Raw genomic sequence first — 183,777 nt, 5'->3', positions numbered from 1 at the left:
CAGCCGCCATCCGCTGCCGGCCCGCACGAGACGATAAACCGCGATGCCGGTCTCCTCGTTGCGGCCAAGCAGACGGACATTCATATCGGCCTCGACAAGCACCGTTGTGGCATCGAGGCGGTCGACTCGCTTTACTACCGTTCGCCAACTCTCCGTCGAACCGGAGATCCCGCTTAGGAACCGTGTCACCTCACCGGCGAACGCCAAGTTGTCGAGGTCGGCTTTTCGGTTATACGATGCCGCCCTGTCGAAATCGGTAAAGAACGTTCGGATCGACGCATCACTTTCGGTACCGGCGTTTATTCGGTTGCGCAAATTTCTCGCCGCCAATCCGGCGCCATAATCTGCGTCTGCAGCGATCGCCGCAGCGATCAATTCCAACGCCTTGTCGTTGTCACCGGCCCTGTGGGCAATATCGGCTAGGCCGAAAAGCGACCACGCCATACTGCGTGCAGTCGGCAGCGCATCATCAAGTACAGCCTGAAATTCACGTCTGGCAGGCTCAAGCTTGTTCTGTCCCAGCAATGCCCGCGCAAGTATCACGCGAAGCTCGTCCACATACGGTGCCCCGCGCAGCAATGTTGCCGCGGTCTTTTCAGCGCCGGCGAAGTCCTGACGGTCGTACAACCGTTTTGCTGCAAGGATCGGATCATTATCCGTAGTTTCACGCGGTGCGACATCGTCCGAATAATCGGTCTGCGGATAGACCTTGTCGGCGTCGATCTCTACCCGAACTAACTTGAAGGTGGTCTTAAAAGAAGCATCGCCAAAACTGGCGGCACGTATCGACGCGGACGTTCGCATCGTTTGTCCGTTCTCCAACAAAGCGACCACGTCAACCTCGACCGGAATGCTGCCCGTATTACGAAGTGCGACCTTTGTCTCGCCGCCTTCTACCCTAGGAAGCCCGGCCAACAGATTCACGTCGGTCTGTTTGTCAAAGAAGTACTCGATCGTCTCTTTCTCGACCGGAAGACGGCCCCGAATTTCAGCGAGGTCGGTATGCCCATCAGACATTGCAGACCGTATCAGATCAAAAAATTCCTTTTGTCCGGTGCGGCTCGCCATTACACGCCAGATCATTGCCCCCTTATTCGCAACCACCGGATAATAAACATCGACCAGCGGAGAGATGTTGTTTATAGCTGGAGCTCGCCTGCTAATGGCCGCATACGACGCACGTTGACGGAGCCGCTCGGCATCTGCGGCAGATCGGCCGAAGTTTTTTTCCAGAAAAATGTCAGCGGCGTAACGAACAAGGCCCTCGGTGATCACACCGTAACCGTCGCCGTCCACACGTGCCGTGCCGCCGATCCACAGCCGAGCAGCACCCTCAGCAATGTTGAGTGCGGTCAGCGAATCGATCTTTGGCCGCCGGAAGACAGCCTCGTCGACTATCAGGGTGCCGCCGATGCTGAATCCGCCGCCGCGTCGCGAGCTGACGATCCTCAGAGGAACGTCCGGAGCCTTGCCCAACAGTTCCGACATGGATCTTACGGCGTCCGAATAAAGTTTTCCGAGTTCCTCCGCACGCGATGCCCCATCTGCCGATAGGCCTTGCGGCACAAAGACGGCGATCTGCCCAACCATTTTTTGCTCCCAGTTACCCGCAAGGAAGAACGGTTCACCGTACAGCCGATTCTCAAACCGCCCGCCGCTTCCGCTGCCCGAAGATACGACGGACTGGGCACCCGTTACGTGAATATTGAAAGGGGCACGATCGGAGCCTCGCGGGAAGAACCAGCTGTTTGGCGTCGGGTACCAAAATGAAAGCGGAAGAAAATGCGAACTCGATGGCGACAATGCAGCAAGTCCTGAGTTTTCCTTTATGACAAGACGATAGGTCACCTCCGCGGTCACTTTTGCTCCCGCCGCGATCGAAGGCAGCCGCATCACCAACCGCTGTAAACTCAATCCGCCGCCTAACTTCTCCTCACTCTTGTTTGGCTCAACGGACGCTCCGCCTATCTTTACAGACGAGACCTCGGCGAACGGTGTGATACGCAATGTCAACGACGACGCGGGACGTCCGGAGATGTTCTTCACTTCAACGATGGAAACAACATCTGCATTTCGCGACCGCTCATCCGACGGCAAACTGACCTTGATGTCGTATTTTTCAACCTGCCAGGTTGCCGAGAGGCGTGTATCTGCCTGGGCGAAAAGTGCCGAAGACACAGCAACTGTCAACAGCGAAGTAAAGCCCAATCGAAAGAATCCTCTCCCGACCAACCTGATTTGCCTAAGGTGTTTTTTCATTTATCAGTTCGTGGATCTTTTTCAGTATCGTCAACAGGGATTCAAGCCGCGACATAGGCAGCTGATTCGGTCCATCGCTTGGAGCCTTTGACGGATCGTTGTGGACCTCCATAAATACGGCATCGACCCCGCATGCGACGCCCGCTCGTGCAAAATGTTCGATGTATTCCGCTTGTCCGCCCGTTGCTTTCCCTAATCCGCCCGGAAGCTGAAGCGAATGCGTCACATCAAAAACTACCGGCACACCAAAAGACCGCATAACCGGGAACGATCGTAGGTCAACAACAAGATTGTTGTATCCAAAACTCGCACCGCGTTCGGTCAGCAGTATCTTATCGCAGCCGGCCGCCTGCAGTTTTTCGACGATGTTCTTCGCGTCCCACGGGCTCAAAAACTGCCCCTTCTTAACATTTACGGCTTTTCCGGTCTTTGCGGCGGCGATCAGCAGATCGGTCTGGCGGCACAGGAAAGCCGGAATTTGCAGCATATCAGCGACCGCGGCTGCCTTTTCCGCCTGCCACGGTTCATGAATATCGGTGATCACGGAGACGCCGACCTCATCCTTCACCCGAGCCAAGATCTCAAGCCCGCGATCCAGACCGTCGCCGCGAAAGCTCTCGATCGAGCTGCGGTTCGCCTTGTCGAATGACGACTTATAGATGAAGCCTACGCCGACACGATCGCAGATCTCTTTGATCGAAGAAGCCATCATCGAAGCATGTTCGTACGATTCCACAACGCAGGGTCCCAGAATAAAGCTAAGATCGCCCCTTCCAAATCCCACATTACCGACAGAAAAAGACTGCATAATCACTAGAACCAAATATAGACACAGATTAGCACAGACAGTCTTTTACTGTCGGATACCTGCGTTACGCTGCTGCTGAACTTAGTCCGCCGCGACCTCTGCTCGTTCAGGCAGTTCCAACGGCTTTTCGCTGGTCACATCGTGCTCCAGGTTCTCGCTTCTGACCCGATTATTCCATGCGGCTTTTACAAAAGCGTCAAACAGCGGGTGCACGTCGAGCGGTTTAGACTTATATTCAGGATGAAATTGGCAAGCGATGAAATACGGATGCACCTCACGCGGCAGCTCGACCATCTCGACAAATTTCCCGTCAGGCGAGACTCCGCTGAATACCAGTCCTTCACGTTCGAGTACGTCGCGAAACTCAGGGTTGAATTCGTATCTGTGGCGGTGCCTTTCACTAATAGTATCGGCTCTGTGGTACACGTCGCGTGCTAGCGAACCTTCCTTAAGAGAGCAATCCCATGCTCCGAGACGCATCGTACCGCCGTATTCTTCTACATCAACCAGATCACGGAGTTTAAATATGACCGGGAACGGCGTCGCTTCATTGAATTCGGTCGAATCGGCGTCGCTCATACCGCAGACGTTGCGGGCGAATTCGATACAAGCGGTCTGCATTCCCAGACAGATGCCGAAATAAGGCGTTCCCGATCGGCGTGCGTATTTGATCGCACGGAGCATACCGCCGATGCCGCGTTTGCCGAAGCCGCCGGGGACAAGTATCGCGTCAAAGTCCTGCAGATCGACCTCATAGCCGTCCTTCATCAGATTTTCGGATTCGATCCAAGTCACATTCACGCGAAGGTCATTCGCTACGCCGGCGTGGGTCAGTGCCTCGCGAAGCGATTTGTAAGAGTCTTCGAGTTCAACGTACTTTCCAACGATCGCTATGCTGACCGCGCCTTCGGACGGCTCCTTGATCGTGGCTACGAGTTCGCGCCAAGGGCGAAGTTCGGCCGTTGGGAATTGCTCGTTCAGGTGAAGCGTGTTCACTATAAGGTCATCGAGCCCTTGATCGTGAAACGCAAGTGGCACCTCGTATATCGTTTCTACGTCGAGTGCAGAAACAACGGCATTCTCCTGAACATTGCAGAACAGTGCGATCTTTCGACGAAGATCGGCTGAGAGTGGCCTGTCCGAACGGCAAAGCAGAACGTCCGGCGCGATACCGATCTCGCGGAGCTCGCGGACGCTGTGCTGTGTCGGTTTGGTCTTCAATTCTCCGGCGGCGGCAATGAAGGGCACGAGCGTTACGTGCACAAAGATCGCGTTGTTCCGCCCGACCTCGTTGCCCATCTGACGAATGGCTTCCATAAACGGTAGAGACTCGATGTCGCCGACAGTACCGCCGATCTCGACGATCAGAACGTCGGGTTCGTGCATTTCTGCGACCTTTCGAACGGCATCCTTTATCTCATCAGTGATGTGCGGAATGACCTGAATGGTCTTGCCGAGGTATTCGCCGCGGCGTTCCTTTTCGATAACGGAAAGATAGATACGGCCGCTGGTCCAATTATTCGCCTGCGACAGCTTGGCGTGGGTAAAACGCTCGTAATGGCCTAGATCAAGATCAGTCTCAGCTCCGTCATCGGTCACAAAGACCTCGCCGTGCTGAAACGGCGACATTGTGCCCGGATCTACATTTATATACGGATCGAGCTTCATCATCTGAACCTTGAGCCCTCGTGCCTCGAGCAAGCATCCTATCGAACTTGCAGCGATTCCCTTTCCAAGACTTGAAACAACGCCGCCTGTAACAAATATGTATTTGGTCATATGATCCTTTCCGCCTAGCCTCCGGTGAACATTCCTCTGACACGTTCAAGATCGGCCTCGCTATCAACCCCGATCGACCTCTCCAAAGCATTGACGACCATTATTCGAGCACCGTTCTCCAATGCTCGGAGCTGTTCGAGCATTTCCAATTTTTCCAGCCGCGATTGCGGCATTTTCGTGAATTCAAGAAGATATTCACGCCTGTAAACATACAGCCCTGTATGTTTGCGAAACGCAGAGAGCAGTTGCGGTTCGCTCATCAACGCTTTTCGCAGATCGCCGCCGTGGAGCATCGCGGCGTCGCGCAAATATGGCACCGGCGATCGAGAAAAATAGACAGCATTGCCATCCTCGCCGACGACCGCCTTAACGATATTGCTGTCAAAAATATCATCAACGCTATCGATCGACTCCGACGTCGTAACGATGTCCGCGTCGGACCTTAACATCGCCTCAACAGCATGGTCTATTGTTTCCGCCGAAATAAGAGGCTCGTCGCCCTGCACGTTCACTATGATCGAGCCTGCCGGCAGGCCTTCGGCAACCTCAGCGATACGGTCGCTGCCCGACGCATGATACGGCGAGGTCATTACCGCCTCAAAACCATGAGCAGCCGCAGCCTGTGCGACGCGGTCGTCGTCCGTCGCCACGATAACCCGGTCAACCAACGAGGCTTTCACGGCCCGTTTCGCAGTCAACACCACCATCGGCAAGCCGCCGATCTCGGCCAGCATTTTTCCGGGCAAACGGGTCGACGAATACCTTGCCGGTATTACCGCAATAACATTTTGTGAGCTTAAATTGCCGTGGTGCTCCACGGGTTTCTAGACTATCGCGAATCGCCTCGTGGTTCAAATTAGAAAGACAAACTTGGCGAGTTTATGTTGATTGGCTAAACTCTCACTCGTGGTAATCGAAGAAAGCAAGCTGCCGGCATCCGACGACATTCAGTCACCTAATTCCCCGAAATGGTCCGTGGGCGAAGCTATCGGCGTATGGTTCGCGAGCGTGTTGCTTATCATGCTCATACCTTCGCTCTTTTTACTGCCGTATCTTGCGACGCTCTCTACGCCTGTCGCCAATACGGACCAGATAATGGAGTTTGCGAAATCTGATCCGACCTCGATAATACTCCAGCTCGTCGGCATCATACCGGCCCATTTGTTGACCCTCGGCCTTGCTTGGCTGGTCGTCACGAGGATGTCCCGATTCAGATTCAGGGAGTCACTCGGTTGGGAACGCGGCGGCTTTCGCTGGTGGCATTATTTTCTTATCTTGTCAGGTTTTTTCGCACTTGCCGCGATCGTTGGACATTATTTTCCCGAACAGGAAAATGAGCTTCTCAGGATCCTGAAAAGTTCGCGAGAGGCGGTATATGTAATCGCAGTGATCGCTACAGTTACGGCTCCTATTGTGGAAGAGGTTGTCTATCGGGGTGTTGTCTACTCGTCGTTCCAAGCGAAATTTGGCGTGCCGGCGGCCTTTGCATTCACAACGATGCTCTTCGCTGTAGTTCACGTGCCGCAGTACTATCCAAGTTTTTCAACGATCTTTCTGCTTACTCTGCTCAGCGTGATACTCACTTTCATCCGAATAGTCTCCGGTAATCTTCTGCCGTGTATCCTACTGCATATGTTCTTCAACGGCTTGCAGTCCATTTTCCTTATAGCTGAACCGTATCTGCGAGAGCAGATCCCGGTAGAGGCCGTGGCCACGCTTGCAAAATAAAAAGGCTGCCAAATGAGGCAGCCTTCTCGAAACCCTTTCAATATAATTATGGCCGTGTCGGACGTGCCGTGTTCTGTGCAGGCGGAGCCGCTTCTACCATCGCTGGAGCAGCCACCCTTAGGGTACCCGTCGGCTGCGGGCCGAACATCGGCGGCACCTCAGGAGCCACTCGGATAGGCGTGTTTCTGCGGTCAGATTCGATCCTGGAATATGCCGGAGCCGCAGGGCGGGCCCTGACCTTTGTACCGTCCTGTCCGCTCGACGGAGCGGTCGTTCCGGTTGTTGGATTAGGCGTTGTAGAGATGTTCCGGATTATCACCGGCAAGTTATACCAATTGATGCCGTGACCGTAGAAGAAACCGTAGGGCGAACTCCAGCCGTAACCGAAGGGCAAGAAACAAAAACCTCCTCGGCGGATGTCATAGACCCAAAGTCCGAAAGTATCCCACATGTTCCAACGGCCCATGTTGAATGAACTTATCAATACATTGCGGACATCCCTGTTCCTAAGGGTTGCCGTAGCCTCGGCAAGCGATCTGCCCCGGTCCTTACTCCACCGAGCAAGGCTGTCGAGATCCTTGCGGTCAAAGTTTGAAACGGAAGAATTGACGGCACTCACAGAAAGGGCCTTTCCTGAACCCGCGGAGATGCGGCTGTTCGACGAAAGGCTTGCTCTGCCGTCAAAAACCTCGACCTTTGTCGAGCCTGCGTTCGAAGCGTTAACTCGGTAAATGCCGCTGCGCGAAAGGACCACATCGCCGCCGTCAGTTACGACCGACACGGTAAAATCCTTTGTCGCAAATATCTCGAACATCGCCGCACCGCGGTCGACACGAAGTCGAAGGTTATCCAGCGAATCATCAACAAGCGATAATTCGGCGTTGCTCCCTAACCGAACGTAAGACCCCGGATTCAACAGAACCTCGGCACGGGAATTCACTCCCGTTTGCAGACGTTCTCCAACCTCCAGCCGATCACCTTTGAACGCTCTGGATCCAACGCCGTCCTGCGTCAGCGAGACAACGTTGCCTTCGACATAGTTTATGCCGCCGGCTTTCGCAGAAATAATGTATTTGTCGGCAGTCGACTGAGCGACGGCGGCACCGGCCGCAGCCGCAACAACTACCAAAAATGACGACACAAACAACTTCGCGGTCTTCATGATCTAATATGCCTCCGAGTCAATTAACACTCTTGATACTAACTTTATGACGTGAGGAATGCAATGGTTTTACGTTCCGTCTATGTCTTCAAAAATGCGAACAACCCCAAACTCGCAACATCTATCTAAACAGATGCAGCGGGCACGATTTAGGGTGCCTGTATACTATGGCTACTTACCGAGATCCCGAATCCTGTTTTGCACCGCTTGAGGTAATCGAGCGGCTCTTGCAGTTTAGAGCGATATCAGGATTTTCAGAGGTCCTTTACCTGGAATGTTCAAATGAACTCGCCGATCTCCTAGATGCGTTCGGTTTTGACAGCTACGCATTTACAGGCAGCGGCGATGAAAAGATCAGATACGGAGAATACACTTCGCCGATCGTCCCGGGCGGCGACAGCGTGAGCTCCAGCTTTACCGCACACTAATGATTTCCATGACAACTGAAGGAACGAGGAAGGGCAGAAATGTCCGCCTCGTTCCTAAAGGCGTTTTACAACAAATAATGTTCCGTCGTCATCGAGGAATTTACGCTCGGTAAAATCTGCGACGTCCTTCCGAATGTGATCGATCAATTGACGCGCCGTTAAGTTGATACCGGACAACACCCTTTTTGCGAGCCGATCCAATCCGTAATCATCACCGCCCGGATTCGCGGCCTCGGTTATGCCGTCTGTATAGATCACCATCACTTCCCCGCGTTCAAAGCGAATGAAATGTTGGTGAAAATGCAGGTCGTCGAACATTCCGAGAGCGAGATTTCCATATTCGACATAGCGGTACTCGCCGTTTGGCTTGATGAGCAGCGGAGGAGTGTGCCCGGCATTTGAAAAGACAAAACTCTTGTTCGTCACATCCAGCACACCGTAGATGGCCGTGATGAATCGATTGTCCTCGATGGAATCGCGCAATAGGTTGCTGACCTTTGAAAATGCGACGTTCGGTGCATAACCTATCTGGACGCATGACCTGAGCGAAGCGCGAAGAAATGCCATCAGCAGTGCGGCCGGAATTCCTTTTCCGACGGCGTCCGCCACGATTATGCCGTATTGATCATCGAAGATCTTTACCCAATCGTAATAGTCGCCCGACACCTGCTCGGTCGGGAAAATGTATGCGCTGACATCGAATCCTTCACATTCCGGATCGCCGGGCGGAAGCAGTTCGAGCTGGACCTGACGGGCGACCTCCAGTTGTGCCTGAATACGCTTTTTCTCGACCACTTGCTCATGAAGCCGAACCTTTTCGATGATGATCGCCACCTGCGACGCGAGAAGCTGCATCAGAGCCAGGTCGTCCGCTCCGTATGCATTAAGCTCGTCGCTCTCAAGGTCAAACACGCCGATCACGCGGTCATTCGAAATGATCGGAACAGCCATTTCCGAACGCGTCCTTTCACGTGCGGCAAAATAACGCGGATCTTTTGACACGTCAGGCGAAATGATCGCCCGCCCGGATTGAGCCACAGTTCCGAGAAAGCCCTCGCCCATTTTCAGCCGCGGCTCGATCAGGTCAAAACTGATCTGGTAACCGCGAATGACCTTTGATTTGAATATATATGGGCTGCCGTCCTCCGGCTTGAACTCTATAAGGTAAATGCCCGCTGCGTCGTAAGTAAGCAGCGAGCCAAGAGTGTCCATCACAAGATTCAGAACTTCCTCAAGGTCGAGCGAACGGCTGATGGTCTTTGTAATGTCCAGCAGCAGCCGGAGCTTGTCCGTGGCCGTTATTTGTTCGTGCTTGCGTTCGTCTTTGTTCTTCTTGCTGGCCATTATTTACTGCCATCGGACCCGCTGCCGCCGCGTTCCCTGTAATCGCTCCAGAGCCGTGAGATCTTGATGCGAAATTCCACCAACGCACGGCTGACGTAAAAATGGTTCGCGATCTGACCCGACGTTCGGCCCGCCAAGACCATTCTCTTCAGAGCTGAATACGGCACCAGAGCCGCGGCGCCGGTTCCATACGCCTCTTCCTCGATCGCCCGATCGTATTCCCTCGCATTGATCTTTCCACTCCGGTCCCGGCGTTCTACAGCGAGTTTGCTAGGTTTATGACCGAGGAAAACATGGCTGATCTCCTCCATCAGAGTAGCATTTTGACGGTTGACGCCTTGTGTAGGATTAAGGATGATAAGCCGGCTTCCGTCAGGCAGCCGAGTCGATGCGGCCCCTCCGGACCAAGCGTTCTTTCCGCTCCCAAGCAGATGCTCACGCGATTCTGGACTCAGAGATTGGATGGCTTCGAACGGTACGACCATCAGCTTTGCAAAGCGGGCCAAACTGTGCGGATCGAGACGAGCTTCGTCTGATCGCAGTCCGGCAAATTCCCTCAAAGCGGCACCTCTGATCTCGTGGTGCCTGCCTCTCGGCGTCGGCGGCATATCGGATAGGTCCACAAAAGTGCGGCGACGGAAGAACCGTCAATTTCAGACTTCTTTGTATTCGGAATCTACGTCCTCGCTCGATAAAGCGACACGATAATTCTTTGATTGCTTCTGCTTTGTAATGAGCAGATCGTCCTTTGTTTTCAAAAGGTCGGCGCGGTTGTATACAGAGATCTCGAAGTTATAACCATGTGTGATCGCATCTTTGGGACACGCCTCAACACAAAAACCGCAAAAAATGCATCGGCCGTAGTCTATGTTATAGACCTTTGCATAACGCTCATCACGACCAACTCGTTCAGCGTATGGCCGAGGATCGTCAATTGCCTCGATGTAGATACAATCCGAAGGACATGCTGCGGCACACAGATAACACGCCACGCACTTTTCCTTGCCGTTCTCGTCAACGTGCAGCAGATGCTGGCCGCGATATCGCGGCTGCACCGTTACCGGCACGTCAGGATATTGCACCGTCCATTTCTCGCGCGGGATCTCCGAAATGGTACGCTTCATTCCCTTCAGAACGGCAATGGATGATTGAAGAACGTCCGAGATTATCGACATAGATTATCTAACCGGCCATGATGCCGGCACCTACGATCAGAAATACAAAGGCAAAATATGCTACAAAAGCAAGCAACAACAACGTGGCCAAAGCTCCTGTGATAATGCCTATGAGGGCGAGAGTTTCACCACCGTATTCGTCAGGGCTCTGACTGGCCCGCTTGCGTGCCATAAAACCCGTTATCAACGCGACTGGCCCGGTCAGTCCAAGGCAAAAGAATAAGCCGACCAATCCTGAGATCAAGGAAACTATCGCTAAGGTCTGATTCTTGTTTGGATTGGGTACAGGCGACTGAAAACCTCCGTACTGTCCGAATTGAGGTTCCATACTCCCGCCCATCGGCTCGTTAAACATCGGCGGCGGGGGAGCAGGTTCTTCAAACATCTGAGGCGGAGGCGCGACAGGCTGCGGTTCCGGATCAGGAAAGGTCACAGGAGCCGACTGGATCATTGTCTCAGGTTCGATGTAATGATCCGGTTCGGAAGCAGGCGGTTCAGGTTCCGACGCCGCAAATGGCGACGGCGGAGGCGATACGCCAAAACTCGGCACCGGAACGTCGGGTTCCGTAAACGCCGGAGGCTCAGGCTCAGCGGGCAGGTCGAGCGGGTCCGGCTCGTCAGCCGCGTTGCCGCCCATCACTTCCTGAAGTTCCGCGTCAGACACATACATTGTCTTGAGCGGATCCGCTGAGGGCATCTCCAGAACGTCATCCGGCGGGGTGATCGGCATCGAGCCAATGGTCTGATGCACCTCGGTTTCCTGTGCTTCAGATACCGCTTCAGAAGGCACCTCAGCGACGGCCCCAGGCTCTGGGTCCGGTGCGACCAAACCGGAGGCCGGCGTCGCCACGATCGTCGCATACGGATCGAAAGCCGGCTCGTCGTCAACAAGCGGTGTTCCGTCCAGTTGGCAAAATTTCAGATTATCCTCAAAGGTCTTATCGCACGTTGGGCAGCGTTTCATGTTTTCTCCTTTAGGTTGCTGGATCGACGACCGGTTTCAATAACGTCTCTGCGACGCAAGTTCAAGTTACTCAAACTTTATAACCGTAAGGCTATACCAATTCAAGTTTGCTGAAGAAATAAGCTATCTCGATAGCAGCATTCTCGTCCGAATCCGAGCCGTGGACCGCGTTCTCGCCGATCGACGATGCAAAATCTTTGCGGATCGTTCCTTCGGCAGCTTCAGCCGGATTGGTCGCACCCATCAGTTCCCGCCAGGCAGGTACGGCATTTTCTTTTTCGAGTGCAAGCACCACGCACGGGCCCGACGACATAAAATCGACAAGCTCGTCAAAAAAGCCTTTCCCAGCATGAACCGCATAGAAACCTTCCGCCTGTTTGCGGGTCTGATGCACAAGCTTCATGCCGCGGATCTTGAAACCCGCGCCCAAAATTCGCGAAATGATCTGTCCCTGTTTCCCTGCCCGAACCGCGTCAGGCTTGATAATTCCAAATGTTAAGTTGCTCATATAAAATTAGTGAGATGAATAATAATTTGTTCAGGTGATGCGGAGATCCTCGTCAGCTTCACCGTTCTTCATGTCGGCTTGGCGGCTCTTACGCACAACTTGCAGGAGGCCGATCATGATGCCGGCGATCCCTAGGACCGCCATGAGCGAGTGTACGATCGATTCACCGGTCGTTGCGGTCCTAAAACCGCCGTTTACCGCAAACCTCACCGCGGCAGCTGTGGCGAGTGCCCCGGCAAAAACCAAAAACCACCAAATTCCGCCTCTGTTCATATTGCCATCAGCCGGTAGATCAGGCTGACGCACCCGCACCCAAAACCTCGACAATTGCAGCACCGATATCAGCGGGAGACCGGACGACGAGGATCCCTGCAGCTTCGAGAGCTTTCATTTTCTCGCCTGCAGTCCCTTTGCCCCCCGAGATTATCGCTCCTGCGTGGCCCATACGGCGTCCCGGAGGTGCGGTCTGGCCTGCGATGAATGCAACGATCGGCTTCGTGAGATTGTCCTTAGCGTACGCGGCCGCTTCTTCTTCCGCCGACCCGCCGATCTCACCGATCATCACAATTGCATCAGTCTCGTCGTCTTCCTGAAACAACCGCAAGGCGTCAGTGTGCGTAGTTCCTATGATCGGATCTCCGCCGATACCGATGGCTGTCGATTGTCCGAGACCTAACGCGGTCAACTGGCCGACTGCCTCATATGTCAACGTGCCCGAACGCGATACCACGCCAACCCGACCTTCTTTGTGAATGTGTCCGGGCATGATGCCGATCTTGCATTTTCCGGGCGAGATTATCCCGGGGCAGTTCGGGCCGATCATACGAGTGTTCCGAGACCGCAGATATTCATTTGCTTTGACCATATCCGAAACAGGAATTCCCTCGGTGATACAGACAACAAGCGGCAATCCCGAATCTGCGGCTTCCATTATCGCGTCAGCAGCAAATGCAGGCGGCACGTAAATGACGGACGCATTCGCACCGGTTTCCTTAACGGCGTCCGCGACGGTGTTGAAAACGGGCACACCTTCATGCATTGTCCCGCCCTTCCCCGGCGTTACGCCGCCTACGACATTCGTGCCGTAGTCGCGCATCTGCAGCATATGAAATGTGCCTTCTTTACCGGTAATGCCCTGAACGATCAGGCGCGTATTCTTATCTACTAGGACTGCCAAAACGAGTCTCCTTTTTCTGCCAATATTTCTATTTCAACAATCGAAAAGTATAACACGGCAGGCTGAAAGCTCCACAAACGAAGAATGGCAGAGAAACCACAAAATAAACAAAAAACAGGCGTCGCAGATATTTTCTGCGACGCCCTTGTAACAGGTTGCTCTGAAAATTATTTAACAGGATTTTCCATGTAATACAGCGCCATCGGCTTGCCGTTTTCCTTACCGTAAATGGATACAGACAGCACATTCTCCGACAGCTTTTCGGCACCGCAGCTTCCCTTTTGCGAGGCACGATAAATGATCATTGTCAGATCCTTGTTGATCTCCATCGCCTTCATCGGGCCGGTAGCGAATGAATCGACCTTGCACGGCGGATCGAATGCCCCTTTCAAATAAGTTTCACGATCCACAAAACCGGAACGGCCATTCCCAAAGAACTTAGAGGAGATATGTTCTTCAAAGCCCTTACGATCCCGAGCTTTCCACGTCTCCCAGATCTTTGTTTCTGAAGCTACAATGTCGTCATCCGGTGCGGACAGGCTGGCAAGCTCTTTTTCCTTGTCAAACGGCGTTGAAGGCGGAGCGTATTCGCCCTTTGAATCTGCCGCCGGCGTCTCCTGATAATACATCGCCTTCCACTTTCCGCCTTCGTTCACATAAAGTGCAGAAACATTGAGCGTGTCGGGACCTGCTTTGCCGTCACATTTCAGATCCCATTTCGCCTGGAATGTCAGCATCGCGGCTCCGTCGCCGAGCTGAGTCACCTTTTCGTTTGAAAAGGCAAGCTCTTTCATTTCGCACTTGTGCGACGTCCAGCTTTTCATCGCATCTTCGCGAACGGTCGCACCATTGCTGCCGACATTTACGAACTTGGACGCCATGTAGCCTTCCAGTTCCTCACTTCGTCTTGCCGCCCAATCCTGCCAAGCTTTCTTCTCGATCGCCACGAGCTCGTCCTTGGTCGGAGCTGCGGCTTTTGGCGAGGTGTTCGTGTTCGCAGCATTGGCGTTGGCTGCGTTCCCCGCGGTCTTGTTTTCGACAGTGCCGCCGCATGCTCCGATCATCGCGGCAGCCAAAACGGCAGTGGTTATCAATATCTCGTATCTCATAATAGGTTTTTCCTCGAAAAAAGATTTCTTCGATATTTGCATGTTTTGACTGTGATCTATTTCACAGCCGGACCGTTCAAAACTTTGGTTCGCGGCACACGAACTATGTCATCGTTACCAAAGTAAAGCAAGCTGCCGCGTCGGCGAGAAAGATATGTCTGAACTTTTCCCGTGCGGCATTCGTTGAAGAAATTGTCTTCACGACTCGTTTTGGCAACATTCGGATGAGGCAGCTTTATTCATTTTATTTAGACGCGTTTTGGATCGCACTTAAATCGATCCTGGAGCACAAGCTTCGCGCGTTTCTGACGCTCATCGGCATCATCATCGGTGTTGCGGCAGTCGTCGTAGTAGGTGCTTCGATCAGCGGCCTGAAAACTTATGTAGTTGACCGCGTAGGAAAGATCCTGGGCTCGAATCACTTCATGATCACGCGTATCGCCTCGACGGGGCGATTGTCGGACGAGGAATTCGAACGGCTCAACCGCCGAAACAAGGAAGTGATATGGGACGAGTATTTGTATGTAAAGGCAAACTGCCCTAACTGCTCGCACGTCGGTGCCCAAAACAACGCGTCCGCTGAGATCGACCGCGAAGGCATCGAAATGCCCGCGGTCCGCATGATCGGAAACACCGATAATTTGTACGAGATCGAGGACAAGACGATTAGCGAAGGCCGTTATTTCACCGCCGATGAAGTCACGCGAGCTGCATCTGTTGCGGTTATCGGCACCGACGTGAAGAAGCGCTTCTTTGAGAACGTTTCTCCCATTGGCAAAACCATTAAGGTTCGCGGCGTTCCGCTCGAAGTGATCGGAGTTGAAGAGGAACGCGGCTCGTTCCTGGGAGATTCACAGGACCGTCACATCTATATCCCTATCACGCTCCACGCCCGAATTTTCAATCGTACCGGCGGCATACAGATACACGGCAAGTCGATAAATGACGAGGTGTTCAAAGAGTCCATTGAGGACGCACGACTCGCGCTCAGAAATAAGAGACAGCTTTCAGGAAATGAGGAAGACACTTTCAGTTTGGTAAACGTCGATGAGTTCAATTCACAGATGGATCAGTTCACAGGTGCCATCGCCGCTGTGGTCGTTCCGATCACTATGATCATTTTGGTGGTCGGCGGCATCGTTGTGATGAACATCATGCTCGTCTCCGTTACCGAACGCACGTTCGAGGTCGGACTAAGGAAAGCATTGGGTGCTTCGCGTTCGCAAATACTCCTGCAGTTCCTGATCGAATCGGCTCTACTGTGCGTATTGGGAGGCATTCTCGGGCTCATTCTTGCGGTAGCGGTCACTCAGATCATTGCAGCACTCGCGGGAATGACAATGACCATCACCGTCGGTTACATAATTCTCTCGGCAACGGTTTCCAGTGTCATCGGCATTATCGCCGGGCTCTATCCGGCTTGGAAGGCGGCGAGGCTCGATCCGATCATCGCACTCACACACACTTAATTATGCGCTGGACGACATCCCTGCCCATTGAAGTGGTCAAAATGGCGATCGATTCCATTCGGTCGCACAAATTCCGTTCTTTCCTGACCATCCTTGGCATCGTCGTAGGTGTGATAACGGCGATCGTCGTCGCTTCGATCTTGACCGGAATGCGGCAATCGATCGTTTCCATCGTCGAGGAGTTCGGCACCAACAACATTTACGCCTATCATCTCTCCACCGGACTGGGCCCGCCGAATCGAGACGAGCGGAACCGAAAGCCGCTGAAAGACGAGGACGCCGCCGCAATACTCAGACAGGCGTCGACGATATCTGACGTTACTGTGATCGCCCCGAACATTGGATCTTTCGGCGGACAATTCGAGGATAATCTGGTGTACGAGGGCAATAATTATCGCTGGGCTCTGACCGACGGCGTACTTCCGAATTACGCCGAGATGCTGAATCTCAGCCTCCGAGCCGGGCGGTTCATCACCGAGGCGGACGACCTGCAGCGTCGGAATGTACTTGTCGTCGGAGTAAACACTGTCGAGGCGTTGTTCCCCGGAAAAGAGGATGAGGCCGTTGGCAAGGTCGTCCGGATGAACGGCACAACGTGGGAAATAATCGGGGTCATCGAAAAACGGAAAGCCGGCTTCTTCGGAGAGAACGAAGAAGACCGTAAGGTGGTGATGCCTTACCGAACCGCGCGCAAGGTCGCTCCTGACCGTCCGGAACTTCGTATGGTCGTGCAGGCTCAGGACGGCCGCATATCCGAAGCGGTCCAAGAGATCGAAACGATACTTCGTCAGAGGCGGAACGTCGCCGCGGGCGAAGCTAACAACTTCGACATCAAGACCGCCGACAATTTTATAGCTCAATTCGACGGCGTTATCGGCGGTGTGGGATTGGCAGCAATAGCGATCTCGTGCCTCGGACTTCTCGTTGGCGGCATAGGCGTGATGAATATCATGCTTGTATCAGTAACTGAGCGGACAAAGGAGATCGGCATACGCAAGGCCCTCGGGGCCACGCGCTCGGCGATCGTGCTGCAGTTCCTGCTCGAGGCGATGACCCTGACGCTGATCGGCGGGATTATTGGAGTGACGTCCGCCATCTTGATCAGCGGATTGATAATTCTGTTCATTCCGTCGCTACCGGCACAGGTTCCGCTGTGGGCGATCATCACCGGCGTTTCGGTTTCGGTGGGCGTAGGCCTCGTTTTCGGGGTTCTTCCTGCAAGAAAGGCGGCCCGTCTCGACCCGATCGAATGCCTTCGGTATGAGTAAACCGCAAACTGTCAGAACCTGGTCAATTCACCATCGTTCGGCTCAGCTGTCTCCGATGCTGCAGCTTCAAGTTGTTCCAACGTATTCTCGTACGTATTTATTTCTTCTTTCGCCCGAACCTTATGCCCGTCCTCGGAACCGGGCGCAGATCCGTCCGCATCCGCCTTCGGAACCGTACGCAGTATAAGGTCCACAGGCATTTCAGCCTTATCGAACTCCAGGTGAAATATCTTTGTCTCAGTTCCGTCGCCGGACGCACCGCTGATGTTTCGTATAGTAGCGAGCGTGAAAAACTCGGTTTCGGGAATGACAACCTTCACGCGGTCCCCGATCTTCGCCGAGATATCAGCAGAGAACGACATTCCGCCGGCGCTTATGTCGCGGGTCAGCACCTCAGACCGGTTACTGGTTCGAGTGGCATCGTCGCGAACGGTCACATTGACCTTGAATTTCCGCCAGAATCTGGAATGCTGCCTCGCTTGGAACTGGCTTGCGGCCTCAGTAATGCGCCAAAGTCCGTCTTCTCTCACTCCGGTGAGCCGATAGCACTGGGTCGGATCTGCCTTGAATGACTCAGGAAAGACCTTGCCGATAAATGCCAGGCCGACACTGAATTTATCGCCGTCCTCGGACTGGACCTTAAAGCAATGCTGTACGATGCCAAGCATCGGGTAAATGGGCTCATTATGATCGTACACTCGCAGTTCAGACGGGAGTTGAAGAACTGTCGACACGAGCCGCCCGACAGGTAGCTGACGCGAAAGGATCAGTGCGGCGCCGTTCTTAGCATAGGTTGTAGTGACAGTGCGTTCTTTCCAGACGTCGTCAGAGCTTTCGCGAAACTGAACGAGCGCCTCATAGTCGGTATTGACACGGCTCGCACTACGCTGTTCCGTGACCTCAGGCGGATCGTCAGAAGCGGCTATCTCTATTACAGTTTCCGTGCTTTCTTCTTTTTCGGCCGGAACGGTCTGTTCAACTCCAAGCGTGACGGAAGCGGCACTCTCTGCGCCGCGGGGCTTTTTTCTTCTGGCCATGGTCGGATCTTCTCCTGTGGGAACACACCCTCAAAAACGGCAACAGTTCGTCGACCTGCGGCTCAGTTAGTTCGGAATGTAATTCAACAAGTACCTAATATAGCCGGGAACATCGGGGGGTGGGATGCCGACCCTAAGAGACTAACCAACTTATGCTGCAATGTCAATGGGATTTTTTGCGATTTTTTTACATCTAGCCGATGCAGCTTTTTCCGTTAATGTGCACTCGATCGGCCCGAAAATTTTGTCATTGATCGCCGTCCAGATCCACTGTCTCTTCATACTGCGGCACGACAACGTTCCACCCGAATCTATCTCGGATATGATCCGCCATCGCCGCTGCCGCATCAGGCTCGCCGTGAGTCGTAAACACCTTTTTCGGCTCTGCCGGCAATCCTTCCAGCCATCGTAGCACTGCTTTCCAGTCTGCGTGGGCTGAGAATCCATCCACTTTTTCAATGTGACAATTTACCGGCACCATGCCCTTCATTATCTTGACCTCTCGGGCTCCGTCCTGGATCTTCCTGCCTGTCGTGCCTGCCGCCTGATAACCGACAAAAACTACCGTCGCGTTCTCATTCGGGAGTATCCGCATAGCGTGATGTACAACTCGGCCGCCGGTCAGCATTCCGGAGGCCGAGATGATGATGCGGGTTCCGCGCATGTCGTTCAGGCGCTTGGACTCTTCTTTCGTCGAAGTGGTTTGCATCGAGCGCGTCCGAAGCGGATGCTTTTTGTGAGCGAGCAGCGATGCATATTCTCGGTCGTGTTCCTCATGCCAGCGGTTGTAGACCTGCGTCGCCTGTGCCGCCATAGGCGAATCGACAATTACCGGCAGCACCGGAATTCTGTTTTGTTCTTCGAGTTCACGGATCAGATAAAGCACTTCCTGAGTTCTCCCGACAGCAAATGCCGGTATCAATATGGGACCGCCTCGTTCAGCAGCTTCGTTGATGATGCGAACCATTTGATCCGCCGCCGAAACATCGCCGTGCAGTCTGTTTCCATATGTTGATTCGACCATCAGGTAGTCGCAAACCGGCGGCGTGGCAGGGTCTTTAACGATCGGTTGATCGTAGTGCCCAAGGTCCCCGGAGAAAAGGAATCGCAGCGGATCGCCCTCGTGTTCCATTTCGACCAAAACCAAGCTCGCTCCCATGATGTGCCCGGCAACCATAAAGCTGGCCTGAATGCCGTCACAAATGGGACGGGCCTGACCGTCATTCGGCACAGGCTCCAGCAGTTCGAGTGCCGCCCGTGCATCCTGCTCGTCGTAAAGCGGCAAAGCGGGCTGATGGGTGGTCAACTCGTGCCGATTGCGATAGTCGGCCTCTTCTTCCTGCAGTCGGCCTGAATCTGGCAGCAATATCTTCAGCAGATCGGCAGTTGCTCTCGATGTGAAGACGGGCCCATCGAAGCCCAACTTTACCAACCGCGGCAGCCAACCTGTATGGTCAATGTGCGCATGAGTAATGACGACCGCGTCGATCTCTAGCGGATCGAAGGGCGGATCCTGCCAGTTCCGTTCACGCAGTTCCTTCAAGCCCTGAAACAGCCCGCAGTCAACGAGTATTTTCTTGCCGTTGTGCTCTAAAAGATATTTCGAACCGGTCACGGTACCCACCCCGCCGTAAAAGGAGATAGAACTCATAAAGTTGTCACACGAAAGAATTAGCGCATCGCAGCGAATTTCGCCTCGGCTCGCGGATCGGCCATCACCCAGGCCGCCCATTTGCCAATATTATTGCTGCCGTATTTTACCCAGCCGAAACCATTCTGGCCCCATTCCGGACCGAAGGAATTCTTTACAAGCCATGCACCGCGCTCGTCATCCCAGCCGGCGATCAGCAGCATATGGTAGGGCCCGTCCTGCGATTGCTCCTCGTCGAAGATACCTTCCCCATAAAGTATCAGACAGGAGTCGAGGTTCATCGTCGCGACAAGCGGGCCGTAGGTTACGAGTGCCTTCTTGATCTGTTCATTCGTCGGAACGTTTTGCGGCGTGCTGCTGACAAAGTCCCAGGTCAAGGCCTTGACCGACGCTGTCTTATCACACTGCCATTGCGGATACCCGCTTTGGTCATATGCGTCCCCGCGTCCCAGCGGCAGGCCGTGATCGACCATGTACGAAAATGCCTCGCCGTGCCAATTGATACTGCAGAGTTCTTCTCCAATGGCCTTTGGCATCATACAGCTGACCAATCGAGGGACGCTCGGCAGAAGATCTTCGGACGCTCGAGGCGATCCGCGATCAGATCGTCTCGCCTCAAGCTGACGGCTGATCTGCATCGCGTCGATGGTCGAGAAAGCCCAACACGCATTGCAGTGAAAGCCTTGGTCTCCGGCCGGCAAAAGATCAAGCCCCGCTTCGCGCCAATCAAACTTTGGCAACCCATCCGAACCTGAAGTTCCCGCAAATATCCGCATTCGAACACGGCTTTTTTCCTCGTCTGTCGCGTTCGGATGGCCGGCAAGCCATTTATCCCATTGCTGATTAGCGAACTTGTTCGCCTTTTTCAACTTCTTTTCAGCCTCGCGACGAATCTTTTGAGAGCGTTCCGTTTCTCCCAGCGGCACTGTCCGCCCGTATGTACCCTCGATGAATCGAATGTCATTGATTTTATAATCGAACAGATCGACACGATAACCCGGGATGATCGTGCTGAGGACCTTCTCGTACCAACGTTTGCCTCGGGGGCCGTATGCCTTTGCGACCCTTGGAGGGAATTCTACATCTCGAAATGTGTAGCCCCTTTGGGCGTCAGGCCCCCGCTGATCGATACACGCCCCTTGCTCTCGTGCCTTTATTATTAGATCTTCTGTGTTCTGGGCAATTTGCGGAAGCGGCACACCAAGCAAGAGAACAATGCCGATGGCGGCGATCCTCGGCTTAACTGCACCACTTCGAGACGTATAGATGTTCATCGGTTGCTCGTTGATCGTTAGTCGCCTTTCGAACCTTTGCCGATGTTGCATGTCTCATCGATAGGTATGCATATCGTGCCGCATGGCTTTGTCCCCGGACCGCAGCCGCCGCCGACCCCGATGGTGAGTCTATTGACCACCTTCTTTACGCACTTGGTCTTTTTGATGATCTTTTCAATATCGCTGCGAACCTTCTTCGTGGTCGCCCAACCCTCTAACGTCACCACGCGATCCTTGCTCCGGATGTTGATGTGTTCCATTTGATCGGCGTACTTCGCACCGACGGCTGTCATCAGCGTCTCAACAAGCTGGTCATCGGTCACGGTCCTGCAGTCGACTCTTTGAGCCGATGCCGAACCCGAGGACGCAAAGACCAGGACAAAGAACAGGAACGCCGTCCCGAACGAAAGGTGTCTCATAATTTTCTCCTACTGTTTGAAGTTTGTGACCATTGAAAGAAGGCTATATCTTGATTGTTTTCCGAAATATATGGAATCACCGTTAGGCGAAACCGCAAGCGAAGAATAAAAAAGACGCGGGTCGCTGTTCTTCGTCAGCTTTCGTTCTGTACCGCCGCCCAACGACAATGTCCAAATATCGTCTGTTCCCTCTCTCCGAGCAGAAAATACCATCAATGTTCGGTCTTTGGAAAGAAAAATATTGCCCGAATACGCGCTCTTTAATAACGCGGCCTTCAAATACTTCATATCAGCGACGTTGATCATTCCGATCTCGACGTCTGAAAACGTACGCCCCGTCTCTTGCTGTTCCGGCAAGGCGATTATCAACCCACCGCCGTCCGCTGTCCAACCGAGCGACCTGACAAACCTGCTGCCGCCGTACAGTTCTCGTGCTACTCCGTCTTCCGATGCAATACGCACGCCGTACTTCTGTTTGCCGTCAGCTCCGGTTTCGCGCATTCTGGTCGTAAAAGCAACCGAGTTTCCGTCTGGCGACCAAATTGGCGAATAAAAATAGACTTCCCCGTACTCATTGGATGTAAAAGGCTTTTCTCCCTCGCCATCCACGCCTGCCGTCCAAATGTTCGATACTCCGTTTCTGCGTGATGCAAAGGCGATCCGCTGTCCGTCAGGCGACCAACTGAATTCATTAGCCTGCACACGAAGATATGGCAGGATCGAATACGACGGCGGCGAGACGCCATCCTTGGTAAGCTTTACCGTCGCCCCTCCAGAAGACGCAACGACGTTCAGAACATACTTCTCACCTTCGACGCTTAGGAAAGCGACGCGTTTTCCGTCAGGCGAGAATACAGGAAGAAATCCTTTTTCAGAGACTTGCGCCTGCGGATTCTCTGTCCCAATTTCCTTAGATCTTAGCTTGCCGGTGAAAAGATCGTTTCCCAAACTCAGTTCTTTAGATGACTGGAATACGAGCCTCTTGCCGTCAGGTGAGACATCGGGCCAAAGCTCCGAATTGATCTCTGACGCTACAGGAAACTCTCGGCCCCCGGAAACGGCCCAAATGTCCGACTCCTCTTTTGCGGAGCCCAACAATATTTTCGACCCATCTGACGCGACGTCCAGAGCGAAAATGTCACGTTCCGAATTCATCAATTGCCGCGGCTGACCGCCTCGCATATCAGCGCCGAATAGCTGAAATCGCCCGCTAGTCTGCGTCGAGAAAACGAGGCCTTCGCCCGAAGGCAGCCAGACTATGTTTCGCACTTCAGAATCACCCGTAAAGATCTCTTTTCCGCTGCGGCCGTTCTCATCGCCGGCTAAAAGCACCCACGAGCTTTCGTTCGCAACCGTGAATGCCGTTTTCTTACCGTCGCTCGAGACGGTTACGTTCCGGACTGCAAGCTGAGCGTCCTTGAAACCGGTCATACGCTCCGGCACCCCGCCGGCGGCATTGACCCTTTGTAGTTCGGAATCAGCCTCAAAATATATATGGCCCGATGCCAGCCAACCGCGGATGGCGGCCGCACCGTCCTTCAATTCGCTTACAAGTTGAGCCGAACCACCGAGTATTGGAATGCGCCATATTCCCGGCTTGCCCCCGCGATCCGAAAAATATGCGATCTCGTCACCGTTCGGCGACCAGACCGGATTTTCACAGCTTGCGTCGCCTTGCGTGACCTGAACCGCTTCGCCGGCCGTCGCTTGTTTCACAAAGATCTGTTTGCCGCCGTTCTTGCTTGATGAGAACGCGATCATCTTTCCGTCCGGAGAAAATGATCCTGAAACGTAAACCTCGCCCGGTTGGCTTGCCCAGCTTGCGATCTCGGCGATTTGGATATTTTCTGAGGAGAAACCATTACTCGACTGAAAATAGATCAATGCAGTGGGAATAACGCCTGCCGCCGCCAACACCGGCACTAACAGCCAAAACCACGGTCTTCGCTTTTTTGCAACGCTCCCCTCTTGTATCTCCGCCGACACCGGAGCCTGACCCGCCGAGAGATTCCCTTCTGTCCGTTCATACTCCTTTGAAAATTCGACGTGTTTCCTTAGCGCTCTTACATCCAGCCCAAGTTCTCGAGCACTTTGGTACCTTTCGGCACGGTCCTTTTTGAGGGCCTTTTTGACGATGCGTTCGAGTTCCGGCGGACAGTCAGCCATTACGCTTGGAAGCGTCGGGGGGTCCGTTTTCAATATTGAGGCAATAATGTCGCTGGACGTCGAACCATTGAACGGCGGTTTGCCCGCGAACATTTCGTGCATCATTGCGCCCAAGCTCCAGATATCAGCCCTTCCGTCGATATCCGGAACCCCACGCACCTGTTCCGGCGACATGTAATTCGCCGTCCCGAATATCTGCCCCGCTTTCGTCTGAAACAGCTCCCTCGTCTCGTCGTCTTCGTTCGACACCGCGTTCTCGGTCAGCTTCGCCAAGCCGAAATCCAACACTTTGACGATCCCGTCTTCGCGGATCATCAGATTATCGGGTTTAATGTCGCGATGAATTATGCCCGAGGAATGTGCTGCATCCAACGCAAAGGCAGTTTGTTCCGCGATCTTGAGTGCCTGCTCGAATTGCAGATCCCTCGATATGATCAGATCGCGCAGCGGCCTGCCGGCCACGAACTCGGTCACCAAATAATGAATTTCGTTGTCCTCTACGAATTCGTAGATCGTGAGAATATTCGGATGATTGAGAGCGGACGCAGCCTTCGCTTCCTGTGCAAAACGCGAGAGCCTTTCGGGATCGTTGACGGCATCGCCGCCGAGCATCTTTATTGCGACATCTCGCCGCAAGCTTTCGTCATGAGCCAAGAAGACATCGCCCATGCCTCCGGCACCGATTTTATCCCGGATGATATAGCGGCCAATTTTATCGCCGACTTGCATAGGAAAAACTCCCGCGTAGCCACATCAACTACGAGAGAGTTTAAGCCTGAGCCTGCGTTTCGCAAAGCGTCAAACAGCCGTGTCGTTCGGAAAATCGATTATACGTACCGAAGGCAGGTCACGGCGGGATTCCCTTGTACGCCTTGCTGACTGAAGCAACCTTGCAGGCGTATCGCCATCTTCGCCAAAATGCGCGGACCCGATGTTCAACCTGATCTCAAGCCTCTCACCATTCACGATCTCTATCTTTCGGGTGTAAAAGGCACTGTGTATCCTCGCTACTATCTCCGTCGCGATCTCTCGCGTGGCCGTCGGCAAAACGATCAAAAACTCGTCGCCGCGTGAACGGGTGATAGTGTCCATCGAACGAAGAAGTTCCTTTAGTATCCCTGAAACGGCCGTTAGGACGCGGTCACCGGCGGCCCCGCCGTACGCAAGCACGATCGCGTCAAAGTCTCTTATGTTCAATGCAACGACAGTTATCGGGCGATCGGCTCCCCGACGCTGGGACTCAGCTACGTGCTGCTCCAAGACTAGGTAGAATGCTCGCTCATTCGGGATACCTGTCAACTCATCGATCAGTGCGTTTGTCGAATTCTTTTCAAAAGCCAACGACGCCCCTATCACCGGCTCCGATCGAATAGCGATCGCATCAAAGACGGAACGGTCTATCCTGGCAAGGTTATAACTGGGTTCAAAAACCAATTGCAGGACAGCTATTGTCTCCGCCCCGCGTTTCAGAGGCATAGCGACTGACGGCAATTGCTCAGTTGACTCGAAACCGGATTCCACCCTTCCGCTTTCCCAAGCCCTGCCTGCCAAGCCGCTGCCTTTGGCCGCTCGTTTGTCAATAAAGGCCTTTTGATGGTCTCCCTCCGTTTCGACCACAAGGATCTTGTCGGCGCTGTCTCCCTCTAACCACAACGCCGCACCTCTAAAATTGGTGACCGATCGAAGTCTTGCCACTATGATCCGAAACGCATCCGGAATGTGCAGCGAACTCGCCAGAGCGGTTTCTCGTTCGCCCAGAGCGGATTCGATCTCATCGAGGATCTCTACAGGATCGTCCTCGTTCCGAGTGGTCGGACGATCGGTTTCTCTCAGCTGCAGGTAGGTCAAACCGGTGGCGGCGGCTACGATCAGAATAAAAATGACGATACGTGCGCCGGCATCGATCTCTGCTATACCTATCGCAAAAGCTCCGAAAGCGGCTATGAAAGTCGTTGCTGCGGCCGAGGGAAATTTGATTTCAGACATGATCAAATGGTGATTCTGAGCGGGCTCTTTGGGAAGGCTAGATAGAGGTACCGAGAGGCTGGGACGGGCGTTTGGAGCCCACGTTTTAGGATAAATTCTCAATGTCGCATGCGTCAACATTTTTTTCTTCGATTCCGGCGAAAATTGCCGAAACAAATATTTTCAAAAGCCTCCGTTTTTCTGTTGACAAAAGCATCAGCAATCTCTATCTTAACGTTTGCTCTGAGAAAGAAAGAGCTTGGAGCAAAAGGCCGTGTTCGATCGGCCAAGTTCCCGGAAACGGGAAAATACTTTGAGAAGAAATAGGAGTCTTAATAAAGAAATGAAAAAGGTAATCGCACTTTCAACTGTCCTCGGCCTCAGCGCTCTCGGCATGGCTTGCGGCGGCGACGCTCCGGCTAACAATGCAAACAAGCCGGCTAATAATGCAAACGCTGTCAAACCGGCAAACACACCGGCGACCAACATGCCTGCTGCTGAAACAGCACCTGCTTCGAACGCCACCAACACGGCTGCTTCGAATACGGCTGCTAAGCCTGCTGCCAACGATGCCAAACCGGCAACCAACACGGCAGCTAATGCTGCTAAGCCGGCAAACACCGACAAGAAGTAATCTCTTTTCGGAACCTGACTTGGGCCTCGCCTTCGGGCGAGGCCTTTTCAATTGTCGCGGGTTTGATGACCGGTTTTCGCTTTTTAGCCACTTGACAAGCCACTATTACAAAATTATATTGACGGTTGTTCCGCACTTTGTCGTTTTTTGACGTCAAGGAACAATGGTCATGCTTGCGTGGCCCTGGTTTAAATTAGATCTAATCTTTGAGAAGAACAGGAGAATATTCTTGCTATGAAAAAAATTATTGCCCTCACAGGCGTTCTCGCACTCGGTGCACTCGGTATGGCTTGCGGCGACAACACCGCAACCAATGCAAACAAGGCTGCTGCTAACGCGATAAATGCTGCCGCTAACGCTATGCAGACTGCTGCTAATGCTGCTCAGACGGCTGCCAATTCGGCTGCCAACGCTGCTCAGACCGCTGCTAATGCTGTTTCGAACGCTGCTAATACGGCTTCGAACACTGCTGCTAATGCTGCGAAAACGGATGACAAGAAAGACGAGAAGAAAGACGACAAGAAATAGTTCGTCGCTTCTTGGAAGCAATTCGAGGCCCGATCGCATAAGGCGTTCGGGCCTTTTTGCTATGTCGATCTCAGTAATTCCGCCAACTCGCCGGCACTGAATATCGGGCGTTCGCAAACCATTTCCTTACAGACGTACACCTTAGCATCGCCTCCTTCGCGTCCCTCGAATATCGGGAGCTTGTCCTCATCATCTCCATCGCGAAGCTTTGCGATGACAGCATTTGGCATATAAGCCATATCGACAATTCTTTCGACCTCGCTTCCGACAGGCCCCGTTATGACGACCTCTCGGCTTTCACCGATAGAAAACTCCATGGCAGACAACGCTCGCCCGAAAGCCTGCGGATGCCGGACTGCCTTCCCTGCGGCCAACCGTAATATCGACACAGCGTAGCTCTCATATTTCCCTTCGCCGGTCAGCCGCTCCAGTTTTAAGAAAACGTCAGCAGCGACCGAGTTTCCCGACGGCGTCGCGTTGTCGTAAAAGTCCTTGTTGCGGACGATAAGTTCCTCATGATCGTCTGAGGTAAAGAACAAACCGCCCTCATCATCGTCCCAGAAATGCTCGATCATCGCGTCAGCTAACGAGCGCGAGGCATCCAGATATCTTAGTTCGCCGGTCGCCTGAAACAATTCCAGAAGCCCATCCACTAGGTTTGCGTAGTCCTCAATATATCCGTTCAGTTTCGCCTCGCCGTCTTTCCAAGTCCGCAGCAAACGTCCGTCCTTGGACAATTGCGAAAGGAGAAAGTCGGCATTCGCTCGGGCAATCTGAAGATATCGCGTCTCACCAAAGACCCTTCCGCTCTCCGAGAATGCAGCCAACATCAGCCCGTTCCATGCGGTCAGCACCTTATCATCACGCAGCGGCTTGACACGCATTTCCCTCTCCGAAAAGAGCCTTGCCCGCATTTCTGTAAACTTCTCGCGGGTCGAAAGTATCTCTTCATCTGGGATACGTCGTAGATTCAATATGCTCGCCCCTTCAAAATTACCAGACGCCGCAACATCATATGTTTTGTTGAATATAGCAGCATCATCTTCACCTAATACATCAGCCGCTTGCTCCGGCGTCCATACGAAAAACTTCCCTTCTTCGCCTTCGCTGTCGGCATCCTGAGCAGAGTAGAATCCGCCTTTCTCGTCGAGCATTTCGCGAATGACATACTCGATCGTTTCGATAGCTACGCAGCGAAACTCTTCATCACCGGTGATCTGAAAAAGGTGCACGTACAGCCTGATCAACTGAGCATTGTCGTAGAGCATCTTTTCAAAATGCGGCACCAGCCAGATCGAATCGACCGCATAACGGTGAAATCCGCCGCCGAGCTGGTCATAAATTCCGCCGCGGGCCATCTTTTTCGCAGTAAAGGCGACCATATCAAGAGCCTTCTGTTCGCCCGTGCGATACCAATATCTCAAGAGAAAGTCCATCGACATCGCCTGCGGGAACTTAGGTGCACCGCCCCAACCGCCATTGGTCGCGTCGAACGAACGCACAAAACTCTGATAGGCCACATCGAGCAATTCGGAATTGACCGGCGACGAACCACCCGTCTGTGTCATTCGCCGCAACTCACCGAGAATATCGTCCGCTGAGCTCATCAGCTCATCACGCCGCTCGTTCCATGCCTCGGAGATACTAAGTAATATTTGCCTCCAGGACGGCATTCCGTATCGCGGCGATGGCGGGAAATATGTTCCGCCGAAGAACGGCAGTTTGTCCGGCGTGACGAAAACATTCATCGGCCAACCGCCGCGTCCCGTCGTAAGCTGCACGAAACTCATGTATATCTGATCGACATCAGGCCGTTCTTCCATATCGACCTTGATGTTTATGAACCGCTCGTTCATAACCGCGGCGACTTCCTCATCCTCGAAACTTTCGTGCTCCATCACATGGCACCAATGGCACGCCGAGTAGCCTATGCTGACGATCACGGGCTTATCTTCAGCCCTTGCCCGCTCAAATGCTTCATCGCACCATGGATACCAATCGACGGGATTATTGGCGTGCTGCTGCAGATACGGACTTGTTTCGTCTTTCAGGCGATTCGGCGTTCGTGTCGTGTCGGTCATAGGTCAATTCTTTCACTCTAATTTTGCCAATGCAAAACTGTTCACCAAGACTGCCTCTATGAGAGGATTGTAGAGAAGGAGTATTTCATGTATTTACTTCGCGGATTCGCCACATGGCTTATCATTATCTTAGCGGAGACCGTCCACGGCATCCTGCGCGAGGCTCTGCTTGCACCGATGGTAGGCAGTTTTACAGCCCGTCGCGTCGCATTCTACATTGGCCTTGGACTTATATTTGCAGTTTCCATGGTATTTATTCGATGGATCAACGCTCAGACTGTCAGGCAGCTTCTCGTCGTCGGGGCGATGTGGATGATTCTAACGCTCCTATTCGAATTGGGATTGGGTTTGTTGCTCGGACTCAGCAGCGAGCGAATTCTTGAGGACTACGACGTCACGCGCGGCGGTTTGATGGCATTTGGGATGCTATTCCTCCTCGTCGCACCTCTGCTGGCGTCCCGCATCCGCAATGCATACGTAAGAACTTCAGAATGATCATGCGGATTGATATTTCGGACCCAAAGGCGGGGGCGATGCCCCCGCTGATTCGTCACATTAGGGACAGCAGGCCGGCAGCCTGCGTCCCGGCGCTCACTCCAGTCCCACGAAATCGACATCCGTCAGTGTGTCGAGCACCTGAACGACACGCGGTACAAAGCGGTAGCTGCGTGAGTTGACGCTCATCACGAACGACTCACCCACAGGCACGCCTTCGAAACGATAGTAGCCGAAACTCGAGGTTACAGCGGACCGCACAACGCCGTTCGTGTCGGTCATCGTCATTGTGGCGTTGCGCAATCCGCGTCCGTCCGGCGTCATCACGCGGCCTGACACCTCGACGCCCGCCGCGGTCGGTACGAGCACCGTGATACTGCCGTTGGTCTTCGCACTCTGCGGATCATTCTCATTGAACATAAAATCAACGAAATTCAGCGGTGTCGATGTCCCGGGAGCACCAACGACGTCGAACCGCAGATTCAGCAGAGTTCCCTCGCCGACGATGTCCTGAGTGCCGTAAACAGCCACGCGAAGAATGCCCGGCATGTCCGTGTTCGAGACCACGAGCAGTTCGCTGCTTAGTGTGCCGGTCTTTTCAACGGGCACCGCGTTCGGCATTGCGACCGCCGGATCGTACGACACCTCGAACTGATGCGAAATAACGCCACGTGCGGTGACGTCGCCTGTCGTGATCGGCACCGAAACGGTCGTCGAGGTGCCCGACGATACGTTCGCCAATGACACCGCGACCGGTACCACGCCTTCTGTGAGCGGTTCCGGCGGCGGAGCGACGGCCCAGTTGCCCGACACCTCGCCCATCAGCAACGCGACGTGATCCTGTGCGGCGATGTGGCCGTTGACGGTCGCATAATTGCGGCTCGGCGGCGTAAACCGCCACGTTCCCGTTGTGCCCGTGTTCGGATTTCCGACGGCGAAACGTGCGATCTGCGAAGCGTCGAACGACGAGATCGTGCCGTTATTGCTGACATCGGCGACCGTCTGCTGGGTCGCGTTGAGAATCACTGTACCAATGACGTGCCTTGCGGTTATCGCCGCGTCAAACGCCGTGATCGCATCAGTGTGGCCGCTCTTCGACGGCGTCAGAGTATAGGCTCCGGTACCGAAACCGGTCAATTCATACAAACCGTCTGCGTCCGTGACCGTGTTCACGTTCGGCGAGCCGACACCGCTTATAGTGACATTCGGCACCGCCGGCGGCGTTAGTGAATTGCCGTAGGTGACGAGTCCTGTGACACGGCGGTTTTCGGAACAGGCCTCACCGTCCTCGGTCACGACGCACGGCGTGCCTTCGTTAAACTCGAACGCCGCCAGATGCAAAGTGCTGCACGACGATGTGGTCGCCGTGATGTCGAATTGCAGATTAAGCAGCACACCCTCACCCGTAAGATCGTCCACGCCGAAACCGGAGACGACTAGCGTTCCCGCGATCGGCTCGTTCACCTGGACGACGTAGTTGCTGCTCAGAGTACCCGCGATGCTCTCGCCCGTGAATTCTAATACCGCCGGGTCATACGTCAGCGTAAAATCATACGCCGTCGCACCGCGACCCGTCAGGTCTGTAACGTTGACAGGCACGGTAAGCGACGTCCCGGGTGCGCCGGCCAAACCGCTCGCCGGTATCGAAACGGTCGGACAACTCGCCGCCTGCGTTACTGTGAATGTCTCGCCTGCGACCGTGATCGTGCCCGTTCTCGCCTCGCCCGTATTCGCCGCGACGGTGTATTCAACAGTGCCGTCGCCGGTTCCGGACGACCCCGACGTTACGGTGATCCAAGCGTCATTGCTCACCGCCGTCCAGTCACACGTAGAATCACTCGCCGTCACTGAGATCGCCCCATCTCCGCCAGCCGAACCGTAGTTCTGCAGCGTCGGATCAATACTAAACTGACAACCTCCGTCGATGGTAAAGTCAACATCAGTTGCGGCATCTCTCAAACGCGGCAGATCGATGTACTGAGGCGCGAAGGTGTTGAATCCGGGTCTTGGAGATACTGTATAGCTGCTGTCGGCGGGAAGATCGGTAAAGCTGTAATCTCCCGAAGCGTCGGTCGTCGCTTCCCTCGACGTGCCGCCCTCCAGTGATACCAAGAGGTCAGCCATCGGATCACCGTTCAGGTCGGTTACCTTGCCGCTGATTCCGACGGTCGCCGCGGTCCCGACAAACACGACCGTATTTTCCCCGGACATATTGAGAAATGTTGCGTCCGGCTCCCGAAATATGTATCCGGGAAGACTCGGCTGAACAATGTAGTTTCCGAACTCTTCCAGATTATGGAACGTGAAGCTGCCGTCACTGTCGGTGAACGTATCGCGGGTCTCACTTCCACTGAGGACGATTAGCGCGTCTGCAAGCGGATCACCGTTGTTATCGACCACCGATCCCGAAAGGCTCGGCTTGGACGGATCGATCTCTTCGACAAGAGCGAAGGGGCTGAGGCTGGTTGTTGTTGCACAGATCTTTCGAACGGCAAATGGGGTGTTCGTAAAGATACGGCTCGATGTCCGATCAACCAGAACCCCTCCTTCGTTATGCATGAAACTCAGCGAATTAAGCTGTTGCTGGGTCGTAGATGGAGAGAGGTCAATGCAAACAGTGATGGGCGCGGTCACTGTCGAGGTCGTTGATATCTCGAACGATCCGTATTCTGCCACGCTTCCATTCTGGCTTATGGCAAATCCGCCAGGAACTGCTCCGGCGGCTCCCGGCAGGATCGGATCGATCGTAGTTGTCGCGCCCGTACCTGACGTATTAGCGAAACTGACCGATACTGACCCGGTAGAAACACTTACATTTGAGCCTTCGGGCGTTGCGACCGAGTTATCGCCTCCCCAACGTATGCGAGAATTTGGGAAGTCTGGGTTTACGATCAGCTTTTCCGTCCCGTCCCGTCTTATAATTGAAAGCGCGACCTTACCATTCTCCGATCTTTCCGTGATCGCCAGCCGCGAACTGTCCGGCGACCAGTCAACGCTTAGCAATTTGGTCGGGCCTGTATAAATGGCCTGCTGACCCGTCCCGTTCGGATTCATAAGCATCAGCTTTGAACTCGAAGTGGAGTTTTCGAATCGAACAAATGCAATTTTCGAATTATCAGGAGCCCACTGGGGTGACTCATCGAGGAAGTTACCCGGACCGGTCAATTGATCCAAACCTGTGCCGTTCGCTTGAACCAAATACAGGTGCCTCTGAAGTTCAGAATCGGTGATCCTGCTGAATGCAAGTTGTGATCCATTGGCCGACCATGCGGAGTCCTGAAATGCTCCTACAATAAAAGTAGACTCTGACGAAAAGTTGACGTTGCGGACCTGCGTTTGTCCGCCTGCGTTGAGGGCAAGTCTGGTTCCGTCCGGCGATATGTTCATCCCGGTCTTGATATTCCCGTTATTGTAAACAACATTACGCTGGTTACTGCCGTCAACGTGAGCCGCGCGGACAGTAACATTGTCATATATTGCCGCTATTGTGTGTCCGTCTGTGGAGAGATCGGGGATAAATGCAGACCCGCTGCCGTAATAGATCGGCAGCCTGGCAACAGTAATTCCGCTGCCGCTCGGGTTAGACATAAGTACGCTATTCCTAGTCGCAAAGATCAGCTTCCCCGGCATTGACGGGTATCCGAATGCAGAAAAATCGGCGGTCCTATCATCTGTTGAGATCGTTACACTTGCGGATGCGGGCGAAAACGTTCTTCCTTCGGCCGATGGCGTGACCGAGTAGGTACCCGGCATCAGCTTTGGAATTGAAAATTCACCGTTCAGGTTTGTTTTTGCCGTCGTATTTGGGCTCGGACCACCGGTCGTCGCTATAGTTACGTCAGAAAGTGCAAATTCTGATCCGTTATTTAATGTCGTTACTCGGCCACGAATGGAGTATCTTTCTCGCGTTGGCTCAAACGTCTGATCAATTTGGTTCGCTGAAAGATCAGCGTAAGTTCTGCTTGCAGGCAAAAAGGAAAAGTTGCCTTCCCTTGGGACAACGGTGTACGTTCCGCCGGCGGGAAGGTTTCGAATCTCATAGTTCCCGAGACGGTTAGTCCTTACAGATAACGAGGCATCACCGGACACTACCAATTCAACTCCCGGCACACCAACAGAACCGACAAGAACTCTACCCGCGATCGAATGTACGCCTGCAACGACAGGCTCACATCGGCTGAATTCGCTTGTATTTCCTAAGGGATCCGTTGCCGTAGCGGTCACAAAGTCCCCTGCACTTACTGTCACGGGCAAAACCAGATCCACGGAACCTAATCCACCCGCATCGGTGGCAACTTGCATCGAACCCAGATATGTCTGTCCCTCGCCATGGCCGCTTGAATCGCACTGAGTAACGGAGTAAAGATCCACCGTGTAGCTCGTTGATGGCTTGCTCGACAATGAACCGGATATCGTTGTTTCGCCGTTCCCCGCTATTGCCGAGGAAATATCCGGATAGTTTTGTAATCCATTCGGTCCTGAATCCTCATCGAGAAGATCGTTCGGGATCGGCCCTGTCGAACCAGGAGCAAGGGCAATACCTTTAAGGGCATTCACAAAGATCGAGTTTCTCCTAATGCGCACACGCGTCAATGCCCCCGCCACCGATACACCCGCAGATGTATTGAAAGCGATCGTATTCGATCCGGCGGGAGTGCCATCACCGATGTTAACTGCAGAATTCCCAGCGACGCTGATGCCGATCGAGGTTGTGATCGGCCCGGTTCCGGCAGCATTCGTGCCGATATAGTTTCCGAGGATCGTTGCATCGATGTTGAAACTCTGTCCTGAATTGCGTCCGACGTAGATCCCAGTAGATCCCCCTGCAATGAGATTACGACGCGAGGCGTCGGCTCCGCCGATCACCACGTTCCTCGATTGCATGAGCACTATCTGCTCCAAGCCATTCGGCATAGCGGTTGAACCGGTAATATCGGTGCCGATGTAATTGGATTCTATAGTAACTCCATTTCGGTTTTGGACTGAGATAGCAGCTCCGGCAAATCGATTAATTGCAAATCCTCTCACCGTTACATCGTCCGCCTGGATCGCAAGTCCGGCATTATTGGCAAAAGTTCCGTCGAGTTCAATTACCGGCGTACCTGAATATCCGGGCTGCGTCGTAGCGTCTATAACGACCCGTTTTGTGATCGGCGGCAAGAATGTCAGAGGCTGAATTGTATGAGGGCCACTGCCGGGGATATTGAAGGAGATGGTCTTATCAAACGTAAGCAGGTTCGCTCTGATAATTGCTTGCCGGAGTGAACCCGGACCTGAATCGTTAGTATTTGTTACCTGGAACTGGTCAATAATGTTGAATGAATTACTTTGGGTTCCGGTTAGACTATTTGTGCTCGCCATCAGGGTGTATCCTGTTCCACCCTTGTTGATAGAAATATCGGGGAATGAGGCAACGCCGTTCGCAGTATTCTTCGTTGTAGTTCCACTCAATGCTCCGCCGCCGGGATTGGCGCCGATAGCAAGTGTTATAGACCGTGTGCCTGACGGAACACGGTTTCCAAGCGCGTCTTGTACCTCGACAAACGGGATTATTGCTTGTTGGCCGATCTCCGCGTCGTTCGGCTGACTTAAGAAGCCGAGTTTGTTTGCAGGCCCGGGAGAGATACTGAAATTCACTGTGTTTGCCGGCGTTAATCCTGAGGCCGAACTTCGTAGAACGTAATTGTTCCCACTCTTGTTTATGCTCAAGCCGTCGAACGTTAGCAAACCGTCGACAGCATTGCGAGTAAGTACTCCGGAGAGCACACCGTTTCCCGGATTAACAAGTATCTCGATGGTCACAGCAATGGACGAATTCCTCACCAGATTGCCGCCGGAGTCTCGTACGACAACCTGCATCGGTGACAGGATCGCGCCTGCAGTTGTGCTTGCCGGCTGACTGGTGAATTGAAGAAATGCCGGCTGGCCATAGGTACTTACTACGGCAAATGCCTCCACACCTCGGGCATCACTTACTTTGATGGAATCAGACGTTCCAACATTTGGACCGGCAGTGTAAAGTCCTGTCGACCCATTGATCGTGCCGCCTGAACCATTAGTTTGGAAAGAGAAAGTGTACGGCCCAATGCCTCCGCTTGCATCAAAATCGAATGACGTCCCATTTTGTACAAACGTCTGCGATGGCGTTATTACGAGTGGAGGTGGAGGGGTAATATTAACGGTTGCATTTGCGATCTCGCCAAGGCTGTCCGTAAGTTGGAGCGTGTCGGTTACACTGTCAGTAAACCCTGCTGCATATAGTCCGGTCGTCGGGTTGATGGTTCCGCCCGAGTTGTTTTGTACGAAGTTGAACGTCGCTGCTCCGAATCCGCCGCTGCGTGTAAATGTTTGCGTGTTGCCGGCGGTGACGCTGGTTGACGTCGGCGAGATGGTCAACGGCGGCGGACAGTCGTTATTGAAGATCCACGTCCCATTATTGTTGCCGCTATTTGTGCCGCTGAAAACTGTCTTAGTGCCCGTTCCTCCCATACGTTCGACATCGACATCGACGAGTCGATAGATGCCGCTGCCGGACCAATTCTTCTGGTTTGTGTCATTCGACCGTATTAGGATCGTTTCAGTTTCAGGACAGGCCGCCCCGCCGCCCTGTAGGTCGATGACGCCGTTGTTCACGACATTGCCGAATAGAGTGATGGTAGCTGCAGAGTCGCTGACGAGCCTGCCTCCGGAATTGACCGTCAGATTCTGCACCTTCAGATCACTTCCGTTTGCCAGATAGAGCCTGCCGCTTTGTATCGTGAGGTCAACCGCGAACGGATTGCTGAAACCGTCGAGAGCGATAAGTTCCATCGGCGAAGCGGCGGTGACCGTCCCCGAAGGCTTGTCGATAACATACGAGAATGACGACACGACGGGATTCCAGCCGCCGTTGTTCGTAAACGTCTGATCCGCCGAACCTTTGAAACCGATCACAAAATTACTGCCTAATCCGCCCGAAAATCCGCTACCGACGGTGAAGTTCCCGAAAACATCGAGAAATGTGTTCAGGAAGAGACCAGAGCCTTTGCCGATCCTGCCTTTCAGCAGGCTAAGGTTGCTCAAAACGCGCAATCGGTCAGATGACGTGATCGAAAAGGAACCGGTCGAGCCCGTATTAGGGTCGTCGTCATCGAGTACTACATTAAATAGGTCGAGCGTGCCGGCATTACTTCCGTCAACGTCGAGAAATGTTGAAACAGAGCTGAAAGAGGGGGAGGTGTTGAACACGCGCCCAAACTTGACGGTTCCGTTGTTGTGACGAAACGTCCCCGTATTCACACTTAGCCCGCTATCTCTGCTGCCGAGGAAGCTCAAAGTTGTAGCCGGTGCAGTGAAGGTTCCGCCCGTGACCGCGAGTTCCGAGGCCAGCAGCGTCATACTCGCCGCTAAAGAACAGTCAAACGAACCGCCGCTGACGGCAATTCGCGTCTGTATTCCCTTTATCGGACCGGTCCCGCAGGAAAAGCTGCCGCCGGAGACGGTATTTAGGGCATTCTCGAACTGAAATTCTGCTTGTCCCGCGTTGAGAACACCTTGCAGAAGGTCCAACTTGCCAATACTGAAAAGCCCGCTTCCGTTTACGTTCACCGTAGTGTTAGGGGCATCAACCAAAAGAGGATTGAACGTACCGGTAAGGCCGCTCGGAATATCCACCGTTCGCGTCGCATTGCCGAGAAGTTTGATCGTCGCGTTGCCTGTCGTCGTTCCCGTATTGTTGCCCCAGTTCGGCGAGACGGTTACCGGGCCAAAAGCATGGATCGCGGTGTTGCCGTTCGTCGAATTCGGATTCGACATCATAAAATCACCATCGAGCAAAGATAGAGTGCCGTTCGCTACCAAACTATCCTGATCCGTTAGCAAAAGTCTGCCCCCCGTCGCCGAACTGTCGATCGTCAAATTGTTTAGAACGAGTTGGCCCGCCGATGCACCGTCGATATTCAGATCCACACTGCTCCCAGAGCCTCCCGTGCCATCGTCCCCGCGAAATGCGACGGTTCCATTACTATCGATAAAACTCGCACTCGCGATATTCACCACACCGCCGTTGAACGAAAGTGTTCCGGCCGGCGCCGTGAAAGAGCCTCCGCTCAGATCAAACGCCTGCGAGGTCGCCCGCACGATCATTGACGTGGTGGCCGAACAATCGAACGTCCCGCCGCTGATCGTAACGATGCTGTACTCAAACGTCACCGGAGCCGAACTGCAAACAAAATTACCCGCAGACTGAATAAAGAATGGAGCGTTTGAATTGAATCGAACCAAAACGCTCGACGCCGGCCCCTGCGTGATCGTTCCCGTATACCCGGCATTGATCTGCCAGCGGTTCACATTGATATTCATGTCAATGAACGCATTTTTAGTACTGGTCGCGTCAAAAATTACAAGGTTCGTGTTCGTCGGCACTTGATCGCAGGTCCAGTTAGCGGCCTCGGACCAGTTGTTCGTCGCACCTTCTCCGTCCCACGTTTTTTGCCCCGCCACGCAGTCGGCCGTTGCTAAATGGTCAACCCCCAGTTTCGGTTCGACATCAGCGACCTCGTCGTCCCTCATGCCGGCACCGCTTACAACGGGTGTGACCATGCTCTCAATCGCTGAAATAAGCCGAGAAATGCCCAATCCACTCTCAACACAAACCGACGCGATCACGATGCCGATGGCTACAATACCGACCAAAACCCTATTCTTTTTCAATTTCATTATTACTCCCCTGTAAACTGTGCTTGCTGTTGCTGCCCGAGGGGCATTCGAAATGTCGAAAATCAATAATGTTGGGATATCCCCCCATTTGCTGCGATTATCTGATTTGCAAAGCCGATAAGTCTTGAGGAAACGGTGAGGAAACTCTGAGTATTTATGTTGAATCCTGAGGAAATTCAGAGTTCAAAGCATAATTACTTCCGCGGCAGCATTTTTAAGCCAAATTCCACATATATTTCACACCGGATGACCGATCGACCACCTATCCATCACGCATCCGCAACCAGCGTCGCAATAACCCGCAAAACGAAGTCGCAAAATGCCCACACTTCAGCAACGGCGATAGCGAACCGCTGCATTTCACAACCGGCGGCTTGCCGCTAACGCACCGCGGTTAGGCTTGCCTAACCGGCGTTGGTCGCAATAAAAAAATCGCTCGCAGGCTGTGCCTGCGAGTGGGGATTTAGTAGTTGCATCTTACGGTCGGGTACAACCCGACCGCCGTGCATTCTTGCACTCTCAACTCTCTACTCCCAACTCTCCACTCTCAACTCACTCCAGCCCAACAAAATCCACATCCGTCAGCGTGTCTGTAACGACCACGACTCTCGGCACGAAGCGGTAGTTGCGCGAGTTAACGCTAATAACGAACGAATCCCCCACAGGCACGCCCTCGAACTTGTAGTAACCGAACGAGGACGTGACCACAGACCGCATGATGCCGTTCGAGTCCGTCATCGTCACTGTGGCATTACGCAATCCGCGTCCGTCCGGAGCGAGAACACGCCCCGATACATCGACACCCGCGGCGGTCGGAGGAAGGAACTCGATTCCCCAGCCACCGGCGATTGAGCCGATCGCTGTCACCATTAGCGGGTTGCCGTTGTCGTCTCGGACGTATAGATGCCAGTCGCCCATCGGGTTTGACAGGCCGAATGCACCAAACAACGTCTGCCCGATCGGTCTTGCGACCACGCAGCCCGGTTCTAAGTATGGCCCAACGGGAGCAGGTGACGGGAAATTCGAAACGGGCGTCTCGCACGAGGTCGGTTTGAATGTGCCCGTCGTAAGCGGGTCTGAATCAGGCAAAACCGCCGCGGCAACGTCCGTAAAACTCAGCGTCACAGGCGAATCGACATCTATCCCAAATGGCCCGCCCGTGTCTCCCATCAGCACGTATTTCGCACCATTTGGGCCTACAAGCAGTATGTCGATGTGGTCGGGGAAGAAGTGCGATACGTCGTATAGCGTGACACGCATCGAGCCGATAGCCGTCGGTCCGCCCGAGACGTTGATGGTCGAAGGATACGGATTCGCCGAATTTCCAAGAAACATATCAATCGCCGCCGCGTTGCGAAACTGCGAGGCAGTGTCGTTGATCAGCAGCACAGCCGTATCAGGACTGCCTATATCCGCACCGACGTTGTCCGTCAGCGACAGATTCACCGTCTCACTGCCCTCGTCTATCAGATCGCCACACAGCGGGACGTTGAAGAACTGCGACGCACTGCTAACAGCAAAATTCAGCGTCACAGGCCCCGTATAGACATAATCCACACCGCTCGAACAAGTCGCCCCGCCCGTCGCCGTGCCATCCGTCAATACAACATCCACACTCGACGTGCCGGCCAGACTGCCGGTCCGCGTCACCGTAATAACAGCGGTCTGCGATTCATCATCAATATAACTCGCCGCCGAAAACTGCACCTCTGTTATAGGTGTCGGACTCGGTGTCGGCGTAGGCGTCGGGGTTGGTGACGGTGATGGAGTCGCCGCAGGAACCGATTGCACAACCAAACGGTAGTTGAACTGGCAAGCGGCACCCGAACAAAATCCCGACCCATTCACCTGGATAAAGTAGGTTCCGGGCGCAAGGTTTTTAGCGGCCGCATCGACCGGCACTGCACCCCGGCCGTCGATCTGTGAACATAATCCTCGTCCATCGTCGTCATCTGATACCAACAAGACACCCGACGAATTAAATAGTCGGATAAAACTATCGATGCCATTTGATTCGCAAGTTTCCGTATTATCCCCTTCGACCGTCTCGATCCTTAACGAAGATGTTTCAGACAAGGTGACTGCATAGAAGTCAGAGTCACTGATGACCTGACGATCGCCGAAAATGAACTGCTCCGGGATAGATGGCAGCGGATTTGCGGTTGCTATTGAGTCATTTGGTTCGGTCTCGCTGCCTTGATCGACCAGATAATGAATTTTGAGAACATAAGCTGCGATCGTACCGGCCGTAGTTTTGTTCAACCGAATGTAGTAAGTTCCTGGAGCGAGAGGAACATTTAGTGAGGAACAAACTCCAATTCCTGAGGTTGTATCGGATTTCAACGTCGTCCCGGCGGAATCTAAAAGCGTCAATGTGGTCGAGGCGGGAATATTGGCCGAAGTGCAATCCGTTCCACTCGAATCAAAAACCTCAAAATTAACTACGGTTTGTACCGCGACCGAGAGCCTGAAAATATCAAGATCTCCGGTCGGCGTGATCGCACCGGTGATATCAGTCGAACTGGTTATGATCGGAAGCGCGGCGTCCGCCTCTACAAGCGTACCGTTCGGTTCGACCTCTGCGATCACCGTCGGCGAACCGAACAGAGTACCCAGATCCAATGCAAATGCTCTGGTAAAACCGTAAATTAAAGCAAAAGTGATCAAGCCCACGGCCAATGTAGATAATATGGATCGATTCATTGTCATGATCTGTTCCTCTCAGTTCCCGCGGCGAGTTCGCCGGAATCAAAAAATTGTGTTTCAAAAAAACTTAGGTGCTGGTATTATCTGGAAAATGCCGTTTCGAGTCTTGAGGAAAGTCTGAGGAAACTCTGAGCATTTATGTGGAATCCTGAGGAAAAGCAGAGTTCAGCGGTTTATGCCTTCAGCGGATTCATTTTTGAGCCGACTGCGGGAAATCTTTTCCATGACGGACGATTGGTCGAACTCGCACCAAAGGTCGCACATTGTCTCTCGTATCTAGTCTCAAATCATGGCAGGCTGATCACCAAAGACGAACTTATCGACGAGTTATGGAAAGACACTTTTGTTGAGGAAAGCGCCCTTTATTACACAATTTCCCAACTTAGAAAAGCCCTCGCTACGATCGTCCCGGAGACGGAGTTCATCAAAACCGTTCCGCGTCGCGGTTTCAGGTTTGTACCGCATGTCGAGACGCTTAAGCCCGGTGTAGTTCTGCCGTTTGTTGGCGAGGCCGCCGGGAACGACGATCTATCGCAGACGGTTGAAGTTCGGGACAAGATCGGGCCAATAAGCTCATCGTCACTCCGCCTCGTCGAGCCTGAAGGAACTTCACTCACCACCCCTCACCGCCAGATGCTCTCGGCCAATAAACGTGTGGCCGTTGCGATCCTTGGCGTCGCGATCCTGGCCATTGCGTCATTCGCCGTTTGGCGTTCGTTGTCGCCGTCATCAACAGAAAGTATCGGCTCGATCGCGGTGCTGCCATTCAGATCGTTCTCCAAAACCTCTGACGATCGCGAACTTAGACTTCGGATCGCCGACGCCGTCATTACAAGGCTCGGAAATCTATCGCATGTGCTTATCCGTCCTACAAATTCCATCGTGAATTTCACCGACAGTAGCGAAGACGCGGTCGAAATTGGCCGCAAGTTGAATGTTGACGCTGTCCTCGACGGCAGGCTGCAGACCGAAAATGGCAAGCTGCGTGCGACCGTGCAATTGATCTTAGTGCGGACGGGCGATCAAATATGGTCCGCAAAATTCGACGGGACGTCCGACCGGCTGATCGCACTCCAGGATCAGATAGCCGAGAATTTGCTTGCACGGCTGATCGAGTTGCAGCCGCGAGAAACGAAAACCGAACTTACAAAACTCTCGACATCGAGCGCCGAAGCATACGACAACTACCTCCGCGGCCGCTATTTCTTTGACCAGCGGGCGGTGGATTTTGATGACTCATTGAAAAAGGCACGGGGATATTTTCAAGCAGCTCTGGAGATCGATCCCACATTTACATCCGCAACTGCGGAATTGGCCAATGTGATAAATCTCCAAACAAGCTCGGGCACTCATAAACGCAATGTCGGCTATCCTATGGCCAGAGAGTTGGCTCTTAAGGCTCTCGGTGAGAATCCCGACCTTCCCGAAGCCCACCTCGCCCTCGGCTGGGTCTATCAAAAATATGACCATAATTTTGTTGAGGCAGATCGCTCGTTCAAACGTGCTCTTGAACTGAATCCAAACCACCTGCTTGCAAATCTTTGGCTAAATATCAATTATGCACTCCAGGGAGACCTCGATAGCTCACAACGCCACATCGAACGAGCCTTAGCAATAGACCCGGCAAACTCCACCGCACACTCAGAAATGGTGCAGCTTTTCATAAGGAGAAAAGAGTTCGATAAAGCCCTCAGCTATATGCCGAAGGTGCTCGATTTTGTCGGCGACCCTGCGCGGCGTGCTCTGACCCAAGGTGAGTATGAGGCAATGTGCCTCCGTTTTAATACGGCGATCCCACTACTTGAGTCCGGGGCAAGAGATATCGAGGCTCGCGGCCTTAAACCTTCTCGCGTCTATGTCGTATTGGGATATGCTTACGCTGCATCCGGCAACCGCGAAAAGGCGTTGGAAGCAGCCGCAAGGCTTGAGGAGATGAAAGGCAAACGCAATGTTTGGTCCGGTCTGGTTGCAACATACGCTCACCTTGGCGAAACCGAGAAGCTCCATCGAACATTAGATGAACTCTACGAATCCGGCGATGAACGCCTGCTTCAAATGAAGGTCGATCCTCGATATGACATCATCCGCGACGATCCCAAATTTCAGGAGATATTAAGGAAGGTAAATCTGCTCTGATTTTTCCGCTTCCGCGATTTCTGCTATACTTTCTGCATTCAGAGGATATGACGCCACGCTGCATTGCAAAACTTAGGCCTTCATGGCAGCGTGCCCACCTTTTCGGCGGCGACTAGACCGCATCATTCCCGTTAAGCCGACGGCCGCGAGAGCCGTCCGTTGTTCTTTGTGCGGTTTTAAACCGCTTGCTTAACTGTTTGAAGGAGTTATAGTTATGATGCCAACACAGGAATTGAAAAGACCGATCATCAAGACCGAACTGCCCGGCCCACAGTCGCTTGAGATCATCAACGCAGATGCTCAGTTCGTCACGCCGAGCTATCCGCGTCCCGATTACAAACTAGTCGCTGAAAGTGCAGAAGGCGTGTGGATCACCGATCCTGACGGAAACGTTTTTCTCGACTGCAACGCCGGCGTCGCCGTCTGCTCGACCGGCCATTGCCACCCTGAGATCGTTGCCGCGATCCAAAAGCAGGCCGCCGAACTCATTCACCTCTGCGGAACTGATTACTATTATCGCCACATGCCGGAACTCGGCAAGAAGCTGAACGAGATCGTCCCGATCGATGGCCCTACAAAGACGCACTTCGCGAACAGCGGTGCCGAGGCCATCGAAACGGCATTAAAGCTTGCGATGTATCACACACGCCGCCAGAAATTCATCTCATTTTTCGGCTCATTCCACGGCCGCACGCTCGGTGCACTTTCGTTGACCTCGTCCAAGAAAGCACAGCGGCTCGGTTTTATGCGGCAGGCGTTGGACGTGGTCCATGTGCCGTATCCGAACTGCTTCCGCTGTCCGTTCAATAAAGGAAAGTGCGGCGACGGCTCGTGCTGCATGGGCACGACCGACTGGATCAAGAACACCTTGTTCAACACGACGACGCCGCCCCAAGAGGTCGCCGGCATCATTCTGGAGGTCGTGCAGGGCGAAGGCGGCTACGTTCCCGCACCGCCCGAGGTCGTCCGCGAGATCCGCCGCATCTGTGATGAACACGGCATAATGCTGATCATCGATGAGGTGCAGTCCGGCATGGGCCGCACGGGCAAGATGTTCGCTCTCGATCATCACGAGGGCGTCAAGGCCGACATCATGTGTCTTGCAAAAGGCTTGGGTTCGGGCATGCCCGTCGGAGCTTGCGTCGCTCGTGCCGATATTATGGATTGGCACAAAGGAGCACACGCATCGACGTTCGGCGGCAATCCTGTCGCACTTGCGGCCGCTCTGAAGACCATTGAACTACTGGAAGGCGGCCTGGTTGAAAACTCTCGCGAGGTCGGTGCATACCTCGAAGCAGGTTTGAACCGGCTAAAAGAAAAGCACGACTGCATTGGCGATGTCCGCGGACTCGGGCTAATGCTTGGCGTGGAATTCGTGAAAGATGACGGTTCACCCGATGCCGAACTTCGCGATCGCATCGAATACGCCTGCTACGAACGCGGCCTCATAATCCTCGGCTGCGGGACAAGCACGATACGCTGGTCGCCGCCGCTTGTTTTGACCAAGGAGAACGTTGACGTCGCACTTGAAATTTTCGACGCCGCGATAACCGCATCAGTCTAGGGCACAATTCCTGCCAAATACGCGAAAAACACGAAAGAGGAGAACTACGATTTCGTGTTTTTCGTGTTTTTCGCGGGCTCATCTTGTCTTTGGGGTCTTCCTCCAGCTGATCATCATCTCGATTTTTCGAATACCAGATTGCCGCCGATTATAGTGGTTTCAACATTGATCCTGTACAGATCAGAAGGCGCTATCTCGAACGGGTTGCGATCCAAAACGATCAAATCCGCAAACATTCCCGCTGCGATCTTACCCTTCTTTCCCTCTTCGAACGACGCGAACGCACCATTTGCCGTATAGGCAAAAAGGGCCGTTGAAACAGGCACGCTCCACTGCTTTAGCCACCCGTTCGCCGGAAAGCCGTTGATCGTCTGACGATTGACCGCGCTGTGAAGCCCACGCCACGGGCTCATGCTGATAGCCGCAGGAAAGTCGCTCGAAAATATGACCTTTACTCCGGCCTGCTCCATTGCCCGCCACGCAAACGCCCGGCTTGTCCTGTCAGCGCCGATATTGTCGGACCAAACATTTATAGTGGCCGGGTCGGCATGGATCGGCTGCATCGATGCGATCACGCCGAGTTCTTTGAATCGCTTTATGTCGGCGTATTGGACCGTTTCGATATGCTCGATGCGAAATCGAGAATCGCGGCGGCCGTTCACGCGTATCGCGTTCTCGAAAGCATCCAATGCCATCCGGACGCCGCGGTCGCCGATCGCATGAACATAGATCTGCAGCCCGGCCTTGTCCGCCATCTGCACGACATTGTTTAGCTGTTCCTGCGTGTACGACGGTTCGCCCATAGTGTCGGGTCTATTGGTGTAGGGTTCCAACATCGCTGCCGTGTAAGATTCAACCACGCCGTCCACCATTATTTTTATGGCCCCAACGCGAAGCATCGGCGAAGAAAAATTCTTCGCTGCCGCAACGATCGCGTCGATGTCTGCCTGCGTTGTTCGCGGATTTACACTAAATGCTATGTGTGTCCGCAAGCCGAGTTCGTTACTCTTCAGCAGATCGGCGTAGAGTTCGGTCTCTCCCTGTCCGCCATGTGCATTCTGAATACTCGTTATGCCTAGGGACTGTGCATTCTTGAAACCACGTTTTAATGCTTCGATCTGCTGTTCTCGTGTGGGCCGCGGGATCTTTGATCGAACCAAGCCCATTGCGCTTTCCTTGAAAACACCTGTGGGCTCGCCTTTTTCATTGCGGACAACCTCACCGAATCCCGAGAATTCCGTGGCTTTTGTCACGCCCGCTATTTCAAGAGCTTTTGAGTTCGCCCATCCCGTGTGGCCGTCGTATGCCGACAAAAACACCGGCCTGTCTGAAATTACTGCGTCGATGTCGCCTCGCAGCGGCAGGCGAGCATTCGGAAAGATCGCGTACTGCCAACCGAATCCAGTGATCCAAGGTGCATTCGGATTCTCTGCGGCAAACTTGCGGATCGCAGCCTGCGCCTCTTCCAATGTAGCCGCTTCGGAAAGATCTACTTGCGTCGCGGTCATTGACGCACTTAAAAAATGAGCATGAGCATCGTTGATACCGGGCATCGCGAATCGCCATTTCAGATCGATCACCTTCGTATTCGAACTACGGTGTTTCGAGACAGCGGCGTTGCTGCCAGCGGCGATTATTTTCTCACCGCGGATCGCAGCCGCCTCGACAAATTTGTCTGCGGATTCGGCCGTCCAGATCTTTCCATTCAGAAGCAGAATGTCCGCGTTTTGAGCAAATGACGAAGTAGCCGCGAAAAGCAGCACCGCGATGATCGTTAAGAATCTCATAAAAAAGGGAACGGCCGAAAACCGCTCCCTTATTCAAACCCAAAAGGCTGTCTAAATCAACCTTTCGCCTTTTTGATCTCTTCAACCAGTACCGGAACAGCCTCGAACAGATCTCCGACGATGCCGTAATCAGCGATATCGAATATCGGTGCTTCGGCGTCTTTGTTGATAGCAACAATGGTCGAAGCGTTCTTCATTCCGACTATGTGCTGGATCGCGCCGGAGATACCGAGAGCGATGTAAAGTTTCGGAGCGACAGTCTGTCCCGACGAACCGATCTGACGGTCGATCGGCAGCCATTCGTTGTCGCAAATGGGCCGCGACGCGGCGATGTCCGCACCCAGAACTTCGGCGAGCTGTTCAGCAACGGCGATGTTCTCTTGAGACTTGATCCCGCGTCCGATAGCTACGATCACTTCTGATTTGGTCAGGTCAACAGAAGCCTTCGCCTCTTGGAACGGAGCTTCCGGCGTCATTCTGACGTCACCGACCGTAACGTCCATTACCTCAACCGCTGCACTTCCCTTTTCGGCTGCATCTCCGCGAAACGCACCTGATTGGAACGTGACAAAATACGGTGCGTCGCCGCCGATGGTTACGTCAGCATCCAGTTTGCCGAGGAAAATACGGCGTGTCAGCACCAACTTCCCGCCTTCGGCACGATAGCGAATACAGTCTCCGACCATCTCGCGGCCGAAACGCGTGGCGACCTTCGGGGCGAAATCACGCACCTGATAGGTGTGCGACATCACTACGTATTGCGGGTTGACAGCTTTTATGACCTGCTCCCAAGCGTCGGCGTAGGCATCAGGCGTGTAAGTGCCAAGCCTTTCGTTCTTCGCGACGATGACCTTTTCAATGTTGTAGCTCGCGATCTCCTGAGCAAGCGAGCAATCTTTATCGCACGGCAAAACCGCCGCTACGCCAAGACCGAGATCCTTGCCGATAGTTTGTGCCGCCGTGATCGCCTCAAGCGAGGTCTTATTCAGAACGCAGTCTTTGTGTTCGATGAATACTAAGATCATATTACCCGCACCTCCGTCTTGAGCTTTTCGACCAGCTCCACCGCACCGGCTTTAGCGTCGCCGCCGCCTAAGATCTGCGTCTGCTTGGTCTTTAGCGGCATATAAACCTTATTGACAGCCGCCGCTGCCGCGAAAGCCTCGACCGTGGGCGTCACTTCGCGGATCTCCTTACTCTTTGCGGCCATGATGCCTTTGAGCGAAGCGTAACGTATCTGCGAAATGCCGGACTGAATGGTCAGCAAGGCAGGCAGTTTGTATGTGAACCACTGATACCAGCCGCTCTCGAGCTCGCGTTTCACACGCAGCGAATCACCGAGGCTTTCGCGATCGACCTCGATGACGATCGTAGCGTGCGGTATGCCGAGAAGCTCGGCAAGAATAACGCCCGTCTGGCCATAGCTCGCGTCGTCGGACTGTAAGCCCGTAAATACCAGGTCTGCATTCTCGTCACGGATGGCATCGGCGATGGTCTTTGCGATCTGATATGCCGAAAGCGACTTGCTGTCCTCAACGACAATGTGAATCGCACGGTTCGCACCGCGTGCGAGAGCGTCCTTGATCACGGTCTTTGCTGATTGCGGCCCGAGCGAGCAAACGACGACCTCGCCGCCGCCTTTGGCCTCTACCGTACGCAGAGCTTCTTCGAGTGCATAGCCGTCAGACTCGTTCGTCTGCATCGCCACGTCGGCATCATTTATCCATTTTTCGTCGCCGGCGATGCGTAGCACCGCATCCTTATTGGCGACCTGTTTCATCAAGACTATTATCTTCATCTCAAAGTCAGAACCACCTGCGGTAGCGGGTGGTTAATCGTAGTATCGGTATGTTTGAGCCTGGTCTTCGCCAGCCTCAACCGCCCGCTACCGCAGGCGGTTCTAACTAATCATTAAATCGCTTGAAGATCAAACACGCATTCGTCCCGCCAAATCCGAAATTGTTCGAAAGAGCGTATTCTATTTCTGCCTCGCGAGCTGCGTTCGGTATGTAATCCAGGTCGCAATCGGGGTCCGGCGTATCATAGTTGATCGTCGGTGGCAGCATTTTTTCGGTTATCGCTTTTACCGAGAAAACAGCCTCCAAACCGCCTGCCGCTCCGAGTGCATGCCCTGTCATCGACTTGGTCGAGCTCACCGGTGTTTTGTAGGCATGCTCGCCGAAGACTTTCTTGATCGCCAGGGTTTCGAACTTATCGTTGTACGGCGTCGAAGTGCCGTGAGCGTTGATGTAGCCGATCTGTTCTGGTGAGATACCGGCGTCCTTGATCGCTCTTTCCATCACCCGAATGGCGCCCGATCCCGATTCGTCAGGCATCGTTACATGAAAAGCATCGCCCGACATGCCGTAGCCGACTATCTCCGCGAGAATATTCGCCCCGCGAGCCTTTGCGAACTCAAGCTCCTCGAGGATCATGATGCCCGCACCTTCGCCGATCACAAAACCGTCGCGGTCCGCGTCGAACGGCCTCGATGCCCGTTTCGGATCGTCGTTGCGTGTCGAAAGAGCACGCATTGAAGCGAATCCTGCGACCGACATCGGCGTGATGGCGCTTTCGGCACCGCCGCAGATCATCGCGTCCGCATCGCCGCGTTCTATGATGCGGAAGCTGTCGCCGATAGCGTGAGCTCCCGCAGAACATGCCGTCGCGGTCGCCGAATTCGGCCCTTTCGCACCGTGACGAATAGAGACGTTGCCGGCCGCCAAATTGACGATCGCCGAAACAATAAAGAAAGGCGAAACGCGTTCGGGGCCGGAATTGAGCAACTTTTCATGCTCGCGTTCGATGGCCCAGAAATCGCCGATGCCGGAACTGATGTATGTCCCGATCATATCGGCATTAGACTCGTCGATGACAAGTCCGCTGTGCTTCATCGCCTCGTCCGAGGCGGCCAACGCGAAATGGGTAAAAGCTCCCATCCGCCTTGCTTCCTTCTTATCGAGAAAACTGAGGGGATCGAATTCCTTCACCTCGCACGCGAACCGCACGGGAAATCCCTCGACATCAAATTTCTTGATGCCGTCCGCGCCGTTTTCGCCGCGCATCATGGCGGCCCAGGTCGACCCGACGTCGTTTCCCAACGCCGTCACCAACCCGAGCCCTGTTACTACAACTCGACGTTTCATAGGTTTAGAGTGCGGGCACGGGCCCGTAAAAGAACGCGACGGATCGCGCACTCCGAACGTTATCCCTTGTGCTGCTCGACGTATGCGTATGCATCGCGAACGCTCTGGATCTTCTCTGCGTCTTCGTCGGGAATTTCGATGTCAAATTCCTCTTCGAATCGCATCACGAGTTCCACGAGGTCCAGCGAATCGGCACCGAGGTCTTCGATAAAGCGTGCGTTTTCGGTTACTTCGGCCTCATCGACACCGAGCTCATCTACAATGATCTGTTTGATCTTATCCTGTACGTCTGACATAGTTTCTCCTCAAATTATGAAATAGTTTCTAAAGTATTGTTCAAACTCGCCGGATCTTCGAAGTTCGCCGTTTCGGCCTCGCGGTCGATCTGGCGAACCAAGCCTGAGAGCACCTTTCCGGGACCGATTTCGACGAACTTTGTTACGCCTTCCCGACGCAGAAGTTCCACCGTTTGGAGCCAACGCACCGGCGACGAAACCTGTTGAATTAGCTTATCGCAAACGGCCGAGGCGTCAAAATTCGCCAATGCGTCAACATTGTGAACGACAGGACAACTCGGCTCTGAGTAATTCAATTCATGCAGGTTTTCGGTTAAACGCTCCTGTGCGGGCATCATCAGCGAACAATGGAACGGAGCCGAAACGGGCAGCTTTATCGCCCGTTTCGCACCCATTTCTTTCAATATCTCGCAGGCACGATCGACCGCTTCCGCATTTCCGGCAATGACGATCTGTGAATGTGAATTGATGTTCGCAGGGCTGCAAACCTGACCTTCCGCGGCCTTTTCACAGCCCGCGGCGACAGTCGCCTCGTCGAGGCCCAGGATCGCTGCCATAGCTCCAACGCCGACAGGAACCGCTTCCTGCATATAGGTTCCGCGTTTTCGCACGGTCCGAACTGCATCCGCAAGATCTAATACACCGGCTGCAACCAAGGCTGAATACTCACCCAAGCTGTGTCCCGCGACAAAATCAGGTCTCGGCAGGCCTTCCGCGGCCGCGGCTCTGTACGCCGCTATTGATGTCGTCAAAATTGCGGGCTGAGTGTTGGCTGTCAGCTTCAGTGCTTCTTCATCTCCCGAGAAACAAAGGTCTGAAAGGGAGAAACCGAGAGCCTCGTCGGCGATCTCGAATACCTCACGTGCCGCAGGATATGCGTCGCAAAGTTCCTTTCCCATTCCGACTGTCTGGCTTCCCTGGCCCGGAAATATGTACGCGATCTTGCTCATCAGCTACTTTCAACGCGAGGCCGCAGAGACCGCAAAGAACTTCTTTGCATCTTGGCGGCTCAGCGTCTTTACGTTAAAAACTGCTCATTAAAAACGGATAACGGTTCCGCCCCACGTCACGCCGCCGCCGAACGCCGTCAGCAGCACCAAACTTCCCTTTTTGATACGGCCCGACTGGATACACTCATCCATCGCGATGGGGATCGAAGCGGATGAAGTGTTGCCGTGCATTGCGATATTCGAATATACCTTTTCCTCCGGCACGCCGAGCCTGGAAGCGACCGCATCTGTGATGCGTTGGTTCGCCTGATGCGGTATCACGATGTCCACATCATCGACCGTGTAGCCTGCTTTTTCGAGCATTTCGGCAGATATATCCGCCATCGAACGCACCGCTACCTTGAAAAGCTCATTGCCTTTCATCTTGAAAAAGTGCAGGCGTTCGTCGATGGTCTCGTGCGACGTGCCGAGCTTTGTTCCGCCGCCCGGCGCGTATAGCTGCTCTTCGTAGCGGCCGTCGGATCTGATCTTGGTCGCGAGAATTCCCTTTCCTTTTTCGACCGGCCCGACCACGGCCGCTCCGGCTCCGTCGCCGAAAATGACGCAGGTTCCGCGGTCGGTGTAGTCAACGTATTTTGTAAGAACTTCGGCTCCGATGACCAGAGCGTATCGGATCTGTCCCGTGCGGATCATCGATTCGACCATCGTCAGGCCGTACAAAAATCCCGAGCACGCGGCAAAAACGTCCATTCCGGCAGCATTAACAGCACCGATCTGTGCCTGTATCAACGCTCCGGTTGACGGCATTATCTGATCCGGCGTGGTCGTTGCACAGATGATAATGTCGATGTCTTCGGGCTTCAGGCCCGCTCTTTCGATGGCTTGAAGTGCGGCTCTTGTGCCGAACTGGGAGGTGTATTCGTTTTCCGCCGCTTTGTGACGCTGTTTGATGCCGGTGCGCGTAGTGATCCATTCATCGTTGGTGTCGACGATCTTCTCCAGATCGGCATTCGTGAGAATACCCTCCGGATAAGCGTGTCCCATTCCGATGATCCCGGCGTTATGTTCCGTCATGTCAGGGTTTGAGGTTCAGATGCGGCTATTCTGCTTCTTTCGGCTCAATGACCTGGCGGCCTTTGTACATGCCGGTCTTAGGGTCGATACGATGCGGCTTTTTAGCTTCGCCGGTATCTTTGTCCATATAGAACTGCGGCGTTTTCAGCGCATCATGAGCTCGACGCTGTCGAGTTCTCGCATGTGAATGTCGTCTTTTAGGATTTGGCATTATTACCTCTTATATCAATCCGCACTCTCGCGGAATCTCAATTCAAATTCTGTAAAGCGGCCCACCTCGGGTCTATCTCTTGGTCGGAACAGTCGCAAGAGCCTGTGTTCCAATTCACGCCGCATTTCGGACAAAGCCCTTTGCAATCGTCGCTGCACAAACAAATTTCGGGCAGCTCAAGCAATATTCGTTCACGGACGAGTTCGGCCAACTCTACCTCGCCTCCGATGACCAGCGATTCGTCGAGTCCGTCGTCCGAAACTTGGAGCTCAGCATCTGTCGGCTCATATTCAGAATCGACGAGCACGTCAACAAAGTGTGCATTGGTCGTGAACGTTGTCTTCTCAAGACATCGTGAACACGGCATCTCGACGTCTGCCGTCACCGTGCCTTCGACCAACACCCGCACGCCCTCTTTTCGGACGGTCCCGGAAAACGCTGCATCGCCGACAAGCTTTGCCTCGTCGTCCAACTCGACCTCGTCCTGCCCAAAACTCTCGTCTATCTGACGCGGCTGAACGGAAACTTGGTCGAGGATGATCTTCATTGTCAAAAACTGCCGCCGCACGGTCTTTGTCACCGGGCAAACGGCAAAAGTGTAATTATAACGTGCAGACGGATTGTGTCAACCAACTAACGGGTACTTACCGAAGAACCGACAGCATCACCGATCGACCGAAATCCATTATCTCTCAAGCATTTTGCCAGCCCTCTACATACATCCGCAGCGAAGGTCGGACCGACATAAACGAAGCCCGTATAAGCCTGGACAAGCGAAGCTCCGGCGGCGAACTTCTCAAAAGCATCGTTCGCATCGAATATACCGCCGACGCCTACGATGGGGAGTTTTCCGTCTGAAAATTCATAGATTCGCCGGACCACTTCCGTTGACCGCATCGTCAGCGGCCTGCCGCTCAGTCCGCCCGCACCGATGGCTTCAACCTCTTTTGTCTGCAGGCCCTGTCTGGAGATGGTCGTATTTGCTGCAATAATGCCGTCGATGCCGTATTGCATACATTTTTCAACAACGGCTCTGATCTCCGCATCGTTGAGGTCGGGCGCGATCTTGACCAACAGCGGTTTTCTCGCTTCTTCCGCATTCCTTTCGGTTAGTGCCGAGAGCAATTCGTCAAGGCTCTCCCCTTTTTGCAGTTCCCGCAAATTCGGTGTGTTCGGCGACGAGATATTAACTGTGATGTAATCTGCGACCGGATGGACGATATCATATGTCCGGACATAATTTTCGACCGCGTCCGCGATCGCGACATCGCGGTTCTTGCCGATATTCACACCGACAATGCACCTCCTTTTTATCTTCGCCAATCTATCCGCGACCGCTTCTGCACCGTCATTGTTAAAACCAAGCCTGTTGATCAGAGCATTGTCGGCCGGCAGCCGAAACATCCTCGGCCGCTCATTTCCGGGCTGCGGCTTAAGCGTGACCGTGCCAACCTCGACGAAACCGAAGCCAAGCGAAGCAAGCTGTTCAACGACGGTTCCGTTCTTGTCGAACCCCGCTGCGATACCTAGAGGATTTTTAAACCTCAGCCCAAAAACCTCCGTTTCGAGTTCGGGAAAAACCTCTTCGCTGTAAAACGGCCTCGCTAGTCCGTTCCTCAATGCGCTCATCCCGAGTTCGTGTGCACGCTCGGCGTCCAACGCGAACATTACCGGCCTGACGATCTTGTTCCAAAATCCCGACATCGACGTTTAGATTCTATTTAATGCACGCCGCATTCCAAACTAACGAGCGTAAACTTTGAACTTCGCCCCGCCCTTTGTTACGATTTGCTACGAATGAGTGAAGAATTAAATTTGGTTGAAAAGTCGCGGATCATGGACGCGGCGGCAATGAATCGTGCTCTCCGGCGCTTGGCAACTGAGATCGTAGAGAAGAATAAAGGCGCCGACGACCTTTATTTGGTGGGCATTCGGCGCCGCGGTGTTCCCTTGGCGGAGCATATCCGTGACAAGATAGAGGCCATAGAAGGCGTTCGTCCGCTTTACGGCATTCTCGACATCACGCTTTACCGCGACGACCTGTCAACGGTCGGTGCAAATCCGATCGTCAACCGTACCGAACTAACTGAAGACATCGAAGGCAAGAATATCGTCCTGATCGATGACGTGCTTTACACTGGCCGCACCATTCGTGCCGCGCTCGATCAGCTTATGGATTTCGGCCGGCCCAAACGTGTCCAGCTCGCCGTACTGATAGACCGCGGCAGCGAGCACCGCGAATTGCCCATTCAGGCTGACTTCATCGGCAAAACCGTACCGACAAAGCAGACCGAGATAATAAAGGTAATGCTTAAAGAGTTCGATGAGGTCGAAGCAGTAGGAATTTTTGAACGTAAATGATTCAGGCCTGACGGCCTGTTTTTTTTTCCAACACCGATGGACAAACCTTTTAGACGACGAGACCTGCTTGGCATCCGCGACCTTACCGCCGCGGAGATAAAGGGCATTCTTGATACGTCGGAGAATTTTCTTGAGGTCAATGTCCGCGAGATCAAGAAAGTGCCGACGCTTCGCGGCAAAACGGTAATCAATCTCTTTTTCGAAAATTCGACCCGCACAAGAACATCTTTCGAATTGGCCGCCAAACGCCTTTCCGCGGATGCAGTAAACATCAGCGTCGCGTCGTCCAGCCTCAGTAAAGGCGAAACTCTTGTAGATACGGCCTTAAATCTCGACGCGATGAACCCGGACTGCATCGTCGTGCGTCATGGATCGGCGGGCGTTCCGTATCAGCTTGCCAAGGTCAGCAAAGCTGCCATCATTAACGCCGGCGACGGATCGAACGAGCATCCGACACAGGCACTGCTCGACGCGATGACCATCCGCGAACACAAAAAGCAATTTGAAGGACTTGAGGTCGCAATTGTGGGCGACATCCTCCATAGCCGAGTTGCTCGTTCGAATATTCATCTGCTGACCAAGCTCGGAGCGCGTGTTCGCGTCGCCGGGCCGGGAACACTCGTGCCGCCGGATTTCATTCATCTCGTGGGCGCTGACGAAGGCAGGTCAACTCAGCTCATTGTTTGTGAACACATCGAGGAAGCGATCCGCGGCGCCGATGTCGTGATGATCCTCCGCATCCAACGCGAACGGCAGGACGCCGCATACTTCCCGACGCTGCGTGAATATTCGATCCATTACGGCCTGACTAACGAACGCCTTGACCTTGCGAAAAAGGATGCCATCGTCCTGCATCCCGGCCCGATGAACCGCGGCATCGAGATCGCGTCAGAGGTCGCCGACAGCTCGCGTTCACTCATCCTAGACCAAGTAAAATACGGCGTCGCCGTCCGCATGGCGGTTCTTTATCTTGTAACCGGAGGCTCCGCCTCAGCGTAATTTCTATGAAGCTTTTTATCGCAAACGGCCATCTGATCGATCCGGCCGCTCAGGAAAATACGGGAATGTCCGTTCTCATTGAGGACGGAAAAGTTTCTGCGTGGCTTCGGCCGAACGAAACGCAGCCTGAGGGTTGCGAGGTTTTTGACGCGACGGGGTTGCTTGTGGCGCCGGGGTTTATTGATCTGCATGTTCACTTGCGTGAGCCGGGTCAGGAGCATAAGGAGACGATCGCTTCGGGTTGTGCGGCGGCGGTGGCTGGCGGCTGGACGTCAGTTTGCCCGATGCCGAATACGAATCCCGTAAACGACAATGCAGCTATTACTCGCTACATGATCGAGCAGGCCGAGCACGCTGGTTCAGCGAACGTCTTTCCGATCGGCGCTATCACGAAATCATCTGACGGGGCCGAGCTGGCGGAAATGGGCGAGATGAAAGCGGCGGGTGCCGTCGCAGTTTCCGACGATGGGCGTCCTGTGCCGAACGCCGGCATCATGCGGCGTGCGATGCAGTATGCGAAAGATTTCGGCCTGCCGGTGATCGATCATTGCGAGGACAAGTCATTGTCCGCCGGCGGCGTAATGCACGAAGGCCGCGTCTCGCTTTTGCTTGGCCTCAAAGGAATGCCCGCACTCGCCGAGGACATCGATGCCGTCCGCGATATCATTCTTGCGCAAGACACTGGTGCCCATGTTCACATCGCCCACGTTTCGACGAAGGGTGCTGTTGAGGCCGTTCGACGTGCGAAGAATGAAGGCATCAATGTTACCTGCGAAGTCACGCCACATCATTTCACGCTGACCGACAAATACGTTGAAGGCTACGATACCAACTACAAGATGGCCCCACCGCTCCGCTCCGAAGAGCACGTTGACGCCATCATCGAAGGCATAAAAGACGGCACCATCGACGCCATCGCAACAGACCACGCACCGCATCATCACGACGAAAAAGCTCTCGAATTCGACCGGGCACCGATGGGAATTACGGGACTGGAAACCGCCGTCGGCCTTGCATTCAACGAGCTTGTCCACAAAGGGATCATTAGCCTCGAACGTCTTGTCGAGATGTGTTCGGCCAACCCCGCACGCATTTTCAGCCTCGAAGGACGCGGCACTCTGCGGCCCGGTTCCATCGCCGATATTACGGTGATTGACCCCGAATTGAAATGGGCGTATAGTAACGCCGAATCGCGTTCGCGTTCGCGAAACTCGCCGTTCGACGGATGGGAGTTTACCGGCAGAGCGGTCGCCACATTCGTCAGCGGAAGGTTGGTCTTTAAGGCCTAGACATACTTATGAAGTTCCTTATTTTTATTTCGGCAATTGTCCTATTTGCCGCGGCGCATTCCTCTGCACAGGTCACCAGCGTGTACACCGACCTTGACGCGAGTAAATGCAAGACACTTGAACTTGACGAAGAAGGCGGTGGGCTCTACCGCGGGGAATGCAAAGGCGTCGGTGGCTATAAACTCCACGCCGTCGAAGGCGACCTACGGCAATCGATCGACGTGATCTCGCCGGGCGGCGGACAGCGTCAGCTCAAGTTTTGGGATGTATCGAGTGCATTCTCTTACCTCGGAAGTAAAGCTGAGTGGCGCGTCCGACGCGGTGTTCCCTTCGCTTTGATCGTCCGTTTCAACATCAGCGAAAACCCGGAAGACGCCCACAAGGTAACTTCGCTGCTTGTCGTATCAAAGATCACGCCCGATGGCTCATGCGTAACTGACGTTGTTCGGCCTCAGACGAATCAGAACGTCGTCGCACGCCGGTTAGCTGACGCATCGGCAGCGAAACCCTGTAAATTCTCTTACGAAGACGAATAGGTTCGGCCTCGAAAAAGGTAAAACTTAACGGGTAAAAATATGGAACTCCTCTACGACCCGCAGATCTGGATCGCCTTCGCGACCCTGACCGTACTTGAACTCGTCCTTGGCATCGACAACATAATCTTTATTTCGATCCTTGCCGGAAAGCTCCCACCCGAGCAGCAGCCGCGCGCCCGTTTCATCGGCCTCGCACTGGCCTTGATAATGCGGGTGATACTGCTTTTCTCGCTCTCTTGGGTGATGGGCCTGACGGCAGCATTGTTCGCGGTTTTCGGACACGAAGTTTCAGGGCGCGACCTGATCCTGATCCTCGGCGGGTTATTCCTGATCGCTAAGTCTACGCACGAGATACACACCACACTTGAAGGCGAGGAGAGCCACGCAGCTAAAAAGGTCTATGCATCTTTCGGAATGGTCATCGTTCAGATCGGCCTACTTGATATCGTTTTTTCGCTTGATTCGGTCATCACCGCGATCGGTATGGTCAATCAGATCGCCGTAATGGTCGCAGCGGTAGTTGTCTCGATAATTGCGATGATGTTGTTTGCGGGACCCATTGGAGCGTTCGTTCAGCGTCATCCGACAATCAAGATGCTTGCCCTAGCGTTCCTGCTGCTGATCGGCTTCACGCTAGTCGTTGAAGGTATCGAAGTACACATTCCGAAGGGCTACATCTACTTCGCAATGGCGTTCTCGGTCTTTGTCGAGTTCCTGAATATGAAGATCCGCAAGCGCTCCGCACCGCCGATCGAGCTCCGCGGCCCGCTCCACGACAGCCGAGCTCCGAACGCCGTATAAGTTCTGTCGTATCCACAAATTAGAGCCCCGAAACATTGACTTGCTCAACGATTTCGGGGCATCTTTTCCTTATGTTGCAAAAACTTGTTTCGCTCACGCTTCTGCTTATTTTGGCTTCTTCAGGCATCGCGATCCAGACCGCGGAAACCTACGACGTCGTCATCATAAACGGCCGCATCGTTGACGGCACCGGTAACCCTTGGTTCAACGGTTCGGTCGCGATTCGGGACGGCCGCATCGCCGCTGTCGGCCGATTCGATCAAACAAAAGCGAAACAGGTGATCGATGCAAAAGGCCAGATCGTCGCCCCCGGATTCATCGACGTTCATGCCCACACAGAAGATATCTATGAATATCCACAGGCCGAGAATTTCATCCGAATGGGCGTCACCACGCTCATCACAGGTAATTGCGGCACTTCTGTTACAAACGTCGGCGATTTCCTCGACCGCATAAAGAAGGATCCGCTGGCGATAAATATCTCGACGCTGATCGGCCACAATTCGGTTCGCTCGCGAGTGATGGAGCTTGAGAACCGAGCTCCGACCGCCGAAGAGCAGCAGAAAATGAATGAACTCGTCGAACGCGGGATGCGTGAAGGTGCCGTCGGCTTCGCGACAGGCCTGATATACGTTCCCGGGACCTATTCGGAAACTCCTGAGGTGGTCGAACTTGCAAAAGCGGCATCAAAATACGGAGGCATTTACGCCAGCCATATTCGCGACGAAGGCACGGGCGTTGTCGATGCGATCAACGAAGCAATCGGTATCGGTGAGGCGGCAAGAATGCCGGTGCAGATCTCGCATTTCAAGATCTCTGCTAAGTCGCTCTGGGGCAAAAGCCCGATGACACTCGATCTCGTAGCGGACGCCCGCCGTCGAGGATTGAACGTAACGATCGATCAATACGCATATCCTGCATCGTCAACCTCACTCGATGCACGTCTACCCACTTGGGCTATAGCAGGAGGTCGCGAGGAAGGCAAAAAACGCATCGGCGTCCCCGAAACGCGCGAAAAGATACGCGAATCTATGAAACGCGGCCTCGCAGAACGCGGTTTTGCAGATTACGCATTTGCCTACGTTGCTAATTACCGAACGAATCCCGAACTTAACGGCAAGAATATCGCCCAGATAACGAAGGCCGTTCGTAATTCCGATTCGCTTGACGATCAGATCGATCAGATATTTGAGATGTACAACGCAGGCGGGGCGCAGATGGTATATCAGGTAATGAGCGAGGAAGACGTCCAAACAATTATGAAGGCGCCGTTCACAATGTTCGCGTCAGACAGCGGCGTGCGGCAGTTCGGTTCCGGCGTCCCGCATCCTCGCGGCTACGGCAACAATGCACGCTTTCTCGGCCGCTACGTCCGCGAGATGAAAATTCTCGGCCTGGAAGACGCCATCCGCAAAATGACCTCGCTTCCCGCGAACACTTTCGGCTTCCGCGACCGCGGCCAGATACGCGAGGGCTTTGTCGCCGATATTGTTATTATTGACGATAAGACCGTGGGCGACAAAGCGACATTCGAAAACCCGCATCAGTATGCGGTCGGTTTTTCAAATGTGATCGTGAACGGAAAGGTCGTTTTCGACGGCACAAAAATGACAGGAACAATGTCCGGCCAAAGCATTCGCGGGCCGGGCTATCGGCCGCCGGTCGAAACGGACCCTTCACGTCCGTGAGCCTCGACTTTGAAAACGCCGCCGTCGGGCTCTGCTGAAAAGCTCATTATCCCGCCGCCCGAAGGATGCGGAAATTCGAGTTTCCACGCGTGCAGGCAAAGACGCTCGAATTCACGCCCGCCGCGTTTCACATCGCCGACTATCGGATGTCCAATCGCCTCGCAATGGATCCGCAGTTGATTCGTGCGGCCCGTGATCGGCTCCATTTCGATCAGCGTGGTATCTGCACGTCGTTCGATGACCCAGAACCTCGACTTTGAATATTTCCCGTCTGCCTTAACACTCCAATGTTTCAGTTCATCGTAACGGCCTATCGGTGCGACGATATCGCCTTCGTTCTCTTCAACGATTCCCTCAACCAAGGCGAGATAACGTTTAGTAACTCGCTTTTTCATAAAATGCCCCGCTAGGATCCGATGTGAACGCGCATTCTTTGCGACAACAATGAGCCCTGAAGTGTCTTTGTCCAGACGGTGTATGAGCCCCGGACGTACGGCCGAACGATCGGGCGACGATCCCGCATTCAGATGGTGAACGATCGCATTCAGCAGCGTTCCGCTGTTCTCACGGTGCGAAGGATGGACCAGCATTCCGGCGGGCTTATTCACAACAATCAGATCCGTGTCTTCGAAAACTATCTCTAGGGCGATCTTTTCAGGACGCATCGATCTTCCGCGTGTTTCGTCCAGCGTTATCTCTACGAAATCGCCCGCTCGCAGCCTTCTGCCGATATTTTCGTGAATTCCGTTCACCTCGCAGCCGCCGTCGCGAATGGTGTGACGCAGATACATCTTGCTGAAAAGAGGCAGTTTATCGAGCAGATAGTCCTCCAACCGGTACTTTTTGTACTCAGGCTCGACAACAAACTCGTATCTGCAGAACATACTCAAAGTTTACCGCTCAAAACAAACATATGCCCGTTGAGATTCGTGATTCGCGGGCAATCATCCTACAATATTGTAGGAATACGATACGATATGCCTGACCGCTTCAGAACGCTAGGAATGACCGCGAACAAGCTCGCTTCCCTTTCCGGCGTCCGTGAATGCGGCGAAGCCGTCGTTGCAGGCATTGAAGAATCTCTTTCTCCATCATTCGTTTTCCTCGCCGCGCCGCGTGAAGATACCGCCATCGCCGAAGTGATAGCAAGCTTCGGTCTTGCCGCCGCTGACTTTCGCCGTTTGGAATCGCGGCTTTCCAAGAGTTCCCTGTGGTCGATGATCTCCAGACCGCAGCCTCTTGTGATCGACGAGCTCCGAACGGACGCACGGCTCGATTTTCTTGCATTTTCGACACGGGCCGGCAAATTGGCGGCCGTACCTGTGATATTTCGCGGGAACTGTGCAGGAATGCTTGCGTGCGGGCTTGGCGACAAACAGGACGCCAACGAAGGCATCGTCATCGAAACGCTCGATGCATTCGCGTCGCTTTTTGCCCATTCACTCCGCGTCGAGCATGCAGCAGGCCAAGAACGGCTCAAACTCGCTGAAGAGAATAGACGCCTGAAACATGAGATGCGAGAACGTTTTGCCGTCGAGACAATTGTCGGAACATCAGCACCGATGCGCGGCGTGCTCGATCAGATCGCGAACGTCGCACGCTCGAATATATCTGTTCTGCTCCGGGGTGAGCATGGTACGGGCAAAGACCTCGCCGCCAAGGCCATTCACTTCTCGAGCCTTCGCTCCAATCGATCGTTCGTCAAACTCGATACTGCGACCACCGCCTCACATAATGGCGGGCGCGATCTTCTTGCACCTGCCGACGGCGGCACGCTGTTCATCGAAGACATAGCTGAATTGCCTGACGAGATGCAGGCCACACTGCTCGCTATAATCGAAACGCCGCGTTCAGTGAGAAGCGAGCTTTCGACCGAACGGCTGCCGAATCTTCGCGTCATTGCCGCGACCGACCGTGATGCCGAAGATCCAATCGAAACGCCGCTGCTTGCACGTCTGTCGAATTTCACCATCACGCTGCCGCCGCTCCGCGACCGCGGTTCGGATGTGCTGCTTTTGGCGGAATATTTTGTTTCGAAATATCAGAAGAAGCTAGACAAGAACATTTTGCGGATCTCGACACCGGCGATCGATATGCTAACGGCTTATCACTTTCCGGGAAATGTCCGCGAGCTTGAGAACGTGATCGAAAAGGCGGTCGCCGTTTGTGACGGCAACGTTATCCACGGCCGCCATCTGCCGCCGACTTTGCAAACAGCCGAAGAAAGCGGAACTGAGGCCAATGTCACGCTCGCATCAGCCATTGCCGCATTTGAAAAGGACCTCATACAGGACGCTTTGAAATCTACACGCGGCAACATTGCGCGTGCGGCAGCGATGCTCGATTCCACAGAACGCATTCTCGGCTATAAGATAAAGAAATACGCCATCGACGCTAGGCGTTTTAAAAGATGACCGCAGACGGCCACATCATCGATTCCCTGCCGGACGCCGAAGCGGCCAGGCGCTTCCTCGAACGCCTCGAATCCGAAAAACCTTCGCAATACAAAAAGCTTTCGGCAAATGAGCCGCTTTTTGCCGACGTTTCGGCGATCGCGGCATTCTCGCCGCTGCTTGCAACGACCGTGCTTCAGCATCCGGAATACATAACCTGGCTCGACCGCGAACGGAAAAATACGGCTGTTCGCAGCAAGGAAGAATTGCTGGAATCATTGGCCCGCTTCGCTCTGACCAATTCGCAGCTCGACCCGCAGACGCTCTATTCACGCTTTCGACGCCGCGAACTGCTCCGCATTTTCCTTCGCGACATTCGCGGCCTGGCGACCATTGCAGAGATCACTGAAGAGATATCAAACCTTGCCGACGCCATCCTCGAGGCGGCATTGGATCTCGCTCTGAATGAGGCAGACAGCCGTTTTGGAATGCCGCGGGAAACCGATGAAAAGGGCCGCGTGCTGCGTTCGACCGTCTGCATCGCCGCGTTGGGCAAGCTGGGTTCGCGCGAACTTAATTACGCGTCGGATATCGATCTGGTGTTTTTCTATTCCAACGAAGGGACGACCGCCGGCGGCAGCCGCGGCAGCGTGACGAACCGAGAATATTTTGGAAAGCTCGCCGAATTGACGACGAAAATGGTCAGCGGTTCCGGCAGCGAAGGAGCATATCGTGTTGACCTTCGACTGCGGCCGCACGGGACGATGGGGCCGCTCGCGATGTCATTAGCCGACACCATTCGATACTACGAAACAGAGGCGCGGCCGTGGGAACGCCAGGTATTGATCCGTTCGCGTTCATCAGCGGGCGACGGTGAACTCTTTCGTAGGTTTTTCACATCGGTCGAGGACCTTGTTTTTGTCGCCGGTCAAAGCGTAGGCGAAGCGCTCGAGAACGTCCGCCTTTCAAAAGAACGGATCGACGCGGAATCAGACTCTACACGCGGCTATAACGTAAAACTCGGCCGCGGCGGCATTCGCGAGATCGAGTTCATTGCTCAGGCTTTGCAGCTGGCGTACGGCGGTGACGATAAATGGCTGCGAACGCCGCACACGCTGATCAGCCTCGCACGCCTTGTGGAACGCGGCCACATCACGTCGACAGAACATTCCGAACTTGCCGCCGCCTACACCTTTCTGCGTCAGCTCGAACACATCCTGCAGATGGAGAACGGCCTGCAAACACACGTCGTGCCCGACGACAGTGATAAACAGCGAGTTATCTCGGATCGAATGACGTTCGCAATGTCCGAGCCGCTTCAGCCTTTCCTCGAACAGCATACAGCGAATGTAAAACGCATTTTCGACCGCGTCCTTGGCTCAGCCGAAACGGCAAATATAGCATCACAGCCAGCGTATACGCCGGTAAAAATGGCCGCTGCCAATGACTTGATCCTTTCTGAAAGTCCATCCGCGGCGTTGCTCCGAGAAAATGCACCGTTCTTTGCCGACTATTTCACATCGCTCGGAATGCCGGATCGCGGCGAGGCGGATTCGCCAGCGACAGTCCCCAATGACTACGCTGTAAGTTTGGCAAATGCCGTTCGGGAAGCGCGAACGTCCCATGAACGCCTGACCCGTCTCCGCTCGGTCTGGAATGAGTATGTTTATGACGTCGTCCTTTCAGAATGCCGCGGCGACGTCGACATTGCAGAGGTAAAACGCCGCCTAACGCTACTCGCCGAAGCATCGATCGACGCCGCGCTGCTTGTCGCTGAGATCGAATTAAGACATCGCGGCCTGCCGACTGAGCCCGCATGCGATATTGCGGTTTTGGCACTTGGCAAACTTGGCGGCCGCGGAATGGACCATCATTCCGATCTTGATATTGTCCTGGTCTTTGAACATGGCAGCTACGAAGAACACGCAAAAGCGGTCGAGATCTTTGTTAACGCTCTTTCAGCGATGACCCGCAACGGCCGCATGTATCGCGTCGATCTGCGGCTGCGGCCTTACGGCAGCAAAGGCCTGATCGCGTTGCCGGCCGAGGCCTTTCTGGAATACTTGGAAACCAAGGCGGAGATCTGGGAATATCTCGCATTCGTTAAACTTCGCTCTGCCGGCGGCAGCCGCAAACTTGGCGAGTCGGTGGAACAGCGTGCCCGCGAGATAATTCACCGCAAAGCACTCGAATGCGATCCCGAAGAGCTCCGCAGCGAGACCCTTCGCATTCGCAAAGCACTCGAATCGCGTGCCCGCACACGCCGTAAGGACGAGATCGACATCAAATACGGCGAAGGCGGCCTGCTCGATGTATATTTCGCAACGCGGTATCTGCAGCTTCGCTACAACATCCCCGACACCGGCGACGACCGCTCTACCGGCCACATCATCGACCGCCTGATCAGCGAAATTCCCGACGATTCAGGCGTATCCCGTGAAGCCCTCGAAACCCTCCGCCGCGGACACACAACACTTTCAGCGATCGACCACGAACTGCGTCTGACTATTGGGAGAACTACGGGTGTACCTCCGGCTACAGATACCCGCAATTACCATAATTCCCTATTTTCAAGATTTGAGATTCGAACGGCTTTTGAGCGATTGATTGTGGAATCTTAAATCGCCTGCGACCTACTATTAGTTACTTGTCATGGTTGGATAAATCTGTTAGCGTAACGGCGTTGCATTAACAAAAGAGTTGAAGAGGTTAAAAGCTATGAGAAAAATCTATTCGTTCATTCTTGTTTTGTCTCTGGTTAGCTTTACGACTCCACCTTTCTTGGCACAGGATGACGAGCCCCTGACAAATGATTCAATCATCATTTTAACCCAGGCAGGCATTGAGAAATCCGTTATCATCAGTAAGATCCGTTCTTCTAAAACTTCATTTGACCTTTCGACCGACGCATTAGTTAGGCTAAAACAAGCTGGCGTTGATGACGCGGTGCTCGCGGCGATGTTTCCTAGTCAACCTGGTGTCTCCCCTGGTGGGAAGGTGGCAGAGTCAAGGGTGTTGACAATTTCTGATGGCACTGAGGTCGAGGTCCAACTCAAGAACAATTTGAGCGGTGAAGAAGCTAAGATCGGCGACATCGTTGATTTAACCGTTGTACGGGATGTCGAGATTGACGGTATTGTAGTTGCCGCAAAGGGAGCAAATGCTACCGCTCGAATTACCAACGCGAAAAAAGCCGGACGCTGGGGACGAACCGGCAAGCTGGAATGGGCTATGCAGGAACTTCAATTAGTCGACGGATCGCGAATCCCCATGCGATTCTCTAGGACACTAGAAGGCGGGAGCAGCGCCGGATCGGTAGCGGTTGCTACGGTGTTGACAACGGTATTGTTGGGGCCTGTCGGCCTTTTATGGGGGCTCAAAAAGGGTAAAGCAGCAATCATTCCTGCAGGAACGAAATTCTCTGTTTATACAGACGGAGATTCGAAAGTATCTGTGCGTGCCCAAAATGCTGACTAAACTTTGATTCCGTTGTGTCTATGATATTTCATTGATCACCACCATCGCCCGCATTTAGGTCAATATTTAAGGCCTACAAATCCTAGGTAATGCTCGCTGAAAAGTTGAGGATTCGGTTGCCCGTCTGTTTGCTTCGAAGGCGATTCAATTTGCTATACTCTAGCTGCCGATTTCCAATCCAAATGAAAGACCACAAACTTCTCTTTGTCTCGCTATTTATTGTTCTCCTTAATATCGCAAATCCGGTTTTCGCCGAAACCGAACCGACGTTCGATTTTTACGCGCGCGGGCCGTATCGCGAGAACGTACCGCGGCCGCAGAAGATATTGCGTTACGACGTAGGCGAGCACCATACAACGTACGGTCAGATGGAACAGGTGATCTTTGCGATAGCAAAGGCTGCGCCTGAACGCGTCAAGATCTACGAGATAGGCCTAACCAACGAGCATCGGATGCAGTACCTGATCGCGATATCTTCGCCGGAGAACATGGCACGTATCGACGATATCCGCGAACAGAACGCGAGGCTCGCCGATCCACGGCGAACAACGGCTGCAGAAGCAGCGGCCATTGCCGAACGCAACCCTTCCATCGCATGGATGGCGTACACGATACACGGCAACGAGTCATCCTCGTTCGAGGCGTTCATGCAGGTCGTCTATCAGCTAGCCGCATCCGACGAGCCTGCTACGCTGGATATTCTGAAGAACAATGTCGTGCTCGTGCTCGCGGGCGAAAATCCCGACGGCCACGAGCGTTTCGCTACATGGTATAACTCCGTCGCGATCGGCGACGCGAACCGCTTCGCCATCGAACACCGCGAACCGTGGTCGGTTTGGGGCCGCGTTAATCACTACCGTTTTAACCTCAATCGCGACACGCTTGCATTCACGCAAAAAGAATCGCGGAACATGCAGCGGGCCTATCTGGAATGGAATCCGCAGCTTGCCGTCGATCATCACGGCCAGCCGTCGCAATATTTTTTCCCGCCTGTCGCATTGCCGATCAATCCAAATCTGCCGCAGCCGCAGTACAACAAATGGCTCGACATTTACGGCCGTGCAAATGCTGCCGCGTTTGACCGGCAGAATTGGGACTATTACGTCCGCGATATTTTCGATGCGTTCTATCCCGGCTATTGGGATATGTATCCGTCGCTGAACGGAGCCTCCGGCATGACCTATGAAACGGACGGCGGCGGCTTCAAGGGTCTGAACTGGACCCGCGACGATGGCACGATCGTTACCTTCAGATCGTCGATCGCGAAACATTACGTCGCGTCAATGACCACGCTCGAAACGAACGGAAAATTTAAGACCGACCGCATTAAGGATTTCTACGATTTCCGCTCGCGTGCTATGGCCGAACATACACGTTCGCCCCTCAAACGGGTCATAATCGACCCCACGAGCGACCGAGTGAAGGCCGCTGAAATGATCGAAGTTCTTCGGCTTTCAAAGGCCGAAGTAAAGGTCGCGACCGAGCCTTTCATATCGCCGGCCGCACGAACATATCTCGAAAAGAACGCCCGGCCCGCCTCGCGTCGTTTCCCTGCCGGTACCTACGTTATTGACCTCGACCAGCCGCAGCGTGTCTATCTGAAAGCGGTCCTTGAGCAGGACACTCCGCAGGATAAAGCGTTCGTCGAGGACAACATGGCTCGTTTCCGCCGCAATCAGATGCGCGGCAAAGGCCAACCAAAAGAGGAGTACGGATTCTACGATATTACCGCTTGGTCGATGCCGCTCTCATTCGGCATCGATGCATGGTGGTCCGACGAAACGGGTTCGTTCCCGTCGCGAATGGTCGATGACACTTACGTCGAAGCACAAAAACGCGGCGGCGTTTCCGGCCGTGCCTCGATCGCGTACGTCATTCCTTACGAGACCGACGCTGCTTCGGCGATGGTGCTGCGTCTGATGCAAAAGGGCTACAAGGTCGCCGTCGCAACGCGTCGCCTGAACGCCGGGGGTCGCAACTGGAACGCAGGCACTTTCGTCCTGCGCGTTTCCCGGAATCCGAACTCGGTTCACGACACGATCGCACAATTCTCGCGTGAGATGGGCGTAAATGTCGTCGCTGTCAATTCAGGTTACTCTGACGAGGGCGATACCAGCGTCGGCGGTGAGAACGTTATTTCGCTGGTGCAGCCGAAGATCGTCGTCGCGGCGGACGAAGGCGTCCGACAGGAGTCTTTCGGTTCGATCTGGTGGACGTTCGATAAATACGGTATTAAGTTCACGCCGATGGCGTTCTCGTCGATACGCGGCGGAGCGTTGCGCGGCTTCAATGTCCTCATTTTGCCCGACGGCCAGCCCGGCCAATATATGCGTCAGCTGGGAGCTCAGGGCGTCAGCACGCTGAAAGATTTCGCCGCGAACAGCGGCACCATAATCACGATCAGCGGCTCTTCGGTCTTTGCCGCTCTGAAAGACGTTGCTCTGACCTCGACAAAACTCGTCGGCAGTGAGGATGACGATCAGAAACCGAAAGACACAGGCACCGCGAAGACAGAACAGCCCGCCGCGACGCCCGAGCCGATCACCGGCCAACCCGTCGATCGTTATGAATGGATCGCTCCGGGCCTACCGCCTATTGCGTCGCCGTCAGCCGATGCCAACAAGGTCCCTGAACCGCTGCCCGGTGCGATGTTCCGAGCGACTGTCGACCGCACGACATATCTGACATACGGCTTAGAACGCAACGAATTGCCGGTTCTTCTGGCCAGCGGTTATTTCTTTAGGTATTCAAAAGAAGGCACGAACGCTTTCGTTTTTGACGAAAAGCAGAAAACACCGCTGACCGTCTCCGGCTTTGTCTGGGAAGGAAATACGGAACGCCTGCTGTCCGGCACGTCGTATATCATCGGTGAGAAAATGGGCGGCGGCCAGATAGTGCTTTTCGCCGAAGATCCTTTCTACCGCGGTATGACCCGTGCGGCGACACGGCCGTTCTTTAACGCGATTGCGTTCAACGGAATTTTTTAAACGGGATCAACCGGGATCTTCAGACTTCCAAGACCTACCGGAGTGCAATGACTTAGACTCTTTATGTTTACTATAAAAGCGGGTTTCACTGACGACATCGAGATTCGGGCCGAAGGTGCCCGCGTTCGCGAATTTTTCCTTGATCTGCAGAATTTTGCCGAGCTTATGCCTGGAGTCGATTCGATCCGGATGGATAAGGACGGCGTTGCACATTGGCGGGTTGCGGCTGAGATTCCCGTTGTGGGAAAGATGGAGCAGAACTTCGCCGTAAAGCTTGAAGAGAGCAGCGAGGACCGCATCGAATGGGGACCGGTGAATATCGAATCCGGCAATCTGCTGCGGTTTTCCGCCGATTTTCAGTATCCAGAACCGGGAGTCACTAGAATGCGTTTTACCGAACACGTCGAACTGCGCCGCGAAAAGGCACGAGAACTTCACTTTCTCGCCGGCGTGGCGGGCGAAGCCCTGATAAGCGCCGAAATGACCAAAAGCGTTTCCGCCATGATCCGCGTCTTCATGGAAAAAGCTAAAAATAAATTGGAAGGAAATTAACCCTCTGAACACAGGGATCTTTTGGGAAGCAAACTTCTTGTTCCGCGGATTTCGTGAGTTTCGCGGGAACTCGCTACGTTATCGCCCCGCCGTCAACGATCACTATCTCGCCGCTCATGAAGCTGTTCCGGTCCGAACACATAAAGGCGGCGAATTCCGCTAGTTCTTTCGGGTCGCCCTTGCGGCCTTTAGGTACCCAAAAATCGTGCATTTGAATTAACCTGTCCGGCAATGAGTGGCCGAGGTCGGTGTCAAAGATGCCGGCGGCGATGGCGTTCACCGAGATCCCGAAATTCGCCGCTTCGCGCGAAAGGCATTTCGTAAAGCCTATCATCGCTGCCTTTGACGTCGCGTAGTGAACCGAAGTTGGAAGGCTGCGTATTGCACCGACCGACGTGATATTCAGGATATGCCCGTGGCGTTCGCGGAGCATCTGTTTGTAGAAAGGCTTCGTAACCGCGAACAGGCTGTTCACGTTCGTATCGACGACCCAATCCCAAGACTTGTCGGTGGTGGTGGCGAAATTGTCAGGTTTGTTCACCGCGGCGTTGTTGACCAAGATCTGTATCGGCCCCCAGGCGTCCTTTATCTCACGGGCGACATGCTTCATACCGTAGCGGTCTGTTACCGACACCTTGAAACTCAACGCTCGGCGGCCGTGCGCCTCGATCTTCGACTCGACTTCTTTCGCCAGGTCTTCGCTGGAATGATAATTGAACGCCACATCCGCACCTTCGCGTGCGAATATCTCGCAGATCGCCGCTCCGATGCCCCGTGTCCCGCCCGATACGAACGCACGTTTTCCTTCGAGTAAAAGACTCAAGTTAACTCACCTCTGCCGACACTTATAGTGTTCGAAAATACCAAATGACAAGGTTAATAGATGCGGTTGTTGCTGACAAGCAGCGGTGTGAATTAAGCGGCGGCAGCGGCGTCCGCATGTTGGGCCTTTGGAATCAGCGCTTCAATTTCCCGAATGATCTGCTCTGTAGAATCGGGCATCGTCAGCCCCTCGGTCGCATCACACATTCGCGAATACTTGCCATTGTCCGCAAGCAGTTCGCGAATTATCGGCACTATCTCTGAAGGCTTTTTCAGCAGTATTCCTGCTCCTTTTCGAGACAGAAGATCGACGGTGCCGGCTTCCTGCGGCATCGGCGGCGTCGTTGTGTCTGCGATGATCGGCAAACGGCATGCAAGAGCCTCGAAGGTCGTCAGGCCGCCGAGTTTCGACACCATGACGTTGGCGGACTGCATCAATTTCTCGATGTCGTCTGAGTAACCGATGACCTTAACTGGAAACTTCGCAGACCTCGCGATCTCCTCGGCCTCAGCTCGCAATTCCTCGTTCTTGCCGGCGAGAAAGATCGCCTGCACGTCGAGTTCGCCGCGGACAAGCTCGCGAAATATTTTCGGAATATTGCCGCCGCCGACCCAGCCCGCGTTCACAAAAACGGTAAATTTATCCGGATCCAGTCCGAAGGTTTGGCGGGCCGCCTGGGCGTCCTTTTCATCGGCGACGCGGAATTTCGGATTCACCGGCATTCCTGAGATCTTGATCTTCTCAGGCGAGACGCCGTAATCGACAAGCTGCCGCTTTGCGTCCTCGTTCGCTACGAGATACAGCGAAACATCGTCGCAAGCCCAGCCCTTCCAAAATCCGTAACATGGATCGGTGACTACGGTAACGAGCGGTATCTGGCCTGCGAGGTTGAGTTCGCGAAGTATTCGCCCGAAAATGTGCTGCGTCAGCGGATGAACGCTGACGACGATGTGCGGGCACCATTTTTCGAATTGTTCTCGAACAAAACCGATACAGCGTTTATGAAAAATTTCCCGCGTTTCGGGGCGTATCTTATTGACGGCCCAGTAAAGATACTTCATCCAACCCTGCCTGTGACGAAGCATCCAGTTATAGACCGCGACGAGTTTTTCAGTGACGTGATGCGATTCCTCGACGGCCTTTACGATCCGAACGGCCGCCGATTCACCCTTCCAAAAGCGGTCAAGCCCGTCCGCGATCGCCTGCGCGGCACTGCGATGCCCGCCGCCCGTATCGGAAGAGATAATGAGGACCTTTGGAGTGTTCGGCTGCATTAAAGCTCAGGCTTTCAAAGCCACTTCCCGAGCAGCGGCGAAGCCGTTCGATGTCGCGGCCTTTCGCATTTCCTTTTCGAGCTTCTTGATCTTGACCAGATGCCCGGGATTGAACGGCAGCGACGGATAGAAGCAGTTCGATTCGTGCGTGCAGTGGCAGCCGTTCGCCACTTCTTTACGGCGAGCCTTCATCAGATCGGTGTTCCAAGCAGCCTGAAAATCCCAGTCGTAATCACGCAGATTCAGCACCTCGGTCTTGGTTTCGCACGACGACAGATCGCCCGTATCGTAAATGACCGCACCGGCACTGCCTGCGTAGCACTTCAACTGAGCCTTGTCCTCGGCTTTCGTCTTTGCGATGACATCGTGCATGTAGATATCGACCGCGGCTTTGAAAATGCCGGACTTGCCGCCGTAGTGGTTCTTCAATGCCGCAGAACGCGTGTCCTCAAGTATCATCTGCGAGAGCTGCTCGTAACGCTTATGGTCGAAATTCAGCTCGTTCGGGTCCGCAGACGGCGGTCGGATGTAGTTGATGTTCACCTTGTCCGGCTTGAGGTCGTATTTCAGGAAATCGTACCAATCAAATATCGTATCTTCGTTCGAGTGCATCACGCAGGTGCAGGTCTGAATATCTAGCTGAGGATACTGCTCGCGTTTCATCTGCTGCAGAGTACGTGCGGTGTGAATGGCCTTGTCCCAACTTCCGTCTTTGCGGCGGATCTTTTCGTGCGCCTCTTTCATGCCGTCGATGCCGAGAGCGACCGAGACATTCAGATTCGGACATTCGTCCATGATGCGTGCGACATCCGGGAATATACGCTGATGGATCTGGCCGTTAGACATCAGATAAACGCTGTCGAGCTTGTTGTTCTCGTAGAAAGCACGAACGATCTCCGGCAGGTCCTTTCTAGTGAAAGGCTCGCCGCCCGCGAGCACCAGAACGCCCAGATTTCCGCCCAGAGTTTCCGATATCTTGGCGATCTCATCGGATTTCATCTGCTGTTTCTTGCGCCCGCGGTCGTCAAGCTCCTCGGTGAAAAAACAATGCGTGCACCGCATGTCGCAGACGCTCGTTACTAGTATGTTCAAAAATACCGGCGAGATCGGCCGGCCCACGAATATGCTCGCGTATCGCTTAAATATCTCTTTTGTCGCAAAATCCATTATTATTCCCTCGCCGCGGCAGTTTCTTTCGCAGCTCTATCGGCACAATTCGCCATCTAAAATGTATCGTATTCAAAGCACTTTCAGCAATGTAATACAACAGTTAAGATGTTGATATGTTCCGCCGCGTTTATCTCGATAATAGTGCCACGACGCCCGTCGATCCGCGGGTCGTAGAGGCGATGATGCCTTTTCTGACGGAAAGCTACGGAAATACGTCCAGTATTCACTATTTCGGCCAGGAAGCACGCACCGCCGTGGACGCCGCTCGGCAATCGGTCGCCCGCCTGATAAACGCTCGGCCGAATGAGGTTATTTTTACGTCAGGCGGTACGGAAAGCAACAATCTCGCCATTCGCGGCCTCGTCGAAGCAAACGAACACTACGGCCGCCATATCGTCACCTCCAATATCGAACATTCGGCGGTCAAGAACGTCTGCGCCGACCTTGAAAAACGCGGGTACGAGGTCACTTATGTTCCAGTCTGCCCGGAGGGCATTGTCAGCGTTGATGACATCCGTTCGGCCATTCGTGATGAAACGGTTCTGATAACCGTAATGACCGCAAATAACGAGATCGGCACACTGCAGCCCGTCGCAGAGATCGGCTCGTTGGTCAAAGAACTTCGAGATTCCGGCCGAAAGATATGGTTCCATACCGACGCGGTTCAGGCTGTCGGCAAGATCCCAGTTGACGTAAATGTGATCGGCTGCGATCTGGTTTCGCTTTCGGGGCACAAGCTTTACGCTCCCAAAGGCATCGGTGCGCTCTATATCAAGCGTTCCGTCCGCCTGCATCCGCAGAATATCGGCGGACATCAGGAACGTAACCGCCGCGGCGGGACCGAAAGCGTCCCGTTGATCGCTGCGCTGGGAAAGGCATTTGAACTCGCAGCCGCGGAAATGGAAAACGAAGCGGTACGGCAAAAACATCTCCGTGATGATCTGGAAAACCGCCTCGCCGACGCCGTGCCGAATATCATTTTCAACGGCAACCGGGATCAACGCATCCCGAATATTTCGAACATCTCGTTCCTAGGCACCGAAGGCGAGGCATTGCTGATCAATCTCGATATGCAGGGTGTCGCCGTCTCGACGGGTTCGGCCTGTTCATCGGGAACGCTCGAACCGTCGCCGGTTATCCGAGCTTTGAACGAAGACGACAACCGTGCTCGTTCGGCTCTTCGGATCAGCCTCGGGCGTTTTAACACCTCTGCAGACATCGACCGCATTGTTGAGGTGCTTCCCGCAGCGGTCGAGACGCTTCGCAAACTCGGAAGTTCCGCATAAAAAAAAGGAGCCCCGCCGGTTCCCCGACGAGGCCCACATTCCTCCCGGTGGGAGGTCAGATACTAGTCGCTGACGATGATGCCTTCACGGCTGTTGTTGTCCGTGCAGCCTTTCGAATCGCTGACGATGATGCCGTCACTGACGATGATCCCTTCGATGTAGCGGATGACCGAGCGAAGGAAATCCGAAACGATGATGCCACCGTTCTCTTTCGACTGGCAGCCTTTCTTAGCGTCGCTGACGATGATGCCGTCGCTGACGATGATACCTGCGTTTGCGAAGGTAGCCGTGAAGCCCATAACGAGTGCCAAGGTGATCGTGGTGATTGTCTTTTTCATTTTATTCTCCTCTCCAAAAGGTTATTTTTAGTAGATCTGAAGCCTTATTGCTTCGTTTCGCCCTTCTATATGTCAAGGAGCGTGCCACGGCGTCCCACAACGAAAAGAAAAATTACAACCTATTTGTTTTCAACAGTTTACCGAACGCCAAAATCGAGATTGAAAACAATTTCGGCCGTGCGCAAAAGTGTATACAGCTTATACACTTCGTCGCACCATATTCAGTAACCTGTTTATTTTCAATGCTTTCGTGATTTGGATACAAAGTATGCACGCAGTAAATGGATACTTCGTACACAGTTGGCAGGCGGAAATGCGGCGATTATACTGTTGTTTACAGTTTTTTCGAGGTATCTATGAACCAGACCATTCGCAAGTTTGCAGCTCTTCTTGTACTTACGGCTTTTTCATTTTCGGCGGTCCCTGCACAGCAGAAACTGAAATATCCTGACGCGAAACGCGTCGATCAGGTCGATGACTTTCACGGAACGAAGGTCGCTGACCCTTACCGCTGGCTGGAAGACACAGCATCTGCCGAAACCCAGCAGTGGATCGAAGCGCAGAATAAGCTGACAGACTCGTATTTAGCCGCGATCCCGCAGCGGGCAAAGATCCGCGAGCGTCTGACAGAGATATGGAATTACGAGCGCATCTCTGCCCCGACAAAGATCGCCGAAGGTTTTTACCTTTACTCGCGTAACGACGGTTTACAGAACCAGAGCGTTCTATATCGTGCCTCTTCGATCAAGGATGAGGGTAAGATCTTTTTTGACCCGAACAAGCTCTCGACCGACGGCACAGCCGCTTTGAGTGGTTCGTCGTTTACGGACGACGGCAAACTGTGGGCATACGGCATCTCGCGTTCGGGATCTGACCGGACGGAGTGGCGGATAATGAATACCGACACCGGCGAGTACCTTTCAGATACCCTTCCGCCAAACCGGCAGGGCGGTGTTTCTTGGGCAAAGGATAACTCCGGTTTCTATTACCAACGCTATCCGGCACCGGAGTCCGGAGCGGAACTTCGTGCCGCTAATCGCTTCCCAAAGATATATTTCCACAAACTCGGCACGCCCATCTCTGAAGATAAGGTCATTTACGAGCGTAATGACGACGGCGAACTGACGTCCGGCGGTACCGTTACGGAGGACGGTAAGTACTATGTGATCTCCACCTCGAAAGGCACCCAGCGGATGAACGAGGTTCATTTCAAGGACCTTACGCGTCCCGATTCGCCGGTCGTTCCCCTGATCAGCGAGCGTACGAACAGCTGGGGCTTTGTCGGCAATGATGGTCCCGTATTTTACTTTCGCACAGATAAGGATGCGGAACGCGGGAAGTTCGTTAGCGTTAACGTCCTGGCCCGAGATCGCATTTGGAAAGATGTAATACCACAATCGACATACACGCTGAACAGCGTGCAGATGATCAACAACCAATTCGTGGCGAACTACCTGAAGGACGCTTACACGAACATCAAGATCTACGACAAAAGCGGTAAGCATGTTCGCGACGTAGAACTGCCGGGCATCGGTTCGGCAGGCGGCTTTGGCGGCAAGCAGGATGCGACCGAAACCTTCTACAGCTTTTCCAGCTTCAATGCACCGGCAACCATCTATCACTACGATATGAAGGCCGGCAAGAGCACTGTCTTTCGCACATCGCCGGTGAAATTTGACGGCTCGAAATACGAGGTGAAACAGGTCTTTTTCAACAGCAAGGACGGCACGCGTGTCCCGATGTTCATTGCCCACAAGAAGGGTCTTAAGCTCGACGGCAGCAACCCGACGATCCTTTACGGCTACGGCGGATTCAACATTTCGCAGACACCCGGCTTCTCGGTCTCTCGAGCCGTCTGGATGGAAATGGGCGGGATCTTTGCCCTCGCAAACATCCGCGGCGGTGCCGAATACGGTAAAGAATGGTGGGCAAACGGTGCGGTCTTGAAAAAGCAGAACACCTTTGACGACTTCATCGCGGCGGCGGAGTTTCTGATCGACAAAAAGTACACGAGCACGCCGAAACTCGCCATTCAGGGCGGTTCGAACGGCGGGCTGCTCGTCGGAGCGGTGCTGAATCAGCGGCCCGACCTTTTCGGTGCGGCATTGCCGGCGGTCGGAGTGATGGACATGGTCAGATTTACCGAATTCACCGTCGGTGCGTTCTGGAAATCTGATTACGGAGACCCGAAAAAGCCGGACGAGTTCAAAGTTCTCTACGCCTATTCGCCGCTGCACAATGCGAAACCGGGCACAAAATATCCGGCAACGCTTGTGACCACGGCCGATACCGACGACCGCGTCTTCCCTGCCCACAGCTTTAAGTATGCGGCTGCGATGCAATACGCTCAGGCCGGCGACGCTCCGATACTTATCCGCATTGAAACAAAGGCCGGACACGGTGCCGGCAAACCGGTTTCAAAGCAGATCGAAGAACAGACCGACATCTTCGGATTCCTGTTCAAGAACCTGAAAATGAAATAGCCAAGCGGGCTTTCACGTGCGACACGAACAATTATGAGACAAAATAGGATCGACGTCATACTGCGCCCTGTGAACAAGTTCATCGCCAATGAAACGGCGGGCGGCATCGTACTGTTTTCTGCCGCCGTGCTTGCGATGATCGTCGCAAATACGCCGTTACACGAGTTCTATCATGAGCTGTGGAAATACAAATTCACGATTGGCTTCCCGCCTGACTTTCAGATCTCCAAGTCGCTCCATCACTGGATCAACGACGGGCTCATGTCGGTCTTTTTCTTCGTTGTCGGCCTCGAACTAAAACGCGAGATCATCGGCGGCGAGCTTTCCAACGCGAAGAAGGCGGCTTTACCTCTTGCAGCAGCCGCAGGCGGCATGATCGTGCCGGCGCTGATCTATTTTGGATTTAATGCAGGCACAGACAGCGTTTCGGGCTGGGGCATCCCGATGGCGACGGACATCGCTTTCGCGCTCGGAATTCTTTATCTCCTCGGCAAACGTGTCCCGCTTGCCTTGAAGGTGTTCCTGACCGCACTTGCCATCGGCGACGATATCGGAGCGGTTCTCGTGATCGCGTTCTTTTACACGTCGGACATCTCGCTGTTCAGCCTTGGGCTAGGCAGCGTATTCATGGCGGTGCTGATAGGAGCGAATCTGCTCGGCGTGCGTTCGCCTGTTTTCTACGGCATCGTCGGTATAGGCGGTTTGTGGCTGGCGTTTCTGTTGTCGGGCGTTCACGCGACGATCGCAGGCGTGCTGGCTGCGTTGACCATTCCGGCGACGGTAAGGATCGACGCAAGGAGCTTTCTGACAAATCTCCGCAAGGAGGCAGATCATTTTGAACACGCGGAAGAAGGGCCGAAGGACCTCATCAGCCCCGACCAGCTTCATGCCATCGACAGCATCCGCAAATACACGAACGCCGTCGATACGCCGCTGCAGCGGCTCGAACACGGGATGCACCCGCTGGTCGCTTTCGTCGTACTTCCGATCTTCGCGTTTGCGAACGCCGGCATAACGATGACCGCAGACCTCTTTCAGCAGATCGCGAGTCCCGTGACTTTGGGCGTATGGTTCGGCCTGACATTCGGTAAGACCATCGGGATCGCGATATTCAGTAAACTCGCGGTCTGGCTGAAGATCGCCGAACTTCCTGAGGGCGTGACGTGGAGAAAGATCTACGCCGTATCGCTGCTGGCATCGATCGGATTTACGATGTCGATATTCATCACGGAACTCGCGTTTACGAATCCTGATCACATTCTGCAGGCGAAACTCGGCATCTTTATCGCGTCCGGCATCGGCGGTGTATTGGGCTATCTGATCCTTCGTATGGGCAGCCCGCTCCCCGCGAATGGCAACGGCAACGGCGACGGCGAGAGTTAGCGATGGCAGAAACGCCCGAACAACGTGAAACTCGGCAGCGGGCCTTTCTCGATGCTCTCATCGAAAAGGTCCGCGGCCAGCTTGACGACACCGACGGCATCTCCGCTCCCGTAAAACCCGACAACGCCATCGGCCGTCTTTCGCGGCTCGACGCCATGCAACAGCAGCAAATGCAGCTCGCCATCCGCCGCCAGCGTCAGGAATACCTCGAACGCCTAAAGTCCGCTCTCCGCCTCGTTGATAAAGGCCGCTTCGGCATCTGCCGCATCTGTGGCGACGACATTCCCGACGAACGCCTGGAGATCATCCCCGACACCGAAATGTGCACCCCCTGCCTCCGCGACCTGCAAGAGAATTGAGCGACCAGGATCGGAACTCGATATAAAAATAAAAGGCCCGGGTGTTTCCACGCGGGCCAAGGTTACCGTTACCGGCAGAGCCTACGAAATACTTCTTGTTATGAGAAGTAACGTATTCTCTTATCTACTAAACAAGCAGTATGGTATATTAACAGAACTCAAAATGCAAGCACTTAGAGAGATTTCCATGACATCCTCAAAAATGGTTCTTGGCCTTGATCTCGGCGTTACTTCAGTTGGATGGGCGTTGCTGCGCATGCAGTGCGATGAGCACGGAAAGCCTACTCGAAATGACGACGGTCAGATCACCGCAGAAATCGTCGACTGCGGTGTCCGCATCTTTCCTACAACAACTGAAGCAAAAACAAATGAACCGAAGAATCGGGCTCGACGGATGAATCGAGGACAACGAAGGCTTGTGCGACGAAAAGCAATGCGGCGAGACGACCTTCGGTCGCTTCTTTGTGAAAATGGTTTGTTGCCGACAATTGACGCGGCAAAGTCGGAACATATTTTTACAACGCTCGGCGATCCTTATGAGCTAAGAGTGCGAGCTTTGAACGAAAAGCTTGAGCCGTTCCAAATAGGACGGGCACTTTATCATTTGTCTAAACGCCGTGGTTTTCTTAGCAACAGAAAAACGGGTGAAAGCGGCGACGACGGCAAGGTTCTCGGAGGCATTAAGGCAGTCCGCGAGGCTCTTGAACGCGATGGTCACCCGTCAGTCGGTTCATATTTGGCAGCACAGCCAAAAAAGCGCGGATATTTCACTCACCGCACAATGTCGGAGCACGAATTTGAATCCATTTGGTCTGCTCAGTCTGTTCATTACCCCGCGATCCTGAATGATCAGCTTAAGGCAAAGATCAAGAACATCATTTTCTACCAGCGTCCGCCGAAATCGCAGCGGGGTCTGATCGGAAAATGCACCTTTGAGCCTGACAAGAAGCGCTGTGATCTGGCACGGCAGGAAGCACAGCGTATTCGTTATTGGCAGGACATTAACAATCTTCAACTTCAGGACCCCGAATCTCTAAATTGGCGTCCGCTGACTGACGAAGAGAAGCTGCGGCTTGCCGACGAGCTCGAACGGAACGAAGTAATAAAGTACGACAAGCTCCGCAAGCTTTTGAAGATCGGCGACGATGTCCGCATCAATCTTCAAGCCAATGACAAGAAGATAAAAGGCAATACGACGGCTTACTATTTTCGCAATGCTCTTAAAAAGACTTCGAAACCTTGGGACTCGTTCAATGAGGAAGAGCAAAACCGTCTTGTCGAGGAGCTATTCCGGATCGAGAATGAAATTGCCCTCGACGGTCGATTGAAAGAATTTTGGGGATTTGATGACGAAGCCGTTGCCAAGCTTCGCAGCGTTTGGCACAAGCTCGAAGACGGCTACAGCCGTCTTTCGCTTAAGGCTATTCGCAAGGTTTTGCCGCTTATGATGATCGGCAAACGATATGACGAAGCTGTGACCGCTATCTACGGCGATCATCGCAAGGTTTTTGGCAGTGAAGAATATCTCAAACTGGAAATGCCGCCGAAGGATCTACGCAATCCTGTCGTTTACAAGGCTCTCTGCGAAACGCGAAAGGTTGTTAACGCCATTATCCGAACATACGGCCTTCCCAACGAGATCCGCGTCGAGATGGCTCGTGACCTCAAGCTTACCGCGCTTCAAAAAGAGGCTGCCATGAAACAGCAGAACGCGAACAAAAAGGCGAATGAGAGAGCCGAAGCGTTCTTTAAGGAAAAATTCGGTCTTGAGAACATTTCCGGCACGGACAAGCTAAAGTTTCGGCTGTGGGAAGAATCCGGCGGACATTGTCCTTATACCGGCAAAGAGATCCCACCCGAGACTCTGTTGGATGACGGCCTTGTAGACCTCGAACATATCATTCCCTATTCACGGTGTTTCGACGATTCGTATATGAACAAAACCATCTGCGATGCGAAGTTCAACCGTGAGGTTAAAAAGAATCGGGCACCGGGCGAAATATACGACCGCGAGAGCCAGCAGTTCTTCGAATTGATGGAACGCGTAAAGGACTTGCCGGGCGGAAAACGCCGTAAATTTGAAATGACGCGTGACGAGATCGAGCATCCCGAAAAATACAACAAGCAGAACAATGATTGGGCCGGACGTCTGCTTTCTGACACGCGATACATTTGCCGCGAGGTTCGCGGATACCTTCGCCAGCTTTACCCTTACAGTCCCGATGAATCGAAATATGTTCAGGTAGTCGCGGGCGGAGCAACGGCAAATCTACGCCACGTTTGGCATGTGAATGCCATTCTTTCCGATGGCGATATCGACGTAAAGAACCGATGGGATCACCGGCATCACGCAATTGATGCCATCGTGGTTGCTCTTGTCGACCGAGGGCTTTATCAATACATCTCGCATCTGGCGGGACGCAACCGCGAGCTGATGAAACGAAAACTTTCGGGCTTTAGCGAGCCATGGCCGGGATTTCTGGACGATGTGAACGAAGCGACCCAGAAGATTATCGTTTCGCATGCTCCGGCGCGACGTGTTCGCGGCCAGCTTCTCGAAGACACAGCCTACGGTGCGACGGCAGAGCCCGGCATTTACGTTGTCAGAAAGTCGCTTGAGGGCATCACGGCCCCTCAGGTGGAAAAGATAGTCGATCCGGTGGTGAAACAATTGGTCAAAGACCGATTGGATCTGTTCGAGGGCGACACAAAGAAAGCTTTTGCTGAGCCGCTGTTTCACAAAGACGGCAAGACGCAGATCAAGACCGTTCGCACATTCGTCGCAATGTCATCGGAGACTGTCGTCGGAATTAAGAATGCGGATGGGAGCGAATACAAATACTATCCGGTCGCGGGCAATCACCATGTCGATATATTCGAGAACACGGACAGCGGCGAAAGAAAGGCCGTGCTGGTCCCGCGATTTCACGCGGCTCAACGCAGTTGGAAGCCGCACGATCTCGGCTCCGATTGGAACAAAATGTTCTCGCTATGCAGCAATGACACCGTTGAGTTTCGTGGAGATGATGGCGAATTGCGGTTTTATAGGATTCAAAAGATGTCGGGCGGCGGAACGGTCGTCATAATTGCACGCCCGATAACGGACTCACGAGCCGAATATGTGACCGGTGTAGTGAAACAGCTGCAGGGCGCGAACTTAAAGCGGATAATTCGGAAAGTTGATGTCGATCCGATCGGCAGAGTGACAAAGGCAGGCGATTAGTTGAAAATTTCGGCGGTTCGCTTGTCTCAAGGAGGACAAATGATAAAGCGAACCGTTGAGATATCGACCACCGGCTGTTTTGTGCATTCCCGCAACCGCCAGCTTGTAATTGAAAAGGACGGGGCAAAGATCGGCAGCGTTCCGGTCGAGGACCTCGGTGTTCTGATCTTCGACAGTCAGGACTTGACCGTCTCCAGCGGCGTGATGCGGCTGCTTGCCGAACAGAACGTGGCGGTCGTTTTTACCGACGACAAGCATCTACCTTCATCGGTCACGGTACCTTTCAGCGGCCATACCATACAAACCAAGGTCCTGAGCTCGCAGGTCGGCATCTCGCAGCCCGCAAAGAAAAGACTGTGGTCCGCGATCATTGCGGCAAAGATACAAAATCAATCAAAGGTCCTTGATTCGCTGCTCAAAGGCGGCACACGGCTCAGCGAGATGTCCAAACGCGTCCGCAGCGGCGATCCTGATAATCTGGAGGCACAGGCGGCCAGGATATATTGGCAAAAGCTTTTCGGCCCGGAATTTCGCCGCGAGAGGTTTGGCGATGGTGAGAATAAGCTGCTCAACTACGGCTACGCGGTTATCCGTGCTTCGGTCGCACGGGCACTCGTGGGAACGGGGCTTCATCCCGGTCTCGGCATAAAACATTCCAATCAATACAACACATTTCCGCTTGCTGATGACGTGATCGAACCGTTAAGGCCGTTTGTCGATCTGCGTGTGCACTGCATTTCCAGCGAACAGCGGCCCTATGACGACGGATCGGAAAGGATATTGGACCTCGGCCGCCCGACAAAGCAGGACCTGCTCAAACTACTGGGCGAAGACTGCAGCTTTGGCGGCAGAAGGCTCCCGATGCTGACGGCGATCTCTTACTATGCCGCGTCAATTAAACAGGTCATCACGGGCGAGGCCGAACGCCCGACAATACCGACGCTATGAGAATTTTTGGAGGGCTCGACACTGTGTGGATGGTTGTAATGTTCGATCTCCCGACCGAAACAAAGCTTGACCGCAAGCGTTACGCCCGGTTTCGCAAGATGCTTCTCGACGACGGCTTTATGATGCTGCAGTTCTCGGTTTACGGGCGTCACTGCCCCAGCGAGGAGAACGCAAATGTGCATGAAAAGCGTGTTATAATGTCCCTACCGGAAAAAGGAAACGTTCGGATCCTCAGGGTTACCGAAAAACAATATGCACGAATGCAGACATTTTACGGAAAACGCCCCCGAAAGACTGAGGAACCGCCGCTTCAGCTCAGTTTTTTCTGAACCGAAACGGCGGTATCTTCATTTCTCTCTGTCAGTTGCGGCCGACGTAGTTTAGCAGATAAGAGAATCGGAACAACTCACAACGCAACGTGTGCGGCCTTACTTGGCTACAAGTTTAGCAGATAAGAGAATCGGAACAACTCACAACCCTAGTGTTTGTTTGATTCGATATCTAATAGTTTAGCAGATAAGAGAATCGGAACAACTCACAACACGCCGTCCGCAATAATGTCGCCGTCAAAAGTTTAGCAGATAAGAGAATCGGAACAACTCACAACTCCGGCAGCGTCAGGCGAACGACTTCACGGAGTTTAGCAGATAAGAGAATCGGAACAACTCACAACGCAACTCATCACGCCAAACACGAGCCATTAAGTTTAGCAGATAAGAGAATCGGAACAACTCACAACACAAAAGCAATTGCTTCAGCACTTTTGGCAAGTTTAGCAGATAAGAGAATCGGAACAACTCACAACGCACACAGCGTATGTAAACACAAAGGATGAGTTTAGCAGATAAGAGAATCGGAACAACTCACAACATCTTGAACGCGAATAGGACGTTCGGCACCAGTTTAGCAGATAAGAGAATCGGAACAACTCACAACACACACGGTTTTATAAAAAAACGAAGTAAAAGTTTAGCAGATAAGAGAATCGGAACAACTCACAACGCCCTTTAATCGTTCGAGTTCTGTTTTGAGTTTAGCAGATAAGAGAATCGGAACAACTCACAACAGACTTTTGTGCATCCACGCCACGGATTGAAGTTTAGCAGATAAGAGAATCGGAACAACTCACAACGCCGCCGCCGTGTCAAATGTCGCCTTTGCGAGTTTAGCAGATAAGAGAATCGGAACAACTCACAACTCGAGACGTTCCGCTTCACGCTGTGCTTGAAGTTTAGCAGATAAGAGAATCGGAACAACTCACAACCGTCGATGAACCTTGATGAAGGAGCGTTCAGTTTAGCAGATAAGAGAATCGGAACAACTCACAACAAACGAAAATTGAGATGCAACTGTTCGAAGTTTAGCAGATAAGAGAATCGGAACAACTCACAACTTGAATTATTATTTGCTTGCGATCCCCGTAAGTTTAGCAGATAAGAGAATCGGAACAACTCACAACTCAGGTTTGGAAAGATGCTCGCCAGCCGCCAGTTTAGCAGATAAGAGAATCGGAACAACTCACAACCCCTTATATGCGTGAAGTAGCGGATGACCAGTTTAGCAGATAAGAGAATCGGAACAACTCACAACTTCCTCCGGCAAGCTGCCGCAGTCTGGCATAGTTTAGCAGATAAGAGAATCGGAACAACTCACAACACTGGAAAAGAAGGATATCGTCGCGGCGATAGTTTAGCAGATAAGAGAATCGGAACAACTCACAACCTCCGGACTCGGAAGTAGCTTCATCACCAAGTTTAGCAGATAAGAGAATCGGAACAACTCACAACTTGCGTCTATGCGGGCCCATCTGCATAGCCAGTTTAGCAGATAAGAGAATCGGAACAACTCACAACGGACGCGATTGCGAACGAATGGAGCGACCAGTTTAGCAGATAAGAGAATCGGAACAACTCACAACCGTATCGAGCGGCACCAATCAGGGTGCATCAGTTTAGCAGATAAGAGAATCGGAACAACTCACAACCGCTTGCCTACTTTCCATAATTGCCGCAAAGTTTAGCAGATAAGAGAATCGGAACAACTCACAACGCGGGCAGGGCTTGGATGCGTTAGACAGCAAGTTTAGCAGATAAGAGAATCGGAACAACTCACAACTGCGCAAGACCAACCGCCTCGCGGCGTTCAAGTTTAGCAGATAAGAGAATCGGAACAACTCACAACATAACCGCCGCCGAGTTCATTGCGAAGCAAGTTTAGCAGATAAGAGAATCGGAACAACTCACAACACTCAAGGTCCGCACCGAACGACACTGCTAGTTTAGCAGATAAGAGAATCGGAACAACTCACAACGGAATGGACTGTTATTAACAGCAAATGGCAAGTTTAGCAGATAAGAGAATCGGAACAACTCACAACCCAAATAAAAGCTGCTTCATTCGCTGCTGTAGTTTAGCAGATAAGAGAATCGGAACAACTCACGTCGGCTCGGATCAAGGCCCCAAGGGCCATTGTCCGAGCCGGCTGCGTTGCCGCCGCGGTGAATAAGGTGGACGATCTTGACGCATTTCGACGCCCACGCCCAAAAAGCGATCCAATTTCACGCAAAAGCCCGTGTTTACGGGCTTTTTGTTGTTTTGGCCGTGATTTGGGGCGGCAGAAAGGCGTTGCGTGATAGCGAAAAGGCGTTGCGTGAAGGCGAGAAGGCGTTGCGTGAAGGCGAAAAGGCGTCGCGTGATAGCGAATAAGCGTTGCGTGATAGCGAAAAGGCGTTGCGTGATAGCGAAAAGGCGTTGCGTGATAGCGAAAAGGCGTTGCGTGATAGCGAAAAGGCGTCGCGTGAAGGCGGACGGGCGTTGCGTGATGATGAAAAGGCGTCGCGTGATAGCGTCAAGGTGTCGCGTGATGATGAAAAGGCGTCGAGTGATCGCGACACCGTGCGGCGTAATAGAGCCTCGGCGTCGAGAAATTGTGCGGGCGTAAAGAAAAAGTGTTGCAATCCGCCGCGAAATTGTGTTAACTTTCGAATTCTCAGAACAGAAACGATCGGAAATTGCTCGTGTGAAGGCGCTCTGCGTCGGCGCGGAGTGGTTTTGCCCGTTTGAAATGTTCTGAGGCTCGGGCAAATCTGCTTCTAAGGTGTTTTGTTCGCAAAACTCCCAAAGCCGCACTTGAACTCCCAAACATCGCAAAAATTTCTTGTCGTTCTCTGTCGCTGAAATGTCGGCGGTAGATGCTAGACGCCCACGCGGTGTCTATCCTGCCGCCGGCAGAGATCAAAACTTTGGAGGGACGACACATGATACCGTCAGATAAATGGTTTCCGACAAATTGGGCAGACAGGGTGGCTTGGTACAACACGTTCGCGACGGCGTTTGCGACGCTGTATTCGGCTCTCGGTTTTGCAAACGCGGATCTGCAGCAGGTGCAGGACGACAACGCGATGATGCAGTTCCTGGGCGACAATCTGGAGACGATAGAGAATTACGCAGATGCCGCCCGCGCGTTTCGGCGTGTCGTGACGGAAGGCGACGTCAACGGTACGACGCCGGATTTTCCGACTATAGGCAATATTCAGCCCGGCACGCCTGTGCCGCAGGGCATTTATGAGCGGCTGGACACGCTGGTGAAACGCATTCGCCTGTCGCCCGGCTATACTGACGAAGAAGGCGAGGCACTCGGGATCATTCCGAAAAAAGCGCAAAGCATATCGCCCGACAACGCACAGCCGACGCTTTCCGCGACAACGGATCCGGGCAATGTCATCTTCGTCAAATTTAAGAAAGGGCGGTTCTCGGGCGTTTCGCTGCAGACGTCGGTCGATAAAGGCAACTGGCAGGATCAGGGGCGCTTTACGCGTTCGCCCATCGAAATAACCATACCGCAAAATCAGGACGAGCTGCCGCGTATGGTCGCTCTGCGTGCCAGATATCTCGTCGGCGACAACGCCGTCGGCGAATGGTCCGATACCGTGACCGTGCAGACAACACCGTAAGATCGAGTGGAGAGTGGAGAGAGGCCCGCGGGAAGCGGGCTTTTTTATGGCGTCCCCAACGGGGACAACGAAAATAGCCTGGGGTAAGACCGAAGGCCGCAACCCCAGGTTGTTGCGTTAGAACGGATCCGACCCTGAAGGGGTCGAACGGTTCGCCGGCATTGTTGCTCCCCTTGAAAGAGCGAAATAAATGATCGCGGCCTTTCCACGGGTTTACACCCGTGGCTACATTCTGACGTCCGCTACGCGGACCCGGCAAAGTAGCAGGCTGGCAGACTGCGGTCCGACGAAGTAGCAGGCTGGCAGCCTGCGGTCCGACGAAGTTGCAGGCTGGCAGCCTGCGGTCCGACGAAGTTGCAGGCTGGCAGACTGCGGTCCGACGAAGTTGCAGGCTGGCAGCCTGCGGTCCGACGAAGTTGCAGGCTGGCAGCCTGCGGTCCGGCAAAGTAGCAGGCTGGCAGACTGCGGTCCGACTCTCCACTCTCTACCCTTCACTCTTACCTATGAAATGTGCAGAATTCTTTCGGCTCGGTGCCGGGTTTGTAGGTGCGGGATTCTTTGTCGCGGCAGTTCACGGTCGCTCGCATGCCTGTGAGGAAGCAGACGCTGACGGTGACGCCGGGCTGCTCGTTGTCGTCGGGTTCGGGCGTGGGCGGCGGCGTGCGGCCTTCGCTGGCGTCCTGCCAGGATTGCGTGATGGGCGTGGCTGTCGCGTCCGGGTTCGGTATCGGGACATTGCCGACCTCGTCTACGGGCAACAGTGAGCGGTTCGGAACGGTGCCTGCGATGAAAAGCTCGATACGGCGAAATTCCGCAGGGACGTTCGTCACGAAAACCTCGACCGGCGGCGTCGGTTCGGGATCGAGGTACTGTTGAAGTTCCGGATCGATGCTCGGCGAAGGCAGCGGCGTGGCGTCGGGCGTGGGCGTCGCGTCGAGTTCGCGAATGAGCGATCCGTTGCGGATGTCGATCTCGGCCTTGCGGACGTTGGCGGGCATCGTCCAGTCGCCGTTGTAGTCAGGATGCAGCCGGACGGCCTCTTTCATAAAATCCGCCCATATCGGCATCGCCGAATCGGAGCCTTTCAACCCGAGGTCGTCGCCGTTATCAAAACCGACGTAAACCACGCAGACGATCTCAGGCGTGAATCCCGCGAACCAGCCGTCACGCGACGTGCCGGTCTTGCCTGCAAAGGCACGCTTCCCGGCCTCATTGCGAAAGCCCCATCCGCCGAGCTGTGCCGCGGTGCCGCGGTTGATCACGTCCTTCATCATGTCGTTCATGATGTAGGCAACATCGGGCCGGACGACGTTCTTTTTGTCAGGCATCACCTGATTGACCGTGCGGCCGTCGCCGGAAGCGACGCGCGTGATCGGCATCGGTGCGGTGCGGTCGCCGAGATTTGCGAATGTGGTATAGCCCGTCGCGACCTGCAGCGGCGTCGCCTCTGCGGTGCCGAGAGCCATCGAGGGATACGCCTTTTCGACCTTCGGCAGGCCCGCCTTTGCGGCGAGGTTCATCACGCGGCCGATGTTTAGCTGCATCGCCACATCGACGGCGATGACATTCTTGCTCTTGACCAATGCATCGCGGAGCGTTGTGTCCTGATTCGAGAAAAAGTCGCCGAAATTCCCCGGCGAATAAGAATCGTTGCCGAAGGTGAACGTCTTCTTTTCGTCCTTGAAAATGCTCGCCGCCGTAAACTGCCGAGTGCTGGAATCGTATGCCGAGTTGATCGCCGCTAGATAAACGAACGGTTTGAATACAGAGCCGGGCTGTCGCTGCGCATCGGTCGCACGGTTGAACTGATTTTCCAGGTAATCACGCCCGCCGATCATCGCCACGATCTCGCCGGTCTTTGGTTTGATCGCGACGAGCGAGGCATTGAGCCCGGTCTTTTTGGGAAATTTCTTGTCGAGAGCGGTCAGGCGTTTTGCGACCGTTTCGTAAGCGATACGCTGCAGGTCGGGGTCGATCGACGTGTAAACACGCAGATGCTGGAGAGCTTCGGGATCATTGACGACCTTTGGGACCTGATCGACGACGTACTGCGAAAAATACGGCATTCCCTGCAGGTCGCGCGTGTTTGAAATTTGTTTCAGGACGATCTCGGCCTTGCGTGCCTCTGCAAACTCAGCCTGCGATATCTCGCCGGCCTCGAGCATATCCGAAAGCACCTGATTGCGTCGTTCTTTAGCTTTGTCGGGATATTTGTACGGCGTGTAGCGATTCGGGCTGCGAATAACGCCCGCGATGAACGCCGCCTCAGGCAGCGTCAGTTGCGATACGTCTTTGCCGAAATAAGCGTTCGCCGCTTCGCCGACCCCGTAGATCGCCACGCCCGTCTGCTGGCCGAGATAGATCTGATTTGCGTAGAGCGTAAAGATCTCCTGCTTCGACAGCCGCGTCTCCAGAATGAGAGACATGTAGGCTTCGGTGACCTTTCGCTCGATGGTCTGGTCACGTGTCAGCAGAAGATTTTTCACAAGCTGCTGCGTGATGGACGAGCCGCCCTGATTTGCGACCGGCGAAGCTTCGTCGCCCTCATAACGCCGCCACAACGCCCGCGCAATGCCTCGGAAATTGACGCCGTAATGTTCAAAGAACGCCCGATCCTCGGTAGTGATGATCGCCTTTACAAGATGCGGCGGCAGATCATTGAACGTAACGGTCTTTCGCCGGCCGTCGCCTTCGGCCGCGATGGAACTGAGAATTTTCGGCTCCACTAGCACCTCGCGGATCTGCTGGCCGCTGTCGCGGTCGCCGATAGCCTCGACGCTTTTCTGGTCCTTGGTGAATTTTACGGAAACTGCGGGGAAAGCCTTCTTACCGTCGATGATCGCGGTCAGGCCGGGCTCGATGCCGACCACGTCGCCGTCGATCGCATAGCGGCTTCTGGAGGCGTCCGCTTTGTCGTTTCGTTCTATATAGCCTGCCGATCTTAAGTAGTCGATCAGTTCGTTCTTTGAGATGGTTTCGCCGACACGCAGCGTTTTCGGTGCGGAGTAGATTCCCGCCGTTGCCGTGAAGACGTCGCCTGCCAGCAGCCTGCGGTCGATGCGGTCAGAGAATTCGAACCAGAAATACGCGAGCGTCAAAAATATGCCGAGGCCAAGAAACAGTACCGCCGACACCGTCCACACATTGAATACGGTTCGGTGAAACCGCTGCCAACGCGTCGGCGGCGGTGCCTTGTAAGCAACGCCGCGGCGGGAACGCACCCAGCCTCTGGGCGGCAATTTTGATCTGCCTGATTTTACGATGTTTTGATCTGGCATCTTCCGGGGGCGGCGGAACAGCAGGAGAGAAATGACGAGCGGCCCTGTCGGGCCTCAAACTAGAATTCTATAGACACCGCTCCCTTGCTGTCCAGCAATTTATCGCCTTTAATTGAACTGTGAAAGTTATCGTCACAGGCGGCAGCGGCTATCTGGGCACGCATTTGGTCAGGCATTTCGGTGCTGACGACCTTTCGCGGCGTTCGGGACGCGACGTACTATACGAAACTGATTGTTCCATTGCCGCAGAGTACGACGTCGTCATTCATCTTGCTGCCGAGATGGATCGAAACCCCGAAAATGCCGACTCCATCTTTCGCACGAACACCGAAGGAGCCGTTAACGTGCTGATGCATATGCGTGAGAATGCTGTGTTCATCTTCGCATCTACAAAGGACGTTTACGGGCGTTTCGCCGACAATTTCGACGCTGTTCCCGAGACATGCCCGACCGCATACGCCGGCCAGTCACCGCTTGAATGGTCAAAGCTCATCGCCGAACGCTACGTCGAATATTACACGCATCAGCTCAATATCCGTTCCTGCATCTTCCGGCTTTCGACCATTTACGCCCCGAATTCCGAAGGCAATCTGCCGAATTTCGTCGGCCATTACGCACGTCAGATAAATATGGGTGAACGCATTCGCCTGCCAGGCGGCGGGCGGCCGCGGCGAGACATTTTGCATGTAAATGATCTTGCTTCAGCTTGCGAGGCGTTTACGGATTCGGCAATACGCCATGGACTTTACAACATCGGCGGCGGCCGTGCGAATGCACTTACGCTCGGTGAACTCGTCGCTAAAATGGAGGAAGTTTCGGGCCTTGAGGCATTGATCGATGAAGAAAACCCTCTGCCCGACCCCGTTCCAATGAACTACGTCACGGACATCACGCTTGCGGATCACGAACTCGGCTGGCGCCCGAAGATCGGTCTTGAAGATGGATTACAGACACTTTTTTAACGCAAAGACGCAAATGGCCTTTGACCCAACCCTTTCCGTCTTCGCATCTTTGCGACTTTGCGTTGAAAAAACTGATTCATGAAAATTCTCGTTCGAGGCACAAACTGGGTTGGTGACGCGGTGATGAGCGTTCCGGCGCTCAAAGCTCTGCGGCGGGTCTTTCCCGATGCGTTGATTTCGCTGCACACGCGGTCCTGGGCGGAAGGGCTGTTTCAGGACGCGGATTTCATAGACGATATAGTCACATACGACCGTCACAAGTGGGCCATCAAAGATGTGCTCGATAATTCGCGTTTCTTGCGCGACGACAAGTACGATCTCGCTGTACTTTTTCCGAATTCGTTCGAATCGGCCCTCACGACGCTGCTGACCAAAATTCCCCGCCGCATCGGTTACAACAAAGACCTTCGAGGGCTGCTGCTTACCGATCCAGTACCTGTTCCGGAATGGAAAGGCCGCCGACACGAGGTCTATTACTATCTGCACCTTGCCGCCGAGGTCGAACGCCGCGTACTGGGCAGCAGATCCATCGAATCGGCGGGTGAGCCTGATATTTCTATTGACGTGTCCGATGACAGAAGGGCTACCGCACGCGAACTATTGCATTCAAATGGCGTCACGGCGACGAGTCCGATAGTCGCTCTCGGTATCGGCTCGCAAAATTCGCGTGCAAAACGCTGGCCGGCTGAGCGATATGCCGCTCTCGCCGACAGACTTAGTGGAGAACTTGGTGCATCTGTGATCCTTGTCGGTTCGGAAGAAGATTCGGACGCCGCAGCTAAGGTGCAGGAACATTCCAGTTCGCGGCTCATCGATCTGACAGGCAGGACAACCCTTTCCGAAGCTGTCGCTATTCTCGCGTTGGCAGATCTGCTCGTCGCGAATGATATGGGGCTCGCCCACGTAGCGGCCGCGGTCGATAAGCCGACCATCGTAATTTTCGGCCCGACAAAGCACGAAACTACACGTCCATATTCGCTTAATGCACTCATAGTGCGAAAAGATGTAGAATGTTCGCCGTGCATGCTGCGCGACTGCCCTATTGATCATCGATGCATGACGCGTATCTCGGTCGATGAGATATTCGAGGCCTCGCGGGCCGCACTAACCCAAATTGATGATAGAAATGACGAAACGCCCGGCGGTTTTTCTTGACCGCGACGGAACGCTGATCGAAGAAGTGAATTTTCTCAGCGAGGTAGAACACCTCCGCGTTTTTGACTACACGAAACACGCTTTGCAGCGGCTAAAGGACGCGGGATTCCTGCTGATCGTCGTTACGAATCAATCGGGCATCGGACGCGGACTCTATACCGAAGCCGACATGCACGCGATCCATGATGCGCTGCAGGAAAGGATCAATTCACTGATCGACGGATTCTATTTTTGTCCGCATATGCCTGTCGCGGGCTGCGATTGCCGCAAACCCGGAACGGGAATGTTCCTGCAGGCCGAAACCGACCATGCGATCGAGATCGCGGCATCGTGGATGATAGGCGACAAAAAGATCGATATGGAGGCAGGGAAAAACGCGGGAGTACAGACGATCCTGGTAAGGACCGGCTATGGGGCCGCACATTCTGAATCGATCGGCGGCGTTGCCGATGTCATAACAGACGACCTCGGCGAAGCCGCTGAGATAATCCTAGCCCGCTCGGCCGAAATCGTCCTCTAGGCGGATGATATCGTCCTCGCCGAAATAGTCTCCGGTCTGCACCTCGATGAAAACAAGTGTCTCATTTGCGTCGATGTTCTCGGCACGATGGCTGTCGCCGACGCCTATCTCGACCGACTCGCCGGGCCTGACTAGAATATCGCTTCCGTTTAGTGTTACTTTAGCTATGCCGCGGACGACGTACCAATGTTCGGCACGACGGCTGTGCTGCTGATAGCTAAGCCTCGCACCCGGCAAGACCTCGATCCGTTTCACCGAAAAATTTTCGCCCGAGTCCAATTGCGTGAAGCTGCCCCATGGTTTCTTCACTGTGCCGTTTGTCATTTTCTGAGGTTCTGCCGCATCCATAGGCCGTTTCGTATGAACAGTCTAGACGAAATCGAATCCACATCCAATCCGCGTGAGGTCCAGCGGATGCAGACGCTCATTATCGGGCGCCTGCTTGCGATCTTTTTGATGCTGATCGCGAGTTGGTATTGGCAGAGCGGCACGCTGAAAGTCTCACTCGATTCGATCCCGCAGGGCCTGTTTATCGTTTTTGTGATCTCGGTCGGATTGACCATTGCGTATTTCTTTGTGCTGCGACTTGGTCGGGCTTACACGGCGCAACTGACCGTCCAGTTCCTGTTGGATTCGCTTTTGATAACCTGGCTCATCTGGCGGACGGGTGATCTGACCTCGCCGTATATCACGCTTTACATCGTTCTTATTGGCGTCGCAAGCTTTTTCCTTCGCCCGATGCCGACACTTTTTCTTGCAGTTTGGTGTTCGTTCTGCTTCGTACTACTCAGTTCGCTTTCCGCTGCGGCCGTCATTGAAAGCTCAGGAACCGTGCAGGCTATCGGCAAGGCCATCCAGATCGTCAGTTTTCAAGTGGTCGCTCTGCTGGTCGTCGGTCTTTTGGCGTCCCGACTTTCGGAACGACGGTCGTCAGGTGAAGAACTCGCCGAAACCGCCAAAACGCTCGCCTCCTTGCGGGCATTGCACGAACGTATCGTCGAATCCATCCGTTCAGGCCTTGTAACGACGGACCTTGACGGCATCATCTATACCTTCAATGCCGCTGCGACAGAGATCACGGGCTACCGGCTTGATCAGGTTCAGGGCAGGCCCATCGGCGACCTTTTCGGCGACATACAGGAACAGATCGATCTTTCGCTTGCCGCCGCTGGCGAAGGAGAACAACTGCCGCGTTTTGAGACCGACCTTACCACGCCTGAAGGTTTCGCGGTGCGGATCGGCTTCAGCGTGTCGCTGCTGTTCTCGGAAGACAATGAGGCATCGGGACTGATAATCACATTTCAGGATCTGACAGAAATTCGGTCTATGGAAGAGAGTATAAGGCGCAAAGATCGCCTAGCCGCCGTCGGACGCATTGCCGCGGGGCTCGCACACGAGATCCGCAATCCGCTCGGAGCGATGAAAGGAGCGATCCAAATGCTCGGATCCAAGACGATCTCGGAGACGTCAAGGGACAGTTTGATGGAAATCGTCCTCAAGGAATCTGATCGTCTCAACAAGATCATAACCAATTTCCTCAACTATGCGCGGCCTGCGGCGGCCGACTTTGCAGAGGTCGAAATGGTCGCATTGATCGAAGAGACCATAACACTTATAAAACACGGCCCGGACGTTCAGGACAACCACGAATTTTCCGTCGATCTGCCTGATCTTCCTGTCATCGTCTATGCCGATGCGGCTCAGTTGAAGCAGATCTTTTGGAATCTTTCCAGGAACGCTCTGCAGGCAATGCCCGGCGGCGGAAGGCTCACGATAGGCTTAAACACGCTTCCGAATCACCGCGTTCGCATCACCCTGTCCGACTCCGGCCGCGGCATGTCGCAGGAGCAGGTGGAACGTTTGTTCGAGCCTTTCTCCGAATCAACGACCGGCGGCACCGGCCTGGGCTTATCCATCGTGTACCAGATAGTCAAAGACCACAACGGAGCGATCAACGTACGCAGCAAAGTAGGTTCCGGAACTACGATAAGCATCGACCTTCCGATGGGCCGCCGTTCCGCAAAAAATGACGACGGCAACGCGAAGATCATCGAATTTTTGAAAGTGCGAAACACAAAAGAGACCGAAAACTCTTGAATTTGGAAGATTTATCAGTAAAAATGGTGTTTAACGTTCCCGTGCCTGACACTTCAGCAAAAAATTAGCCCGAATCAGATGCCAAACATCATTATCGTTGACGACGAACAGAGCCTTAGACAGGTGTTGGAACTCGTATTTCGCGAGGAAGGCTACGCCGTGCGTACCGCTTTCAACGGTATTCAGGCACTCGAAATGCTCGAAGCAGAGCGGGCAGACGTAGTGCTGACAGATGTCCGCATGCCCGATATGGACGGTATTGAGCTGCTTCGTAACGTGCGCGAGCGAAATCCCGATGTCGGCGTTGTACTGATGACGGCGCATTCGTCGGTAGAGACTGCTCGTGATGCCTTCAAACTCGGAGCGGATGATTTCATCGAAAAGCCTTTTGACGTCGAGGAACTAAAGGTCATCATTGCTAAAACGCTCGAAAAACAGGCGTTGGTGAATGAGAACCGGGCGTTCAAACGTGCACAGCGTGAACGCGGCAGCATCGGCAACATCGTCGGCAGTTCTGCAAAGATGCACGCGATCTTTCAAATGATCGAGACTGTCGCCGAAGTACAGTCAACCGTGCTTGTTACCGGTGAGAGCGGAACCGGAAAAGAGCTTGTCGCTCGAGCAATTCACAGTATGAGCCCGCGTGCCGACAAGCCTTTCATATCAATTAACTGCGGTGCTTTCACCGAGACGCTTCTCGAATCTGAGCTGTTCGGATACAAAAAAGGTTCGTTCACCGGCGCGAATACCGACCGCAAAGGACTTTTTGAGGCGGCGAATGGCGGCACCATTTTTTTAGACGAGATCGGTGAAATGTCGCCCGCGATGCAGGTCAAACTGCTCCGCGTACTGCAGGAACGCCGCGTGCGGCCGGTTGGCGCCCATGATGAAATACCGATAGATTCCCGTGTGATCGCGGCGACGAATCGAGATCTGAAGCGTATGGCGGAGGACGGCACGTTCCGAGAGGACCTTTTTTACCGGATATCTGTCATCCCGATCGATCTGCCGCCGCTGCGTGACCGTAAAGAGGACATTCCTGCTTTGATCGAGCATTTCGTTCGCAAGTTCTGTGACCAGTCCGGCAAAGAACTTGGGATATCGCCCCGAACCGCCCAACTGCTGGAGAACTATTCTTGGCACGGAAATGTCCGCGAACTGGAGCATACCATCGAGCGTGCGGTCGCTCTCGAACGGACCGCTGAGATCCAGCCCGAACAGCTCCCGACCCACATTACTAACTATAATCCCGATCGAATAAGGTCGGAATTCAGCCTTCCCGATGACGGCATCGACCTGATGAGCCACCTGGAAAACCTCGAAAAGACCTACGTTGTCGAGGCTCTACGGCAGAGCGGCGGAAATCAGACGAAAGCCGCCGAACTACTCAGGATGCCGGTTCGCTCGCTGCGGCACCTTTTGGACAAACACAGTATCCGCAGCCTTTCTGCTCAAATGCGGAGCAGCGATTGAAAATTTCAACGGTCCACTGCTGATTCACTTTAAAACTGCCATTTTCTGTCAGCGTCCGGCTCACAAATAGTGTTAGAAAATACGGTCGCGACCGACACCCCTGCATAGCGGACGGCCTTCGCAAATTCGCTAAGTGTTGCATTCATTATATTTACAGGCCACACCGGACTTCGTCCGCGATGTGGCACACCTATTGTTAATAATCTAGCGGCCTGGGAAAGGTACAACATTTTTTCGAAACTTCAGGAGATCGTAAACCAAATGAAAAATCAGAAAGGCTTCTCGCTTATCGAACTTTTGATCGTCGTCGTGATCATCGGCATCATCGCAGCGATCGCAATCCCCAACCTGCTGGCGGCCCGCCGCTCGGCTAACGAAGGATCGGCCATCTCGGCCATGCGTACATTGCATGGTGCTCAGATGACGTATGCTTCGACCTACGGCAACGGCAACTACGCCGGTGACGTTGGTGCCGGTACTGTCCTAGCACTTACCGAACTCGGAACCCCCGGACTCGTCGATTCAGTTCTGGCGACCGGTACCAAGAGCGGATACAACTTCGTCGGAGGCCGCGTTGCTGCATCGACGACCGCACCGGCAGAGTTCTTTTTCTCAGCTAATCCGACTACCACTACCGGTGTAACCCAGACGGGTGCTCGCCGCTTCGGTATCGCGACCAATGGCGTCATGGTTGCTGACGCAACTGCCGCCAACCTTGGTACAGCCTTCACGCTGGCAACAGTCGGAACGGCAACACCGCTCAGCAACTAATAGCACCGCGGCATAAGCCACTTCAAGGGAGTCCGAAAGGGCTCCCTTTTTTTGATGTTTTTGCGGCGTGTTACTATCACTCGATAGGTGATCCGCCTATTTATCTCAAATGCCGCCATCTGCCTCCAGATCAGATTCCAATCTTCTCGCATGGGCCTATCCCTTTCTGCTGGCAGCAGGATTGTGTTCATTGCTTGCGACCTATCCTCACGCTTCGATCCGTCCTGCGCAGCCGTACAAGGTAGAGCTGTTTCTTTCGGCATTCGGGATCATCGTTGGGACATGGCTGCTAACGAAATATCGCAGCAAAGACTCTGCGATCGAGTTAACCCTCAATAGCACGGTGATCTCTTTCTTGGTTTTTGCGGCGTTTAGTGTAGTGTCTGCCCTGTGGGCCGACAGCACAGCGGGAGTAGCTCATCATTCCCTTCTGTGGCTTTTCTACATTTGCGTCCTTCTCATTTTCTCGAAGCTCTCAACAACAGACTTCGCGTTCAAGCTGTTTGTCTCCATCACGATCATCATCGGTCTCTTTACCGTTATAGATCATCTGTCGGTCGTTGAGTTTGCGGTTAGCGAGGGAACGATCCGCATCCGCTACGGCAAGTACGCTGAAATGCTCGTGACATTCATGCCATTGCTGTGGGCGGCCGCTTTATGGTCAAAGACCAAGCGGCTCAAAATACTTCTCATAGCTGTCGCGTCGCTGAACTGGCTTGCCGTGATGCTCTCGCTCAGCCGCGGTGCATTCGTTGCCGGCATCGCGGGAATGATATTGTTCACGGCATTGATGCTCGTCCTCGGCGGTAAACGGAGCCGAAAACCGGCAGTGATCATAGCCGCGATCTGGCTTGTACTAACTGTCGGCACCCAGGCCGTATTCACATACTTCTCACAGGTTCCGTCAACAACGGCCTACATCAGCGGCAGCGTAGACCCGGACAACACCAACATCGAGATGCGAAAGTTCACGTGGCAGCTCGCGTTTGCCCTGTTTCGTCAACAGCCGATCCTTGGAGTAGGGGCCGACAATTTTGGCGTAAACGTAACCGAAGCGAGACGTGCATATAGGGACAGTAGCCCTGACAGCCCGACGGCGGAGATCGCCGAAGATTATTTGATCGAAAGGGCTCATAATGAGTATTTCCAGATATTATCGGAACTCGGGATCGCCGGTTTCGTTTTGTTTTGCATTCCATTTGCTCTCTTCAAAATGCGATTCTTAAGTAATCTGCGGCGGCGGCGTTTACGTATTACGCCTTTCGCTGCCGCAGCGATCGGCGGTTTGTCCGCGTTTGCTCTCAGTTCGCTGACAAGCTCGTTTTCATTCCGCTCTATCCAAAATGGCGTCGTCTTTTCTGTCGTCTTAGGTCTGCTCATCGGTCACATCGAAAAGAAAAAGCGGACTGAACGGCAACTGCCGGCATTGGCACTTCCGACTCTGATAATCGCCGCTTCTGTCGCATTGGGCATTTTCTCCGTGACTCGGGCCGCAGCCGAATATTTCGTCTATCAGGCAGAGCGAGCAGAGCAGCATCACTATGAGGAACAATTCCGCAGGGCGTTTCTTTTCGATCCCGGCTATGCAGGTGCTTTCTATATTCTCGCGGGCCGCAAGGCAGCCGACGGCGAACATGAAGCGGCAGCCTATAATTTCAGCAAGGCAGTAAAGCTTGGTATCGCGACCTCAGACACTTTCGTTCAGCTAGCCCGTTCATACGAAAAGACAGGTGCAATAAATGACGCGGAGAATGCTTTGCTCCGCGGCCTGAGTATTTATCCTCGATCGGTCTATCTCAATGCCGTATATACGGAGTTTCTTCAGAAGCAAGGCCGTCCCGACGAAGCCGTTCGACAAGAGGAAAAAGCGTTGGCGATAAACTCTAAACAGGCAAGCGGCTGGCTGCTTCTACTGCGTGAAGGCGCGACGGCTGCATTTTACACTGCTGAGAAAGACAAAACTATAGCAAAACCTGCAGACCTTCGCCCCGCATCGGCCGTTACACAATACGTCGAACCGATACCTTATCAATAGCTGACATTTTTGCTAGAATACGTTTGCCCGATGGCTTTCGGGCTTTGCTCTCAGAACAATGTCGAAAATGCCTGCTGGATCTCTGCCACGGATCTTGGCCGTCGCGAAAAACGCCTTTCGCGAAGCGGTGCGCGACCGCGTCCTCTACAACCTCATCGTCTTTGTACTGCTGATCACCGCTAGTGCGATATTCCTAGGCGAACTAACTGCCGGTCAGGAAGCCCGCGTCATAGTCAATCTCGGACTGACGGCGATGCTGATCTTCGGGACGTTCATTGCGATATTCGTAGGCGTCAGCCTGGTTTGGAAAGAAATTGAAAAGCGGACGGTTTACGCTATTTTCTCTAAACCTGTCGGCCGAGGCGAATACATCATCGGCAAATTCATCGGCCTTTCTGCGACGCTATTATTGAATACCATCGTGATGGGCGTCGGCGTGTCACTCGCGTTGCTTTATGTCGGCAATTCCTCACTCGCCGCATCGATCTGGCCGACGGTGCTACTGATCTTTGTTGAACTCACTATCATCACCGCGGTCGCAATACTTTTTTCGTCGTTCTCTACGCCTGCACTTTCAGCATTGCTTACATTTTTGGTTTTTGTGATCGGGCATTTCAGCACAGCTCTTCGCGAATTGTCTCGTGACATGGCATCCGAAGCAGCAAAGGTTCTATTTTCAGGGCTTTACTACATCATGCCTAATTTCAGCCATTTCAGTTTCGCTACCGAAGCGGCGAACGGTATGACGCCGAATTCCGCGATGCTCGGCGGTTCGATAGTTTACGCGGTCGTTTACAACATCATTCTTATTACGGTCACGGTCGTTATTTTCTCGCGGCGAAATTTCAAATGACACGAAGCCGGTTAACAACATTTCTACTGCCCGCAGTCATCGTGGCCGCAGGTTTCGGCGCCGTTTATGGTCTGACCGGCTTTATCGAGGAACGCCGTCCGCGCTTGGCTGACTCTTACGTTGACAACGACCTTGAGTTTCTGGGAGCACGCGTCAAAGGCTTTGCATTCGGTGCCGAAGGCCTGATTGCTGACTGGTATTTCATACGCTCACTGCAGTATATCGGCGACAAGATCATCGGGAGTAAGGATGAGAACATCAATCTCGATGACCTTCGATCGCTTAATCCGCGGCTTCTGTATCCGCTGCTCGATAATGCGACCGACCTTGATCCGCAGTTCATCGCCGCCTACAGCTATGGAGCTATCGTTCTGCCTGCGATCGACCCGCACAAAGCTATCGCTCTGGCTGAAAAAGGCATCGCCAACAATCCCGAAAGCTGGCGGCTTTATCAGCATCTTGGCTACATTTATTGGCGTCTCGGTGACCACACAAAGGCGGCCGACACATACGAACGCGGTTCGCAGGTTGCCGAAGCTTCGCCCTTTATGAAAATGATGGCAGCGATGATGCGCAGCCAAGGCGGCAGCCGCGATACTGCTCGTGCGATCTTCAGCGAAATGCTCGAAACTTCTGACGACCAAAACGTCCGCATTACCGCCGAACGCCGTCTTGCAGAACTCGACTGGTTCGACGAACGCGATTCGATAAATCAGGTCTTGACGGAGTTTCGCGAAAGGAACGGCCGCTGCCCGTCAAATTTCGGCGAGGTCACGCAAGAATTGATGAACGTGAAGCTGCCCGGCGGCAGGCAGTTTCGCGTCGATAAAGCGAATCGCCTTGTCGATCCGAGCGATGCACCATACTTACTCAATCCGAAGCGTTGCGAGGTAGGGTTAGACCCCGAAAAGACGAAACTGCCTTTCTGAATCATGGAATACGCGATAGAAATCAACGGCCTGACAAAGGACTACGAGACCGGCTTTTGGCGAAAGAGGAAGGTCCGTGCGTTGGAGGACCTGACACTGAAGGTCCGCCGCGGGATCATCTTCGGTTTTCTCGGCGGCAACGGTGCCGGCAAGACGACGACCATCAAAACGTTGATGCGCCTTCAGTTCCCTTCCGCAGGTTCCGCCACCATACTCGGTCATGACATCGCCGATGTCCAGATGCACCGCCGCATCGGCTATTGTCCGGAAAATCCGTATTTTTATGATTACCTGACCGCACGCGAACTTCTTTCTCACTTTGGCGAGCTTTTCGGTATGGACCCGGCAGAGCGTGCCGACAAAGCTGAATTGCTTTTAGATTCCGTCGGTCTCGATGTCAGGGACCGCGGCAAGCAGCTTCGTAAATTCTCAAAAGGAATGCTGCAGCGTGTCGGCCTGGCGCAGGCACTTCTGAATGATCCTGAGGTCGTATTTTTCGATGAACCGATGAGTGGGCTCGACCCGGTCGGCCGCCGAGAGATTCGCGAACTCATCGCAGGCCTTCGCGATAAAGGAACGACCGTTTTTATGTCCACGCACATTCTCGCAGACATTGAGGCCCTGTGCGACGAGGTCGCGATACTCCGCAAAGGAAAGCTCGCCGCCGCAGGCGACCTTGCAGACTTGCTCGCCGGGCATGAGGGAGAACGTGTACTTGAGGTCAACGTTCAGAGTGTCAGGGCGGATATTATAAAGGACGAGGTCGATCTGATAGCCGGAGCGGAGCTCTTTCAAAAGCCGAACGGTGTCGCCATTCAGATCTCTGATGAATCAGATCTCGAGGCTGTTCTCGCCGTCACTCGCCGGCACGGCGGCAGCCTCATCTCCGTTCAGCCTGTAAAACAGTCGCTCGAAGACCTTTTTGTAAAAGAAAGCAATGACTGACCGCGATTATTCCGCTCGTATCGCGGTGACCTTCCAGCGTATGTCCGCTCGGTCGTCACTTTTCTGAAAACCGTCGATCGACAAAGTTATCGGAATGGTCTCGCCGGGTCCGAGCTCACTTTTCTGAACCGGAACGACCAGCATCTTTCGCTCCCTCAACACTTCCTGAAACTGCGTGACAACGGCCGCCCGCACTTCAAGAGCCTTTATTATTCTCGGGCCTTTGTTGTAGATATTTCCGTGTATATACATTGCGATGGTGCCCATGCCTGTCGGCGATTGAACTGTTTTCGGGTCGGTCGAGATCACTATGTCCTTGTTCAATTCATCGTATTCGGGCGAGCCTTCGCGATAAGCTCCGGCCAGGATATTCTCGATCTGAACTTCCATCGACGGTGTCAGCGACAAATACCAGATTGCCGCACCCAAAAATACCGCTCCAATAAGCCCGCCGATCGCAAAGACCTTCGTATTTCCCCGTTTTGGCTCAGTTTTGAACATCTCTTCCATAGATTCGATTCTACCCCAAAAACATTCCGTTCCGGCATCTGCATTCTGAAGCCGGCGTGCTGAATATTGTATGATGTCGTCAGCCGCCTTCGAAATGCCTGTCAGACAACAAAAAAGGATCGCCGAGAACACCTACGTCGAGGCCGCATTGCCGCTGCCGCTGCGGCAAACGTTCACTTATCGCGTTCCGGCGGCACTTAAGGCAGATCTGGCGGTCGGAACGCGAATGACGGTCCCTTTCGGCCGCCGGACATTAACGGCATATGCCGTGGAATTGCAAGATGTGCTTCCTGCAGATTCAGACGTCGAGGAATCAAAGATCCGCGAAATTATAGACATTCTCGACGAAAAGCCGCTGATAACATCCGAGATACTGGAACTGACCAAATGGGCAGCTGATTACTATGCGTCATTTTGGGGCGAAATGCTGAAAGCATCGCTCCCGGCAGGCCTGAATACCGGAAAAGTGCGTCCAAAACGCCGCAAGGCCGTCCGATTGCTGGAACGCGACACCTCAATAGACGTTAAACCACTCACCGAACAGCAAACAGCTATCCTAGAGGCCCTAAGAGGTGTCGGCGGAGAGGCACTCTTCGCCGAATTGATAGATTCAGTAGGCGGCGGAGCTTCGGCTGTAAATACACTGGCGAAACGCGGATATGTCGAGCTTTATGTGGAGGACGTCCGTCGTGATCCTCTAAAAAGCGAAGATGAAAAGAAATATCAAGAAATTACTTTAACGGCTGAACAGCAAATACATTTAGATTCAATACTTTCCAACATAACCCCTAAAGTTGCTTTTAAAGCGTTTCTTCTTCACGGAGTCACGGGCAGCGGCAAGACCGAGGTCTATATTCGTGCGATGAAACACGCCCTTTCTATGGGCCGCACCGCGTTGATGCTCGTCCCGGAAATTTCGCTCACACCCGTGTTTTCCAGACGGCTTCGATCGACATTCGGCAGCGATGTCGCGATACTGCACTCCAATCTGTCCGCCGGTGAGCGTTTCGATGAATGGCGTCGTATTCGCAGCGGAGACGCACGTGTTGTTATCGGGACAAGGTCCGCCGTGTTCGCCCCGCTGGAAGATATCGGCCTGATAGTCGTTGACGAGGAACATGATCCGTCATATCGCCAGCACGAATCGCCGTTTTATAGCGCCCGCGACGTCGCGGTAATGCGTGCCCACAAAGCAGGAGCGGCCGTGATACTGGGCTCTGCGACGCCTTCCATGGAGACCTTTTTCAACGCAAAAAAGGGCAAATATACCTATCTACATCTGCCGGAACGCTTCGGCGGCCGCGGCCTAGCAAAGGCAGAACTTATCGATATGCGCGATGTTTTCAGGCGTTTCGGCAAGGATGTCGCACTGTCGCCCGAACTTCTTGATGCGATCCGCGAAACGCACGAACGCGGCGAGCAATCAATAATTCTGCTAAATCGACGCGGTTTTTCCCAGTTCGTACTCTGCCGAATGTGCGGCGAATCACTCAAATGCCGCAACTGCGACATTACGCTCACATTTCACCGCCGCGACCGCAAGCTGCTCTGCCATTACTGCAGCTACAAAGAGAAGGTTCCTGAAGTATGCCCGCATTGCGAGAGTGAATACCTGTATTTCGTCGGTGAAGGAACTGAAAACATCACAGACCAACTCGCAGCAAAATTCCCTTCTCTTCGCATCGCACGAGTTGACCGCGACACGATGGCCCACAAAGGCGAGATCGACGAAACGCTGCTGAGCTTTGCTGCGGGCAGCCTTGATATGCTCGTCGGCACGCAAATGATCGCGAAAGGCCACGATTTCCCGAACGTAACGCTGGTCGGCGTCGTTTCGGTTGATATCGGATTGGGCCTTCCAGATCTGCGATCGGCGGAGCGAACGTTCCAGCTCATTACGCAGGTCGCCGGCCGTGCCGGCCGCGGCGAAAAGCCGGGCCGCGTGCTGATCCAAACTTACTACCCTGAACATTACGCATTGCGGCATGCAAGCGAGCAGGATTACGAGGGATTTTACAATGAAGAGATAAAATATCGCGAAAGGTTCGGCTATCCACCTTTCTACGTTCTCGCCTCGATACTGATAAAACATCGCAACGCCGGCTACGCCGTCAAGAACGCAAATCTCCTGCGAAGCTCATTGGACAACGCCAATCGCGAAAAGGCTTCGCGAATACTCGGCCCGGCACAGGCCTCGATCGCTCGGCTGAAAAGTGAGTTCCGCTTTCAAATTATCCTGAAATCACCAAACCGCAAACGCCTGCGTGAAACCCTGGAAACCGCACTTGCCTACGCCGAGCACCGCGGATGCGACATGCGGACGATCTTTGTCGAGATCGATCCAATGAATTTGATGTAGATATATGGCTCCCAAGGCTTAGAGAAACCTCTACGATGCGGCCGCATATTTGCCAAAGTTCCTTCTACGTGTGTTTCGCGTATTTCGTGGGAGACCATTCTTTATTCGTGCATTCGTAGCCAACTCCTGTAAAATGCAAACATAGATGAAACTAGCCGAATTAGCTGAGATAACTGGCTCGACCGTGGAAAGCGGCGATGCTGATCTGGAAATCAATTCGACTGCCGGGCTCGATCTCGCAAAGGATGGCGAGATCACGTTCCTCGCTAATCCGAAATACACGCCGCAGGTCGCCGAAACAAACGCATCCGCTATCTTCCTGAACGAAGGCGTCGAGATCGGCCGCGACGATATCGCAATTCTGAGAGCGAAGGATGCCTATGTGGCCTATACCCTCGCAATGCGTGCATTTTTCCCTGATCCAGAGTTAAAGTATTTTATTCATTCTACTGCTGTAATTGATGAGGCTGCTTGTGTTAATGAATGCGTAGAGATTCACGCCAACGTCGTTGTCGGCCCCAATTGCCGGGTCGCTGAAAACGTCAGAATAATGCCGAATGTTACCCTTTACGAAGGTGTTTCAATAGGCCCGAATACAACGATCCATAGCGGCGTTTCAATACGAGAGAACTGCGAAATTGGTGCACGCTGCGTCATCCATAACAACTCTACTATAGGCTCGGACGGCTTTGGCTATGCCAAAACTGAGGACAAGAAATGGCTGAAAATTCCCCAAACGGGACGTGTTGTGCTCGAAGATGACGTTGAGATCGGTGCAAATACTGCGATCGACTGTGCATCGGTCGGCGAAACCCGCATCAAGCGCGGCACTAAGATAGATAACCTTGTCCAGATCGGCCATTCCTGCACCATCGAAGAGGATTCTCTGATATGTGCCCAAACAGGGCTCGCCGGTTCGTCACATATAGGAAAACGCGTGCTTTTGACCGGACAGGTCGGGATCGCGGGACATCTGAAGGTCGGCGACGATGTGATCATGACCGCAAAATCGGCCGTTTCGCACGACGTCGAGCCGGGAAAGGTCATCTCGGGAATTCCGGCTTTTGACAACAAGGACTGGCTTCGCTCGACCGCGGCATTTCGCCGTTTGGGCGAGTTTGCCCAACGACTGCGAAAATTGGAGAAGAAGGTTTTTGGGTCAGAACCGCCTGCGTAAGCGGCGAAATTTTACTTATGAGTATATCGGAATCCGGCTACGATATAACGCCGCTTGACGCAGAAGCCGTCGAACGGCTCGCGAAAGAACTGAACGAAGAAGAATATCGAATTCTGCTGAACCACGGCACCGAACCTGCGTTTTGCGGAACTCTGCTCGATAACAAACTCGACGGCGTTTACGCCTGCCGTCTGTGTGGCCTGCCGATGTTCTCGTCCGAGCACAAATTCAATTCAGGCACCGGTTGGCCTTCGTTCTACCGCCCTTTTGACAAGGAGCATCTCAAATATATCGAAGACAACAGTTACGGAATGCGTAGGATCGAGATACGATGCTCCCGCTGTGACGGACACCAGGGCCACGTTTTCCCCGACGGCCCGCCGCCGACAGGTCAACGCTATTGCCTGAATTCCGCTTCGCTGGAATTTTACGAATACGGCGAAGAACCAAGACTTAAGAATTAACCACCGAGAGCACAGAGAAAACCAATTGATCTCTCTGTGCTCTCTGTGTGCTCTGTGGCTGGGCCAACTATTTCCGATCCTTGAAGGAATCGAACAATTGCGTATGCCGCGACGTTAGCGGCAGCTTGCGGCCGTTGATGAACAGGTATTTCACGTTCGTTCGCGGATCGAGCAGATCGCCGTCCGTAACTACGACGTTCGCGACCTTTCCGACCTCAAGCGAGCCCATGCGGTCTGCAATACCGAGTATTTCGGCAGGATAGATAGTCACGGATTTGAGTGCCTCTTCTTTCGAGAGTCCGTAAGCACCCGCGAGGCCTGCATGATAAGGCAGATCTCGTGCTTCCGAACCGTCATTTCCGGTCGAAATAGCGAACTTCACACCGGCCTGCTTCAGTTTCGACGGCACCTCGAAAAGGTAATCGTAAGGGTCGTCCATCTGCACCGGCAGGCTGTAGATATTCGTATAAATGACGGCGATGTTGTTCTTTTTCAGATCATCCGCCACTTTCCACGCGTCCTGCCCGCCGACGATGATGGATTTCAGCTTCATATCTTCGGCAAACTTTACGGCCGCCCGAATGTCGCGTTCACGCTGTACGGGCAGCAGAACCGGACGCTGACCGCGGACGTATGGTGCCATCGCTTCCATCTTGAGGTCTATGCCGACCAGCGGCAGGCTCGGGTCCTTCTGCCTTGCCTCGCGTGCTTTAAGATAAGCTTCGGCGTCGCGAAACATCTTTTTGAGTTCCTCGATCTGCTCATCACGTCGGCGAACCGCTGCGTTGACATCCGGGGCTGCGGCCTGCTGTGCAAAGGCGAATCCGCCAAAACCGCCGCCCGTTGCCACACGCGGGAAATTGATTACGAGGGCGTTATCGGCGACCACCGCCATCTCGTCCTGCGTCGAACCATTAAGATTAATGATCGCAGACTGTCCCGAGATCAACCCGCCCGTCGGGTGAGAAAGCACGGTCGTGATGCCGTTCACGCGGGTCACATTGATATGCGAAGTGTGCGGATTGATGCCCTTGATCGCACGAGCATTCGCATTCATCGTGCCAACCTCAGAAATATCTACGGTCGCATTTGCTCCCTGCCCGATCTCGGTCAGCCCCATGTTCGTTGCAGCATCGATCATTCCCGGATAAACGCTCAGCCCTTTTCCGTCGATGCGTTCGGCACCTGAGGGCACCGAGACATTGGTTCCGATAGCGGCGATCTTTCCGTCGCGGATGAGTATCGTTCCGTTCTCGATCACAGCACCTGTTACGGTAACGATCCTTGCCCCGACGACAGCAAATGTTCCGGGAGTGCCGGTCTTGTTCTGTTCAGAGCCGTCGCTCTGCGCATTCGCCGCGAACGAGCCTGCAATAATCGACGAGGCCAATAATATAGTGAATTTTGCCTTTTGCATCTTACCTTTTGACCTCATTACCGCGTACCTCCGTCGATATGATCTGCGTCATCAAGATGGTCGCGTTCAAACTGGCTCGGCGGTCGCGGTGCGGCAGCTCCTGCTCCTGCAGGACGATTCTGGTCAAGTCTTTCAAGGGCCTCACGCTCTCGTGCAAGCTCGGCACGCCGTGCGATATCGCTCGCACGGTCAAAATAAACATCGCCTTCGATCAGCGTCATCTCAACTCGCGAATATGGGCTGAATGGATGCATGTTCCAGATCACGAGGTCGCCGTCCTTGCCGACCTCGATCGAGCCGGTCCGCTTTCCGATTCCCATCTGGATCGCGGGATTCAGCGTGATCATTTTCAGAGCTTCTTCCTCGGGAACTCCGCCGTATTTCATTACTTTTGCAGCGTCCAGATTTAAGCGGCGCATACGCTCGTTCGAATCGGAGTTGATCGAAACGTTCACGCCGGCTTTCCACATGATGTAAGCGTTATACGGAGTGTTGTCATACGCCTCGAGTTTGTAGCTCCAGCTGTCCGTGAATATTGAAACGCCTGCACCGTGTTTTGCGATCTCGGGAGCGATCTTGTAGCCCTCGAGCCCGTGCTGCAGAGTTCCGATCTTGAAGCCGAACTCATCTGCGATACGCAGCAGATTAAGGTGTTCGTCTGAACGATAGCCATGGGCATGGACGATGCGTTTGCCCTCGAGTATCTCGACAAGCGGTTCAAGCTCCAGATCGCGTCGCGGCGGGACCTTTGTCTTTTTCGCACGAAAATCGTCCCAGCTTTGCTTGTAATCTTTCGCACGCAGGAACGCGTCACGCATCACTGCCACAACGCCCATTCTCGTCCGGGGATAACGCTGCTGTTGGCCGCCTTGAGGCTGAAAATTCGACCGCTTGACGTTCTCGCCCATCGCGAACTTGATGCCGGGCGGTGCGTCCGGAATTAGGAAATCTTCGACGGGCTTGCCCCATTTCAACTTGACGCTGGAGTTTTGCCCGCCGATGGAATTCGCAGAACCGTGCAGCAGATTCGCCGCAGTCACGCCGCCTGCCAGGCCGCGATAAATGGCGATATCCTTCGGATTCAGAACGTCGCGAATGCGCGTCATCGAGGTCACTGAAAACGAGCCCTCGTTAACGGCGTCCATCATCGTATGCGAATGGCAGTCGATGATGCCCGGCGTCACGAATTTCCCAGTAGCGTCGATGGTTCGCACACCTGCCGGAGCCGACAAATTCTTGCCGATCCGGGTTATCTTGCCGTTCTGGACAAGTATGTCCGTTCCCTCAAGAGTGCCGCGTATAGCGGTCATTACGGTGGCATTCTTTATCAAGACGCTGCCGCCAGCCGCCTGCGCGGAAACGCTTCCGCCGAGGCTGCCGAGCAGCAGGATATTTAGAACAAGAAAAGCTGTTATCTTCTTCATAACGTTGAACTTACTGATTTACGGATTTCTCGTACCCGAAAAAGGGATCTGCCCCTGCGGCGAATCGATATTGCCGCTGATCTGCGATCCGGCGACGGAGCCCTGCATCACAATGGTTATCGACGCACCGCCGAATTCAATGCCTCCCGACATCGAAAAACCGGCCGCCGACATGGTACCCGTCATTGCGGTCGTCCCCAATTGCGATGTCATTGATCCTGACACTGAATTCCCTTGCTGAGTGATGGTCAGCGTCGCAGGCAGCGGCTGGCCGGGAATGTTAATAGTGATGTTGTAGGTACCCGCAACGCTCGGCCCGCCGGCACCGCCGCCGGGATTCCCGCCCGGATTTCCTCCCGGTCCGCCGGGACCTCTAGGACCGCCCTGCGGCGGACGCGGCTGTTCCTTGAACTCGAACACCTTGCCGTCTATTACGACACGCGAGACGAAACGGTCACGTGCGAACACATCGCCTTTTACGACAACAAGATTTGCGATCTTGCCGACGTCGATAGAACCGAGCTGTTTTTCAACACCTAAGATCTCCGCGGCGCCCAGCGTCATGGCCCTGATCGCGGCGTCTTTGCTGAGCCCGTTTTCGGTCGTCTTTGCGGCGTTAGCGAAAAAGTCCGTCAGATTCTGCAGACCGCCCGACTGAAAAGCGAATTTGATGCCGGCATTATTCATCTCCGCCGGAGCTTTCGGCACAGCGGCACGCATCCGAAGTGTCATTAATGTTTCCGGATCAGCGTCCGCCGCGGCCGAAGTGGTTCGGCGGGGCAGGTTCAGCGAAAAGATGACCGGCACGTTTTGGGCTTTCAGCCTGTCTACGACGGAGCCGGCCTCATGCCCGCCGGCGATGATACCGCGCAGGTTGAACTCCTTTATAAAATCCAAAGCCCGCACGATCTCACGTTCCGTTACCGCATTAAAAACAACGGGCATCTGTCGATTTAGAGCGGGGTATAGAGCCGAAAGCGATCGGTCAGCTGTTGGCCGACGCATCCCCGCCGGATTCGCCTCGTACATCTTTTCGATCTCCATCTGACGCTGTGCGTCGAGGAACATCTGACGCAATGCCGAGAACGTGCCCATCAGCGAGCCGGGATAGCTGCCGGGAATGGTCGCATACGAAATGTGATGAGCGTACGGTGACCGTACGATCATACCCGAGACGTTGTCGCCGGCGAGATTTATCACGGCGGACTGGCCGTTGAAGATCCCCGAACGGCCCGTCACCAAGGCTGACGTAAAGCCGGCCGCACGTGCAGCCTCGAATTGAGCATCGCCCGCACGCAGATCATCTGCCGCCATGTCCTCAGGCCGCAGGCCTGCGGGGTAATTCGAATTTGACGCAGGCGCCTGCTGTGCTGCCGCAGCTGCAGCAGCTGCTGCTGCAGCACCGCCGCCGGGCCCCGCGGGACGCTGAGGAGCAGCGGGCATCCCAAGGTTGGAAACCGCGTCAATGAAGCCCGGATAGACCGTCATTCCGTTGCCGTCGAACACGATCGCATCAGCCGGAACAGCAACATTGGCACCAACCGCGAAGATCAGGCCCTCGCGTACGACGATGGTTCCCTTTTCGATCGTCGCCCCCGAGACCGTAACAATGCGGGCGTTCGTTATCGCGTAGCTCTGGCCGTAGGCCGATGAACTGAACGCAATACAAAACACCGCACACAAAACCAAGATCAGCTTTGTTCTCATAATTCTGTACTTGTAAATAGAGTCAATCTCAATTTGCCGTGATACGCAGAGCATATTACAAAAGTTTCAGCGGTCAAAACCGAGATAAATGCATTTACAAATCCTTACATTCTTGGCTTTACATCCGCCGTCTGCGTTATCATCTAAGCGATGCAGCGAATAGTGCTTTTCGACGGCGTTTGTAACTTCTGCAATAGCTCCGTCAATTTCCTGATCGCCCGCGATCGTGACGACAAATTTCGATTCGCACCGCTGCAGTCGCCCGCCGGGCAAGCATTGAAAGAGCGATTCAATATCAGCGACGATGTTGATTCTGTGATCTTGATCGAGGACGACAAGGCCTATACCCATTCGGAAGCCGCGATCAGAATGGCAAAAGCTCTCGGGGGCGTGTGGTCCGTCTGTGGTGTTTTCGGCATTGTGCCGGCGGCCCTACGTGATCCTTTTTATAAGCTCTTCGCAAAGCACCGCTACAAGCTTTTCGGGAGGAAGGATGCCTGCATGATGCCTACACCTGAGATACGAGCGAAGTTCATAGAATGAATTACTCGGCTGCGACATTAGAATTTGAAAGGCTGCTCGGCCTTGTCGCCCGTCAGGCACAAACGCCGATGGGTGCCGCAAAGATCCGCGAGCTCACGCCGTTTGCGGGCAGATTTGAATTGGATAGCGCCCTCTTAGCGATCCGTGAGGCAGAGAAACTGAGCGAAGAAAAACAGGTGTCCTGGTCGTTCAGCGGCATCGAGGACCCAGCCCAACAGATCGCTCTGCTTCGTATACGCGATGCCGCTCTTGATCCGCTGTCGCTGCTGGATGTCGCACGCGTCTGCGAACAGGCCGTTTTCGCCAAACATGCGATACAGCCCGAGTTGGACGATACTCCTACGCTTTGGAGTTTCATCGAGGCAATTCCCCGCGAACTATCCGCAGCCGTTGACGAGATCAGACGCAAGATACTTCCGGGCGGCGAATTGGACGACGATGCCTCGCCTGAACTTGCCCTTCTCCGCCGTGAGATAAATGCACAGCGGGCTCGACTGACCAAGACACTCGAATCCGCGATGCGTGCTGCTGGCAATGCGATCCAGGATGAGATCGTAACGGTTCGCAATGACCGCTTTGTGATACCCGTAAAGACCGATCTTCGCGGCAAGATCGGTGGCGTAGCACACGGTTTTTCGTCCAGCGGTGCGACCGTTTATATCGAGCCGCTTGAGACCATCGAGGCAAACAACGAGCTCCAGAACCTGAAAGGCAAAGAAGAACGCGAGACGGCGGGAATCCTTTTCGGCCTCACTGAAAAGCTCCGCGAGCTGCTGCCGGCGGTCGAAGCGGCGGTTATTGCCGTAACAGAACTAGACGCCGTTAAGGCGAAGCTCGAATTTGCCCGAAGTTTCAAAGCCGTCGTCCCTGAGATCTCCGACGACGGCACACTGGAACTTATCGACGCTCGCCATCCTCTGCTTGAGCACGGCATTCGTGCAGGCTCCCCTCCTTACGCGTCCGAAGGCACTGGCGGGACTGTAACGCCAGAACGAGGGGTGGCATCAACGTCGGTTTCCGACGTTGATGACGGGGTGGTTCTCCCGCAAGAAATTGTCCCGTCGTCAATTGGATTATCTTCCGACCGCTCGGTCATGATAATCTCCGGTGCGAACGCCGGCGGAAAGACCGTCGTTCTGAAGACCGCCGGACTTCTCAGCATGATGGCAATTTCCGGCCTGCCCGTGCCTGCCTCGGCGGCGAAGGTTCCCTTTTACCGTTCGATACTCGCTGACATCGGCGACCATCAATCGTTGAGTGCGAATCTTTCTACATTTTCCTCGCATATGTCGAACATCGCCGGTATGCTTCGTGATTGTGAACCGCCCTCGCTCGTCCTGCTCGACGAGGCCGGCACCGGCACCGACCCTGAAGAAGGCTCTGCGCTCGGCGTCGCAATAGTTGACCATTTTCGCCGGAAAGGAGCTCAAGTCATCGCTTCGACACATTATCGCGGGCTGAAAATGTACGCCGCCAACGACCCCGGCGTAATAAATGCGTCGGTCGAATTTGATGAAAAGACGCTTAAGCCGACCTACAAACTGATGATCGGCATCGCCGGAGCTTCGTCAGGCTTGGAGATAGCGAGGCGGTTCGGCATAGCGGACAATGTCATAGACGCCGCACGCGAGAATCTCGACACCGCGGCACAGGAAGCGGAAAATTACCTCCGCCGGCTGCAAACAGAGACGCGTCAGGCCGAAGACCTCCGCATCGCGCTCGAAGAAGAACGCGAGGTCGTCGCCGACAAGTTCGCATCGCTCGAAAAGGACGCCGCAAAACGCGAAAAGACGCGTCAGCGTGAATTCGAGGCCGCACTTGCCCAGACGGTAGAAGATTTCGACCGCCAATCAAGAGCGTTCCTGAAAACTATCGAAGACAAGGCCCTTAGGAACAAACTCGATAAAGACCGTCTCGCCCGCAAAGCCGAGTTGAACAGAGCGGTAATAGCCAAGGCCAGTGGTCAGGCTGTCGGCGGCCCGAGTGTCCGTAGCCCGCACGTAAGTAAGGGCTCATCTTCGAACGAGAACGCTCAAGGTGATCAAGACACTATTACCGTCGGTTCGCATGTCATCACCTCCTTCGGAAACATCGGCGTCATCGAACGGATGGATAAAGATGTCGCCGAGGTCCTCGTCGGCGGGATGCGTCTCCGCGAAAAACTCGCCGACCTACGCCTGTCAGAACCGCCTGCGTCAGCGGGCGGCAAGGCCCCTGTCAGTAGCCCGCACGTCGGCAAGGGCCGGCCGCGGAATTCAGGCATCTCAAGGCCCATCGATGCTCCTGAAGTTGCCGTTGAACTCAACCTCATCGGCATGACAACCGCCGAGGCAGAATACGAACTCGACCGTTTCCTCGACGAAGCCTACATGGCATCGCAGGGGCGTATCCGCATCATCCACGGCCACGGTACCGGAGCTCTGAAGAACTTCGTCCGTCACTTTCTCAACGGCCACCCGCACGTCGAAAAATACGGTCCCGCACCCGACCGCGAGGGCGGAAACGGCGCTACAATTGCTGAGCTTAAGAATTGAAATGCTCTACCCGCAGCACGTCATCGATGATCTGAAGAACCGTGCCGATCTGGTGCGGATCGTTCAGCAATACGTCCCGGATCTGAAAAAGAAAGGGGCGAACTGGATGGCCTGCTGTCCGTTTCATCAGGAAAAGACTCCGTCTTTCTCGGTCAATCCCGCAAAAGGTTTTTATAAGTGCTTTGGGTGCGATAAAGGCGGCACGGCATTCAATTTTCTGATGGAAATGGAGAACATCTCTTTTCCTGAGGCGATAAAGCGGGTCGCCGACATCAGCGGATACATGCTGCCCGAGCCGATCGATGACGAGACCTACAAACGCAACAAAAAGAAACGCGATGAGAAGAAGATGCTTGCCGAACAGGTCATCGAACTCAATCAGGTCGCACTGGAATTCTGGGAAAAGGAACTGCACGGCAAAAGCGCCAAAGCGAAGGCTGCCCGCGAATATCTCGAAAAGCGGGGCATTCCCGAAGACATTCAGAAGCAGTTTCGCATAGGCTTCTCGCCCGACTCGTGGGATGCTCTGTTGTCGGTTTTGCGTGATTTCGGTGCTGACGAAAAGCTTATCGCACAGAGCGGTCTTGTTTCCGTAAATGAAGAGAAAGAGAGGACTTACGACCGTTTCCGTGGACGTATAATGTTCCCTGTTCTTGATATCGAAGGCCGCCCTGTGGCATTCGGAGCCAGAGGATTGACGCCCGAGGATCAGCCGAAATACCTTAATTCACCCGAAACTCCCGCATATACAAAAGGCGACCACCTTTACGGGCTTTTCCAGGCAAAGGACGCTATCCGAAAGAAGCGTTTCGTCATTCTCGTGGAAGGCTATCTCGACCTGATCGCTCTGTTTCAGCACGGCGTAACAAATGTCGCCGCGAGCCTCGGCACGGCTTTTACCGATTCGCAGGCGAAGTTGCTCCACCGATTCACAGAACGCGTAGTTATCAATTACGACGGCGACGACGCCGGCATCAAGGCCGCTCGCAGAGCGGTCGAACATCTGCTGCCGCAAAATTTCGACATCAAGGTCCTTGTCCTGCCCGACGGCAAAGACCCCGATGATTACGTCCGCGAACACGGCCCCGAACGTTATTCAGAGCTTCGCGGCAAGGCTTTGCCGTTCCTGCGTTTTTGCCTCGATGCCGTGTCAAAGGGCCGCGACCTCAACGACGCAAAACAAAAGGCTGAAGCTGTTGAAGAGATTTTGCCCGTCATCACGCCTATTCGAAATACCGTCCGCCGAAGCGCGACCTTTGATCAGGCGATGGATCATTTTGGCATCGAAGATACCGGCGTGCGGCGTGAATTGTGGACGACCATTCACCGCGGGAACCAGGCAATGACGCCTGCAGCAAAGGATCATGTCGTCCGCACTTCAGGACTGAAAGAGACCATTGTCGAACGCGATCTGCTGCGGTTTCTCGCAACCGATAGTAACGCCCGCGAGGTCATATTGCCTCAGCTTGAGCCGAGCGATTTCGAGAGGCTCGCGAATTCGCATATTTTTGAGGCCTTTATATCTCAGCATGAATCAGGGAGCGATCTTACCTGTGATTCAATATTGAGCATCGCGGAGTGGAACGAACGGGACGTTGAACGGATAAAAAGCATATTTGCCGCGGCCGCGAACGGCGACGATCCCGGCTCAGTGCTTCGCCGGGCTGAGGAATGCCTCCGCGGACTTCGTGATATGGCGATAAACAACCGAATTTGGGAGATAACGCGGCAAACTGCAATTGCGGAGCAGACCGGCGATACGGCACTTGTCGCCACGCTGATCGAAGAAAAATTCGAACTGGAGAAATTGCGGCGTTCGCTTCACCACCACACTGCATCTTTGTGATATAATTCTCGGTTTGATTTCGGCGCGACCGACATGAAACCATTTTGCCGCGAATGACGTTATATCTCATTCGCCGCCAGCGGTTTATGCGGCGTGAACTTATCAAAAAAGCCTATCGGATATGCCTGATTACGACGAAAGACAAGATCTAATTGACCGGGTGATCACACTCGGCAGAAGGAAAAAGGGGCTCAGTCTCGATGAACTTCATCGCGAGCTGCCCGCGAATATGCTTTCCGCGGACGAACTTGAGGATGTTCTCGAGCGTCTGGAAAGTGAAAATATCAGTGTCGTCGAAACCGACGCCCAACTGTTAGAAAGAGCAGCAGAATTGACCATCGGAGGGGACGAAGAAGAGGAGGCCGAGGAAGAGGATCTGGATCTCGACCTTTCGGCCGGCGTCCTCGACAAATCGAACGATCCCGTTCGCCTTTATCTTCGGGAAATGGGCGTTGTTCCCCTTCTGAATCGCGAAGGCGAGGTGTCGATCGCAAAACGTATCGAACGCGGCCAGGTAAAAACTCACAAAGCGATCGGCCGTTCGCCCATCGCAATTGAAAGGCTGCTTGAATTTCCTGACGACCTTGCTCAAGGAAAAATGAGCATCCGCGAGACGGTCGTGTTCGCCGAACAGGCGGAAATTTCCCTCGAAGAAGACAAAGCAGAAGAATACCTTCGCTGGACCATCGAGGGAATTGAGAATATCCGCCAGGATTTTGCTGCATTGAACAAGGCGTGGAACGCATTGATCGCCGAACAAGCCAAGCTCGGTGCAAAAAAGGGCGGCAAACGCCTGCTGACACTTCGCCGCAAGGTCGGCCGGCTTCGCGTCAACATTCAGAACGAGATCAAGGGCCTGAACCTTACTGATAATTCGCGTCAAAAACTCATTCTCGCCATCAAGAAAATCAATGACGAGATCGTCGCAGCGGAAAAAGCGATCGCCAGAGCAAAGACCAAACTGGATAAGAAGCCGGCAGCGAACGTAAAAAAGGAACTGAACGCCAAGGTTCGCGAGAACAAGGCCATCCTGGCCGGCATAGAAGAGAAGTACCGGCTGCCGGCATACGACATCAAGCGGTCATATCAGACCATCGTGACCAGTGTTTCTGAGACAAATATCGCCAAACGCGAGCTTGTCGAGGCCAACTTGCGTCTCGTCGTTTCGATTGCCAAGAAATACACGAACCGCGGCCTGCAGTTCCTCGACCTGATTCAAGAGGGCAACATCGGCCTGATGAAAGCCGTCGATAAATTCGAATGGCGCCGCGGCTACAAATTCTCGACCTACGCCACGTGGTGGATCCGCCAGGCTATCACGCGTGCCATCGCCGATCAGGCGCGTACGATCCGCATTCCGGTGCACATGATCGAGACCATCAACAAGCTCATCCGCACGTCGCGTCTGCTGGTGCAGGAGCTCGGCCGCGAGCCGTCCAGCGAAGAGATCGCAAAACGCATGGAGATACCGGTCTCGAAGGTGCGAAAAGTTCTCAAGATCGCCCAAGAGCCGATTTCGCTCGAAACGCCCATAGGTGAAGAGGAAGATTCGCATCTCGGTGATTTTATTGAGGATCGCTCTATCCTGAATCCAGCCGAATCCGTCACGTTCACCAATCTGCGAGAGATCACCGACGAGGTGCTCGCAACGCTGACGCCCCGCGAGGAAAAGGTCATCAAAATGCGCTTCGGCCTGGGAAACACCGGCTCAGAACACACGCTTGAAGAAGTGGGACAGCATTTCGCAGTCACCCGCGAACGTATTCGCCAGATCGAGGCGAAAGCTCTTCGCAAACTTCGTCACCCTTCGCGTTCGCGTCGGCTAAAGGCGTTTCTCGAAGGCAAATGATCTTCGGCTTGTGATGAAATATGGACCGTAATTCAGGCGGCAGTTCGCTTCTACTTATCGCGGCTGCCGCCTGTTTGCTTCTCACATCCCTCGACACTGTCACAAAATACGGCGGGCTTGCCGGAACGTTCATCTACCTGACTGGCGGCGGAGCGGCGGTTTTTCTTGCGTACCGATTTGCCCTGCGAGCGTTCTTGCCGAGGCTGAATGACCGCCAAAGCATCGTCGTTTTTCTTTTGATTATAGTAACGGTATCTGTTGCGGCGGCTTACGGTTACCAGTTGGCTAATTCAGGCCGTTTCGGTCCCGGCAGCGACATCGACGATGCGATGATCATCGGTGCAAATGAGATACTCGCGGGCCGATTTCCCTACTATCAGCGGACATACCTTGGGGGAATGCTCTCGCCCTTTCCCGGCACGATGTTTCTTGCGATCCCGTGGGTCATCGCGGGCATTATCGAATTTCAAAATATCTTTTGGCTGACCGCATTGTTCCTGGCCGCGGGCCTGGCTCTCAGAAGCTACGTGCCGGCATTGGGCATCGTTTTGACCCTGCTTGTATTTAGCCCAACCGTCTATCAGGTCATACTTACCGGCTCTGATCATCTCGCAAACACGATATATGTACTGATCGCGATGTGGATGGTTATCACTTCCGTTAAGAACGGGACAACGCGGAGGGCAGCAGCATGGGCAGTGTTTCTTGGAATCGCGATGGCGTCGCGGTCCAATTTTCTTTTCCTTTATCCGCTGATCTTTTCTGCCATCGCTCAGATCAGCGGCGTCAAGAGGGCATTGATATTGTGCGGTATCTCGGCAGTCGTTTTTGCGGCTCTCGTCGTTCCGTTCTGGCTTTACGACCCGGCAGCATTCACGCCGTTCATCATTCAGGCAGAAAAGGTAAAGATGACAGAGAGTGTCCTGCCTTTCGCAGGCGTAATAATTCCGCTCGTAGTGGCGGCGATATCACTTGCACTCGCTTTCAGAAAATTCAGCGCGGATCACTTTGAACTTTTCGCTTTTTCCGCGGTAGTCCAGGCAGTTGCACTTCTTATTCCGTCGTTACTTTTTGCGGTTAGCATCGGCGAGCCGTCATTTTTCTTGGGAACTGCAGGCTATGGAATGTTCACGCTTGTCTTTGGCGTTGTTGCGATGTGGATAGCGATCTGGCGAGGAATGCACGTCGGCCTTACCCCACAAGAGCCTTAGCCTCGGCAACCGCACCTTCCAGATCCACGATCTTTCCGTCGAGCTGCATCTCGTAAACCGCATCCAGGATACGTTTGAAATCCGGCCCCGGCGACAACCCAAGTTCTATCAAATGCCGTCCCATCAATATCGGCTCGGGAGCTTTCTTTTCAACCTCAAGTGAACGCGCCCTGTCGATGAACCATTCCTGAGCCTCGGAACCGAATATCATTTTGCTGCGGTCGCCGTCAGGATACCGGCCGAGGCTGTCGGCCTTCGCCACACGATAAAGCAGGTCCGGCTCGACCTTGCGTGCAAGGCGGCGGAATGCTCCGTCGCCGACCGGATTTCCGCGGTTTTCGGCGTTGAAATATTCGCCCGGTTTAAGGTGGTAACGCACGAGCTGAATGACCTGCTCGCGGACGTCGAAACCGCCAAGCGTAAAGATGCCGAGCTTGTCCAAAAATGAGATCGTCGGCTCGACGCCGGCTTCGTCGTGGCCGCGTGACCGAATTCTGCCGTCAACGAACTCCGTCGTCGGCGGTTTTCCGAGATCGTGGCAAACTGCACCAAGCATCACCGTTACCTGCCTCGGATGGTCCAGATCATCGATCAGGCAGCGAGCCTCGTCAACGACCATCAGCGTGTGCACATCGACATCTCCTTCCGGATGCCAGTCGGGTTCCTGCGGCACTCCGACCAGAGCGTGCAGTTCGGGAAAAAGCTGCCGCATCACGCCCCAGTCATAAAGCAGTTTCAAACCGATCGAAGGTTCTTTGGCAAGCAGCAGCAGCTTTTCAAGCTCGCCCCATATTCTCTCTCGCGGCAGGTCGGTCACATCGATGGTCTTGCAAAGTTGGGCCGTTTCCGTATCAACCTCGAAGCGAAACCTCGCGGCGAACTGTGCCGCACGCAGCACGCGCAAACTGTCCTCGGCGAACGTATCACGCGAGACCATACGCAAAACGCGCCGATCGATGTCGCCCTGGCCGTCAAATGGATCGACTATCTCACCCGTCAGCGGGTCTTTAAGAATAGCGTTTATCGTAAAATCTCGGCGGGAACATGCCTCTTCGAAGGTCATGTCGGGATCGCCTTCAACTGTGAAGCCGCGATGCCCGCGTGCGGTCTTTCGCTCACGACGCGGCAGCGATACGTCCAGATCGGTGCCGACCTTGTAAACCGCGAACACCTCGCCGACCGCGTTCACTTCGCCGAATTCCGCAACGATCGTTCGCAGTAGTTCCGGCTCGATCCCATAAACCTCAAGGTCCCAGTCCTTCGCCGGCAGGCCCATCAGCTCGTCCCGCACGCATCCGCCCACAAGCATCGCACGCCCACCGACATCACGAACCGCTCCTGATAATGCTAAGACCTTTTCGGGGATATCGCTCATTTTCGTTCGTCTCAATTCTGAATTGTTTGGCGCGAAGAATCAATTTGCGTTTGCTGCGGTCAAATTTAACATCACAGATCTCGAGTTCGGTGGTATCCTAAGAAAAATCTTCGGAGGCATACAGATGTTGGGTTACAGGGCATTGTTTCTGACGCTTTTTGTTTTAGCTAGCGCCGTTGCTGCACAGGCTCAGATCTTTCCGACGCCGACGCCGACGCCACGGCCCGGTTCGCGTCAAGCGAACCTGCCGCCAACGGTGGCAGACAACGAGCACTATGACCGCCTTCGAAAGATCGAGATGATGGGCCAGCCCAACAGTTTGAAAGACCACCCGCTGCTCGATCCAAACAAAGGTATTTATCGAAAACCGAGCAAGGAAGAGACCGCCATTCTCACTGTCTCTGAAGTCCATCTCAATAAATATGCCGCATTTCTTCGAGGCCAGAATACCGGCATCGTCAAGCTTAACGGCGAATCATCGTGCGTCACTGACGCCGACGTCATCGTTGCGAGTGAGCAATGCGTCAATTTCAAGATGCCCGGTTCGGGAACAGCGTTCTCATTCCGCACGGAGACCTATCGCCTGCCTCGTTTGGCGGATATCATCGTCGTTGAAGGCATTTTCATGACCGGCGGCGTCTTTCAACAGGTGATCATGACGGAACTCGGCGATGTTGAGTTGGACACCGTAACGCTTTCCTCGCCGACCGCGAAGCACTTGGTTGAAATGAAGACCGTCCGCGACAGCGATGATTTCATGCGTTTTAACGAAGAGCTGATCAAGGGCTATGACGCGAACGGTTTTCGGTATGCTAAGGGCTGGCCCGTGAAGAAGAACGCGGTTTATCTATTGCGTTCTATCGCCTATCGCGGCCAATTCCTGCGGACGATAGAGGGCGTGCAGTATGACGAACTCGGATTCGACAAACGCCGCGATATGATCGTCGCGTTCCGAGTGGTCGATGTCGACGATGCCGGACACGTTACCATCGTTTGGAAACGTCTAAAAGACAACGAGGCACCAAAACTGAAGATCGCGAAATAACATATCGAACACTGTGGTCTTGACACCGCGCGGCCCGGCGCTTACTATCGCCTAAAATCTTAGACACCTCATTTTTATGGCTGAAACCGCTGAAGAAAATACCGTTGTATCCAGATTCAAGTCGCCTGATACGGCTCTCATCGTCTTTGCCATCATTGTCTTTGCGGCTGTTATGACATGGATCATTCCGGCCGGTGCGTATGAACGCTCCGAAATGGACGTCCAGGGCGTAGGGAAACGCGAGGTCGTAATTCCCGGCACCTATCAGGTTGTAGAACTCGAACACAAAGGTTTCATCCCATCGCTGTTACATTCAGCCGGAATGATCCTGAAAGCACCGATCCTCGGCATTACGGACAAGGATGTGGTCCAGGTCATAGCATTCGTATTTCTGGTCGGAGGTGCGTTTTCGATCTTGCAGCAGACCGGCGCGGTCGATGCGGGGCTTCGACGGCTTGTACAGGCTTCGCGGCGGTCAAAGTCATTGAGTTTTCTGATGGTGCCACTTTTCATGGCTATATTCTCACTGGGCGGTGCGGTTTTCGGCATGTCAGAAGAGATAGTTCCGTTCGTCCTCATCTTCGTCCCGCTTGCTCTCGCCCTCGGCTACGATTCGATCACAGGTGCAGCAATTCCAATAATTGGATCGATGGCAGGCTTCGCGGCGGCGTTCTTCAATCCGTTCACCGTCGGCGTCGCTCAGGGCATTGCCGGAGTACCGCTGTTTTCAGGAGCCGGATTTCGCGTCGTTCTTTGGGCGGTCATCACGGCGATCGCGATCGCATTCGTCATGTGGTACGGCCATCGCGTTTTAAAAGACCCTGAACGCAGCCGCATGTTCGAGGCGGATCAGCGAAGACGCAGCGAGGGACTCCATCTGGACAATGACGACACTACTTTCACCGGCCGGCAAAAGACCGTCCTGGCGATCTTTTTCGTTGGGCTGGCACTTCTGGTTTGGGGCGTTTTGCCGCCGGAGCAAGGCGGACAAGGCTGGTATATCGTCGAGATCTCGGCTCTGTTCATCGGTGTCGGACTGTTGATGGGCATTGTAGGCGGTTTGGGTGCGAACGGCACGGCAACGGCATTTTCCGAAGGCGTCCGCCAACTCGCAGTGACCGGTGTTATCATCGGCCTCGCACGCGGCATTCTTGTCGTCCTTCAGGACGGACAGGTGATCGATACTGTTCTCTACGCGATGGCCACCGTGCTCGAAGGCACAACATCCGCGACCGCCGCGATGGTGATGTTCGCCGGACAGACCTTCATCAATTTCTTTGTGCCTTCGGGCAGCGGACAGGCCGCGTTGACCATGCCGCTGATGGCACCCTTATCAGATCTGGTCGGCGTAACACGGCAGACCGCCGTTCTCGCATTTCAGATGGGCGACGGATTTACGAATATGATCATCCCGACGAGTCCAGTTCTGATGGGCAGCCTGGCGCTTGCGAACATCCCGTGGACAAACTGGGCACGCTGGGTGCTGCCGCTGCAGCTGCTTCTATTCGTCGTTGGTCTCATTGTGCTGTCGGTGGCGGTCTCTATCGGCTTTGGAAGCTAGATCTTCGCATTGACGATCGCGAGAATTTCGGCCTCTCGTTCAATTGACTGACGTTCGATCTCGGCACCGCGTGCGAGCAGATCTTCGGCAAACTCGCGGTCCTTCAGTTCCGCGGCGTTTATCTTCACGTTCAGATAAGCTCCCATCACCGCCGACCTAGCACACAACGCACCGACTCCTGCGTCGGAGGCAGAGTTCGGATTTCCCTGCTCCGCCATCGCTTTTATAACTTCAAACGAATCGAAGGAACGCTGCATCGTTCGGAACGGCACTTCGGTCGCGTATTTTGTAGCATCTTGGATAGCGGCGGTACGTGCGGCCTTTTCTTCGTCCGTTCCTTTTGGCAAACCGAATGCATCCATCACGCGATTAAAGGAATTCGTGTCCTCGTCAACGAGGAACAGCAGATCGTCTTTGATTTCCTGAGCCTTGACCGCCCAGTCAGAGAATTCTTCCCAACGCTCATCCCAACCTGCTTTGTGCGATGACAAATTTGCGACCATTGCCGCCAACGCCGCACCGAGTGCACCCAAATATGCCGATATCGAGCCGCCGCCCGGAGCCGGCGATTCTGACGCGGTCTCGTCCGCGAAACCGCGGCACGTCATATCGACGAGACTGGCCTTCTTCTCGTCCGCAGTGAGCACGTATTCGATGATCTTCTCTTGTGGATTCCATGGTTTCAGGCCCGAAAGGCCGAGCGAGCGGATCGCGATCTTCACCTTTTCAGCTTCCGTAACGCCAAGCGAGCGGCTCTGTTTGCGCAGATAATGCTCACCCGCATCGATGATCGCCGACTTTGGCACGAGCCCGACGATCTCCATGCCGGTCACGCGGACTCCGCGTGCAGCAGCTTTGTCGCAGACCTCGTCAAACGCGACGTGCAGCGGCGTCTGTGACAGATTCGTGATATTCATCGAAACCTGCGCGATGCCGTATTCTTCTATGAACCAGCCGATGGCCTTAGTGCCTTTCAGCGTTCCCGGCAGCATCACAGGCTCGCCGTTCTGGTCCAATATCGGCTTGCCCGTGATCGGATGGCCTTCGCGTTTGGGCCTTCCCTTTTCACGCACGTCGAACGCAATCGCATTCGCCCGCCGTGTCGATGTGGTATTCAGATTGAAATTTACCGCGATCAGAAATTCACGGGCACCCACCGCCGTCGCACCAGAGCGGGCGACGCTTTCGGTGAACTCCTTCGGACCAAAGTCGGGCTTCCATTCCGCCGAAGAAATGCGGTCTTTCAGAGCCTCGTATTCGCCGTCGCGGCAGTTCGCAAGGTTTCGCCGGACATCGCTCGTCGCGGCATTTTCGTAAAGATAGATCGGAATGCTGAGCTCGTTGCCGATGCGTTCACCGAGCCGCCGGGCGTACTCCGCTGTCTCTTCCATCGAAATGCCAGATACCGGCACCAGCGGACAAACGTCCGTCGCACCAAAACGCGGATGATCGCCCTTGTGCCGCCGCATGTCGATCAGTTCCTGAGCCTTTTTCACGGCCTGAAACGCCGCCTCGACAACCGCATCAGGCTCGCCGACAAACGTCACCACCGTCCGGTTCGTCGTCGCTCCGGGATCGACGTCGAGCAGCTTAACGCCCTCGACCCGCTCGATCACTTCCGTGATCTGCTTTATCACGGCCATGTCCCGCCCTTCGCTAAAATTCGGCACGCATTCAATTAGTCTTTTCATTTACTACTTCAAACGTTGCGATAAGTATTCAGTCAGATTGCTAGTTGAAACCCGTTCCTGGTCCCACGTGTCGCGGTCGCGGACGGTGACGGCGTTGTCCTCGAGCGATTCGTGATCGACGGTGACGCAGAACGGCGTGCCGATCTCGTCCTGGCGGGCGTAGAGCTTGCCGATGCCGCCGGTGTCGTCGTAAACGGCACGCATTGAGGGCTGCAGGTCCTTCTTTATCTTCCGCGCCATCTCGACGATCTCGGGCTTGTTTTTCGCGAGCGGCAGCACCGCGACCTTGATCGGAGCCATTTCCGGTTTGAGCTTTAGAATGACGCGTGTCTCGCCTTTGTCGTTCGTCCGCTCGGTGTAGGCGTCCATCATCACGGCAAGCAGCGTGCGGTTCACGCCGGTAGAAGGCTCGATGATGTACGGATAAAACCGCTCGTTCGTCTGCGGATCGAAATAGGAAAGGTCTTCGGTCGAATCAGGATTCAGCCGATTCCCTTCTGAGTCCTCCGGCTTCTTCGAATGCACGCGAAGGTCATAATCCGTGCGGTTCGCGATGCCCATCAGCTCGTCCCATTGCTTCGCCTCATCCTCGCGTTCGGGGAAAAAGCGGTAGAGAATATCGACCGTCCGCTCGCTGTAATGTGCAAGCTCCTCTTTTGTCTGCTCGTAATGTTTCAGGTTCGAGTTTGAAATGCCTAGCGACGCGAGCCAAGCGTCAAAACCGTCGATCCACTCCTGATGTACACGCGGTGCGTCCTCGGGACGGCAGAAATACTCTATCTCCATCTGTTCGAACTCACGCGTGCGGAAGATAAAATTGCCTGGCGTCACTTCGTTGCGAAATGCCTTGCCGATCTGTGCAATACCGAAAGGCAGCTTTCGGCGCGACGTGTCGAGCACATTCTTGAAATTGATAAAAATGCCCTGCGCTGTCTCTGGCCGCAGATACGCCAGCGCGGTCGGGTCGTCATCAGCCGATGCTGCACCGACTGTCGTGCGGAACATCAGGTTAAACGCTCGCGATTCGGTCAAATTTGTCGAGCCGCAGTTAGAGCAGACCGGCTTCCCCTCGTCGTTTCTGTCGAGCTTGTCCTCGCGGAGCCGTGTTTTGCAGTCGCGGCAATCGACCAGCGGATCCGAGAACGTGGTCTCATGCCCTGAATATTTCCATACCAGCCGATTTAGAATGATCGACGAATCAAGCCCCTCGATATCATCACGTTCATAGACGGCCCAATTCCACCAGCTTTTCTTGATATTGTTCGCCAGCTCTACTCCGAGCGGCCCGTAATCCCAGGACGAGCCCAGCCCGCCGTAAATATCCGATGCAGGGTAGACAAAACCTCGGCGTTTCGAGAGAGAGACGATCGTTTCTATATTAGGTGCGGCCATAATTATGAACTTAAGATGTTACAACGAATGCTGAAATAAGAAAAAGGACGGCCGAAGCCGTCCCTTAAGAATGATCACAAGTTCCATCTGTTAGCGAACTACGGGGAGCGATGCACCCGGCGGAACGATCCACACTTCGTAGCTGGATTTCGTCCTTGGGCTGCCGCGGACGATCTGGATCCGCCGCGGGTCGAAACGCCGCGTTTTTACCATGTAATCCAGTGCCCTTTGCGAAAGCCTTTCGTAGGTATTTCGCGTCGTGCTGGCACGGTCCGTACCCGGATAGATGATGACATAAAGCTGAGCATCAGGGATGTTCTGGGCCTGGATGACGCAGTTGTCAAAACGCGCCTTGTCCTCATCTGCCGCACGGGCCTCAAATTCGTCGCAGCGGAATGGTTTCGGCGGCTCAGGATCAGGGAGGCGTGAAACGAACGTCGGCACCGAGATGACCTGGCGGCAGCGGTTGTCGTAAACATCGTCGTTCACATCGAGCGAGGCATTGATGGTTTGTCCGCCCAACCCGCGAGAATCGATAGTGATCGTCGGCGTACCGAGTCCGCTTGTCACGCGTGCAGTTCCGGGCGAGACCGTCCACGCGTATCTCAGCGGGATCTGTGCCGTTCCGGAGTTGATCGCAGCAAAGGTGACGAGGTCGCCTTCGCTGATGCGGTCGGGCCCTTCAAGATAGAACCGGTACGGACACGCTTTCGTGATGGTCTCTTCGACGATCTTTATGCAGATACAGTGCTTAGATTGTCTGCGGATCTCGACCTCTTTCGTAAAGGTCTTGCCGTTTGGCCCTTCGATCTCAAGCGTGTGGAATCCCGGCGTCAGCAGAAATTCCGCCGGTGTCGTCACACCACTCATTCCTTTGTAAACTCCATCAATCTTGACAGGATACGCCGCCGGCGTCGTCTGCACCGTCAGCATGCCGAGATCTTTAGGGATCTTCCTGTCCTTTCCATTGCCGTATGCGGCAAAAGATCCGGCCACCAAGGCTACCACCAAAACTGCGATCGTTCTGTTTAAAAATGTACGCATCGTACTTCCCTCAAATTGTTCCGGCGTTACGCCGGTATTATGGCACTCTCTTAAAAACCGGGCAAATTCCCGACCGGGACACACTAAGTGCCCCGGCCGGATCAGATCACACTATTCTTCCGTATCGTCTTCAGCGATATCTTTCTTTCTGCCGAACCTGCGGCGTGCCGCAAACCCGATAGAGGCCAAGCCGGTACCGAAGAGCAAAATGGTTACCGGTTCAGGGATCGGCTCCGGCGGTGTCGGTGACGGCGTTACCGGCGGCGGCGTCGGCGTCGGTGATTTGGGCGGCGTCGGAGTCGGCGTCACCTGCGGAGTCGGCGTTGGCGTTATGCCCGGCGTTGGTGTTGGCGTCACCTTAGGAGTCGGGGTCGGCGTCGGCGTTATACCCGGCGTCGGCGTCGGCGTCACCTGCGGCGTTGGCGTTGGCGTCGGCGTCATGCCGGGCGTCGGTGTAGGCGTCGGCGTCATGCCGGGCGTCGGTGTAGGCGTCGGGGTGATTCCGGGCGTCGGCGTCGGCGTCACCTGTGGTGTAGGCGTCGGCGTGGTCGGCGGGGTCTGTGTCGGCGTCGGAGTATCTTTTTTCCGCGTAATCAGAATTGCCGCGATAGGGATCGCCGCCAACCCGAGCAAGGTCCACTTCGGAAAACCGCGTTTGATGACCTCTGCTTCCTCGCAGTCGCAAACGTTGTCTTCGACTATCTCGGTCCGCGTTTCCGTGATGACGCGGTCGTCCTGCTGCTTTGCCTTTTTCTTGTCGTCATCGTCGTCGATAACGGCGACCATTGAGCCGTCCGCTATACGCAGCCGTGTGAAGTTCACACTGTCCGCTTTGCCCGGACGAGCGTTGACGATCTGTATCACCTGGTCGAACCTGACCGGTCCGGCCTCGATACGCGAAAAGCCCGCGAGGACCGACATTACGCAGACCGCAGACAATAACACCCTGAAATTCATATTCTTCATTGTTCGTACCCCGAATGAACGGTTTGTTACGGCGAAAGCTCACGCGTTTCGCAGTCAATTGGCACTCAACTGTCGAATCGAATTTTTGGGGCTATGACAGGGAAATTAACAAATTTCCGGGCAAAATGCACTTGGGAAACTACTGTTTCCCGCGAAAATCACCCCAAAAACGTGATTTTTCTAAAATCTTCGCAAAGAAATGTCCAATATCAGACGTTCTCCAGAAAAATTCTGCTTTTTTTTCAAAAACCGTTCATGCCCGTCCATGCCTATGCAATTAAAAAAACCGGCTACCACTAGATAGTGGTAACCGGTAACATTTTCCGAATTTCGTGGGGGCTATTCCTGCTCTTCGTCGCCCCCGTTCTTGGCCTTTTCTTCAGCAATTATCGCCTTGCGGGAAAGTTTGACCTTATTGCCTTCCTTGCCGATACATTTCACGAGGATCTGCTGACCTTCCTTGAGTTCATCGCGGACGTCCTTTACGCGGCGATCGGATATCTCAGAAATATGCAGCAGGCCGTCGAGGCCCGGAATGATCTCGACGAATGCTCCGAAATCAACAATTCGCGAAACGGTGCCGAGATATGTCTCCCCAACCTCCGCCTCAGCCGTGATCGCCTTGATGCGGGCGATAGCTTCTTCAGCAGCGGCTCCATCGTTCGTCGCGATCATCACGGTTCCGTCGTCCTCGATATCGATCTTGGCTCCGGTCTCTTCGGTCAATGCTCGAATTACCGAACCGCCTTTGCCGATAACGTCGCGGATCTTCTCCGGATTGATCTTGAGTGTAATGATACGGGGAGCATATTGTGAAATATCTTCTCGCGGTTCCGCTATCGCTTCCTTCATTTTATCGAGGATATGCAGCCGGCCTTTCTTCGCCTGCTCTAATGCTTCCTGGAGTATCGTCGCGTTGATGCCGCTGATCTTGATGTCCATTTGCAGGGCAGTGATGCCGTCGGCAGTTCCGGTCACCTTGAAATCCATATCGCCGTAATGGTCTTCGGCACCGGCGATGTCCGAGAGAATAGCGTAGCGGTTGCCCTCCATCACCAGCCCCATCGCAACACCCGCAACCGGTTTCTTAATAGGAACTCCTGCATCCATCAGGCTAAGGATACCGCCGCAAACCGTCGCCATTGACGACGATCCGTTCGATTCCGTAATGTCGGAAACGATCCGAAGCGTGTAAGGAAAATCCGCCTCGTCCGGCAAAACCGGTTCGATGGCACGGCGTGCCAGATTTCCGTGGCCGATCTCGCGTCGCGAGGTCGAGCCGAAACGCCCCGTTTCGCCGACCGAATACGGCGGAAAATTGTAATGCAGCATGAACTTGCGGTCGATCGTGCCTTTTTCCAGATCATCCATGAACTGCCCGTCAACCTTTGTGCCGAGAGTCGCGGTGACCATCGCCTGCGTCTCGCCGCGTGTGAACAATGCCGAGCCGTGCACTCGCGGCAGCCAGCCGACCTCGCAAGAGATAGGACGGATCTCTGAGAATCTTCGTCCGTCTGGACGGCGCTTGTTCATCAGCATGTCGTCGCGGAAGATCTTTTCCTTCAAATGGCCAAAGGCTTTGCCGGCCATAGCACGTTTTTCAGGAGCGTCCTCGGGATAGCTATCAACTACCTCTTTCTTGAGAGCATCGATGCCGGCATAGACCTCGATCTTTTCGCGACCCGTCGAATCGAGTGCCGCTCGCAGTTTGTCTGTGAAATTCTTCTCGACCTCTGCGAGTATTGTCTCGTCGATGGCGGCAGGCTCGAACTCACGTTTCTTGATATCGAGAGCCTTGAACAACTCTTTCTGCCACAGGCACAGGCGCTTGATCTCGCGGTGTGCAAGCATCAGGGCCTCGACCATGATGTTCTCTTCGACCTCTTTCGCCTCGCACTCGACCATGCAAATGGCCTCTTCCGTTCCTGCGACAACAAGATTGAGCATCGATTCACGCCTCTCGTCGTAAGTCGGATTGATCAGGTATTTCCCGTCGATCAGACCGATGCGGACACCCGCGATAGGGTCGTTGAACGGAATATCCGAGAGATACAGAGCACATGACGCACCCGTCAGGGCGATCACGTCCGGGTCGTTGTCCATGTCCGCTGAAATTACCGATGCCACGATCTGCGTTTCAAAACGATAGCCGTCAGCAAACAGCGGACGAACCGGCCTGTCGATCAGTCGGCACGTAAGCACTTCCTTTTCGCTCGGGCGGCCTTCACGGCGGAAATAATTGCCCGGAATGCGGCCCGCAGAAAATGTGTTTTCACGGTATTCGACCGTGAGCGGAAAGAAATCAAGCCCTTCCCTGGCTGTTTTTGAACTGACTGCGGCTACGAGCAGCATCGTGTCTCCGTAGCGAATTACGACCGAACCGTCGGCCTGTTTTGCGACCTTGCCGGTTTCAACCGTAAGGTCCTTGCTGCCAAATTTAATTGACTCTTTCAAGTATTTTTTTCCCATTGCTTTCTATTAACAAAAAGGGACGAAAGGAGCTGACCGTGAAGCCCTCTTTCGTCCCTGTACGTCCTAAGTTGACGATGATCCTCATTCGCACGGCGGCTTTTCTTGCTGTCACGTTCAGCAGCCTGCCGTGAAATTCTTCGCGAAGATCCTATTTTCCTAACGGCCCGAAGCGGCCGGTCAAAATGTAAAATGTGGAAAAGCGTAAGGGTGAAAATGAAGTGACTTTTTTACCTTTGCACCTTCTCACGCTTTCACTTTACTACCTTCTCAGTCCGAGTTTCTTGATGATCTCGTGATACTCGTTAATATTCTCACGTTTGAGATAATCCAAAAGCTTCCTTCTGCGCGAGACCAATTTCAATAGTCCTCGCCTCGAGTTGTTATCTTTCTTGTGTATCTTGAAATGCTCGGTAAGGTCCACGATACGACGCGTGAGCAGAGCGATCTGCACCTGCGACGAACCGGTGTCCGAATCATGCGTACGGAAATCCGTAACGATCTCCTGCTTTACTTCAGTTGCTGTTGACATATGTTAACGCTATTAAAATCAGCCTCTCCTATTGCTCGCAGTAACTCCGTGTACAAACACGGTAACCGCGAAAAATTGTTCGAAATTTAATTCACGAACAAACGATAATTATCAATTAAACGAAGCATTTAATCAACCTCGTATTCGAACTCTTCCATGAATTTGGTCGAGAAATCGCCGCGTTTGAAACGCTCGTCTTCCATTATCTTGATGTGCAGCGGAATGGTCGTTTTGATGCCCTCGATGACCATCATCTCCAACGCCCGCTTCATCCTCGCGATCGCAAATTCACGCGTGCGTGCATGGACGATCAATTTTGCGATCATTGAATCGTAATACGGCGGCACGATGTAGCCCGGATAGACCGCCGTGTCCACGCGAACGCCGGGGCCGCCCGGGATGTTGAACGCCGTAATGCGGCCCGGGCTCGGAGTGAATTTCTTCGGATCTTCAGCGTTGATGCGGCATTCGATCGAATGCCCTGTGATCACAACCTCTTCTTGCGTATAGCCCGTATTCTCGCCTGTGGCGATCATTATCTGATTGCGGACGATGTCGGCAAGCGTGACCATTTCCGTGACGGGATGCTCGACCTGGATGCGGGTGTTCATTTCCATGAAATAGAAACTTCCGTCCTCGTCCAGCAGGAACTCGAACGTTCCCGCACTTGAGTAACCTATCTCTTTACAAGCCTTTACCGCGACGGCACCCATCTGCTCGCGGAGTTCGGCCGATATCGCCGGAGACGGAGCTTCCTCAAGCAGCTTCTGATGACGACGCTGGATGGTGCATTCGCGTTCGCCGAGGTGAACGCAGTTGCCGTGCTCATCGGCCAAAACCTGTATCTCAATGTGCCGCGGCCGTTCGATGTATCGCTCGATATAGACAGCACCGTTCTTGAACGCTGCAAGAGCCTCGGCCTGTGCGGTTTCCAGGTTGGTTTCGAGCTCTTTTTCGCTGCGGACGATCCGCATTCCGCGGCCGCCGCCGCCGGCAGCAGCCTTGATGATCACGGGAAAGCCGATCTTCCGAACAAGTTCCTTTGCTTCTTCAGGCGACTCAATAGGGTCGGGACTGCCCGGCAAAATAGGAACACCGGCCGCCGTCATCGTTCGCCGAGCCTCGACCTTGTCGCCCATCATGGCGATTACTTCGGGACGCGGGCCGATGAACTTGATATTGCAGTCGCCGCATATCTCGGCAAACGTCGCGGATTCCGCCAAGAAGCCGTAACCGGGATGAATAGCGTCAACGTTCGTTATCTCGGCGGCACTGATGATGGCAGGAATATTCAGATAGCTTTCAGCCGACGGTGCTCCGCCTATGCAAATTGCCTCGTCCGCAAATCTGACATGAAGAGCTTCGCGGTCAGCCTCGGAATGGACGGCGACGGTCTTTATGCCCATCTCCTTACACGTCCACATAATCCGGCAGGCGATCTCGCCGCGGTTCGCTATCAGAATTTTGCGAATTTCCCTCATAAAAACCTAGCCACGAATTACACACATTTCACGAATAAGAGAAGTTCCGGTAATTCGTGCTATTCGTGTTATTCGTGGCTGAAATATCTTATTTTTTAACTGCGAAGAGCGGCTGGCCGTATTCGACAGGCTGGCCGTTCTCGACGTATATCTTAACGATCTCGCCCGAAACCTCCGCCTCGATCTCGTTCATTAGCTTCATCGCCTCGACAATGCACACGGTCGTTGTCGGGCCGACTTGAGAACCTTCTTTTACAAATGGATCTTTGTCCGGACCGGGAGCACGATAGAACGTGCCGACAATGGGCGAAACTATCTTGTGCAGCCCTTCGTCCTCATCCGCTGCGGGTGCGGCCTCAGCTGCAGGGGCCGCCGGAGCAGGTGCTGCTGCAGGCGGTGGAGCCGGAGCCGCGTGATGCACTACGGCAGGAGCGTGGGTCATTCGGCTCAGGCGAACGCGGATATTCTCATTCTCAAACTCAAAATCCGTGAATCCGCGGTCAATTACGAGGTCAGCAAGCTCGCGCAGTTCGTCCATGTTGAACGAAGCGTCAGCACTGTGCTTCCCCTTTTTGCCGTTGTCGTGTTTCTTTTCGACCGTGGTTTCGTCTTCCATCGCTTTTGCAGAAGCTGTGATGTCGCTCATAGTGACAAGCCTCCGGGAGGTTTTCGACTATCCGTTCGCTGCGGCCTCTCGCGGGTTATCGACCAGTTCGATCACCGCCATTTCGGCATTGTCGCCGCTGCGGCGGCCGAGACGGATGATGCGGGTGTAACCGCCGTTACGGTCTTTATAGCGCAAGCCGAGGTCATTGAAAAGCCTCTGAACCGCCTTAACACCGGCAGTTCGCTCGATCGTATCTTTGGCCTCGCCCTTTTTACCTCGAAATCGGCTCTGTTCCGCCTTAAAGCTGCGGTTACCGGCGTGGAAGAATTTCGACGCCTGACGACGCAGGTGAACGGCCTTTGCAGCGTCCGCATCGCCGTCCAACTGTGCAGCGTGGCGTGCCAGCGTAATAACTTTCTCTACGAAAGGACGCAGTTCTTTGGCCTTTGCTACGGTCGTAACGATGTATTCATTTTCCGCATTGATAAGCGATGTCGCCATATTGCGAAGCATCGAAATGCGGTGCTCGGTCGTCCTGCCGAGTTTGCGATGTGCTTTCCTGTGTCTCATAACAGTCTAGGAAGTCTCGGAAGTCCGGAAAGTCAAAAAAGTCTTTCAAGACTTTCCGGACTCCCCTGATTCCCCTGACTAATTAATCCAGATCTCTTCCGCCCGTTCCCGGGATCGGGTTTCCGTTCTCGTCAAAGTCCATCCCGAAATCAAGCCCCATGCCGTGAAGCATATCCTTGATCTCGGTCAGCGATTTCTTGCCGAAATTCTTTGTTCCGAGCATTTCCTTTTCGCTGCGTCGGATCAGGTCGCGGATCGAACGGATGTCCGCGTTCTTCAGGCAATTATACGAACGGACAGAAAGCTCGAGTTCGTCAACCGATTTGTCGAGCAGGTCGTTCCGCATCAGAGGCGGACGAGCGATGTCCTCGTACTTGTATTCTTCTTCCTCTTCCTCGAAATTGATGAAGATCGACATATGATCCTTGACCAGTTTCGCGGCAAGGCCGATAGAATCTTCAGGTTTGACAGAACCGTCGGTCCAAACTTCGAGAGTGAGCTTGTCAAGTTCCGTGTTCGAGCCCGAACGCGTTTTATCGACGGTGTAGTTGACCTTTTTGATCGGCGAATGCACCGAATCAAGCGGAATGTATCCGACCGAAAGATCCTCATCAAGGTTGTTCTCCGCCGACACGTAGCCGCGGCCTTTCTTGAGCCTCATCTCGACCACGAGCGACCCGCCCTGGCCGAGCGTTGCGATGTGGACGTCGCCGTCAAGCACCTCAACGTCGCCGTCGGTTTCTATGTCGCCGCTGAGCACCGCTCCGGCTCCTTTCTTATTGATGTATAGGGTCTTCGGTCCCTGGCCGTGCAATTTGAACGGCACCTGCTTGAGGTTGAGTATAACGTCGGTCGCATCCTCGACGACGCCCTTGATCGATGAAAATTCGTGCTCGACGCCCTCGATCTTTACAGCCGTGATCGCGGCGCCTTCGATCGACGAGAGCAGAGCTCTGCGAATCGAATTGCCGACCGTCGTGCCAAAGCCGCGCTCGAAAGGCGAAGCATAGAATTTGCCGTACGTGGGCGTCAGCGTTTCGCTGTCCACGTTGAGCCGGCTCGGCATTTGAAATCCTGACCAATTGCTATTTTGTGACATATGTTCTTTGTCCGTGAGCTGCCTGTTGATGGTGCGGCGAAACCGGCAACTCCGAAACTTCGCCGCCCTGCAACTTGATCAATTACTTACTGTAAAGCTCAACGATCAACTGCTCGTTGATGTTGCTGTCGATGTCCTCACGCCGCGGCAGGCCCGAAACGGTAACGGCCATCTCTTTGCCTTCGGCAGAAAGCCACTGCGGGCGTCCGCGTCCTGTCGATGTCGCCCATGCTCCGTCAACGTGAACGTTCTTGACCGTACGGCCCTTCACCGCAACCACGTCGCCCTGCTTGACCTGAAACGAAGGAATATCCACCTTGCGGCCGTTGACCGTGATGTGCCCGTGATTCACAAGCTGGCGAGCCTGACGACGCGAGGTAGAAAAGCCCGAACGGTACACTACGTTATCCAAGCGGCGTTCAAGCATGAAAAGCAGATTCTCGCCCGTAACGCCTTTCTGGCGTCGGGCTTTTTCGAAGTAATTCCTGAACTGCTTTTCGAGGATGAAATAGATGCGTTTTACTTTCTGCTTCTCACGAAGCTGTTCGCCGTAGCCGGCAAGCATCTTTCTTCGGGCAGCACCGTGCTGTCCCGGCGGGTTAGTGCCGCGTTTTTCGATCGCACACGACGAACGGTAGCAGCGGTCACCTTTTAAAAACAACTTTGCGCCTTCTCTCCGGCATAGCCGGCAGACGGCATCTCTATATCTAGCCATAATTTATTTCTGCCTTCAACAGAAAGCATGGGCTTTCTGAGAAAAAGTTTACGGGAAACCTTATGTTCCCCTTCGTCCTTTAGATCAAACTAAAAACATCAAACACGCCTGCGTTTCGGCGGCCTGCAGCCATTGTGCGGGATCGGCGTGGTGTCGCGTATCGATGTGACGCGAATGCCCGCCTGATTGATCGCCCGGATCGCTGACTCGCGTCCGCCGCCCGGCCCTTTCACCCGAACTTCGACCTCACGCATGCCGGCGTCCTGTGCCTTTCTGGCAACATCGGCCGCTGCCTGCTGTGCGGCGAACGGCGTTCCTTTACGCGAACCGCGGAAACCGCGTGCACCCGAAGAGCACTGAGCCACGAGGTTGCCCTGCGTGTCGGTGATCGAGATGAGCGTATTATTAAAGGAAGCCGAAATATGAACGATACCTTGAGGTATGTTCTTTTTCTCTTTCTTCTTGAAGGTCTTTTTCCCTTTTGCTGCAGCTTTTGCCATATCAGTAATCTGTTGTCAGTCGTCAGTTGTCAGTTACCGGCAGCATATTGTTTTTGCTGAAAACCGACAACAGACAACCGGCCGCTATTTCTTGCCCGGTGCCTTCTTCTTAGCGACCGCAGCTTTCCTCGGTCCCTTGCGTGTACGCGCGTTCGTATGCGTCCTCTGACCGCGTACCGGCAGGCTCCTGCGGTGACGCAGCCCTCTGTGACACGAAATGTCCATTAGGCGCTTGATGTCCATCTGGATACGCTTGCGAAGGTCACCCTCGATCTCGCCCTGTTGGTCGAGCAGCGTACGGATCTTGTTCAGATCGTCTTCGCTGATATCTCGGATCTTCGTGTGAATATCAACACCGACCTCGTTCAATATCGCGGTCGCGCGTGATTTGCCAACACCATAGATGTAGGTCATCCCGATCTGTGCCCTCTTGTTGGGCGGTAGGTCAACACCTGCTACACGTGCCATAACTCGTAATTTTAACCTTGTCTTTGTTTATGCTTAGGGTTCTCGCAAATGACGCGCACTACGCCCCTGCGGTGTATCACCTTGCACTTATCGCACATCTTTTTTACTGAAGGACGTACTTTCATTTCATTTCACCAGCCTATAAATTGCCTCAATTTGAGGCGTCCAAGCACTGCCAACTCACTGAATAGTTGGGCAAACTTCAAATATTACCGTTTGGACAGCAACTTTTCAAGTGCAGAAACGCAGTTATGCCCCCACCGATGCACCCGAACGAAGCTGCTGTTTCTGTTCCCGCGTCAACGTCAATATTTCCGGCCCGTCCTCAGTCACCGCAATCGTATGTTCTGCGTGGGCCGAAGGCAGTCCATCAACCGTAACGACGGTCCATTTATCGCTAAGCGTACGGGTCTCATGAGTACCCATGTTCAGCATCGGCTCGATAGCAAAACAATAACCCGCACGGATCTTCTCTTTTGTGCCGGGCCGGCCGTAGTTTGGTATTTGCGGAGCCTCGTGCATCTGTCTGCCGATGCCGTGGCCCGTATAGTCGCGAACGATCCCGTAGCCGAATTTTTCCGCGTGCTGCTGCACTGCCCAACCGATGTCGCCGATCCGATTGCCGACACGGGCGGCCTGAATACCGAAATGCAGGCATTCTTCCGTGACACGGATCAGTTGCTTCAATTCGTCCGTTATCTTTCCCACGGGAATGGTCGTCGCTGTATCGCCGATAAAACCGTTGTAGGTCGCGGCCATATCTATCGACAAAATATCGCCCTCTTTCAGCGGCGTTGTCTTCGAAAAACCGTGCACTATCTCATCATTAACTGACGCGCATATAGCGTATGGGAAGCCGTGGTATCCGATGAAGGTCGGTATCGCACCGGCGTCACGCATCATTTTTTCGGCGGCGTTGTTCAGCTCCATCGTCGAGATGCCCGGTTCGACCATTGAACGCAAAGCTTCGCGTACTCCCGCGATGAGCTCGCCGACCTCTCGCATTTTGTCCAAGTCTTTTGCAGATTTCGCGATGATCATATTCTTGCGAAAAAACGAACTTACCACAGAGAACACTGAGTTCACAGAGTATTCCTTTACGATAAAACGCCTAGAAGCTCAGTGTAGATATCTTCGATCTCGCCCGTTCCGTCGATCTTTTTCAGCCGGCCCGAATTTGCATAATAGTCGAGCAGCGGCTTCGTCTGCTCGTCATAGGTCGCAAGCCTGACAGCGACCTTTTCTTCAGTATCGTCCGCCCGATGCAAGAGCGGCGTTTGCGGATGTTCATCGCATACGCCTTCAGCCTTTGGCGGCTTCGAATAAATATTATAGATCTCACCGCACTCCGGGCAGCTTCGCCGGCCCGCCAGGCGTTTCATCAACTCGTCACTCGGTACGTCAACTTCGATGGCGACGATCTCTTTGTCTTGCTCTTTTGCGAGTTCTTCGAGCTGTTCCGCCTGCACCGCTGTCCGCGGATAACCGTCGAGGACGTAACTGCCTTGCGTATCATCTTTCGAAGTGCGTTCGCGAACGATGCGATAGGTGATGTCATCCGAGATAAGCTTTCCTGACGCCATTATCTCCTGCACTTCTCTTGCCAGCGGCGTATCAAGCGTCTTCATCTCGCGAAACATATCTCCCGTCGAGATCTGCGGAATGCCGCGGCGTTCTTCGAGCAACCTCGCCTGCGTTCCTTTGCCCGCTCCCGGAGCACCGATCAATACAATGATCTTTTCCATAAAGAACTTAACCACAGAGAACACAGAGTTCACAGAGAATGAAGAAACCCACTCTGTGTGCTCTGTGTTCTCTGTGGTAAAAACGAACTAACTCCGCCGTCCGCGAAGCCGCGAACCCGATCCCAAAAATCCTTCGTAATTACGCATTACCAGTTGGGCCTCTATCTGTGAAACGAGGTCCATCGCCACACCGACCAGAATGAGCAGGCTCGTACCGCCAAAGAAGAACTGGTAACCGAGCCCGGTCGGTATCCAGCTCAAACCCGGCGTCGCGGTAAGGAAGTTATCCAATCCCGTTCCGATGAAAGGCAGCCGTGCGACCCTGAAACCGCTAAGCAAAAGCTGCGGGGCGAATGCAACGAACGCAAGATACAGAGCACCGACCGCGGTCAGCCGCGTCAATATCGTGCTGAGGTATTCCGCCGTCGGAGCACCCGGCCTTATACCGGCGATGAATCCGCCGTGCTTCCTCAGATTGTCAGCCACATCATCGGTATTGAAGATGATGGTGATGTAAAAGAACGTGAACAGCACGATAAGCGAGATAAAGACGAATTCGTAATACGGATCGCCGCCGTGAAACTGCTGGAAGAAAGCATAGACCTTCGCCCAGGTCGTCGTCGTGTCGTTTGGATCCGGCGGAAACGCCGAGAACAGCGTCTGCGGCATCGCCAATACTGACGAAGCAAAGATGACGGGTATGACACCGCCCATATTGATCTTCAGCGGGAGGGTCGTTTCCTGTCCCCGGAAGGTCTGATTGCCGACGCGGCGGCTCGCATAGCTGATCGCGATATGCCGCCTGGCAGATTCCACATAAACGATGAGAGCGATCAAAGCGACCATCACCGCAACGAGGAAGATAACGCCGAGCGTCTGCATCGGATCACCCGCACGAACGCGTTCAGTCACCTGCATCACGCCGCTCGGCAAGCCGATGACGATACCCGAAAAGATAAGCAGCGAGATCCCGTTTCCGACGCCGCGTTCAGTGATCTGCTCACCGAGCCACATCACGAATACTGTTCCTGTGGTAAGCGTGATGACGATCATCGCCGTAGCCCACCATGTTTCGGGAATGATCGCGTTACGGCTCAGCCAGGTCGCTACGAAGAACGTCTGCACCGCGCAAAGAATGACGGTGAAATACCGTGTGTACTGATTTAGTTTCTGCCTGCCGACCTCGCCCTCTTCCTGGATCTTCTTGACCGCGGGCGAGAGGACGGGCATCAGCTGCATGATGATCGACGCCGTTATGTAAGGCGTCACGCCGAGTGCGAATACCGAAATAGTGCGGAAATTTCCGCCCGAGAACAGGTCGAGAACCCCGAGCAGCGTGCCGGCGACCTCGCCCCACACACGCTCCAACTGGGCACTATTGATGCCGGGCGCCGTTATGTGGGCCCCGAAGCGATAGACGGCGAGCAGACCGAGTGTGAAGAGTATTCTCTTCCGCAACTCGGGCACCCGGAACATATTCTGGACCGCGCTTACAAACTTCTCCATAAAATTCAGTGGTCAGTTCTAAGTGTTCGGTGGCAGGCACTTTGTCGGCGATTCTTAGGCGTTGAGCCCGCCGATCTGCGCCGTTCACCGGCCGCAATTATTCCGCTGCCGCTTCCTTTGCTTTAATGATCTCCGTTACAGTCCCGCCGGCCTTCTCGATCTTCTCTTTCGCCGTTTTCGTGAAACGATGCGACGAGATCTTCAGTGCCTTCGTTATGTCGCCATTACCGAGGATCACCAGATCGTGTTTTGCCTTTTTGATCAGTCCGCGATCATGCAGGATCTCCGGCGTGACCTCATCACCCGCGTTGAAATTGGCGTCGATCTTTGCAAGGCTGATCTCGATCCACTGCTTTTTGAAGATGTTGGTAAACCCGCGCTTAGGCAAACGACGCTGCAGAGGCATCTGTCCGCCCTCAAAACCGGGACGGCTGCTGTAGCCCGAACGCGACTTCTGGCCCTTATGCCCGCGGCCCGACGTCTTGCCGAGTCCGGAGCCGGGGCCGCGGCCGACGCGCTTTTTCTTGTGCGTCGAGCCCGGTGCCGGATGTAAATTATTCAATGATAAAGCCATAACTATTGACCTTTGATCTACCGATCACTATTCCACGATCCGCAAAAGATGCGGAATCTTCGCCACGATCCCACGCGTCGCCGGCGAATCCGGCAGCGAGACCTTCTGATTGAGCTTTGTAATGCCGAGGCTCTTTACAATGGCCTTCTGATCCTTAGTATAACCGATCATGCTGCGGTAATACTGTATCGTCAGGCGGCCATCGGCCTTTTCAGTTTTCTTAGCCATAATCTTAATTCCAAATCCCGCGTTTCTAGACCAATTCGTCGACCTGTTTGCCGCGGAGGCGTGCGACCTCGATCGGATCTTTCATACGCATCAGGCCGTTGAACGTAGCTCGAATTACGTTATGAGCGTTGTTAGAACCGAGGATCTTGGTCCTTACGTTGTGAACGCCGAGAGACTGCAGCACTGCACGTACAGCACCGCCGGCAATTACGCCCGTTCCTTCAGACGCCGGCTTCAGCAGAACGCGGCCTGCTCCGTATTCGCCGATCAGCTCATGCGGAAGAGTTCCGTCGATAAGCGGGACGCGGATGAGGTTATTCTTCGCCGCTTCGACCGCTTTCTTAATGGCGTTCGGCACTTCTTTCGCTTTGCCGGTACCAAAACCGACGTGTCCGGCCTCATCGCCAACGACGACAAGTGCCGCGAACGACAGATTCTTACCGCCCTTGACGACCTTTGTAACACGGTTGATCGAGATCAACTGATCTTTGAGTATCAATCCGCTCGGTGAAATTCGCTGTTTGTTATTCATCGTACCTGCCATTATTCTGCGCTCGCGGCAGCAGCTTCCGTTTTGTTGAGCCCGGCCTCTCTCGAGGCGTCGATCAATGCCTTAACGCGGCCGTGATAGAGATATCCGCCGCGGTCAAATACTACGTTCGAGATGCCTGCCTTCTGCGCGCGTTCAGCTATTGCCTTGCCGATCTCGCGTGCGGCCTCGACGTTGCCGCCGGACTTGCCCGAGAAGGCCTTTTCGGTGGTTGACGCCGTCGCGAGCGTCTTCCCGCTCTTGTCGTCGATCACCTGCGCGTAGATGTGGTTCAGGCTGCGGAAAACCGCAAGCCGCGGCATCTCAGCCGTGCCTTTCACTTTCTTGCGAATGCGGCTGTGAACACCTCTTCTGATGTCTGCTCTGCTCTTCTGTGCCATATTCTTAGTCACTCGTGGATCGTGAATCGTGAAAAAGAACCTGTCTATTTACGATTCACGACCTACTATTTACCGGTCTTGCCCGGCTTCAGCCTGTAATACTTGTCCGCATATCGAACGCCCTTTCCTTTATAGGCATCGGGCTTGCGCAGACGGTTCAATTCCGCGGCGACTTGGCCAAGCTTCTGCTTATCGATGCCGCTCAGCGTAATGGTCGTCTGATACTGGTTGATGGACGTCTTTGTATTGACCCTTTCGGCCTTGGCTTCGATACCGTCGGGCAGCCTGTATTCGACCGGATGGGAATATCCGAGCGAGAAAACGATCTTCTTGCCCTGAACGTCCGCCTTATAACCGACGCCTACAATGTCCATGTCTTTGGTGAACCCTTCGGTCACACCGACGACCGCGTTGTTCGCCAACGCTCGTGCCAGGCCGTGGAAAGCGGCGACGTCATCGCCAGCCCTTTCGGCGGTCAGCGTACCTTCTTCCTGTTTAAAGGTCACGCCCGCCGGGATCGGCGTCTTCAGCGTACCTTTCGGCCCTTTCACTTCCATCTCGGATTCACCGATGTTTACGGTGACACCCGCCGGGATGGTGATAGGTTTTTTTCCTACTCGTGACATAACTGTATCAGTGGTCAGTGGTCAGTTGCCTGTGTCCGGAGAGATCCGAACTCGCAGCACCCGTTCCTGACTAATAAACTTCTGCGAGTATCTCGCCTCCCATGCGTTCTTGACGCGCTTTCTTGCCGCTCATCAGGCCCTTAGACGTCGAAACGATATTGATTCCGTAACCGCCGAGCACCTTCGGGATCTCCTGCGAACCTACGTAAACACGGCGGCCCGGACGCGAAACGCGCGACATGTGCGTGATGGACGAAATGCCTTTCGTGTCGTATCGCAATGCGATGCGGATCTGGTATTTCGGGCCTTCGCCTTTCGTCGAAAAACTGTTGATATAGCCCTCTTCCTTGAGGATGCGGGCGACCTCGAGCTTCAGCTTCGAGCCCGGGATATCGACACGCTGGTGCCCCGCGGCTATCGCGTTGCGGATGCGTGTGAGCATATCGGCTATTGGATCTGTCATCTTCTAAAAACTCCGTCAATTAATGGGACGTTCGTGTCCTATTCCTACCAACTTGATTTCACAACTCCCGGGATCTGGCCCTCCAGAGCCAGCTCGCGAAGTGCCACACGGGAAACGCCGAACTTTCGCAGATAACCGCGAGGGCGTCCCGTCTGCGAGCAGCGGTTGCGCACCCTGGTCGGGCTCGCATCGCGAGGCATCTTTTGAAGCCTCATCACGGCCGCGTCCACCTGCTCGGGCGTCGATTTGGGATCATTGATGATCCGCTTTGCATCGGCTCGCCGCTCGCGGTAGAGAGCGACTTTTTCTTTACGCCTTTCGTTCTTTACGATCTTGCTTGTCTTTGCCATTTTCTTACTGTCTAAAGGGCATCCCCATTGCCTTCAAAAGCGAACGTGCCTCTTCGTCATTGCGGGCGGTCGTAACGATCGAGATGTTCATTCCTCGCGTCTTGTCCACCTTGTTAAAATCGATCTCCGGAAAGATCAGCTGTTCACGAATACCGAGCGTGTAATTACCGCGGCCGTCGAACGCCTTACCCGAGATACCGCGAAAGTCGCGAACACGCGGCAGAGCTACAGAGATGAGCCTGTCAAGAAATTCGTACATTCGTGCACCGCGAAGAGTGACCATGGTGCCGATGCTCATTCCTTCACGAAGTTTGAAAGCGGCGATCGACTTCTTCGCTTTTGTGACAACAGGCTTCTGTCCGGTTATCGCTTTCAACTCTTCCGTAGCTACGTCAAGGATCTTCGAATTTGCCGAAGCCTCGCCCAAGCCCATGTTGACGACGATCTTTTCGATCTTTGGGATCGCCATGGGGTTCTTGATGTCGAACTCTTTCGCAAGAGCCGGTGCGATCTCGTTTTTGTATTTTTCTCTAAGTCTGGCCATTTGTGACCTTCTCCTATTGTTGTTTGGGACCCGGCCGAGCCGTTTCCAAACGTAATTCCCTATTTATCCTTTTCTTCGTCCGTCTCCGGGGCTGCTGCCGGAGCTTCGTCATCGATCTTCGGCTTTGCCTCTCGCTTGTAGCTGCCCGCAGCTTCAATGACCGACCCGCTCTTAGCTACACGTACCTTCTTACCGTCGCGAAATTCATAACGAACGCGAGTCGGCTTGCCGGTTTCCGGATCGACCAAAGCGACATTCGAAATGTTCACCCAGGCTTCCTGCTCTTTGATGCCCCCTTCACGGTTGAGCTGAGGCATGGGTTTGACATGGCGTTTCACCATCATCGCTCCTTCGACCTTCACCTTTCCGTTGCGTGCATCCACTGCAATGACCTTGCCGCGGTACGGCTGGCGATTGCCGGCGTTGTCATAGCGGTTGTATTCCTTGCCCGCTATGAAGACGACCTGGTCGCCCCGCTTGATCCTGCTCTTTACTGTTCCTGTCTTAGCTGCTGCTTTCATTTCTCAATTCCAATAAGACCGTTCTGCCTGAAAGGTCCTATATAACCTCGGGAGCCAAGCTCACGATCTTCATAAAGTTACGCTCGCGGAGTTCGCGTGCGACCGGGCCGAAAACGCGGGTTCCGATGGGCGTTCCATCGTCCTTGATCAAAACGGCCGCGTTCTCGTCAAAGCGGATGTACGTTCCGTCCTTGCGTCGGACCTCTTTGCGAGTGCGGACGATAACGGCGTTGTAAACCTTGCCCTTCTTTGCGGTGCCTTCCGGCGCCGCTTCTTTGACGGTCACCTTGATGGTATCGCCGAGACGTGCGATCTTGCTGGTCGAACCGCCGACCGGCATTATCATTTCCACTCTTTTTGCACCTGAGTTGTCGGCCACCGACAACGAGGTTTGCATTTGAATCATAATCTCACTCCGTTCGATACAGTCCGGAAAGCCCGGACAGTCTAGTTAGTCTTGGAAGAAAGGCCTTCCCGGACCGTCCAGACATGCTGTACTTCCTAGACCTTAGAGCTCTGCTCTCTGAATGATCTCCACTACACGCCAACGCTTCTTTGCCGACAACGGACGCGTTTCAACGATCCTCACCTTGTCGCCAGTGCGTGCCCCGAGTTCATCGTGCGCCATGAACTTCTTGCGGCGCTTGATGTATTTGCGGTACATCGGATGCTTGACGAGCCGGTCGACGCGAACCGTGACCGTCTTCGTCATCTTGTCTGACGATACGATGCCGATCCTCTCCGCACGCTTGCTGACCTTTGTGGCTTCGCCGCTTTCATCCGGTCCGGCCGGCTTTGCAGCCTTTGCCTTAGCGGGCTTTTCTGCAGGCTTAGCTTCTTCGACAACGGGAGCCTCTTCAGCCGGTGCTTCCTCGACCGCTGTCTCCGCCACTGCGTCAACAGCGGCGATCTCGGCATCTTCTGCAGGAGCAGCCTCTTCAGTGACAGCGTTTTCCGCGATCTCGATCTCTTCTTCGTTATTCTTAGTAGGCATTTTTCTTCGTTACCTATGCTTCGGCCTCTGCCGTTTCTGTTGCACCCGACGTCGCCGATGCTTCTGCTTTCTTATCGTTCAGAAGCGTATATACGCGAGCCAGGGTCTTCTTTTCACGTCGAATGTCATTCACGACCTCGCCGACACCGAGCGCCTTGCGAAATTTGAGCCTGAAAAGTGACTCTTTGAGAGCGTCCGCCTGTTCCTTCAGCTCGTCGGCGTTCATTTCTTTCAGCTGGTCAAGCTGTTCCTTGCGTTTCATTTCTTAAACAATGCCTCCTTCGAGGTCAGCACGCGTGACGAATTTCACCTTTACGGGCAGCTTTTGTGCCGCTAGCCGCATGGCCTCGCGTGCCAGTTCTTCGCCCACGCCTTGAATTTCATACAGCACGCGTCCCGGTTTTACGACGGCGACCCAATGATCCGGAGCACCTTTACCGGAGCCCATACGGGTTTCTGCCGGCTTTTTCGTGATGGGCTTGTCGGGGAACATACGGATCCAGATCTTGCCGCCGCGTTTTACGTGACGGGTCATCGCGATACGAGCCGCTTCGATCTGACGGTCCGTGATCCAGCCCGGCTCAAGTGCTTTGAGCCCGAAATCACCAAAATTCAGTTTTTCTCCGCGGGTCGCTTTCCCTCGGTTTCGGCCTTTCATCACCCTGCGGTGCTTGACCTTTTTTGGCATCAACATAACTTCTTCTCCGGATGACGGCGGTCATTTCCCGCCGGCAATTGATCATTAACGATCGTCCCTTCGCGGACGCCTGTCCCTCATCGCATTGCGGTCGACCTTGACCTCGTTCATCGGGTCGGTCGTCGTGCCGCGTGCCATTGAGGCATTCGGGTCCAGGATCTCACCGCGATAGATCCAAACTTTCACACCGATGATGCCGAATGTCGTCAGAGCCTCGGCAAAACCGAAATCGATGTCCGCACGCAGCGTGTGCAGCGGCAAACGGCCCTGGAGCGACCACTCGGTTCGAGCGATCTCAGCACCGTTCAGACGACCGGAGATCATCACCTTGATGCCCTGAGCACCAAAACGCTGCGATTCCTCCATCGTCTTTTTCATCGCACGGCGGAAAGCGATACGCTTTTCGAGCTGCTGGGCGATCTTCTCGGCCTGCAGTTGTGCATTAAGTTCCGGATGACGGATCTCCTGGATCGAGATCAATACCTCGCGGCCTGTCTTTCTCGACAACTCTTCGCGAAGAGCTTCGATCTCGGCGCCTTTACGGCCGATGATAATACCCGGACGAGACGTGTAGATGATGATCTTCAAGCGAGTGGCCGCACGCTCGATATCGATGTGCGAAACCCCGCCGCCCGCAAACTTCTTCTTGAGCTCGCGCTTGAGTTTCAGGTCTTCGGCGAGGAACTGTGCAAATTCGCGCTTGGCGAACCAGTGCGAGTGCCAGTCCTTGTTGTATCCGACCCTAAAGCCGTATGGATGAACTTTCTGTCCCATAACTTATCTTTTCAGCACCTCGGCATTCGGTGAATGCCTCAAATTCGCTATTGCTTCTCGCCTTCCTCCTCGGATGCAGGCTCCTCAGCCGCGGCTTCGGTTTCTTCTTCAGCCGTCACATCTTCTGCAGCTTCTTCCGCAACTTCTTCCGAAGTCTCTTCTGCTATTGCATCTGTAACTGCTGCTGTCTCTTCCGCAGTTTCTTCTACTGCTGCATCTACAACTGCCGCTGTCGCTTCCGCAGTCTCTTCTGCTACTGCATCTGCAACTGCCGCTGTCGCTTCCGCAGTCTCTTCTGCTACTGCATCTGCAACTGCTGCGGTCTCTTCAACGGCTTCTTCTGCTGCTGTTTCTGCAACTGCTGCTGTCTCTTCAGCTTCGACCTTTTCAGCCGCTTTCTTCTTTTCCTTCGTCGGAGCGGCGGCTCTTCTTGCCTTTGCGGCCGCGATACGCTCTTCCTGCAGGATCTCTTCCTCGGTCTTGGGCTTTTCTTCGCTCGTCACCTCGATCGTGATGTGGCAATAATGCCTCTGCTCACGATAGGCACGGCCCTGCGGAGCAGGCCGCATACGGCGGCGGTTCTTGGTCGGGCCCATGTCAACAAAGCACGAACGGACCCAAAGATCGTCCGGATCGATCGCGATGTTCTCCTGCTCGGCCTTGTATGTCGCATTCGCGATCGCAGAATTAAGGCATTTGGCGATAGGGTCTGCGGCACGCTTTTCAGTGAATTTCAAAATGTTCAACGCACGCGAGACATTCTCGCCGCGGATCAGATCGATCACCAGCCGGGCCTTTCTAGGGCTGCCCTTCAAATATTTTGTTTTAGCTACAGCTTCCATAACGGTTAACAGCAAACGGTGAAAGGTGAAGGGGCATTTCCCGTCACTTGTCACTCGTCACCAATCACTACTTCCTCTTCGCCATCTTCTCCGCCTTCGTCCCCGGATGTCCCCTGAACAATCTGGTCGGCGAGAATTCTCCCAACTTGTGGCCCACCATATTCTCGGTAACGAAGACCGGAACGTGGCGTTTGCCATTGTGTACCCCAAACGTAAGCCCGACCATGTCGGGTGTGATGGTCGAACGACGCGACCAGGTCCTGATCGCCTGCGGCTTCGGTCCGCCGCTGGAGATGCGTCGCAGTGCCTTTTGAAGGCTGAGATCAATAAAGGGGCCTTTCTTAAGTGAACGTGGCATATCTAAATTTCGGATTCCGGAGTGTGGGTTTCGGATCTGTTAAGATCAAAAACCTAAGACCTAAAACCTACTTCCTCCTCCTGTCTTTCACGATCATATTGCTCGTGCGCTTGTTGCGGCGTGTCTTATATCCGCGCGTAGGCTGTCCCCACGGCGTTACCGGATGGCGTCCGCCGGAGGTCTTTCCTTCACCGCCGCCGTGTGGGTGATCGACCGGGTTCATCGCGACACCGCGAACCTTCGGCCTCTTGCCTTTCCAGCGGTTGCGGCCCGCCTTACCAAGCGAAACATTCTCGTGTTCGGTATTTCCGACCTGTCCGACCGTCGCCATGCAGACCACGGGAACTCTGCGGACCTCGCCTGACGGCATACGAAGCTGGGCATGATCGCCTTCTTTCGCGACGATCTGAGCAAATCCGCCTGCCGAACGAACCATTTGGCCGCCTTTTCCTGGGCGAAGCTCGATATTGTGAACCTCAGTTCCCAGCGGTATATCCTTGATGCGAAGTGCATTTCCCGGCAGGATGTCGGCTCCTTCGCCGCTAAGGACGGTCGTACCGACCTTGAGGCCAACGGGAGCGATGATGTAACGCTTCTCACCGTCGAGGTACGTCACCAACGCGATGTGTGCCGAGCGGTTCGGATCGTACTCGATCTGAGTGACCTTGCCCGGAATACCAAGCTTGTCACGCTTGAAATCGATAACGCGGTAAAAGCGTTTGTGGCCTCCGCCGAGGCGGCGTATCGTGATACGGCCGTCGTTATTGCGTCCGGATATCCTTTTCTTCGGCTCAAGCAACGATTTCTCGGGTGTTGCTCCCGGCGTCAACTCGTCGCGGGTCAGATATGTCTGATACCGCCGTGCCGGTGAAGTCGGTTTTAATCTCTTGATTCCCATATCTTTGTCGTGAATTGCAAATCGTCAACCGTGAATAGAAGCTCTATTTACGATTTACGATTCACGATTTACTAAATTGCTTCTGCGTAATCCACCATCGGTTCGCCCGCACGGAGCGTGACGTATGCTTTCTTCCAAGAAGGCCTTCTGCCCTCGATGCGGCCGCGGCGTTTCACCTTGCCTTGATACTGTATCGTCCTGACAGCAGCGACCTTTACATTAAAGATCTCTTCTACGGCGGACTTTATGTCGCCCTTGGTAGCGTTCTTGTCAACCTTGAATGTCAGTACCTGGCCTGCTTTTCGGTTTCCGCCCTCTTCGGTCGACTCTTCCTTGAGGATGACGCTCTTTTCAGTGATGACGGGCGTTCTCAAAATATCCCAGACGTTCATCTTACTCATTGCTCGCTTCCTCCTCGCTTACTTCCGCTGCCGGCTCTGCTTCTGCGGCTGCTTCTGCCACTGCTGCTTCTTCCGGCTCTGCCTCTGCCGCTGCTTCTGCAACTGCCACTGTCTCTTCCTTTTTCTTCGCGGCCTTCTTTGCTTTCGGCTTTTCTTCTACCGGAGCGGCCTCTTCCGAACTGCCTTCCGACTTCGGATCGAGGATCTGTTCAAGCTCCGCGATCGCAGCCTTTGAGATCAGGAGCTTCTCGTGAAAGATCAGATCGTAGATGTTCACACCGAACGGATTCGTGACCTTCGTCTTCTCAACATTTCGCGATGAAAGGATCAGATTCTCATTATCCAGTGAATCAACGATCAGCATCTTCGGCCTGACATCGTTCTCAATGAGCCCGAGTGTGGCAACGGCGGCCAGAAAATCCTTCGTTTTCGGTCCCGAGAAACCAAGATCGTCAACGACGATGAGATTTCCCTCGCGAAGCCTCTCCGAAAGTGCCGAGCGGAGTGCTCCGCGGCGCATCTTCTTCGGCATGTTGTATGACCAGTCACGCGGCTGCGGTCCGTGAACATTACCGCCGCCCTTCCAAAGGGGCGAGCGAAGCGACGCGATACGGGCACGGCCCGTACCTTTTTGCTTCCACAACTTACGTCCCGAACCCGAGACGTTGCCGCGGGTCTTGGTCGCAGACGTTCCCTGGCGGCCGTTCGCTTGGAAATTCATCACCGCTGCGTGAATAAGGGCCTCGTTCAACTCGGCACCGAACACGGCATCGGATAGGCTTACCTCGCCGACCTCTTTATTCTTCAGATTGCGAACCTTTACGGTAGGCATAATTTCTCACTCCGTTAGCTCAGAGTTACGCCTTCAGGCGTAAAACACTCTTAGCTTTTCTTTACTATCACCAAACTCCCATTTGCTCCCGGCACCGCACCGCGAACCATCAGCAGATTGTTCTCGGCGTCAACACGTGCGACCGTAAGCCCTTTCACCGTTACACGCTCGTCGCCCATATGGCCGGACGAACGCGTTCCCTTGATCACACGCGAAGGATACGCGGACTGCCCGATCGAACCCGGCTTGCGGACGTTCATCGAACCGTGCGACTCAGGACCGCGTGAAAAGTTGTGGCGTTTGATCGTACCTGCGAAACCGCGTCCTTTCGAGCGGCCGACGACCTCGATCTTGTCACCATCGGAAAATACGTCCACTTTCACCTGATCGCCGATAGCCGCTTCCGGCTCCGACTCAAGACGGATCTCTTTAAGGACACGGGTGGGCGGGACGCCGCCTCCGGTCTTTTCAAAGTGCCCTTGCAGCGGCTTCGTCACGTTCTTCAAACGGATCGGCTTGTCCTCGACAAGTCCAAGCTGAACGGCATTATAGCCGTCGCGCCCCGAGACGCTCTTTGTCTGAACGACGACACACGGCCCTGCCTTGATGACCGTCACGGGCGTTACCGTACCGTCCTCGGCAAAGATCTGCGTCATTCCTACTTTTCTTCCAATGATTCCACTGATCATATTCTTAACAAGTCCTCAGTCTTGCAAGTCTTGTAGGTCTGGAAAGGAAATTTCCCTCTCGCCATGACCTCTTCAACTCTTTGGACTTTCTAGGCCGCCTAGACTTCCTAGACTTCCCAGACTAATTCTTCCCGAACGCCTTGATCTCCACATCAACACCTGCCGGCAGATCGAGCTTCATCAGCGCGTCTACCGTTTCGGCCGTAGGATCAAGGATGTCCATCAAACGCTTGTGTGTCCTTATTTCAAACTGCTCACGCGACTTCTTATCGACGTGCGGCGACCTCAGAACGGTCCATTTGTTCTTCACCGTAGGAAGAGGAATGGGCCCCGCGATTCGTGCACCCGTTCGTTTCGCCGTCTCAACGATCTCCGAAGTGGACTGGTCCAAAACGCGGTGATCGTATGCTTTCAATTTGATCCGGATCTTTTCGTTCAACATAAATTTCGTTCAGAGTTACGCTCGTTCAGAGTTACGCCATTAGGCGTGATCACGCGTTAACGCGTAACTCTGAACGGCAACTCTATACTTCTATTCAACTATCTCCGACACGGTGCCGGCACCGACGGTGCGGCCGCCTTCGCGGATAGCGAAGCGGAGTCCTTTTTCCATGGCGATCGGTGCGATCAGCTCGATCTCCATCTGGATGTTGTCGCCCGGCATCACCATTTCGACACCTGCCGGCAGGTGTGCGACGCCCGTTACGTCCGTTGTTCTGAAGTAGAACTGCGGACGATAGCCCGTAAAGAACGGCGTGTGGCGTCCGCCCTCTTCTTTTGTGAGGACGTATGCTTCTGCCTTGAACTTCGTGTGCGGCGTGATCGAGCCCGGTTTGGCGATGACCTGTCCGCGTTCGATCTCTTTACGCTCAACACCGCGGAGCAGCAGTCCGACGTTGTCGCCTGCCATTCCCGAATCAAGAAGCTTCTTGAACATCTCGACGCCCGTTACAACGGAGTTGCGTGTCTCTTTGATGCCCACGATCTCCACAGGCTCGTTCACGTTGATCACTCCGCGTTCGATACGTCCCGTTGCGACCGTTCCGCGTCCCTGAATGGTGAAGATATCTTCGACAGGCATCAGGAACGGCTTGTCCGTCTCGCGTGCGGGTGTCGGGATGTAGTCATCCACTGCCTGCATCAGTTCGTCGATCTTTGCTTCCCATGCCGGATCGCCTTCCAGGGCCTTCAGTGCCGAGCCCCTTACTACAGGGATCTCGTCGCCCGGGAACTCATACGACGAGAGAAGTTCGCGAACTTCCATCTCGACAAGCTCCAGCAGCTCTTCGTCATCGACCATGTCCACTTTGTTCATGAACACCACCATCGAAGGCACGCCTACCTGGCGGCCCAAAAGAATGTGCTCACGCGTCTGCGGCATCGGGCCGTCCGTCGCTGCCACCACAAGGATCGCTCCGTCCATCTGTGCCGCTCCCGTGATCATGTTCTTCACGTAGTCAGCGTGGCCCGGACAGTCAACGTGTGCATAGTGGCGGTTCGCCGTCTCATACTCAACGTGCGCTGTCGCGATCGTGATGCCCCTCGCTTTCTCTTCCGGCGCGTTGTCTATACTGTCAAACGCTCGCACCACCATCTTCGGGTTGTGCTTTGACATCACTTTCGTGATCGCCGCCGTCAACGTCGTCTTCCCGTGGTCAACGTGACCGATCGTACCGATGTTCACGTGCGGCTTGCTGCGATCGAATTTCTCTTTGCTCATTTGCTTCTCCCGTTATTGAATTTAAAATCCCGTTATTGAGTTTCAAATTTCAGATATCAGTTCTCTGATATCAATCGTTAATTGCTTGCTCCCTTTACCTTTGCGATGATCTCTTCTGCCACGTTTCGCGGTGCTTCGGCATAACGCTCGAAGTGCATCGAAGACGTCGCACGCCCCTGAGTCGCCGAACGAAGGTCGGTCGTGTAACCGAACATCTCAGACAGCGGCACATAAGCGGTCACGACCGAAACATTGCCCGGACGCGGCTCCATCTTTTCGATCTGCCCGCGGCGCCGGTTAAGGTCGCCGTTGACGGCTCCCATATATTCCTCAGGCGTGACGACCTCGACCTTCATGATCGGCTCAAGCAAGATCGGCTTCGCCTTCTTAAGTGCGTCCTGAAACGCGAGCGAACCTGCGATGTGGAACGAACGCTCGTCCGAATCGACCTCGTGATACGAGCCGAAAACAAGGCTCGCCTTGATATCGACCAGCTCGTAGCCGGCAAGGAATCCGCGACGCATGGCGTCCTGAATGCCTTCCGAAACAGGCTTGATGAACTGACGCGGAATGGCACCACCCGTGATCTTGTCTTCGAAAACGAAGCCCTCGCCGGGTGCCGGCTCGATCTCGAGTTCGACGTGGCCGAACTGGCCGCGGCCGCCCGACTGCTTCTTGAAGATCTCTTTGCCCGGTGCTCCTGCGGTAATAGTTTCGCGGTATGCGACCTGCGGCTTGCCGACGTTGGCCTCGACGCCGAATTCACGCTTCATGCGGTCAACAATGATCTCGAGGTGAAGTTCGCCCATACCGGCAATGATGGTCTGGCCCGTTTCGTGGTCCGTCGAAACCTGGAATGACGGATCTTCCTGCGCGAGGCGGTTGAGGGCGACGCCCATTTTGTCTTGGTCGGCACGCGTTTTCGGTTCGACCGCGACGCGGACGACCGGATCCGGGAACTCCATCGATTCGAGGATGATGTGCTTGTCCTCTGCCGAGATGGTGTCGCCGGTCGTGACGTTCTTCATGCCGCCGATAGCGACGATCTCGCCCGCGGACGCCTTTTCTAGGTCCTCACGCTTGTTCGCGTGCATCAGCATCAGTCGGCCGACGCGTTCTTTCGAATTCTTAATTGTGTTGTAAACGTAGGAGCCTGAGGTGACAGTGCCGGAATAGATGCGTACGAATGCGAGCTGGCCGAGATGCTTGTCAGCCATCAGCTTAAAGACGAGGCCCGAGAACGGAGCCTTTGCATCGGCTTCACGGGTCTCAACCTCATCGGTCTTCGGATTCGTGCCTTCGATCGCGGGAACGTCCAGCGGCGACGGCAGGTAATCGACGACTGCGTCAAGCAGCGTCTGCACGCCTTTATTCTTGAAAGCTGAACCCGTAACAACGGGAACGATCTTCAGTTCGGTGGTCGCCTTGCGAAGAGCCTTGCGGATCTCGTCAGTCGAGATCTCTTCGCCTTCGAGGAACTTGACCATCAGGTCGTCATCGACGCTGGAAATGGCCTCGACCAGTTTTTCGCGCCATTCGTTAGCCTGATCGACCATATCTGCAGGGATATCCACGGTCTCGTACTGGGCACCTTTGGTCTCGTCTTTCCAAAGCAGGGCCTTCATCTCGATCAGATCGACGACGCCTTTCAGGTGCTCTTCAAGACCGATCGGGATCTGCAAAGCAACTGCGTTTGCACCGAGGCGGTCAAGGATCGACTGAAAACTGCGTTCGAACGATGCACCCGCACGGTCGAGCTTATTAATGAAGCAAATACGCGGAACGCCGTATTTATCGGCCTGACGCCATACGGTCTCGGACTGAGGCTCAACGCCCGCCACGCCGTCGAATACAGCGACCGCACCGTCCAAAACACGAAGGGACCGCTCAACTTCCATCGTGAAGTCAACGTGTCCCGGTGTGTCGATGATATTGATGCGATGCTCGGTGTTGTTACGCGTCCAGAAACAGGTCGTAGCAGCCGACGTAATGGTAATGCCGCGCTCCTGTTCCTGTTCCATCCAGTCCATCGTCGCGGTTCCTTCGTGAACCTCGCCGATCTTGTGCGAAACCCCGGTATAGAAAAGAATGCGCTCGGTCGTCGTGGTCTTGCCCGCGTCGATGTGGGCCATGATCCCGATGTTCCTGTATTTGTCTAAACTTATGTTTGCCATAGCAAATGTCCTTTGTCATTTGTCATCCGTCCTTTGCTAAGGACAAATGACCAAGGACCAATGACTAAAATCTGTAATGTGCGAACGCTTTGTTCGCCTCTGCCATACGGTGGACGTCGTCCTTCTTTTTCATTGCACCGCCGCGGCCCTGCATCGAATCGAGCAGCTCGCCGACCAAGCGGTCTTCCATCGTCTTTTCGCTGCGGTTGCGAGCGTTCGAAACGATCCAGCGGATCGCCAGCGTATTGCGGCGGTCACGCGAAACTTCGAGCGGAACCTGATATGTCGCACCGCCGATACGGCGTGATTTGACCTCAAGCGCCGGAGCGACCGAATCAAGCGCCTTCTTAAAGACCTTGAGCGGCTCTTCACCTGTCTTTTCGCCGATCTTTGTCATAGCGCCGTAAAAGATCTTTTCAGCGACGCTCTTTTTTCCCTGCCACATCAGCCCGTTGATGAACTTGGTCACCGCGATACTGTTGTAGATCGGATCCGGGAGTACTTCTCTTTTTCCTGCAACTCTTCTTCTAGGCATAATTCCCTGTTTAGATTTAGAGTGAATGTTCAGAGTGACGCCCTTAGGCGTTTCTTACTCAATTCTTACTTCGCTCCTTTCGGCCGCTTCGCACCGTACTTCGAACGGGCCTGATTACGGTTCGCGACGCCCGAAGCGTCCAGCGTTCCGCGAATAACGTGATAACGCACACCCGGAAGGTCCTTTACGCGGCCGCCGCGGATGAGCACGATCGAATGCTCCTGCAGGTTGTGGCCGATACCCGGAATGTATGTCGTCACCTCGATCTGATTCGTCAGGCGAACACGTGCGACCTTACGCAGAGCCGAATTCGGCTTTTTCGGCGTTGAAGTGTAAACACGCGTGCAAACGCCGCGCTTCTGCGGATTTGACTGCAATGCCGGGCTTGCGGTCTTATACTTGACGCGCTGACGCCCTTTGCGAACTAGTTGGTTAATTGTCGGCATAATCTACCAAAACCCTTCTTTTTTACGTAGGCAAAACAAATGTCTTACCTGACTCTTGCCGGACGCATCCGGCAGTTAGCTCAAGCAGCTCGCGCTGAATGAATTGCTCTTAATTAGTCGATCCCGAGTATCCGGACTTTGCTGTAGCGTGGCAATAGATGTGTTTTTCTCAGCCGGCAGCGAGTGTGTTCCCGCACCTCTTACGCAACAATTCCTGTCCCTGATTCTCAAAAATCCCCGTCTTTTCAGCACTTTCGCCTCCAAGACGCAACAGACCGCAAAGTCCGAAACTTTAGATATTATGAATTTCAGAGAATCGTGTCAAGTTGAAGTTCGCCGCTTATCTTGAAAATCGCTTTTAATAATTGTATCGCACTTTGGATAGTTAGAGTAGGAGAAAGGGTGGAATGAATCACGAATTTTGAATTTCGGAACTACCTCCTTCCAAAAGAGAAAAAATACCCATTCTTCGATCTTACAGCGACCTCGGCACGACCCACCCTGACTGTGATCCTACGGTGTTCACCAGGCCTTCCATCACCTCGTGGGTAATATCCGAGATTATATTGCCCACAAAGTTCATTCACTATCTTTTCAAAAACTTCATCAAGACTAGTGATTTTTTCGATATTGTAGTATCGCCCACCAGATAGTTGAGGCAGTTTTTGCATATAAGTAGTCGCGTTTTCAAGTGCCTGGTGGAACTTTTTTTGACTAATTCCACGTGGCGGCGACGAATTAAAATAACGAAACTGAACCGTGTAAATAGTCGCATCGCCTTCTTCAGCGTCACGCAAATTTCCACTTGCAGATGCGTACGTCCCATCACCGGCACCGTCGGAAAAAACTACTACTGATTTCCTTCCCTTTATCTTCCTAACAGCTTTCAGCACGTCATGCACGCCATCGTAAATTCTCGTGAAATGGCTGTCGACTCTCGGTTTCACCTGGATACTTCTTTGTAACGTCGAGACCTTTGTGGGCTTTATTAATACATTTGTGAAATCGGCGAAGGATGCAACTGCCACTTGGTCGTCCGGGCGCAGTTGGCGGACGAACGTGTTTATGGCTTCGTTGACGGATGTCACGTGCTTGGTCATCGACCCGCTCATGTCGACCAAAAAATAAATGGTGATCGGAAGTGATGTCGACTCGAACAGTTCAATTTCTTGCTGGATTCCGTCTTCAAATATTCTAAAATCATCCTGTTTCAAGTCCGATACGAACCTACCATCTCGGTCAATCACCGATACGGGAACAATCACAATATTGGTATTCACTCGAAGAGGTGGTTCTGACTGGGAGTATATAGTTAGAGAAAAAAGAAGAACAAGCGCGGAAGCAATTACAGTAATGGGGAAAATCACAGCAGGCTCCAATCGATTGCGGTCTACACACATCAGTTGGTTAGTAGAATTAAACCAGTTTGCCCGACAGGCGCCGCAACTCCGATATTTACACAATAATCGCAAATGTGATGTATGGTAGTTACCTAAAAACGGCACCTGATACAGTCCCAAGCATAACGGCATTATAATGATTTCCGTCTACAAACATTGAAGAGGTCCCTGACCTGGGCCGCCACTTCCGTAACAATTTTGGTTATCAGGATCTGGACAAACGACGCAGCCATTTTCATAACCAATACGATTGCATATTTCAGAATACCCATTATGAGCACCGTTCGCGGGTATCGCAATCTTCGATTCCACCGACGACAACGCAATGTAATCCAAATTGGAGATTGCAACTGGGGTTGTACGAAAAACTACCCTGGGAGCAATATATTGAATGCTGAGAACAACTGTTCCATTCCTGTGCACAACCAATTACGCAAGAAGTACAATCTTGATCATTGATTTCGCACGCTTCCTCACATGCGTCGTTGCAAATCTCCCAGTATCTGTCGCAGTCTTGCTGGCACGGACCTGCTACGACAATAGCATCCGCGGCGGAAGCCTTTTCATCGAAAAGGAATACGCCCAGTGCAGCTAGTCCAACAGTTAACATCGTCAATCTAATTAGAATATTTTGCATGTCATTTTCTCCTTTTCGTACGTAACGTTCTTAGCGAACAAGAACTGCATTAAAGCCAATCAAAAATTGTAGACAATACCTCGGGTTCTTTTTCAGGAGGTATTTTCCCGACCCACGTTTTTTGTACAATCCCCGTTGAATCGACTAGCAGTAAGGACGGCGTCCCCTTCACCATCAATTCGGCTGGGCTGGCCGATACCACAGCATCAACCGTTATCTCGTTCTAGATGAGGAATTGTTTTGCTTCGTTAGTTTCCTGCGGAAACACGGCCAAAATTCTTAGCTTGGAAGAATCGTCATTTTGGGCCACGATTCTCCGATAAAACGTAGAACTTTCGGTGCAGAACCTGCAATTCGCCGAAAGAACGAGGAGAAGATTTCTATCACTTTTGCCCCAGTCGAGACCACTAAAAGCCAAACGACTCCCAGGCTTTATGAAGTCACTCCTTCCCGGGCTCGGCTTTATCGGTCGATCGAAATTACGTTGAAATACAAAGACTCCTAGTAGGGCTACAACTAGCACTATGGCTAGATTAGATGCTATTTCAAGAATCTTCCGAAATCGTTCCATTGATAAAACCAACCGAACGTGAATCTTAATTAAATCGCTAGATGTTCAATGAGAATTGAAATTAGACCAGTTTCCGACTCCCTAAAGTCTTCACGAAACCGTTGATAAATTCAACGATTATTTAGTGAGCATTTCCAACATTACCTGTCGAAAACGATCATTTGCTTCGGATTGGCGATAATGACTGGTGAATTTCTGACTGTTGGTTGCGAAATTCCGTTGGGGTTGAGCCAAATTTGTTCTTGAATTCAGTCGTGAAATGGCTCGTGCTTCTAAAGCCGATTTGGAACGCGACCTCTTTTATGTGCAAAAAACATTCAGGTTCTGAAAGCAGCACTCTCGCCCTTTTGAGTCTAAGTTCATTTAGATATGCAGCCGGACTGGTACCTATCGATTGTTTAAATAACCGTTGAAAATGCGGCACCGACATTCTGACTTCGGTGGCCATCGATTCGACGGTCCATTCTCTAGACATCGAACTCCTAAGCAATTGTGTGATGTGAAAGACGCGTCGATCCATAGTGACCATAGAAAGACTTCGTATGTTTGGAATCCGGTTATATAATCCCCCCCCCCTCATTTTGTCAATGTTTTTTTTCGCAATGGGGTCTAATAACAATCGTGATTGGCAACTTTCGCACGATGTGTTACAATTTGTAAGTTTGAGAGTTGGCGGATTTCTGAACCGCCGTTCAAGACCAAATAATAGATGACAGAATTCGAGGCGTCTCTTTCACACCACTCTGAGAACGTATGGCTGACTGCGGTTGACGAGCTGCTGCCGTCGATACACGAGGTCGATCGCAACGCTGTGCAGGTGTGGTTTCGTTTTTATCCGCTCGGGCTGCAAGAGTTTCTTGCAGAAAACGGTGCGACTGAAGAAACGCTACGCAGAATCGCGATGCAGGGCGAATACAGCCTAGCCACGCAGATAGACACGTCGCATCATTTCCTATACGGCCACCGTTACTGGAAAAAGGTGAAGTGCGTTATCGAAAAAATGGCCGATGAAATGGCCGAGGAACCTGCTTCACTTGTCGATCTGATCAAATCAGTATCGATCGAGGCCGCAGAAAAGCTCGGCGTCGAACGCAAGCTCGTCAACGCCATCGCCGCGGTCGGCCTGATGACGCTGAATCAGGTCGGCCTGGACGCTTTCAAAGCAGCTTCGGGCGAGGTCGCAGAGCCGAAAGGGCTAATGGCAAAAAGCCCCGACGCCATCGTCGCCGAGCGTGCGAAAGACGACAGCCAGGGCCTGCTAGGCTTTCTCCGCACCGTCGATAAACAATTCTCCGTCAACCATTCGGCGCTGAATTACACCGGCAAATTCACCATCATCAACGACGAAGAGATCGTAACCGCATCGCAAAAGGACCATTCGCAAAATTGGCAAGCATCGGACGCCCGCTGTTGGGAAGGGCCCGTGCCGATCGAATGCACATCGGCAAGCTGCGGCACTTGCTGGGTCGGCGTGCTCGCCGGCGAAGAAAAACTCACGCCGCCGCCCGCACGCGAACGTCGCCAAATGAAAGTTTTCGGCTATAACCAGCCCGTAGGCGATCATCCGTTTCTCCGCCTCGCCTGCCAGGCCCGTGCCGAAGGCAACGTTCATATCGTCATTCCGCCCTGGAACGCAGTCTTTGGCAAGAAGGTTTACGGCAACGTCGAGGAGGTAGAGCTGGAACCCGTAACGACATCTGCCAAGAAGCTCCGCGAGGTCGTCAAAGAAGCGACCTCCGGCGAATAATTGCTGGCCGCGAATAACACGAAGATCACGACAAAGGCACCATATCGGTCCAATTGATTCGTGGTCTTCGTGTTATTCGCGGCTAACTTCCCTTCCGTTCGCCTTTGCGTCTCGGCGGCTTTGCGTTGAAAATTCTTTTAATGGAAAAGCGTCTGCAGGCAATTCCCCCGGTGATGCTCGTCGTTATCGCAGTGTTCCTCTGGAGCACCGGCGGCCTTTTCATCAAGCTCACTTCCCTCGACGCGTATCAGGTCACGTTCTTTCGATCGCTCTTCGCGGGAATAACGGTCCTTTTGATCACACGCCGCGACGGCCTGCGAATAAACGGCTTCGGCATTTTCTGCACACTCATTTATTCCACGCTGCTTTTCCTTTTCGTCTGGGCGACCAAACAAACGACCGCCGCTAACGCGATCTTCCTGCAGTACACGGCCCCGATCTACATCCTCGTCCTTGCACCGTTCGTTATCGGCGAAAAGTTCCGCCTCCGGGACCTCGCAACCGTGATCTTCTGCATTGCGGGAATGTCGCTGTTCTTCGTCGGCGACCTGTCGGCAGGCGATATTGCGGGCAACATTGCCGCACTCGGCTCGGGAGTGTTTTTAGGCCTCTATATCTTGCTGCTGCGTCACCCGAAAGCCCTCGGCCTTAGCGGCACGGTCACGGTCATCTACGGCAACTTCCTGCTCGCTATCGTCACGCTGCCGAGCGGCATCGCCGCGATTCCGACCATAACTTTGCTGGATCTTTTCGCCGTTCTGTTTCTCGGCGTTCTGCAGATCGGTATCGCGTACATCCTGTTCATCAAAGGCGTCCGCGGCGGCACACGCCCGCTCGACGCCTCGATCATCGGCTTTGTCGAACCCCTGCTTAATCCGGTTTGGGTCTTTGTCTTCATCGGCGAACGCCCGTCGCAATGGGCGATCCTCGGCGGCGCAATAATAATCATCACCGTCCTCGCCCACACGCTAGCACAATACCGCTTCAAGTCAGAACCACCTTCGGTAGTGGGTGGTTGAACGCGGCTTAGGGTCCTGTCCGTTGGAGAAGGAGGCCGCTAGGTTAGCAAGGGCTAAACCGAACTGTCAGAACCACCTGCGATAGCGGGTGGTTTTACGCTCGACCGCGGACTGCATGCCTGCATCTTGGAAACAATTACCTAGAATTGCCGTCGGCTTCAGCCGACGGTTCACATGCACAATTGAGAATTGGGCTTTGGCCCAACATTTCATTTGGGCTGAGGCCCGAATGTCGGGAGAAACAAAAAACCCCGCTCCGAAGAGCGGGGCAATTCCGCCGGACCGCAGTTAGTCTCAGATCAACTACCTTCCGCGTACCTTGAACGCATACCCGAACGAAAACAGCAGATAACCCGTTCTGCTCTTGCCGTCGGTCGCAGTATTTTTCTGCAGCGTTCGGAATCCGTAGGCGGCCCTCGCATCAACAAAGAAATAGTTCTTGCCGACTGGGAACTGAATGCCGCCGCCGCCGGTCAATCCCACATTGAAACGATTAAGGCTGTCAGTTACATCGGTATCCGCGTCCCAAGTGATCGGCGGGAAAAATATTGTGCCTTCCGGATTGCCTGTTGTTGCCGTCGGAGGCCCCGGAATTTGGAACGGCGTGCCGTTCCGGTCAATATAGAGCGGGCTGGTGCCGCGTGTTTCCTGCGTGGCTTTCAGCAAAAAGCCGGCATACGGCCCGCCGTTCACATATACACGCGGCCCGTCACGCTTTTGCGTGTATTTGAAAAGTACGGGTATCTCCAAATAATTGAGCTTCGCGGTGTTGCTGAAGTTGCCGTAATAATACTGCCCCGGCGGTGGCGGCAGTCCCGGTATCGGACGCGTCACGGGCTGAATGCCTTCGCGTTTTCCGCCTTGCGGTGCAAAATTAACTTCGGTTTGCACCGAAAACCTCGGCGAGACCCTGTATTCTACATAGCCGCCGAAATTGTACGCGGTTCGCGACTTGTAATCCCGTGTTACCTCGTTGTCGCCGCCGCCGACCAGATTCGGCGTGCTGACGCCGCCCTTAAACCCGATGTGAACCTCGCCCTCGTCCTGAGCATTCGCCCCGACGATCAGCAACGCACCTAATATCAATATCCGTGCAAAACCGTATGTATATTTCATGTAAAATTCCTCCGCTAAGACCATACATAAAAACGCCGCCGGAACAAAACAGCGGCACGGCCCCATGCCCGTCGGACCAAAGGCAATTTCTCAGCACCTTTGCCGGGAACGCGGGCATCCATGCCCGCATCCGCTCGTCGGACCGCGAGCCAACGTTGCACAAGCCTGCGCGTAAGCAATGGCGAAAGCGAGTCGCGGGGCTGCTATCCTTTTGGCACAATTCGGGGACGATGCCCCCTTCCGGACTGTCAAACCCTATACTGAATTGATCTATCAGCGTTCAAAAGTCGGCCGGGCTTTGCTCTTCTTTTCAACACAAATACAAGAGGGTCAGGAAGGGGGCAACGCCCCCGCCCAACCGCATTGAACTCAGCCTCGTTTCGGCACGCAATCTTCGCCGTCTGATATTGTTTCACCTCAGTTTGACGGCATTTCTACGGGTTGCTGTCGTCCCGTTTTGCGATACGTGTTTGAATTGCCTGCTCAATTTGCTCTTGCACAGCCTCTACGGCGAAAATGGTTTTGTGATCGATCTAAAATTCGAAGCCCCTTCGTTCGATGCTGTGCTCGAAAAAGAATGGCTAGAAACCAACGGACTCGGCGGTTATGCGTCATCGACCGTCTGCGGTGCGAACACCCGCCGCTATCACGGCCTGCTTGTTGCTGCGGCTGATCCGCCCGTCGGCCGCGTTGTTCTGCTCTCTAAGTTCGAAGAAACGCTCCATATCGGCGATGAGAGGTTTGATCTTAGTACCAACCTTTGGCCCGACGCCGTCGAGCCCAAAGGCTTTGTTTTTCTGCGTGAGTTCCGCCTTGATCCTTTTCCAATATGGACATTTGAGGCAGGCGGCATGCGGCTCGAACGTACGCTTTTTATGCCGCACGGCTCGAATGCCGTTGTCGTGAGCTGGAAGATCATTGACCGCGGTGATCCCGCAGCTGATGTTATTCAACTTTCAGTACGCCCGCTTCTCGCGTTCCGCGATTTTCATTATTTGCGGCATCAGGAGGCTGAGTTTGCAGTTGAAATTCGCAAAGATCACGCCGAGATATCGTTGGGTGAAATGCCGACTACTTATCTGAACCACAACGCGTCAAATACCGAAGTAACAAGCCATTGGTATCGAAATTTCGACTATCCGATCGAGTCGGAACGCGGCTTTGATCACAGCGAGAACCTGTATCAGCCGTTTGAACTGAGCTTTTCGCTTGCGAAACCCGCGGTCGTGATCGCCGCAACCGAGAAGATGCCCGTTCGTGATGCCGAAAAGCTCCGAAAAGCCGAGATCAAACGCCGTGCACGCCTAGTTGCGGTTTCGGGAGCTAAGGACGAGTTTACAACTCAGCTCGTATTGGCCGCGGAACAGTTCATCGTAAAACGCGGAAGCGGAAGCTCCATAATTGCGGGCTATCATTGGTTTTCTGATTGGGGCCGCGATACGATGATCGCTCTTCCCGGACTCACGCTCGCTACACGGCGTTTTGATGTCGCTAAGGAAATTCTCCTCGAATATTCCCGCCACGTTTCGCAGGGAATGCTGCCTAACCGTTTCCCCGATGAAGGCGAAACCCCCGATTACAATACTGTCGACGCGACGCTGTGGTACTTCGAAGCTGTGCGGGCATACGCAGAGGCCGCAAACGATGAGAAATTCGTCGAGGACGAGCTTTATGAGGTGCTTTTGGGCATCGTTCGATGGCACATCAAAGGCACCCGATTCGGCATTCATGTTGATACCGATGGATTGCTCTACGCAGGCGACAACGATTCCCAACTGACTTGGATGGACGCCAAGGCAGGCGATTTCGCCTTCACACCACGTATCGGTAAACCCGTGGAAATACAGGCGTTATGGTTCAACGCCCTGTCCATTATGGCAGGCTTTGCGGAAAGATTTGGAGACGCCGAGAACCTGACACGCTTTTGCGAAATGGCCGCTATGGCAAAGGCGAGCTTTAACGGTCAATTTTGGAACGCAACCGAAGAATGCCTCTATGATGTCGTCAACGGCGCCGGAAAGGATGCTGCCGTCAGGCCAAATCAGATATTCGCCATCAGTCTGCCGTTTTCGATGCTCGATAACGAGAAGGCCCGAAAGGTCGTCGATAAGGTCGAGAATGAGTTGTTGACGCCATGTGGACTGCGTTCGCTGTCACCAAAAGATCCAAATTACGTGGGCATTTACAAAGGAACACCATTCGAACGAGATTCGGCATATCACCAAGGCACGGTTTGGGCCTGGCTAATCGGGCATTTTGTCGATGCATATCGAAAAACACATTCATCGGACGCAGTCGCAGAACTTAGGATCAAAGAGTTTTGGAAGGGCTTTGAACAGCATTTGACCACTAGCATGTTAGGACAGATATCTGAGATATTTGACGGCGATAAACCGCATGATGCAAGAGGCTGCGCTGCTCAGGCGTGGAGTGTTGCAGAGGTATTGCGGGCAACAAAATAGGGCTGCGAACTAGTCGGCAGCCCTGCGATTTTGGTGGCCAGGGACGGGATCGAACCGCCGACACGCGGATTTTCAGTCCGCTGCTCTACCAACTGAGCTACCTGGCCAAAATTTGCGATGACATCCAAGCCAACGCGAACTTAATACTCTAAAGAAGCGATTTTTACTTGTCAAATCACAACTCTTACTGTGATGCAAAATGCCATTTTTGCTAAAATTATAGTCATGACCAAGATCATTATAATGACCGTATCCGTGCTCCTGACAATTGCCTGTAGTGGAACGGATCCTGCGAAGAACTTAAATTCCCCGGCAGGAAATGCTGCGGGAAATTCGAATGTCGGAGTGCTGCCTCCCGGAATGACACCGGAGCTTATCGAGATCCAAGAGGTTCAGCCGCCCCAGGTAGTTACAATGGAGAAAGGACAGCCGAACGAAAAATCCACACCCGGGATCCCGGGCCCTGAGGAACTGAAAAAGCCATTTAAGCCGGGTTCTAAGCCGACACCGGGCATCCCCGACGAGAAGACCGTGAAGAAAATGCTCTCGGACACTGCCTCAAACTCGAATGTAGTTAAGCAGTGAGGATCAACACGAAGCTTTTGATGGCCGTATTAGGCCGACTAGCCCGAAACTGCGGCGTCGGCCTTTACAAATCCTAATCGAACCTTCACATCACTTTCGATGCGTTCCAGAAGCTCGGGCCTTTCTTTGAGCAGATTCTTTACGTTGTCACGGCCTTGGCCCAGCCGTTCGCCCGCATATGAGAACCATGCCCCCGACTTTTCTACGATATTGTTGGCAACTGCAAGATCGAGAAGATCGCCCTCTCTAGAGATACCTTCACCGTACATAATGTCGAATTCAGCTTCACGAAAGGGCGGAGCGCATTTATTCTTGACAACTTTTACGCGTGTTCTGTTGCCCACTACCTTATCTCCGTCCTTGATCGCGCCGATCCGGCGAATATCCAGTCGAACGCTTGCATAAAACTTCAATGCTTTGCCGCCCGTTGTCGTTTCCGGGGACCCAAAGAAGACGCCGATCTTCTCGCGAAGTTGGTTGATGAAGACGAAACATGTCCGAGAATTTGACACTATCGCGGTGATCTTTCTCAAAGCTTGCGACATTAGCCGCGCCTGAAGGCCGGGCAAACTGTCGCCCATTTCGCCGTCGAGTTCGGCCCGCGGAACTAGGGCCGCAACTGAATCGATGACGATAACATCAACACTGTTGGACCGCACCAACGTCTCGGCGATCTCCAAAGCTTGTTCACCCGAATCCGGCTGCGAGATCAACATATCATCGATATTGACCCCGAGCTTTTGTGCATACTCAGGATCCATAGCGTGCTCAGCGTCGATATAAGCACAGACACCGCCTGTTTTCTGTGCAGAAGCTACCACTTGCAGAGCGAGCGTGGTTTTTCCGGAACTTTCCGGGCCATACACCTCGACTATTCTGCCCCTAGGAAATCCGCCAACCCCGATAGCTGCGTCCAAGCTGAGGCAATTTGTTGAGATCGCTCCGATGTCTTCGTGCGGCCTTTCACCAAGTCTCATTATCGAGCCTTTGCCAAATTTCTTTTCGATCTGTTGTAATGCCGATTCTATTGCTTTGCTCTTGTCCATAATCAAGGGATCCTCCCGACCCAACGCTCTAACAGAATGTCATTTCGACCTACGGAAGTATAGCACAGTGTTTCATGTATAATACAACCCCAAGGCATACGATAGCGTAGAACACTGCATTTTTCGCGTTTGATCGGTAGAAGTTTATTACATATCTATGCTTTCACAAAACAATGGTCCCTCGTTGGGCGTAATTACTTGCGCTGGCAGCAACATACAGGATAGATTTGCAGTTACCGGCAAATGAAAGATACGTCTTACACAGGCCAGACGCTTGACTCTAAATACCAGATCGACCGCGAACTCGGACGCGGCGGCATGGGAACGGTCTATCTTGCAACACATCTTGGCACTGAGCGCCCTGTCGCCGTTAAGATCATCTCGCGTGAGTATATGCGTCGGCCGGAATTCGTAGAGCGGTTTCGACGCGAGGCAAGAGCCGCCGGGCGTCTAAGACACCCGAACGTGGTAGACGTGACGGATTTTGGATTCGCCAACAGTAATGACGGCGAGGTCGCATACCTCGTCATGGAATACTTGGATGGCTGCACACTGGGCGAAATACTCGACGAGGAAAAAAACCTGCCGGTAGGATGGACGTTGGACATCATTGAGCAGGTTTGTTCAGCGGTTCACGAGGCTCATCAGCAAGGAATTATCCATAGAGATCTAAAGCCCGATAACATTTGGCTCGAGCCCAATCAGCGTGGCGGATATACGGTCAAAGTACTTGATTTCGGTATCGCAAAACTCGAAGAGCAGTCAGATCTGGAGCCGAACGGAGAAACGCCGCAGATCTATCGCCGTTCAACACATACGGTTTTCGAGGGGCCGAATATCACCTTTGACGACAGTGAGTTGAACGATACGGTGGCGTTGGGAACAGACGTTACTGCCTTTCCTAAGGCTATGCCGCTCGGTGAAACCAGGCCCGCCGAAAATTCAGAGGGTGAGACCGCGATCTTTTCTAAGACATCCGATAACAAGGAAAAGCTGGGCCCAAATGTAGTAGATGAGGCTTCCTCCGGGCACCCGCAAGTTGTTTCAGGTTCGCCTGACGGCCATTCGTTATTGGAAGGAAAGGGTTCTGCAGAACTTACCAGAGCCGGTGCCGTGCTTGGAACCCCGCTTTACATGTCACCGGAGCAGTGTCGGGGGGACAGACTCGATGCGAGATCCGATATTTACAGCCTGGGCGTGATCGCATACCAAATGCTGTCGGGATCAACACCGTTCGAGGGTGATTACAAAGCGGTGATGCATGCTCACCAATTTGAACAGCCCAAGCCGCTCACATCTAAAAAGGTCCGTCGAAAAATGCGGCAGGTCATCCACAACGCACTGGAAAAAGATCTAGAACTGCGACCTGAAAGTGCGGAAGCTTTTGCAAGTGAGCTGCGGTCGCGCTCAGAAGGCCTTTTCGGACTGCTTCGCAGGGCACTGGTTATCTACAGCGAGCATCTGCCGAAGTTTTTGCTCCTAACCTCCTTTTTTCAACTGCCTTCGATCATTCTTACTGTGTTGATGTTAACGCTCTCGTTCTTGAAGATCAGCGAGACGATCAGCGAGACCTCATCTAACGTTGCACTCGGAATTGCGGGTTTTGCGCTGACTGTCCTTAGCATGCTCTGCACCTATTTGAACTTGGGAACCATTACGTGGATCGTGACCCAGTACCTTTCGATCCCGTTGCGGCCTGTCAGGCTGCGGCCCGCACTCCGCGAAACGCGACTTCGCTGGAAAGCTCTATTCGGGACAGGGCTGCTAAGTACTCTAGGCACGATCGTGATCGGTGCTCTGACTTGTGGAATTGGGTTTCTGGTACTAAGTGTGGCTTGGACACTTGTCGGCCCGGTTGTGATGATGGAACGCCTCAAAGGCTGGGCAGCCCTGAAAAGGTCCCAGACGCTGGTACGCCGCTCTATGATGACCGCGTCCGGTGTAGTCTTGATGCTCTTTTTGATTCCTGCAATAGTTGCCGGAACCATTTCCGCGGTAGTTAATATTTCCGCCCGTGCGTTCGATCCAAAGTCAACCCCGCCGGCTATAAGCGTGAGTGAAGGAGAAAATAGCCCCTCGTCGGCAAAAAGCACTAAGGATGAGAAAAATGAGGGTAGTTTCAACATCAACATCGGTCCTCAGCGGACTATCAAGGTGAACGGTGGTGCGGATATGCGTGACCAGTTAAAAACAACGCTGCTGGAATCGCTGATCCAGATCTTGTGGATGCCAGTTCAAATACTAGTTCTTTCGTTTTCTGCGATCATTGTGGCTTTGCTATACGTCAAGACAAGGTTGGCCGGAGGCGAGTCGATGAACGATCTAATCGAACGTTTTGAGGACGATGGGCGTCCAAGAAAGCGTTGGCAGGAAAGGGTGCGGCAACGCCTCATCCAGTCTGGCAGAGTTTCCGGGAGATCGTCCACCTCCGACTGAATAATGGCTTTTTCTCACAGACATATTCTGGCGTTCTTTACCATCGCCCTCCTATCTCTGCCGCTGGTTGGGCAGACCACCCGAGTAGAAATTTCTATTGGTGCGCCTGAGCTATTATCCGTAATTAACAGGAGCGGTAAGGTCGCTGTTCGCACGGTCTCCGAAGAAGAGGCCTCACGTCAATTCAAATTAAAGGCATTTTCAAGTGCCTCTTTAGACGAAAGAGATTTACGGGTATCCGGTTCCGGAAAGAACGCGGAGATCCGAGTTGCTCCTGTCCGAGTGGATCAGAGAATAGACCTTGAGATCACTGTCCCATCCGGATCGCGTATAAAGATCGAAACAACTGAAGGTGCAGTAACTGCCGAGGGCGAGTTTAGATCGATCGAGATACGTACATTGACCGGCACGATCGCGGCGAACGTCGGGACCGAAAAGCTCTCATATTCATTTGAGTGGACCGGATCGAGACCTCGATATTCGGCGGACATCGAATTGCCCAGTATCCGTGAACGGGCCGGAGGAAGATTCGAGATCAGCGGTAATACTTTTGGCAGATCACTCAAAAAGGGCGAAAAAGATAAAAGGACAGACATTAAATTCTCAACGGCACGCGGGATCATTCTCCTTAACGTCCCGCCAAATGAGGTCGCTAACGATCTGCGTGACAGGCCGTTGACAAATGCTGCAAAAGCGATCGTTCGCAGCGGCGACAGTCTTTTGATGGAGGCTATTCGCCGATCTGCCCCCCGCTACTACGGCGAATACGCCCGAAGCCTTCCTCCGGTTGTTACTGAGCCTCGCATTTCCAGACGTAAGGAGACAGTAGCCTTACAACCGTCCGATCTTCGAAAAGCTTCGATACGGTTCTTAGATATGAACAACAGATCCGTCGAAGGCATGACAACCTCAGGGATCGAGATCATTGAAAACGGGGAACGCCGCGACATCGTATCCGTACAGAGGTCCGAGGCTCCTTTTAATTTGATTCTCCTTTTGGACGTATCAGGCAGCGTCGACCGGTATATGACCTTTATCAGAAAAGCAGCGCGGTCGTTTTTGGATACCGTATCAGTAATGGATAGGGTCTCGATCGTTACTTTTGCCGAGGATGTAAAGGTCTTATCCGGTTTCACAACCGACCGAACTAAACTCTCTTCGTCTTTGGATTCATTCGATGCCGGCGGCGGAACCGCATTCTACGATGCTCTTGCCTACACATTGGCTGAAACACTGAGAGCAATTAAGGGTGAAAGGACCGCTATCGTCGTTCTTACAGACGGCGATGATAACAGGTCATTCTTGGCGTTCGATACGCTTTTGGGCCCTATAGAAGAGAGCGGTGCGGTCGTGTATCCGCTTTACGTACCTTCGGGTGTGATGGCTTCTGCCGATCTCACGGAAAGCGGGTTGGACCCGCTTCGTGAACGATATCTGAACTCGATATTAACCGATAAAGCCAAGGACGAAGGTCCCAGGCTCGCATCGGTATCCGGCGGAGTGTTTTATAACATCACGCAGCTATCTGAAATTCAGACGGCGTATGACGACATTGTAAAACAGTTGCGCGGCTCCTATGAAATAACATACCGAAGCTCCTCAACCGTCGAAACTCCTTTGAACCGTATTCGCATTCGTTCGCTCAGGCCGAATACATTTGTGCAAGTATTGAATGTTGAGTCTGTGAGATAGATCTAATGGCCGAATCATACTTTGATCTGCTGACGTCTGATGATGCCCGATTGCCGATGAGCGTCGAGGAACTTACCTCGCGCATTAAGGCCGCTCTCGAAGATGAATTTGGGAACGTTTGGGTCGAAGGTGAGGTAGTCAATTTCACAGCTGCGGCGTCGGGACATTGGTATTTCAATCTTAACGACGGAAAGGCTCAGATCCGCTGCGTTTGCTGGAAAGGCACAAACTTTCGTATCCGGTTTCGCCCCGAGAATGGGATTCAGGTACGAATTCGCGGCAAGGTCAGCTTCTATACTGCTCGGGGCGAGACGCAATTGGTTGTCGAGTCGCTCGAGCCGTCAGGCGAAGGAGCTCTTCGGGCCGCTTTCGAGCAAATTAGGTCCAAATTGGACAATGAGGGTTTGTTTGCTCCGGAGTTGAAACGTCCGATACCGTTCTTTCCGAATCGTGTGGGCATCGTCACATCGCGAACAGGAGCGGCGTTTCACGATATTTTGAGTGTACTGACGCGAAGAGCGATGTCGATCAGCATCCTTCTGCTCCCTACATTGGTGCAGGGTGAAGGTGCGGCCGACTCTATTCGAAACGCGATCACCGCGGCGAATCTGTTTAGCGGGCAGCTCCCGCCAAAGGAAAAACTTGACGTTCTGATCGTTGGCCGCGGCGGCGGCTCAGCCGAAGACCTGTGGGCATTCAACGACGAAGCTTTGGCGAGGGCGATCAGGGCGAGTTCTATTCCGGTAATTTCGGCGGTCGGCCACGAAATTGACTGGACCATTTCGGATCTCGTCGCCGACCTCCGTGCAGCTACGCCGTCCGCTGCTGCGGAACTCGTCGCAGGTCGAGAGGAAGACATACTTGCCACGCTTTCTTCCACTGAGACCCGCTGTTTCGAGATAGCCAAGAATCGAACATTTGCTGCGGATGTCGCACTCAATTCGCTGAGTGATCGGTTGACCTCTGAGATCTCAGATCGGTTCCATACCAAGCGGAATCTCTATAATGAGTTATTGCAGGCTTTCTCGCCTTCTCGGCTCGTTGGCATCGCCGCTGAAATGCGCAGGCAGGTCGATCTACTGGCAAATCGAGCAGGTTCGGCGGCGGTAAGCAGACAAACGGCGTGTACGGAAGCCTTTAGTTTACAGGTCGCCAAGCTCGACTCTCTTTCTCCGTTGGCAGTTTTGTCTCGAGGATACTCGCTGGTACAAACCTTGGACGGCAGGGTATTGCGAATGGCGGAGGACGTAGCCGTCGGCGATAGGATCGGCGTCAGGCCGGGCAATGGCCGACTGACAGCCGAGGTTGTAGAGGTGGATCCCAAATGACACGGTCGCGGCGTCTTGCGCTGATCACAAGCACCGTTCTGGCGGCAGTACTGTTGGTCATTGGCGTTGGCACTTTGTTGTATTATCAGCGGCTGAAACAACAGCCCGTTTATTCGCTTGCTCTTCTTGTTGACGCTGCAAAACGCGACGACCGTGCAGCGATCGAGGAACTGGTTGATTACGACGCGGTCGTAGATGATTTTACGGTTCAGGTGATCGACAAGGCGATCGAGCTTTACGGTAGAGGCCTGCCGCAGGACACATTGCGTAAGGCCGCCGCTCTCTCGCGGCCATTGATTCCGGCTGTAAAAGATAGAGCAAGGTCTGAGGTGCCTCGGGTGATCCGGGAGAGAACCGAGCAGTTCGGGCATGTACCGTTCTTTGGTTTGGTTTTCGGAGCGGATAGATATCTCGAAACCGTCAACACCGGCAACAACGCCGTCGTGAGGAGTATATTGGACGACCGCCCGCTTGAGGTCAGGATGCGTCGGGTTGGCGATCGTTGGAAGATCACCGGCATACGCGACGAACGCCTTGCACAGGACATCGCTGCGGCGATCGGGCAGGAGATAATCGCCGTCGCGACCAAAGGCGGAGAGGCCGCCGCAGAGCGTCTGGGAATTGGTAATCTAAGCGAGATAATAAAACAGGCCGAGAGGCTTTTGAGGTGAAAATGGATAAGAGTTTCGAAGAACTTTTAGGTGAATTGGAAAAGATCGTCGCTTCGTTGGAAGAAGGCGACCAGCCGTTGGAACAGAGCTTGGAACTGTTTGAGAAAGGCGTCGCACTTTCCCGCGAATGCCGAGCACGGCTCGAAAATGTCGAACGCCGCATTCAGGTCCTCATTCAAAAACCCGACGGTGAGGCGGCCGTGGAAGATATCGAGGTCAATGATATCGGCAGCTGAAATGTTATGTCTGGAGCAGACTTGTTCAGATAATTCGGAACCACTTTGTTGAATATGTAGGCCATTGCAATAGTGTATTCGAAGCGTTGGGCCGGCTAATGACGATCGACCGCGTCCCGCGGCAGCAGGCGAGCGATCTGATCGGGTGATCTGACGAACATCTAAGATCAGATGAAGGCTCGCAATTAGATCGCAAAAAACCAAAAATCCAAAAATATGTATCAAAGTCACGTGACAATGGCTTATTTTCTCGTGACTTTGGTCTCTTTTCTCGTGACAATGGCCTGTTTTCTCGTGACATTGGCCTGATTTCTCGTGACAATGGCCTGTTTTCTCGTGACATTGGCTTGATTTCTCATGACATTGGCCTGTTTTCTCGTGACATTGGCCTAAAGTCACTTGAAATTGCCTTAAGATCAACTGATCCCGGGCGAAACACTGCCGAAATTGACTCGTTTTGAGGGTGCCCGTTTCGATATCGCACGTAGCTCAATGCTGATAACCTATTGTATTTCAGAGGTTTAGCGGCACACGGCGAAAACGGCCCCCCAAAACTCCAAAGCCATCTCCGGTATCGGCCCCGACAGTATCCATTTTTTCGTATTTCGATACGCCCCGTGTTTGGCCAAATATAACTGCCGGCGTCTGTAGTTGAGCGCCGCAATTGTGGATCTGACCGGTAGCGCTTTCCGCTTGTCGAGCGGCGCATCTCGGCGCCTCACCGTACATCGTTCCTTCAAAAATGCTTCCATTAGAAAAAAACGCTTGACAGATCGATAGGGCGCGCGTATGCTCCGTGTAAATCGATCAACAACGAGTTGGTTATCCCCCTTGGATCAGGACAAAAGGAGAGACCATAATGTCCCTGCCCCCGCACGGATCTTTTTATCGACGTCGCAGCGTCTTGTTTGCGGCCGGAGTGTTTGCGTTCGCGTTGCTGCTGACAGCCGGCATATTTGCGAGAAACGGCTGGTTCCCTAGAACGGATGCATTGACCGGTGAGAGGACCGGTTGGTTCGGTCGAAAACTCCCGAAGAACTCACCTAGCAGTTGGGATCCATTTGCTGTTGCAAGCCCGACGCCTACGCCGCAGCTTAGCAAGGAGTACATCTACGCCGGATCCCGCCTGCTTGCGGTCGAGGACGCAAATGCCAATGCCGTCCCTCCGGCGGACCTTGCGGTATGGCGGCCGTCAAACGGGACATTCTATGTCCTCGGCGGGCCCGGTTCTCAGCAAACCTCGCAAGGCTGGGGAATGGCCGGCGACATCCCCGTCCCGGGTGACTATGACGGCGACGGTAAGACCGATTTCTGCGTATTTCGTCCGTCAAACACGACCTGGTACATTCTCCGCAGCAGTGACAGCTCTGTTGACTATATTTCGCTCGGGATGTCCACGGACCTGACGGCACAGGCGGACTTTGACGGCGACGGCAAAACCGATGCGGCCGTCTATCGCCCTTCGACTGGCGATTGGTATGTGCACAACAGCTCGACCTCTCAGGTGACGTCGCATTCGTGGGGAACGTCATCGGACGTGCCTGTACCGGCAGACGTCACGGGTGACGGGAGGGCGGACCTTGTGGTTTGGCGAGATTCCAACGCCACATTCTATGTTTATGACATCGCCACACAGCACAACTTTTCGACCCAATTCGGCAGCAGCGGCGACAAACCGGTGCTCGGCGATTACGATGGCGACGGCAAATCGGACCTCGCCCTATTCCGTCCGTCAAACACGAACTGGTACATAAAACGCTCTTCTGACAACCAGACCGACACGATCAACTACGGCGATTCAGGCGACACACTAGTACCTAACGACTACGACGGCGATGGCAAATGCGATATCGCCATCTGGCGTGTGCTCCCGACAAAAGGCAACCCTGGCTACTGGTACATCCGCAAATCAACAGATCAGCAAACCAGAACCGAATCCTGGGGCACCGCCGGCGATATTCCGGTACCGGCTTATTACAGGAGGTAGATAGAGTGTTCGATGATCGCCGAAGTTATAGGAATCGAGAATAGACAATGCGAGGAATTATGAAATACCGCGAATCTCATCGTTACATTGGAGTAGGGTTGGCCGTTGTGCTTTTTGTATTCGGTCTGTCGGTGATCGCCCGACCGCAGAATGTCCAATATCAACAATACTCTGTTGATTATGCGAATAAGCTCGATTTGAAGGTAGATCCCATCACATTGGGAATGTCATTCAATTTGCCTCTGACTACTTACTCGGGACGCGGAAAGACGTCAATACCATTTGAACTTTCCTACAATTCGAAGGTGTGGAAGATGCAGTACGAAGGTTACTATATGGAGGGCACCTGTTGCCAGCCTCTCGGTTTCCCGCCCTTTCAACACGGGATGTTGACTGACAACTTCTACTCATGGGTCTCTGTGCAATTTGCGGAAAATACTGTCTCCGGCTGGCAGCTTCGCGGGGGATTTCCCAGCTTCACTAATGATTGGCTTTCGCTCTATGATTCTCTGGGTGACCCTGCGGGTATCGAGAATTATTATCAGAATTTCATTGTTGATAGCTTTAGGCTTCAAATGCCAAATGGCTCCACCGTAGAATTTCGCAAAGATGACAAAGTTCACATTCTCCCATACCAACCATCATATCCAGAAACCTATTTCTCGACGGACGGCTCCCGTATGAAATTTGTTCGAGACGATGCTTACTCTGGAACACTTTTTCTTCCCGATGGTTCCAAATACATTGTTGGCGGCAATCGCGCGTTTTTCGATGTTGCCGGAAATAAAGTCTCTTCTGTTGATACTCTTGGACGGCCAGTAAATTCGAATAATCTGAGTAATGCTGATGGAGACCAAGTGCTTGAATTTCCGGGCTTCGGGAATGAAGCAATGTCTTACATACTGAAATGGCGTTATTTACGGCATCCGCAGACCCAGGCGACAATCCTGTCGAATCCTAATGACGATCTACACTATCTTGGGGATTCAATACCCACAGGACAATACTCACAAGTATCACCCAGTCTGTTCGGATCGGCCGCGGGTACTCGGGTTACGCCCGATTCTCTTTTCAATCCCTTGCTGCTTTCGGAATTAGAACTGCCTGACGGTCGAGCGTACCGGTTCAGATACAACGTGTATGGCGAGATAGATACGATAATTTACCCAACCGGAGCGTATGAACGGTTCGAATACGACACAATTACGGGCATTTCTCCTATGAACGATCCTTACACACAGGCCAATCGAGGCGTGGTAAAGCGATGGGTAAGCGAGAACGGTACGGGCAATGACGAGTTGTTGTGGCAATATTCTGCTGGAAATACCAACGGATACTGGACGCGTGTCACGAACCCTGACGGTACCTACACCGTTCGAATAATAAAGCAGGGACTTGCTCCCGGTTATCTGAAATACGGTTTTGACGATGCGACGGCAGGCAGCATTCTTGAAGAGAGGTTTTATACAGCATCCGATTCAATGATCCGGCGGACGCTAAACTCCTATACCATGGAAGGGCCGAGAGGTTCGGGAGCCCACCAGAATGCCACCCGCGATCCGCGGCTAGAAAAGAGTATTTCGATCACGATCGAGCCAAATAGCTCGACGGCATTGATGACGATGACCGAAAATGAGTTCGATTGGCACAGTGATCTCGAATACTTTGCTTATCTAAACGTCAAACGCGTCAAAGAACACGGATACGTTACGGTTTCGAAGGCTGCCGCCGAGTACGTTTTGAATAACTTCGGTACCTTCAGCGCTTATTTCAACCCGCAAACACTGGTCAGGATAACCGAGTACGATTACCTTTACGACGGACAATACAAGAGCAGATATATCCACGGTCTTGTTACAGAAACTCGTATCAAGGACGAAAACGGTAACGTCAAAGCAAAAACGCAGTATTTTTACGACCAGAGCGGACATACCCTTTCCTCGTCAGGCACGATGCCAACCGCGGCCGCGGGCAGTTGGGTCGATCCGAATACATCGATCCTTGGCAACCTGACCTCGGTGAAAAGCTACTACGACATCGCGAATGGCTACTTTGTCGAAACAAAGAACTATTATGATCAGTTTGGGAATCTAAGGAAAACCCGGGACGGGCGGGGCCATGACACGGTCACAGAATATGACGACGACTATGCTTTCGCCTATCCTACGAAGGTAACAACGCCTGTGCCTGACCCGTATGGAGTCCATGGTTCCAACACAGCGTTTGAATCGTTCATCACATACGACTACAACACGGGACTCCCGCTGACCTCTACAGACGCAAACGGGCAGACATCGACAATGGAGTACAACGACCCGCTGCTCCGCCCTACCCGCGTTATTGCACCGAACGGACATCAGACGATCACGGAATACGGCCAGCCCGATACGAACGGACAGCTTCCGGCAAGCCAGCGATTCGTTAAAGCACGTTCTCAGATCGATGCAACTAGCTGGAATGAGGGTGTTTCGTGGTTTGACGGGCTTGGCCGCACGGTCAAGACACAATCCGTCAATGCAGAAACAGGAGATATCTTTACTCTCTCCTGCTACGACAATATGAGCCGTGTCTCCAAGTCTTCGAATCCGTTTCGAGGCTTTACCGGGCAGAGCTGCGCCACGGCGAACGGTTCGTCGGATATTTTCTGGACCTCGAACACCTTTGATGCCGCCGGCCGGCTGTGGAGGGTTACAACGCCAGACAACGCGGTTGTCGAGACAGACTACGATCTCGCAACTTCCGGCGGGCAAATTGGTACTGTTGTCACAGTCACCGACCAAGCCGGTAAGCAGCGGCGTTCGATCACAAATTCACTCGGCCAACTCATACGGGTTGACGAGCCAAATGACGCAGGCCAGCTTGGGGCTGTTTCCAGTCCTAACCAACCGACGTTTTACACTTATGACACGCTCAATAATCTGACGACGGTGACGCAGGGCGTGCAGACTAGGACTTTTACGTACAACAGTTTGTCGAGGCTGCTCACGGCGGCGAATCCTGAGAGCGGCACGATAAGTTACGGTTATGATTCGATTGGGAATTTGACGACGAAAACCGATGCGAGGAGCATTACGACGACTTACGCTTATGACGCTTTGAATCGTGTGACGCAGCGGAGCTATTCGGATTCGACGCCGGCGGTGAGTTATTTTTATGACAATTTGACGAACGCAAAGGGTAAACTTACAAAAGTGACCTCCAGCGTATCGACAACCGAATACACGTCGTTCGACATCTTAGGTCGTGTGACCGGGCATAAGCAGACGACGGACGGGACGGCTTATTTGACCGGCTACGCTTATAATTTGAGCGGTGCGATGGTCGAGCAGGTTTATCCGTCCGGGAGAGTTGTGAAGAATGTTCTCGACAATTACGGATATTTGTCGATGGTTCAGTCCAAGAAAAACGCCGACGCCGGTTTTTGGAACTACGCAGAGAATTTCACCTACAACCCCGCCGGTGCGGTGACGTCGATGCAACTCGGAAACGTCAAATGGGAATCCACGCAGTTTAGTTCCAGATTGCAGCCAACGCAGATCGGTCTGGGCTCGACGATGGGTGCGACGAATCTTCTGAAGCTCGATTACGAATACGGAGCGACTGCATCCGTAAATAACGGCAACATCACAAAGCAGACGATCACGGTTCCGACGGTTGGTGTTAACACTGGCTTTACGGCAGTGCAGGACTATACCTATGATTCGCTCAATCGTTTGAAATCGGCGGTTGAGAACGTCACGCCGCACGGCGGCTCGCCGACGCAGTCTTGGAAACAGGCCTACACATTCGACCGCTACGGAAACAGGCGGTTTGATCTTGCGAATGGCAACACCACCTTCCCCGATCCGAACTGCCCCGAAGCGATATGTAATCCAACGATCTCGACGAGCAACAATCGCCTGACGTCCACCGGCTGGAGCTACGATTCGGCAGGCAATACAACCAACGATCCGCAGGGCCGAGTTTTCACATACGACGGCGAGAACAAGCAGTACGAAGTAAGAAACTCTGCGAACCAAATAATCGGCCAGTATTTCTTTGACGGAAACGGCAAGCGTGTCAAAAAGGTCGTCCCCGCAACCGGCGAAGTGACGGTGTTCGTCTATGACGCGATGGACAAACTTGTCGCGGAGTATTCAACACAAGTCGAATCCGTAGAAAATGCAAAGATTGCCTATCTGACGAGCGATCATCTCGGCAGCCCTCGGATCAAAACGGATCGAGACGGAGCGGTGATCTCAAGAAACGACTATCTCCCCTACGGCGAAGACCTCTACACCGCCCAACGAACCCAAAACCTCGGATACTCATCCGACGATATCAGACAGAAATTCACGGGCTATGAAAGAGACGATGAAATCGACCTCGATTTCGCACAAGCCAGATACTACAACAAAAATCACGGACGCTTCACCTCAACGGACGAACCCTTTTTGGATCAATTCGAGAGCGACGCGCAGAGTTGGAATCTATATGTTTACGTCAGGAACAACCCGCTCTGCTTCACCGACCCAACGGGCATGTGGAAGTGGTCAGATCCAGATCAGAACGGATATCGATTCGTCGTTTGGGAAAAGAACGATAATTGGCAAAGCCTCGCTGAATTCCTTTATCAGCAGACTGGAAACTACTATCCAGCCGCAACCTTGGAAGATTTCTATGGACAAACAGGAATGGCCCCACTTGGTGAAGGGCTTGTACTCTACTTGGGTCACTTCGACGGAAGACCACTACCTGGGCCCCATGGAATACAAGACGCCACCGTCGAGAATCTACCCATAAATCGAGCTGGCGGTGTTATAGCTAAAACGGGAATTATTGCTTGGCTCCTCCGCAAGATTGGAATTGGTGGGGCAAAGCAACAGGCTAAGAAAGAGATCACGAAGGAGGTAAGTAAAAAGACAGTTGCTGACGTAAGCAAAAGAAACTTGAAACATATTAAGAATAGACACTTAGACGAGTTCAAAGCAATTGATCCATCGATCACGTTAGAAAGGGTCGTCGAGATTGGGCAAAAAATAGTTACTGACGGCGTTGCGACTGCGACTCGAGCGAGCAACCGCACCTTTCAAGGTGTTGTTGAGATCGGCGGGCGACCCACAACGGTCAAGGTGGTTCTGAACTCGCAAGGCGGAATTCGATCGATTTATCCACTGAAATGACTTATGAAGATTGATTTTGTTCTCGATGAAGCAGATTCAGATGATCCGATGGCGATCGATCCTGTTGGTGATATCACTATTGAATCAAGAGGTGAGTCAATAACCGAGCGGTTCGTTTACATTGACTCGTGGCTGAATGCTCTTTTGGAAGGCTCCAGAAAGGCTCGATTTTCTGAGAGGCTGGATGTTGATTTACTTGAGGAACGCGATCCATTAGTTTTCGAGCGTAGAAACGAATCGTTTTTGCTCTCTTTTCGCGGGAAGTCAATCGTTGTGGATAATCTCGACCAACTGGAGGCCGCCTCTATCGCTGGAATCGAGAATCTATCGCAAATTATGCCCATTCCAAATAATGTTACCCCGCAACCTGATGAATCAGGCTGATCGTGATGGAATACGGCGAGATTGATTCGGTGACAGGACAAGTAAATGCGTTAAAAAATAACGGAAAAGGATTGGGGTCGGGCATGCGATGTTGCGAATTCTTAAGGACAAGTTGGATTGGGATCTCGATTTTTGGAAAATGGCAACGTAACGAAGAAAATGATCGCTGTTGGGCAGAGATATCAATATGATTCGTTAAATCGGTTAAGGTCAGCGGTCGAAAACGTTACGCCAAACAGCGGTTCGCAGTCGCAGTCTTGGAAACAGACCTACACTTTCGACCGTTACGGAAACCGGCGATTTGACTTCACCAGCGGCAACACGACATTCCCTGACCCAAATTGCCCCGAAGCGATCTGCAACCCGACAGTCTCGACGAGCAACAACCGCCTGACCTCGACAGGCTGGAGCTACGATTCGGCAGGCAACACAACCAACGACCCGCAAGGCCGCACGTTCATCTACGACGCGGAAAACAAACAAACCGAAGTCCGCGACCAATACAACACCGTCATCGGCCAGTATTTTTACGACGGCGACGGGAAGCGGGTAAAGAAATACGTGCCTTCGACCGGCGAAACGACCGTTTTCGTCTATGACGCTCTTGGCAAGCTCGTCGCCGAATACTCAACCGTCGTCGAATCGGTTGAGAATGCCAAAGTCGCGTACCTAACAGCCGACCACCTCGGTTCCCCACGCATAAACACCGACCGCGACGGCAACGTCACATCAAGACGCGACTTCATGCCCTTCGGCGAACAGATATACACATCTCAACGCACGATGGAACTCGGCTACGACAGTGATACTGTCCGCCGAAACTTCACCACCTACGAACGCGATCAGGAAACCGACCTTGATTTCGCGAAGGCAAGAATGTACCGAAGTGACTTGGGCCGATTTTCAAGTCCTGATTACTTCGCCTACAATACCAGCATCGCTGCGCCGCAAAGTTGGAACCTCTATCAATACGCTCGAAACAATCCAGTATTGTATAAAGATCCGGGAGGGAAGGATCTTTATATAAACATTGGCGGTAAAGATTACAAGGTGGCCCGATCCGACCAGGCTTTTGTTCTCGTAGGGAACGACGGTAGTGATTCTGATGTTGTCAGTGCCCAGTCAATGGTTTACAGAATGGCGGAGAGATATAGGCGTGAGATTAATGAACTTATCAATAACCCGTCAACAACTCGGATTAGCATAGGATTTACCGACGAGAAATGGAATGTCGGCTCAATTAGGGGCCCTAATCCTACCCAGTCGGCTAACGAAGATGGCGACATTGTCAACCTATTAAATATTCAAGCAACTCTCTCCTTATACCGAGGTGATGCCGACGGATCATTCGTAATATTTGCGACAGAGACGTTGTTGGCACATCTCCTAACCAGGGAGAATATGTTCTCCGCAACTACCGGTCAGCTTGCTGACGGCAGCCTGGACCGAGGTGCGTTAATGAATGACGGGTCGATGCCAGTCCGACACGACGAATTGTTCCGTGGATTTGAGGTTGTGGTACGGGAAGCCTACAGACTTCCGCTGATTGAGCCATTTACTCGATTTGCTACCGAGGTACGCGTAGTTGAGAGCTTTACCGACCGCTATGTGCCCTTTGACGCCTCTCCAGGTCCGGCAGGTCATCTGGGACAACCTGCCCGGCCGGATCGTCAGGTTAGTGCGGGGCCATGCTATGGTCTTAGCGGGGCAGTGATACCATGCAACTAAAAGAACGCAGGAGGAAACGAGAATGAATACAAAATACGTCATTGAATTGCGAATGGTATTAAGCTGTTTGTTGATCTGCGGTTTTGTCGTTTTTTTTACAAATCCGGTGATCGGGCAAGAAGTATCTGAAGAAGCAGAGTCGGTCACCGCACCGAGTAAAGAGGAATTTAAGGATTCCGACGGACTCGCAACGCCTTGGGTCTGGTGGAATACCGCTTGTTCCTTGAAAAAAGAGCTGAACTGCAGGCACACTTATTGGGCACGAGACAGTGGGCGATCGTTTCTATCTTTCTTTGACTCCGACGGCAAGCTTTGGTACAGCTACGATTGCGTGTTGATGGAGGGTAGTCTGCCGAAGGATTTTGACCCGATAGGTTTTAGGTATTCGGATTACTACAGAATCGTAGGCGAGTCGAAAAGCTGGTACAAGGTGGAGATCAACGAGAGAACACGCGAGACGAAATACATTGTACGATCTGACCCAAATTGGGTGAAAATAAGTTGGGCGCAGTTCTTCACCTACCATCACAGTATTTATATATCAGGAGGTGTAAAACTGCGGGATAAACCAAATGGCGATGTTATCGAGGAATACCGTTACCGGCATTACGATCAACTCCATTTTAACCGCCTAGAAGGCGAGTGGATGCGTGTGCGAGCAAAGAATGTTATTACTACACCGGATGATGACTTTTTCGGATGGATCCGGTGGCGCGACGGCCGCGAGATATTGATCGGTAGCTTTCTGTCCAAATACAAAATACCGAAATCACGGGTGCCGTAGATAGCTTCTGCAAAAAGTAGCGATCATTGACGAATCACGTCATCATCAGAGAAGACCTTGCCAAGCGCCTGATTTTACACTTCTCGTTGGCATGACTTTGTCTCTATGAACGTCCTCCTGGCGTCGCTGGCTCAACCAACGGTGCGACGAATTTATTGAAGCTCGATCACGAATACGGAGCGACGGCGACAGTGAATAATGGGAACATCACAAAGCAGACGATCACCGTCCCGACGGTTGGAGTGAACACTGGCTTTACGGCGGTGCAGGAATATACTTACGATTCGCTGAATCGTCTAAAATCTGCGGTCGAGAACGTCACGCCGCACGGCGGTTCGGCTACGCAGTCTTGGAAACAGACCTACACATTCGACCGTTATGGAAACCGGCGATTTGACTTCACCGGTGGCAACACGACATTCCCCGACCCAAATTGCCCCGAAGCGATCTGCAACCCGACGATCTCGGCCAGCAACAACCGCCTGACCTCAACAGGCTGGAGCTACGATTCGGCCGGCAACACCACAAACGACCCGCAAGGCCGCACCTTCACCTACGACGCAGAAAATAAACAAACCGAAGTCCGCGACCAATACAACACCGTCATCGGCCAATACCGCTACGACGGCGACGGCAAGCGTATCAAGAAAATCGTCCCCGCAACCGGCGAGGTAACCGTCTTTGTCTACGACGCCAACGCGATCGGGCGTTTTGATCCAATCTGATCTGATATGAATTAGGCTGTCCGAAGTATTCTCCGAACAGCCCATCGTCGATGAAGTTGAACCTTTAGATCAGTCTCGTGAGCTGAAAATGGTCAGGAGATACCAGAAAAGCAGTGCCACGCTGGCGAATAGCGTCAGGGATGCGGCGACGTGCTGTTTTGTATTGAACGTATGCAGCACGTTCGACGTCTGATACAGGATCGATGAGCCTGCAAAGGCGACCATGATGAACGCAAATACGTTACCCAACGAAAACCCGAACAGCAGGCTGGCAACAATAAACCCGAGTGCCGCGAAACCTGCGATCGCAAGGATCGGTCCGAGCCACGAAAAATCAGCACGCGTAATGAACACCGTTACCGTCAGACCGGCAAACAAGCCGAGAGCGACGACGCCCGCCTTGGCAATGGTCGAGGTATCGCCCGCGTACGAGGCCGCGACCAGCAGAAGCGGAATGAAGATGATCGCTTCGGCGACAATGAAGATGCCGAGCCCGATGTATTGCGTCGCGATCGAGGTATCCGAAACAGCCCAGCGGTTTGCCAAAAACGAAACCAGCATGAAGAGTCCGAGTACGACGAGCCATCCGATACTGCCGCCGGAAAAGATCAGGGTCCCAATCACTTGAGCGATACCTGTAGTGAACAAAACCGCCTCAAGGGCAATAAAGGCGAGAACTGCGAAAGCCAGCAGCGTATATGTACGACGAATGAATGCCGCCCTCTCTACCGGTGCGGCTACAATTGCCGGTGCTCCGTAACTTGTTGAAAAATCGTTCATGAAAACCTCCTTATTTCGATCCCACGATACTGCGGGTTTAGATGACAAAAAGCCGCCAATGTTTGCCGCGATCTAGTCGTTAGAAGCAGCAGTTGAGCCTTTGAAAAGCGAATCAACGCTCCAAACGCCCGATCCTTTGGCAGCGATGAAAAGGAACAAAAACGCGTAGATCGCCGCCAATTCGCCTTTATTCTGCAGAGGCCAAAATGCCGACATGCTGAAATGGGCCATGAAATAGGCGACGGCCATCGTACCGCTGGAAATGAAGGCGGCGATCCCCGAAAAAAGGCCTATCATCACCATCGCTCCAAAGACAAGCTCAACAAACGCAGCGACCAGAATAATACCCGCCGGAAACGTCCAGTCGCCGTCACGGGGAGGCCAATTGAACAACTTTTGCGTGCCGTGCATCAGGAACAATAGCCCAGTGACAATACGCAGGATCGCGTAGGCATATTCCGAGTAACGGCCAAGAATGGATGTCATTTTGATAGGCTCCTTTCGATCAATTGACGTCAGTATAGCACTAATCAAAAAAAGAG

The 183,777-nt window shown here is 53.6% G+C and carries 157 protein-coding genes, 1 tRNA gene and 1 CRISPR repeat array (1 of these 159 running past the window's edge); of the genes, 65 read left to right on the top strand and 93 right to left on the bottom strand.

Features of this window, described 5'->3' with window-relative positions; genetic code table 11:
* From IPM50_14900 to kdsB, 4 genes are all read right to left on the bottom strand, one after another.
* A protein-coding gene (locus tag IPM50_14900; protein QQS32922.1) for a hypothetical protein crosses the window boundary here: on the bottom strand, nucleotides 1-2,259 show its 5' portion. 30 nt of this gene lie to the left of the window's left edge; only the first 2,259 of its 2,289 coding nucleotides appear in the window; it begins with the start codon at nucleotides 2,257-2,259; its stop codon lies off the left edge, out of view.
* Nucleotides 2,243-3,067: a 3-deoxy-8-phosphooctulonate synthase gene (kdsA, locus tag IPM50_14895; GenBank protein ID QQS32921.1), complete on the bottom strand. Its 825-nt coding sequence runs from the start codon at nucleotides 3,065-3,067 to the stop codon at nucleotides 2,243-2,245. Before kdsA ends, IPM50_14900 begins: the two co-directional genes overlap by 17 nt.
* An 81-nt stretch (nucleotides 3,068-3,148) precedes the next feature.
* Nucleotides 3,149-4,846, bottom strand: coding sequence for a CTP synthase (locus IPM50_14890; protein ID QQS32920.1), 1,698 nt, complete (start codon nucleotides 4,844-4,846; stop codon nucleotides 3,149-3,151).
* A 14-nt stretch (nucleotides 4,847-4,860) separates the two neighbouring features.
* Nucleotides 4,861-5,664, bottom strand: coding sequence for a 3-deoxy-manno-octulosonate cytidylyltransferase (gene kdsB, locus IPM50_14885; GenBank protein ID QQS32919.1), 804 nt, complete (start codon nucleotides 5,662-5,664; stop codon nucleotides 4,861-4,863).
* A 70-nt stretch (nucleotides 5,665-5,734) separates the two neighbouring features.
* Here kdsB and IPM50_14880 point away from each other — a divergent pair, with 70 nt between their 5' ends.
* Nucleotides 5,735-6,574, top strand: a complete 840-nt coding sequence (locus IPM50_14880; GenBank protein QQS32918.1) for a CPBP family intramembrane metalloprotease — start codon at nucleotides 5,735-5,737, stop codon at nucleotides 6,572-6,574.
* A gap of 46 nt (nucleotides 6,575-6,620) precedes the next feature.
* On the opposite strand, the gene IPM50_14875 is transcribed toward IPM50_14880, so the two are convergent.
* Complete coding sequence (locus IPM50_14875) at nucleotides 6,621-7,736, bottom strand: FecR domain-containing protein (protein ID QQS32917.1); 1,116 nt, start codon at nucleotides 7,734-7,736, stop codon at nucleotides 6,621-6,623.
* A gap of 167 nt (nucleotides 7,737-7,903) precedes the next feature.
* Between IPM50_14875 and IPM50_14870 the strand changes: the two genes are divergently transcribed.
* Nucleotides 7,904-8,164: a hypothetical protein gene (locus IPM50_14870; GenBank protein QQS32916.1), complete on the top strand. Its 261-nt coding sequence runs from the start codon at nucleotides 7,904-7,906 to the stop codon at nucleotides 8,162-8,164.
* Between the two features lie 54 nt (nucleotides 8,165-8,218).
* Here the strand turns inward: IPM50_14870 and IPM50_14865 are convergent, their stop codons facing one another.
* The 8 genes from IPM50_14865 to IPM50_14830 all read right to left on the bottom strand — a co-directional run bounded on the left by IPM50_14865 (nucleotide 8,219) and on the right by IPM50_14830 (nucleotide 14,441).
* Nucleotides 8,219-9,508: a SpoIIE family protein phosphatase gene (locus tag IPM50_14865; protein QQS32915.1), complete on the bottom strand. Its 1,290-nt coding sequence runs from the start codon at nucleotides 9,506-9,508 to the stop codon at nucleotides 8,219-8,221.
* Nucleotides 9,508-10,131: an ImmA/IrrE family metallo-endopeptidase gene (locus IPM50_14860; protein QQS32914.1), complete on the bottom strand. Its 624-nt coding sequence runs from the start codon at nucleotides 10,129-10,131 to the stop codon at nucleotides 9,508-9,510. Before IPM50_14860 ends, IPM50_14865 begins: the two co-directional genes overlap by 1 nt.
* 30 nt (nucleotides 10,132-10,161) lie before the next feature.
* A complete protein-coding gene (locus IPM50_14855) occupies nucleotides 10,162-10,683 on the bottom strand; it encodes an NADH-quinone oxidoreductase subunit I (GenBank protein ID QQS32913.1) in 522 nt (173 codons plus the stop codon).
* 7 nt (nucleotides 10,684-10,690) lie between these two features.
* Nucleotides 10,691-11,647, bottom strand: coding sequence for a DUF4190 domain-containing protein (locus IPM50_14850; GenBank protein QQS32912.1), 957 nt, complete (start codon nucleotides 11,645-11,647; stop codon nucleotides 10,691-10,693).
* A gap of 91 nt (nucleotides 11,648-11,738) precedes the next feature.
* The gene (gene ndk, locus IPM50_14845; protein QQS32911.1) at nucleotides 11,739-12,155 is read right to left on the bottom strand and encodes a nucleoside-diphosphate kinase; all 417 of its coding nucleotides are present in this window, start codon (nucleotides 12,153-12,155) and stop codon (nucleotides 11,739-11,741) included.
* A gap of 30 nt (nucleotides 12,156-12,185) precedes the next feature.
* A complete protein-coding gene (locus tag IPM50_14840) occupies nucleotides 12,186-12,428 on the bottom strand; it encodes a hypothetical protein (GenBank protein QQS32910.1) in 243 nt (80 codons plus the stop codon).
* 19 nt (nucleotides 12,429-12,447) lie between these two features.
* Nucleotides 12,448-13,332 carry a succinate--CoA ligase subunit alpha gene (sucD, locus tag IPM50_14835; protein QQS32909.1) on the bottom strand — a complete coding sequence of 295 codons (885 nt, stop codon included), beginning with the start codon at nucleotides 13,330-13,332 and terminating at the stop codon, nucleotides 12,448-12,450.
* Between the two features lie 167 nt (nucleotides 13,333-13,499).
* Nucleotides 13,500-14,441 (bottom strand): nuclear transport factor 2 family protein, encoded by a 942-nt coding sequence (locus IPM50_14830; protein QQS32908.1) that lies wholly within the window; start codon nucleotides 14,439-14,441, stop codon nucleotides 13,500-13,502.
* Nucleotides 14,442-14,665: 224 nt separating this feature from the next.
* Here IPM50_14830 and IPM50_14825 point away from each other — a divergent pair, with 224 nt between their 5' ends.
* Both IPM50_14825 and IPM50_14820 read left to right on the top strand, forming a co-directional pair.
* Nucleotides 14,666-15,910, top strand: coding sequence for an ABC transporter permease (locus tag IPM50_14825; GenBank protein ID QQS32907.1), 1,245 nt, complete (start codon nucleotides 14,666-14,668; stop codon nucleotides 15,908-15,910).
* A gap of 2 nt (nucleotides 15,911-15,912) precedes the next feature.
* The gene (locus IPM50_14820) at nucleotides 15,913-17,178 is read left to right on the top strand and encodes an ABC transporter permease (GenBank protein ID QQS32906.1); all 1,266 of its coding nucleotides are present in this window, start codon (nucleotides 15,913-15,915) and stop codon (nucleotides 17,176-17,178) included.
* 11 nt (nucleotides 17,179-17,189) lie between these two features.
* Here IPM50_14820 and IPM50_14815 read toward each other — a convergent pair whose 3' ends face one another.
* The 6 genes from IPM50_14815 to IPM50_14790 form a co-directional block, all read right to left on the bottom strand.
* On the bottom strand, nucleotides 17,190-18,215 hold the full coding sequence (locus tag IPM50_14815) for a PilZ domain-containing protein (GenBank protein ID QQS32905.1): 1,026 nt from the start codon (nucleotides 18,213-18,215) through the stop codon (nucleotides 17,190-17,192).
* A 247-nt stretch (nucleotides 18,216-18,462) separates the two neighbouring features.
* Nucleotides 18,463-19,866 carry an MBL fold metallo-hydrolase gene (locus IPM50_14810; GenBank protein ID QQS32904.1) on the bottom strand — a complete coding sequence of 468 codons (1,404 nt, stop codon included), beginning with the start codon at nucleotides 19,864-19,866 and terminating at the stop codon, nucleotides 18,463-18,465.
* Nucleotides 19,867-19,886: 20 nt separating this feature from the next.
* A complete protein-coding gene (locus tag IPM50_14805) occupies nucleotides 19,887-21,140 on the bottom strand; it encodes a hypothetical protein (protein QQS32903.1) in 1,254 nt (417 codons plus the stop codon).
* 17 nt (nucleotides 21,141-21,157) lie between these two features.
* Complete coding sequence (locus IPM50_14800) at nucleotides 21,158-21,559, bottom strand: BON domain-containing protein (GenBank protein QQS32902.1); 402 nt, start codon at nucleotides 21,557-21,559, stop codon at nucleotides 21,158-21,160.
* A gap of 9 nt (nucleotides 21,560-21,568) precedes the next feature.
* Nucleotides 21,569-24,394, bottom strand: coding sequence for a serine/threonine-protein kinase (locus IPM50_14795; protein QQS32901.1), 2,826 nt, complete (start codon nucleotides 24,392-24,394; stop codon nucleotides 21,569-21,571).
* Between the two features lie 129 nt (nucleotides 24,395-24,523).
* Nucleotides 24,524-25,711, bottom strand: a complete 1,188-nt coding sequence (locus tag IPM50_14790; protein ID QQS32900.1) for a GGDEF domain-containing protein — start codon at nucleotides 25,709-25,711, stop codon at nucleotides 24,524-24,526.
* A gap of 322 nt (nucleotides 25,712-26,033) precedes the next feature.
* On the opposite strand from IPM50_14790, the gene IPM50_14785 reads away from it, so the two are divergent.
* Both IPM50_14785 and IPM50_14780 read left to right on the top strand, forming a co-directional pair.
* Entirely contained in the window at nucleotides 26,034-26,324 is a 291-nt protein-coding gene (locus IPM50_14785) for a hypothetical protein (GenBank protein ID QQS32899.1), read from the top strand.
* Nucleotides 26,325-26,558: 234 nt separating this feature from the next.
* Nucleotides 26,559-26,852: a hypothetical protein gene (locus IPM50_14780; protein QQS32898.1), complete on the top strand. Its 294-nt coding sequence runs from the start codon at nucleotides 26,559-26,561 to the stop codon at nucleotides 26,850-26,852.
* A 59-nt stretch (nucleotides 26,853-26,911) separates the two neighbouring features.
* On the opposite strand, the gene IPM50_14775 is transcribed toward IPM50_14780, so the two are convergent.
* Nucleotides 26,912-28,933, bottom strand: a complete 2,022-nt coding sequence (locus IPM50_14775; GenBank protein QQS32897.1) for a thioredoxin domain-containing protein — start codon at nucleotides 28,931-28,933, stop codon at nucleotides 26,912-26,914.
* An 87-nt stretch (nucleotides 28,934-29,020) separates the two neighbouring features.
* On the opposite strand from IPM50_14775, the gene IPM50_14770 reads away from it, so the two are divergent.
* Nucleotides 29,021-29,428 carry a hypothetical protein gene (locus IPM50_14770; GenBank protein QQS32896.1) on the top strand — a complete coding sequence of 136 codons (408 nt, stop codon included), beginning with the start codon at nucleotides 29,021-29,023 and terminating at the stop codon, nucleotides 29,426-29,428.
* Between the two features lie 96 nt (nucleotides 29,429-29,524).
* Here the strand turns inward: IPM50_14770 and IPM50_14765 are convergent, their stop codons facing one another.
* Both IPM50_14765 and IPM50_14760 read right to left on the bottom strand, forming a co-directional pair.
* A complete protein-coding gene (locus tag IPM50_14765; GenBank protein QQS32895.1) occupies nucleotides 29,525-38,125 on the bottom strand; it encodes a carboxypeptidase regulatory-like domain-containing protein in 8,601 nt (2,866 codons plus the stop codon).
* Between the two features lie 552 nt (nucleotides 38,126-38,677).
* Entirely contained in the window at nucleotides 38,678-40,834 is a 2,157-nt protein-coding gene (locus IPM50_14760; protein ID QQS32894.1) for a carboxypeptidase regulatory-like domain-containing protein, read from the bottom strand.
* A gap of 135 nt (nucleotides 40,835-40,969) precedes the next feature.
* Between IPM50_14760 and IPM50_14755 the strand changes: the two genes are divergently transcribed.
* Both IPM50_14755 and IPM50_14750 read left to right on the top strand, forming a co-directional pair.
* Nucleotides 40,970-42,967, top strand: coding sequence for a winged helix-turn-helix domain-containing protein (locus tag IPM50_14755; protein QQS32893.1), 1,998 nt, complete (start codon nucleotides 40,970-40,972; stop codon nucleotides 42,965-42,967).
* 214 nt (nucleotides 42,968-43,181) lie between these two features.
* Entirely contained in the window at nucleotides 43,182-44,531 is a 1,350-nt protein-coding gene (locus IPM50_14750; GenBank protein QQS32892.1) for an acetyl ornithine aminotransferase family protein, read from the top strand.
* 113 nt (nucleotides 44,532-44,644) lie between these two features.
* Here IPM50_14750 and IPM50_14745 read toward each other — a convergent pair whose 3' ends face one another.
* The 10 genes from IPM50_14745 to IPM50_14700 all read right to left on the bottom strand — a co-directional run bounded on the left by IPM50_14745 (nucleotide 44,645) and on the right by IPM50_14700 (nucleotide 53,699).
* Nucleotides 44,645-46,318 carry an amidohydrolase gene (locus IPM50_14745; protein ID QQS32891.1) on the bottom strand — a complete coding sequence of 558 codons (1,674 nt, stop codon included), beginning with the start codon at nucleotides 46,316-46,318 and terminating at the stop codon, nucleotides 44,645-44,647.
* A gap of 56 nt (nucleotides 46,319-46,374) precedes the next feature.
* Nucleotides 46,375-47,343: an electron transfer flavoprotein subunit alpha/FixB family protein gene (locus IPM50_14740; GenBank protein ID QQS32890.1), complete on the bottom strand. Its 969-nt coding sequence runs from the start codon at nucleotides 47,341-47,343 to the stop codon at nucleotides 46,375-46,377.
* The gene (locus IPM50_14735; GenBank protein QQS32889.1) at nucleotides 47,340-48,116 is read right to left on the bottom strand and encodes an electron transfer flavoprotein subunit beta/FixA family protein; all 777 of its coding nucleotides are present in this window, start codon (nucleotides 48,114-48,116) and stop codon (nucleotides 47,340-47,342) included. Before IPM50_14735 ends, IPM50_14740 begins: the two co-directional genes overlap by 4 nt.
* A 106-nt stretch (nucleotides 48,117-48,222) precedes the next feature.
* Nucleotides 48,223-49,464: a beta-ketoacyl-ACP synthase II gene (gene fabF, locus IPM50_14730; protein ID QQS32888.1), complete on the bottom strand. Its 1,242-nt coding sequence runs from the start codon at nucleotides 49,462-49,464 to the stop codon at nucleotides 48,223-48,225.
* Nucleotides 49,465-49,523: 59 nt separating this feature from the next.
* Nucleotides 49,524-49,760, bottom strand: a complete 237-nt coding sequence (locus IPM50_14725; GenBank protein QQS32887.1) for an acyl carrier protein — start codon at nucleotides 49,758-49,760, stop codon at nucleotides 49,524-49,526.
* A 14-nt stretch (nucleotides 49,761-49,774) separates the two neighbouring features.
* On the bottom strand, nucleotides 49,775-50,710 hold the full coding sequence (fabD, locus tag IPM50_14720; protein ID QQS32886.1) for an ACP S-malonyltransferase: 936 nt from the start codon (nucleotides 50,708-50,710) through the stop codon (nucleotides 49,775-49,777).
* Between the two features lie 87 nt (nucleotides 50,711-50,797).
* The gene (locus IPM50_14715; GenBank protein ID QQS32885.1) at nucleotides 50,798-51,784 is read right to left on the bottom strand and encodes a ketoacyl-ACP synthase III; all 987 of its coding nucleotides are present in this window, start codon (nucleotides 51,782-51,784) and stop codon (nucleotides 50,798-50,800) included.
* Nucleotides 51,785-51,809: 25 nt separating this feature from the next.
* Nucleotides 51,810-51,995, bottom strand: a complete 186-nt coding sequence (rpmF, locus tag IPM50_14710; GenBank protein ID QQS32884.1) for a 50S ribosomal protein L32 — start codon at nucleotides 51,993-51,995, stop codon at nucleotides 51,810-51,812.
* Nucleotides 51,996-52,032: 37 nt separating this feature from the next.
* Nucleotides 52,033-52,542, bottom strand: coding sequence for a DUF177 domain-containing protein (locus IPM50_14705; protein ID QQS32883.1), 510 nt, complete (start codon nucleotides 52,540-52,542; stop codon nucleotides 52,033-52,035).
* Between the two features lie 86 nt (nucleotides 52,543-52,628).
* A complete protein-coding gene (locus tag IPM50_14700; protein QQS32882.1) occupies nucleotides 52,629-53,699 on the bottom strand; it encodes a quinone-dependent dihydroorotate dehydrogenase in 1,071 nt (356 codons plus the stop codon).
* Between the two features lie 111 nt (nucleotides 53,700-53,810).
* On the opposite strand from IPM50_14700, the gene pyrR reads away from it, so the two are divergent.
* From pyrR to IPM50_14670, 6 genes are all read left to right on the top strand, one after another.
* Entirely contained in the window at nucleotides 53,811-54,356 is a 546-nt protein-coding gene (gene pyrR / locus IPM50_14695; GenBank protein QQS34542.1) for a bifunctional pyr operon transcriptional regulator/uracil phosphoribosyltransferase PyrR, read from the top strand.
* A 36-nt stretch (nucleotides 54,357-54,392) separates the two neighbouring features.
* Nucleotides 54,393-55,355, top strand: a complete 963-nt coding sequence (locus tag IPM50_14690) for an aspartate carbamoyltransferase catalytic subunit (GenBank protein ID QQS32881.1) — start codon at nucleotides 54,393-54,395, stop codon at nucleotides 55,353-55,355.
* Between the two features lie 5 nt (nucleotides 55,356-55,360).
* Nucleotides 55,361-56,644: a dihydroorotase gene (locus IPM50_14685; GenBank protein ID QQS32880.1), complete on the top strand. Its 1,284-nt coding sequence runs from the start codon at nucleotides 55,361-55,363 to the stop codon at nucleotides 56,642-56,644.
* A gap of 8 nt (nucleotides 56,645-56,652) precedes the next feature.
* Complete coding sequence (locus tag IPM50_14680; protein QQS32879.1) at nucleotides 56,653-57,180, top strand: hypothetical protein; 528 nt, start codon at nucleotides 56,653-56,655, stop codon at nucleotides 57,178-57,180.
* A gap of 39 nt (nucleotides 57,181-57,219) precedes the next feature.
* Nucleotides 57,220-57,981, top strand: coding sequence for a TerC family protein (locus IPM50_14675; protein QQS32878.1), 762 nt, complete (start codon nucleotides 57,220-57,222; stop codon nucleotides 57,979-57,981).
* Nucleotides 57,982-58,052: 71 nt separating this feature from the next.
* A complete protein-coding gene (locus tag IPM50_14670) occupies nucleotides 58,053-59,669 on the top strand; it encodes a D-aminoacylase (protein QQS32877.1) in 1,617 nt (538 codons plus the stop codon).
* Here IPM50_14670 and IPM50_14665 read toward each other — a convergent pair.
* Nucleotides 59,630-60,553 carry an RluA family pseudouridine synthase gene (locus tag IPM50_14665; GenBank protein ID QQS32876.1) on the bottom strand — a complete coding sequence of 308 codons (924 nt, stop codon included), beginning with the start codon at nucleotides 60,551-60,553 and terminating at the stop codon, nucleotides 59,630-59,632. The two genes, IPM50_14670 and IPM50_14665, sit on opposite strands and share 40 nt — an antisense overlap.
* A gap of 93 nt (nucleotides 60,554-60,646) precedes the next feature.
* Here IPM50_14665 and IPM50_14660 point away from each other — a divergent pair, with 93 nt between their 5' ends.
* From IPM50_14660 to IPM50_14640, 5 genes are all read left to right on the top strand, one after another.
* Nucleotides 60,647-62,083: a sigma-54-dependent Fis family transcriptional regulator gene (locus IPM50_14660; GenBank protein ID QQS32875.1), complete on the top strand. Its 1,437-nt coding sequence runs from the start codon at nucleotides 60,647-60,649 to the stop codon at nucleotides 62,081-62,083.
* Nucleotides 62,080-64,683, top strand: a complete 2,604-nt coding sequence (locus tag IPM50_14655) for a hypothetical protein (protein QQS32874.1) — start codon at nucleotides 62,080-62,082, stop codon at nucleotides 64,681-64,683. The genes IPM50_14660 and IPM50_14655 overlap by 4 nt, the downstream gene beginning before the upstream one ends.
* A gap of 97 nt (nucleotides 64,684-64,780) precedes the next feature.
* Nucleotides 64,781-65,539, top strand: coding sequence for a hypothetical protein (locus IPM50_14650; protein ID QQS32873.1), 759 nt, complete (start codon nucleotides 64,781-64,783; stop codon nucleotides 65,537-65,539).
* Between the two features lie 182 nt (nucleotides 65,540-65,721).
* Nucleotides 65,722-68,526 carry a hypothetical protein gene (locus IPM50_14645; GenBank protein ID QQS32872.1) on the top strand — a complete coding sequence of 935 codons (2,805 nt, stop codon included), beginning with the start codon at nucleotides 65,722-65,724 and terminating at the stop codon, nucleotides 68,524-68,526.
* Between the two features lie 63 nt (nucleotides 68,527-68,589).
* A complete protein-coding gene (locus tag IPM50_14640; GenBank protein QQS32871.1) occupies nucleotides 68,590-69,078 on the top strand; it encodes an SRPBCC family protein in 489 nt (162 codons plus the stop codon).
* A gap of 73 nt (nucleotides 69,079-69,151) precedes the next feature.
* Here IPM50_14640 and IPM50_14635 read toward each other — a convergent pair whose 3' ends face one another.
* The 3 genes from IPM50_14635 to IPM50_14625 form a co-directional block, all read right to left on the bottom strand.
* On the bottom strand, nucleotides 69,152-69,901 hold the full coding sequence (locus tag IPM50_14635) for an SDR family oxidoreductase (GenBank protein ID QQS32870.1): 750 nt from the start codon (nucleotides 69,899-69,901) through the stop codon (nucleotides 69,152-69,154).
* Between the two features lie 92 nt (nucleotides 69,902-69,993).
* Nucleotides 69,994-71,175, bottom strand: coding sequence for a glycosyltransferase (locus tag IPM50_14630; protein ID QQS32869.1), 1,182 nt, complete (start codon nucleotides 71,173-71,175; stop codon nucleotides 69,994-69,996).
* A gap of 6 nt (nucleotides 71,176-71,181) precedes the next feature.
* Nucleotides 71,182-72,342 carry a radical SAM protein gene (locus IPM50_14625; protein QQS32868.1) on the bottom strand — a complete coding sequence of 387 codons (1,161 nt, stop codon included), beginning with the start codon at nucleotides 72,340-72,342 and terminating at the stop codon, nucleotides 71,182-71,184.
* A 116-nt stretch (nucleotides 72,343-72,458) separates the two neighbouring features.
* Between IPM50_14625 and IPM50_14620 the strand changes: the two genes are divergently transcribed.
* The gene (locus IPM50_14620) at nucleotides 72,459-73,631 is read left to right on the top strand and encodes a cysteine desulfurase (GenBank protein ID QQS32867.1); all 1,173 of its coding nucleotides are present in this window, start codon (nucleotides 72,459-72,461) and stop codon (nucleotides 73,629-73,631) included.
* A 62-nt stretch (nucleotides 73,632-73,693) separates the two neighbouring features.
* On the opposite strand, the gene IPM50_14615 is transcribed toward IPM50_14620, so the two are convergent.
* The gene (locus IPM50_14615) at nucleotides 73,694-73,969 is read right to left on the bottom strand and encodes a hypothetical protein (GenBank protein QQS32866.1); all 276 of its coding nucleotides are present in this window, start codon (nucleotides 73,967-73,969) and stop codon (nucleotides 73,694-73,696) included.
* Between the two features lie 356 nt (nucleotides 73,970-74,325).
* Here IPM50_14615 and IPM50_14610 point away from each other — a divergent pair, with 356 nt between their 5' ends.
* From IPM50_14610 to IPM50_14570, 9 genes are all read left to right on the top strand, one after another.
* Entirely contained in the window at nucleotides 74,326-76,452 is a 2,127-nt protein-coding gene (locus IPM50_14610; GenBank protein QQS32865.1) for a S9 family peptidase, read from the top strand.
* A gap of 33 nt (nucleotides 76,453-76,485) precedes the next feature.
* Nucleotides 76,486-77,835 carry a Na+/H+ antiporter NhaA gene (gene nhaA / locus IPM50_14605; GenBank protein ID QQS32864.1) on the top strand — a complete coding sequence of 450 codons (1,350 nt, stop codon included), beginning with the start codon at nucleotides 76,486-76,488 and terminating at the stop codon, nucleotides 77,833-77,835.
* A gap of 2 nt (nucleotides 77,836-77,837) precedes the next feature.
* Entirely contained in the window at nucleotides 77,838-78,194 is a 357-nt protein-coding gene (locus tag IPM50_14600) for a TraR/DksA C4-type zinc finger protein (GenBank protein QQS32863.1), read from the top strand.
* A gap of 187 nt (nucleotides 78,195-78,381) precedes the next feature.
* Entirely contained in the window at nucleotides 78,382-81,417 is a 3,036-nt protein-coding gene (gene cas9 / locus IPM50_14595; protein QQS32862.1) for a type II CRISPR RNA-guided endonuclease Cas9, read from the top strand.
* A gap of 39 nt (nucleotides 81,418-81,456) precedes the next feature.
* On the top strand, nucleotides 81,457-82,365 hold the full coding sequence (gene cas1, locus IPM50_14590; GenBank protein QQS32861.1) for a type II CRISPR-associated endonuclease Cas1: 909 nt from the start codon (nucleotides 81,457-81,459) through the stop codon (nucleotides 82,363-82,365).
* Nucleotides 82,362-82,694 carry a CRISPR-associated endonuclease Cas2 gene (gene cas2, locus IPM50_14585; GenBank protein QQS32860.1) on the top strand — a complete coding sequence of 111 codons (333 nt, stop codon included), beginning with the start codon at nucleotides 82,362-82,364 and terminating at the stop codon, nucleotides 82,692-82,694. Before cas1 ends, cas2 begins: the two co-directional genes overlap by 4 nt.
* A gap of 48 nt (nucleotides 82,695-82,742) precedes the next feature.
* Nucleotides 82,743-84,808: direct repeats of the CRISPR family, unit length 36 nt; unit sequence AGTTTAGCAGATAAGAGAATCGGAACAACTCACAAC.
* Nucleotides 84,809-84,882: 74 nt separating this feature from the next.
* Nucleotides 84,883-85,071, top strand: coding sequence for a hypothetical protein (locus tag IPM50_14580; protein ID QQS32859.1), 189 nt, complete (start codon nucleotides 84,883-84,885; stop codon nucleotides 85,069-85,071).
* A 3-nt stretch (nucleotides 85,072-85,074) separates the two neighbouring features.
* On the top strand, nucleotides 85,075-85,428 hold the full coding sequence (locus IPM50_14575; GenBank protein QQS32858.1) for a hypothetical protein: 354 nt from the start codon (nucleotides 85,075-85,077) through the stop codon (nucleotides 85,426-85,428).
* Between the two features lie 128 nt (nucleotides 85,429-85,556).
* Nucleotides 85,557-86,318 carry a hypothetical protein gene (locus tag IPM50_14570; protein ID QQS32857.1) on the top strand — a complete coding sequence of 254 codons (762 nt, stop codon included), beginning with the start codon at nucleotides 85,557-85,559 and terminating at the stop codon, nucleotides 86,316-86,318.
* Nucleotides 86,319-86,815: 497 nt separating this feature from the next.
* Here the strand turns inward: IPM50_14570 and IPM50_14565 are convergent, their stop codons facing one another.
* Nucleotides 86,816-89,596, bottom strand: a complete 2,781-nt coding sequence (locus IPM50_14565; GenBank protein ID QQS32856.1) for a PBP1A family penicillin-binding protein — start codon at nucleotides 89,594-89,596, stop codon at nucleotides 86,816-86,818.
* A gap of 119 nt (nucleotides 89,597-89,715) precedes the next feature.
* On the opposite strand from IPM50_14565, the gene IPM50_14560 reads away from it, so the two are divergent.
* The 3 genes from IPM50_14560 to IPM50_14550 all read left to right on the top strand — a co-directional run bounded on the left by IPM50_14560 (nucleotide 89,716) and on the right by IPM50_14550 (nucleotide 92,233).
* A complete protein-coding gene (locus IPM50_14560) occupies nucleotides 89,716-90,558 on the top strand; it encodes an NAD(P)-dependent oxidoreductase (GenBank protein ID QQS32855.1) in 843 nt (280 codons plus the stop codon).
* 78 nt (nucleotides 90,559-90,636) lie between these two features.
* Complete coding sequence (gene waaF, locus IPM50_14555) at nucleotides 90,637-91,713, top strand: lipopolysaccharide heptosyltransferase II (GenBank protein ID QQS32854.1); 1,077 nt, start codon at nucleotides 90,637-90,639, stop codon at nucleotides 91,711-91,713.
* Nucleotides 91,685-92,233, top strand: a complete 549-nt coding sequence (locus tag IPM50_14550) for an HAD family hydrolase (GenBank protein QQS32853.1) — start codon at nucleotides 91,685-91,687, stop codon at nucleotides 92,231-92,233. Before waaF ends, IPM50_14550 begins: the two co-directional genes overlap by 29 nt.
* Here IPM50_14550 and IPM50_14545 read toward each other — a convergent pair.
* Complete coding sequence (locus tag IPM50_14545; protein QQS32852.1) at nucleotides 92,204-92,557, bottom strand: phosphomannose isomerase type II C-terminal cupin domain; 354 nt, start codon at nucleotides 92,555-92,557, stop codon at nucleotides 92,204-92,206. The genes IPM50_14550 and IPM50_14545 overlap by 30 nt on opposite strands.
* Nucleotides 92,558-92,593: 36 nt before the next feature.
* Between IPM50_14545 and IPM50_14540 the strand changes: the two genes are divergently transcribed.
* The 7 genes from IPM50_14540 (at nucleotide 92,594) to IPM50_14510 (ending at nucleotide 101,336) form a co-directional block, all read left to right on the top strand.
* The gene (locus IPM50_14540; GenBank protein ID QQS32851.1) at nucleotides 92,594-94,330 is read left to right on the top strand and encodes a PAS domain S-box protein; all 1,737 of its coding nucleotides are present in this window, start codon (nucleotides 92,594-92,596) and stop codon (nucleotides 94,328-94,330) included.
* Nucleotides 94,331-94,408: 78 nt separating this feature from the next.
* Entirely contained in the window at nucleotides 94,409-95,803 is a 1,395-nt protein-coding gene (locus IPM50_14535) for a sigma-54-dependent Fis family transcriptional regulator (GenBank protein QQS32850.1), read from the top strand.
* 261 nt (nucleotides 95,804-96,064) lie between these two features.
* Nucleotides 96,065-96,574, top strand: a complete 510-nt coding sequence (locus IPM50_14530; protein ID QQS32849.1) for a prepilin-type N-terminal cleavage/methylation domain-containing protein — start codon at nucleotides 96,065-96,067, stop codon at nucleotides 96,572-96,574.
* Nucleotides 96,575-96,683: 109 nt separating this feature from the next.
* Nucleotides 96,684-98,609, top strand: a complete 1,926-nt coding sequence (locus IPM50_14525) for an O-antigen ligase family protein (GenBank protein ID QQS32848.1) — start codon at nucleotides 96,684-96,686, stop codon at nucleotides 98,607-98,609.
* Nucleotides 98,610-98,676: 67 nt separating this feature from the next.
* On the top strand, nucleotides 98,677-99,462 hold the full coding sequence (locus IPM50_14520) for an ABC transporter permease subunit (GenBank protein QQS32847.1): 786 nt from the start codon (nucleotides 98,677-98,679) through the stop codon (nucleotides 99,460-99,462).
* A complete protein-coding gene (locus tag IPM50_14515) occupies nucleotides 99,459-100,391 on the top strand; it encodes a hypothetical protein (protein QQS32846.1) in 933 nt (310 codons plus the stop codon). The genes IPM50_14520 and IPM50_14515 overlap by 4 nt, the downstream gene beginning before the upstream one ends.
* 3 nt (nucleotides 100,392-100,394) lie before the next feature.
* A complete protein-coding gene (locus IPM50_14510) occupies nucleotides 100,395-101,336 on the top strand; it encodes an ABC transporter ATP-binding protein (GenBank protein QQS32845.1) in 942 nt (313 codons plus the stop codon).
* A 6-nt stretch (nucleotides 101,337-101,342) separates the two neighbouring features.
* Here IPM50_14510 and IPM50_14505 read toward each other — a convergent pair whose 3' ends face one another.
* Nucleotides 101,343-101,846, bottom strand: a complete 504-nt coding sequence (locus IPM50_14505) for a hypothetical protein (protein ID QQS32844.1) — start codon at nucleotides 101,844-101,846, stop codon at nucleotides 101,343-101,345.
* A 70-nt stretch (nucleotides 101,847-101,916) separates the two neighbouring features.
* On the opposite strand from IPM50_14505, the gene priA reads away from it, so the two are divergent.
* From priA to msrB, 3 genes are all read left to right on the top strand, one after another.
* Nucleotides 101,917-104,205: a primosomal protein N' gene (gene priA, locus IPM50_14500; protein QQS32843.1), complete on the top strand. Its 2,289-nt coding sequence runs from the start codon at nucleotides 101,917-101,919 to the stop codon at nucleotides 104,203-104,205.
* Between the two features lie 145 nt (nucleotides 104,206-104,350).
* The gene (gene lpxD, locus IPM50_14495) at nucleotides 104,351-105,382 is read left to right on the top strand and encodes a UDP-3-O-(3-hydroxymyristoyl)glucosamine N-acyltransferase (protein QQS32842.1); all 1,032 of its coding nucleotides are present in this window, start codon (nucleotides 104,351-104,353) and stop codon (nucleotides 105,380-105,382) included.
* Between the two features lie 17 nt (nucleotides 105,383-105,399).
* On the top strand, nucleotides 105,400-105,846 hold the full coding sequence (gene msrB, locus IPM50_14490) for a peptide-methionine (R)-S-oxide reductase MsrB (GenBank protein ID QQS32841.1): 447 nt from the start codon (nucleotides 105,400-105,402) through the stop codon (nucleotides 105,844-105,846).
* A gap of 67 nt (nucleotides 105,847-105,913) precedes the next feature.
* Here the strand turns inward: msrB and IPM50_14485 are convergent, their stop codons facing one another.
* From IPM50_14485 to IPM50_14475, 3 genes are read right to left on the bottom strand one after another with little or no spacing between them, the layout of a single operon-like run.
* The gene (locus tag IPM50_14485; GenBank protein QQS32840.1) at nucleotides 105,914-107,281 is read right to left on the bottom strand and encodes an amidohydrolase family protein; all 1,368 of its coding nucleotides are present in this window, start codon (nucleotides 107,279-107,281) and stop codon (nucleotides 105,914-105,916) included.
* Nucleotides 107,281-108,687, bottom strand: coding sequence for an amidohydrolase family protein (locus tag IPM50_14480; GenBank protein QQS32839.1), 1,407 nt, complete (start codon nucleotides 108,685-108,687; stop codon nucleotides 107,281-107,283). The genes IPM50_14485 and IPM50_14480 overlap by 1 nt, the downstream gene beginning before the upstream one ends.
* Before the next feature lie 18 nt (nucleotides 108,688-108,705).
* Nucleotides 108,706-110,394, bottom strand: a complete 1,689-nt coding sequence (locus tag IPM50_14475; GenBank protein ID QQS32838.1) for an amidohydrolase family protein — start codon at nucleotides 110,392-110,394, stop codon at nucleotides 108,706-108,708.
* A gap of 150 nt (nucleotides 110,395-110,544) precedes the next feature.
* Between IPM50_14475 and IPM50_14470 the strand changes: the two genes are divergently transcribed.
* The 5 genes from IPM50_14470 (at nucleotide 110,545) to IPM50_14450 (ending at nucleotide 118,377) form a co-directional block, all read left to right on the top strand.
* Nucleotides 110,545-110,937: a thiol-disulfide oxidoreductase DCC family protein gene (locus IPM50_14470; protein QQS32837.1), complete on the top strand. Its 393-nt coding sequence runs from the start codon at nucleotides 110,545-110,547 to the stop codon at nucleotides 110,935-110,937.
* Nucleotides 110,934-113,471: a Smr/MutS family protein gene (locus IPM50_14465; protein ID QQS32836.1), complete on the top strand. Its 2,538-nt coding sequence runs from the start codon at nucleotides 110,934-110,936 to the stop codon at nucleotides 113,469-113,471. Before IPM50_14470 ends, IPM50_14465 begins: the two co-directional genes overlap by 4 nt.
* A gap of 1 nt (nucleotide 113,472) precedes the next feature.
* Entirely contained in the window at nucleotides 113,473-115,317 is a 1,845-nt protein-coding gene (locus tag IPM50_14460) for a DNA primase (GenBank protein QQS32835.1), read from the top strand.
* Nucleotides 115,318-115,438: 121 nt separating this feature from the next.
* On the top strand, nucleotides 115,439-117,166 hold the full coding sequence (gene rpoD, locus IPM50_14455; GenBank protein ID QQS32834.1) for an RNA polymerase sigma factor RpoD: 1,728 nt from the start codon (nucleotides 115,439-115,441) through the stop codon (nucleotides 117,164-117,166).
* 20 nt (nucleotides 117,167-117,186) lie between these two features.
* On the top strand, nucleotides 117,187-118,377 hold the full coding sequence (locus tag IPM50_14450) for a hypothetical protein (protein ID QQS32833.1): 1,191 nt from the start codon (nucleotides 117,187-117,189) through the stop codon (nucleotides 118,375-118,377).
* Here IPM50_14450 and IPM50_14445 read toward each other — a convergent pair.
* Nucleotides 118,358-119,752, bottom strand: a complete 1,395-nt coding sequence (locus IPM50_14445; protein ID QQS32832.1) for an HD domain-containing protein — start codon at nucleotides 119,750-119,752, stop codon at nucleotides 118,358-118,360. The genes IPM50_14450 and IPM50_14445 overlap by 20 nt on opposite strands.
* Before the next feature lie 124 nt (nucleotides 119,753-119,876).
* On the opposite strand from IPM50_14445, the gene IPM50_14440 reads away from it, so the two are divergent.
* The gene (locus tag IPM50_14440) at nucleotides 119,877-120,797 is read left to right on the top strand and encodes a hypothetical protein (protein QQS32831.1); all 921 of its coding nucleotides are present in this window, start codon (nucleotides 119,877-119,879) and stop codon (nucleotides 120,795-120,797) included.
* A 76-nt stretch (nucleotides 120,798-120,873) separates the two neighbouring features.
* Nucleotides 120,874-122,358, top strand: a complete 1,485-nt coding sequence (gene yfcC, locus IPM50_14435) for a putative basic amino acid antiporter YfcC (GenBank protein QQS32830.1) — start codon at nucleotides 120,874-120,876, stop codon at nucleotides 122,356-122,358.
* Here yfcC and ftcD read toward each other — a convergent pair.
* From ftcD to IPM50_14215, 44 genes are all read right to left on the bottom strand, one after another.
* Nucleotides 122,355-124,049 (bottom strand): glutamate formimidoyltransferase, encoded by a 1,695-nt coding sequence (ftcD, locus tag IPM50_14430; GenBank protein ID QQS32829.1) that lies wholly within the window; start codon nucleotides 124,047-124,049, stop codon nucleotides 122,355-122,357. The two genes, yfcC and ftcD, sit on opposite strands and share 4 nt — an antisense overlap.
* Nucleotides 124,050-124,052: 3 nt before the next feature.
* On the bottom strand, nucleotides 124,053-125,441 hold the full coding sequence (locus IPM50_14425; protein QQS32828.1) for a glycine--tRNA ligase: 1,389 nt from the start codon (nucleotides 125,439-125,441) through the stop codon (nucleotides 124,053-124,055).
* Between the two features lie 90 nt (nucleotides 125,442-125,531).
* Nucleotides 125,532-126,485 (bottom strand): PEGA domain-containing protein, encoded by a 954-nt coding sequence (locus IPM50_14420; GenBank protein ID QQS32827.1) that lies wholly within the window; start codon nucleotides 126,483-126,485, stop codon nucleotides 125,532-125,534.
* 111 nt (nucleotides 126,486-126,596) lie between these two features.
* On the bottom strand, nucleotides 126,597-127,451 hold the full coding sequence (locus IPM50_14415) for a PEP-CTERM sorting domain-containing protein (GenBank protein QQS32826.1): 855 nt from the start codon (nucleotides 127,449-127,451) through the stop codon (nucleotides 126,597-126,599).
* Between the two features lie 339 nt (nucleotides 127,452-127,790).
* Nucleotides 127,791-129,920: a polyribonucleotide nucleotidyltransferase gene (pnp, locus tag IPM50_14410; GenBank protein QQS32825.1), complete on the bottom strand. Its 2,130-nt coding sequence runs from the start codon at nucleotides 129,918-129,920 to the stop codon at nucleotides 127,791-127,793.
* 262 nt (nucleotides 129,921-130,182) lie between these two features.
* Nucleotides 130,183-130,452 carry a 30S ribosomal protein S15 gene (gene rpsO / locus IPM50_14405; GenBank protein ID QQS32824.1) on the bottom strand — a complete coding sequence of 90 codons (270 nt, stop codon included), beginning with the start codon at nucleotides 130,450-130,452 and terminating at the stop codon, nucleotides 130,183-130,185.
* A gap of 128 nt (nucleotides 130,453-130,580) precedes the next feature.
* The gene (gene accC, locus IPM50_14400) at nucleotides 130,581-131,933 is read right to left on the bottom strand and encodes an acetyl-CoA carboxylase biotin carboxylase subunit (protein ID QQS32823.1); all 1,353 of its coding nucleotides are present in this window, start codon (nucleotides 131,931-131,933) and stop codon (nucleotides 130,581-130,583) included.
* 88 nt (nucleotides 131,934-132,021) lie between these two features.
* Nucleotides 132,022-132,471: an acetyl-CoA carboxylase biotin carboxyl carrier protein gene (gene accB / locus IPM50_14395; GenBank protein ID QQS34541.1), complete on the bottom strand. Its 450-nt coding sequence runs from the start codon at nucleotides 132,469-132,471 to the stop codon at nucleotides 132,022-132,024.
* A 135-nt stretch (nucleotides 132,472-132,606) separates the two neighbouring features.
* The gene (rplQ, locus tag IPM50_14390; GenBank protein QQS32822.1) at nucleotides 132,607-133,110 is read right to left on the bottom strand and encodes a 50S ribosomal protein L17; all 504 of its coding nucleotides are present in this window, start codon (nucleotides 133,108-133,110) and stop codon (nucleotides 132,607-132,609) included.
* A gap of 82 nt (nucleotides 133,111-133,192) precedes the next feature.
* The gene (locus tag IPM50_14385) at nucleotides 133,193-134,209 is read right to left on the bottom strand and encodes a DNA-directed RNA polymerase subunit alpha (GenBank protein QQS32821.1); all 1,017 of its coding nucleotides are present in this window, start codon (nucleotides 134,207-134,209) and stop codon (nucleotides 133,193-133,195) included.
* A gap of 82 nt (nucleotides 134,210-134,291) precedes the next feature.
* Entirely contained in the window at nucleotides 134,292-134,924 is a 633-nt protein-coding gene (gene rpsD, locus IPM50_14380) for a 30S ribosomal protein S4 (GenBank protein ID QQS32820.1), read from the bottom strand.
* Nucleotides 134,925-135,022: 98 nt separating this feature from the next.
* Complete coding sequence (gene rpsK / locus IPM50_14375; protein QQS32819.1) at nucleotides 135,023-135,424, bottom strand: 30S ribosomal protein S11; 402 nt, start codon at nucleotides 135,422-135,424, stop codon at nucleotides 135,023-135,025.
* An 84-nt stretch (nucleotides 135,425-135,508) separates the two neighbouring features.
* Complete coding sequence (rpsM, locus tag IPM50_14370; GenBank protein ID QQS32818.1) at nucleotides 135,509-135,892, bottom strand: 30S ribosomal protein S13; 384 nt, start codon at nucleotides 135,890-135,892, stop codon at nucleotides 135,509-135,511.
* 11 nt (nucleotides 135,893-135,903) lie between these two features.
* Nucleotides 135,904-136,017 carry a 50S ribosomal protein L36 gene (rpmJ, locus tag IPM50_14365; protein ID QQS32817.1) on the bottom strand — a complete coding sequence of 38 codons (114 nt, stop codon included), beginning with the start codon at nucleotides 136,015-136,017 and terminating at the stop codon, nucleotides 135,904-135,906.
* Nucleotides 136,018-136,141: 124 nt separating this feature from the next.
* Nucleotides 136,142-136,933: a type I methionyl aminopeptidase gene (gene map / locus IPM50_14360; GenBank protein ID QQS32816.1), complete on the bottom strand. Its 792-nt coding sequence runs from the start codon at nucleotides 136,931-136,933 to the stop codon at nucleotides 136,142-136,144.
* Between the two features lie 56 nt (nucleotides 136,934-136,989).
* Entirely contained in the window at nucleotides 136,990-137,637 is a 648-nt protein-coding gene (locus IPM50_14355; GenBank protein QQS32815.1) for an adenylate kinase, read from the bottom strand.
* Nucleotides 137,638-137,724: 87 nt separating this feature from the next.
* The gene (secY, locus tag IPM50_14350; GenBank protein QQS32814.1) at nucleotides 137,725-139,143 is read right to left on the bottom strand and encodes a preprotein translocase subunit SecY; all 1,419 of its coding nucleotides are present in this window, start codon (nucleotides 139,141-139,143) and stop codon (nucleotides 137,725-137,727) included.
* Between the two features lie 97 nt (nucleotides 139,144-139,240).
* Entirely contained in the window at nucleotides 139,241-139,717 is a 477-nt protein-coding gene (rplO, locus tag IPM50_14345) for a 50S ribosomal protein L15 (GenBank protein ID QQS32813.1), read from the bottom strand.
* Nucleotides 139,718-139,744: 27 nt separating this feature from the next.
* Complete coding sequence (gene rpmD, locus IPM50_14340) at nucleotides 139,745-139,945, bottom strand: 50S ribosomal protein L30 (protein ID QQS32812.1); 201 nt, start codon at nucleotides 139,943-139,945, stop codon at nucleotides 139,745-139,747.
* A gap of 25 nt (nucleotides 139,946-139,970) precedes the next feature.
* Nucleotides 139,971-140,477 carry a 30S ribosomal protein S5 gene (gene rpsE, locus IPM50_14335; protein ID QQS34540.1) on the bottom strand — a complete coding sequence of 169 codons (507 nt, stop codon included), beginning with the start codon at nucleotides 140,475-140,477 and terminating at the stop codon, nucleotides 139,971-139,973.
* A gap of 11 nt (nucleotides 140,478-140,488) precedes the next feature.
* Nucleotides 140,489-140,875, bottom strand: a complete 387-nt coding sequence (gene rplR / locus IPM50_14330; GenBank protein ID QQS32811.1) for a 50S ribosomal protein L18 — start codon at nucleotides 140,873-140,875, stop codon at nucleotides 140,489-140,491.
* A 65-nt stretch (nucleotides 140,876-140,940) separates the two neighbouring features.
* The gene (rplF, locus tag IPM50_14325) at nucleotides 140,941-141,501 is read right to left on the bottom strand and encodes a 50S ribosomal protein L6 (GenBank protein QQS32810.1); all 561 of its coding nucleotides are present in this window, start codon (nucleotides 141,499-141,501) and stop codon (nucleotides 140,941-140,943) included.
* A gap of 70 nt (nucleotides 141,502-141,571) precedes the next feature.
* The gene (rpsH, locus tag IPM50_14320; GenBank protein ID QQS32809.1) at nucleotides 141,572-141,964 is read right to left on the bottom strand and encodes a 30S ribosomal protein S8; all 393 of its coding nucleotides are present in this window, start codon (nucleotides 141,962-141,964) and stop codon (nucleotides 141,572-141,574) included.
* Nucleotides 141,965-142,008: 44 nt separating this feature from the next.
* A complete protein-coding gene (gene rpsN, locus IPM50_14315; protein ID QQS32808.1) occupies nucleotides 142,009-142,314 on the bottom strand; it encodes a 30S ribosomal protein S14 in 306 nt (101 codons plus the stop codon).
* A gap of 4 nt (nucleotides 142,315-142,318) precedes the next feature.
* Nucleotides 142,319-142,858: a 50S ribosomal protein L5 gene (gene rplE, locus IPM50_14310; protein QQS32807.1), complete on the bottom strand. Its 540-nt coding sequence runs from the start codon at nucleotides 142,856-142,858 to the stop codon at nucleotides 142,319-142,321.
* Between the two features lie 59 nt (nucleotides 142,859-142,917).
* Nucleotides 142,918-143,379 (bottom strand): 50S ribosomal protein L24, encoded by a 462-nt coding sequence (gene rplX, locus IPM50_14305; protein QQS32806.1) that lies wholly within the window; start codon nucleotides 143,377-143,379, stop codon nucleotides 142,918-142,920.
* 37 nt (nucleotides 143,380-143,416) lie between these two features.
* Nucleotides 143,417-143,785 carry a 50S ribosomal protein L14 gene (gene rplN, locus IPM50_14300; GenBank protein QQS32805.1) on the bottom strand — a complete coding sequence of 123 codons (369 nt, stop codon included), beginning with the start codon at nucleotides 143,783-143,785 and terminating at the stop codon, nucleotides 143,417-143,419.
* A 102-nt stretch (nucleotides 143,786-143,887) separates the two neighbouring features.
* Entirely contained in the window at nucleotides 143,888-144,373 is a 486-nt protein-coding gene (rpsQ, locus tag IPM50_14295; protein QQS32804.1) for a 30S ribosomal protein S17, read from the bottom strand.
* A gap of 13 nt (nucleotides 144,374-144,386) precedes the next feature.
* Nucleotides 144,387-144,635, bottom strand: a complete 249-nt coding sequence (gene rpmC / locus IPM50_14290; protein QQS32803.1) for a 50S ribosomal protein L29 — start codon at nucleotides 144,633-144,635, stop codon at nucleotides 144,387-144,389.
* Nucleotides 144,636-144,638: 3 nt separating this feature from the next.
* Nucleotides 144,639-145,067, bottom strand: a complete 429-nt coding sequence (gene rplP / locus IPM50_14285; GenBank protein QQS32802.1) for a 50S ribosomal protein L16 — start codon at nucleotides 145,065-145,067, stop codon at nucleotides 144,639-144,641.
* 48 nt (nucleotides 145,068-145,115) lie between these two features.
* Nucleotides 145,116-145,844, bottom strand: coding sequence for a 30S ribosomal protein S3 (rpsC, locus tag IPM50_14280; protein ID QQS32801.1), 729 nt, complete (start codon nucleotides 145,842-145,844; stop codon nucleotides 145,116-145,118).
* Between the two features lie 47 nt (nucleotides 145,845-145,891).
* Complete coding sequence (gene rplV, locus IPM50_14275; protein ID QQS32800.1) at nucleotides 145,892-146,686, bottom strand: 50S ribosomal protein L22; 795 nt, start codon at nucleotides 146,684-146,686, stop codon at nucleotides 145,892-145,894.
* Between the two features lie 67 nt (nucleotides 146,687-146,753).
* Nucleotides 146,754-147,044 (bottom strand): 30S ribosomal protein S19, encoded by a 291-nt coding sequence (rpsS, locus tag IPM50_14270; protein ID QQS32799.1) that lies wholly within the window; start codon nucleotides 147,042-147,044, stop codon nucleotides 146,754-146,756.
* Nucleotides 147,045-147,111: 67 nt separating this feature from the next.
* A complete protein-coding gene (gene rplB / locus IPM50_14265; protein ID QQS32798.1) occupies nucleotides 147,112-147,942 on the bottom strand; it encodes a 50S ribosomal protein L2 in 831 nt (276 codons plus the stop codon).
* A gap of 71 nt (nucleotides 147,943-148,013) precedes the next feature.
* A complete protein-coding gene (rplW, locus tag IPM50_14260) occupies nucleotides 148,014-148,334 on the bottom strand; it encodes a 50S ribosomal protein L23 (GenBank protein QQS34539.1) in 321 nt (106 codons plus the stop codon).
* A gap of 1 nt (nucleotide 148,335) precedes the next feature.
* Nucleotides 148,336-149,175, bottom strand: a complete 840-nt coding sequence (rplD, locus tag IPM50_14255) for a 50S ribosomal protein L4 (protein QQS32797.1) — start codon at nucleotides 149,173-149,175, stop codon at nucleotides 148,336-148,338.
* 50 nt (nucleotides 149,176-149,225) lie between these two features.
* A complete protein-coding gene (gene rplC, locus IPM50_14250; protein QQS32796.1) occupies nucleotides 149,226-149,864 on the bottom strand; it encodes a 50S ribosomal protein L3 in 639 nt (212 codons plus the stop codon).
* A gap of 121 nt (nucleotides 149,865-149,985) precedes the next feature.
* Nucleotides 149,986-150,306: a 30S ribosomal protein S10 gene (gene rpsJ / locus IPM50_14245; GenBank protein QQS32795.1), complete on the bottom strand. Its 321-nt coding sequence runs from the start codon at nucleotides 150,304-150,306 to the stop codon at nucleotides 149,986-149,988.
* A gap of 90 nt (nucleotides 150,307-150,396) precedes the next feature.
* A complete protein-coding gene (tuf, locus tag IPM50_14240; GenBank protein QQS32794.1) occupies nucleotides 150,397-151,584 on the bottom strand; it encodes an elongation factor Tu in 1,188 nt (395 codons plus the stop codon).
* Between the two features lie 77 nt (nucleotides 151,585-151,661).
* On the bottom strand, nucleotides 151,662-153,758 hold the full coding sequence (gene fusA, locus IPM50_14235) for an elongation factor G (protein ID QQS32793.1): 2,097 nt from the start codon (nucleotides 153,756-153,758) through the stop codon (nucleotides 151,662-151,664).
* A gap of 64 nt (nucleotides 153,759-153,822) precedes the next feature.
* Nucleotides 153,823-154,293 carry a 30S ribosomal protein S7 gene (gene rpsG, locus IPM50_14230; GenBank protein ID QQS32792.1) on the bottom strand — a complete coding sequence of 157 codons (471 nt, stop codon included), beginning with the start codon at nucleotides 154,291-154,293 and terminating at the stop codon, nucleotides 153,823-153,825.
* A 65-nt stretch (nucleotides 154,294-154,358) separates the two neighbouring features.
* Nucleotides 154,359-154,739, bottom strand: a complete 381-nt coding sequence (locus IPM50_14225; GenBank protein ID QQS32791.1) for a 30S ribosomal protein S12 — start codon at nucleotides 154,737-154,739, stop codon at nucleotides 154,359-154,361.
* A 434-nt stretch (nucleotides 154,740-155,173) separates the two neighbouring features.
* Nucleotides 155,174-156,019: a VWA domain-containing protein gene (locus IPM50_14220; protein QQS32790.1), complete on the bottom strand. Its 846-nt coding sequence runs from the start codon at nucleotides 156,017-156,019 to the stop codon at nucleotides 155,174-155,176.
* A gap of 1,485 nt (nucleotides 156,020-157,504) precedes the next feature.
* Nucleotides 157,505-157,795: a helix-turn-helix transcriptional regulator gene (locus tag IPM50_14215; GenBank protein ID QQS32789.1), complete on the bottom strand. Its 291-nt coding sequence runs from the start codon at nucleotides 157,793-157,795 to the stop codon at nucleotides 157,505-157,507.
* 261 nt (nucleotides 157,796-158,056) lie between these two features.
* Between IPM50_14215 and IPM50_14210 the strand changes: the two genes are divergently transcribed.
* Nucleotides 158,057-159,094 (top strand): (2Fe-2S)-binding protein, encoded by a 1,038-nt coding sequence (locus tag IPM50_14210; GenBank protein ID QQS32788.1) that lies wholly within the window; start codon nucleotides 158,057-158,059, stop codon nucleotides 159,092-159,094.
* Nucleotides 159,095-159,219: 125 nt separating this feature from the next.
* Nucleotides 159,220-160,113: an EamA family transporter gene (locus tag IPM50_14205; protein ID QQS32787.1), complete on the top strand. Its 894-nt coding sequence runs from the start codon at nucleotides 159,220-159,222 to the stop codon at nucleotides 160,111-160,113.
* Between the two features lie 303 nt (nucleotides 160,114-160,416).
* Here the strand turns inward: IPM50_14205 and IPM50_14200 are convergent, their stop codons facing one another.
* The gene (locus tag IPM50_14200) at nucleotides 160,417-161,229 is read right to left on the bottom strand and encodes a PorT family protein (GenBank protein QQS32786.1); all 813 of its coding nucleotides are present in this window, start codon (nucleotides 161,227-161,229) and stop codon (nucleotides 160,417-160,419) included.
* A 524-nt stretch (nucleotides 161,230-161,753) separates the two neighbouring features.
* Between IPM50_14200 and IPM50_14195 the strand changes: the two genes are divergently transcribed.
* Nucleotides 161,754-163,691 carry a glycogen debranching enzyme family protein gene (locus IPM50_14195; GenBank protein QQS32785.1) on the top strand — a complete coding sequence of 646 codons (1,938 nt, stop codon included), beginning with the start codon at nucleotides 161,754-161,756 and terminating at the stop codon, nucleotides 163,689-163,691.
* Nucleotides 163,692-163,722: 31 nt separating this feature from the next.
* Here the strand turns inward: IPM50_14195 and IPM50_14190 are convergent.
* Nucleotides 163,723-163,798: transfer RNA gene (locus IPM50_14190), tRNA-Phe, on the bottom strand.
* 118 nt (nucleotides 163,799-163,916) lie between these two features.
* Between IPM50_14190 and IPM50_14185 the strand changes: the two genes are divergently transcribed.
* The gene (locus IPM50_14185) at nucleotides 163,917-164,276 is read left to right on the top strand and encodes a hypothetical protein (GenBank protein ID QQS32784.1); all 360 of its coding nucleotides are present in this window, start codon (nucleotides 163,917-163,919) and stop codon (nucleotides 164,274-164,276) included.
* A 38-nt stretch (nucleotides 164,277-164,314) separates the two neighbouring features.
* Here the strand turns inward: IPM50_14185 and recA are convergent, their stop codons facing one another.
* The gene (gene recA, locus IPM50_14180; protein ID QQS32783.1) at nucleotides 164,315-165,322 is read right to left on the bottom strand and encodes a recombinase RecA; all 1,008 of its coding nucleotides are present in this window, start codon (nucleotides 165,320-165,322) and stop codon (nucleotides 164,315-164,317) included.
* A 243-nt stretch (nucleotides 165,323-165,565) separates the two neighbouring features.
* Here recA and IPM50_14175 point away from each other — a divergent pair, with 243 nt between their 5' ends.
* The 11 genes from IPM50_14175 to IPM50_14125 all read left to right on the top strand — a co-directional run bounded on the left by IPM50_14175 (nucleotide 165,566) and on the right by IPM50_14125 (nucleotide 182,455).
* Nucleotides 165,566-167,758, top strand: coding sequence for a serine/threonine protein kinase (locus IPM50_14175; GenBank protein QQS32782.1), 2,193 nt, complete (start codon nucleotides 165,566-165,568; stop codon nucleotides 167,756-167,758).
* A gap of 282 nt (nucleotides 167,759-168,040) precedes the next feature.
* Nucleotides 168,041-169,450 carry a VWA domain-containing protein gene (locus IPM50_14170; GenBank protein ID QQS32781.1) on the top strand — a complete coding sequence of 470 codons (1,410 nt, stop codon included), beginning with the start codon at nucleotides 168,041-168,043 and terminating at the stop codon, nucleotides 169,448-169,450.
* Nucleotides 169,451-169,455: 5 nt separating this feature from the next.
* Nucleotides 169,456-170,778 carry an exodeoxyribonuclease VII large subunit gene (xseA, locus tag IPM50_14165; protein ID QQS32780.1) on the top strand — a complete coding sequence of 441 codons (1,323 nt, stop codon included), beginning with the start codon at nucleotides 169,456-169,458 and terminating at the stop codon, nucleotides 170,776-170,778.
* The gene (locus tag IPM50_14160; GenBank protein QQS32779.1) at nucleotides 170,775-171,449 is read left to right on the top strand and encodes a hypothetical protein; all 675 of its coding nucleotides are present in this window, start codon (nucleotides 170,775-170,777) and stop codon (nucleotides 171,447-171,449) included. Before xseA ends, IPM50_14160 begins: the two co-directional genes overlap by 4 nt.
* A gap of 2 nt (nucleotides 171,450-171,451) precedes the next feature.
* Nucleotides 171,452-171,685: an exodeoxyribonuclease VII small subunit gene (gene xseB, locus IPM50_14155; protein ID QQS32778.1), complete on the top strand. Its 234-nt coding sequence runs from the start codon at nucleotides 171,452-171,454 to the stop codon at nucleotides 171,683-171,685.
* A gap of 859 nt (nucleotides 171,686-172,544) precedes the next feature.
* Nucleotides 172,545-173,672, top strand: a complete 1,128-nt coding sequence (locus IPM50_14150; protein QQS32777.1) for a VCBS repeat-containing protein — start codon at nucleotides 172,545-172,547, stop codon at nucleotides 173,670-173,672.
* Between the two features lie 47 nt (nucleotides 173,673-173,719).
* The gene (locus IPM50_14145) at nucleotides 173,720-178,834 is read left to right on the top strand and encodes an RHS repeat-associated core domain-containing protein (GenBank protein ID QQS32776.1); all 5,115 of its coding nucleotides are present in this window, start codon (nucleotides 173,720-173,722) and stop codon (nucleotides 178,832-178,834) included.
* A gap of 3 nt (nucleotides 178,835-178,837) precedes the next feature.
* Nucleotides 178,838-179,218 (top strand): hypothetical protein, encoded by a 381-nt coding sequence (locus IPM50_14140; protein QQS32775.1) that lies wholly within the window; start codon nucleotides 178,838-178,840, stop codon nucleotides 179,216-179,218.
* A gap of 117 nt (nucleotides 179,219-179,335) precedes the next feature.
* Complete coding sequence (locus tag IPM50_14135; GenBank protein QQS32774.1) at nucleotides 179,336-180,946, top strand: hypothetical protein; 1,611 nt, start codon at nucleotides 179,336-179,338, stop codon at nucleotides 180,944-180,946.
* A gap of 22 nt (nucleotides 180,947-180,968) precedes the next feature.
* Entirely contained in the window at nucleotides 180,969-181,730 is a 762-nt protein-coding gene (locus tag IPM50_14130; protein QQS32773.1) for a hypothetical protein, read from the top strand.
* A 155-nt stretch (nucleotides 181,731-181,885) separates the two neighbouring features.
* Complete coding sequence (locus IPM50_14125) at nucleotides 181,886-182,455, top strand: hypothetical protein (protein ID QQS32772.1); 570 nt, start codon at nucleotides 181,886-181,888, stop codon at nucleotides 182,453-182,455.
* Between the two features lie 69 nt (nucleotides 182,456-182,524).
* On the opposite strand, the gene IPM50_14120 is transcribed toward IPM50_14125, so the two are convergent.
* Both IPM50_14120 and IPM50_14115 read right to left on the bottom strand, forming a co-directional pair.
* Nucleotides 182,525-183,235 carry a Bax inhibitor-1/YccA family protein gene (locus IPM50_14120; protein ID QQS32771.1) on the bottom strand — a complete coding sequence of 237 codons (711 nt, stop codon included), beginning with the start codon at nucleotides 183,233-183,235 and terminating at the stop codon, nucleotides 182,525-182,527.
* A 72-nt stretch (nucleotides 183,236-183,307) separates the two neighbouring features.
* Entirely contained in the window at nucleotides 183,308-183,721 is a 414-nt protein-coding gene (locus IPM50_14115; GenBank protein ID QQS32770.1) for a DoxX family protein, read from the bottom strand.
* Nucleotides 183,722-183,777 lie beyond the last annotated feature (56 nt).

The sequence above is a fragment of the Acidobacteriota bacterium genome, assembly GCA_016700075.1.
Classification (GTDB): domain Bacteria; phylum Acidobacteriota; class Blastocatellia; order Pyrinomonadales; family Pyrinomonadaceae; genus OLB17.
This window is presented reverse-complemented; position numbering and strand designations above follow the sequence as displayed.

Coding starts and splice junctions, on each gene's coding strand:
- kdsA (QQS32921.1), bottom strand. CDS start 3,067: ATGCAGTCTTTTTCTGTCGGTAATGTGGGATTTGGAAGGGGCGATCTT.
- IPM50_14890 (QQS32920.1), bottom strand. CDS start 4,846: ATGACCAAATACATATTTGTTACAGGCGGCGTTGTTTCAAGTCTTGGA.
- IPM50_14875 (QQS32917.1), bottom strand. CDS start 7,736: ATGAAGACCGCGAAGTTGTTTGTGTCGTCATTTTTGGTAGTTGTTGCG.
- IPM50_14870 (QQS32916.1), top strand. CDS start 7,904: ATGGCTACTTACCGAGATCCCGAATCCTGTTTTGCACCGCTTGAGGTA.
- IPM50_14865 (QQS32915.1), bottom strand. CDS start 9,508: ATGGCCAGCAAGAAGAACAAAGACGAACGCAAGCACGAACAAATAACG.
- IPM50_14855 (QQS32913.1), bottom strand. CDS start 10,683: ATGTCGATAATCTCGGACGTTCTTCAATCATCCATTGCCGTTCTGAAG.
- IPM50_14850 (QQS32912.1), bottom strand. CDS start 11,647: ATGAAACGCTGCCCAACGTGCGATAAGACCTTTGAGGATAATCTGAAA.
- ndk (QQS32911.1), bottom strand. CDS start 12,155: ATGAGCAACTTAACATTTGGAATTATCAAGCCTGACGCGGTTCGGGCA.
- IPM50_14840 (QQS32910.1), bottom strand. CDS start 12,428: ATGAACAGAGGCGGAATTTGGTGGTTTTTGGTTTTTGCCGGGGCACTC.
- IPM50_14830 (QQS32908.1), bottom strand. CDS start 14,441: ATGAGATACGAGATATTGATAACCACTGCCGTTTTGGCTGCCGCGATG.
- IPM50_14825 (QQS32907.1), top strand. CDS start 14,666: ATGAGGCAGCTTTATTCATTTTATTTAGACGCGTTTTGGATCGCACTT.
- IPM50_14820 (QQS32906.1), top strand. CDS start 15,913: ATGCGCTGGACGACATCCCTGCCCATTGAAGTGGTCAAAATGGCGATC.
- IPM50_14815 (QQS32905.1), bottom strand. CDS start 18,215: ATGGCCAGAAGAAAAAAGCCCCGCGGCGCAGAGAGTGCCGCTTCCGTC.
- IPM50_14810 (QQS32904.1), bottom strand. CDS start 19,866: ATGAGTTCTATCTCCTTTTACGGCGGGGTGGGTACCGTGACCGGTTCG.
- IPM50_14805 (QQS32903.1), bottom strand. CDS start 21,140: ATGAACATCTATACGTCTCGAAGTGGTGCAGTTAAGCCGAGGATCGCC.
- IPM50_14800 (QQS32902.1), bottom strand. CDS start 21,559: ATGAGACACCTTTCGTTCGGGACGGCGTTCCTGTTCTTTGTCCTGGTC.
- IPM50_14795 (QQS32901.1), bottom strand. CDS start 24,394: ATGGGCGATGTCTTCTTGGCTCATGACGAAAGCTTGCGGCGAGATGTC.
- IPM50_14790 (QQS32900.1), bottom strand. CDS start 25,711: ATGTCTGAAATCAAATTTCCCTCGGCCGCAGCAACGACTTTCATAGCC.
- IPM50_14785 (QQS32899.1), top strand. CDS start 26,034: ATGAAAAAGGTAATCGCACTTTCAACTGTCCTCGGCCTCAGCGCTCTC.
- IPM50_14780 (QQS32898.1), top strand. CDS start 26,559: ATGAAAAAAATTATTGCCCTCACAGGCGTTCTCGCACTCGGTGCACTC.
- IPM50_14775 (QQS32897.1), bottom strand. CDS start 28,933: ATGACCGACACGACACGAACGCCGAATCGCCTGAAAGACGAAACAAGT.
- IPM50_14770 (QQS32896.1), top strand. CDS start 29,021: ATGTATTTACTTCGCGGATTCGCCACATGGCTTATCATTATCTTAGCG.
- IPM50_14765 (QQS32895.1), bottom strand. CDS start 38,125: ATGAAATTGAAAAAGAATAGGGTTTTGGTCGGTATTGTAGCCATCGGC.
- IPM50_14760 (QQS32894.1), bottom strand. CDS start 40,834: ATGACAATGAATCGATCCATATTATCTACATTGGCCGTGGGCTTGATC.
- IPM50_14755 (QQS32893.1), top strand. CDS start 40,970: ATGTGGAATCCTGAGGAAAAGCAGAGTTCAGCGGTTTATGCCTTCAGC.
- IPM50_14750 (QQS32892.1), top strand. CDS start 43,182: ATGATGCCAACACAGGAATTGAAAAGACCGATCATCAAGACCGAACTG.
- IPM50_14745 (QQS32891.1), bottom strand. CDS start 46,318: ATGAGATTCTTAACGATCATCGCGGTGCTGCTTTTCGCGGCTACTTCG.
- IPM50_14740 (QQS32890.1), bottom strand. CDS start 47,343: ATGATCTTAGTATTCATCGAACACAAAGACTGCGTTCTGAATAAGACC.
- IPM50_14735 (QQS32889.1), bottom strand. CDS start 48,116: ATGAAGATAATAGTCTTGATGAAACAGGTCGCCAATAAGGATGCGGTG.
- fabF (QQS32888.1), bottom strand. CDS start 49,464: ATGAAACGTCGAGTTGTAGTAACAGGGCTCGGGTTGGTGACGGCGTTG.
- IPM50_14725 (QQS32887.1), bottom strand. CDS start 49,760: ATGTCAGACGTACAGGATAAGATCAAACAGATCATTGTAGATGAGCTC.
- fabD (QQS32886.1), bottom strand. CDS start 50,710: ATGAGCAAGATCGCGTACATATTTCCGGGCCAGGGAAGCCAGACAGTC.
- IPM50_14715 (QQS32885.1), bottom strand. CDS start 51,784: ATGACGGAACATAACGCCGGGATCATCGGAATGGGACACGCTTATCCG.
- rpmF (QQS32884.1), bottom strand. CDS start 51,995: ATGCCAAATCCTAAAAGACGACATTCACATGCGAGAACTCGACAGCGT.
- IPM50_14705 (QQS32883.1), bottom strand. CDS start 52,542: ATGAAGATCATCCTCGACCAAGTTTCCGTTCAGCCGCGTCAGATAGAC.
- IPM50_14700 (QQS32882.1), bottom strand. CDS start 53,699: ATGTCGGGATTTTGGAACAAGATCGTCAGGCCGGTAATGTTCGCGTTG.
- IPM50_14690 (QQS32881.1), top strand. CDS start 54,393: ATGGACAAACCTTTTAGACGACGAGACCTGCTTGGCATCCGCGACCTT.
- IPM50_14685 (QQS32880.1), top strand. CDS start 55,361: ATGAAGCTTTTTATCGCAAACGGCCATCTGATCGATCCGGCCGCTCAG.
- IPM50_14680 (QQS32879.1), top strand. CDS start 56,653: ATGAAGTTCCTTATTTTTATTTCGGCAATTGTCCTATTTGCCGCGGCG.
- IPM50_14675 (QQS32878.1), top strand. CDS start 57,220: ATGGAACTCCTCTACGACCCGCAGATCTGGATCGCCTTCGCGACCCTG.
- IPM50_14670 (QQS32877.1), top strand. CDS start 58,053: ATGTTGCAAAAACTTGTTTCGCTCACGCTTCTGCTTATTTTGGCTTCT.
- IPM50_14665 (QQS32876.1), bottom strand. CDS start 60,553: ATGTTCTGCAGATACGAGTTTGTTGTCGAGCCTGAGTACAAAAAGTAC.
- IPM50_14660 (QQS32875.1), top strand. CDS start 60,647: ATGCCTGACCGCTTCAGAACGCTAGGAATGACCGCGAACAAGCTCGCT.
- IPM50_14655 (QQS32874.1), top strand. CDS start 62,080: ATGACCGCAGACGGCCACATCATCGATTCCCTGCCGGACGCCGAAGCG.
- IPM50_14650 (QQS32873.1), top strand. CDS start 64,781: ATGAGAAAAATCTATTCGTTCATTCTTGTTTTGTCTCTGGTTAGCTTT.
- IPM50_14645 (QQS32872.1), top strand. CDS start 65,722: ATGAAAGACCACAAACTTCTCTTTGTCTCGCTATTTATTGTTCTCCTT.
- IPM50_14640 (QQS32871.1), top strand. CDS start 68,590: ATGTTTACTATAAAAGCGGGTTTCACTGACGACATCGAGATTCGGGCC.
- IPM50_14630 (QQS32869.1), bottom strand. CDS start 71,175: ATGCAGCCGAACACTCCAAAGGTCCTCATTATCTCTTCCGATACGGGC.
- IPM50_14625 (QQS32868.1), bottom strand. CDS start 72,342: ATGGATTTTGCGACAAAAGAGATATTTAAGCGATACGCGAGCATATTC.
- IPM50_14620 (QQS32867.1), top strand. CDS start 72,459: ATGTTCCGCCGCGTTTATCTCGATAATAGTGCCACGACGCCCGTCGAT.
- IPM50_14615 (QQS32866.1), bottom strand. CDS start 73,969: ATGAAAAAGACAATCACCACGATCACCTTGGCACTCGTTATGGGCTTC.
- IPM50_14610 (QQS32865.1), top strand. CDS start 74,326: ATGAACCAGACCATTCGCAAGTTTGCAGCTCTTCTTGTACTTACGGCT.
- nhaA (QQS32864.1), top strand. CDS start 76,486: ATGAGACAAAATAGGATCGACGTCATACTGCGCCCTGTGAACAAGTTC.
- IPM50_14600 (QQS32863.1), top strand. CDS start 77,838: ATGGCAGAAACGCCCGAACAACGTGAAACTCGGCAGCGGGCCTTTCTC.
- cas9 (QQS32862.1), top strand. CDS start 78,382: ATGACATCCTCAAAAATGGTTCTTGGCCTTGATCTCGGCGTTACTTCA.
- cas1 (QQS32861.1), top strand. CDS start 81,457: ATGATAAAGCGAACCGTTGAGATATCGACCACCGGCTGTTTTGTGCAT.
- cas2 (QQS32860.1), top strand. CDS start 82,362: ATGAGAATTTTTGGAGGGCTCGACACTGTGTGGATGGTTGTAATGTTC.
- IPM50_14570 (QQS32857.1), top strand. CDS start 85,557: ATGCTAGACGCCCACGCGGTGTCTATCCTGCCGCCGGCAGAGATCAAA.
- IPM50_14565 (QQS32856.1), bottom strand. CDS start 89,596: ATGCCAGATCAAAACATCGTAAAATCAGGCAGATCAAAATTGCCGCCC.
- waaF (QQS32854.1), top strand. CDS start 90,637: ATGAAAATTCTCGTTCGAGGCACAAACTGGGTTGGTGACGCGGTGATG.
- IPM50_14550 (QQS32853.1), top strand. CDS start 91,685: ATGACGAAACGCCCGGCGGTTTTTCTTGACCGCGACGGAACGCTGATC.
- IPM50_14545 (QQS32852.1), bottom strand. CDS start 92,557: ATGACAAACGGCACAGTGAAGAAACCATGGGGCAGCTTCACGCAATTG.
- IPM50_14540 (QQS32851.1), top strand. CDS start 92,594: ATGAACAGTCTAGACGAAATCGAATCCACATCCAATCCGCGTGAGGTC.
- IPM50_14535 (QQS32850.1), top strand. CDS start 94,409: ATGCCAAACATCATTATCGTTGACGACGAACAGAGCCTTAGACAGGTG.
- IPM50_14530 (QQS32849.1), top strand. CDS start 96,065: ATGAAAAATCAGAAAGGCTTCTCGCTTATCGAACTTTTGATCGTCGTC.
- IPM50_14525 (QQS32848.1), top strand. CDS start 96,684: ATGCCGCCATCTGCCTCCAGATCAGATTCCAATCTTCTCGCATGGGCC.
- IPM50_14520 (QQS32847.1), top strand. CDS start 98,677: ATGCCTGCTGGATCTCTGCCACGGATCTTGGCCGTCGCGAAAAACGCC.
- IPM50_14515 (QQS32846.1), top strand. CDS start 99,459: ATGACACGAAGCCGGTTAACAACATTTCTACTGCCCGCAGTCATCGTG.
- IPM50_14510 (QQS32845.1), top strand. CDS start 100,395: ATGGAATACGCGATAGAAATCAACGGCCTGACAAAGGACTACGAGACC.
- IPM50_14505 (QQS32844.1), bottom strand. CDS start 101,846: ATGGAAGAGATGTTCAAAACTGAGCCAAAACGGGGAAATACGAAGGTC.
- priA (QQS32843.1), top strand. CDS start 101,917: ATGATGTCGTCAGCCGCCTTCGAAATGCCTGTCAGACAACAAAAAAGG.
- lpxD (QQS32842.1), top strand. CDS start 104,351: ATGAAACTAGCCGAATTAGCTGAGATAACTGGCTCGACCGTGGAAAGC.
- msrB (QQS32841.1), top strand. CDS start 105,400: ATGAGTATATCGGAATCCGGCTACGATATAACGCCGCTTGACGCAGAA.
- IPM50_14485 (QQS32840.1), bottom strand. CDS start 107,281: ATGAGGTCAAAAGGTAAGATGCAAAAGGCAAAATTCACTATATTATTG.
- IPM50_14480 (QQS32839.1), bottom strand. CDS start 108,687: ATGAAGAAGATAACAGCTTTTCTTGTTCTAAATATCCTGCTGCTCGGC.
- IPM50_14475 (QQS32838.1), bottom strand. CDS start 110,394: ATGAGAACAAAGCTGATCTTGGTTTTGTGTGCGGTGTTTTGTATTGCG.
- IPM50_14470 (QQS32837.1), top strand. CDS start 110,545: ATGCAGCGAATAGTGCTTTTCGACGGCGTTTGTAACTTCTGCAATAGC.
- IPM50_14465 (QQS32836.1), top strand. CDS start 110,934: ATGAATTACTCGGCTGCGACATTAGAATTTGAAAGGCTGCTCGGCCTT.
- IPM50_14460 (QQS32835.1), top strand. CDS start 113,473: ATGCTCTACCCGCAGCACGTCATCGATGATCTGAAGAACCGTGCCGAT.
- rpoD (QQS32834.1), top strand. CDS start 115,439: ATGCCTGATTACGACGAAAGACAAGATCTAATTGACCGGGTGATCACA.
- IPM50_14450 (QQS32833.1), top strand. CDS start 117,187: ATGGACCGTAATTCAGGCGGCAGTTCGCTTCTACTTATCGCGGCTGCC.
- IPM50_14445 (QQS32832.1), bottom strand. CDS start 119,752: ATGAGCGATATCCCCGAAAAGGTCTTAGCATTATCAGGAGCGGTTCGT.
- IPM50_14440 (QQS32831.1), top strand. CDS start 119,877: ATGTTGGGTTACAGGGCATTGTTTCTGACGCTTTTTGTTTTAGCTAGC.
- yfcC (QQS32830.1), top strand. CDS start 120,874: ATGGCTGAAACCGCTGAAGAAAATACCGTTGTATCCAGATTCAAGTCG.
- ftcD (QQS32829.1), bottom strand. CDS start 124,049: ATGAAAAGACTAATTGAATGCGTGCCGAATTTTAGCGAAGGGCGGGAC.
- IPM50_14425 (QQS32828.1), bottom strand. CDS start 125,441: ATGGCCGCACCTAATATAGAAACGATCGTCTCTCTCTCGAAACGCCGA.
- IPM50_14420 (QQS32827.1), bottom strand. CDS start 126,485: ATGCGTACATTTTTAAACAGAACGATCGCAGTTTTGGTGGTAGCCTTG.
- IPM50_14415 (QQS32826.1), bottom strand. CDS start 127,451: ATGAAGAATATGAATTTCAGGGTGTTATTGTCTGCGGTCTGCGTAATG.
- pnp (QQS32825.1), bottom strand. CDS start 129,920: ATGGGAAAAAAATACTTGAAAGAGTCAATTAAATTTGGCAGCAAGGAC.
- rpsO (QQS32824.1), bottom strand. CDS start 130,452: ATGTCAACAGCAACTGAAGTAAAGCAGGAGATCGTTACGGATTTCCGT.
- accC (QQS32823.1), bottom strand. CDS start 131,933: ATGAGGGAAATTCGCAAAATTCTGATAGCGAACCGCGGCGAGATCGCC.
- accB (QQS34541.1), bottom strand. CDS start 132,471: ATGGACGAACTGCGCGAGCTTGCTGACCTCGTAATTGACCGCGGATTC.
- rplQ (QQS32822.1), bottom strand. CDS start 133,110: ATGAGACACAGGAAAGCACATCGCAAACTCGGCAGGACGACCGAGCAC.
- IPM50_14385 (QQS32821.1), bottom strand. CDS start 134,209: ATGTCACAAAATAGCAATTGGTCAGGATTTCAAATGCCGAGCCGGCTC.
- rpsD (QQS32820.1), bottom strand. CDS start 134,924: ATGGCTAGATATAGAGATGCCGTCTGCCGGCTATGCCGGAGAGAAGGC.
- rpsK (QQS32819.1), bottom strand. CDS start 135,424: ATGGCAAAAGCTGCAGCAAAAGGGAAAAAGACCTTCAAGAAGAAAGAG.
- rpsM (QQS32818.1), bottom strand. CDS start 135,892: ATGGCACGTGTAGCAGGTGTTGACCTACCGCCCAACAAGAGGGCACAG.
- rpmJ (QQS32817.1), bottom strand. CDS start 136,017: ATGAAAGTACGTCCTTCAGTAAAAAAGATGTGCGATAAGTGCAAGGTG.
- map (QQS32816.1), bottom strand. CDS start 136,933: ATGATCATCGCGAAATCTGCAAAAGACTTGGACAAAATGCGAGAGGTC.
- IPM50_14355 (QQS32815.1), bottom strand. CDS start 137,637: ATGGAAAAGATCATTGTATTGATCGGTGCTCCGGGAGCGGGCAAAGGA.
- secY (QQS32814.1), bottom strand. CDS start 139,143: ATGGAGAAGTTTGTAAGCGCGGTCCAGAATATGTTCCGGGTGCCCGAG.
- rplO (QQS32813.1), bottom strand. CDS start 139,717: ATGGCTTTATCATTGAATAATTTACATCCGGCACCGGGCTCGACGCAC.
- rpmD (QQS32812.1), bottom strand. CDS start 139,945: ATGGCTAAGAAAACTGAAAAGGCCGATGGCCGCCTGACGATACAGTAT.
- rpsE (QQS34540.1), bottom strand. CDS start 140,477: ATGAATAACAAACAGCGAATTTCACCGAGCGGATTGATACTCAAAGAT.
- rplR (QQS32811.1), bottom strand. CDS start 140,875: ATGGCACAGAAGAGCAGAGCAGACATCAGAAGAGGTGTTCACAGCCGC.
- rplF (QQS32810.1), bottom strand. CDS start 141,501: ATGTCACGAGTAGGAAAAAAACCTATCACCATCCCGGCGGGTGTCACC.
- rpsH (QQS32809.1), bottom strand. CDS start 141,964: ATGACAGATCCAATAGCCGATATGCTCACACGCATCCGCAACGCGATA.
- rpsN (QQS32808.1), bottom strand. CDS start 142,314: ATGGCAAAGACAAGCAAGATCGTAAAGAACGAAAGGCGTAAAGAAAAA.
- rplE (QQS32807.1), bottom strand. CDS start 142,858: ATGGCCAGACTTAGAGAAAAATACAAAAACGAGATCGCACCGGCTCTT.
- rplX (QQS32806.1), bottom strand. CDS start 143,379: ATGAAAGCAGCAGCTAAGACAGGAACAGTAAAGAGCAGGATCAAGCGG.
- rplN (QQS32805.1), bottom strand. CDS start 143,785: ATGATTCAAATGCAAACCTCGTTGTCGGTGGCCGACAACTCAGGTGCA.
- rpsQ (QQS32804.1), bottom strand. CDS start 144,373: ATGCCTACTAAGAATAACGAAGAAGAGATCGAGATCGCGGAAAACGCT.
- rpmC (QQS32803.1), bottom strand. CDS start 144,635: ATGAAACGCAAGGAACAGCTTGACCAGCTGAAAGAAATGAACGCCGAC.
- rplP (QQS32802.1), bottom strand. CDS start 145,067: ATGTTGATGCCAAAAAAGGTCAAGCACCGCAGGGTGATGAAAGGCCGA.
- rpsC (QQS32801.1), bottom strand. CDS start 145,844: ATGGGACAGAAAGTTCATCCATACGGCTTTAGGGTCGGATACAACAAG.
- rplV (QQS32800.1), bottom strand. CDS start 146,686: ATGGAAGCTGTAGCTAAAACAAAATATTTGAAGGGCAGCCCTAGAAAG.
- rpsS (QQS32799.1), bottom strand. CDS start 147,044: ATGCCACGTTCACTTAAGAAAGGCCCCTTTATTGATCTCAGCCTTCAA.
- rplB (QQS32798.1), bottom strand. CDS start 147,942: ATGGGAATCAAGAGATTAAAACCGACTTCACCGGCACGGCGGTATCAG.
- rplW (QQS34539.1), bottom strand. CDS start 148,334: ATGAACGTCTGGGATATTTTGAGAACGCCCGTCATCACTGAAAAGAGC.
- rplD (QQS32797.1), bottom strand. CDS start 149,175: ATGCCTACCGTAAAGGTTCGCAATCTGAAGAATAAAGAGGTCGGCGAG.
- rplC (QQS32796.1), bottom strand. CDS start 149,864: ATGATCAGTGGAATCATTGGAAGAAAAGTAGGAATGACGCAGATCTTT.
- rpsJ (QQS32795.1), bottom strand. CDS start 150,306: ATGTTGAACGAAAAGATCCGGATCAAATTGAAAGCATACGATCACCGC.
- tuf (QQS32794.1), bottom strand. CDS start 151,584: ATGAGCAAAGAGAAATTCGATCGCAGCAAGCCGCACGTGAACATCGGT.
- fusA (QQS32793.1), bottom strand. CDS start 153,758: ATGGCAAACATAAGTTTAGACAAATACAGGAACATCGGGATCATGGCC.
- rpsG (QQS32792.1), bottom strand. CDS start 154,293: ATGCCTAGAAGAAGAGTTGCAGGAAAAAGAGAAGTACTCCCGGATCCG.
- IPM50_14225 (QQS32791.1), bottom strand. CDS start 154,739: ATGCCGACAATTAACCAACTAGTTCGCAAAGGGCGTCAGCGCGTCAAG.
- IPM50_14215 (QQS32789.1), bottom strand. CDS start 157,795: ATGGCCACCGAAGTCAGAATGTCGGTGCCGCATTTTCAACGGTTATTT.
- IPM50_14210 (QQS32788.1), top strand. CDS start 158,057: ATGACAGAATTCGAGGCGTCTCTTTCACACCACTCTGAGAACGTATGG.
- IPM50_14200 (QQS32786.1), bottom strand. CDS start 161,229: ATGAAATATACATACGGTTTTGCACGGATATTGATATTAGGTGCGTTG.
- IPM50_14185 (QQS32784.1), top strand. CDS start 163,917: ATGACCAAGATCATTATAATGACCGTATCCGTGCTCCTGACAATTGCC.
- recA (QQS32783.1), bottom strand. CDS start 165,322: ATGGACAAGAGCAAAGCAATAGAATCGGCATTACAACAGATCGAAAAG.
- IPM50_14175 (QQS32782.1), top strand. CDS start 165,566: ATGAAAGATACGTCTTACACAGGCCAGACGCTTGACTCTAAATACCAG.
- xseA (QQS32780.1), top strand. CDS start 169,456: ATGGCCGAATCATACTTTGATCTGCTGACGTCTGATGATGCCCGATTG.
- IPM50_14160 (QQS32779.1), top strand. CDS start 170,775: ATGACACGGTCGCGGCGTCTTGCGCTGATCACAAGCACCGTTCTGGCG.
- xseB (QQS32778.1), top strand. CDS start 171,452: ATGGATAAGAGTTTCGAAGAACTTTTAGGTGAATTGGAAAAGATCGTC.
- IPM50_14150 (QQS32777.1), top strand. CDS start 172,545: ATGTCCCTGCCCCCGCACGGATCTTTTTATCGACGTCGCAGCGTCTTG.
- IPM50_14145 (QQS32776.1), top strand. CDS start 173,720: ATGCGAGGAATTATGAAATACCGCGAATCTCATCGTTACATTGGAGTA.
- IPM50_14140 (QQS32775.1), top strand. CDS start 178,838: ATGAAGATTGATTTTGTTCTCGATGAAGCAGATTCAGATGATCCGATG.
- IPM50_14130 (QQS32773.1), top strand. CDS start 180,969: ATGAATACAAAATACGTCATTGAATTGCGAATGGTATTAAGCTGTTTG.
- IPM50_14120 (QQS32771.1), bottom strand. CDS start 183,235: ATGAACGATTTTTCAACAAGTTACGGAGCACCGGCAATTGTAGCCGCA.
- IPM50_14115 (QQS32770.1), bottom strand. CDS start 183,721: ATGACATCCATTCTTGGCCGTTACTCGGAATATGCCTACGCGATCCTG.